The organism is Halobacterium yunchengense (assembly GCF_037031165.1).
In the GTDB taxonomy this organism is placed as follows: domain Archaea; phylum Halobacteriota; class Halobacteria; order Halobacteriales; family Halobacteriaceae; genus Halobacterium; species Halobacterium yunchengense.
On record NZ_JAYEZL010000001.1, the window covers coordinates 442,923 to 665,647 of the forward strand.

General features: G+C 71.4%; 216 protein-coding genes, 8 tRNA genes and 1 pseudogene (2 of these 225 cut by a window edge). 136 read left to right on the top strand and 89 right to left on the bottom strand.

Annotated elements, in window-relative coordinates:
• The 7 genes in view from U5911_RS02225 to U5911_RS02255 are tightly spaced (at most 31 nt apart) and all read left to right on the top strand, a layout consistent with a single transcriptional unit that may run on beyond the window.
• Nucleotides 1-287 carry the 3' end of a type II/IV secretion system ATPase subunit gene (locus U5911_RS02225; RefSeq protein WP_336034929.1) on the top strand. 1,867 nt of this gene lie to the left of the window's left edge, so the window shows 287 of its 2,154 coding nt (coding positions 1,868-2,154); the start codon falls outside the window, past its left edge; the stop codon is at nt 285-287.
• Between the two features lie 31 nt (nt 288-318).
• Nucleotides 319-2,163 carry a type II secretion system F family protein gene (locus U5911_RS02230; RefSeq protein WP_336034931.1) on the top strand — a complete coding sequence of 615 codons (1,845 nt, stop codon included), beginning with the start codon at nt 319-321 and terminating at the stop codon, nt 2,161-2,163.
• Complete coding sequence (locus tag U5911_RS02235) at nt 2,160-2,885, top strand: DUF7289 family protein (protein WP_336034933.1); 726 nt, start codon at nt 2,160-2,162, stop codon at nt 2,883-2,885. The genes U5911_RS02230 and U5911_RS02235 overlap by 4 nt, the downstream gene beginning before the upstream one ends.
• A complete protein-coding gene (locus tag U5911_RS02240) occupies nt 2,882-3,373 on the top strand; it encodes a DUF7266 family protein (RefSeq protein ID WP_336034935.1) in 492 nt (163 codons plus the stop codon). Before U5911_RS02235 ends, U5911_RS02240 begins: the two co-directional genes overlap by 4 nt.
• Complete coding sequence (locus tag U5911_RS02245; protein ID WP_336034937.1) at nt 3,370-4,062, top strand: DUF7263 family protein; 693 nt, start codon at nt 3,370-3,372, stop codon at nt 4,060-4,062. The genes U5911_RS02240 and U5911_RS02245 overlap by 4 nt, the downstream gene beginning before the upstream one ends.
• Nucleotides 4,055-4,483 (top strand): DUF7262 family protein, encoded by a 429-nt coding sequence (locus U5911_RS02250; protein WP_336034939.1) that lies wholly within the window; start codon nt 4,055-4,057, stop codon nt 4,481-4,483. Before U5911_RS02245 ends, U5911_RS02250 begins: the two co-directional genes overlap by 8 nt.
• The gene (locus U5911_RS02255; protein ID WP_336034940.1) at nt 4,480-4,989 is read left to right on the top strand and encodes a DUF7261 family protein; all 510 of its coding nucleotides are present in this window, start codon (nt 4,480-4,482) and stop codon (nt 4,987-4,989) included. Before U5911_RS02250 ends, U5911_RS02255 begins: the two co-directional genes overlap by 4 nt.
• Before the next feature lie 19 nt (nt 4,990-5,008).
• Here the strand turns inward: U5911_RS02255 and U5911_RS02260 are convergent, their stop codons facing one another.
• Genes U5911_RS02260 through U5911_RS02270 form a run of 3 tightly spaced genes read right to left on the bottom strand, consistent with a single transcriptional unit; the run spans nt 5,009 to nt 6,835 of the window.
• Nucleotides 5,009-5,548 (bottom strand): DUF8054 family protein, encoded by a 540-nt coding sequence (locus U5911_RS02260; protein ID WP_336034941.1) that lies wholly within the window; start codon nt 5,546-5,548, stop codon nt 5,009-5,011.
• Complete coding sequence (locus U5911_RS02265; RefSeq protein WP_336034943.1) at nt 5,545-6,318, bottom strand: nucleotide-binding protein; 774 nt, start codon at nt 6,316-6,318, stop codon at nt 5,545-5,547. The genes U5911_RS02260 and U5911_RS02265 overlap by 4 nt, the downstream gene beginning before the upstream one ends.
• Complete coding sequence (locus U5911_RS02270; protein WP_336034945.1) at nt 6,311-6,835, bottom strand: hypothetical protein; 525 nt, start codon at nt 6,833-6,835, stop codon at nt 6,311-6,313. Before U5911_RS02270 ends, U5911_RS02265 begins: the two co-directional genes overlap by 8 nt.
• 167 nt (nt 6,836-7,002) lie before the next feature.
• Here U5911_RS02270 and U5911_RS02275 point away from each other — a divergent pair, with 167 nt between their 5' ends.
• Entirely contained in the window at nt 7,003-9,270 is a 2,268-nt protein-coding gene (locus tag U5911_RS02275; protein WP_336034947.1) for a hybrid sensor histidine kinase/response regulator, read from the top strand.
• Between the two features lie 80 nt (nt 9,271-9,350).
• Nucleotides 9,351-10,286, top strand: a complete 936-nt coding sequence (locus tag U5911_RS02280; protein ID WP_336034949.1) for a WD40/YVTN/BNR-like repeat-containing protein — start codon at nt 9,351-9,353, stop codon at nt 10,284-10,286.
• Between the two features lie 441 nt (nt 10,287-10,727).
• On the opposite strand, the gene U5911_RS02285 is transcribed toward U5911_RS02280, so the two are convergent.
• Nucleotides 10,728-10,801 (bottom strand) — tRNA-Tyr (locus tag U5911_RS02285).
• A 119-nt stretch (nt 10,802-10,920) separates the two neighbouring features.
• On the opposite strand from U5911_RS02285, the gene U5911_RS02290 reads away from it, so the two are divergent.
• The 3 genes from U5911_RS02290 (at nt 10,921) to ftsZ (ending at nt 13,040) form a co-directional block, all read left to right on the top strand.
• Complete coding sequence (locus U5911_RS02290; protein ID WP_336034952.1) at nt 10,921-11,502, top strand: double zinc ribbon domain-containing protein; 582 nt, start codon at nt 10,921-10,923, stop codon at nt 11,500-11,502.
• 176 nt (nt 11,503-11,678) lie between these two features.
• Entirely contained in the window at nt 11,679-11,846 is a 168-nt protein-coding gene (locus tag U5911_RS02295) for a ribbon-helix-helix domain-containing protein (RefSeq protein WP_336034953.1), read from the top strand.
• Nucleotides 11,847-11,849: 3 nt separating this feature from the next.
• A complete protein-coding gene (gene ftsZ, locus U5911_RS02300; protein ID WP_336034955.1) occupies nt 11,850-13,040 on the top strand; it encodes a cell division protein FtsZ in 1,191 nt (396 codons plus the stop codon).
• Nucleotides 13,041-13,124: 84 nt separating this feature from the next.
• Here ftsZ and ncsA read toward each other — a convergent pair whose 3' ends face one another.
• On the bottom strand, nt 13,125-14,087 hold the full coding sequence (gene ncsA / locus U5911_RS02305; RefSeq protein ID WP_336034957.1) for a tRNA 2-thiolation protein NcsA: 963 nt from the start codon (nt 14,085-14,087) through the stop codon (nt 13,125-13,127).
• A 248-nt stretch (nt 14,088-14,335) separates the two neighbouring features.
• The gene (locus tag U5911_RS02310) at nt 14,336-15,724 is read right to left on the bottom strand and encodes an HD domain-containing protein (RefSeq protein ID WP_336034959.1); all 1,389 of its coding nucleotides are present in this window, start codon (nt 15,722-15,724) and stop codon (nt 14,336-14,338) included.
• Nucleotides 15,725-15,852: 128 nt separating this feature from the next.
• On the opposite strand from U5911_RS02310, the gene U5911_RS02315 reads away from it, so the two are divergent.
• Nucleotides 15,853-16,500, top strand: a complete 648-nt coding sequence (locus tag U5911_RS02315) for a DUF7095 family protein (protein WP_336034961.1) — start codon at nt 15,853-15,855, stop codon at nt 16,498-16,500.
• Between the two features lie 132 nt (nt 16,501-16,632).
• Here the strand turns inward: U5911_RS02315 and U5911_RS02320 are convergent, their stop codons facing one another.
• The 3 genes from U5911_RS02320 to U5911_RS02330 form a co-directional block, all read right to left on the bottom strand.
• Nucleotides 16,633-17,727: an aminopeptidase gene (locus U5911_RS02320; protein ID WP_336034963.1), complete on the bottom strand. Its 1,095-nt coding sequence runs from the start codon at nt 17,725-17,727 to the stop codon at nt 16,633-16,635.
• 79 nt (nt 17,728-17,806) lie between these two features.
• Entirely contained in the window at nt 17,807-18,601 is a 795-nt protein-coding gene (locus tag U5911_RS02325; protein ID WP_418771500.1) for a class I SAM-dependent methyltransferase, read from the bottom strand.
• A 297-nt stretch (nt 18,602-18,898) separates the two neighbouring features.
• On the bottom strand, nt 18,899-19,738 hold the full coding sequence (locus tag U5911_RS02330) for a deoxyribonuclease IV (RefSeq protein WP_336034965.1): 840 nt from the start codon (nt 19,736-19,738) through the stop codon (nt 18,899-18,901).
• Between the two features lie 96 nt (nt 19,739-19,834).
• Between U5911_RS02330 and U5911_RS02335 the strand changes: the two genes are divergently transcribed.
• Nucleotides 19,835-20,368 carry a redoxin domain-containing protein gene (locus U5911_RS02335; protein ID WP_336034967.1) on the top strand — a complete coding sequence of 178 codons (534 nt, stop codon included), beginning with the start codon at nt 19,835-19,837 and terminating at the stop codon, nt 20,366-20,368.
• On the opposite strand, the gene U5911_RS02340 is transcribed toward U5911_RS02335, so the two are convergent.
• Nucleotides 20,361-21,170 (bottom strand): lipoate--protein ligase family protein, encoded by an 810-nt coding sequence (locus U5911_RS02340; protein ID WP_336034969.1) that lies wholly within the window; start codon nt 21,168-21,170, stop codon nt 20,361-20,363. The two genes, U5911_RS02335 and U5911_RS02340, sit on opposite strands and share 8 nt — an antisense overlap.
• A gap of 106 nt (nt 21,171-21,276) precedes the next feature.
• Between U5911_RS02340 and U5911_RS02345 the strand changes: the two genes are divergently transcribed.
• The 12 genes from U5911_RS02345 to U5911_RS02400 all read left to right on the top strand — a co-directional run bounded on the left by U5911_RS02345 (nt 21,277) and on the right by U5911_RS02400 (nt 33,359).
• Nucleotides 21,277-22,053 (top strand): helix-turn-helix transcriptional regulator, encoded by a 777-nt coding sequence (locus tag U5911_RS02345; protein WP_336034971.1) that lies wholly within the window; start codon nt 21,277-21,279, stop codon nt 22,051-22,053.
• A gap of 304 nt (nt 22,054-22,357) precedes the next feature.
• Complete coding sequence (locus tag U5911_RS02350) at nt 22,358-23,260, top strand: serine/threonine-protein kinase RIO2 (RefSeq protein WP_336034973.1); 903 nt, start codon at nt 22,358-22,360, stop codon at nt 23,258-23,260.
• Between the two features lie 338 nt (nt 23,261-23,598).
• A complete protein-coding gene (locus tag U5911_RS02355; protein WP_336034975.1) occupies nt 23,599-25,326 on the top strand; it encodes a DUF7282 domain-containing protein in 1,728 nt (575 codons plus the stop codon).
• Nucleotides 25,327-25,406: 80 nt separating this feature from the next.
• Nucleotides 25,407-26,384: a restriction endonuclease gene (locus U5911_RS02360; RefSeq protein WP_336034977.1), complete on the top strand. Its 978-nt coding sequence runs from the start codon at nt 25,407-25,409 to the stop codon at nt 26,382-26,384.
• Between the two features lie 248 nt (nt 26,385-26,632).
• A complete protein-coding gene (locus U5911_RS02365; RefSeq protein ID WP_336034979.1) occupies nt 26,633-27,223 on the top strand; it encodes a 50S ribosomal protein L15e in 591 nt (196 codons plus the stop codon).
• Between the two features lie 175 nt (nt 27,224-27,398).
• On the top strand, nt 27,399-27,728 hold the full coding sequence (locus U5911_RS02370; RefSeq protein WP_336034981.1) for a 4Fe-4S dicluster domain-containing protein: 330 nt from the start codon (nt 27,399-27,401) through the stop codon (nt 27,726-27,728).
• Between the two features lie 4 nt (nt 27,729-27,732).
• Nucleotides 27,733-28,581, top strand: coding sequence for an electron transfer flavoprotein subunit beta/FixA family protein (locus U5911_RS02375; protein ID WP_336034982.1), 849 nt, complete (start codon nt 27,733-27,735; stop codon nt 28,579-28,581).
• Nucleotides 28,582-28,583: 2 nt separating this feature from the next.
• Nucleotides 28,584-30,245, top strand: coding sequence for an electron transfer flavoprotein subunit alpha/FixB family protein (locus tag U5911_RS02380; RefSeq protein ID WP_336034985.1), 1,662 nt, complete (start codon nt 28,584-28,586; stop codon nt 30,243-30,245).
• Nucleotides 30,238-31,905, top strand: a complete 1,668-nt coding sequence (locus U5911_RS02385; protein ID WP_336034986.1) for an FAD-dependent monooxygenase — start codon at nt 30,238-30,240, stop codon at nt 31,903-31,905. The genes U5911_RS02380 and U5911_RS02385 overlap by 8 nt, the downstream gene beginning before the upstream one ends.
• 25 nt (nt 31,906-31,930) lie before the next feature.
• Nucleotides 31,931-32,341 carry a DUF8055 family protein gene (locus U5911_RS02390; RefSeq protein WP_336034988.1) on the top strand — a complete coding sequence of 137 codons (411 nt, stop codon included), beginning with the start codon at nt 31,931-31,933 and terminating at the stop codon, nt 32,339-32,341.
• 117 nt (nt 32,342-32,458) lie between these two features.
• Nucleotides 32,459-33,190, top strand: coding sequence for a GNAT family N-acetyltransferase (locus U5911_RS02395; protein WP_336034990.1), 732 nt, complete (start codon nt 32,459-32,461; stop codon nt 33,188-33,190).
• Between the two features lies 1 nt (nt 33,191).
• Nucleotides 33,192-33,359: a DUF8014 family protein gene (locus tag U5911_RS02400; protein WP_336034992.1), complete on the top strand. Its 168-nt coding sequence runs from the start codon at nt 33,192-33,194 to the stop codon at nt 33,357-33,359.
• Nucleotides 33,360-33,387: 28 nt separating this feature from the next.
• Here U5911_RS02400 and U5911_RS02405 read toward each other — a convergent pair whose 3' ends face one another.
• Entirely contained in the window at nt 33,388-33,906 is a 519-nt protein-coding gene (locus U5911_RS02405; protein WP_336034993.1) for a DUF21 domain-containing protein, read from the bottom strand.
• A gap of 109 nt (nt 33,907-34,015) precedes the next feature.
• Here U5911_RS02405 and U5911_RS02410 point away from each other — a divergent pair, with 109 nt between their 5' ends.
• Nucleotides 34,016-34,675 carry a DUF2306 domain-containing protein gene (locus tag U5911_RS02410; RefSeq protein WP_336034995.1) on the top strand — a complete coding sequence of 220 codons (660 nt, stop codon included), beginning with the start codon at nt 34,016-34,018 and terminating at the stop codon, nt 34,673-34,675.
• On the opposite strand, the gene U5911_RS02415 is transcribed toward U5911_RS02410, so the two are convergent.
• Genes U5911_RS02415 through U5911_RS02425 form a run of 3 tightly spaced genes read right to left on the bottom strand, consistent with a single transcriptional unit; the run spans nt 34,676 to nt 37,918 of the window.
• Nucleotides 34,676-36,424 carry a MutS family DNA mismatch repair protein gene (locus U5911_RS02415; RefSeq protein ID WP_336034996.1) on the bottom strand — a complete coding sequence of 583 codons (1,749 nt, stop codon included), beginning with the start codon at nt 36,422-36,424 and terminating at the stop codon, nt 34,676-34,678.
• Nucleotides 36,425-36,466: 42 nt separating this feature from the next.
• Nucleotides 36,467-37,429: a carbohydrate kinase family protein gene (locus tag U5911_RS02420; protein ID WP_336034997.1), complete on the bottom strand. Its 963-nt coding sequence runs from the start codon at nt 37,427-37,429 to the stop codon at nt 36,467-36,469.
• A gap of 42 nt (nt 37,430-37,471) precedes the next feature.
• Nucleotides 37,472-37,918 carry a GtrA family protein gene (locus tag U5911_RS02425; protein ID WP_336034999.1) on the bottom strand — a complete coding sequence of 149 codons (447 nt, stop codon included), beginning with the start codon at nt 37,916-37,918 and terminating at the stop codon, nt 37,472-37,474.
• A 116-nt stretch (nt 37,919-38,034) separates the two neighbouring features.
• On the opposite strand from U5911_RS02425, the gene mutS (U5911_RS02430) reads away from it, so the two are divergent.
• Nucleotides 38,035-40,797 (top strand): DNA mismatch repair protein MutS, encoded by a 2,763-nt coding sequence (mutS, locus tag U5911_RS02430; RefSeq protein WP_336035001.1) that lies wholly within the window; start codon nt 38,035-38,037, stop codon nt 40,795-40,797.
• Here the strand turns inward: mutS (U5911_RS02430) and nucS are convergent.
• The 3 genes from nucS to U5911_RS02445 form a co-directional block, all read right to left on the bottom strand.
• Nucleotides 40,778-41,503: an endonuclease NucS gene (nucS, locus tag U5911_RS02435; RefSeq protein WP_336035002.1), complete on the bottom strand. Its 726-nt coding sequence runs from the start codon at nt 41,501-41,503 to the stop codon at nt 40,778-40,780. The genes mutS (U5911_RS02430) and nucS overlap by 20 nt on opposite strands.
• 41 nt (nt 41,504-41,544) lie before the next feature.
• On the bottom strand, nt 41,545-42,153 hold the full coding sequence (locus U5911_RS02440; RefSeq protein WP_336035003.1) for a class I SAM-dependent methyltransferase: 609 nt from the start codon (nt 42,151-42,153) through the stop codon (nt 41,545-41,547).
• A 306-nt stretch (nt 42,154-42,459) separates the two neighbouring features.
• Nucleotides 42,460-43,092, bottom strand: coding sequence for a DsbA family oxidoreductase (locus U5911_RS02445; protein ID WP_336035005.1), 633 nt, complete (start codon nt 43,090-43,092; stop codon nt 42,460-42,462).
• A 400-nt stretch (nt 43,093-43,492) separates the two neighbouring features.
• Here U5911_RS02445 and U5911_RS02450 point away from each other — a divergent pair, with 400 nt between their 5' ends.
• Nucleotides 43,493-44,209 carry a DNA-directed RNA polymerase subunit epsilon gene (locus tag U5911_RS02450; RefSeq protein ID WP_336035006.1) on the top strand — a complete coding sequence of 239 codons (717 nt, stop codon included), beginning with the start codon at nt 43,493-43,495 and terminating at the stop codon, nt 44,207-44,209.
• A gap of 26 nt (nt 44,210-44,235) precedes the next feature.
• Here U5911_RS02450 and U5911_RS02455 read toward each other — a convergent pair whose 3' ends face one another.
• The 4 genes from U5911_RS02455 to U5911_RS02470 form a co-directional block, all read right to left on the bottom strand.
• Entirely contained in the window at nt 44,236-44,589 is a 354-nt protein-coding gene (locus U5911_RS02455) for a thioredoxin family protein (RefSeq protein WP_336035008.1), read from the bottom strand.
• A 115-nt stretch (nt 44,590-44,704) separates the two neighbouring features.
• Nucleotides 44,705-45,130, bottom strand: coding sequence for a pyridoxamine 5'-phosphate oxidase family protein (locus U5911_RS02460; protein ID WP_336035010.1), 426 nt, complete (start codon nt 45,128-45,130; stop codon nt 44,705-44,707).
• Nucleotides 45,131-45,362: 232 nt separating this feature from the next.
• On the bottom strand, nt 45,363-46,085 hold the full coding sequence (gene psmA / locus U5911_RS02465) for an archaeal proteasome endopeptidase complex subunit alpha (RefSeq protein ID WP_336035011.1): 723 nt from the start codon (nt 46,083-46,085) through the stop codon (nt 45,363-45,365).
• A gap of 94 nt (nt 46,086-46,179) precedes the next feature.
• Nucleotides 46,180-46,623 carry a hypothetical protein gene (locus U5911_RS02470; protein ID WP_336035013.1) on the bottom strand — a complete coding sequence of 148 codons (444 nt, stop codon included), beginning with the start codon at nt 46,621-46,623 and terminating at the stop codon, nt 46,180-46,182.
• A 200-nt stretch (nt 46,624-46,823) separates the two neighbouring features.
• Here U5911_RS02470 and U5911_RS02475 point away from each other — a divergent pair, with 200 nt between their 5' ends.
• Nucleotides 46,824-47,858, top strand: coding sequence for an AIR synthase family protein (locus tag U5911_RS02475; protein ID WP_336035014.1), 1,035 nt, complete (start codon nt 46,824-46,826; stop codon nt 47,856-47,858).
• 134 nt (nt 47,859-47,992) lie between these two features.
• On the opposite strand, the gene U5911_RS02480 is transcribed toward U5911_RS02475, so the two are convergent.
• A complete protein-coding gene (locus U5911_RS02480) occupies nt 47,993-49,192 on the bottom strand; it encodes a hypothetical protein (protein WP_336035016.1) in 1,200 nt (399 codons plus the stop codon).
• A 44-nt stretch (nt 49,193-49,236) separates the two neighbouring features.
• A complete protein-coding gene (locus tag U5911_RS02485; RefSeq protein ID WP_336035018.1) occupies nt 49,237-49,641 on the bottom strand; it encodes a hypothetical protein in 405 nt (134 codons plus the stop codon).
• A gap of 85 nt (nt 49,642-49,726) precedes the next feature.
• On the opposite strand from U5911_RS02485, the gene U5911_RS02490 reads away from it, so the two are divergent.
• Nucleotides 49,727-51,118: an ATP-binding protein gene (locus U5911_RS02490; protein ID WP_336035020.1), complete on the top strand. Its 1,392-nt coding sequence runs from the start codon at nt 49,727-49,729 to the stop codon at nt 51,116-51,118.
• 50 nt (nt 51,119-51,168) lie between these two features.
• Here U5911_RS02490 and U5911_RS02495 read toward each other — a convergent pair whose 3' ends face one another.
• Nucleotides 51,169-51,822 (bottom strand): hypothetical protein, encoded by a 654-nt coding sequence (locus U5911_RS02495; RefSeq protein ID WP_336035022.1) that lies wholly within the window; start codon nt 51,820-51,822, stop codon nt 51,169-51,171.
• Between the two features lie 392 nt (nt 51,823-52,214).
• Here U5911_RS02495 and mutS (U5911_RS02500) point away from each other — a divergent pair, with 392 nt between their 5' ends.
• From mutS (U5911_RS02500) to kdgK1, 3 genes are all read left to right on the top strand, one after another.
• Complete coding sequence (gene mutS / locus U5911_RS02500) at nt 52,215-54,872, top strand: DNA mismatch repair protein MutS (RefSeq protein WP_336035024.1); 2,658 nt, start codon at nt 52,215-52,217, stop codon at nt 54,870-54,872.
• Nucleotides 54,873-55,005: 133 nt separating this feature from the next.
• A complete protein-coding gene (gene mutL, locus U5911_RS02505; RefSeq protein ID WP_336035026.1) occupies nt 55,006-57,027 on the top strand; it encodes a DNA mismatch repair endonuclease MutL in 2,022 nt (673 codons plus the stop codon).
• Nucleotides 57,028-57,076: 49 nt separating this feature from the next.
• Entirely contained in the window at nt 57,077-58,027 is a 951-nt protein-coding gene (kdgK1, locus tag U5911_RS02510) for a bifunctional 2-dehydro-3-deoxygluconokinase/2-dehydro-3-deoxygalactonokinase (RefSeq protein WP_336035028.1), read from the top strand.
• On the opposite strand, the gene ggt is transcribed toward kdgK1, so the two are convergent.
• Entirely contained in the window at nt 58,024-59,646 is a 1,623-nt protein-coding gene (gene ggt / locus U5911_RS02515) for a gamma-glutamyltransferase (RefSeq protein WP_336035029.1), read from the bottom strand. The genes kdgK1 and ggt overlap by 4 nt on opposite strands.
• Before the next feature lie 138 nt (nt 59,647-59,784).
• Nucleotides 59,785-60,192: a DUF7522 family protein gene (locus tag U5911_RS02520; RefSeq protein ID WP_336035031.1), complete on the bottom strand. Its 408-nt coding sequence runs from the start codon at nt 60,190-60,192 to the stop codon at nt 59,785-59,787.
• 101 nt (nt 60,193-60,293) lie between these two features.
• Between U5911_RS02520 and U5911_RS02525 the strand changes: the two genes are divergently transcribed.
• Entirely contained in the window at nt 60,294-61,223 is a 930-nt protein-coding gene (locus tag U5911_RS02525; protein WP_336035032.1) for an alpha/beta fold hydrolase, read from the top strand.
• On the opposite strand, the gene ubaA is transcribed toward U5911_RS02525, so the two are convergent.
• Complete coding sequence (ubaA, locus tag U5911_RS02530) at nt 61,220-62,035, bottom strand: SAMP-activating enzyme E1 (protein ID WP_336035033.1); 816 nt, start codon at nt 62,033-62,035, stop codon at nt 61,220-61,222. The genes U5911_RS02525 and ubaA overlap by 4 nt on opposite strands.
• Before the next feature lie 423 nt (nt 62,036-62,458).
• Between ubaA and U5911_RS02535 the strand changes: the two genes are divergently transcribed.
• The 3 genes from U5911_RS02535 (at nt 62,459) to U5911_RS02545 (ending at nt 63,581) form a co-directional block, all read left to right on the top strand.
• Complete coding sequence (locus U5911_RS02535; RefSeq protein WP_336035035.1) at nt 62,459-62,629, top strand: DUF1059 domain-containing protein; 171 nt, start codon at nt 62,459-62,461, stop codon at nt 62,627-62,629.
• 103 nt (nt 62,630-62,732) lie between these two features.
• Complete coding sequence (locus U5911_RS02540) at nt 62,733-63,056, top strand: DUF7853 family protein (RefSeq protein ID WP_336035037.1); 324 nt, start codon at nt 62,733-62,735, stop codon at nt 63,054-63,056.
• Between the two features lie 234 nt (nt 63,057-63,290).
• A complete protein-coding gene (locus tag U5911_RS02545; RefSeq protein ID WP_336035039.1) occupies nt 63,291-63,581 on the top strand; it encodes a HalOD1 output domain-containing protein in 291 nt (96 codons plus the stop codon).
• An 8-nt stretch (nt 63,582-63,589) separates the two neighbouring features.
• On the opposite strand, the gene glmU is transcribed toward U5911_RS02545, so the two are convergent.
• The 4 genes from glmU to U5911_RS02565 all read right to left on the bottom strand — a co-directional run bounded on the left by glmU (nt 63,590) and on the right by U5911_RS02565 (nt 67,856).
• The gene (glmU, locus tag U5911_RS02550) at nt 63,590-64,795 is read right to left on the bottom strand and encodes a bifunctional sugar-1-phosphate nucleotidylyltransferase/acetyltransferase (RefSeq protein ID WP_336035041.1); all 1,206 of its coding nucleotides are present in this window, start codon (nt 64,793-64,795) and stop codon (nt 63,590-63,592) included.
• A gap of 46 nt (nt 64,796-64,841) precedes the next feature.
• Entirely contained in the window at nt 64,842-65,048 is a 207-nt protein-coding gene (locus U5911_RS02555) for a hypothetical protein (protein ID WP_336035043.1), read from the bottom strand.
• Between the two features lie 289 nt (nt 65,049-65,337).
• The gene (locus U5911_RS02560; RefSeq protein WP_336035044.1) at nt 65,338-65,553 is read right to left on the bottom strand and encodes a hypothetical protein; all 216 of its coding nucleotides are present in this window, start codon (nt 65,551-65,553) and stop codon (nt 65,338-65,340) included.
• Between the two features lie 5 nt (nt 65,554-65,558).
• On the bottom strand, nt 65,559-67,856 hold the full coding sequence (locus U5911_RS02565; protein ID WP_336035046.1) for a right-handed parallel beta-helix repeat-containing protein: 2,298 nt from the start codon (nt 67,854-67,856) through the stop codon (nt 65,559-65,561).
• A 336-nt stretch (nt 67,857-68,192) separates the two neighbouring features.
• Between U5911_RS02565 and U5911_RS02570 the strand changes: the two genes are divergently transcribed.
• Both U5911_RS02570 and U5911_RS02575 read left to right on the top strand, forming a co-directional pair.
• Nucleotides 68,193-69,791: an alkaline phosphatase family protein gene (locus U5911_RS02570; protein WP_336035048.1), complete on the top strand. Its 1,599-nt coding sequence runs from the start codon at nt 68,193-68,195 to the stop codon at nt 69,789-69,791.
• Entirely contained in the window at nt 69,781-70,779 is a 999-nt protein-coding gene (locus U5911_RS02575) for a GNAT family N-acetyltransferase (protein ID WP_336035050.1), read from the top strand. Before U5911_RS02570 ends, U5911_RS02575 begins: the two co-directional genes overlap by 11 nt.
• Nucleotides 70,780-70,806: 27 nt before the next feature.
• Here U5911_RS02575 and U5911_RS02580 read toward each other — a convergent pair whose 3' ends face one another.
• Nucleotides 70,807-71,100, bottom strand: coding sequence for a HalOD1 output domain-containing protein (locus U5911_RS02580; RefSeq protein ID WP_336035051.1), 294 nt, complete (start codon nt 71,098-71,100; stop codon nt 70,807-70,809).
• A gap of 420 nt (nt 71,101-71,520) precedes the next feature.
• Between U5911_RS02580 and U5911_RS02585 the strand changes: the two genes are divergently transcribed.
• A complete protein-coding gene (locus U5911_RS02585) occupies nt 71,521-72,009 on the top strand; it encodes a flavin reductase family protein (protein WP_336035052.1) in 489 nt (162 codons plus the stop codon).
• A gap of 27 nt (nt 72,010-72,036) precedes the next feature.
• Here the strand turns inward: U5911_RS02585 and U5911_RS02590 are convergent, their stop codons facing one another.
• On the bottom strand, nt 72,037-72,435 hold the full coding sequence (locus U5911_RS02590) for a restriction endonuclease (RefSeq protein ID WP_336035054.1): 399 nt from the start codon (nt 72,433-72,435) through the stop codon (nt 72,037-72,039).
• Nucleotides 72,436-72,661: 226 nt separating this feature from the next.
• Nucleotides 72,662-72,841 carry a DUF7563 family protein gene (locus tag U5911_RS02595; protein WP_418771503.1) on the bottom strand — a complete coding sequence of 60 codons (180 nt, stop codon included), beginning with the start codon at nt 72,839-72,841 and terminating at the stop codon, nt 72,662-72,664.
• Between the two features lie 278 nt (nt 72,842-73,119).
• On the opposite strand from U5911_RS02595, the gene U5911_RS02600 reads away from it, so the two are divergent.
• Complete coding sequence (locus U5911_RS02600; RefSeq protein WP_336035056.1) at nt 73,120-73,356, top strand: hypothetical protein; 237 nt, start codon at nt 73,120-73,122, stop codon at nt 73,354-73,356.
• A gap of 39 nt (nt 73,357-73,395) precedes the next feature.
• Here U5911_RS02600 and U5911_RS02605 read toward each other — a convergent pair whose 3' ends face one another.
• A complete protein-coding gene (locus tag U5911_RS02605) occupies nt 73,396-74,124 on the bottom strand; it encodes a hypothetical protein (protein ID WP_336035058.1) in 729 nt (242 codons plus the stop codon).
• Nucleotides 74,125-74,512: 388 nt separating this feature from the next.
• On the opposite strand from U5911_RS02605, the gene U5911_RS02610 reads away from it, so the two are divergent.
• From U5911_RS02610 to U5911_RS02625, 4 genes are all read left to right on the top strand, one after another.
• Nucleotides 74,513-75,349 (top strand): beta-keto acid cleavage family enzyme, encoded by an 837-nt coding sequence (locus U5911_RS02610; protein WP_336035060.1) that lies wholly within the window; start codon nt 74,513-74,515, stop codon nt 75,347-75,349.
• Between the two features lie 153 nt (nt 75,350-75,502).
• Nucleotides 75,503-75,712, top strand: a complete 210-nt coding sequence (locus tag U5911_RS02615) for a hypothetical protein (RefSeq protein WP_336035062.1) — start codon at nt 75,503-75,505, stop codon at nt 75,710-75,712.
• Between the two features lie 3 nt (nt 75,713-75,715).
• The gene (locus U5911_RS02620) at nt 75,716-76,834 is read left to right on the top strand and encodes a GNAT family N-acetyltransferase (RefSeq protein WP_336035064.1); all 1,119 of its coding nucleotides are present in this window, start codon (nt 75,716-75,718) and stop codon (nt 76,832-76,834) included.
• Nucleotides 76,835-76,948: 114 nt separating this feature from the next.
• Nucleotides 76,949-78,346 carry a right-handed parallel beta-helix repeat-containing protein gene (locus U5911_RS02625; protein WP_336035065.1) on the top strand — a complete coding sequence of 466 codons (1,398 nt, stop codon included), beginning with the start codon at nt 76,949-76,951 and terminating at the stop codon, nt 78,344-78,346.
• Nucleotides 78,347-78,373: 27 nt separating this feature from the next.
• Here the strand turns inward: U5911_RS02625 and U5911_RS02630 are convergent, their stop codons facing one another.
• Nucleotides 78,374-79,306, bottom strand: a complete 933-nt coding sequence (locus U5911_RS02630; protein ID WP_336035066.1) for a polysaccharide deacetylase family protein — start codon at nt 79,304-79,306, stop codon at nt 78,374-78,376.
• A 241-nt stretch (nt 79,307-79,547) separates the two neighbouring features.
• Here U5911_RS02630 and U5911_RS02635 point away from each other — a divergent pair, with 241 nt between their 5' ends.
• The 9 genes from U5911_RS02635 (at nt 79,548) to U5911_RS02675 (ending at nt 89,516) form a co-directional block, all read left to right on the top strand.
• Nucleotides 79,548-80,117 (top strand): acyltransferase, encoded by a 570-nt coding sequence (locus tag U5911_RS02635; protein ID WP_336035067.1) that lies wholly within the window; start codon nt 79,548-79,550, stop codon nt 80,115-80,117.
• The gene (locus U5911_RS02640; protein WP_336035068.1) at nt 80,114-81,232 is read left to right on the top strand and encodes a DegT/DnrJ/EryC1/StrS family aminotransferase; all 1,119 of its coding nucleotides are present in this window, start codon (nt 80,114-80,116) and stop codon (nt 81,230-81,232) included. Before U5911_RS02635 ends, U5911_RS02640 begins: the two co-directional genes overlap by 4 nt.
• Nucleotides 81,229-82,203 (top strand): Gfo/Idh/MocA family oxidoreductase, encoded by a 975-nt coding sequence (locus U5911_RS02645; RefSeq protein WP_336035070.1) that lies wholly within the window; start codon nt 81,229-81,231, stop codon nt 82,201-82,203. Before U5911_RS02640 ends, U5911_RS02645 begins: the two co-directional genes overlap by 4 nt.
• A complete protein-coding gene (locus tag U5911_RS02650) occupies nt 82,200-83,588 on the top strand; it encodes a nucleotide sugar dehydrogenase (protein WP_336035071.1) in 1,389 nt (462 codons plus the stop codon). Before U5911_RS02645 ends, U5911_RS02650 begins: the two co-directional genes overlap by 4 nt.
• Before the next feature lie 94 nt (nt 83,589-83,682).
• Nucleotides 83,683-84,504, top strand: coding sequence for a polysaccharide deacetylase family protein (locus tag U5911_RS02655; protein WP_336035073.1), 822 nt, complete (start codon nt 83,683-83,685; stop codon nt 84,502-84,504).
• Nucleotides 84,501-86,069, top strand: a complete 1,569-nt coding sequence (locus U5911_RS02660; RefSeq protein WP_336035075.1) for an alkaline phosphatase family protein — start codon at nt 84,501-84,503, stop codon at nt 86,067-86,069. The genes U5911_RS02655 and U5911_RS02660 overlap by 4 nt, the downstream gene beginning before the upstream one ends.
• Nucleotides 86,069-87,100: a DUF354 domain-containing protein gene (locus U5911_RS02665; protein WP_336035077.1), complete on the top strand. Its 1,032-nt coding sequence runs from the start codon at nt 86,069-86,071 to the stop codon at nt 87,098-87,100. The genes U5911_RS02660 and U5911_RS02665 overlap by 1 nt, the downstream gene beginning before the upstream one ends.
• Nucleotides 87,100-88,071 (top strand): polysaccharide deacetylase family protein, encoded by a 972-nt coding sequence (locus tag U5911_RS02670; RefSeq protein ID WP_418771518.1) that lies wholly within the window; start codon nt 87,100-87,102, stop codon nt 88,069-88,071. The genes U5911_RS02665 and U5911_RS02670 overlap by 1 nt, the downstream gene beginning before the upstream one ends.
• Before the next feature lie 209 nt (nt 88,072-88,280).
• The gene (locus U5911_RS02675; protein WP_336035081.1) at nt 88,281-89,516 is read left to right on the top strand and encodes a carboxylate--amine ligase; all 1,236 of its coding nucleotides are present in this window, start codon (nt 88,281-88,283) and stop codon (nt 89,514-89,516) included.
• Nucleotides 89,517-89,526: 10 nt separating this feature from the next.
• Here the strand turns inward: U5911_RS02675 and U5911_RS02680 are convergent, their stop codons facing one another.
• Nucleotides 89,527-90,171: an acyltransferase gene (locus U5911_RS02680; RefSeq protein ID WP_336035082.1), complete on the bottom strand. Its 645-nt coding sequence runs from the start codon at nt 90,169-90,171 to the stop codon at nt 89,527-89,529.
• A 105-nt stretch (nt 90,172-90,276) separates the two neighbouring features.
• On the opposite strand from U5911_RS02680, the gene U5911_RS02685 reads away from it, so the two are divergent.
• The 5 genes from U5911_RS02685 to U5911_RS02705 all read left to right on the top strand — a co-directional run bounded on the left by U5911_RS02685 (nt 90,277) and on the right by U5911_RS02705 (nt 96,747).
• The gene (locus tag U5911_RS02685; RefSeq protein ID WP_336035877.1) at nt 90,277-91,284 is read left to right on the top strand and encodes a GNAT family N-acetyltransferase; all 1,008 of its coding nucleotides are present in this window, start codon (nt 90,277-90,279) and stop codon (nt 91,282-91,284) included.
• Between the two features lie 8 nt (nt 91,285-91,292).
• On the top strand, nt 91,293-92,225 hold the full coding sequence (locus U5911_RS02690) for a glycosyltransferase family 4 protein (RefSeq protein WP_336035084.1): 933 nt from the start codon (nt 91,293-91,295) through the stop codon (nt 92,223-92,225).
• A 180-nt stretch (nt 92,226-92,405) separates the two neighbouring features.
• Nucleotides 92,406-94,256, top strand: a complete 1,851-nt coding sequence (locus tag U5911_RS02695) for a hypothetical protein (protein WP_336035086.1) — start codon at nt 92,406-92,408, stop codon at nt 94,254-94,256.
• Nucleotides 94,257-95,726: a flippase gene (locus U5911_RS02700; protein ID WP_336035087.1), complete on the top strand. Its 1,470-nt coding sequence runs from the start codon at nt 94,257-94,259 to the stop codon at nt 95,724-95,726. It abuts the gene before it with no gap.
• A 40-nt stretch (nt 95,727-95,766) separates the two neighbouring features.
• Nucleotides 95,767-96,747 carry an NAD-dependent epimerase/dehydratase family protein gene (locus U5911_RS02705; protein WP_336035088.1) on the top strand — a complete coding sequence of 327 codons (981 nt, stop codon included), beginning with the start codon at nt 95,767-95,769 and terminating at the stop codon, nt 96,745-96,747.
• Between the two features lie 49 nt (nt 96,748-96,796).
• Here U5911_RS02705 and U5911_RS02710 read toward each other — a convergent pair whose 3' ends face one another.
• From U5911_RS02710 to U5911_RS02730, 5 genes are all read right to left on the bottom strand, one after another.
• Entirely contained in the window at nt 96,797-97,612 is an 816-nt protein-coding gene (locus tag U5911_RS02710; RefSeq protein ID WP_336035090.1) for a ParB N-terminal domain-containing protein, read from the bottom strand.
• A 4-nt stretch (nt 97,613-97,616) separates the two neighbouring features.
• On the bottom strand, nt 97,617-98,747 hold the full coding sequence (locus U5911_RS02715) for a Gfo/Idh/MocA family protein (RefSeq protein WP_336035091.1): 1,131 nt from the start codon (nt 98,745-98,747) through the stop codon (nt 97,617-97,619).
• 76 nt (nt 98,748-98,823) lie between these two features.
• Entirely contained in the window at nt 98,824-99,402 is a 579-nt protein-coding gene (locus U5911_RS02720) for a metal-dependent hydrolase (protein WP_336035093.1), read from the bottom strand.
• Nucleotides 99,403-99,404: 2 nt separating this feature from the next.
• Nucleotides 99,405-100,466, bottom strand: coding sequence for a DUF1616 domain-containing protein (locus U5911_RS02725; RefSeq protein WP_336035094.1), 1,062 nt, complete (start codon nt 100,464-100,466; stop codon nt 99,405-99,407).
• A gap of 204 nt (nt 100,467-100,670) precedes the next feature.
• Nucleotides 100,671-102,032 carry an MBL fold metallo-hydrolase gene (locus U5911_RS02730; RefSeq protein WP_336035096.1) on the bottom strand — a complete coding sequence of 454 codons (1,362 nt, stop codon included), beginning with the start codon at nt 102,030-102,032 and terminating at the stop codon, nt 100,671-100,673.
• A 221-nt stretch (nt 102,033-102,253) separates the two neighbouring features.
• Between U5911_RS02730 and U5911_RS02735 the strand changes: the two genes are divergently transcribed.
• Nucleotides 102,254-103,735 carry a right-handed parallel beta-helix repeat-containing protein gene (locus U5911_RS02735; protein ID WP_336035098.1) on the top strand — a complete coding sequence of 494 codons (1,482 nt, stop codon included), beginning with the start codon at nt 102,254-102,256 and terminating at the stop codon, nt 103,733-103,735.
• 28 nt (nt 103,736-103,763) lie between these two features.
• Here the strand turns inward: U5911_RS02735 and U5911_RS02740 are convergent, their stop codons facing one another.
• Nucleotides 103,764-107,522, bottom strand: a complete 3,759-nt coding sequence (locus U5911_RS02740) for a PKD domain-containing protein (RefSeq protein ID WP_336035099.1) — start codon at nt 107,520-107,522, stop codon at nt 103,764-103,766.
• Between the two features lie 233 nt (nt 107,523-107,755).
• Here U5911_RS02740 and U5911_RS02745 point away from each other — a divergent pair, with 233 nt between their 5' ends.
• The 3 genes from U5911_RS02745 to U5911_RS02755 all read left to right on the top strand — a co-directional run bounded on the left by U5911_RS02745 (nt 107,756) and on the right by U5911_RS02755 (nt 111,389).
• A complete protein-coding gene (locus U5911_RS02745; protein WP_336035101.1) occupies nt 107,756-108,967 on the top strand; it encodes a glycosyltransferase family 2 protein in 1,212 nt (403 codons plus the stop codon).
• 66 nt (nt 108,968-109,033) lie between these two features.
• Nucleotides 109,034-110,380, top strand: a complete 1,347-nt coding sequence (gene glmM / locus U5911_RS02750; RefSeq protein WP_336035103.1) for a phosphoglucosamine mutase — start codon at nt 109,034-109,036, stop codon at nt 110,378-110,380.
• 28 nt (nt 110,381-110,408) lie between these two features.
• On the top strand, nt 110,409-111,389 hold the full coding sequence (locus U5911_RS02755; RefSeq protein WP_336035104.1) for a sugar phosphate nucleotidyltransferase: 981 nt from the start codon (nt 110,409-110,411) through the stop codon (nt 111,387-111,389).
• A 47-nt stretch (nt 111,390-111,436) separates the two neighbouring features.
• Here U5911_RS02755 and U5911_RS02760 read toward each other — a convergent pair whose 3' ends face one another.
• Nucleotides 111,437-112,036, bottom strand: a complete 600-nt coding sequence (locus U5911_RS02760; protein WP_336035105.1) for a DUF7344 domain-containing protein — start codon at nt 112,034-112,036, stop codon at nt 111,437-111,439.
• 727 nt (nt 112,037-112,763) lie between these two features.
• Between U5911_RS02760 and glmS the strand changes: the two genes are divergently transcribed.
• The 3 genes from glmS (at nt 112,764) to U5911_RS02775 (ending at nt 115,595) form a co-directional block, all read left to right on the top strand.
• Complete coding sequence (glmS, locus tag U5911_RS02765) at nt 112,764-114,584, top strand: glutamine--fructose-6-phosphate transaminase (isomerizing) (protein ID WP_336035107.1); 1,821 nt, start codon at nt 112,764-112,766, stop codon at nt 114,582-114,584.
• A gap of 139 nt (nt 114,585-114,723) precedes the next feature.
• Nucleotides 114,724-115,239, top strand: a complete 516-nt coding sequence (locus tag U5911_RS02770) for a DUF7344 domain-containing protein (protein ID WP_336035109.1) — start codon at nt 114,724-114,726, stop codon at nt 115,237-115,239.
• Between the two features lie 77 nt (nt 115,240-115,316).
• Nucleotides 115,317-115,595, top strand: coding sequence for a winged helix-turn-helix domain-containing protein (locus U5911_RS02775; RefSeq protein ID WP_336035111.1), 279 nt, complete (start codon nt 115,317-115,319; stop codon nt 115,593-115,595).
• A gap of 313 nt (nt 115,596-115,908) precedes the next feature.
• Here the strand turns inward: U5911_RS02775 and U5911_RS02780 are convergent, their stop codons facing one another.
• Nucleotides 115,909-116,304, bottom strand: a complete 396-nt coding sequence (locus tag U5911_RS02780; RefSeq protein WP_336035113.1) for a DUF5658 family protein — start codon at nt 116,302-116,304, stop codon at nt 115,909-115,911.
• A gap of 124 nt (nt 116,305-116,428) precedes the next feature.
• Between U5911_RS02780 and U5911_RS02785 the strand changes: the two genes are divergently transcribed.
• Entirely contained in the window at nt 116,429-116,578 is a 150-nt protein-coding gene (locus U5911_RS02785; protein ID WP_336035115.1) for a DUF7837 family putative zinc-binding protein, read from the top strand.
• Nucleotides 116,579-117,152: 574 nt separating this feature from the next.
• On the opposite strand, the gene U5911_RS02790 is transcribed toward U5911_RS02785, so the two are convergent.
• From U5911_RS02790 to U5911_RS02800, 3 genes are all read right to left on the bottom strand, one after another.
• The gene (locus U5911_RS02790; protein WP_336035117.1) at nt 117,153-117,449 is read right to left on the bottom strand and encodes a HalOD1 output domain-containing protein; all 297 of its coding nucleotides are present in this window, start codon (nt 117,447-117,449) and stop codon (nt 117,153-117,155) included.
• Between the two features lie 128 nt (nt 117,450-117,577).
• Nucleotides 117,578-118,147, bottom strand: a complete 570-nt coding sequence (locus U5911_RS02795) for a DUF8173 domain-containing protein (protein WP_336035119.1) — start codon at nt 118,145-118,147, stop codon at nt 117,578-117,580.
• A 187-nt stretch (nt 118,148-118,334) separates the two neighbouring features.
• Nucleotides 118,335-118,408 (bottom strand) — tRNA-Val (locus U5911_RS02800).
• 82 nt (nt 118,409-118,490) lie between these two features.
• Here U5911_RS02800 and U5911_RS02805 point away from each other — a divergent pair.
• Nucleotides 118,491-119,030, top strand: a complete 540-nt coding sequence (locus U5911_RS02805) for a DUF192 domain-containing protein (protein WP_336035121.1) — start codon at nt 118,491-118,493, stop codon at nt 119,028-119,030.
• 72 nt (nt 119,031-119,102) lie between these two features.
• Nucleotides 119,103-121,022 (top strand): ABC transporter ATP-binding protein, encoded by a 1,920-nt coding sequence (locus U5911_RS02810; protein WP_336035123.1) that lies wholly within the window; start codon nt 119,103-119,105, stop codon nt 121,020-121,022.
• A gap of 118 nt (nt 121,023-121,140) precedes the next feature.
• Here U5911_RS02810 and U5911_RS02815 read toward each other — a convergent pair whose 3' ends face one another.
• Nucleotides 121,141-121,434, bottom strand: coding sequence for a DUF5789 family protein (locus U5911_RS02815; protein WP_336035125.1), 294 nt, complete (start codon nt 121,432-121,434; stop codon nt 121,141-121,143).
• Between the two features lie 144 nt (nt 121,435-121,578).
• On the opposite strand from U5911_RS02815, the gene U5911_RS02820 reads away from it, so the two are divergent.
• Nucleotides 121,579-122,316, top strand: coding sequence for a creatininase family protein (locus U5911_RS02820; RefSeq protein ID WP_336035126.1), 738 nt, complete (start codon nt 121,579-121,581; stop codon nt 122,314-122,316).
• A gap of 9 nt (nt 122,317-122,325) precedes the next feature.
• Here U5911_RS02820 and U5911_RS02825 read toward each other — a convergent pair whose 3' ends face one another.
• The 3 genes from U5911_RS02825 to U5911_RS02835 form a co-directional block, all read right to left on the bottom strand.
• Entirely contained in the window at nt 122,326-122,745 is a 420-nt protein-coding gene (locus U5911_RS02825) for a DUF5790 family protein (protein WP_336035128.1), read from the bottom strand.
• A gap of 174 nt (nt 122,746-122,919) precedes the next feature.
• Nucleotides 122,920-123,246 (bottom strand): dihydroneopterin aldolase family protein, encoded by a 327-nt coding sequence (locus U5911_RS02830; RefSeq protein WP_336035130.1) that lies wholly within the window; start codon nt 123,244-123,246, stop codon nt 122,920-122,922.
• A 23-nt stretch (nt 123,247-123,269) separates the two neighbouring features.
• Entirely contained in the window at nt 123,270-123,638 is a 369-nt protein-coding gene (locus U5911_RS02835) for a hypothetical protein (protein ID WP_336035132.1), read from the bottom strand.
• An 82-nt stretch (nt 123,639-123,720) separates the two neighbouring features.
• Between U5911_RS02835 and azf the strand changes: the two genes are divergently transcribed.
• From azf to U5911_RS02850, 3 genes are all read left to right on the top strand, one after another.
• Nucleotides 123,721-124,479 carry an NAD-dependent glucose-6-phosphate dehydrogenase Azf gene (azf, locus tag U5911_RS02840; RefSeq protein ID WP_336035134.1) on the top strand — a complete coding sequence of 253 codons (759 nt, stop codon included), beginning with the start codon at nt 123,721-123,723 and terminating at the stop codon, nt 124,477-124,479.
• 135 nt (nt 124,480-124,614) lie between these two features.
• Nucleotides 124,615-125,415 carry a M48 family metallopeptidase gene (locus U5911_RS02845; RefSeq protein ID WP_418771519.1) on the top strand — a complete coding sequence of 267 codons (801 nt, stop codon included), beginning with the start codon at nt 124,615-124,617 and terminating at the stop codon, nt 125,413-125,415.
• On the top strand, nt 125,416-125,661 hold the full coding sequence (locus U5911_RS02850; RefSeq protein WP_336035136.1) for a DUF6199 family natural product biosynthesis protein: 246 nt from the start codon (nt 125,416-125,418) through the stop codon (nt 125,659-125,661).
• Nucleotides 125,662-125,685: 24 nt separating this feature from the next.
• Here the strand turns inward: U5911_RS02850 and U5911_RS02855 are convergent, their stop codons facing one another.
• On the bottom strand, nt 125,686-126,300 hold the full coding sequence (locus U5911_RS02855) for a DUF309 domain-containing protein (protein ID WP_336035138.1): 615 nt from the start codon (nt 126,298-126,300) through the stop codon (nt 125,686-125,688).
• A 247-nt stretch (nt 126,301-126,547) separates the two neighbouring features.
• A tRNA-Arg gene (locus U5911_RS02860) sits at nt 126,548-126,620 on the bottom strand.
• 262 nt (nt 126,621-126,882) lie between these two features.
• On the opposite strand from U5911_RS02860, the gene U5911_RS02865 reads away from it, so the two are divergent.
• The 3 genes from U5911_RS02865 to U5911_RS02875 all read left to right on the top strand — a co-directional run bounded on the left by U5911_RS02865 (nt 126,883) and on the right by U5911_RS02875 (nt 129,767).
• Entirely contained in the window at nt 126,883-127,389 is a 507-nt protein-coding gene (locus U5911_RS02865) for a histidine kinase (RefSeq protein ID WP_336035139.1), read from the top strand.
• Between the two features lie 102 nt (nt 127,390-127,491).
• Nucleotides 127,492-128,160: a hypothetical protein gene (locus U5911_RS02870; RefSeq protein WP_336035141.1), complete on the top strand. Its 669-nt coding sequence runs from the start codon at nt 127,492-127,494 to the stop codon at nt 128,158-128,160.
• 152 nt (nt 128,161-128,312) lie between these two features.
• Complete coding sequence (locus U5911_RS02875; protein WP_336035143.1) at nt 128,313-129,767, top strand: single-stranded DNA binding protein; 1,455 nt, start codon at nt 128,313-128,315, stop codon at nt 129,765-129,767.
• 111 nt (nt 129,768-129,878) lie between these two features.
• On the opposite strand, the gene U5911_RS02880 is transcribed toward U5911_RS02875, so the two are convergent.
• Together U5911_RS02880 and U5911_RS02885 are read right to left on the bottom strand one after the other, a co-directional pair.
• Nucleotides 129,879-130,106, bottom strand: coding sequence for a hypothetical protein (locus tag U5911_RS02880; protein ID WP_336035144.1), 228 nt, complete (start codon nt 130,104-130,106; stop codon nt 129,879-129,881).
• Nucleotides 130,107-130,266: 160 nt separating this feature from the next.
• Entirely contained in the window at nt 130,267-130,932 is a 666-nt protein-coding gene (locus U5911_RS02885; protein ID WP_336035145.1) for an RraA family protein, read from the bottom strand.
• Between the two features lie 200 nt (nt 130,933-131,132).
• Between U5911_RS02885 and U5911_RS02890 the strand changes: the two genes are divergently transcribed.
• Together U5911_RS02890 and U5911_RS02895 are read left to right on the top strand one after the other, a co-directional pair.
• On the top strand, nt 131,133-131,564 hold the full coding sequence (locus tag U5911_RS02890; protein ID WP_336035146.1) for a histone: 432 nt from the start codon (nt 131,133-131,135) through the stop codon (nt 131,562-131,564).
• Entirely contained in the window at nt 131,561-132,568 is a 1,008-nt protein-coding gene (locus U5911_RS02895) for a histone deacetylase family protein (protein ID WP_336035148.1), read from the top strand. Before U5911_RS02890 ends, U5911_RS02895 begins: the two co-directional genes overlap by 4 nt.
• 6 nt (nt 132,569-132,574) lie before the next feature.
• Here U5911_RS02895 and cca read toward each other — a convergent pair whose 3' ends face one another.
• Nucleotides 132,575-133,927, bottom strand: coding sequence for a CCA tRNA nucleotidyltransferase (cca, locus tag U5911_RS02900; RefSeq protein ID WP_336035150.1), 1,353 nt, complete (start codon nt 133,925-133,927; stop codon nt 132,575-132,577).
• A gap of 100 nt (nt 133,928-134,027) precedes the next feature.
• On the opposite strand from cca, the gene U5911_RS02905 reads away from it, so the two are divergent.
• Nucleotides 134,028-134,100 (top strand) — tRNA-Asn (locus U5911_RS02905).
• 83 nt (nt 134,101-134,183) lie between these two features.
• Nucleotides 134,184-134,291 (top strand) — tRNA-Ile (locus U5911_RS02910).
• A 568-nt stretch (nt 134,292-134,859) separates the two neighbouring features.
• Here U5911_RS02910 and U5911_RS02915 read toward each other — a convergent pair.
• A complete protein-coding gene (locus U5911_RS02915; RefSeq protein ID WP_336035152.1) occupies nt 134,860-135,273 on the bottom strand; it encodes a type IV pilin domain-containing protein in 414 nt (137 codons plus the stop codon).
• A gap of 508 nt (nt 135,274-135,781) precedes the next feature.
• On the opposite strand from U5911_RS02915, the gene U5911_RS02920 reads away from it, so the two are divergent.
• A tRNA-Phe gene (locus U5911_RS02920) sits at nt 135,782-135,855 on the top strand.
• 357 nt (nt 135,856-136,212) lie between these two features.
• Here U5911_RS02920 and U5911_RS02925 read toward each other — a convergent pair.
• A complete protein-coding gene (locus tag U5911_RS02925) occupies nt 136,213-136,881 on the bottom strand; it encodes an HNH endonuclease family protein (RefSeq protein WP_336035154.1) in 669 nt (222 codons plus the stop codon).
• Between the two features lie 193 nt (nt 136,882-137,074).
• Nucleotides 137,075-138,469, bottom strand: a complete 1,395-nt coding sequence (locus U5911_RS02930; protein ID WP_336035156.1) for a bifunctional DNA primase/polymerase — start codon at nt 138,467-138,469, stop codon at nt 137,075-137,077.
• A gap of 449 nt (nt 138,470-138,918) precedes the next feature.
• On the opposite strand from U5911_RS02930, the gene U5911_RS02935 reads away from it, so the two are divergent.
• From U5911_RS02935 to U5911_RS02955, 5 genes are all read left to right on the top strand, one after another.
• Nucleotides 138,919-139,473: a hypothetical protein gene (locus tag U5911_RS02935; RefSeq protein ID WP_336035158.1), complete on the top strand. Its 555-nt coding sequence runs from the start codon at nt 138,919-138,921 to the stop codon at nt 139,471-139,473.
• Nucleotides 139,470-139,682 (top strand): hypothetical protein, encoded by a 213-nt coding sequence (locus U5911_RS02940; protein WP_336035159.1) that lies wholly within the window; start codon nt 139,470-139,472, stop codon nt 139,680-139,682. Before U5911_RS02935 ends, U5911_RS02940 begins: the two co-directional genes overlap by 4 nt.
• 91 nt (nt 139,683-139,773) lie before the next feature.
• Nucleotides 139,774-140,415, top strand: coding sequence for a hypothetical protein (locus U5911_RS02945; protein ID WP_336035160.1), 642 nt, complete (start codon nt 139,774-139,776; stop codon nt 140,413-140,415).
• Between the two features lie 162 nt (nt 140,416-140,577).
• On the top strand, nt 140,578-141,240 hold the full coding sequence (locus U5911_RS02950; protein WP_472779956.1) for a DUF7978 family protein: 663 nt from the start codon (nt 140,578-140,580) through the stop codon (nt 141,238-141,240).
• Between the two features lie 263 nt (nt 141,241-141,503).
• Nucleotides 141,504-142,559: a hypothetical protein gene (locus U5911_RS02955; RefSeq protein WP_336035163.1), complete on the top strand. Its 1,056-nt coding sequence runs from the start codon at nt 141,504-141,506 to the stop codon at nt 142,557-142,559.
• A 132-nt stretch (nt 142,560-142,691) separates the two neighbouring features.
• Here U5911_RS02955 and U5911_RS02960 read toward each other — a convergent pair whose 3' ends face one another.
• Nucleotides 142,692-143,270 carry a hypothetical protein gene (locus tag U5911_RS02960; protein ID WP_336035165.1) on the bottom strand — a complete coding sequence of 193 codons (579 nt, stop codon included), beginning with the start codon at nt 143,268-143,270 and terminating at the stop codon, nt 142,692-142,694.
• A gap of 537 nt (nt 143,271-143,807) precedes the next feature.
• On the opposite strand from U5911_RS02960, the gene U5911_RS02965 reads away from it, so the two are divergent.
• Complete coding sequence (locus tag U5911_RS02965) at nt 143,808-144,479, top strand: hypothetical protein (protein WP_336035167.1); 672 nt, start codon at nt 143,808-143,810, stop codon at nt 144,477-144,479.
• Here U5911_RS02965 and U5911_RS02970 read toward each other — a convergent pair.
• Nucleotides 144,476-145,453, bottom strand: coding sequence for a tyrosine-type recombinase/integrase (locus U5911_RS02970; RefSeq protein WP_336035168.1), 978 nt, complete (start codon nt 145,451-145,453; stop codon nt 144,476-144,478). The genes U5911_RS02965 and U5911_RS02970 overlap by 4 nt on opposite strands.
• Nucleotides 145,454-146,001: 548 nt before the next feature.
• Between U5911_RS02970 and U5911_RS02975 the strand changes: the two genes are divergently transcribed.
• The 4 genes from U5911_RS02975 (at nt 146,002) to U5911_RS02990 (ending at nt 152,313) form a co-directional block, all read left to right on the top strand.
• Nucleotides 146,002-150,150, top strand: a complete 4,149-nt coding sequence (locus U5911_RS02975; protein WP_336035169.1) for an Eco57I restriction-modification methylase domain-containing protein — start codon at nt 146,002-146,004, stop codon at nt 150,148-150,150.
• Nucleotides 150,151-150,255: 105 nt separating this feature from the next.
• Nucleotides 150,256-150,984, top strand: a complete 729-nt coding sequence (locus U5911_RS02980; RefSeq protein WP_336035171.1) for a GNAT family N-acetyltransferase — start codon at nt 150,256-150,258, stop codon at nt 150,982-150,984.
• Between the two features lie 270 nt (nt 150,985-151,254).
• A complete protein-coding gene (locus tag U5911_RS02985; RefSeq protein WP_336035173.1) occupies nt 151,255-151,914 on the top strand; it encodes an HAD family hydrolase in 660 nt (219 codons plus the stop codon).
• A gap of 204 nt (nt 151,915-152,118) precedes the next feature.
• Nucleotides 152,119-152,313 carry a cold-shock protein gene (locus tag U5911_RS02990; protein ID WP_011324233.1) on the top strand — a complete coding sequence of 65 codons (195 nt, stop codon included), beginning with the start codon at nt 152,119-152,121 and terminating at the stop codon, nt 152,311-152,313.
• Nucleotides 152,314-152,455: 142 nt separating this feature from the next.
• Here the strand turns inward: U5911_RS02990 and U5911_RS02995 are convergent, their stop codons facing one another.
• Nucleotides 152,456-154,240 carry a helicase HerA domain-containing protein gene (locus U5911_RS02995; protein ID WP_336035176.1) on the bottom strand — a complete coding sequence of 595 codons (1,785 nt, stop codon included), beginning with the start codon at nt 154,238-154,240 and terminating at the stop codon, nt 152,456-152,458.
• A gap of 328 nt (nt 154,241-154,568) precedes the next feature.
• Between U5911_RS02995 and U5911_RS03000 the strand changes: the two genes are divergently transcribed.
• Both U5911_RS03000 and U5911_RS03005 read left to right on the top strand, forming a co-directional pair.
• Nucleotides 154,569-155,099, top strand: a complete 531-nt coding sequence (locus tag U5911_RS03000) for a 50S ribosomal protein L16 (protein ID WP_336035177.1) — start codon at nt 154,569-154,571, stop codon at nt 155,097-155,099.
• A gap of 120 nt (nt 155,100-155,219) precedes the next feature.
• Nucleotides 155,220-156,068 (top strand): ATP-grasp domain-containing protein, encoded by an 849-nt coding sequence (locus tag U5911_RS03005; RefSeq protein WP_336035178.1) that lies wholly within the window; start codon nt 155,220-155,222, stop codon nt 156,066-156,068.
• A gap of 35 nt (nt 156,069-156,103) precedes the next feature.
• On the opposite strand, the gene U5911_RS03010 is transcribed toward U5911_RS03005, so the two are convergent.
• Both U5911_RS03010 and U5911_RS03015 read right to left on the bottom strand, forming a co-directional pair.
• Nucleotides 156,104-156,487 (bottom strand): Hsp20/alpha crystallin family protein, encoded by a 384-nt coding sequence (locus tag U5911_RS03010; RefSeq protein ID WP_336035180.1) that lies wholly within the window; start codon nt 156,485-156,487, stop codon nt 156,104-156,106.
• Nucleotides 156,488-156,574: 87 nt separating this feature from the next.
• The gene (locus U5911_RS03015) at nt 156,575-157,582 is read right to left on the bottom strand and encodes a type II glyceraldehyde-3-phosphate dehydrogenase (protein WP_336035182.1); all 1,008 of its coding nucleotides are present in this window, start codon (nt 157,580-157,582) and stop codon (nt 156,575-156,577) included.
• A 322-nt stretch (nt 157,583-157,904) separates the two neighbouring features.
• Between U5911_RS03015 and U5911_RS03020 the strand changes: the two genes are divergently transcribed.
• The 5 genes from U5911_RS03020 to U5911_RS03040 all read left to right on the top strand — a co-directional run bounded on the left by U5911_RS03020 (nt 157,905) and on the right by U5911_RS03040 (nt 162,059).
• The gene (locus U5911_RS03020; RefSeq protein ID WP_336035183.1) at nt 157,905-158,849 is read left to right on the top strand and encodes an aminopeptidase; all 945 of its coding nucleotides are present in this window, start codon (nt 157,905-157,907) and stop codon (nt 158,847-158,849) included.
• Between the two features lie 124 nt (nt 158,850-158,973).
• On the top strand, nt 158,974-159,633 hold the full coding sequence (locus U5911_RS03025) for an HVO_0476 family zinc finger protein (RefSeq protein WP_336035184.1): 660 nt from the start codon (nt 158,974-158,976) through the stop codon (nt 159,631-159,633).
• 22 nt (nt 159,634-159,655) lie between these two features.
• A complete protein-coding gene (locus U5911_RS03030; RefSeq protein ID WP_336035185.1) occupies nt 159,656-160,306 on the top strand; it encodes a protein-L-isoaspartate(D-aspartate) O-methyltransferase in 651 nt (216 codons plus the stop codon).
• Between the two features lie 82 nt (nt 160,307-160,388).
• Entirely contained in the window at nt 160,389-161,300 is a 912-nt protein-coding gene (locus U5911_RS03035) for a methyltransferase (protein WP_336035187.1), read from the top strand.
• Nucleotides 161,301-161,321: 21 nt separating this feature from the next.
• Nucleotides 161,322-162,059, top strand: a complete 738-nt coding sequence (locus tag U5911_RS03040) for a protein-L-isoaspartate O-methyltransferase family protein (protein ID WP_336035189.1) — start codon at nt 161,322-161,324, stop codon at nt 162,057-162,059.
• 30 nt (nt 162,060-162,089) lie between these two features.
• On the opposite strand, the gene U5911_RS03045 is transcribed toward U5911_RS03040, so the two are convergent.
• Nucleotides 162,090-162,500: a DUF7382 domain-containing protein gene (locus U5911_RS03045; protein WP_336035878.1), complete on the bottom strand. Its 411-nt coding sequence runs from the start codon at nt 162,498-162,500 to the stop codon at nt 162,090-162,092.
• A 169-nt stretch (nt 162,501-162,669) separates the two neighbouring features.
• Here U5911_RS03045 and U5911_RS03050 point away from each other — a divergent pair, with 169 nt between their 5' ends.
• The 4 genes from U5911_RS03050 to U5911_RS03065 all read left to right on the top strand — a co-directional run bounded on the left by U5911_RS03050 (nt 162,670) and on the right by U5911_RS03065 (nt 168,858).
• A complete protein-coding gene (locus U5911_RS03050) occupies nt 162,670-163,707 on the top strand; it encodes an ATP-binding protein (RefSeq protein WP_336035190.1) in 1,038 nt (345 codons plus the stop codon).
• Nucleotides 163,708-164,012: 305 nt separating this feature from the next.
• Nucleotides 164,013-166,400, top strand: a complete 2,388-nt coding sequence (locus U5911_RS03055; RefSeq protein WP_336035191.1) for a DUF7827 domain-containing protein — start codon at nt 164,013-164,015, stop codon at nt 166,398-166,400.
• A gap of 163 nt (nt 166,401-166,563) precedes the next feature.
• Complete coding sequence (artA, locus tag U5911_RS03060) at nt 166,564-167,475, top strand: archaeosortase A (protein ID WP_336035193.1); 912 nt, start codon at nt 166,564-166,566, stop codon at nt 167,473-167,475.
• Between the two features lie 807 nt (nt 167,476-168,282).
• Nucleotides 168,283-168,858 carry a phage tail protein gene (locus U5911_RS03065; RefSeq protein ID WP_336035195.1) on the top strand — a complete coding sequence of 192 codons (576 nt, stop codon included), beginning with the start codon at nt 168,283-168,285 and terminating at the stop codon, nt 168,856-168,858.
• Between the two features lie 465 nt (nt 168,859-169,323).
• On the opposite strand, the gene U5911_RS03070 is transcribed toward U5911_RS03065, so the two are convergent.
• A tRNA-Asp gene (locus U5911_RS03070) sits at nt 169,324-169,396 on the bottom strand.
• 192 nt (nt 169,397-169,588) lie between these two features.
• On the opposite strand from U5911_RS03070, the gene U5911_RS03075 reads away from it, so the two are divergent.
• The 9 genes from U5911_RS03075 to U5911_RS03115 all read left to right on the top strand — a co-directional run bounded on the left by U5911_RS03075 (nt 169,589) and on the right by U5911_RS03115 (nt 180,733).
• Nucleotides 169,589-169,816 (top strand): DNA-directed RNA polymerase subunit H, encoded by a 228-nt coding sequence (locus U5911_RS03075; RefSeq protein WP_336035196.1) that lies wholly within the window; start codon nt 169,589-169,591, stop codon nt 169,814-169,816.
• Complete coding sequence (locus U5911_RS03080; RefSeq protein WP_336035198.1) at nt 169,817-171,379, top strand: DNA-directed RNA polymerase subunit B''; 1,563 nt, start codon at nt 169,817-169,819, stop codon at nt 171,377-171,379.
• Nucleotide 171,380: 1 nt separating this feature from the next.
• Nucleotides 171,381-173,207 (top strand): DNA-directed RNA polymerase subunit B, encoded by a 1,827-nt coding sequence (rpoB, locus tag U5911_RS03085; protein ID WP_336035200.1) that lies wholly within the window; start codon nt 171,381-171,383, stop codon nt 173,205-173,207.
• A complete protein-coding gene (locus U5911_RS03090; protein WP_336035201.1) occupies nt 173,204-176,116 on the top strand; it encodes a DNA-directed RNA polymerase subunit A' in 2,913 nt (970 codons plus the stop codon). The genes rpoB and U5911_RS03090 overlap by 4 nt, the downstream gene beginning before the upstream one ends.
• Nucleotides 176,109-177,296, top strand: coding sequence for a DNA-directed RNA polymerase subunit A'' (gene rpoA2, locus U5911_RS03095; protein WP_336035202.1), 1,188 nt, complete (start codon nt 176,109-176,111; stop codon nt 177,294-177,296). Before U5911_RS03090 ends, rpoA2 begins: the two co-directional genes overlap by 8 nt.
• Before the next feature lie 4 nt (nt 177,297-177,300).
• The gene (locus U5911_RS03100; protein ID WP_336035203.1) at nt 177,301-177,726 is read left to right on the top strand and encodes a NusA-like transcription termination signal-binding factor; all 426 of its coding nucleotides are present in this window, start codon (nt 177,301-177,303) and stop codon (nt 177,724-177,726) included.
• Nucleotides 177,727-178,126: 400 nt separating this feature from the next.
• Nucleotides 178,127-178,555 carry a 30S ribosomal protein S12 gene (locus tag U5911_RS03105; protein WP_157500124.1) on the top strand — a complete coding sequence of 143 codons (429 nt, stop codon included), beginning with the start codon at nt 178,127-178,129 and terminating at the stop codon, nt 178,553-178,555.
• Between the two features lie 2 nt (nt 178,556-178,557).
• Nucleotides 178,558-179,172 (top strand): 30S ribosomal protein S7, encoded by a 615-nt coding sequence (locus U5911_RS03110; protein WP_336035204.1) that lies wholly within the window; start codon nt 178,558-178,560, stop codon nt 179,170-179,172.
• A gap of 136 nt (nt 179,173-179,308) precedes the next feature.
• Nucleotides 179,309-180,733: a PQQ-dependent sugar dehydrogenase gene (locus tag U5911_RS03115; RefSeq protein WP_336035205.1), complete on the top strand. Its 1,425-nt coding sequence runs from the start codon at nt 179,309-179,311 to the stop codon at nt 180,731-180,733.
• Nucleotides 180,734-180,766: 33 nt separating this feature from the next.
• Here the strand turns inward: U5911_RS03115 and U5911_RS03120 are convergent, their stop codons facing one another.
• Nucleotides 180,767-181,531: a DUF5781 family protein gene (locus U5911_RS03120; RefSeq protein ID WP_336035207.1), complete on the bottom strand. Its 765-nt coding sequence runs from the start codon at nt 181,529-181,531 to the stop codon at nt 180,767-180,769.
• 163 nt (nt 181,532-181,694) lie between these two features.
• On the opposite strand from U5911_RS03120, the gene U5911_RS03125 reads away from it, so the two are divergent.
• The 8 genes from U5911_RS03125 to U5911_RS03160 all read left to right on the top strand — a co-directional run bounded on the left by U5911_RS03125 (nt 181,695) and on the right by U5911_RS03160 (nt 189,978).
• A complete protein-coding gene (locus U5911_RS03125) occupies nt 181,695-183,884 on the top strand; it encodes an elongation factor EF-2 (protein ID WP_336035209.1) in 2,190 nt (729 codons plus the stop codon).
• Between the two features lie 313 nt (nt 183,885-184,197).
• The gene (locus U5911_RS03130) at nt 184,198-184,719 is read left to right on the top strand and encodes an amino acid-binding protein (RefSeq protein ID WP_336035211.1); all 522 of its coding nucleotides are present in this window, start codon (nt 184,198-184,200) and stop codon (nt 184,717-184,719) included.
• A complete protein-coding gene (locus U5911_RS03135; protein WP_336035213.1) occupies nt 184,716-185,657 on the top strand; it encodes a homoserine dehydrogenase in 942 nt (313 codons plus the stop codon). The genes U5911_RS03130 and U5911_RS03135 overlap by 4 nt, the downstream gene beginning before the upstream one ends.
• A 159-nt stretch (nt 185,658-185,816) precedes the next feature.
• Entirely contained in the window at nt 185,817-187,082 is a 1,266-nt protein-coding gene (gene tuf, locus U5911_RS03140) for a translation elongation factor EF-1 subunit alpha (RefSeq protein ID WP_336035215.1), read from the top strand.
• A 3-nt stretch (nt 187,083-187,085) separates the two neighbouring features.
• A complete protein-coding gene (rpsJ, locus tag U5911_RS03145) occupies nt 187,086-187,394 on the top strand; it encodes a 30S ribosomal protein S10 (RefSeq protein WP_336035217.1) in 309 nt (102 codons plus the stop codon).
• 132 nt (nt 187,395-187,526) lie between these two features.
• Nucleotides 187,527-187,598 (top strand) — tRNA-Ala (locus U5911_RS03150).
• Nucleotides 187,599-188,012: 414 nt separating this feature from the next.
• Entirely contained in the window at nt 188,013-188,807 is a 795-nt protein-coding gene (locus U5911_RS03155) for a polysaccharide deacetylase family protein (RefSeq protein ID WP_336035219.1), read from the top strand.
• A 130-nt stretch (nt 188,808-188,937) separates the two neighbouring features.
• Nucleotides 188,938-189,978: a hypothetical protein gene (locus U5911_RS03160; protein WP_336035220.1), complete on the top strand. Its 1,041-nt coding sequence runs from the start codon at nt 188,938-188,940 to the stop codon at nt 189,976-189,978.
• A gap of 111 nt (nt 189,979-190,089) precedes the next feature.
• Here the strand turns inward: U5911_RS03160 and U5911_RS03165 are convergent.
• A pseudogene (locus tag U5911_RS03165) lies at nt 190,090-191,373 on the bottom strand (RNB domain-containing ribonuclease); the annotation flags it as partial.
• Between the two features lie 84 nt (nt 191,374-191,457).
• Entirely contained in the window at nt 191,458-191,739 is a 282-nt protein-coding gene (locus U5911_RS03170; RefSeq protein WP_336035222.1) for a DUF7562 family protein, read from the bottom strand.
• Between the two features lie 104 nt (nt 191,740-191,843).
• On the opposite strand from U5911_RS03170, the gene U5911_RS03175 reads away from it, so the two are divergent.
• Nucleotides 191,844-192,323 carry an RNA-binding protein gene (locus U5911_RS03175; protein WP_336035223.1) on the top strand — a complete coding sequence of 160 codons (480 nt, stop codon included), beginning with the start codon at nt 191,844-191,846 and terminating at the stop codon, nt 192,321-192,323.
• A 15-nt stretch (nt 192,324-192,338) separates the two neighbouring features.
• Here U5911_RS03175 and U5911_RS03180 read toward each other — a convergent pair whose 3' ends face one another.
• Nucleotides 192,339-193,103 carry a DUF1028 domain-containing protein gene (locus U5911_RS03180; protein ID WP_336035225.1) on the bottom strand — a complete coding sequence of 255 codons (765 nt, stop codon included), beginning with the start codon at nt 193,101-193,103 and terminating at the stop codon, nt 192,339-192,341.
• 91 nt (nt 193,104-193,194) lie between these two features.
• Between U5911_RS03180 and U5911_RS03185 the strand changes: the two genes are divergently transcribed.
• On the top strand, nt 193,195-193,551 hold the full coding sequence (locus U5911_RS03185) for a cell division protein SepF (RefSeq protein ID WP_336035226.1): 357 nt from the start codon (nt 193,195-193,197) through the stop codon (nt 193,549-193,551).
• Between the two features lie 56 nt (nt 193,552-193,607).
• Here the strand turns inward: U5911_RS03185 and U5911_RS03190 are convergent, their stop codons facing one another.
• A complete protein-coding gene (locus U5911_RS03190) occupies nt 193,608-194,003 on the bottom strand; it encodes a DUF5611 family protein (RefSeq protein ID WP_336035228.1) in 396 nt (131 codons plus the stop codon).
• Between the two features lie 39 nt (nt 194,004-194,042).
• Complete coding sequence (locus U5911_RS03195; RefSeq protein WP_336035230.1) at nt 194,043-195,086, bottom strand: DUF7093 family protein; 1,044 nt, start codon at nt 195,084-195,086, stop codon at nt 194,043-194,045.
• 81 nt (nt 195,087-195,167) lie between these two features.
• Between U5911_RS03195 and U5911_RS03200 the strand changes: the two genes are divergently transcribed.
• Complete coding sequence (locus U5911_RS03200; RefSeq protein ID WP_336035231.1) at nt 195,168-195,461, top strand: DUF6432 family protein; 294 nt, start codon at nt 195,168-195,170, stop codon at nt 195,459-195,461.
• A gap of 171 nt (nt 195,462-195,632) precedes the next feature.
• Entirely contained in the window at nt 195,633-196,820 is a 1,188-nt protein-coding gene (gene ygfZ / locus U5911_RS03205; protein WP_336035233.1) for a CAF17-like 4Fe-4S cluster assembly/insertion protein YgfZ, read from the top strand.
• Between the two features lie 22 nt (nt 196,821-196,842).
• Here ygfZ and U5911_RS03210 read toward each other — a convergent pair whose 3' ends face one another.
• Together U5911_RS03210 and uvrA are read right to left on the bottom strand one after the other, a co-directional pair.
• On the bottom strand, nt 196,843-197,922 hold the full coding sequence (locus tag U5911_RS03210; RefSeq protein ID WP_336035235.1) for a geranylgeranyl reductase family protein: 1,080 nt from the start codon (nt 197,920-197,922) through the stop codon (nt 196,843-196,845).
• Between the two features lie 52 nt (nt 197,923-197,974).
• Nucleotides 197,975-200,947: an excinuclease ABC subunit UvrA gene (uvrA, locus tag U5911_RS03215; RefSeq protein WP_336035237.1), complete on the bottom strand. Its 2,973-nt coding sequence runs from the start codon at nt 200,945-200,947 to the stop codon at nt 197,975-197,977.
• Between the two features lie 104 nt (nt 200,948-201,051).
• Here uvrA and U5911_RS03220 point away from each other — a divergent pair, with 104 nt between their 5' ends.
• Entirely contained in the window at nt 201,052-201,675 is a 624-nt protein-coding gene (locus U5911_RS03220; RefSeq protein WP_336035239.1) for an LURP-one-related/scramblase family protein, read from the top strand.
• A gap of 90 nt (nt 201,676-201,765) precedes the next feature.
• Here the strand turns inward: U5911_RS03220 and U5911_RS03225 are convergent, their stop codons facing one another.
• Nucleotides 201,766-202,236 (bottom strand): YbaK/EbsC family protein, encoded by a 471-nt coding sequence (locus U5911_RS03225; RefSeq protein ID WP_336035241.1) that lies wholly within the window; start codon nt 202,234-202,236, stop codon nt 201,766-201,768.
• 230 nt (nt 202,237-202,466) lie between these two features.
• Here U5911_RS03225 and U5911_RS03230 point away from each other — a divergent pair, with 230 nt between their 5' ends.
• Nucleotides 202,467-202,661, top strand: a complete 195-nt coding sequence (locus tag U5911_RS03230) for a hypothetical protein (RefSeq protein WP_336035242.1) — start codon at nt 202,467-202,469, stop codon at nt 202,659-202,661.
• Nucleotides 202,662-202,678: 17 nt separating this feature from the next.
• Here U5911_RS03230 and U5911_RS03235 read toward each other — a convergent pair whose 3' ends face one another.
• Entirely contained in the window at nt 202,679-203,419 is a 741-nt protein-coding gene (locus U5911_RS03235) for an SDR family NAD(P)-dependent oxidoreductase (protein ID WP_336035243.1), read from the bottom strand.
• 59 nt (nt 203,420-203,478) lie between these two features.
• Between U5911_RS03235 and U5911_RS03240 the strand changes: the two genes are divergently transcribed.
• The 5 genes from U5911_RS03240 (at nt 203,479) to U5911_RS03260 (ending at nt 207,797) form a co-directional block, all read left to right on the top strand.
• Nucleotides 203,479-203,931, top strand: coding sequence for a universal stress protein (locus U5911_RS03240; RefSeq protein WP_336035245.1), 453 nt, complete (start codon nt 203,479-203,481; stop codon nt 203,929-203,931).
• A 2-nt stretch (nt 203,932-203,933) separates the two neighbouring features.
• A complete protein-coding gene (locus U5911_RS03245; protein ID WP_336035246.1) occupies nt 203,934-204,548 on the top strand; it encodes an AIM24 family protein in 615 nt (204 codons plus the stop codon).
• Between the two features lie 138 nt (nt 204,549-204,686).
• Complete coding sequence (locus U5911_RS03250; RefSeq protein WP_336035247.1) at nt 204,687-205,658, top strand: ROK family protein; 972 nt, start codon at nt 204,687-204,689, stop codon at nt 205,656-205,658.
• A 179-nt stretch (nt 205,659-205,837) separates the two neighbouring features.
• The gene (locus U5911_RS03255) at nt 205,838-207,325 is read left to right on the top strand and encodes an LVIVD repeat-containing protein (RefSeq protein WP_336035248.1); all 1,488 of its coding nucleotides are present in this window, start codon (nt 205,838-205,840) and stop codon (nt 207,323-207,325) included.
• A 100-nt stretch (nt 207,326-207,425) separates the two neighbouring features.
• Complete coding sequence (locus tag U5911_RS03260; protein WP_336035250.1) at nt 207,426-207,797, top strand: NifU family protein; 372 nt, start codon at nt 207,426-207,428, stop codon at nt 207,795-207,797.
• A 219-nt stretch (nt 207,798-208,016) separates the two neighbouring features.
• On the opposite strand, the gene U5911_RS03265 is transcribed toward U5911_RS03260, so the two are convergent.
• The 3 genes from U5911_RS03265 to U5911_RS03275 form a co-directional block, all read right to left on the bottom strand.
• Complete coding sequence (locus U5911_RS03265) at nt 208,017-209,441, bottom strand: ribonuclease FAU-1 family protein (RefSeq protein WP_336035251.1); 1,425 nt, start codon at nt 209,439-209,441, stop codon at nt 208,017-208,019.
• A complete protein-coding gene (locus tag U5911_RS03270; protein ID WP_336035252.1) occupies nt 209,438-209,830 on the bottom strand; it encodes a DUF7532 family protein in 393 nt (130 codons plus the stop codon). The genes U5911_RS03265 and U5911_RS03270 overlap by 4 nt, the downstream gene beginning before the upstream one ends.
• 113 nt (nt 209,831-209,943) lie before the next feature.
• On the bottom strand, nt 209,944-210,126 hold the full coding sequence (locus U5911_RS03275; protein WP_336035254.1) for a hypothetical protein: 183 nt from the start codon (nt 210,124-210,126) through the stop codon (nt 209,944-209,946).
• Nucleotides 210,127-210,247: 121 nt separating this feature from the next.
• Here U5911_RS03275 and U5911_RS03280 point away from each other — a divergent pair, with 121 nt between their 5' ends.
• A complete protein-coding gene (locus tag U5911_RS03280) occupies nt 210,248-211,591 on the top strand; it encodes a PrsW family intramembrane metalloprotease (protein ID WP_336035255.1) in 1,344 nt (447 codons plus the stop codon).
• On the opposite strand, the gene U5911_RS03285 is transcribed toward U5911_RS03280, so the two are convergent.
• The gene (locus U5911_RS03285) at nt 211,585-212,175 is read right to left on the bottom strand and encodes a riboflavin synthase (protein WP_336035256.1); all 591 of its coding nucleotides are present in this window, start codon (nt 212,173-212,175) and stop codon (nt 211,585-211,587) included. The two genes, U5911_RS03280 and U5911_RS03285, sit on opposite strands and share 7 nt — an antisense overlap.
• Before the next feature lie 87 nt (nt 212,176-212,262).
• On the opposite strand from U5911_RS03285, the gene U5911_RS03290 reads away from it, so the two are divergent.
• Together U5911_RS03290 and U5911_RS03295 are read left to right on the top strand one after the other, a co-directional pair.
• On the top strand, nt 212,263-212,700 hold the full coding sequence (locus tag U5911_RS03290) for a cytidine/deoxycytidylate deaminase family protein (protein WP_336035258.1): 438 nt from the start codon (nt 212,263-212,265) through the stop codon (nt 212,698-212,700).
• A gap of 31 nt (nt 212,701-212,731) precedes the next feature.
• Nucleotides 212,732-212,968, top strand: a complete 237-nt coding sequence (locus U5911_RS03295) for a DUF7533 family protein (protein ID WP_336035259.1) — start codon at nt 212,732-212,734, stop codon at nt 212,966-212,968.
• 19 nt (nt 212,969-212,987) lie between these two features.
• On the opposite strand, the gene U5911_RS03300 is transcribed toward U5911_RS03295, so the two are convergent.
• The 8 genes from U5911_RS03300 to U5911_RS03335 form a co-directional block, all read right to left on the bottom strand.
• Nucleotides 212,988-214,013: a M24 family metallopeptidase gene (locus U5911_RS03300; RefSeq protein WP_336035261.1), complete on the bottom strand. Its 1,026-nt coding sequence runs from the start codon at nt 214,011-214,013 to the stop codon at nt 212,988-212,990.
• Complete coding sequence (locus tag U5911_RS03305; protein WP_336035263.1) at nt 214,014-215,843, bottom strand: ATP-dependent helicase; 1,830 nt, start codon at nt 215,841-215,843, stop codon at nt 214,014-214,016. It lies immediately after the preceding gene.
• 133 nt (nt 215,844-215,976) lie between these two features.
• On the bottom strand, nt 215,977-216,135 hold the full coding sequence (locus U5911_RS03310) for a DUF7563 family protein (RefSeq protein WP_169793378.1): 159 nt from the start codon (nt 216,133-216,135) through the stop codon (nt 215,977-215,979).
• A gap of 270 nt (nt 216,136-216,405) precedes the next feature.
• The gene (locus tag U5911_RS03315; RefSeq protein WP_336035265.1) at nt 216,406-216,576 is read right to left on the bottom strand and encodes an HVO_0416 family zinc finger protein; all 171 of its coding nucleotides are present in this window, start codon (nt 216,574-216,576) and stop codon (nt 216,406-216,408) included.
• A gap of 94 nt (nt 216,577-216,670) precedes the next feature.
• Nucleotides 216,671-218,179, bottom strand: a complete 1,509-nt coding sequence (locus U5911_RS03320; protein WP_336035266.1) for a carboxypeptidase M32 — start codon at nt 218,177-218,179, stop codon at nt 216,671-216,673.
• A gap of 73 nt (nt 218,180-218,252) precedes the next feature.
• Nucleotides 218,253-218,831 (bottom strand): GNAT family N-acetyltransferase, encoded by a 579-nt coding sequence (locus tag U5911_RS03325; protein WP_336035268.1) that lies wholly within the window; start codon nt 218,829-218,831, stop codon nt 218,253-218,255.
• Between the two features lie 61 nt (nt 218,832-218,892).
• On the bottom strand, nt 218,893-220,404 hold the full coding sequence (locus U5911_RS03330; RefSeq protein ID WP_336035269.1) for a carboxypeptidase M32: 1,512 nt from the start codon (nt 220,402-220,404) through the stop codon (nt 218,893-218,895).
• 66 nt (nt 220,405-220,470) lie between these two features.
• A complete protein-coding gene (locus tag U5911_RS03335; protein WP_336035270.1) occupies nt 220,471-221,553 on the bottom strand; it encodes a M20 family metallopeptidase in 1,083 nt (360 codons plus the stop codon).
• A gap of 93 nt (nt 221,554-221,646) precedes the next feature.
• Between U5911_RS03335 and U5911_RS03340 the strand changes: the two genes are divergently transcribed.
• Together U5911_RS03340 and U5911_RS03345 are read left to right on the top strand one after the other, a co-directional pair.
• A complete protein-coding gene (locus U5911_RS03340; RefSeq protein ID WP_336035271.1) occupies nt 221,647-222,480 on the top strand; it encodes an aldo/keto reductase in 834 nt (277 codons plus the stop codon).
• 76 nt (nt 222,481-222,556) lie between these two features.
• A protein-coding gene (locus U5911_RS03345; protein ID WP_336035273.1) for a PINc/VapC family ATPase crosses the window boundary here: on the top strand, nt 222,557-222,725 show its 5' end (the start). It continues 1,679 nt past the right edge of the window; only the first 169 of its 1,848 coding nucleotides appear in the window; the start codon lies at nt 222,557-222,559; the stop codon falls past the right edge of the window.

Here is a 222,725-nt window from a genome sequence, read left to right on the forward strand (position 1 = left end):
AGAAGGACGGCGACGTCGTCCACTACCGTCGCGTGCTCGAGCGCACGCCGGACGGCGAGTTCGCGTTCGTCGGCTGCGGCGACGTCCGCCTGCTCGACAGCGTCGCCGCGCAGACCGACCGCCCCGTCGGTGCCGTCCGCGACGAGTTCGCGCGCAAGCGCCGGTACGTCGAGTACCTCGAGCGCGAGGGCGTCGCGGACTTCGAGGACCTGTTCGGGCTGCTGTCGGACCTCCGCACCGACGAGGCCGCGACGGTCGAACGCCTCCGCCGGAGGGCCGGCGAGTGACCGGGGCCGACCGACGGGGAGGGCGGTCGGCGTGACGGCGACGCTCGGCGTGCTCGACCGCGCGCTGTACGCGCTGTTCGCGCGGAACGCCGACGCCGGCCGCCACGACGCCGACCGGAAGCGCTACCGCGCCTGCCGGCTCGGCGTCAGCTTCGACGTGTTCCTCGCGCGCGTCTACGGCGCGTCCTGGCTGGCGTTCGCCGCCGTCGCCCCGCTGGCCGCGGCCGCCGGCGCGCTCCTCCTGCCGGCGTCCGCGCTCGGCCCGCTCGCCCGCTGGTCGCCCCTGTCGGCGCCGGTGACGGCCGCCGTCGCCGTCGGCCTGCCGGCGGGCCTGGCCGCGAAGCGGGCGACGGTGCTGGCGGGCGGCCGCTACCTCGGCCTGCTCGCGCGCAGCCGCCGCTCCGACATCGAGAGCACGCTCCCCGGCGCCGTCCGGTACCTCTCCGTGCTCGCGTCGGGGACTACCGACGAGCGCGACCTGTTCTCCCGGGTCGCCGACCGGCCGGCCGCGTACGGCGAGACGGCGGCCGCGTTCCGCGACGTCCTGAACACCGCCGACCTCACCGGGAGCGTCGACCGCGGCCTCCGCGTGGTCGCCCGCGACACGCCCAGCCGGGAGTTGCTCGCGCCGTTCCTCCTGAAGCTCCGCGAGCACGCCGCCCAGGGACCGGACGCCGTCGAGCAGTACCTCGAACTCGAGTCGCGGATGCTCGCGAACCGCCGCGAGCGCACCCGCGAACGGGCGGCTGGCTTCCTCGAGCTCGTCGCGGAGCTGTTCATCGTCCTGCTGGTGTTGCCGGCGCTGCTCGTCATCGTCGCCACCGTCCTCAGCGTGCTCGCGCCCGGCCTCGGCCGCGCGGTCGCGACGCCGCTCGGGCCGGCGACGGTCCGCGAGCTCCTCGTGTTCGGCAGCGGCGCGTTCGTCCTCGTCGTCGGCGCGCTCGCCGCGTACCTCGTCGAGGCGATGCGGCCGCGCGGGTTCGCGTGGACCGGCCACGAGCGCTCCGCGGGACTCGGCGTCCTCGCGAACGCGCCGCGGAATCCGGCCGACGCCGCGGTCGTCTGCGCGCTCCCCGCGGTCGGGGCGGCCGCGGCGCTGTGGGACGCCGGGGTCCGGCCGGCGAACGTCGTCCTCCTCGGGTACGTCGCGTTCGCCGTGCCCGTCGGCGTCGTCGCCGTCCGCCGCGCACGCATCGACGACGCGAAGGACCGCGAGATCCAGGACTTCGTGCACGCGGTCTCCGGCCACGTCAGCCTCGGGCGGCCGTTCGGGGACGCCGTCGACCGGGTGGCTCGCGACGTCGACCTCGGCCCCCTGAACCCGGACGTCGCCGACCTCGCGTTCAACCTCTCCGTGACGACGCGCGGCGACGACGTCCGCGCCGCCGCGCTCTCCCGGTTCGTCGACCGCGTCGACACCCAGCTCGCCGCCCAGACCGTCGGGCTGGTCTCCGGCGCGCTCGACGCCGGCAGCGACGCCGACGCCGCCTTCGAGGCGCTCCAGGCCGAGGTCGGCCGGCTCTACCACGAGCGCCGGTCGCTGCGCTCGCGGCTCCTCGTGTACGTCGCCGTCGGCTGGACGACCGCCGTCCTCGTCGTCGGCATCACGGTCGCGGTCAACACCGCCGTCCTCGACAGCTTCGCGCAGCTGTCGTCCGTCTCGGGCGCCGCCAGCGCCGGCGGCCTCGCCATCGACCCGGGCGCCGTCGACGTCGACCGCGACCAGTACCGGTTCTACCTCGTGACGCAGGCGACGATGCTCGCCTGCGGGTGGTTCGCGGGCGCGGCGAGCCGCGGCCGCTACGACGCGCTGTTGCACTCCGGACTGCTGGTCGCGTTCGCGTACGCCGTCTTCGCCGGGGTGGGGATGATATGACCGGTCCCTCGTGGCGCGCGAGCGCACGCGGCCAGTCGAACGTCGTGGGCGTGGCCATCCTGCTCGGCGTGACGGTGGTCGCGCTCGGCGCGCTCACCGCGAGCGTCGGCACCGTCGTCGACCAGCACGCCGCCGCGGGCGACGCGCGCCGGGTCGCCGCCGACCTCGACGACGCGCTCCGGCCCGTGGAGACGACCGGCGTCCGGCGCGGCCGCGTGTCGTTCACGGACGGCGACCTCGAGACGCTCGACCGCGAGGTGCGCGTGCTCGACAGCGGCGGCGTCGCCGCGACGGTGGACGCCGGCGCGCTCGAGTTCTCGGCGGGCGACCGCGGCGCCACCTACCTCGCGGGCTCCGTGCTCGTGCACGGCGACGGCTGGTCGCGGACGCGTTCGCCCGTGACGGTGACCGCCGACCCGGACGTGCTGGTCGTGAGCGTGCCGGCGCTCCGCGGGGACGTCTCGCTCGCCGCGTCCGGCGGGGCGACGTACGCGCTCCGGTCGAACGTCACCCACAGCAGGCGCTCGCTGGGGAGCGGCGGCTACCGCGTCGCCGTGGAGACGACCCACCCGGACGCGGTCCGCCGGCAGTTCGAGGCCATGAACGCCACCGTCACCGAGCGCGACGTCGACGGCGACGGCGTGCCGAGCGTCGTCGCCGACTTCGATGGCGTGCGCACCGCGTACCTGGTGGTCCACGAGACCGAGGTGAGCGTGTCGTGACCCCCTGGCGCGAGGGCCGGTCCCGGGCGGCCGCGCCCGCCGTCGGCAAAGCGCTGGAGGCCGGCATCGTGGTGCTGTTCGTCGCCCTGCTCGCGGCGACGCTGTACGGCGGCGTGGTGCCGGACGCGCGCACCGCCGCGGGCGAGGCGGTCGGCGACCGCGCGCTCCAGCACGCGGCCGCGCAGGTAGAGGCCGCGGTCCCGCCGGCACCGGTCGCCGCGGCGGCCGCCTCGAACGACACGGTGCTCGCAGAGCGGCGCGTCAGGCTCCCGGACACGATCCGCGGCCGGGACTACCGGGTCGAGGCGTCGGGCGCGCGACTCGCACTCGTCCACGAGCACCGGCGGGTCGGCGGCCGGACGCCGCTCGTCCTCCCGGACCGCGTGCGGACGGTGCGGGGGAACTGGACGGACGGTGGAGGCGTCGTGCGCGTGAGGGCCCACCCGGACGGCGGCCTCGTCGTCGAACTCGCGGAGGGAGCGGCGTGACGCGCGCCGAGCGCGGCGGCCGGGAGCGCGCACAGGCGAACCTGCCGGCGCTCGCGGTCGCGCTCCTGCTCGTGACGGCGAGCGTCGGTCTCGCGGTCGGCCTCGCGGGCGGCGCGTTCGCCGGCGCGGCCGGCCAGCCGACGGACGGCCGCGTCGCCGCGAGCGCCGCCGACCGCCTCGTCGCCGCGGACGGCCCGCTGTCCGTGCGCGCGAACGTCCTCTCGGCGGCCGCGGTCGCGAACGCGAGCCGCGGGCTGGTCGACCGCCTCGTCCCCGGCGACGCCGCGGTCCGCGTCGCGCTCGACGGCGAGCCGGTGGCGGCCCGCGGCGACCCGACCGGCGGCGCGACGATGCGGCGGCTGGTGCTGGTCGCGTCCGCCGAGCGCCACGAGGTCGTGCCGTCGTTCGCGGGACGGCAGGCGGTCACGCTGCCGCGCCGCACCGCGAACGCGACGGTCACCGTGGACACGCGCGCGGGCACCGACCTCGCGACGGTTCGCGCGAACGACCGCGTGGTCCTCCACGACCCCGACGGACTGGACGGCGCGTACGACGTCGAGCTGTCCCGGTACGACACGGTGACGCTGTCCTTCGACGCCACCGCCGACCTCTCGCCCGGGAGCGTGACCGTCGCGTACCGCGCGGAGACCACCACGAAGGGCGTCCTCGAGGTGACCGTCGATGCGTGAGGACGCGACCGCCGGGGACCGCGGGCAGCTGTCCCTGTCCGTCGTCGAGGCCGGCGTCGGCGTGCTGTTCGTGCTCGCGGTGGCGACGGCGTTCGCCTTCGGGACGCCCGCGGGCGGCGTCGGCGAGACCACGCAGCTGGACGCGTACGCGGCCGACGCCGCGACCGTGCTCGCGAACGAGCCGCCACAGCACGCCGAGCGCACGCGGCTCGCGGAGGTGGCCGCCTCGGAGTCCGCGTTCGACCGGGAGGCGGCCGCCCTGGAGCGCCGCGTCGAGCGCATCCTCCCCGACAACCTCATGTTCAGCGTGGCGACGCCGCACGGCTCGGTCGGTCACGAACGCCCGTCGAACGCGCCGGTCGGCGTCGCGCGCGTCGCGACCGGGAACGGCCGCGTGACGGTCAGGGTGTGGTACGCGTGACGGGAGCCGACGGCGACCGCGGCCAGCTGGTGCTCGTCGCGGCCGCCGTGGCGGCGCTCGCGCTCGTCCCGGTCGCCGCCGCGTACCTCCAGTTCGGGTACGCGCCCGCCGTCGCCGGCGTCGACGACGACCCGGGCGCGGACGTGGCGCGGGCGCTGGACCGCGTCGCGGACGCCGGCGCCGACGCCGCGACCGGGCGACCCTGGAGCGAGCGCGACGCGGCCGTCGCGGGCCTCCGCGAGTCGCTCGCGCCGCGGCTCGCGTCCCTCGAGCGGGAACGCCTCGCAGACGGCGTCGCGGTGAACGTCACGTACGACCCCGGACTCGCGGCCGACGTGTCCTGTCCGGGCGGCGACGGCCGCGCGTTCGGCGACTGCGAGAACCACGGCGGCGTCGTCGTCCAGGAGCGCGCCGGCGAGACCGTCGTGGTCGCCGTCGCGTTCCGCGTCCAGGTCGCCGCGCCGGACGGCGCGACCGAGTTCGGGCGCGTCGTCAGGCCGCACTGACCGCGGCGGCCCCGGGGCGCTACGCGGTGTCGACGTCGTCGAACCCCCACTCCTCGGCGCGCGCCTCCGCCTCCTCGCGGGCGCGCTCCTGGATGGCCTCGACGCGCTGCTCGTCGGCGAGGAACGCCTCGACGGCGTCCAGGCTGTCGGCGTCGGCGTCGGCGTCCTCGCGAGCGGCGACGCCCGCGGCGTCGGCGGCCGCCCGCGTCCGGTCGGCGAGCGCGTCGTCGCCGGCGAGCCGCTCGGCCGGCGCCGCGGCGGCGACCGCGTACTCGTCGGTCCGCGGGACGTCGCCGCCGCTGCCGGCGTAACACTCCACTCGGAGCGGGCCCGTGGTCGCCAGCGCGGCGAGGGCCGCCGCGCCGCCGTCGCCGGTGCCCGTGTGGCGGACGTGCGTCGGCACGCCGTCGGTCACCGCGAGGACGCCCGCGCCGCCGTCGTCCAGCAGGAACGCGTCCTGTGGCTCGAGGACCGCGTGCCCGGTGAGGCCGCGGTCCAGCACGACGCGGAGCGCCGCCGCGGCGTCCTCGACGACGCGCGCGAACGTCAGCTCGGTCATGGCTGGTCGGGCAACACCGCGCTCCGGAACCGGTCGGCGACCGCGTCCGCGCCGGTCTCGCGGACGTCGATGGCGTCCGCGGCGCGCCGGTAGGCGGCCGCGGCGTCGCACTCCGGCGCGTACGCGAGCAGCGGTTCGCCAGCGCGGCGGGCCGCCCGCACCACGTCCGAATCCGGGACCGTCGCGAGCGTCGGCCCCTCGAAGTACCGCTGGGCCTGCTCCGCGACGCGCTCGACGCCCTCGGGGTCCTGGACCTTGTTGAAGAGGACGCCCGCGACGCCCGTGTCGTAGGACGCGGCGTACTCCTGGACCTTCAGGCCGTCCGAGAGCGCGGGGATGGTGGGCTGGACGACGAGCGTCGCGCGGTCGGCGAGCACCACGGGCAGCACGGCGCTCCGGCTCGCGAGCGTCGCCGGCGAGTCCAGGAGGAGGACGTCCGCGTCCGACGCGAGCGCCGCGACCACGTCCCGGAGGCGGCCGGCGTCGGCGGCGCGGAAGTCCGCGAGGCTCGTCCCGCAGGGCACGACGCGCATCCCGAAGCGCTCGTAGACGGCGTCCGAGACGGCGGCGTCGGTGTCCGCGAGCAGGAGGTCGTGGAGGGTCACGTCGGCGTCCGACAGCCCCGCGTGGAAGAGGAGGTTCGCCATCCCGGTGTCCGCGTCCACGACGGTCACGTCGTAGTCCTCGGCGAGCGCCATCCCGAGCGCGAGCGTGCTCGTCGTCTTCCCCGTGCCGCCCTTCCCGCTGGCGACCGCGAACGCCTCAACCATCGACGCCACCCAGTCCGTCGTCCGCCGAAGTGTCGTCGTCGCCCGCCGCGTCGCGGTCGTCGGGCCGGAGCGCCGCGGCGAACGTCTCGCGGTCGGCCGGCAGGTCGTCGAACTTCGCGTCCGCGTCCCGGCGGACGTCCCGGAGGTCGGCGTCCGGCCGGCCGAGCGCTCGGTCCCGGGACGCCTCGTAGAGGGCGGTCACCGACTGCCGGTAGTCCGCGATGCGCTCGGCGCGCTCGACGGCCGCGTGCACGGACGCCCGGTCGGCGGTCGCGCACGTCACGTCCGCGTCCGTCCCGGTCGTGCCGACGACGACCACCGCGCTCCCGGGGTCGGTCGCGCGGACGGCGTCGACGACCGCACCGGGTTCGGCGACGGCGCCGGCGTCCACCACGACCACGTCGGGGGCGTCGCGAGCGACCGCCTCGCTGACCGCGTCGGCGTCGACGACCGCGACCTCCGACGGCAGGACGTCGCGCAGCGACCGCCGGCCGCCGTCCGCGACGAGCAGTGTCACGTCCCGTGTATTCGCGGTCACCGGGAAAATATTTTCGGAGGAAACAATCGGAATCATCAACCGTGCCGGCGCCCGCCCCGTCGCGGCCGGCGCGTCCGCGCCGCCCGGGACTGCCGTGACCACCGGAAGTCCTTTCAGCCCCAGCGGCGAGAACCGAACGAGCCAGCATGGCCTCGCGCTTCCGCGTGCTGCACGTCGAGGACGACCCGGACTTCGCCGCCCTCGCCGCCGAGTTCCTCGCCCGCGAGGACGACCGCCTCGACATCGAGACGGTCCACGACCCCGGCGCCGCGCTGGACGCGCTCGACGGCGGCGTCGACTGCGTGGTGTCGGACTACGACCTCCCCGGCCGGGACGGCCTCGAACTGCTCGACGCCGTCCGCGAGTCGTACCCCGACCTGCCGTTCGTCCTCTTCACGGGGAAGGGCAGCGAGGAGGTCGCCAGCGACGCCATCTCCGCGGGCGCCACCGACTACCTCCAGAAGGAGGGCGGCACCGACCAGTACACCATCCTCGCGAACCGCGTCGTGAACGCCGTCGAGCGCCACGAGTCCCGGACGAGCTACCGCGAGATCTTCGAGAAGGCCGCCGACGGCATCTTCCTGCACGACCCGGAGACCGGCCGCATCAACGACGTGAACCCGCGGGCGGCGGCGATGCTCGGCTACGACCGCGCGCAGCTGCTGTCGATGGACGTCGGGGAGTTCAGCGCCGACCGCGAGCCGTACTCCCAGTCGGAGGCCCGGAAGCGCGTGCGCGCCGCCGTCGAGGACGGCCCGCAGACGTTCGAGTGGCTGTTCGAGTCCGCGGCCGGCGAGGAGTTCTGGATCGAGGTCCACCTGAAGTGCGCGACCATCAACGGCCGCGAGCAGGTCATCGCGATGGTGCGGGACGTCAGCGAGCGCAAGGCCCGCGAGGCGGAGCTCCGCGAGGAGCGCGACCGCCGCACGGCGCTGTTCGAGAACCGCACGGACGGCATCGCCCAGGTCCAGTTCCGGGACGGGCGGCCGGTCGTCGAGGCGGTCAACGAGTCCTTCGCGGCGACGTTCGGACACCGCGAGGCGGACGCGGCGGGCGAGTCCCTCGACGACCTGGTCGCCCCGGGCGACGCGTCGGCGCCGGAGACAGGCGACTGGGCGGCCGCCGGCGACCGGCTCGACGTCGAGGTCGACCGGGAGACGACCGACGGCACGCGGACGTTCCGGGTGCGGACGGCGCCCATCCACCCGGCCGGCGAGTCCGCGCGCGGGTACGTCGTCTACACGGACGTCACCGAGCGCCGGGAGCGCGAGCGCCGCCTCGAGGACCAGAAGGAGAAAGTGGAGGCGCTGCACGACGTGGCCGCGGACGTCGAGGCCAGCGAGTCACCCCGAGCGGTGTACGACCACGTCCTCGACGCGGCGCGCGAGATCCTGAACTACGACCGCGGCATCGTCGACGCCGTCGAGGGCGACCACCTCGTCCCGGTCGCCGTCCCCGACGGCGTCCCGGCCGACGAGTACCACGGCCGCACGCCGGTCGACGCCGACGACAGCCTCGCGGCGCAGTCCTACCGGACCGGCGAGTCGATTCTCGTCGACGACGTCGCGGACCGCGACGTCTCGCCCGCGGAGCCCACGTACCGGTCGGCCATCACCGTCCCCGTCGACGGCTACGGGGTGTTCCAGGCGGTCGCCGAGGAGCCCGGCAGGTTCGACGAGACGGACCTCGAGCTCACGGAGCTGCTCGTGACCCACGCCCGCGAGACGCTGTCCCGGCTGGAGCGCGAGGACGAACTCCGGGCGTACGCCGCGGAACTGGAGCGCCAGAACGAGCGCCTCGACGAGTTCGCGAGCGTGGTCAGCCACGACCTCCGCGGGCCGATGAACGTCGCGGCGGGCCGCGTCGACCTCGCGCGCGAGACCGTCGACGGCGGCTGCGACGACCTCGACGTCGCCGCAGGCGCGCTCGACCGCATGGCCCACATCGTCGACCACACGCTCGCGCTCGCGCGCGAGGGCGAGGCCGTCGGAGACACGGAGCCCCTGTCGCTGGCGGCGGTGGCCGAGCAGGCCTGGCAGGTCGTCGAGACGGACGCCGCCGCGCTCGACGTCGCCGCAGACGCCACGGTCCACGCCGACCCCGAGCGCTTCCAGCGCCTCCTCGAGAACCTCTTCCGGAACGCGGTGGAGCACGGCGGCAGCGGCGTCACGGTCACCGTCGGCCCGCTCGACGACGGCCAGGGCCGGTTCTACGTGGCGGACGACGGCCCCGGCATCCCCCAGGGCGAGCGCGACTCGGTCTTCGAGGCCGGCCACACGACCACCGACGGCGGCACCGGGTTCGGGCTCGCCATCGTCGCGGAGATCGTGGACGCCCACCACGGCGACGTCGCGGTGACGGACGGCGCGGACGGCGGCGCGCGCTTCGAGTTCACGGGCTTCGACGAGGACTGACGCCCACCCGGAAGCTGTCGTTCCGGCTACTAATACGGCCTTCAGGAAATCTTCATCCGCCTGCCCGTCCACCGACGCGTATGCTCCTCGCAGGCACCGACGACGGACTCTACCGCGTGGACGGCGAGAGCGGGGACGCGCGCCGCGTCCTCGACGCCGGCGCAGTGTTCCGACTCCGCTCGTTCGACGGCGTCGACGGCGCGTTCGCCGCCACCGAGACCGGACTGTACTACGGGCGCGGCCGCGACTGGACGGACCTCGGCGTGCCCCGGGACCGCGTGTACGCGGTCGGCGCCGGTCCCGACGGCGCGCTCTACGCCGGCACCCGACCCGCACACCTCTACGCGGCCACACTCGAATCCCCCCTGAGCGGCGGCCTCGACTGGCGCGAGCTCGACGGCCTCCAGGACGTCCCCTCGCGGGCGGACTGGCGGCTCCCGCGCCACGACGACCTCGCGCAGGTCCGGGACGTCCACGCCCTCGACGGCGGCCGCGTCGTCGTCGGCGTCGAAGTCGGCGGCGTCCACGTCAGTGACGACGGCGGCCGCACGTGGACCGAGCGCCGCGGCCGCGTCCACGACGACGTCCACGAGCTCGCCGTCGCCGGCCGCGACGAGTTCGTCGCCGCGACCGGGTTCGGGCTCTTCCACACCGCCGACGCCGGCCGCACGTGGACGCGCCTCGACGGCGGCCACGACCAGCGGTACTTCCGGTCGGTCGCCGTCGCCGACGACGCCGTCTACGCCGGCGGCGCGCTCGCCCACACCGCGACCTGGACCGACGAGGACGCCGCCCCCGCCCTCCTCGCCGTCCGCGACGGCAGCGTCGACGCAGTCGACCACCCGCGAGGTGGCGAGACGGTCACCGGCATCACCACGCAGGACGGCGACGTCGTCTTCGGGACTCACACCGGCGCGCTCGTCCGACAGCGCGGGGACGACTGGGTCACTGTCGGCTCGGTGCCCGTCGCCGACCCGCCGGTCGGCTACACGCCGCTGCTGTCCGACGCTGACTGACGCCGCGACGCGGTCCCGGCTGGTCGACGCGCACGAGGGAACGGTAGACAGGCCCGACGTAGGCAGTCTCGGCTACGAGATGCGCCAGCCCCCGCGGACCACCGACCCCGGGCGAGGTCGACCCGTCTTCGGACGCGGTACTCGCGACCGCGGATTCGAACGATAGAGACAGGTATACGTGCGGTTTACGGCACTCTCTCCTGTTCGGAATCCCCGGAAAGTGAGGTCCGTCCTCCCCGATTTGAACGCGCCGAGGCGGTCTCGCTCACTCCGTTCGCGAGCGTGCGACTCGTCTGCTCGAATCGCGTCGGTCGGACGTCTTCACTGCTCTCCGTTCGCAGGAGAAGTCCGCCCTCCCCGATTTGAACACTGTGAGACGTGCTCGTTTCACTGCGCGCGACTCACAAGCTCAAATCGTCTCGGTCGGATTTGTAAAACAAATCCGCCCTCCCCGATTTGAACGGGGGACAAGTCGATCTACAGTCGACTGCTCTACCAGTCTGAGCTAAGGGCGGGCGCATTCGTTCGTAAGCCGTCGTTCGGATTTAAGGGTTGCCATTCGGTGCGGGTGACGGGCGTCTGACGCGTGGGGTGGCTTGATAACCCCCTCGCCCGTTAGTGGTACCGAAGCGGCATGTCGAAGATTACCTTCCGAGCGGACGACGACCTCGTGGACGCCGTCGAGAACCTCGAGGCGTCCAAGAGCGAGGTGATGCGGGACGCGCTCCGCGCGTACCTCGAGCGGTCCGACACGCTTGGCGGCGACGCAGCGTCGAGCGGCGACGACGCCCCGGGCGCCGCAGTGGCGGCCCTCGACGACGTGGTCAGCGAGCGCGTGGACGAACTCGTGGAGCGTCGGCTCGGCGCTCGCGACCCGCCCGAGCGGGACGTAAACGTCCGTATCACGGTCGAGCCGGGGGAGGGGTTCCGCGCCGCGGACGCCGGTCGGTCCGACCAGGGGCGCGAGCACGACCGGGGTCGCGCGGGCGGCGGCCCGGCGAACGACGGGCGCCAGCCGGTGGGTCATCCCGGCGACGGCGCGTCGTGCGCGCAGTGCGGCGAGTCGCTGTCCGACGACCACGTGTACTGTCCGAACTGCGGAGAGAAGGCGGCCCAGCGCGTGTTCTGCGAGTGCGGCGACGAGGTGCGCGCGGACTGGGCGTTCTGCCCGCACTGCGGCCGGCGGACCGCGTCGGCCGACGCGTTCGACAGGTAAGACGACTGTTTACACTCGCCGTTAATTATATAGGGTGTGCCCCTGTGGGTAGTTGTACGTAAGACGGTTGTCTTACAGAAAACCGCACGACTGCGGGGCGTTCCCGGTGCCCCCACGGTTCTGTAAGACGCGCCGCGGGGAACGTGGGCCGTCTTACCAAAACGGGGATTCCAACCATGGAGCGTGTGACACTCCGCATTCCGAAACAGCAGATCGACGAAGTCGAGCAAATGGTCGAACGGGGGAAGTTCCCGAATCGCAGCGAGGCGATTCGGTCCGCCGTTCGCGAGATGCTCGACGAACAGACAGAACAGGCCAGCGCGAACAGCTGGGCGAAGGTGTAGACGATGCAGGACATCGTCCAGGACGCCCTCGACAACGCCGAAGCCGAACAGCGCGAGATGGACGCGGACGCCGACGGGAGCGAGTTCGGCGACCCACGCATCGTCATCGTCGGCGCCGGCGGCGCGGGCAACAACACCGTCAACCGGCTGTACAACATCGGCGTCGAAGGCGCGGACACCGTCGCCATCAACACCGACAAGCAGCACCTCAAGATGATCGAGGCCGACACGAAGATCCTCGTCGGCAAGTCCCTCACCAACGGCCTCGGGGCGGGCGGCGACCCCTCGATGGGCGAGCGCGCCACCGAGATGGCCCAGGGCACCATCAAGGAGGTGCTCGGCGACGCGGACCTCGTGTTCGTGACCGCCGGCATGGGCGGCGGCACCGGTACCGGCGCCGCGCCCGTCGTCTCGAAGATCGCCAAAGAGCAGGGCGCCATCGTCGTCGGCATGGTCTCGACGCCGTTCAACGTCGAGCGCGCCCGCACCGTCAAAGCCGAGGAGGGCCTGGAGAAGCTCCGCGACGAAGCGGACTCCATCATCGTCCTCGACAACAACCGGCTGCTGGACTACGTCCCGAACCTGCCCATCGGCAAGGCGTTCTCCGTGATGGACCAGATCATCGCGGAGACCGTCAAGGGCATCTCCGAGACGATCACGCAGCCGAGTCTCATCAACCTGGACTACGCCGACATGACCGCCATCATGAATCAGGGTGGGGTCGCGGTGATGCTCGTCGGCGAGACCCAGGACAAGAACAAGACCAACGAGGTCGTGAAGGACGCGATGAACCACCCGCTGCTGGACGTCGACTACCGCGGCGCCAGCGGCGGCCTCGTCCACATCACGGGCGGCCCCGACCTCACGCTGAAGGAGGCCGAGGGCATCGCGGACAACATCACCGAACGCCTGGACGCCTCCGCGAACGTCATCTGGGGCGCGCGCATCCAGGAGAACTACAAGGGCAAGGTCCGGGTCATGGCCATCATGACGGGCGTCCAGTCCGCGCAGGTGCTCGGCCCGAGCACGCAGAAGCAGGCTGACAAGTCCCGCCGCGAGCTCAAGGAGGTCGACTCCAACGCGAAACAGCGCGCGGGCGACGAGGGCGCCGACGGCGTCGGCTTCGGCGGCGCTCACTCCGACGGCGGTCAGGAGGAAGTCGAGCAGAACAACGGCCTCGACGTCATCCGCTAGCGCTCACGGCACCGACGTCCGTCCGCTACCGTCGCCGTCTTCTTCGCCGAACCCGGACCGCCCGCGAGCGACCGCACTACCGCACTACACCGCGTTCACGGCGTCGACGAGCGCGCACTTCCGGCACTTCTCGCGCGTCGTCGGCGCGCCGCACTCCTCGCACTCGCCGACGTCGGCGTCCTCCTCGCCGTACTCGTCGGCCGCCAGCGCCGCGAGTTCCTCGTAGCCCGCCATGATGGAGTGCCGCGTGCCGGGGTGGTTCTCCTCCAGCTCGAGGAGGAGGTCCTGGATTTCGCCGCGGAACGCCTCGCTTGCGTGCGGGCACTCCGCCATGTGGACGGGGAGGTCCCGGAGCTGGGCGTACAGCGCGACTTCCTTCTCGGGGACGTCCCGCAGCGGCTTCGCGCGCGGGATCATCCCCTCCTTACCGGTTCGTTCGTCGAACGGCCCGAGGCTCGCGTCGAAGTGCCTCGCGACCTGTTCGACGTTCCCCTCGAAGACGTTCATCAGCGCCGTCTCCGCCTCGTCGTCGAGGTTGTGGCCGGTGAGGAGCTTGTCCGCACCGAACTCGTCGGCGTAGCGCGCGAGGACGTCCCGCCGGAACACGCCGCAGTACGCGCACGGCGCCATGTCCAGGGGGTCGTCGGCGGCGACGTCGTCCATCTGGACGTCGAACTCCTCGGCGTACGTGACGACCTCGTGGCGGATGTCGCGGTCCGCCGTGAGCGCCTCGCAGGCCTCGAGGCTCTCGTCGCGGTAGCCCTCGATGCCCTCGTGGATGGTGAGCGCGACCAGTTCCACGCGCGGGTCCTCGGCGAACGTGTCGTGGAGGATGTCGGTGAGGACGACGCTGTCCTTCCCGCCGGAGAGCCCGATCACCCACGTCTCGGGGTCGTCCGGCGTCGCGTCCGCGGGGAGCATCTCGTCCTCGCGGACGCGGCGGCGGACGCGGCGCTCGACGCTCTCGAAGAGGTGGCGCTCGCAGAGGTGGGCGCCGGAGTACGCCGCGTGCATCACCGCCTCGCGGTCGCACTTCGTGCAGTCCATTGCCTTCACGTTGTGTACCCCGGCGTTTCACCGTTTCGTCTCGGTGACTCGCCGCCGGGACGACCGACTGATAAACGACATCCCGCGATAGCAAATCCGTCCGCGCGCGGGACGCACTCGACACAGATTCGGTCGCGAACGAGCACGCGCCGCGTCGACACGCGACGACCGAATACGACCCCAGGCGTCGATTCCGACAGGGAGCGATGCGTTACGGTCGGTTCCGAGGCGAGGAAGAGTAGGTGGCGTCAGTCCGGCGTCGCTCCGGCGTCGGCGTGGAACCACTCGGTCAGCGTCGTGGTCGCTCGCTTCTCGACGCCGTATGGGACGTAGACGAACGGAATCGGGCTGTCGAACGCGCGGTCGCCGTACAGTCCCCAGCCGCCGACCGACCGCGTCGTGCCGCCGTACGCGATGGGGATGTCCTCGAGGGCCTGCGGTTCGTACTCGGGGACGTAGGACTGCTCGATCCAGACCTCGTGGGTCGGAACGCCGAGGTCGTCTGCGAGTGCGGCTTCGAGTCGGTCGGCGTTCGCGACCAGCCAGTCGCTGAACGCGTCGAGGTCAGCATCGACGCGGTCGGCGTACGCGATGCGGTGTTTCCAGCACGTCTCCGGGAACCGCCGGCCGCGGAAGCGGTCGTAGAGGTCGGCGAGCGTCGAGTCGAGGTTGTCGCGAGCGGCGACGCGCAGGCGCTCCATCACGGTGTTGTCGTCGATGCCCTCCGCGAGGATGCGGTCGGCCGTGACTGGGGGTTCGTCGGCGAGCGCTGCGAGTTCGTCGAGCAGGTCGCCGAGCAGGACGTTCGCGAACACCGACTTGTGGTGCTGGGTGACCCACATGTACACCGCGATGCGGCCCTCTAGGTAGTTCCCGATGGTCGACAGCGCCTTGTCCGAGAGCGCGAGGCCCTCCTCGGGGTGGGCTGTGTAGGACGCGACCATGCGCTCGGTGTCGAAGCTGAGGACGTCGGCGCCCGTCATCTGGTTGTCGCGCGTGATGTAGTCAAGGCGGTCGACGTCGATGGGGCTGTGCAGAATCTGGGCGGCGACGCCGTGCTGCCAGCGGCCGCCGCGCTCGTACTCGAGGCTGTACCCGAGAATGTGCGCACAGACGTCCAGCGGGTCGACGCCGAGTTCGTCGAGGCTCTCCGGGAACTGCTCGAGGACGATTCGGCAGCCGAGGAGCTCGTGCTCGGCTGCGTCAGCGACCGGGTCGTCGTCGACGCCGGCGTCCGCGATCGCCGCCTGGAGGCCGTGGTCGGCGAGCCGGTCGCGGAGGGCGGCGGCGTCGAGGAATCGCTCGCCGAGGTGGCTCAGCGGCGGGTGGCCGACGTCGTGCAGCAGCGCCGCGCACTCCAGCGTGCGCTGGATGTCGTCCAGTTCCGACGAGGTGGCGTCGCGGTAGAAGTACGACTGCTCGCGGAGGTTCTCGAAGACGGCCTTCGCGAGGTGGTAGACGCCCAGCGAGTGCTCGAAGCGCGTGTGGTTCGCGCCCGGGTAGACGAGGTAGGTCGCCGACAGCTGACGGACGTGGCGGAGGCGCTGGAACGCGCGCTGGTCGACGACGTGGTCGACGAGCGCGGGGTCGAGTTCGACGTAGCCGTGGACTGGATCCTTGAGTTGTGTCGCAGGCATGGCGGGAACTGCGAGTCCGGCGCGGACTCGCGGAGATTACCACGGGTAAGAGACAGGACGGGGTCCGTCTTTCGGTTTCGCCGCGAGGTGCACAACGGTTTTCGGCGTGCGCGGGCTACGGTCGCGCGATGGACCGCGAAGCAGCCGTCGACCGCGTCGAGGAGCTCGTGGACGCCGTCGACAGCGAGGAGCTGCCGGTGCCGGTTCGGGAGGTGTGGGTGTACGGGGACGTGGCGCTCGGCCTCGACCCCGTCGAGCGCCTGGACGTCTACCTCACGAAGGACATCCTCATGCGCGGCGACGACGCGGACCGCGCGAGCGAGTTCGAGCGCGAGTACGGCGTGAAGGGCGTCGGGCGGACCGTCCGCGCGTCGTGGGCGGACGCCCACCCCGAGTTCCTGCGCGCGAACGACAACGGCCACGTCGCCCCCGAGAAGTGCCTCGCCGCCCACCTCGTCGACGACGCCGAACCCATTCACCTCGAGGTCTGTAACGCCGGCTTCGAGGACAACGTCACGCAGCGCCTGGAGGGCGCGCTGGCGACGGAGACCTACGAGAACGTCCTCGACCCGCGCGGCGTCTGCCTGTGGGTGGACGGCCAGCGCAGCGAGGACGCGTTTCGGAAGCTCCGCGAGGGCGAGCTCGTGTTCCCGACGCTCGCGGGCGCCCTGGAGATGCTGGGCGCGAGCGACGAGGAAGCCGAACTCGCCGCCGACGCCGTGCGGCGCCGCCGCGAGCGCGCGGAGGGAGCGACGGTCCGCGGAGACGTAGTTTGAAGTACCAGAGCGGGACCACCCCTCGGCGTGACCTGACCGTCGACCGGCCGGGGGCGGCGGGAGCGCGGCAGTCCCGGCCGGACCGCGTCGCCGCCTGCACGCCCCTCCCGAGTCGACGGACCGTAGCGGCCGTTACTCCGCTTCGAAGCCGTCCTCGAAGACGAACGTCCCGTTCCGCTGGACGACCTCGCCGTCGACTTCGATGTAGGAGTCCTCGCTCATGTCCACGATCATGTCCACGTGCGTGGCGGACTCGTTGAACGGCTGGCCCTCCGGGACGCACTCCTCGATGGCGCCGCCGACGGCCATGTGGACGGTGTCGCCCATCTTCTCGTCGAAGAGCATGTTGTACGTGAACCGGTCGATGTCCCGGTTCATCCCGATGCCCAGCTCGCCGAGCCGCCGCGACCCCTCGTCGGTGTCGAGGACGCCCTCGAGCGTCGCCTCGTTCTGGTCGGCGCTGAAGTCGACGACCTCGCCGCCCTCGAAGCGCAGCCACGCGCCCCGGATCTCGACGCCCTGCCAGATGAGCGGCTTGTCGAACAGCACCTCCCCCTCGACGGAGTCCGGCACCGGGCACGTGAACACCTCGCCGGCGGGCATGTTCCTGTCGCCGCAGTCGTTGGCGGCGTCCATGCCGGCGACGCTCATCGTCACGTCCGTCGTGTCCCCGGAGACGACGCGCACCTCGTCGGCGGGGTCGAGGAGTTCGACCATGTTCGCCTGGAAGGCCTCCTGTTCGTCCCAGTCCTTGTCGATGGCGTCGTAGACGAACTCCTCGTAGGCGGCGGTGCTCATCTCTGCCTGCTGGGCGCCGCCGGCCGTCGGGTGCTGAGTGATGACCCAGCGCTTCCCGAGGCGCTCCTCGAGGACCGGGCCGTGCGCGCGACTCCCGGCCTGGCTCTTCGCCGGCGGGACGTCGCTCGTCTCGAACGCGTTCGACCCGCCGCCGATCAGGAAGACGGCGTCGGTCTCCTCCATCGCGGCGAGCGCGTGCTCTTTGGTGACGTAGTCGTCCTCGTCCATCTGGAGGGCGTACGCGCGGCCGGCGCGCGCGTTCGCCCACCGCGTGACGGGGCGGGCGCCGCGCGCGCCGAGTCGCTCGTAGAGCGCGACCACGAGGTCCTCGGCCTCTGTTGGCGCCCGCACCTCCACCATGTCGCCGCGCTGGATCTCCGTGCAGTCGTCGACGAGAATCTCCGCGTGTCGCCGGACTCGGTCGTCCATACCTCACTCCGTGCCCCGCACGCGAATAAATCCTCTCAGAACGAGACTTCTATTCGAGAGTTGATACGATCGCCGCGGGTCACTCCGGGACGCGGCCGACCGTGACGTGGAACGGCACGGTCTCGACGCGCTCGTAGTCCTCGGCCTGCATCTGTGCGACGACCTCGCGGCCCATCTCGCGCCACTCGGCGCGCAGCGCGTCGTACGCCTCGGGGTCGAGGCCGCCGGCCGCGAGCGTCGGTCGCTGTTCGGCGAGGCGTTCGCCGGTCGCCTTCCGCGCCGCGGCCGCCAGCGCCGCGTTCCCGTACGGCGGCCGAATCGCCTGCACGTGCTCGTAGCGCGTCGTCGAGACGTCCACGAGGCCGGCGTCCTCAAAGAGCGCCGCGGCGTCCGCGCCGAGGGAGACGTCCGTCTGCACGCCCTCGATGTAGGCGTCGCGGGCGCGCGCGGCGAGCCGGGGCTCGCTCTCGACGGTGGACTCCACGGTGACCGCGGCGTTGTCCGGTTCGACGGCCGCCACGAGGTCCGACGAGACGCGCGCGAACTCCCGCACGGCGGCCGCCGCGTCGGGGAGGTTGATGAGCAGCGCCTGGCAGGCCACCAGGTCGAAGCTGTCGTCGCGGACGGGCAGCCGTGTCGCGTCGCCGAGCACGCGGGTGTCCGCGTCGACGCGGCCGAGCAGCCCGGCGTCGGCGTCCAGCGCGACGACCTCGGCGTCCGACTCCTCCCGGAGCACGCGCGTCAGTTCGCCGGTGCCACAGCCCGCGTCGAGGACGCGCTCGCGGGAGCCGAGTTCGAGGGCCGCGAGCGCGTCGCGGTCGCTCCACATGCCGCGGCGCGTCTCCTCCAGGTAGTCGGCGCTGAACCGGCGCACACCGCCACTAGCGAGGGGGCCGGGAAAAGCGGACGGGTCGGGGCTCCGGGGAAGGGAGGGGCAGGCCCGCGCCGGCACGACGGGATGTCAGGTCCGTGCAGCTCGGGGTTGTGCCGGCGCGGGCGCACCTCGACGTTCCCGCTCCGCCGACTTAGACCCACTCAAGGCTCAAACGGCCGTTTGACCGACCCAGCGGGTCGGGCGGGCGTCGGTCGCCGCTCGCCGGACCACGACGAGGCGGTCGCCGCCCGCCGGAACGCGGCGGAACCGGTCGCCGCCCGCCGTGTCGTGCCTTCGCTACGCCTCGTCGCGCAGCTCGCGGACTTTCTCGACGTTCCACGCGAACCCGCGGCCGTCCTCGTGGGGCGTCTCGAGGACCAGCGGGACGTCCTCGCCAGCGACGAGGTCGTGGTTGACGAACGCCCGCATGCCGTCCTCGCCGATGAGACCCTCGCCGATGTGGGCGTGCTCGTCCTTGTTGGTGCCGCACTCGTGCTTGGAGTCGTTGAGGTGGACGCACGCCAGGCGGTCGGCGCCGACGACGTCGTCGAACTCCGCGAGCGCGTCGTCGACCGCGTCGGGCGTCGAGAGGTCGTAGCCCGCCGCGAACGCGTGCGCGGTGTCGAGGCAGACGTCGAGGTCGTGGCGGGACTCCTCGACGACGTACGCGAGGTGCTCGAAGTCCCCGCCGAGTTTCGTGCCTGACCCGGCGTCGCTCTCCACGAGCACGGTGACGTCGTCCGGGACGTCGAGGTCGTCCAGCGCGCTCACGGCGTTGTCGAGGCCCTGCTGGACGCCCGCGCCCGTGTGCGCGCCCAGGTGGACGTTCACGTACGGGATGTCGAGTTTCGCCGCGGCGTCGACCTCCTTCTGCATGCTGTCGACGGACTTCTCGCGGAGGTCGTCTTTCGGCGTGCAGAGGTTCACGAGGTACGACGAGTGGATCACCCAGGGGCCGTCCAGCCGCTCGCTGGTTCCCTCGCGGAACGCCGCCGCTTCGTCGTCGCCGACGTTCGGGTCCTGCCAGACCTGCGGCGAGTGCGTGAATATCTGCCCGCAGTTCCCGCCGACGTCGACCTGGTTCTCGACGGCGTTGTCGACGCCGCCCGCGATGGAGACGTGTGCGCCTACTCGCATACCACGTCGTTCGTCGCAGGCGACATAGGGGCTTCGGACCGTCGAGGCGCCCGACCCGTCGGAACAGCTAACCGGGACGACCACAGTGTTGCGGGCATGGGTTCGGAGGACGCGCTCGCGGTCGGGGACGAGGTGCCGGCGGTGTCGGCGCCGCTCGTCCACCCCGGCGGCGAGGTGACGGAGACGGCGCTGCCGGATCTCTACGGGGACCGGCCCACGCTCGTGGTGTTCTACACGAACGACTTCAGTCCCGACTGCGTGACCGAGTGGTGTTCGTTCCGGGACTACGGCTGGTTCACGTCCAGCGACGGCGTCCGCGTGGTCGGGTCGAGCAAGTCCCGGGTCGGGACACACCGCCGGTTCCTCGAGTACCTCGACCTGGAGTTCCCGCTGTACTCGGACCGCGACCTCCGCGTCTCGGACGTGTTCGGCGTCACGTACCGCACGTTCAAGGTGTTCCCGCGGTCGAAGCGCTCAGTGTTCCTCGTGGACGCGGACGGCGTCGTGCGCTACCGCTGGATCGGCGAGCACCCCCTCGACCCGACGCGGGACCAGCCGCCGCTCGGCGAGATCCGGACGGCGGTGGAGGAGCTCGTCGGCGAGGAGCCGGAGACGTTCGGGTTCAGGTAGCCGGGTCGGTCCGGTCCCGCGTCCAGCCCTCGGTCGCGTACTTCTCGTCGGCGAGCTCGCGGGCCGCCGCGAGTTCGTCGTCGGTCCACTCGCCGACCGACGCGTCACACCAGTCCGCGAGCGCGTCCGCCAGCGCCGCGACGGCCTCCGCGCGGTCGATGCCCGCCTCCTCGCGGACGCTCGTCACGCGCTCGCGGAACTCGGCCTCGGTGACGCCCGGGTCGCTGAAGACCCCGAGGTGGCGGTCGGGCGCGAGCGCGTACGACAGCGACCCGTGCTGGATGACCGCGTCCCGCGTGCGGTACTGGGCGTTGCCCGCGATCTTGCGGCCGCCGGCGACCACGTCGTGGGCGGGGTGGAGCGCGCGCAGGTAGCACGCCGGCTCGTGGAGCGCGGGGTGTTCCTCGGGGACGAACTCGGCGTCGACGCCCATCGCGTGGAAGGCGTCCAGGACCGGCTCGCAGAGGACCTCGTAGCAGTCCATGAGGTCGCCGGGGAGTTCGTCGGCGGGCGCGACGATGCTGTAGGAGACGTCCGCGTGTTCGTCGTGGTAGATGCCGCCGCCGCCCGTCTGGCGGCGCGTCACGCCGACGCCCTCGCGCTCGCAGAACGCCCAGTCGACGGACTCGGGCGCCTGCCGGTAGCCCAGCGAGAGCGTGGAGGGCGACCACCGGTACGCGCGGACGGTCCGCGGGCCGCCGGCGGCGGCCGTCTCGGCGGCGACCTCCTCCAGCGCCATCTGCATCGGGCCGTCCCTGGCTTCCTCGGTGACGAGCCGCCACTCGCGGTCGGCCAGCGTCATACCGGACCGTTCGCGGGCGGCGGCAAAAAGGCGTTCCTCCGCGGCGCCCGAGCTAGCGCTCGTCAGGGGGAGCGTTAATAATGTCCGCTCCGTAACGTGTTCCCCCATGGACCGGAACGCCCTCTTGACGGTCGTGCGGCGGGCGGACGCCCTCGCCGCGCTGGACGACGAGCCGCTCGCGCCGCGGGACCTCGTCGACGAGCTCGACGTCTCCCGGTCGACCGTCCAGCGGGCAGCCGACCAGCTCGCCGACCACGGGCTCGTCGAGCGCTCGAACGGCGAACTCGCGCTCACGCCGGTCGGCAGCCTCGTCGCCGAGGAGCTCCTGGCGTTCCGGCAGTGCCTCGACGCGGCGTGGCGGCTCGAGGGCGCCCTGGCGGCGTTCCGGGCCACGGACTTCGACTTCCCCGTGGCGGCGTTCGCGGACGCCGCGGTCACGGACGCCGCGCCCGGCGACCCCTACCGGCCGGTCGAGCGCTTCATGGAGCTGGTCGCGGACACCGGCTCGCTGCGCGGGGTCGACCCGGCGTCGATCAACCCGCTGCACCTCGACGACCTCCACGCCGCGGTCGTCGACGGGATGGAGACGACGGCGGTGTTCCGGCCGGACGTGGTTCGCGAACTCGTCCGGAACAACCCCGACCGCGCCCGCAGCGCGTTCGAGAGCGGGAACCTCGCGCTGTACACCCACCCCGACCTCCGGTTCGGGCTGACGCTGTGCGACGACCGGGTCGGCGTCGGCGTCTACGACGCGGAGACGGGGATGCTCGAGCAGTACGTCGACACCGACGACGCCGACGCGTACGCGTGGGGGGAGCGCGTCTACGAGTCCGTGCTCGCGGACGCGACCCGCTTCGACTGGCGGGACGCGCTCGCCGACTAGCCCGGCCCGGTGGGCGTCGCGGTCGCCGAAACGGCCAGCAGCGGCGCTCTCCAACCGCCGTTTCTGTGTTCCACCGTTCCGGGGGACGGGCGCCGACACCCAGATTCTATATCGCGGTATGAGGTTTACCGAGTTGGCCGCCCGTGTTCGCGGCGAATCGGCCAGAACACAGAAATCGGCGCCGAGATCGATGCTCGATGGCGCTTCCCGTCTCGCCGGACGCCGGTTCGCGCGAGCGGCCGCGAGCCGGCCGCGGCGAGGGGTCCGCGGGGCTTTTACCCGGCGGCGACCTACCGGACAGCGAATGGTCCGGAACGTCGCGAGCGAGCTGGCGGACCTCGACCCCGAGGACTTCCACCTGCTGTCGGGCGTCGAACACGGGATGCGGTTCTCCGAGTGGGTGAGCCGCGAGAAGCTCCCGGAGTTCTCTCGGCTCACCCCCGAGGAGGTCGACTACCGGCTGGACCGGATGCTCGACCGCGAGTTCCTCGAGCGGAAGACCATCCAGTACGAGGGCGTCCAGCTGACGTTCGCCGGGTACGACGCGCTCGCGCTGCACGCGTTCGCCGAGCGGGACACCGTCGAGGGGTTCGGCGCGCCGCTGGGCGTCGGGAAGGAGAGCGACGTCTACGAGGTGCAGTCGTTCCGGCCGCTGGCGCTGAAGTTCCACCGCGAGGGGTACACGCAGTTCCGGGAGGTCCACCGCGGCCGCGACTACACCAGCGACAAGGAGCACACGTCCTGGCAGTACACCGCGCGGAAGGCCGCCGAGCGCGAGTTCGACGCCCTGGAGACGCTGTACCCGGACGTGAACGTCCCCCGTCCGGTCGACCAGAACCGCCACGCCATCGTGATGGAGAAGATCGACGGCGTGGAGCTCTCGCGCGCGAAACTCGAGCCGGCGCAGGCCAGCGGCGTCCTCGACCTCGTGCTGCGGGAGCTCGCGGCGGCGTACCGCGAGGGGTACGTCCACGCGGACGTCAGCGAGTACAACGTGTTCGTCAGCGAGGACGGCGTGACGCTGTTCGACTGGCCGCAGGCGACGCCGAGCGATCACGCGAACGCGCGCGAACTCCTCGAGCGCGACGTCGGGAACATCGTGGGGTACTTCCGGCAGAAGTACCCGGGCGACGTGCCGGACGTCGACGCGAGCGCGGTGGCGGACGCGGTGGCGGCCGACGAGTTCGCGTCGGTCGCCGACCACTGAGCGCCGCCGCGTCGAGCGTTCTGTCCGTCGTTCTGTGCGCACTAGACAGTAGACCTGCAGGCCGCTAAGCCCCTATAAACTTTATTTCGCTATATCAAATTGGTCTGGGTGGGGGATTCGGGGGCCGCCCGGGGGGTGCTATCCGAGCGCCTCTTCGGCCTGCGAGTCCGGGCCAGTGGTAACGACGCCGAGCACGTCGCTCGTCCGGGCCGAGACCAGTTCTGGCGACGTCGAGCGCGTTCGTCACCCGGGAGGCCCTCCCCGACCGTTGTCTAGTTGCCCGTCCCCGCTGTATTTATATCGGCGCGCGGCAAACGCGGCGAGCGTACACCTCGCACATGAGACAGACGCTCCCCGCACTCGTCGCCGCCGTCGTCGCGGCGGCGGCCATCGCCGGCGTGGCGCCCGCCGTCGCGTCCGCCCAGCAGGAGGACGCGGCCATCGGTGGCGGCGACGACAACGTCATCGAGGTGGTGCGCGGCGAGACCGCGTCCATCGAGGTCAGCCACTCCGAGGACGCCAACCTCACCATCGGCAGCGAGGACGACGGGTTCGAGGTCGTCGTCCCGCTCGGCGGGTCGGGCACGGACACCGTGGAGTTCGACACGTACCGGTCGGCGTCGGCCGACCCCGACGACTTCCTGTCGGTGGGCGGCGGTACGCTGGAGTCGGCACCCATCGACGAGGCCATCGAGCCCGGCGAGTACCGGCTCTCGGTCACCATCGACGGCGTGACGGAGGCCGTCGGCGTCCTGGACGTCGACCCGCGCGGGGAGACCAGCGTCGAGCCAGCCGTCCTCCCCGGTGACGTCGACCCGGACGACGAGGACGCCGACGTGTGGGGGCGGCTGACGACCAGGGGGACGGTCGCCGTCGGCGACTACGCGGCGTTCGTCGTGAACGAGAGCGGCCTGGAGAACGCGTTCGGCGAGGAGCCGTCGGTGTCGCGACTCGACGACGAGGGCCTGGAGCTGTCGGTCCGCGAACTCGACCCCGAGCCGAACACGGAGGCGGCCGAGTACGGGTCGTCGTCGTTCCACCTGGTCTCGCAGGTGGCCGACGGCGACCGGTTCGTCGTGCTGTGGGACACCGGCGACGTGGACCTCGGCAGCGGGTCGAACCACACCTACGAGTACGAGCTCGCGCTGGACGAGTCGAGCCCGCTGGTCGCCGAGCGCACGACGCTGGACGCGGCTCGCGTGACGCTGGCGGAACCGGACGTCTCCCTGCGGGCCGACCCGGGGTTCACGCTCCGGCAGTGGGACGGCGACGAGATGGTGGTGAACGGGACGACGAACCTCGCGCCGACGACGGAACTGGACGTCCGCGCGCTCCAGGAAGACCCCGCGTACCTCTGGAAGCACGTCGTCGACGTGTCGGCGGACGGCGAGTTCTCCGCGACGTTCGACTTCTCGCCGGCCGAGCGCCCGCGGTCGTTCCCGCTGTACGTGCGCGGCTACGAGGACGAGAGCCGCCACCAGGTCCGCCTGCCGGCGGCGAACGCGTCCCTGTTGTTCCCCTCCCAGCGGGTCCGGGACGGGAGCGTGACCGTGGAGAACGTCTCGCTGTCCGAGGGCGGGTTCGTCGAGGTGACCGCGAACGACACGACGCTGGGGGCGACCGAGTTCCTCGACCCCGGGACCACCGAGAGCGTCGCGGTGCCGCTGAACGAGTCCCTCGACGGGCCGACGAACGTGACGGCGACGGCGTACGTGGACGCCGACGGCGACGGCGAGCTCGACGGCGACGACCCGGCGTACGGGTCCTGGGAGGCCACGGTGCGGGACACCGCGGTCGTCCGGCCCGCTGGGGCAGAGAACACGACGACGGCGCCGGAGGACCCGACGACCACGCCGACGACGAACAGGACGACGACGCCGGCGAACGAGACGACGGCCCGGCAGACGACGATCCGCGTCCAGGAGGGGGCGCCGCTCGCGCCGGCGGCGGCGAACGGCGGCGGCGGGTCCTCCGGCGGGTTCGCGCCGCTGTCGCCGGCCGTGACCATCACCGCGCTCGCGGCGGCGGCGCTGCTGGCGCTCCGCCGGGGACCCGACCGTTTATGAGGTGGCGCCGTGCTGGGTAGGACAACGCGACGGTTCCGCATGACGGCACAGCAAACGCGTCCGGTCGAGGGGTGTGCGTGATGTTCGAGGAGATGCCGGAGTCGGCGTTCCCGGAGTTCCTCGCGGCGTTCTGGGCGGAGAAGGGGTGGTCGACGTCCGTGCAGCCCAACGACGACGGGACGTACCTCGTCGGCGGCGACAAGGAGGACGGAACGCGCGGCCTCATCGGCGTGCGGCCGGGCGGCAGCACCGAGATCGGCGCCTCGGAGGTCGAGGACTTCGCGGCGTTCTGCGACCGGAAGGGCGTGGACGTGCGCGTGATGGCGACCCGCGGCCGGTTCACGACGGGCGCGCGGAGCGCGGCGGACGCGGGCGACGTCCACCTCCTCGACCCGAACGAGCTGGCGTCGTCGGTCCGCGAGGAGGGCGTCGAGGACCTCGTCGGCGAGTACGCGGACGAGGACGACGGGTCGGTGCTGGACGCCCTCCCCGGGCTCCCGATTCCCGTGCCGAGCGGCGTCCCCGTGGTCCCCGTCGCCGCCGCGGTCGTGGTGGTCGCGGCGGCGGTGTTCGCGGGGCCGGCGCTGGTGGGCGCCGTGCCGTTCGTCGGCGGCGGTGGCGGCGGCGGGGACGCGGACGTGGCGTTCACGTCGTTCTCGCTGGCGGCCGACGAGAACGCGACGGCGGTCGCCGAGTGGGACGCGCGCGTGCAGGACGAGGTCGTCACGGCGAACAACACGTTCCGGCCGAACGAGTCGGAGACGTTCGTCGTGGTGCAGCTGAACGTCACCGCCGGCGAGTCGCCGGCGACGCTGCGCAGCGGGCACTTCGCGCTCGCGGTCAACGGCACGAACCACGCGCCGCAGGCGTTCACGAACGCCAGCCGCGAGTTCCGCGGCGCGCTGCTGCCGACGCGCGTCGAGCCCGGCCAGTCGGGGCGCGCCGTCGTGGTGTTCACGGTGCCCGCGGACGTCGACGGCGCGACGCTGGTCGAGCGCGCCGAGGGCCCGGGCCTGCGCTTCGAGCGCGCCGACCTGGCCTTCGACGTCGACGAGTAGGCGGGCGCCGGGCGGCTTTCGAAGTTCTTAACCCCCGCCGCGGAGAACTACGGCGTAACTCGCTGGCGAGCGGGCTCCAGCGGGCTCCCGACACCAGTCGGGACGGGATGTGACCTGCGAGACACGACGTGTCTCGGGATAGTCGAGCGGCGTAGCCGCGAGACGGCGAGGTCAGCCGGACCTCGTTTCGGCCGGGCGGCGCGAGCCGCGAGCCGGGGTTGAACCACGCAAGCGCCCGCGGACAGACCATGGCACGAAGCTTCTACTCCCACATCAAGGAAGCCTGGCGGGACCCGGACGACGGGAAGCTCGCCGAGCTGCAGTGGCAACGCAAGCAGGACTGGCGGAAGGAGGGCGCCATCGAGCGCGTCGAGCGCCCGACGCGCCTGGACAAGGCCCGCGAGCTCGGCTACAAGGCCAAGCAGGGCGTCGTCGTGGCGCGCGTCAGCGTCCGGAAGGGCACCGCACGGAAGTCCCGGTTCAAGGCGGGCCGCCGGACGAAGCGCCAGGGCGTCAACCGCATCGGCCGCGCGAAGAACCTCCAGCGCATCGCCGAGGAGCGCGCCTCGCGGAAGTTCGTGAACCTCCGCGTGCTGAACTCCTACTGGGTCGGCGAGGACGGTTCGCAGAAGTGGTTCGAGGTGATCCTCCTGGACCCCGAGCACGGCGCCATCCGGAGCGACGACGACCTGAACTGGATCTGCGACGACAGCCAGACCGACCGCGCGTTCCGCGGGAAGACGAGCGCGGGCCAGCGCGGCCGCGGCCTGCAGAACCGCGGCACCGGCACCGAGCACGTGCGCCCGAGCACGAACGCCGGGAAGCGCCGGAAGTCCTGACGCGACCCCGAGTTCGCCGGAAGCCCTGACGCGACCCCGAATTCTCCGGTCGTCGCGTCACCCCGAATTCTCCGGTTTTCGCCGCCGCGTAGCGACAGCGCCGCCGTCCCGCGAATCGTCCACGAACGACCCTGATAGTTTTAAGTGTCCGTGGGGTGACTGCCATTGTGTATCAATGGCCATAGACCCGAACTTCGAGGAGAACCGAGAGAACGTAGACACCCACGAGGGCCACGACGTCTGGGGCCCGGTGGACGAACCCGAGAAACTGGGCATCCACGGCACGCACGTGGCGGTGGACTTCGACATCTGCATCGCCGACGGCGCCTGCGTCGAGGACTGCCCCGTCGACGTCTTCGAGTGGGTCGACACCCCCGGCCATCCGGAGAGCGAACTCAAAGCCGACCCCGCCAACGAGAGCCAGTGCATCGACTGCATGCTCTGCGTCGACGTCTGCCCCGTCGACGCCATCGACGTCGACGCCGGCCGCGCGGGGCGAACGTAGGACGATGCACTGCGTCACGCTGACCAAGGGCGTGCCGGACTTCCGCGAGGGCCAGGTGTCCTTCGACGAGGACGGCCACCTCGAGCGCGGGGACACGCCCACGGTCATGAACCCGAACGACGAACCGGCCCTGGAGGCCGCCCTCCAGACGAAGGTGCGCCACGGCGGCACCGCGAGCGTGATGTCGATGGGGCCGCCGGGCTACGGCGACGTCCTCCGGGAGGCGATGGCGTCGGTGTACGCCGACGACCTCTACCTGCTGTCGGACCGCGAGATGGCCGCGGCGGACACGTGGGCGACCGCGATGACGGTCGCGACCGGGCTCGAACGCCTCGACCCGGACCTGGTGTTCGCGGGCTTCAAGACCGCGGACGGCGAGACCGGCCACACCGGCCCGCAGACCGCGTGGTGCCTGGACTGGCCGGTGATCACGCACGCCGTCGCGCTCGACGTCGACGCCGACGAGGGCGTGGTGCGCGCGAAGCGCCTCGTCGAGGGCGACGTCGACGAGATCGAGACCGTCGCGGCGCCGCTGCCGGCGCTCGTCGTCGCGGACCCCGAGTTCGAGCCGACGTACCGGCGGGCCGAGCACCGCCTCACGCACAAGGACCTCCGCGAGGAGACGCGGGAGCGCGCCGCGGACCACGAGGACCACATGACGGTCTGGGACCACGAGGACCTGAACCTCGACCCGGACTACATCGGCCTCGACGGGTCGCCGACCATCGTCGAGGGCGTCGACCCGATTCCGCGCGCGCCCGCCGAGCGCGAGGCGACGATAGTCGACCCGGGCGACCCCGACGAGCTCGGCGAGGTCGTCGAGGAGCTCGCGCAGTACGCGGGGGGTGAGTAGCGGTGCCGGCACTCGACCCGAACGACTACGACATCTCCGAGCTCGGCCCCGAGATCCAGGCCGTCGAGGACGTCGACGAACTCGAGGCCATCCTCGAGGCCGAGAAGGCGGGGAAAGACCGCGTCGGCGCGAAGCAGCTCATCGAGTCCCGCATCGAGAAGTTCCGCGAGGACGACGACGCGGGCGGCGAGGTCGACCCGACGGAGCTGAGTCCCGCCGAGCTCGGGAACGCGCTGTCGGACGTCGACGACGTCGCGGAGCTCGAGGCCATCCTCGAGGCCGAGGAGGCGGGCGAGAACCGCGACAGCGCGAAGCGGCTCGTCCAGAACCGCATCGACTCCGTGCAGGGCAGCGAGGCGGAGGCCGGCGACGTCGAGCGCGTGCCGCCGGCGGAGAAGTACCCGGAGCTCGACCACCCGACCGCCGACAAGCAGTACGTCGAGGACCTCCGGGACGGCGTCTACGAGGACATGTGGGTGTACTGCGAGACCGACGACGGCGACCTCCTGGACGTCTCCCGGGAGATGCTCGGGAAGGCGCGCGGCCTGATGGACGGCTACAACGACGAGTACGACCGCGAGGAGCGCGTCGTCGGCGTGCTCGTCGGCGACGGCGTCGCGGACCTCGCCGACGAGGTGGTCGCGTACGGCGCCGACGTCGTGGTCTACCAGGAGGACCCCGAGCTCGAGCGGTTCCGCCACAAGCCGTACGCGGAGCTGTTCGCGGCGATGGCGCGCGCCGGCGGTGAACTGGACGCGGAACCGGAGGCGGGCGACTCGTCGTGGCGCGACTACGACGAGCCGCGGTACGTGCTGTTCCCGGCGACGAACAACGGCCGCGACCTCTCCGCGCAGGTGCAGGGCGAACTGGACTCCGGGCTCGCCTCGGACTGCTCGGGGCTGTACATCGACGACACCGTCATCTCGAACCCGGCGAAGACCGGCGGCGAGGGGAACAAACGCGAGTTCGAGGCCGTCCTCCACATGAAGCGCCCGGACTTCTCGGGGTTCGAGTACTCGACGATCCTCTGTCTGGACAACCCGACGCGGGAGTTCCACCCGCAGGGCGCGTCCGTGATCCCGGGGAGCTTCGAGGTCCCGGAGCCGGACGCCGACCGCGAGGGCGAGGTCCACGAGTACGACTTCGCGCTCCCCGAGGAGTGGTTCCGCGTCGAGATCGAGGACTACGACGACCTCGAGAGCGGCGTCGACCTCACCGGCAACGAGGTCGTCGTGGCGCTCGGCCGGGGCATCGGCGACGACCCCACGAGGGGGATGGAACTCGGCCTCGAACTGGCGAAGGCCTTCGAGGACGCCGACCTCGGCATCACGCGGGGCATCGTCACGTCGTCGTACGACTTCGACGGCCACGTCGAGCAGTACGCCCGCGAGGAGCGACAGATCGGCGAGACCGGGCAGGTCGTCGAGCCCGACCTCTACGTCGCCGCCGGCATCAGCGGCGCCGTCCAGCACAAGGTCGGGATGGACGACTCGGGCACCATCGTCTCCGTGAACACCGACCCGGACGCCGACATCCGGGAGTTCTCGGACTACTTCGTGGAGGGCGACCTCTTCGAGGTGCTGCCGGTGCTGACCGAGGCGGTGGAGAGCGGGGAACTGGACGCAGCGGCGCTCGCGGCAACTGGCGGTGCTACCGATGACTGACGACAACTACGAGCACTTCGAGGCGGTCGTGGTCGGCGCCGGCCCGGGCGGGGCGGCGGCGGCCGCGGTACTGGCGGAACACGACGTAGAGACACTGGTGGTCGAGCGCGGCGTCGACGCCGGGTCGAAGAACGTCTCCGGCGGCCTCCTGTTCGCCGAGGAGGCGGCGCCGTACACGCTCAACGGGCTCTTCGACGGCTTCCGGGACGCGGCGACCGAGCGGCCCGTCACGGAGTCGTACATGCACAACGTGGCGGGCGAGCGCGTCCACACGATCGACCTGGAGGGCGTCCACACGGAGGGCGTCGAGTGGTGTGACTCCGTGCTGCGCCGCGAGATGGACTCCTGGCTCGCCGAGCGCGTCCACGAGAAGGCCCGGGAGACCGGCGGCGGCCTCCTGACGGAGGTCCACGCGAACGGCCTGCTCCGGGAGAACGGCGAGATCGTGGGCGTGACGTTCGACGAGCTCGACCCCATTCGCGCTGACGTCGTCGTCGCGGCGGACGGCGTGAACTCCGAGCTCGCCCGCGACGCCGGCCTGACGGACTGGGCGGACGCCGAGGACTACTTCCAGGGCGTGAAGGCCGTCGTGGAGATGCCCGAGGGCGCCATCGAGGAGCGCTTCGGCGTCCCGGCCGGCGAGGGCGCCTCGCACCTGTTCGCGGGCGACCTCTTCGACGGCGTGCGGGGCGGCGGCTTCCTGTACACGAACGAGGACACGCTCTCGATCGGGACGGTGTTCCACCTGGACTCGCTGGCGGCCGAGCGCGCCGAGCCCCAGGAGCTGCTGGACGGCCTGCTCACCCACCCGCTGCTCGCGCAGTGGCTCGGCGACGACTACCGCGAACTGGAGTACTCCGCGAAGCTCGTGCCGGACTCGAAGAAGATGGCCCACCCGTCGCCACACCGGGGCCGGCTGCTGCTGGTCGGGGACGCCGCCGGCCAGATGCAGGCCCAGGGCCCCATCATCAAGGGGATGAACCACGCCGTCTCGGCGGGCGGCCTCGCGGCGGAGGCGTTCGTGGACGCGCGGGCGCGCTCGAGCGACGGCGTCGGCGACCTCTACGAGCGGAAGCTCCGCGAGGAGGGCGTGATGGACGACCTGCGGCCGACGCGGTACCGCGCCTCGCGGGCGGTCGCGGAGAACGGCGCGGTCGCGGGGCTGACCGACGCCGTCGCGGACTCGTTCCTGGGACGGGCGGGCGTCCGCGCGCTCGGCGACCGCGTGGAGTCGCTGTTCAACAGCCAGTTCCTGCTCGGGATGATCCCGGACACGCGGACGTCGTACGTGACGATCCCGCGCGTGCTCGGCGAGGAGCTCGGCGACCCGGTCGAGGGCGAGTCGTCGGTGGAGCCGCCGGACCTCGCGGACCGCATCGGCGGGCTGACCTACGACACGGACGTCGGCAACCCCCACATCGAGGTGCTGGACGACTCGTACGCGGCCAGCGGCACCGCCGTGACGGCGTGTCCGGTGAGCGCCGAGGACTTCGGCGGCGGCTGCTACCGCTCGGAGACCGTCCGGCGGAACGGCGACGAGGAGCGCGTCGTGAGCCTGGACACGCAGCCGTGCGTGGAGTGCGGGACGTGCGCCGTGGTGGCGGACACGCACTGGGAGCACCCGCGGGGCGGGAAGGGCGTGGAGTTCGAGCAGGGATGACGACCGCCGCAGGCGCGCGCCGCCGATGACCGAGCGCTCGCGGTACTGGGACCGCATCAAGCCCCTGGCGAACCGGGCGCGCCGCGACCGCGAGCGCTTCGAGCCGCCCGCGGAGCCGCCCGACGAGGAGCGCGCGCTGGCGTTCCTCCGCGAGGGCGTCGGGCCCGCCATCTCGCTGTACGTCGAGGGGCGGACGGGCGGGAACGCCGTGGCGTTCACCGACGTCGAGCTGTCCCTGCTGGAGCGGTCGCTGAACAGCTGGCTGTCGCTGTACGCGCAGTGCTACGGCGAGGAGCTGGACGCGCAGTTCTCCATCCGGGAGGCGGCGGTGGCGCTCCTGGACACGCGGAACGTCGTGGACACGGCGCGCGTGCTGACCCACGTCCCCGAGCGCGGCGCGCCCGACCCGACGCCGGGTCGTCGGGAGACGGAGTGAACGCCCCGGGCGAACGACCGCGCGAGCGGCGCCCTCGAGGGAGGACTGACGCGACGGTGAACGTGGAGTGCTAACAGTCGACAAAGAGTTATGTGCGCCGGTCTACAATCATCGTTCATGAACGAGCAACGAGAACTCGAGTTCGGCCACGACGACCGCGAGCGCGTCTACGACTTCGTCGAGCGCCACGGCGAGTGCACGTTCGCCGACCTCGAGCGGCGCCTCCGCCTGGACCCGAGGGGCATCCGCCACCACGTCGCCATCCTCCGGCGGGACGGCTACGTGGAGGTCGACGACGGCAGCATCGAGGTGGTCTTCGAGGACGGCGCCGCCGAGGAGTACCGCGACGACGGCGTGGCGTTCGTCGTGCGGCCCGCCCACCAGTCCGACCTGACGGGACTGGTCGGCGCCATCCGGCAGGTCGCCGAGGACGGCCGGTACATCGAGGCCGAGTCCGTCGCCGACGTCATCGACCACGAGGAGGTCCTGCTGCGGCACAACGACCTCGAGGAGCGGATGTTCTTCGTCGCCACCGTCGGCGAGGACGTCGTCGGCTGGGTGCACGTCGCCGGCAGCGAACTCGACAAGCTCCAGCACACCGCGGAGCTCACCGTCGGCGTCATCGACTCCTACCGCGGCCACGGCATCGGCAGCCACCTCCTCGAGCGCGGCCTCGAGTGGGCGGGCAGCCGCGGCTACGAGAAGATCTACAACAGCGTCCCGGCGAGCAACGAGGACGCCATCGCGTTCCTGGAGGCCCACGGCTGGGAGACCGAGGCGACGCGCGCGGACCACTACAAGCTCGGCGACGAGTACGTCGAGGAAGTGATGCTGGCCGTCCGCCTGTAGGATGACCGAGCGGTGCGCGGAGGCCGGCTGCGACCGCCCGGCGGCCGTCCGCGTCCACGACCCGCGCGGCCCCGACCGCGACGTCTGCGTCGCGCACGCACGCGGCCTCAGCCAGCGCGACGGCGTCGTCGCCGCCCCCATCGAGGGCGCCGGCGACCAGTGGCCGTAGTCCGGTCGGCGGGAGCGGGCGGCCGCCGCTACTCCTCCTCGAGGAGCTCGCGCTCGATGTCCGGGCTGCCGCCGGCGGCGTCGGCGAGCCGGCGCGTCAGCGCGTCGAAGACGACCACGAGCGGCCACAGCAGCAGGCCGACGTACCGCACGGGCCGGGCGACCCGGAGCGCCCACGACTCCGCGTTCGCCAGCCCCCACGACTTCGGCAGGATCTCGCCGCAGACGAGCACGAGCGTCGTCGCGACCAGCGTCGTCCCCGCCACGGCGAGCTCCGGCGGCAGGTACGCCACCAGCAGGACGGTGAGGATGCTCGTCAGCGCGATGTTCACGACGTTGTTCCCGACGAGGATGGTCACGAGCAGCCGGTGGGGGTCCTCGCGGAGGCGCTGCAGGCCGGGGCCGCGCTGGTCGTCGGCGGCGAGCGAGTCGACCCGGGACGGCGTCAGCGAGAACAGCGCGATCTCGGTGCTGGAGAAGAACGCCGACACCGCGAGCAGGACGGCCACGGCGGCGAGCGACGCGGCGACTGGGGCGTCGACTGGCATGCCTCGAGTGACGGGCGGCGGTCACAAAGTCGTTCGTGGCGCGAGGCCGGGCGCGGCGGTGGGCCAGCGTTGCACGAACGCTGAAGGGTCGGGGTGCGGACGTGGCGGTATGGCGACAGTCGAGACGGCGGCGCTGTGGACGCACGTCGCGGCCGGCACGGCCGCGCTGCTCGCGGGTGGCGTCGCGCTCGCGACCGAGAAGGGCGGCCGCGCGCACCGCCGCGCGGGCCGCGTCTACGTCGCGGCGATGGGCGTCGTCGTCGGCACCGTCCTGCCGCTGTTCGCCGTCGAGCAGTCCTTTTTCCGGACGTTCCTGTTGCTCGTCGCGGTGTTCAGCGGCTACTTCGCGTTCTCGGGGTACCGCGCGCTCTCGCGGAAACGGCCGGACGAGGACCCGGCGACTGTGGACTGGCTGGCCGCGGTCGCTGTCGCTGCGGCGTGCCTGCTGCTCGGCGGGTGGGGCGTCGCGCTCCTCGCCGGCGGCGACTCCTTCGGCGTCGTGATGGCGGTGTTCGGCGCGCTCGGACTGGCGGTCGGCGCGGCCGACCTGCGCGCGTTCCGGGGCGACGCGAGCGAGTCCTGGCTGGTCAGTCACCTCTCGCGGATGGTCGGCGCGTACATCGCCACCGTCACCGCCGTCTCGGTCGTGAACGTGACCGCCGTCCCCGAGGTGGTCGCGTGGCTGTGGCCGACCGCGGCGGGCGTGCCGCTGGTCTGGTACTGGCAGGCGGAGTACGGGAACGAGGGGCCGCTGGCGGGCCGCCGCTGACTACTCGGTCCACTTGGCGTCCGCGAGCGTGCGCTGGACGGCCTGCTGGCCGACGGCGCGCGCGAGCGTCTCGTAGCCCGCGCGCTCGGCGCGGTCGCCGGCGTCCGCGACGAGCCGCGAGACGATGAACTCCGGCGTGGACTTCCCGACCGTCTCGAAGCGCGGCTGGTAGTCGACGAGGAGGTCGAGGTCGCGGTCGAGGCCCTCCGCGAAGATGCCGTCCGTGCGCGCCGTCTCCGGCAGCGGCTCGAGGTCGTCCGCGAGGTGCGTGACGAACACGCCAAGCGCCTCCTGGTCGACGGTGAGCGTGACGAGGCCGTGCAGGAGGTCCGCGGCGCTCCCTGGTTCGGTGATGGCCTCGAACTCGTCGACGAGCATCAGGGTGCGGTCGCCGGCCGCCAGCGGCGGCACGACGGAGTTCAGCGTGGCCTCGAGCACGCCGGCGTTGAAGGAGGCGTGCCGGCGGTGGAAGACGACGGCGTCGACGGGGCCGACCTCCGCGCCGTCCGCGGGCACCGGGAGACCCATCCGCGCGAGCACGGCGACCTGGCAGAGCGTCTCCAGGAGCGTCGTCTTCCCGCCGGAGTTCGCGCCCGTGAGCACGGCGACGCGGTCGCCGGTCGGCGGGTGCGCGAGGCCGTGGTCGCCGACGGCGTACGTCACGGGCTGGACGTCGACGCCGTCCGCCGCCAGCGAGAGGTTCCGCGCGTTCTCGACGGCGAGGGCGTCCCGGTCGACGAACGCGGGGCGCGCGAGGTCGAACGCCTCCGCGAACCGCGCCAGCGAGACGTCCAGCGCGAGGTCGCCGACCGCGTCGACGGCGGCGTCGACGTCCTCGCGCGCGGCGGAGAGTTCGCCGCGGAGGTCGGCGGCGACGTCGTCCTCGTGGTCGGCGACGCGCTCGCGGACGTCGTCGGCGAGCGCGCGCAGCGTCGTGCTGACGAAGTCCGCGGCGTCGGCGGCGTCCGGCGGCGCGGCGTCCCTGACGCGCCGCGGTTCGACGCCCGTCTCGGTGGCGACGTACTGCACGAACGCCTCGCGGAACTCGTCGCTGCCCTCGACGCCCTGCGAGCGCACCGCCTCGAGGACGTCGAAGGTGTCCCGCTCGAGGCGCTCGACGTCCTCGAGGCGGCCGCGGAGGCGGTCGAGTTTCGCGTCCGCGCCCGCCGCGACGCCGTCGTCGGTGAGGTACTGGAGGGCGTCGGCGGCCTCCTCGAGCGCGTCCCGGTCCAGCGTCGCCACGGACGCGAACACGCCGACGTCGTCGGCGTCCGCGAGCGCGTCCCGGAGCGCGAGCGCGGTGTCGACGGCCGCTCGCGTGGAGTCCGTGGCGTCGTCGTGGGCGTCGAACGTTGCCAGGACCGCCGCTCGCGCGTCCTCGCCGAGCGCGCGCCACGTCTCGCGGGCGGCGTCGACGTCGTCGAGGCGGTCCTCCATCGCCGCGCGGTCGGGCAGCGGCGTGAGCACGCGGATGCGGTCGGCGGCGCCGGGCGTCACCGCGTAGTCGGCGGCCGTCGCGACGACGTCCTTGTAGACGGCGCGGGCGTCGTCGGTCGCGAGCGCGTCCATCCCCTCGCCGCCGTTCGCGCGCCGCAGGATGCGCGTCGCGCGCCCCCGGGAGATGCCCGCGTCGACGAGCGCGCGGACGTCCGCGGACTCGATGGCGTCGACGGCGGCCGCGACGCCGAGTTCCGATTCGAGGCGGTCGGCGGTCTTCGGGCCGACCCCCCAGTACTCCTCCAGTCGCATACCAGCGAGTGCGTGGCCCCGGCGGTAAAGCGTTACGCGCGGTCACTCCGCGAGTTCGCGGACGGCGGCCCGGTCGGGGAGCGCTGCCAGTCCGCCCGTGGCCGTGGTGGCGAGCGCGCCGGCCGCACACCCCCACCGGAGCGCGTCGGCGAGCGCGTCCGCGGAGGGAGCGCGCTCGTAGCGCGCGAGGACGCCGGCCGTGAACGCGTCGCCGGCGCCCGTGGCGTCCACGACGTCGACGTCGAAGGCGGACTGCGAGCGCGCGACGCGCTCGCCGCCGGCGTCCGTGACCGCGACGGCGCCGTCGCCGCCGAGCGTGAGGAACGCGGTCTCGGGGCCGTCCGCGAGGAGGGCGGCGGCGGCGGCTTCGGGGTCGCGGCTGGCGCGCTCGCGGTCGCCGCCGAGGACGGCGAGGTCGTCGGCGCTCGCGCAGGCGACGTCCGCGAGCGCGAGCAGGTCCCGGAGGGCGGCCCGCGCGTCGGCGGTGTCGTGGAGGGCGGGCCGGGCGTTCGGGTCGACGGAGACGACGCAGTCGGCGTCGCGGGCGCGGGCCGCGAGGTCCAGGGTCGCGGCCCGGCCTCGGGGGTCGGCGAGCGCGACGCCGCCGACGTGGACGCACTCGCAGTCCCGGAGGACGGCGTCCGGGACCGCGCCCGCGTCGAACGCGAACGTGGCGGTGTCGGCGGCGTAGAAGGAGAACGAGCGGTCGCCGTCCGGCGTTGGGGAGACAACGGCGAGCGCGGTGTCGGCGTCGCCGCGGACGACGTACTCGCCGTCGAGGCCGTGCGCGGCGAGGCGGCCGGCGAGGAAGTCGCCGAACGGGTCGCCGCCGAGGCGCGTCCAGAACAGGGGCGGCGCGTCGAGGCGCGAGAGCGCGGCGGCGACGTTCGCGGGCGCGCCGCCGGCCCGGTGGCGGAAGCCGTCGACGTCGTCGAGGTCGCCGGGGCCGTCCGGGAAGAGGTCGACGAGCGTCTCGCCGGCGACGAGCACGCGCGAGGCGTCCATGTCCCGGCGGTGGTCGCGCAGCGACGTAAGCGCCGCGGACGGTCAGGGCCGCAGCGCGAACAGTTCGCTGCCGGCGAAGTTCACGGTGCCGGCGACGCCGATGGCGGTGACGTTCGCGAACAGGCCCGGCCAGTGGAGGAGTTCGACGCCGCCCGCGAGCACGACCGAGTAGACGACGAACCCGACGGCGTAGACGGACGCGTACCTGGCGAGCGCGCGGGACAGCGACCGGCTCGGCCGGTCGTAGGTGACCGTCCAGTTGAGGGCGAACGTCCACGCGGTGCCGCCGGCGAACGCCAGCGCGCCGGCGAGCAGGTACGCGACCGGCGCGAGCACGAACACGACGGCGTTGACGACGGCGCCGCTGGCGCCGACGGCGCCGAACTCGACGGCGCGGAGCGCGCGCCGCCGCGCCGCGACTCGCTGGACGCCGAGCGCTCGCAGCAGGGCTTCGACGCGGCGCTCGGCTGCGTCGACGACCCCCACCATGCGGTCGTGTCGTATCGGAGCCAACGGGAAAAAGGTGGCGCCGCCCGCGCCGGCCGCGCCGCGGCGGACCCGTCCAACCGGAGGGCATAACAGCGGCGAGGGCGTGGGTGCCGCGCATGGACGCGGCGCTCGGGCCACCCGACCAGATGGCCGAAAGCGAGGACGACCTCACGCCGATGATGCGCCAGTACTTCGAGCTCACGCGGCGCTACGAGGACGCGCTCGTGCTCTTCCAGGTCGGGGACTTCTACGAGCTGTTCTGCGAGGCGGCGGAGGCCGCCGCCCGGATCTGCGAGGTGACGCTGACCGCCCGCGAGGACTCCACGGGCCGGTACCCGATGGCGGGCGTGCCCATCGACAACGCGGAGCCGTACATCGACGACCTGCTGGACGCCGGCTACCGCGTCGCGGTCGCCGACCAGGTCGAGGACCCAGACGAGGTCTCCGGCGTCGTCGAGCGCGCCGTGACGCGCGTGGTGACGCCGGGCACGCTCACGGAGGACGAACTGCTCGCGGGCGACGACAACAACTTCGTCGCGGCGCTCGCGGCGGCCGGCGGCGCGCAGGGGCGTGGGGCGGGCGACGCGAACGGGACCGCCGCCGAGCGAGGCGGCGGCTTCGGGCTCGCGCTGCTGGACGTCTCGACGGGCGACTTCTACGCGACGCGGCTCGGCGACGCCGCTCGCGTGCGGGACGAACTCGGGCGGTTCGCGCCCGCCGAACTCGTCGTCGGGCCGGGCGTGGCCGCGGACCGCTTCGACGGCGAGGCGTTCGTCGCCGAGTACGACGACGACGCGTTCGACCGCGAGCGCGCCGCCGCGACGGTCGAGTCGTACTTCGGGAGCGCGGACGCGCTCGCCGCCGACGCCGAGGTGCGGGCCTGCGGCGCGCTCCTCGACTACGCGGAGTACACGCGCGGCGGCGTCGCGGCGCGCCGCGGGGACGGCGACCGGGACGACGGCCGGCGCGGCGACGGGGACGACGGGCGACTGGACTACCTGAACCACCTGACGCGGTACGACCCCCGCGAGTACCTCCAGCTCGACGCCGTGGCGCTGCGCAGCCTCGAGGTGTTCGACCAGCGTAGCGTCCACGGCGCCGAGGGCACCGCGCTCGTGGACGTGGTGGACGAGACCGCCTGCGCGCTCGGCCGCCGGACGCTCACCGACTGGCTGCGCCGGCCGCTCACCGACCGCGACGCCATCGCGGCGCGCCACGACGCGGTCGGCGAACTCGTCGGCGACCCGGCGACGCGGGAGGACCTCCACGAGCACCTGCGGGACGTCTACGACCTCGAGCGGCTCGTCTCCCGGGTCGCTCGCGGCCGCGCGAACGCCCGCGACCTCCGCGCCCTCAAGGACACCCTCGACGTGGTGCCCGAGCTCAGGGGGCTGCTCGCGGACGCCGACAGCGGGAAGCTCCGCGAGCTGCGCGCCGGTCTCGACGACCTCCCCGAGGTCCGGGACCTCCTGGACCGCGCCATCGTCCCGGACCCGCCCCAGGAGCTCACGGAGGGCGGCGTCGTCCGGGACGGCTACCACGACCGCCTGGACGACCTCCGGGAGACCGAGCGCACCGGCAAGCGGTGGATCGACGACCTCGAGGAGCACGAGCGCGAGCGCACCGGCATCGACTCCCTGAAGGTGGGGCACAACGCCGTCCACGGCTACTACATCGAGGTGACGAACCCGAACCTGGACGCCGTCCCGGAGGACTACCAGCGCCGGCAGACGCTGAAGAACGCCGAGCGGTTCGTCACGCCCGAGCTCAGGGAGCGCGAGGACGACATCGTGCGCGCCGAGCAGCGCGCCCAGGACCTCGAGTACGAGCTGTTCTGCGAGGTCCGCGACCGCGTCGCCGACGAGGCCGAGCGCGTGCAGGCGACCGCGCAGGCGGTGGCGGCGCTGGACGCGCTGGCGTCGTTCGCCACGGTCGCCGCGACCCACGACTACGCGCGCCCCGAGATGGGCGGCGACGGCATCCACGTCGAGGGCGGCCGCCACCCCGTCGTCGAGCGCACGGAGGCGGGGTTCGTGCCGAACGACGCCCACCTCACGCCCGACGACCGCGTCGCCGTCATCACGGGCCCGAACATGAGCGGGAAGTCGACGTACATGCGCCAGGTCGCGCTGGTCGTGTTGCTCGCGCAGGCGGGGAGCTTCGTGCCGGCGGCCGGCGCCCGCCTGCGCGTCGTCGACCGGATCTTCACGCGCGTCGGCGCGAGCGACGACATCGCTGGCGGCCGGTCGACGTTCATGGTGGAGATGACGGAGCTTGCGTCCATCCTGCGGGCCGCCACCGGGGACTCGCTGGTGTTGCTGGACGAGGTCGGCCGCGGCACCTCGACGACCGACGGCCTCGCCATCGCGCGCGCGGTCACCGAACACCTCCACGACGAGGTCGGCGCGACGACGCTGTTCGCGACCCACCACCACGAGCTCACCGCGGACGCCGAGGCGCTGCCGGGCGCCGTGAACCGCCACTTCGGCGCGACCCGGACCGCGGAGGGCGTCACCTTCGAGCACGAGGTCCGAGAGGGCCCGGCGACCGCCTCCTACGGCGTCGAGGTCGCCCAGACCGCCGGCGTCCCCGACGAGGTGGTCGAGCGCGCCCGCGAGTTCCTCGAGGCCTCCGACGTCGCTGACGCGGCGGCTGCCGGGCGCGAGGCCGCCGCGGAGGAGGCCGACGAGCACAGCGGCGGGCGCAGCGGCGAGCGCGCCGGCCGGGCCAGCGCCGGCCGGGCCAGCGCCGACCCCAGCGCGTCGCGGTCCGGCAGCGAGTCGTCGGTCGCGGCGGCGCTCCGCGAGGTCGACGTCGCCGAACTGACGCCCGTGGAGGCGCTGAACGTCCTGAACGACCTCAAGCGGGACCTCGACTGACCCGGGGGTCGACCGCGGAGAACGACAGGCCGCTCTCGGCGAGCAGGCGCCGCGTCTTCTCGGTGACCGCCGGCGCGACGAGCACGCCGCGCACGTCGGCGTCGGCGTGCAGGTCGCGCTCGAGCGCGCGGACGTACCGCTCCAGTTGGGAGGCCGCGGAGGGCCGCGCGCGCCGGGCTTTCAGTTCGACGGCGACCACGGCGCCGTCGCGGCCGCGGCCGTAGACGTCGACGGGGCCGGCGGGCGTCGCGCGCTCCGTGGACCGCGGCTCGAAGCCGGGTTCGACGAGGTCCGGGTCCGCGAGCACGCGCTCCTTGAGGTCGGCTTCCGTCCCGGACACCTCGGCCTCGGCGGTCGCCGGGTCGAACGCGGCGGCGTGGTGGACGCCCTCGAAGCCGACAGTCAGGGCGTCCGCGGCGTCGCCGCCGCCGCAGCGGAGGACGAGCGCGCCGTCCGTGGCGTCCGCGGCGACGCCGCCGCCCGAGGACCACGCCTCGGGGTCGCGGCCCGACGCGCCGTGGACGACGACGGTGTCGTCGGGCTTGCAGAGGACGTGCCGGGTCCCGGCGGGCAGCGAGCGCGCGGCGCGCCCCTCGAAGGACGCGGCGCAGTCGCCGACGAGCGCCACCGCGAGTCCGTCGGCGCGGGCGTCCGCGACGAACGCCGCGGCGGCCTCCGCGTCGGGGTCGGCGAGCGTGCGAGTCACGGCCGGCGGTAGCGCGCCCACCGGCAAAAGCCCGCGGGTGCCTACACGCGCCGGAGGCAGACGAAGTACGCGGGCGTCGCGCCCCAGCGCCGCTGGAGGCCGGTCTCGGCCTCGTAGACGACGCGCCAGGCGTCGCCGAAGCGCTCTCGGAGCTCCGCGGGCGTGAGGCCGTAGACGTCCCGGGGGTCGCGGCGCGCGTCCCCGAGCACGCAGTAGAGCGCCCCTGGGTCGGTGACGGCGGTGAGGCCGGCGACGAACCGGTCGCGTTCGGCGTCGCCGAGCACGTGGAACATCGCGGAGTCGAGGACGGCGCGGAACCGGAACCCGCGCGCGGCGAGCGCCGGCAGGTCGAGCGCGTCCCAGACGAGGAACGCCGCCGGGATGCGGCGGTACCGGGCCTTCGCGCGGGCCTGTCGGACGGCGAGCGCGGAGAGGTCGATGCCGAGGACGTCGTAGCCGCGGCGCGCGAGGAACAGCGCGAGTTCGCCGGTGCCGCAGCCGACGTCCAGGACCGGGCCCTCGAGGACGCCGGCGTCGGCGAGGCGGACGAACGGCCGCTGTGGGTGGCCGACATCCCAGTTCGGGACGCCCGCGTAGGCGGCGTCGTAGACGTGCGCGAGCGGTCGCTGCGGCCGGCCGGCGGCGCTCACCGGTCCGGCCTCCGTGTGGCTGGCACGGCAGCGACTTCGACGCGCGCACCCGTAGTCGTTTACCCGGGCGCGGCGGCGCGGCCGCCGAGCGGAGAGGACAGAGGGGGTCGGTGGCTGGCGACGCCCGGGGGATGGCACGTGAACGCGTCGGCGCGGCCGCGGTACCCGGCGCGGCGCCGCCCGGGCGTCCGCCGCTGGCGCGACGCGGCGGCCGGGGGGCGCCAGCCACGGTCGGACGTTGTGGGGGACGCTCGGAAGTCGTTCGGCCGAACATCTTCCGCGGTGCTTCCGGCGCGTGGGAACGGCTCAGGCGCCGTCGACGAGGCGCTCGAACTGCGCGGGCGGGATGGCGCCGCGCGCGGCGTGGCCGTCGTAGACGAACGTGGGGATGCCGGTGACGCCGAGGTCTCTGGCCGCCTCGAAGCGCGCGCGGAGTTCGTCGTCGAGGCGGTCGTCGCCGAGCGCCGACCGCGCCTCGTCCTCGGGGACGCCCGCGTCGCTCGCGAGGTCGACGAGGACGTCCGCGTCGCCGACGTCGCGGCCGTCCTGCCAGAGCGCGTCGAAGGTCGCGTGGTGGAACTGGCGGAACGTCGCCTCGCCGTGGGCCTGCTCGAGGTACACCGCGAGCTTCTGGGCGTCCCAGGAGTCGACGTCCCGCGAGAAGTCCAGGGTCATCTCGACGCCGTACTCGTCTTCGAGGCGCGCGACGTTCTCGCGGACCTCCGAGAAGTAGTCGTCGTCCTTGCCGTCGTCGACGTCGTAGTCGATGCTGCCGTCGGCGTCGCGCTTGTGGCCGCGGAGGTCGAAGACGCGCCACTCGACGTCGGGCGGGTCGTCGGCCCGCTCGCGGTACTCGTCCATCGCGGCGCGCCCGAGGTAGCAGAACGGGCAGACGTAGTCCGAGAACACGGTCAGCGTGTCCGGCGAGACCTGGCTCATGGCGTCCGTTGGGCGGCGAGGGGGAAAACACCCCCTCCAGCGGCGGCGCGCGCTGGTTCCGGGCACCGCCGCGTCGCTTTAAGTGGTTCTGGCGACAAGGTGTAGATACGAACGGCTTCTCGGGTTCCTTCGTCCGACAGCGACAGCGCTGTTCGCCCCGGAGCACCCGCTTCGACGGCTGACCGCGACGGCAGCGCGCTCGCGAGGCCGCGGCGACGACTGCGCGCCCGTCGGCGCTCGACCCGGCGATCGTTTAAGTGGTTCTGGCGACAAGGTGTAGATACGAACGGCTTCTCCGGGACACTGCGACCGTCCAGCCGCCGGCTCTGCCAGCGGACCGCACCCTTCCGGTCGCCGCTCGGGCGAGCGTTTAAACCGCGCGAGGACGGAGGTAGGACCGATGAGTGGTGACGGCGGCGACCCGGTCCGCTGGGACGCGGACGACGGCGAGCGGCGCGTCGAACACCGACCGGGGTCGGGCGCGCTCTCCCGCGCGCAGGCCCAGCGGGACACCACGGTCCGGCGCTGGGGCGTGATGTCGCCGAGCGCGACCGTCATCGGGCGCGCCGAGTCGCCGGAGGCCGACCTCTCCGAGAGCGTGCGTCGCCTCCACGACGAGCGACACACCGCCACCGAGGGCCACAGCCGCCGCGCCCACCACCTCGACCGCCTGCGGACGACGCAGGCGCTGTGCAACGCCGTCGGCGTGACCCCGTGGCAGCGCGACGTCGCGCTCGGCGTGATGAGCGAGCTTGACCTCACGGAGTTCGGCAGCCAGCGCGCCATCGAGAAGGTCGCGCTCGTCGTCGTCCGGCACGTCGTCGACGTCGACCGGCGCCGCTACTTCGGGCTGGACGACCTCGACGCCGGCGAGGTGTCGCCCGAGCGCATGAACGACCTCTACGAGCGCTACCGGGCCCACGACGTCACCGACGAACCGGCGTTCCGCGAGCTCGCGGACCGCTACGGGCTCGACCAGACGAGTCTCAACCGCCTGCGCCGCGTGCTGAAAGCACAGCTCGACGACGGGCTGCCGGCGTTCGGCCGGAACCCCCACCGCGACCCCCACCTGCCGGACGTCACCGAGCGCGACGTCCCCGGGCAGGCGGACGCCTGAACGGCGGGTTTAGTGGCGCGCGGCCGTCAGTCCAGGTCGAGGTGCTCGTCGAGGAACGCCTCGATGTCGTCGCCGCCCTGGAACCCCTCGGCCAGCCGGGCGACCTCCTCGCCGTCGACGACCAGCACGAGCGTCGGCGCGCTCGAGACGTTCCACTCGTCGATCAGGCGGACGTCGTCGCCCGGGTTCGCCATCGCGACCGTGACGCCCGTCTCGCGCGCGACGTTGCCCAGCACGGGCTCGATGGCCTGGCAGAGCGCACAGCCCTTCGTGTAGAACTCCACGAGGACGGTGTCGTGGCTGTCGAGAACGTCGCGCAGTTCGTCGCCGTCCGCCACCCGGATCGGTTTCCGGGCGTCGGACCGTGTCTCGGTGCTCATACGCCCACTGAGGTGCCGAGGCCGGATAAGGCCTGCTGCGCGGCGGCCCGCGCCGGGGCGGCCGCGTTCGCGCCCGATCGTCGCGGGGCGGCGGTCCAGCCCGTGCCGCAGCGGCTCAGACCGTCTCGCGGCCGGTCGTCGCCGCCGGTTCGAGCGCGAGCACGCGGAAGGCGACGTCCTCGACGGCCTCGTCGAAGAGGCGGAACGGCCCGAACCACTCGTTCAGCGTGGCCTCGTCGGGCGTCTCGCGCTCCACGAGTCGGCCGCGGAGGACGACGCTCCAGGCGTCGGCGCCGTCGGCGACGTCGTAGACGACGACGGTCGCGGTCGCCGTGGTGTCGACGTACTCGAGTTTCGCGGCGTCGCCGTGCTCGCTCAGCCGCAGGAGGAGAGCGTCGCCGTCCCAGTGACAGGACACGGGGACGGCGTACGCGTCGCCGCCGTCCGCGAGCGCGAGCACGCAGTGGTCGGCGGCCGCGAGCCGCTCGGCGACCTCGTCGTCGCCCAGTCCGGCGGTGTAGACGTACTCGGCGTGCTCCATTCAGCCCACCACCACGTCGCGAGCGGTCGGGGCGCGGCGGTCGCCGCCGAGCGTCCTCGGTGCGCACATACGTCCGAAGTCGGGCCGGCGCCCCTTAGTGGTTCGCGCGGACGGGCGGCCCCGGCGGCGTCAACGCGCCGCCGCGACCGGACTGACGCCCGCGCGACGCTCGGAAACAGAGACGCCCGCGCGACGCCTGAGAACGGAGGCGGTGGTCGGGTGCGCTCGCGGCCTACTCGAGGTCCTCGACGTGGTCGGCGCGCTCGTCGGCGTCGAGTTCGCGGTAGAGACCGGTCTCGGCGTCGATGGTGGCGACGCCGACGCCCTCCGGGGAGAGGTCGTCGTCGCGGCCCTCGGCGAGCGCGCGCAGCGCGAGGTCGACGCCGTCCTCGATCGCGAGGCCCGCCTCGTACTCGTCCTCGAGGAACTCCTGGATGGCCGAGCGGTCGGAGCCGATGGCGACGGCCTTCCACTCGTTGGACGTGCCGGAGGGGTCGGTCTCGAAGAGGCGGGGCTCGCCGTCGGAGACGCCCGCGATGAGCAGGGCGACGCCGAACGGGCGCGCGCCGCCGACCTGCGTGTACTGCTGGATGTGGTCGGTGACCTCCTTCGTGAGCGTGCGCACGCCGATCGGCTCGTCGTAGCGCACGCGCTCGACCTGGGACTGCTGGCGCGCGTGGTCGACGAGCTTGCGCGCGTCGGCGACGTGGCCGGCGCTGGCGGCGCCGACGTGGTCGTCGACCTTGTGGAGCTTCTCGACGCTGGACCCCTCGAGGAGCGGCGAGCGCGTGCGCTTGTCGACGACGAGGGCGACGCCGTCGGCGGTCCGCACGCCGATGCTGGCGGTGCCGCGCTTGACGGCTTCCCGCGCGTACTCGACCTGGTAGAGCCGGCCGTCCGGCGAGAAGATGGTGATCCCGCGGTCGTAGGCCTGCTGCTGGTTCTGTCCCTGCATTGTCTTCCTTGACCAGACGTTAGTCGCGCCCACGTAAAGGGCTTTGACTTTCGGCAGCGCCCCCTCGCGGGAGGACAGCGGCCGTCGACGGCCGTCAGGCGGCGAACAGCCGGCCGAAGACGAGCGGCGCGGCGAGCAGCGCCAGCGGCACGAGAATCCACACCTGGCCGGCGAACACGTCGTACTGGCCGAGCGTGACCGACACGGGCGTCCCCTCGACGGCGCCGACGAGGAACTCGAACCCGACGGTGAGCAGCGTCCACGCGACGCCGACGGCGGCGAGTTCGACAGTGGCGTAGGCGGTGTCCGTGGTCGCGAAGAACGCCGCGGAGACGGCGAGGACGACGGCGACGAGCAGCAGCGTGCTGACGACGTGGCCGGGGTACTCGCCGACGCGCGGGACCAGGACGGTCTCGCGGAACACGCCGTTCGCGACCGCGAGCACGGCGAGCACCAGCCAGACGCCGAGCGGCGCGAGGAGGACCGCCGGCCGCACGGTACGAGCGTCCACGCTGGCGACTGCCGAGGCGAGAGTCATGCCTGCGCGTACGTCGGCGACGAGAATAGGCGTTCGCCCGGTTCTCGGCGGGCCGGGACCAGCGACAACCGGGCGGCGGCGACTCGCCTCCCAGTCTACGCCCCCGAATCACACCGGGGCGCGCGTACGCAGGTGGTGGCTGCCGTTCCGGACCGACGGGCTCTCGCGGGCTTCTTGTGTCCCCGCCGCGAAGCCGGCGCATGGACGACGGGAAGGCCAGCAGGGAGTTCTTCGACGCGCACCTCGCCGGCCGCACGGGCGCGGACCGCGGCGACGTCCGGCTCGGCCCGACGTACGGCGCTGACTTCGGCGTCGTGGACGTCGCCGACCGCGTGGTCGCCCTGGCGACCGACCCCGTGTTCGTGCTGCGCGAGCTCGGCCTCGAGCGCGCCGCGTGGTTCGCGTTCCACGTCGCGGTCAGCGACGTGGCGATGTCCGGCCTGCCGCCCGCGCACCTCGCCGTGACGCTGAATCTCCCGCCCGGCACGAGCGACGAGACCTTCGACGCCGTCTGGTCGGTGTTCGACCGGGAGGCCCGCGAGCTCGGCGCGAGCCTCACGACCGGCCACACGGGCACCTACGAGGGGTGTTCGTTCCCCACGGTCGGGGGCGCGACGGCGCTCGCGGTCGGCGACCCCGACGACCTCGTGGTGCCGACCGGCGCGCGGCCTGGCGACCGCGTCGTCGTCACGAAGGGGCCGGCCGTCGAGACGACCGGCCTGCTCGGCGTGCTGTTCGGCGACGACCTCCCGCTCGACGAAGCGGCCGCCGCGGCGGCCCGCGAGCGGTTCTGGGACGCCAGCCCCGTCCGGGACGCGCTCACCGCGGCCGCCGCCGGCGACGTCTCCGCGATGCACGACGCGACCGAGCGCGGCCTCGCGAACGCCCTCCACGAGCTCGCGGCCGCCAGCGGCGTGTCGCTGGCCGTCGACCGCGGCGCGGTGCCGGTCGCCGACGGCGTCCGCGAGCTCTGCGAGTACTTCGGGATGGACCCGTGGACGGCCTCCAGCGAGGGCACCGTCGTCGCGACCGTCGCGCCAGCGGACGCGGACGCGGTCGTGGACGCGCTCGCGGCAGAGGGAATTCCGGCCGCGGACGCCGGCCGGGTCGCCGAACGCGGCGCGCTCGGCGACGGCGTGCGCGTCACCGCCGACGGCGAGCCCCTCCCCGAACCGGACGCGGACCCGCTGTGGCCGGCGTACAAGACCGCGCGCGAGCGGTTCGGCGGCGACTAGCGGGCGTCGCGGACGCAGGCAGTCACGGTGGCGTTCCCGGGCGCTCAGGCGGCGACAGTGAGGTTCCCGGGCGATCAGGCGGCGACGGTGACGTTCCCGGGCGATCAGGCGGCGACAGTGAGGTTCCCGGGCGCTCAGGCGGCGACGGTGACGTTGCCGGAGGCGCTCGCGTCGTCGACGAACTCGCGGTCGCCGGCGAACACGACGACGGTGGCGTCGTCGACGCGCTCGACGCGGTACTCGTGGGCGACCCCGGGGCGGTCGCCGAGGGCGTCGGCGGCGGCGGCGAACTCGTCGGCGTCCCGGGTCGTGTCCCAGCGCGTCACCCAGGCGACGTGGCTGTCGGCGCCGTCGGCGAACGCCACGACGCGGTCGTTCCCCCAGCCGGCGGCCGCCTCGGTCGCGACCGACTCGTTGGTGGCGTCCCGGAGGACGATGCGCGCGAGGAGTTCGCCGGCGCGCACCGTCGGCGACTCCGTCCTGGTGTACTCTCCGGCCTCGACGTCGACGTCGAGGGGGACGACGGCGTCGCGCTCGCCGGGGTGGAGGACGTTCTCCGTGGTCTCGGGCGCGTCCTCGTAGACGGCCGGGAGGTCGCCCGGCGCGTCGACGGCGTCGCCGACGTACCGGACGCCGAAGTGGTACTGCGACCAGACGACGCGGTTCCCGGCGGAGCCGTTCTCGTAGGCGGCGGCGACGCGCTCGGACTGCAGTCGCTCGCCGGGGAGGTGGGCGCGCGTGTACGCGTCCGTGACGTAGACGGCGCCGCCCTCGACGAGCGCGCGGCGCGCGAACCGCTCGTCGAGGGAGACGCGGGACAGCGAGAGCGCGCCGAACCACGGCACTATCTCCCCGCGGAGCTGCGCGACGTGGACGAACTCGTGGGCGAGCACCTGCTCGACGCGGGCCGCGCTCGCGTTCGCGGGCGAGACGTACACCGTCGCGTCGAGCGTCGTCAGGCCCGTCGGCTGGCCCTCGTCGAGTTCGGGGTCGGGGACGCCGAGCGCGTCGAAGAACGGGACGGCGCCGTAGTCGGCGGTCTTGTACTGCGTGAGGTCGCGGACGAACACGCGCGTGCCGGCGTACTCCGCGCCGACCAGCGCCTGCACGCGCTCGAACGTCCGGTTGGCGTCGGGCTCGAGGTCGCCGCCGGTCACCTGGACGCCCTCGGGCGCGCCGCCGGCCCCCGTCGTCGGCGCCGCCGTGGTCCGCGGCGCGTCCGCCGCGCCGTCGCCGTCACCGACCGGCGCGCGCTGGTCCGCGACCGGCGCCGTACACCCCGCGACGGCGAGCAGGAGGCACGCCGCGAGGACCCGGACCGGGACGGCTGTCATACCTGACAGTTACGGGAGCACTCACTAACGGGTTGCGGTCGGCGTCACGACGTGAACTCCCGCCAGTGGTTGAGCGCCCAGTAGACGCTGCCCGTGCAGACGAGCGCGGCCGAGACGAAGTAGACGACCAGGCTCGACCCGAGGACGTCGCCGGGGTTGCGGCCGGCGTAGAGCACGCCCTCGCCGGCGAGCGCGAACAGCGCGGTCCCGACGACGGACACCGCGACCGTGCTCGTGAGGATGGGGACGCCGCCCGCCTCCGGGTCCTCGAGGGTGACGATGGTGGCGACGAACAGGACCGCGCCGGCGAACAGGTAGAAGGGGAGGCGGTCGCCGACGTCGGCCGCGGCGCCGTCGGCGAGCGCGACCACGCCGACGAACGCCGCCGTCAACAGCACCGTCGAGGCGGCGACCAGCCCGACCGCCCGCGTGACGTACGCTCGCTCCATCTCTGGTGGCGTACTTCGGCGGCCGGCAGATAAGCCTGTGGGGTGACGGGGAAGCATTTACCCCCGGGGCGTCAACGAGGGGTCGATGGCCGAACCGGGCGACCGACTCCACGTGACGGACGGGGACCTGACGATGCCCGCGGTCGACGTGCTGACCGGGCGCGGGTTCGTCACCGGGAAGAGCGGCTCCGGGAAGTCGAACACGGCGAGCGTCGTCGTCGAGGAGCTGCTGGACTGCGACGCGCGGCTGCTGGTCGTGGACACGGACGGCGAGTACTACGGCCTCAAGGAGGACTACGAGGTGCTCCACCTGGGGGCGGGCGACCGCTGCGACGCGGTCGTCGGGCCGTCGGACGCGGGCGCGATCGTGGACGTCGCACTGGAGGAGGGCGCGCCGGTCGTCCTGGACGTCTCGGGGTTCCTCGACGGCGACGCGGCCGACCGGCTGGTGTACGAGGTCGCGAAGCGGCTGTTCTCGCGGGCGCGGGACGTCCGCCAGCCGTTCCTGTTGCTGGTCGAGGAGGTCCACGAGTTCGTGCCCGAGCAGGGCGGCCTGGACGACGTCGGCGAGATGCTGGTGCGGGTGGCCAAGCGCGGCCGGAAGCGCGGCCTCGGGCTCTGCGGGCTCTCCCAGCGGCCGGCGTCCGTGGACAAGGACTTCATCACGCAGTGCGACTGGCTGGTCTGGCACCGGCTGACGTGGGCGAACGACACGCGCGTCGTCGAGCGCATCCTCGGCGGGTCGTACGCGACGGACGTGGAGTCGCTGGGCGACGGGGAGGCGTTCCTGCAGGCCGACTGGGCCGACGACGTCGAGCGCGTGCAGTTCCGCCGGAAGCGCACGTACGACGCGGGCGCGACCCCGGGGTTCGGGGACGACGCGGCGCCCGACCTGCGCGCGGTCAGCGACGAGTGGCTGGCGCCGTTCCGCGACGGCGACGACGCGCGCACAGACCCGGCGGGCGAGCCGCCGGCCGACGGCGGCGATTCCGGGAGCGACGAGAGCGAGGCGTCGACGGCTGACGCGGCGAGCGAGGACGCGGACGACGACGGCGACGGGAGCGAGGCGGACGCCGGCGACGCGGCCGACGGCAGGGAGCGACGCGGTCGGTCGGGGGGCGGGCAGGCCGGCGCGGCCACGTCGGACGCGCGGACGGCCGTCTGGGAGCTCGGCCAGCTCGTCGCCTACGTCGCCGCCGTGGGGGCGCGGCGCGCCGCCAGCGCGCTCGCCCGTGGCGCCGTCGCCGCGTCGCGCGCCGCGGACGCCGGACTGCGCGCGCTCGGCGCCCTGACGCGGGACGCCGGGTCGCGGGCCGCGGCGGCGGCCGCGGAGCGCACCGCGTCCTCGCCGACCGAGGGCGGCCGCCGGCCGCCGCGCTCGCCGCTCGGCGAGACCGCGGCGGTCGACCGCGCGGTCGGCCTGGCCGTCGTGCTGGTCGCGCTCGCCGTCGCCGTCACCCTGTACGCCGTGGTCTGAGCGCGTGGTCGGACGGCCGCCGGCCGGTCCGCGAGGAGGGGCGGGCGCCGTCAGGGCGCGCCCAGGTTGCGGCGCCTGGCGAGGAGGTAGACCGGGCCCGCGACGACCGAGGAGAGCACGCCGGCGAGCGCGAGCGCGCCGGCCAGGTACTGGACGACGCCGGTGGTGACGTCGCCGGCGAGCACCGGGACGGCGAAGCCGGCCTCGACGACGAGCGCGCCCGCCGCCACGTACAGCCACGGGTTCGGCTGCCAGTCGGCGTCCGCGTCGGCGAGGCGGTTGGCGTCGTCGACGAGCCAGAGCGTGCCCGCGAGCGCGGTGAGGAAGTACGGGACGATGACGACGTACGGGAGCAGGCGGACGTCGCCGGGCGTGCCCGTGTCGAAGACGCCGAACCCGAAGACGGCGCCGACGAGGGCGCCGGCGACCGTCGCGGCGAACGGGACGGCGAGCAGCCACGCGGTCTCGTCGGCCGCCCAGCGCAGGCCCGGTCCGCCGCCGCTCTCGTCGACGTCCGCCGCCAGCTCGGTGCCGTCGCGGGCGTCCGGCGTCGACACCGCGACGTCGCGGTCCGACGCCGGCGCGTCGGCGGCGACGCCCGTCGTCCGTGACGCCCACCGGGACAGCCCGCGTCGGTGGGCGTCCCTGCTCCTCGTGGTCGAGTGCCCGCGCTCGGCGGGCTCGTGCGTGTGGTCGCGTGTCATCTGTGGTCCTCCCAGGAGGCACCGCCCCGCGACCCACTCGACGGACGGCGTCGCCACTGGCCGGGCAACGCTTATGGGGTCGGAGTGTGAAAGAGCAGGTGTCCTACCAGCTGCCCTTTCCGGTGCTGTTCCTGTTCGTGGGCTAGTGGCATCTTGGCCGCCGCCAATGAAGGTTATCGAACGTGAGTGACCTGTGTGCTCGCGGAGACGGCCGGACCGCCGGATGCGGCGGCGGACGCGCCGGAAACACCAGTTCCTAGTGAGGTACCGTCGCGGGATGGCGTCGGGGACAGTCCGCGCTGGCGCCGTCCACCGCTGCTCAGCGTGCGGACCCGGAGGCTTCATAGGCGGCGCCGACCCACACCTGCAACCATGACCGAGCGGAGGGCCCGATGGGCGTAGTCGAGGAGTTCCTCGACCTGAAGGCGTCGACGGACGCGGACCTGCTGGCGATGCAGGTCGGGGACTTCTACGAGTTCTTCGGCGAGGACGCCCGCGAGGTCGCCGACGTCCTCGACCTCCAGGTCTCCGAGAAGTCCGCGCACGGGTCGTCGTACCCGATGGCGGGCGTCCCGGTGGACGACCTGACGCCGTACCTCGCGGCGCTCGTCGAGCGCGGCTACCGCGTCGCCGTCGCCGACCAGACCGACGGGGACGGCGACATCGAGCGCGATGTCGCGAGGGTCGCGACGCCCGGCACCTACGTCGACGTGACGGGCGCGGACGCGCGCTACCTCGCGGCGGTCGTCCGCGACGGCGACTGGGGGCTGGCGTTCGTGGACGTGACCACGGGCCAGTTCCACGTCGCGAGCGCGGACGGCGAGGCGGCCGCGTTGACCGAGCTCCACCGGTTCGGCCCCGAGGAGGTGCTGGCGGGCCCCGACCTCCGGGACGACGACGCGTTCCTGGCGTCGCTGCGCGACCGGGCGGACGCGACGCTGACGCTGCACGAGGCGACGGCGTTCGCGCCCGGCCGGGCGGCGCACGCGGTCCGCGAGCAGTTCGGGGACGGCGCGCTCCACAGCCTCGGCGTCGCCGAGGGCGGGCCGGCCGCGCGCGCCGCCGGCGCGGCCCTGGACTACGTGGCGGCGACGGACGCTGGCGTGCTCGCGTCGCTGACGCGGCTGCAGCCGTACAGCGCGGACGACCACGTGGAACTGGACGCGACGACCCAGCGCAACCTCGAGCTCACGGCGACGATGGGCGGCGACGGCGAGGGGTCGCTGTTCGCGACGGTCGACCACACGGTGACCGCGGCGGGCGGCCGCCGCCTGCAGGCGTGGCTGACGCGCCCGCTGCAGGACCGCGCGGAGCTGGAGCGCCGGCAGGCCGCCGTCGGGGCGCTGGCGGACGCGCCGCTGGCGCGGGACGCGCTCCGCGACGCGCTCGAGGACGCCTACGACGTCGAGCGCCTCGCGAGCCGGGCGGCCGGCGGGCGCGCGGACGCGACCGACCTGCTGCGGCTGCGGGAGACGCTCGCGGTGCTGCCCGAGGTCGCGGACGCACTGGAGAGCGACCCCGACCTCGCGGCCTCGCCCGCGGCCGGCGTCCTCGAGCGCGTCGACCGCGAGGCGGCCGCCGGCGTCCGCGACGAGCTGGCGGCGGCGCTCGCCGACGACCCGCCGAAGACCCTCCGCGAGGGCGGCCTGCTCCGCGAGGGGTACGACGAGGACCTGGACGCCCTCGTCGCGGAGCACCGCGAGCACGAGGCGTGGCTGGACGGCCTCGCGGACCGCGAGCGCGAGCGCCTCGGCGTCACCCACCTCCGGGTCGACCGGAACAAGACGGACGGCTACTACGTCCAGGTCGGGAACTCCGAGACGGACGCCGTGCCCGAGGAGTACCGCGAGGTGAAGTCCCTGAAGAACTCCACGCGGTACGCGACCGACGAGCTCGAGGAGCGCGAGCGCCGGATTCTCCGCGTGGAGTCCGAGCGCGGCGACCTCGAGTACCGGCTGTTCGGCGAGCTCCGCGACTGGGTGGGCGAGCGCGCCGGCGTCCTGCAGGCGGTCGGGCGCGCGCTCGCGGAGCTGGACGCGCTCGCGAGCCTCGCCGAGCACGCCGCCGCGAACCGCTGGACGCGCCCCGAGCTCGTCGACGGCGACGCCCTCGAGGTCGAGGCCGGCCGCCACCCCGTCGTCGAGCAGGCGACGGAGTTCGTGCCGAACGACGCGCGCTTCGGCGACGGCCGGCGGTTCCTCGTCGTCACGGGCCCGAACATGAGCGGGAAGTCGACGTACATGCGCCAGGTCGCGCTGGTCGTGTTGCTCGCGCAGGTCGGGAGCTTCGTGCCAGCCGACTTCGCGCGCGTCGGCCTCGTGGACGGCATCTACACCAGAGTCGGCGCGCTGGACGAGCTCGCGCAGGGCCGGTCGACGTTCATGGTGGAGATGCAGGAGCTCTCCCGCATCCTCCACGCCGCCACCGCGGACTCGCTGGTGGTCCTGGACGAGGTCGGCCGCGGCACCGCGACCTACGACGGCATCTCCATCGCGTGGGCGGCGACCGAGTACATCCACAACGAGGTGCGCGCGAAGACGCTGTTCGCGACGCACTACCACGAGCTCACGTCGCTGGCCGACCACCTCGAGGCCGTGGCGAACGTCCACGTCGCGGCCGAGGAGCGCGACGGCGTCCCCGCGAGCGACGCGAGCGGGAGCTCCTCGGAGCGTAGCGCTGGCGGCGAGGTGACATTCCTGCGGACGGTCCGCGAGGGGCCGACCGACCGCTCGTACGGCGTCCACGTCGCGGACCTCGCGGGCGTCCCGGACCCGGTGGTGGAGCGCTCCCGGGCGGTGCTGGACCGCCTCCGCGACGAGCAGGCCGTCGAGGCGAAGGGGTCGGCGGGCGGCTCCGTGCAGGCCGTCTTCGACCTCGCGTCCGGCGAGTTCGCGTCGGCCGACGCGGAGGCGGACGGCGGCGAGACGGACCCCCTCGACGCGGACGCCGAGGCCGTCCTCGAGGACCTGCGGAACGTCGACGTCGAGGAGACGCCGCCGGTCGAGCTGCTGTCGAAGGTACAGGACTGGCAGGACCGCCTCGCGGACTGACGGCGGACCTCGGACTCCCGGGGTCGCGGACCGCCGACGAAACCGCCGACTGCGGGGTCACGCCGGACTGCCGGGGGTCCGCGGACCGGAGCGTGCCGCGGGATTGATGGGGCGCGCCCGCCTCTCCCGAGCCATGACCGACGGCGACCGCATCCGCGAGCTGGACGACGCGACGGTCGCCCGGATCGCGGCGGGCGAGGTGGTCGAGCGGCCGGCCAGCGTCGTGAAGGAGCTCGTGGAGAACAGCCTGGACGCGGGCGCGTCGAGCGTGGACGTGAGCGTCGACGCCGGCGGCACCGAGGGAATCGTGGTCGCCGACGACGGCCGGGGGATGACCGCCGAGGACCTGCGCGCGGCGGTCCGCCAGCACACGACGAGCAAGCTCGGGGACGGCGACGACCTCGACGCCGTGGCGACGCTGGGGTTCCGGGGCGAAGCCCTCTACACCATCGGCTCGGTGTCGCGGATGACCGTGACGACGCGAGCGCGGGACGCCGGCGACGCGGGCGCCGAGCTCGCGGTCGACCACGGCGACGTCGGCGAGGTTCGCCCCGCCGGCCGTCCGGCGGGGACGACCGTCGACGTGGCCGAGCTGTTCGCGGAGACGCCCGCGCGCCGGAAGTACCTGAAGCGGCCGGCGACGGAGTTCGCGCACGTGAACCGCGCGGTGACGCGGTACGCGCTCGCGAACCCCGGCGTGGCGGTGTCGCTGTCCCACGACGGCCGCGAGGTGTTCGCGACGACCGGCACCGGCGGCGTGCGGGACGCCGCGCTCGCGGTGTACGGCCGCGAGGTCGCGCAGTCCCTCGTCGAGGTGGACGCCGAGCCGGACGCCGACGCCGTCGCGCGCGTGTACGGCCACGTCTCCGACCCGGAGGTCACGCGCTCGACGGGCGAGTACGTCGCGACGTTCGTGAACGGGCGCGCGGTCCGCGACGGCGTGCTCCGGGACGCGGTGCTGGACGCGTACGGCGGCCAGCTCGCGAGCGACCGCTACCCGTTCACGGTGCTGTTCGTCGAGGCCGACGGCGTCGACGCGAACGTCCACCCGCGGAAGCTCGAGGTGCGCTTCGCGGACGAGCGCGGCGTCCGACGCGCTGTCGAGAGCGCCGTCCGCGACGCGCTGCTGGACGCCGGCCTCGTGCGGTCGCGGGCGCCCCGCGGGAAGTCCAAGCCCGGCGACGTCGAGATCGCGCCCGAGTCGAGCGACCCGGCGAGCGGGGACCGCGAGGACGCCGGCGCGCGGGCGGCTGCGGACGCTGCCACCGGCGCGAGCGCGGCCGGAACGTCCTCGCAGGACCGAACGGGGGCGAACGACACCACCTCGCGAGACGCCGCGCAGTCGGACGGCACGTCCCGCCGCGAGGGCGAGGCGGCCAGTGCGAGCGGCGAGCGCGAGCGGTCCTCGTCGAGCGACGGCCGCGACGCCGGAGCCGACAGCCGCGGCGGCGACGGCGCGAGCGCGTCCTTCGAGGCGCCGACGCGGAACGCGCGCCTTCCCACCGGCGACGGGCCGGCGGGCGGCGCGGCAGACGACGCGGCGAGCGGGGAGTTCGAGTCGCTGCCGTCGCTGCGCGTGCTCGGCCAGCTCGCGGACACGTACGTCGTGGCGGCCAGCGACGACGGCCTCGTGCTCGTCGACCAGCACGCGGCCGACGAGCGCGTCCACTACGAGCGCCTGCAGCGGCAGGTCCGTGGGGACGGCTCGCAGGCGCTGGTCGCGCCGGTCGAACTCGAACTCACGGCGGGCGAGGCGGCGGCGTTCGACGCGGCGCTCCCCGAGCTGCGCGACCTGGGGTTCGACGCGGAGTTGGCGGGGCGGACGGCGCGCGTGACGGCGGTGCCGGCGGTGCTCGCGGACGCGCTCGACCCCGAACTCGCGCGGGACGTCCTCGCGGCGTTCGTCGCGGACGCCGACGGCGACCCCGTGGGGGACGCCGCGGACGCACTGCTCGCGGACCTCGCGTGCCGGCCCGCCGTCACCGGGAACACGTCGCTCGCGGAGGGGTCGGTGGTGGCGCTGCTGGACGCCCTCGACGACTGCGAGAACCCGTTCGCGTGCCCGCACGGCCGGCCGACGCTCGTGCGCGTGGACGGCGACGAGCTCGCCGAGCGCTTCGAGCGCGACTACCCCGGACACGGCGGCCGCCGGTAGTGTGGCCGGAGTCGACGGGAACTAAGCCCCCGAGCGCGCATCCCCGAGTATGGACCTCGTGACGTTCGGCGAGACGCTGCTGCGGTTCTCGCCGCCGGGACAGGAGCGCATCGAGCGGGCGACGGAACTGGAGTTCCGCGCGGCGGGCGCGGAGAGCAACGTCGCGGTGAACGCGGGCCGCCTGGGCGCGGCGACGGCGTGGCTGTCGAAGGTGCCGGACTCGCCGCTCGGCCGGAAGGTGACGGCGACGCTGCGCGCGCAGGGCACCGAGCCCGTGGTGGCGCGCAGCGACGCCGGCCGGCAGGGCACGTACTACATCGAGCAGGCGGGCGAGCCGCGGGGCGCGAACGTCGTCTACGACCGCGCGGACGCGGCGGTGACGACGGCGACGCCGGCGGACCTCGACACCGACCTTGTGGCGGACGCCGACTACTTCTACACGAGCGGCATCACGCCCGCGCTTTCGGAGACGCTCGCGGAGACGACGGCGTCGCTGCTGGAGCGCGCGCGGGCGGCGGGGACGACCACCGTCCTGGACGTGAACTACCGCGCGAAGCTCTGGGGGCCGACGGCGGCCCGCGGCGTCCTCGAGTCGCTGTTCCCGGACGTGGACGTGCTCGTGGTCGCGGAGCGGGACGCCCGACGGGTGCTCGCGCGGGACGGAGCGGTCGAGGAGATCGCCGGCGTGCTCGCCGACGAGTTCGGCTTCGAGACGGTCGTGGTGACGCGTGGCGCGGACGGCGCGCTCGCCGTCCACGACGGCGCGGTCCACGAGCAGGGCGTCTTCGACGCGGACACGCACGACCCGGTCGGTACCGGGGACGCGTTCGTCGGCGGGTTCCTCGCGCGCCGCATCGAGGGCGGGAGCGTCCCGGACGCCCTGGAGTGGGGGGCGGCGACGGCGGCGCTGAAGCGCACGATCCCCGGGGACACCGCGCTCGTCACGCGCGAGGAGGTCGAGGCCGTGCTCGCGGGCGACGGCGACGGCATCGACCGCTAGTAGCCCTGCGCGTTCCCGTCCTTCCGTGGGTCGGTAGCGGCGGACAGCGTGCCGGCGTCGTTGCGCACGACCTGCGCGCCGCCGAACAGGTCGGGCGTGAGCGTGCGGACGTCGTGGCCGCGTCGCGCGAGCTTCGCGGCGACGTGGGAGTCGAAGTGCGGTTCGACCGCGAGGCTGCCGTCCTCGCGGTACCGCCACCGCGGCCGGTCGAGGGCGGCCTGCAGCGGCAGGCCGTAGTCCACGACGTTCGAGACGACCTGCACGTGGCCCTGGGGCTGCATGTAGCCGCCCATCACGCCGAACGCCAGCCAGTCGTCCTCGGCGAGGCGCGCGACCGCCGGGATCAGCGTGTGGAACGGCCGCTTGCCGGGTTCGAGGCGGTTCGGGTGCTCGGGGTCGAGTGAGAACGACGACCCGCGGTTCTGGAGCGCGATGCCGGTGTCGCCGGCGACCAGCCCGGACCCGAAGCCGGCGAACCGCGAGTTGATGTAGGAGACCAGGTTGCCGTCGTCGTCGGCGACGCACAGCAGGACGGTGTCGGCGTCCTCGGCGTCGGCCCCGGGGACGCCGAAGGACGCGTCGTCGTTGCACGTCTCGCCGACCTCGGCGGCGCGCCGCTCCGCCCACGCCGTCGACGCGAGCGGCGGGTGGGCCTCGAAGTCGGGGTCGGTGACGTAGCGGTGGCCGTCGCGGAACGCGAGCTTCGTCGCCTCCGCGAAGTAGTGGACGCGCTCGGGGCTGTCCAGCGGGTGGTCGCCGGCGCCGACCGCCTCGGCGACGTTCAGCGCCTCGAGGGCGACGACGCCCTGGTTGTTCGGCGGGAGTTCGAACACCTCGGCGCCGCCGTACGTCGTGGAGACGGGGTCGGGCCACTCCACCTCGAAGGCCGCGAGGTCGTCGACGGTGAGGAAGCCGCCGCGGGCCTGGACCTCGTCGGCGATGGCCTGCGCGACGTCGCCCTCGTAGACGACGTCGGCGCCCTCGTCGGCGACGCGGCGCAGCGACGCGCCGAGTTCGGGGAGGCGGACGGTGTCGCCGACCGCGGGCGCGCTGCCGTCGACGAGGTAGGCGTCCCGGGCGTTGTCGTGCTCGAAGCGGTCCTCGGCGTGCTCCCACTGCGCGGCGACGACCTCGGAGACGGGGAACCCCTCGGTTGCGTACCGGATGGCGGGCTGGAGGAGGGCGGCGAGGCCCTTCTCGCCGAACCGGTCCGCGGTGGCCTCCCAGCCGCGTGCGGTGCCGGGGACAGTGACCGTGTGGGGGCCGGTCTCGGGCATCTCGGCGTCCTCGGGCGCGACGCCCCGGTCGTCGGCGACCGCGGCGCGGACGCGCTCGAGGGTGGTGTTCTCGGGCGCCGGACCGCAGGCGCGCATCGCGCCGACGTCGCCGTCGGCGGTCCGGTAGAGCGCGAACACATCGCCGCCGAGCCCGGTCGACGTGGGCTCGACGACGTTCAGCGCGGCGGCGGTGGCGACGGCGGCGTCGAAGGCGTTGCCGCCGTCCGCGAGCACGGAGACGCCGGCCTGCGCGGCGAGCGGCTGGCTGGTCGCGACGACGCCGCGCTGCCCGTAGACGGTCGAGCGCCGCGACGAGAAGCGGTCGAGGTCCGGTGGCTGCATGCCTGCGTCGACGGGGCTCGGGGAGAAAAAGCTACCACCGGCCGGAATCGCGCCGACCCGGCAGCGGACCAGCAGTCTCGCGGCGACGAACGGGCGGCGAGGCGGCAGTCTCGCGGCGGCGACCCGGCGGCGGGGCGCTCACTCGGGGCCGAGCCACGCGGTGTCGTACTCGGCGAGCACGCCGTCGACGGCGCTCGCGAGGTCCTCGAAGCGCTCGGTCTGGAGGCGGTCGGTGGTGACGAACGCGCCGTGGTAGCCGCGGACGACGCGCGTGAGGTAGCCGTGTTCGAACGCGCGGAGCGTGAACCGGTAGTCGCCGAGCTCGGAGTCCTCGTAGATGCGCTGCGAGCGGAAGCCGCTGCGCTCGTTGTTCGCGAACCCGACGATGTTCGCGCCGGGCTCGAGGTCCTCGCGGAGGTACACCTGCTGCTCGCGCGTCGTATCGAAGTACGTGACGCTGCGGAGGCTGTCGCCGACCGTGGTGCGGCAGGCGCTGACCAGTTCGTCCACGAACGCCTCGTCGAGGTAGTCGTCTCCGTCGCCCATACGAGCCCTGCGCGGACGGCCGGGAAAAAACCACGCCAGCGTTCCCGGGGCGCCGACCGCCGCGGTAACGTTTTGCCGCTCGAACGCGAGGTGGCGAGCGGATGCAGCCGCCAGCGAGCACCGAGGCGACCGACTACGGCCAGTCCGTCGAGCTGCCGGACGGCCGCAGGCTCGCGTACGCCGAGTACGGCGCCCCGGACGGGACGCCCGTGGTGTTCTGCCACGGGACGCCGGGGTCGCGCGTCTCCGGGAGCGTCGCGCGCGACACGAAGGCGAGCGTCGGCGCGCGCGTCCTGGCGCCGGACCGCCCGGGGATGGGGCGGTCGGACCCGGACCCCGGCCGGACCTTCGCGGACTGGAGCGACGACGTCGCGGCGCTCGCGGACGAGGTCGGCGTCGACGAGTACGCGGTCGTGGGGTTCTCGGGCGGCGGGCCGTACGCGCTGGCGTGCGCGGCGCACGCGCCGGAGCGCGTCTCGCGGTGCGCGGTGGTGTCGGGCGTCCCGCCGCGCGGGGTCGCCACCGCGGACCGCCAGCGGTTCGACCGCGCGCTCAACGCGGTGGCGCGGTGGTCGCGGCACCTCGCCCGGCCGTTCACGTGGGCGATGCGGCGCGTCGTCGCGGACGCCGACGCGTTCACGGACGTGGTCGGCGAGCCGAAGGACGGCGACCTCGCGGACCCCAGGCTGGGGGAGACCGGCCGCATCATGCTCACGGACTTCCGGGAGGGCGTCCGGCAGGGGTCGGCGGCCGTCGCGACCGACTACGCGGTGCTCGCCGGCGACTGGGACTTCGACCTCGGGGGCGTGTCGGTGCCGACGCGCGTGTTCCACGGCAGCGACGACGACCGCGTCCCGCTGGCGGCGGGCAAGCACGTCGCGCGCGAGGTCCCGGAGGCGCGCCTGACGGTGTACGACGGCGCCGGCCACTTCCGGCCGGTCATCGAGCAGGTCGCGGACGTCTACGGGTGGGCGGCGACCGCCGGGGACCCGGACGCGGACCGCGCCCGCGAGGCCGCCGTCGACGACTAGGAGGGGACGGCGCAGCCGTCGGCGTACTCGACGTCGGCGACGGAGTCGATGTCGGGGTCGTCGCCGCAGACCGGACAGTCGGGGTTCCGCTCGACGGGGACCGTCTCGAAGGAGACGGCGGCGGCGTCGTAGAACAGCAGGCGGCCGGTGAGGAGGTCGCCGTAGTCGAGGACGGCCTTCACGCACTCGGTGGCCTGCAGGCAGCCCATCGTGCCGGGGAGGACGCCGAGGACGCCGGCGGTCGCGCAGTCCGGGATCGTGCCCTCGGGCGGGGCCTCCGGGAACAGGCAGCGGTAGCACGCGCTGTCCGGGGTGACCGTGATGGCCTGCCCCTCGAAGCGGTAGATGGCGGCGTGGCTGAACGGGATCTCGCGGAGCACGCAGGCGTCGTTGACGAGGTACCTGGTGGCGAAGTTGTCCGAGCAGTCCACGACGAAGTCGACGCCGTCGAGGTAGCCGTCGACGTTCTCGGGGGCGAGTCGGTCGACGGCGGCGTCGACGTCGACGTCCGGATTCAGGGCTTCGACGTACTCGCGGGCGCTGTCGGCCTTCGGTCGGCCGACGTCGGCGTCGGCGTGGATGACCTGGCGCTGGAGGTTCGACCGCTCGACGTCGTCGTCGTCGACGATGCGGAGGCGGCCGACGCCGGCGGCGGCGAGGTACTGGATGACCGGCGCGCCGAGGCCGCCCGCGCCCACCACGAGGACGTCGGCGTCGAGGAGGCGGCGCTGGCCCTCGGGGCCGACGTCGTCCATGATGATGTGCCGCGAGTAGCGGTCGAGCTGCACCGGGTCGAGATTCAGCCCGGACATGCGCACAGAGAGGGCGCGGGCGCGGGTAAGGGTTTTCCCGTCGGCGGGCGGCGCGGGAATCGGCGACGCGGCCGCTGGCACGGACCGCGGCGAGCGACCGACGCGGTCGCCGTCACGGACGGCGGCGAGCGATCGACGCGGCCGCTGGCACGGACCGCGGCGAGAACGCCGCGCAAGCTGGTGGCACGGACGGCGAGAGCGCTCCGCGGCTGCCGGCGCGAGCGGCGAAAGAACTGTCGGGTACCCCTACCCGGCGCTGGGGGTTTTCCGCTCCCGCGGTAAATGTCTTGTCAGGCCGATTGGGGCGTCTCGGCGGGGAGCGCCCCCGAAACACGCGCCTACTGGCGCGTAGGGCGGCGTTTTGCGAGACCGCGAGTCCACAGGCAGTTGATAACAAGGATGGCCCGCCGCGTTGGGCCGACCATGGCACACCAGTACGAGTGTTCGGCCTGCGGGTTCATGGTTCGCTCCGAGGACGACGACGAGCTCATCGACATCGTCAGGGAACACGCCAACGACGCCCACGGCCTGAATATCACGCGTAGCGAGGTCCGGGAGGGCTGGGAGCCGGCGCCGGTCGAGGCGGACGACTGACCACACTCGCGGGCCCGCCGGGACGCGACTGGCCGCCCTGCCGGGAGACTTATGTTAACATACCCCATAGCACCGGGTAGGTGACAGCCAGGAGGCCACGGCGATGACCGCATCGACAGACACCCCGACCACGCTGGCGCTGAGCATCGACGAGCGGTGGAGCGTCCACAGCGCGCTCGTCGCAGACATCGAGTCCGCGGACCGCGACGACCCCGTCCCGGTCGTCGCGGCGCGGCTGCTCGACCGCGTCGAGGACGGCCGCTACGAGTTCACGGCCGGCGAGCTCGACTACCTCGAGGCGGAGCTGTCGGCCCGCCTCGACCGGGGCGCCGCGCCGGACCGCGACCGGGCGGCGTCGCGGTCCGTGCTCGCGAAACTCGACGACGAACGACCGGTCGTCGCCGACCCCGAGCGGGACCAGGGGTAGTCCCGACGCCTCGACCAGACCACTGGTAGTCCCGGCGACCCGAACGGGCCACTGGTTGCCGCCGCGGTCGGGCCGACCGGTCACGCCGCCGTCCGCCGCGAGACCGACAGAAGAGTTATTTCCCCGACGGTCGAAGCCGTCCACAGTCGTGAACCGAGAGACTGCGGAGGCCTCCGCGGGCGGACGCCGGACAGCCCTCCCGCTGACTCGGGGCGCCACAGGGACGAACGCTCGATGAACGGGGACGCCCCGGACCCGGACGCCGCGAATCGAATCGCCCGGAGCGACTGGTCGACAGCGGACTCGCCCAGCGAGGCGGTCGTCCACGCCGTCGCCGCGGGAACGGACGTCGACCCGGTCGAACTCGACCCGCTCCAGAAGTACGTGGACGTGGACGCGCTCGACGCGCTCGTCCGGTCCGCGAGCGACGGCCTCCACGTCTCCTTCGACTACGAGGACGTCGGCGTGTTCGTCGCGAGCGCCGGTACCGTCGAGGTGTACGACGAGCCGCTCGACGACGAGTGACGCGACGGCTATCCGTCGCTCCCGTGGTCCGGGGGGCCGAACAGCACCGTCTCGCCCGGCGCCGTCGTGGCGCCGGCCGGTAGCGTCGCGCCCGCGTTGAGGCTGGTCTGGATGCCGGTCTTCGCGCCGTCGCCGAGCACGACGCCGAACTTCCGGCGGCCCGTCGAGACGCGGTCGCCGTTCACCGCGACCGCCACCGGCTGGTCGTCGTGGCGGAGGTTCGCGACCGTCGTCCCGGCGCCGAGGTTCACGTCCCGCCCGAGCACGCTGTCCCCGACGTACGAGAGGTGGCCGACGGTCGCGCCGGGCGAGAACACGCTGTTTTTCACCTCGACGCCGTGCCCGATCTTGGCGTCCCGGCCGACGACGGTCGCGCCCCGCACGTACGCGTTCGGGCCGACGGACGCGCCCGCGCAGACGAGCGCCGGCCCCTCGAGGACGACGCCCGCGTCCACGCGCGCGCCGGCCTCGACGACGACGTCCCCGCGGAGGTCGGCGTCCGGGTGGACGTCGCCGTCGACGCGCCGGTCGAGCTCGCCGAGCTTCCACTCGTTGGCCGCCAGCAGCTCCCACGGCCGGCCGACGTCCAGCCAGCGGTCGAACGCCACCGGCGTGACGTCGACGGCGCGGCACGCGCGCTCGAGGACCGCGGTGAGTTCGCGCTCGCCGCGCTCGCTGGCCGGGACGTCCAGCCAGTCGCGGGCGGCCGCCGGGAACACGTACGCGCCGGCGTTCACGAGGTCCGAGTCCGGGTCGTCGGGCTTCTCCGTGACGCCGGTGACGCGGCCGCCGTCCGGGGTCGTCTCGAGGACGCCGTACGCGCTCGGGTCGTCGACGCGCGCCGCGCCGACGCCGGGGCCGTTCTCGTAGAGCCGCGCGAGGTCGCCGTCGTAGAGCACGTCGCCGTTCAGCACGGCGAACGGCGCGTCGGCGAGCGCCGGCGCGGCGGTCCGCACCGCGTCGGCGGTGCCGCGCTGTTCGGCCTGCTCGACGACGGTCACGGGGGCCGCGTCGAAGGACTCGAAGTACGCGCGCACGTCGTCCCCGCAGTACCCGACGACGACCACCAGTCGGGACGCGCCGGCGGCCACCGCCTCGCGGGCGGCGTGCCCGACCAGCGGCTCGCCGGCCACGGGGAGCATCGGCTTCGCGGTCGCGTCGGTGAGCGGCCCCATCCGCGTGCCGCGTCCGGCTGCCAACAGCACCGTCTGCATCGTCAGGCGGGCCGCGCGGGGCGCGGCGGGGCGACGGCAGTGCGGCTCACCGCGGCGCGCGCCACGTCTGGACGGCCAGCCACGCCGTCGCGGCGGCGACGACGAGGAACGCGCCGACCAGCGGGAGCGGGTGGGCCGCGGCGAGCAGTCGGGGCTCGGCGAGCAGCGCGACGGCCATCGACAGCGAGATGGCGGTCGCGGCGACGAGCCCGGCGGTGCGCAGCGTCCGTCGGTGTGCGTCGGAGAGTGCCACGAGTCTGGACCATGAGCGTCGACGTGCATCGTCCGCAGCACTCCCCCTTCGTTAATCGCGGCGTACCGGCCGCCGCTGGGCGACGAGACGGGGGGCGCAGTCCGGCCCGGGGCGCGGTGCGAGCGGCGGCCGTCGCCGCGCTGGGCCGGCGACACGGCAGGTAGGAAGGAGTTAGCGGGTCGCGGTGCGGTCCGTACCGGACCGTGTGGGGCCGTTCCGGGCGGCGGTGGGGTTCGTATCGGAACGCGGTCACCGCCGACCGACCACGGTCACCGGCGACGGCCCGCGGTCAGACCATCGTCTCGAGGTCGCAGACCGCGTCCTCCGCCGCGACCACGAACGCGTCCTCGCGCAGCAGGTCCTCGTCCGCCGGCAGCACGAGCACGCGCGGCCGGCCCGCCGTCTCCGTGTGGATGACGTCGAGTTCGATGAGGTCGTACCCGAGGTCCTCGACGGGGTCGGGGTCCTGGGTGACGTCCCGCCAGCCGCAGTCCGTGGACGACATCGGGCTCAGGCGTCCCGTTCGACGGTGACGGTCGCGTCGCCCTCGACGGTGAGTTCCGTGACGCCGCCGCTGAACCGGAACGCGTCGACGCCGCTGCCGACGAGGCCGATGACCTTCCCGTCGCGCGCGAAGTCCTCGACGCGGTCCCACGTGGAGCCGTCCTCCGTGGTGGAACTCAGGTCCGCGTCCCGCGCCACGTCGCCGGAGACGGTGAACGTGTACGCGGTGACGTCGTAGGCGTCGCCGCCGTCGACAGTCACGAGGTGGGGGAGCTCGTCCGTGCCGCCGTCGCCGCTCGAACCGTCGTCGGAGGAGCCGTCGTCAGCGGAACCGTCGGAGGAGCCGTCGGACGACCCGTCGTCGCTGGAGCCGTCGGACGACCCGTCGTCGCTGGAGTCGGCGTCGGAGGAACCGTCGCCGCTCGAGTCGGCGTCACTGGAGCCGTCGTCGCTCGAACCGTCGTCGCTCGAGGCGTCCTCGGTGAGCGCCGTCGGGTCGACGACCTCGCCGTTCCAGCGGACCTCGAAGTCGTAGTCCTCGGGCTGCCACGTGAACGAGACGACCTCGCCGTCGACGAGGTAGGCGTCCCCGTAGCCGTCGTTGCCCGTGAACCCGGTGACGGTGACGGTGCCGTCGCCGGACTCCTCGATGGAGTCGCCGTGGCCCGCCGTGATCTGCTCGGAGGTCTCGTGGAGCTCGACGGAGCCGTCGACGACGAACTCGTAGTCGAGGTCGCCGGCCTGGTTCGAGACGACCTCGAGGGTGTCCGTCGACCCGCTGGCGTCGCCGCCGTCGTCGGACTGCTGGTCGTCGCCGACGAGCTCGCCGAACGTCGTCGTGTTGCCGTCCACGGCGACGTCGACGGTGACGCCCTCCGGGACGCTGTAGTCGACGACGCCGCCGGCGTAGTGGTAGGAGTCCAGGGCGTCGGGTTCGAGGGCGACGCTGGTCGCGGTGACCGTGCCGTCGTCGTTCTCGACGATGGTGTCCGTGTCGGGTTCCGCCTCCGCCGCGAACTCGACGTCGCCGTCGACCGTGAAGGTCACGTCGCCGGCGGCGTCGTTGTCGGGGCTGGCGTGCAGGACGATGGTGTGGTCGAGTTCGTCGTCGCCGCTACTCGAGGGCGCGGAGGCCTCGCCGTCCCAGGGGCCGACGCCCTCGCCGACGCCCTCGATCTCGTCGGCGGCCGCGTAGCCCGTGACCTCCGAGGGCAGCGGCACGCTCACCTCGTCGACCTCCTCGACGCCGGACCCCTCGTAGTCGGGTTCGACGTTCGTGCTGCCGGAGCCGGCGACCGTGCAGTTCTCGATGGTGACGTCCATCTCGCCGCCGGACTTGTCGCGCACGAGGTCGCCGTCGGAGTCGTTGTAGAACACGCAGTCGCGGATGGTGACCGTGGAGCCGGCGGCGCCGTCGTGGAGCTCCACGAGGTCGGCGGTGCCGGGGACGTCGAGGTAGACGAACCAGCAGTTCTCGATGACGAGGTTCCCGGGCTCGCGGAGCCGGATGCCGCGCGCGTTCGCGGAGTTGGTGTCGTCGCTGGCGACCTCCTCGGTGACCGCCACGAGGGTGTTGCGGATGTACGTCGTCTCGTCCTCGCTGGTGCCGTCGCTGTGGCCGACGCGGACGTTCGCGATGTTGTTGTTGACCGCCGCGCAGTTCTCCATGGTCGTCGCCGGCTTGTCGATGTACGCGCCGTTGTTCGCCATCCACGCCCACGCGGAGTTCCGGATGGTGAGGCGCTCGTCGCCGCCGTTCGGCGAGTACATCGCGCGGTCCTCGCTCTGCTGGCCGCCCTCCGGCCAGACGAACCCGTCGACGGTCGCGCCCGGGTGGACGTCGAGTCCGGACTTCGACTCGGGGTTGGCGCCGCGGACGACGACGTTCTCGAGGCGTCCCTCGACGCCGCCGTCCATCGTGCCGCCCTCGAGGTTCAACACGACGTCGCCGGGCTCGCCGCCGCCGACGAGCGCGTCGCCGCTGCCGATGTCGAAGCCGGAGCCGTCCCAGTCGTACTCGCCGGGGTCGAGCGTGACCTCGCCGTCGGGGCTGAGCGCGGCGTCGAGGTCGCTGACCGCGCTCGCGCTGCCGACGACGCTGCTGCCGGCGCCGAAGACGGCGGCCGCGCCGAGCGCCTTCGCGAACGACCGCCGGCTCAGGCTGGTAGGCGCTGCCTGCGCGTCCTCCTCGCCGGTAGGGCCGTCCTGTGCGTGTGCGTCGTCGCCGGTAGGCGGTGCCTGTGTGTCGTCGCCGCTGGTAGGCTCGTCCTGTACGTCGTCGCGGTCGGGATGGCTGTTCGCCATGTCGCGGTAGTCCTGGATTACGTAGAAAGGCGTTCGGACCACGAAAGGGCCAGACGGCGGTAGGAAGTCCCTACTTGGAGACGGTTGCGAGCAGGGTGGCGACCAGGTGGTTACCGGGTGTGTGCGCGGCGGGTAGTGACTGCTTACCGGAATCGGCGGGTGCGCGCCGAGCGCGCGCTGGGCGCCGCCGCGAGCGTAGGACGGGCGTACCCGTTCGTTAGGAGCCCCGTACCCGCCGCCCTCGGGGCGCTGACACCCGTGCTGTGGGGAACTCCCTCTATAACAATGGCCGCGAGGACGGACCTTGGAGTCGTGACAGATAGCGACTCGACCGGAATGCGGACGCTACTCGTCGGCCTGGACGGCGCGTGCCGGGGCGTCCTCGACCCCCTGTTCGCGGACGGCGTGGCGCCGACGCTCGCGTCGGTGTTCGACGACGCCGCGTCCGCGCCCCTCCAGTCCCAGATTCCGCCCTGGACGCCGAGCGCGTGGCCCTCGCTGTACACGGGCGTCAACCCCGGCAAGCACGGCGTCTTCGACTTCCTGGCGTTCGACGGCTACGACTGGGGGCTCGTGAGCCGCGAGCACGTCCGCGAGCACGCGCTCTGGGAGCTCCTCGACCGCCACGGGCTGTCCAGCGTCGTCGTGAACGTCCCCGTGACGGCCCCGCCGCGGCCGTTCGACGGCGCGCTCGTGCCGGGCTACGTCGCGCCCGAGGACCCGGCGTGCCACCCCGAGGGGACGCTCGCGGACGTCCGCGACGCGGTCGGCGAGTACCAGGTGTACGCGCCCGCGGACGTCGACGGCGACGAGCAGGTGGAGTGGTACGAGCGCCTCGTGGCGATGCGCGGACGGGCGTTCCGCCACCTCGCCGACGAGTACGACCCCGACTTCGGGTTCCTGCAGTTCCAGCAGACGGACACCGTCTTCCACGAGCGCCCCGAGGACGAGGACGCCGTGCGCGCGGTGTTCTCGGCGGTCGACGACGAGCTCGCGGCGACCCTGGACGCCTGCGACCCGGACACCGTCGTGGTCGCCAGCGACCACGGGATCGGCCCGCTGGGCGACTGGGAGTTCCGCGTGAACGAGTACCTCCGCGAGGCGGGGTTCGTGCGGGCGACGCGCGGCGAGGGCGGGATGCCGTCGTGGACGCGCATCGACCGCGGCCGCGAGGGCGACGACGGGGGGTCGGCGCTCGCCGCGAAACTGGTCGCGGCGGCGTCGGCGGTCGGGCTCACCAGCCAGCGCGTCGGCCGCGCGCTGGACGCCGTCGGCCTGCGCGAGTTCGTGCTCGACCACGTGTCGACGGACACCGTGCGCGCGGGGACCGAGCGCGTGGACTTCGCCGCGTCCGTCGCCTACATGCGGTCGCGGACGGAACTCGGCGTCCGCATCAACCGGGCGGGCCGCGACCCCGAGGGCGTGGTGTCGCCCTCGGAGTACCCGTCCGTGCGTGCGGACGTCGTGAGCGCGCTGCGGGCGGCCCGGAACCCGGACGGCGAGCGCGTGTTCTCGGCGGTGCGGCCGGCGGGAGAGTACTTCGACGGGCCGTACGTCGACGACGCCGTCGACGTGGTCGCGGTGCCGAAGCGCTTCGACACGTACCTGTCGGCGTCGCTGCGCGGCGACGTCTTCGACGAGCCCACGGAGCCCTGGAACCACAAGCGCGACGGCGTGCTCGCGGCGGCCGGCGACGGCGTCGACGCGGACGCCGCCCTCGACGACCCCCACCTCTTCGACGTCGCGCCGACCGTGCTGGCGTCGCTCGGCGTCCCGCCGAGCGACCGCATGGACGGCGAGGCGCTCCCGCTCGTGGACGGCCCGCCCCCGGAGGCCTACCCGCGGTTCGACGCCGCTGAGCCCACGGCCGTCGACGACGCGGCGGTGGAACGCCGCCTCTCGAACCTCGGGTACCTCGACGACCATGAGCATTGAGGTCCGCCGCGCCGACGACGCGGACCGCTGGGACGACCTGGTCGCGGCGGCCGACCACCCGACGCCGTTCCACCGCTGGGACGCACTCGACGTGTTCGCCGCGCACGCGGGCGCGGACTGCCACCGCCTCGTCGGCTACAAGGGCCAGGAGCCGGTGGGGCTGTTCCCCGTGTTCACGCTGTCGAAGGGGCCGGTGACGGCGGCGTTCTCGCCGCCGCCGAACCTCAAGCTCCCGTACCTGGGGCCGACGATGGTGTGGCGGCAGTCAGCGAAGCGGCGCCGCCGCGACAAGCGCCACCGGCGGTTCGTGGACGCGTGCCTCGCGTGGCTCGAGGACGAGTACGCGCCGAGGTTCACGCTTGTGCGGACGGCGCCGGGCTACGAGGACGTCCGGCCGTTCGTCTGGCGGGACTTCGCGGCGACGCCGCGGTACACGTACGTCGTCGACCTCGACCGGCCCGCGGACGACCTGCTGGCGGCGTTCAGCAGCGACGCGCGCCGGAACGTCACGAGCGACTACGACGCCGACTACGAGCTCGCGGAGGCGGGCGTGGACGGCATCGAGGCCGTGGTCGGCCAGGTGGCCGACCGCCACGCCGAGCAGGGGGAGTCGTTCCCCATCGGCGCGTCGTTCGTCGGGGACCTCTACGAGGCGCTGCCCGACGGCGTGGTGCGGCCGTACGTCTGCCGCGTCGACGGCGAGTTCGTCGGCGGGAAGGTGAACGTGGAGGACGGGAGCGAGGCGGTCTGCTGGCTCGGCGGCGCGAAGCCAGACAGCGACATCCCGGTGAACGACCTCCTGGACTGGACGTACGCGCGGGACGCGATGGAGCGGGGCGTCGACGCCTACGACCTGGCGGGCGCCAACGACGCGCGCATCGCCCGGTACAAGGCGAAGTTCGCTCCGGAGCTGGTGCCGTACTTCCGGCTGCAGGGCGGCTCGCGTGCGTTGACGGCGGCGGCGAAGCTGTACAGCTCGCTCAGGTGACGCCGCGGCGGCCGTCACCGAGCGGCGTTACTGCCAGACCTCGACGACGCCGCGGCTCGTCGCGCGGACGGTCACCGACTCGTACTCGAAGGTGAGTTCGAGGTGGTCGCTGCCGGCGCCCGTCAGCAGCGCGTTGAGGGCGTCGGCGTCGACGGTGCGCTGCAGGGGGGACAGCTCTACCTGTTCGCGACCGGTGGCGACGGCGACGAGTTCGGCGATGGCGGTGCTCGGGTGGTCGTAGTCGGTCCAGTTGTCTCGGTGGACGGCCGGGACGTCACTGGAGATCGCCGCGGACGAGATGTCGTTCGTATCAGAATTCATGAATCGTCTCTGCTCTGTCGAGCGTTGTTCAGCACCCGGTAAATAACCACCGGAAAACGGCAGCGTACCCCAGTTAGCGTCGGGAATCGGATTTTTCAGACGGAATATGGGTGCATAATTTCCCAGAAAACTATCTTTTCACGTATGATTTTTCGTGTTCCGTGTTCACTCGCGACCAGCTTCGGGCGCTTGGTGACACGTTCGCGACGACTACCAACCAGATGACGTGACGGCGACCGGCGCCGGACCGACCGGTCGAGCCACCAGGATGACAGGAACTGCGAGCGCTCGTGTAAGCTGGATAGAACGTTCGGGGGCGGTGGCCCGGGAGTTCGGGCGCGGCTAACAAAACAGTGCTCCGCCGTCACTTCCGCCAGCCATGACGCCAGCCCAGGGGCGGCCACTCCGAGGTGGTCGCGCGTGACCGACGCCGACGCGTTCCGCGCCGCGATGGGGCAGTTCGCCACCGGCGTCACCGTCGTCACGTTCCCGCCGGCCGACGACCCGCACGGCATCACCGTCAACGCGTTCGCGAGCGCGTCGCTGGACCCGCCGCTCGTGCTCGTCTGCCTCGACCACGACACCGAGAGCCACCGCCTGCTCGCGGACGGCGACGCCGACGCGTTCTGCGTGAACGTCCTCGCGGCCGGCCAGCGGGCACTCGGCGAGCACTTCGCCGGCATGGCCGCCGTCGACGACCCGTTCGCGGACACGACCACCGCCGCGACCGGCGCGCCCGTCTTCGCGGACGCGCTCGCCGCCATCGACTGCTCGGTGCACGCGTCGTTCGCGGCCGGCGACCACACCGTCTACGTCGGCCGCGTCGAGGAGGCGCGCGTCCTCGACGACGCCGGCGACCCCCTCACGTTCTTCCGCGGCGAGTGGGGCCGCGCCCCCGCCACCGACTGAACGCGCTCGAGTGCGGCGACGCGGCGCTCAGTCCGCCAGCGCCGCGAGGTCCTCGGTCGCGTCAAGGGCCTCCGCCAGCCGCACCACGGCGTCCGGACCGACGGCGTCGACGCCGTACGCGTCCGCCACCGAGAGCGCGTCCCGCGTGAACCCCGTCGTCGACACCACCGTGACGCGGTCGGCGTCCTCGTCCGCCGCCGCGACGACCCCCCGGAGCTCCGGGGCGGCCGCGCGCCCGTCGCCGGGCGCCAGCACGCGCACCAGCCTGCGGTCGCGGTCGGACCGCGAGGACCGCGTCGCGACCACCGACGCCGGCGCCGGCGCGTCCGTCTCGACCGTCCAGCCGGCGCGCCGCCAGAGGTCGGCGACCAGGTCGACCGCGGCCGCCTCGTCGAGGTCCGCGAGCGCGTCCGCGAGCGCGGTCACTCCCAGCCACCCCACACTGGGCGGCGCAGGCGGCGGCCTCGCTTCCGCACTCGCTCGCAACCGTCTCGCATCCGCGGTCGCACGAAACCGTCTCGCTTCCGCAGTCGCACGCAACCGCAGTCCTCCGGCAGCCCGACGCAACCACTATCCTCCGGCAGCCCGACGCAACCACTCCCCCCGGACAGTCCGGGGCAGCCGTCCCACTCGGACGGTCTCGCGGTGGCCGTCACTGCTGCCACTGCGCGAGGGCGCGGTCGGCGCCGTCCGCCCCCTGCGACCCCGCGCCGTCGTAGAGGTCCGTGTTCGCGGTGCAGTCGATGCAGCTGTGGACGCGGTCCTCGTTGTCGCCGAAGACGCGGGCGAACTGTTCCGTCACGTGGCTTTCGCAGTTGCGGCATCGGGGCATCGTGTGACCACGCACAGCACACCAGTTTGGTTATTTACCCCCTTACCGCAAGCGGGCGGCCGGTAAGTCCGGCCATCGAGGCCGTCAGGACGCGCCATCGGCGACGACGTCGCCGCGGACGGCCAGTCGGCCGCCAGCGGCGGCGGATCGCCGGTACGGTCGGCGTTACGTCGGGCGATTCGAGTAAGCTCGGCCCACGGACGCGTAGCTGCGGTATTACAATGCAACGCGTCGCTGTAGCCGCCGACGTGGCCGCACCGACCGGCCACGGATTCACAATGGTCAGAGCGTTCGACTCCAGCGACGAGGGCAAACGCGTCGTCACGAAGGACGGCGACACGATCGGGAAGATAACGCAAGTACAGGGCGACGAGGCGCACGTCGAGCCCGAGCGCGGGCTCGCAGACAGCATCCGCCAGCGGCTCGGGATGGGCGACAAGGACGACGAGATGTACGTCCTCGCCCACGACGAGGTCGACTCCATCTCCGAGAACCGGGTCCGACTGAACCACTGACGGCGCGGTCGGTCGCGCCGGACGCGCCGCCGCCCGTTCCTATTCCTCGCCCGCGAGGGCGTCGGCGACCGCGTCGAGGTGGCTGTACCCCACGACGGCCACCACGGCGGACTGCCCGCCGAGCGCGGCGAGGCGCTCGGCCATGTAGCGCTCGCGGGCCGCGTCCAGCAGCCGCGCCGCGGCGGGCACCTCGAACGACCGCAGCAGCGACGTGCTCCGGCGGACGTGGGCCGCCTCGTGGGCGGCCTGGTCGGCGGGCGCGTCGCCGGCGCTGCAGTCGAACGTCTGCGCGCCGCCCGGCACGCCGTCGACCCACTCGCCGGGGACGCCGGCCGCCGCGAGCCAGCCGCGGGCGGTCTCCGCGGCGAGTCGGCCGAACTCCCTGACGGTGCGCGCGACGTCCCGCGGCGACGCGTCCGCGGCGCGCGCCTCCGCGGCGAGCGCGCGCAGCGACCCCGGGTTGGGGGCGTCGATGCCGACCACCGTCGCGTCGCCCGCGGCGTCGACGGCGGCCGCCATCTCGCCGCCGACGCCGTCGCCGCGCTCGGCGTACGTCGCGAACAGGTCGACGAGCGCGTCCGGCAGCTCCAGCGCCACCGCTCCGGGTGCGACGGCGTCGACGACGGTGCGCGCGCGATAGACGCTCGCCGGGTGGTCGTGGACGACGCCGACGAGCACGACGGGCGCGGCGGCGCCGCTGTCGACGACGCGGACGTACTTCGGTGCGAGCCGCGGGTCCTCGGGCAGGTCGAAACGCTCGCCTACCACGAGCCGACACGGCTCCGTTTGGCGGACACGACCGACCGTAGGGGCCACCGGAACTTACGTCGTTCGGCGCTGGCAGCCGACTGCTACTGCCGGCGTAAACGCCACAGGCGCCGTATAACCGTGTCGTCGGCCGCTGGACCGCAGTGGCGGCCGGGCGGACGGTAGCGACGCGCAGGCCGCGGCCCCGGGCGTCCTCGGATGCGACCGCGCGACCGTCGCCGAGCAGCGCACTCGAGCGCGCTGCGGTGGGCACAGGCGGCGGGCCAGCGGCGGCGCGCCGGGGGCTGGAAGGACCCCGCGAACGCCGCGGCGAGCGCTCGACGCCGGGCGCAGACGCGGTAAGGGGGGCACAACAAAGGCGCTCTCTCCCGGGGTTTCGTGCAGCCACATGAGCTACGAGGACTACCTGGACGACCGGAAGGTCATCCTGACGGTCGCGCCGACGGGCGGCGTCCACGGGAAGGACGCGAACCCGAACCTCCCGGAGCAGCCCGCGGAGATCGCCGAGCAGGTCGCGGCCTGCGAGGACCTCGGCGCCGCCATCGTCCACCTGCACGGCCGCGACGAGCACGGCGAGAACGACGCGGCGCGCCTCCAGGACGTCAACGACGCGGTCCGGGAGCGCTGTGACGACATCATCGTCCAGAACACGACCGGCGGCCAGAGCACGTACGACGCCCGCGTGCAGGGCATCCGCACGGACCCGCTGCCGGAGATGGCGAGCCTCGACATGGGGCCGTTCAACCGCGGCCAGCACATCATCACCGAGCACACCCGCCACAACATCGACCGGCTCGCCGCGGAGATGCGCGAGAAGGACATCAAGCCCGAGCTGGAGTGTTTCAACAACGGCCACCTGAACGAGGCCCACCGGCTCGTCGAGCGCGACGCCATCGAGGAGCCCTACTACGTCAACCTCATCTTCGGGCACGGGACGTTCACGCCGCCGACGCCGAGGAACGTCCTCAACATGGTGTCGAACCTCCCCGAGGGCGCGGAGTTCAACCTCCTCGCGGTCGGCCCCCACCAGCTCCCGCTGACGACGCTGTCGGTCATCCTCGGCGGCCACGTCCGCGTCGGCATGGAGGACAACCTCTACCTGCGGCGCGGCGAGCCCGTCCAGGAGAACGCCCAGCTGGTCGAGCGCACGGCGCGCATCGTCGACCTCCTGGGCTGCGAGCTCGCGACGCCCGACGAGGCCCGCGAACGCCTCGGGATGACGTGAGGCGGACGGGGCGAGAGCGCGCGAACGCACCGCGACGCGAGGCCGGCCGGCCGCAGCGCCGTGGCTGGGACCGCCCTGCCGTCGCCGGCAGCCGACGACTGCCGCCGGCTAATCCCCGGGTAACATAGTGGACCTGCGTCGTTTCGTTCGGCGATGCCCTGCCCATACCTCGAGTACCGCGCGAGCGACGACGACCACGACTTCGACCACGAGCGGCCGTACTGCGAGGCCGCCGGGGAGTTCGTCTCCCCGATGAAGGCCGACATCTGCAACGACCGCCACGAGTTCGACCACGCCGAGGACTGCGACGTCTACCGCGCCGCCGCCGAGGACGCCGCGGTCACCCCGGAGCCGACGGACTGACCGATGGGTGACGCCGACGACGACTACACCGTCCGGTGGTTCGAGCCCGGCGACCGCGAGGCGGTGCTCGCGCTGTACGCGGACACGTTCGGCGGCGGCGGCGACGACTGGTTCGACTGGAAGTACCTCGACAACCCGCGGGCGAGCCACGTCCCCGTCCTGGTCGCGGAGCGCGACCGCGACGGCGCGTTCGCCGGCGCGCGCCCCCAGGTGCCGTTCCGGTTCCGCGTCGGCGGCGACCCGGTGCTCGGCCTGCGGTTCGGCGACACGATGGTTCACCCCGACCACCGCCGCCGCGGCGTGTTCACGCGCCTGACGGAGCGCGCGCTCGAGCACTACGCCGGGATGCCGACCGCCCTCTGCTTCAACGTCCCGAACGACGCGGCGCGGCCGGGCTTCCTGAAGGCGGGCGGCGAGGTCGTCGCGGACCTCCCGTCGCACTACCGCGTCCAGGACCCGGGCGCGCTCGCCGCCGCGACGCGGGACTCCGCGGCCGCGGCGGGGCTGTCGAGGCTCGCCGCGCCCGCCGCCCGCGGCTACCTGGGCGCGCGCGACCGACTGGCGGCCGCCCCCGAGGACGTGACCGTCGTCCGGTACCGCGACGTGCCGGTGGAGCCGCTGGCGTCGCTGTACGAGCGCGGCGTCCCGGCGGGCGTGCACGCCGACCGCGACGCGGCGTTCCTCTCGTGGCGGTACGGGAACCCGGACTGGGCGTACGAGGCGTTCGTCGCGCGCGCCGGCGGCGACCCGGTCGCCGCGGTCGTCACCGGGACGCAGACCGACGCGGACGGCGTCACCACGACGAACGTCGTCGACGCGCTGCCGCTGCGCGGCGGCGACCGCCGGGACGCCGGCCTGCGCGCGGCGCTCGCCGCGGTCGTCCGCGAGTACGCCGACAGCGACCTGCTCGCGTACGCCGGGTCGGCGATCCCGCGGTCCGTGCTCCGCGCGCACGGCTTCCTGCCGGACGACCGGCCGCCGCTGTCGCGGGTGACGTCGCCGACGCTGCTCGTCGCCTACGACCTCACGGGCGACGACGGACGGGACTGGCGGATGAACGGCCTCGACCTCCGCGACGGTGAGACGTGGGCGCTGTCGTACGCGGAACTGGACGCGCGGTGAGCGGGCGCGTCCCCGGGGAAAGGAGAGCCTACGCGCGGCCGCGGGCCGGGTAGGCCGGGACTGTTCTCGTTCGCCGCCCATAACAAAGCGGCTGTGGGTCGACGGAACGGGCGAATGCACCGCCGCAGGTTCCTGCGCAGCGTCTGCGCCGTCGGCGCGCTCGCGACCGCCGGCTGCTCGCGCACCCGGAGCGACCCGCCCACGACCCCGTCGGGCCAGACGACGGCACCGCCGGAGCGGCCGCCCGACCCGGTCACCGAGGACGCGCCGTCGCCGCCCCGCGAGGTCGCGGACGCGTGGGGGCTCGACGACGTGGTGAACCTCGAGCGGGCGGGCGCCGACCCGACCGGCGAGGAGCCGGTCGAGGGCGTGCTCGCGGACGCCGCGGCCGACGGCAGCCTCGTCTTCCTGCCGGAGGGCCGCTACCGGATCACGGAGAGCTTCGCGCTCGGCGCGGGGCAGCGCTTCGGCCTCTACGGCCCGGCGGCGACCGTCGTCCCCCGGGAGGGGTTCTCCGATACCCTGTTCGGCCTCGGCTGGCCGGAGCCGCTGACCGAGGTGTACGTCGCCGGGCTCACCTTCGACTTCACGGCGCCCGAGACGGGCGGCCGGCCGGTGTTCGCGGCGGCCGACGACCGCGTGGAGCTCGTGGACGTCTCCGTGCGCGGCGAGATCGACGTCCCCCAGGACCAGGTGCGCCTCGACGTCACGGACAGCCAGGGGACGGGCGTCGTCGAGCGGCTGTCGCTGCCGGACGGCGGCGTCGCCGGCACGGGCGTCACCGGCTGCGAGGTCGGCGACGACAACCACGGCGACGTCCGGTTCGTGGACTGCCGCATCGAGGGGTTCCCGGACAACGGCCTGTACGCGGACCCGCCGGATGGGTCGGTGACCGTCGACGGCGGCTACTTCGCGAACAACGGCGTGGCGAGCGTCCGCATCGAGACCAGCGAGGCCAGCGTCGTGCGGGGCGCACACGTCGTCGTGGACGACGCGGACAGCGACTTCGAGAACCTGCGCGGCGTCCGGCTGCGCGCCGGCCGGTCGCTGCTCGTCGAGGACTGCCGGGTCGACATGCTCGCGGCGCCCGGCAGCGACGGCGCGGTGACGTTCGCGTCCGAACTGGAGTCCGCGACCGTCAGGGACTGCCGGCTGCACGTCGACGCGGACGGCGTGAACGCGGTGCGCGTGAAGAGCCCGGACGGCGGCGGAACCGAGGCGGGCCGCGGCCCGTTCCGCTGCGAGCGCGTCGCCGTCACGGGGTCGGCGGCGGGCGGCGCGGCCATCGAGGCGGCGAACACGGAGGGCTGCGAGCTGGTCGACGTCTGCGTCCACCAGCCGGGCGAGGACCGCGACGGCGTGCTCGCGGAGAACGTCCGCGGGAGCCTGCGTGACGTCCGCCTCGCCGTCACGGGGCGCGCGCTCGCGCTCACGGACTCGACGTTCGACCGCCGGAACGTCGTGCTGACGCGGCCGGGCGGCGGCTGCTGTGGCGCCTGCGGCGGCGAGTAGCGGTAGCGGCGCCCGGGCGGCGCGTACTCACGCGGCGTCGAGCGCCCGGTCGGCGACCGCGCCCATCGGCTCGACGCGCACGGCACCCTCGTCCCGGCGGGCGGCGACGTGTCCGAGCACGCGGCGGAGGCGGCGCGCGTGCCGGTCGTTCCGGACGTTGTTCGGGTGCAGCCACGCGTGGTAGACGCCGCCGGAGCGCGCGGCCGCGTCGACGCCGCGGCGCGCCCGCGCGACGACCGGGTCGTCCGCGAGTGTCTCGCAGACGGCGCGCGCCCCGCCCTCGAAGTCGAAGAGGAACTGGGAGGCGGGGACGTTCACGAGCCCGTGCTCGTCGACGACGGGCCGGACGACCGGCGGCGTGGTCCGCGCGGCGAGCCGCGCGAGCTTCCGGACGCGCTCGACGGGGCGCTCGGGCGCCGGCTCCGGGGACAGACCGCGGTAGCACGTGTAGCCGGCGTCCGCGAGCGCGTCCCGGTGGGCGACGCTGTTCCGCGGGAACACGAACGAGTCCAGCGGCCGGTCGGCGGCCGCGCGGGTCGCCGCCAGCTCCGCGCGCGCGACCTCCGGCGTCGTCTCGCGGCGCCCGAACAGCGCGTGCGAGAACGAGTGCGCGCCGACCTCGTGGCCGGCGCTCGCGGCGTCGACGCGCTCGAGGAGGCCGTCCGCGAACCGGAGGTCCCGGCGGCCCGCCCAGTCGCCGCGCTCGCGCTCGAACCAGCCGTCCGGCGTCGGGTGGTCGGCGTGCTCGCCGTCGCAGTCGTCGAGGAACAGGTGGCCGACCACCGCCCACGTCGCCGGGACGTCGTACTCGTCGAGGAGGCCGAGCAGCCGGATCCAGCCGGTGCGGGCGGCCTCGACGCGCTCGGCGGGCGGCTCGGGGAGGTCGTGGAACCCCCAGCCGAGTTCGGCGTCCACCGAGACGACGACGATCCCCCGCTCGTCGGGGTCGCTCGCTGTCATCCCCGGACCGGACGCGACCGTCCCGGATAAGTGTGCGCCGATTAATTCGCGGCGAACCGTATAGCTGGCCGCTAACGCCGCAAAACCCGTCCATAACAATGGGTCGCTCGGGGGGATAGGCAGGACAACCGCCACCGGCGGCTCCGACGCATGACTCACCAGGACACACTCGGTACGGCCGCTCGAACCGACGCGGCGCCCCGGCGTCCGTCGACGGCCGCCGCGACGACGGAGGGACGGGATGACTGACGCCGCGTTCGGCCCGGACGCCGACGTCCACCCGGACGCGACGCTCGGCGACGGCGAGGACGCGCCCGCCATCGGCGACGAGCCGACCATCCGCAGCGGCACGGTCGTCTACGCGGACGTCGAGATCGGCGACCGGTTCACGACCGGCCACGGCGCGCTCGTCCGCGGCCCGACGACCATCGGCGACGACGTCCTCGTCGGCACGCACGCCGTCGTGGACGGCGCCTGCGAGCTCGGGGACGGCGTCAGCCTCCAGACCGGCGTCTACCTGCCGCGGGAGACGACCGTCGGCGACCGCGCGTTCTTCGGGCCCCACGCCGTCCTCGCGAACGACCCCTACCCGCTGCGGACGGACGCGGACCTCGCCGGGCCGACCGTGGAGGCCGACGCCTCCGTCGGCGCGAACGCCACCCTCCTGCCGGGCGTGACCGTCGGCGAGCGCGCGTTCGTCGCGGCGAACGCCGTCGTCACCGAGGACGTGCCGCCGGCGACGCTCGCGGTCGGCGCGCCCGCCACCACCGAACCGCTGCCCGAGGACCTCACCGGGGGGAACCGGCGATGATCCCCGTCGCCGACCCCGACGTCGGGGACGCCGAGCGCGACCGCGTGCTGTCCGTCCTCGACAGCGGCCAGCTCGCGGACGGCCCCGTTGTGCGCGAGTTCGAGGACGAGTTCGCGTCGTACTGCGGCGTCGAGCACGCCGTCGCGACGACGAACGGCACGACCGCGCTGCACGCCGCCTTCGAGGCGCTCGGCGTCGGCGAGGGCGACGCGGTGGTGACGACGCCGTTCTCGTTCGTCGCGAGCGCGAACGCCGTCCGGCACGCGGGCGCCGAGCCCGTGTTCGCGGACGTCGACCCGGAGACGCTGACGCTGGACCCCGAGGCCGTCCGGGACGAGGTCGCGCGCCGGGACGACGTCGCCGCGATCCTCGCGGTCCACCTCTACGGGACGCCCGCCGAGGTGCGGGACCTCCGGGACGTCGCGGACGACCACGCGCTCGCGCTCGTCGAGGACGCCGCGCAGGCCCACGGCGCCGAGTACCGCGGCGACCGGGTCGGCTCGCTCGGCGACGTGGCGTGCTTCTCGTTCTACCCGACGAAGAACATGACCGCCGGCGAGGGCGGGATGGTGACGACGCCCCACGACGGCGTCGCCGAGCGCGTGCGGCGGTTCGTCGACCACGGCCGCACGAGCGGCTACGAGCACGCCAGCGTCGGTCACAACTTCCGGCTGACGAGCCTGTGTGCGGCCATCGGGCGCGCGCAACTCGAGAAGCTGCCGTCGTACAACGAGGCGCGGCGCGCGCACGCCGCCTACCTCGACGACCGGCTCGGGGACGCGAGCGTCGAGACGCCCGTCGAACCCGAGCACGCGTGGTCCGTGTACCACCAGTACACCGTGCGCTCGGACGACCGGGACGCGCTCCGCGAGCACCTCGCCGACTGCGGCGTCGACACCGGCGTCTACTACCCGACGCCCATCCACCGGCAGCCGGCGTACAGCGACGTGACGGCGTCCTGTCCGGTCGCCGAGCGCGCCAGCGACCGCGTGCTCTCGCTGCCGGTCCACCCGCAGCTCTCGCCGGGCGACCTCGACGCCGTCGCGGACGCCGTGAAGGCCTTCGACGCCGAGCGGCTCGCGGACGCCGCCGAGGGCGGGGTGATGGACCCGTGAGCGACGCGCCGCTGCGCGCGGGCGTCGTCGGCGTCGGGAGCATGGGCCGCAACCACGCCCGGGTCTACCGGGAGCTGGCGGCGACCGAGCTCGTCGGCGTCGCGGACGCCGACGCGGCGGCCGCCGACCGCGTCGCCGCGGAGTACGACACCGCCGCCTGCGAGACCGCGGAGCTCCTCGCCCGGGCGGACGTCGTCTCCGTCGCGGTGCCGACGCCCGCGCACGCCGACGTGGTCGCGGACTGCATCGACGCCGGCGTCCACGTGCTCGTCGAGAAGCCGTTCGTCGCGGACCCCGAGCGCGGCCGCGAGCTCGCGGCGGCCGCCGACCGCGCCGGCGTCGCGATCCAGGTCGGGCACGTCGAGCGGTTCAACCCGGCGGTCCGGACGCTGTCGACTATCGTCCCCGACCTGGACGTCGTGGCGGTGACCGCCGAGCGCCTCGGCCCGCCGGCCGACCGCGACATCAAGGCGAGCGTCGTCTACGACCTGATGATCCACGACCTCGACGTGGTCTGTGCGGTGCTCGAGGACACGCCGGCGTCGGTCTCGGCGACCGGCACCGCGGACGGCGAGTACGCCACCGCGACCTGCGGGTTCGACGGCGGCGTCGTGGCCTCCCTGACCGCGAGCCGCGTCACCCAGCAGAAGGTCCGGCGGCTCGCGGTCACGGCCGAGCAGTGCCGGGTCACGCTGGACTTCCTCGACCAGTCCGTCGAGATCCACCGGAGCTCCGCGCCCGAGTACGTGGCCGCGGACGGCGACCTCCGGCACCGCGTCGAGAGCGTCGTCGAGCGCCCGCTCGTCGAGCACGCCGAGCCGCTGAAGCGCGAGCTCGCGGCGTTCGCGGAGGCCGTCCGCGACGGCACCGAACCCCTGGTGACCGCCGAGGACGGCGTGCGGGCCGTCGAGCTCGCGTCGCGCGTGGCCGGCCGCATCGCTGGGCGCGCGCCCCGGGAGGTGCGGCCGTGACGCGCTCGCTGTACGGCGCGGCGGCCGCCGACGGGGTCCAGGCCGAGTGGCTGCGGACGGGCGAGGTGCCGGTCGCGGTGTACGGCCTCGGGAAGATGGGGCTGCCGCTGGCCGCGGTGTACGCCGAGACGACGGGCAACGTCACGGGCGTCGACGTCGACCAGTCGGTCGTCGACGCGGTGAACGACGGCGACTGCCACGTCCGGGGCGAACCCGGGCTGCCGTCGCTGGTCGAGTCGCTGTCGGCGCGGAGCGCGCTCGGCGCGACGACGGACGCCGCGGCGGCGGCCGAGCAGGCGTCGCTGCACGTCGTCATCGTGCCGACGCTGATCGACGACGACCACGACCCCGACCTCTCGGCGGTGACGGACGTCGCGAGCAGCGTCGCCGCCGGCCTCTCCCCGGGCGACGCGGTGTTCGTGGAGTCGACGGTGCCGCCGCGCACGACCGTGGACGTGCTCGAACCGCTGCTGGACGACCGCGGCAGCCTCGACGCCGGCGAGTACGGGCTGGCGGTCTGCCCGGAGCGCACGTCGAGCGGCCGCGCGCTCGAGGACGTCCGGGGCGCGCACCCGAAGGTCGTCGGCGGCGTCGACGACGAGTCGACGCGCGTCGCGGAGCTCGTCTACGGCGAGCTCGTGGACAACGACGTCATCCCGGTCGCGGACGCCACCACCGCGGAGGCCGTGAAGGTCTTCGAGGGGCTGTACCGGGACGCGAACATCGCGCTCGCGAACGACCTCGCGCGGCTCACGGACGAGCTCGGCGTCGAGGTCCGGGACGCAATCGACGCCGCGAACACGCAGCCGTTCTGCGACATCCACACGCCCGGGCCGGGCGTCGGCGGCCACTGCATCCCCTACTACCCGTACTTCGTGCTGAACTGGCTGCGCGGCGACGCGCCGCTGGTGCGGACGGCCCGCGAGGTCAACGACGCGATGCCGGGGTTCGTCGCGGACCGCGTCGCGGAGGGGCTGGCCGCGCGCGGCGGGACCGCGAGCGAGCCCACGGACACGTACGCGACCGACGGCGGCGCCGTGGAGGGCGCGGCGGTCGGCGTGCTCGGCCTGACGTACCGCGCCGGCGTGGCGGAGACGCGCGCCAGCCCGGGCGTCGACGTCTGCGAGCGCCTCGCCGAGCGCGGCGCGACCGTCTACGCCGCCGACCCGCTCGTGGACGCGGACGGGGTGCAGGCCGAGGACGTCGCGCTCGAGGACCTGCCGGACCGCGACCTCGACGCCGCCGTGCTCGCGACCGACCACGACGAGTTCGGCGCCGTCGACTGGGCGGCGTTCGACCCGCTCGTGGTCGTGGACGGCCGGGACGCCCTCGACCTCGCGGACAGCGACCACCGCGTGTACACCGTCGGCAGGGGGTGGGCGTAGCGATGCGCGAGGGGACGGCGGTGGTGACGAGCGACGGCGACCGACCGCCGGATGTGGCCGCCGTGAGGCCGACCGACCGCCGGAGGTGGCCGCCGTGACGGACGGCTTCACGATGGACGCGTACGGCGACCTCCTCGACGCCCTGGCGGACGCCGGCTACGCGTTCCTCACGGTCCGGGACTACCTCGCGCGGGACGGCCTCCCCGAGCGCTTCGTCGTCCTGCGCCACGACGTCGACCGGAAGCCCGGGAACGCCGACCGGATGGCCGCCCTGGAGGCCGACCGCGGCGTCCGCGCGACCTACTACTACCGCACGAGCACGTTCGACGCCGAGCGCGTGCGCCGCCTCGAGGGGCTCGGCCACGAGGTCGGCTACCACTACGAGGACTACGTGCGCGCCGGCGGCGACCTCGAGGACGCCCACCGGCTGTTCGCGAACAACCTCCGCGTGTTCCGCCGGGACTGCACCGTCGAGACCGTCTGCATGCACGGCAACCCCCTGTCGCCGCACGACAACCGCGAGATGTGGACCGCGGACGGCGCGCCCGGCTTCGCGGCGTACGGCCTGCTCGGGGAGGCGTACCTCTCGGTGGACTTCGAGGACGTGGCGTACTTCTCGGACACCGGCCGCACGTGGCGGGACGGCCCCCTGAAGATCAAAGACCACACGATGGGCGACGGCGGCCGCCGCGCCGCCGCGGACACCACCGGCGACCTCGCGGCGGTGTTCCGGGGCGGCGACGTCGACCGCGCGTGCGTGCTCGCCCACCCCGAGCGGTGGGCGGACTCCCTGCCGGAGCTGGTCGCCGCGCGGTCGAAGGACGGCGCGGTGAACCTCGTGAAACGCGGCATGCACCTCCTGGACTACGGCGCAGCGGGCGCACGACCGACCTCGACCCCCAACGACGACCAATGACGACACTCACCATCGGCCTGGACGGCGCGAACTGGGACCTGCTCGGGACGTGGCTCTCCGAGGGCCGCCTCCCGAACCTGCAGCGACTCGTCGACGACGGCGTCGGCGGCGTCTCCGAGAGCTGTCTGCCGCCGCTGACCGTCCCGAACTGGAAGTGCTACGCCACCGGGAAGAACCCCGGGAAGCTGGACGTCTTCCGGTTCGACCGCATCGACACGGACGCCCGCGACCACGTCTTCCACGACGCGACGGACTTCAAGAGCGCGGAGCTGTGGGACTACCTCAACGACGAGGGCCTGACCGCGGGCGTCCTGAACAAGCCCTCGACGTACCCGCCGAAGGACATCGACGGGTTCGTCGTCGCTGGCGGCCCGGACGCCTCCGAGACGACCTACCGGTCGCTGGACGCCGGGTTCGCGACGCCCGACGACGTCGAGGCGTTCCTCCGCGAGGAGCTGGACTACGAGGTCCACCCGAGCCCGATGATCTCGCCGACCGAGACGGGCGACGCGGAGGTTGAGGCGGTCCTGGACCTGATCGACCTCCGGTTCGAGGCCGCCGAGCGCCTCCTGGACCGCGAGGACCCGGATTTCCTCCACCTCACGGTGTTCTACAGCATGGCCCTCCAGCACTACTTCTACGACGGCGAGCCCGTGCGGCGCGCCTGGGAGCGCATCGACGACCACCTCGGCGACCTCCTCGGGGAGGGCCACGACGTGCTCGTGATGAGCGACCACGGCACCTGGGAGGTCGAGACGGTGTTCTACCTGAACGTCTGGCTGGCCGAGCACGGCTACCTCCAGACGCAGGCGGGCGTCGACTCGGCGCTGCGGCGGCTCGGCGTGACCAAAGAGCGCGCGCTCGCCGTCGCGAAGCGCCTCGGCGTCGCGGACACGCTCGGCCGCGTCGTCCCGGAGCGCGTCCAGCGCGTGGTGCCCTGGGAGGAGGGCGTCAAGCGCGACCGCGTGCTCTCCGTGCTGGACTGGGACGCGACGACCGCCGTCGCGAGCAACCAGGGGCCGCTGTACCTCGCGCTCCCGCGGGACCACCCCGACTACGAGTCCACCCGGGACGACCTGATCCGGGAGCTGGAGGCCGCGTTGCACCCGCGGACGGGCGAGCGGCTCGTGAACGCCGTCTACCGCGGCGAGGAGTACTACGACGGGCCGTACGCGGAGCACGCGCCCGACCTGCTCGTCGACCAGGGGCGGAACGTCCACGTCAGCGACGCGATCGGTCCGGACGACCCCGTCGCGGACGCCGGCGTCTGGGAGGGCGGGAACATGCCGGAGGGCGTCTTCCTGTTCTCCGGGCCGTCGTTCCGCTCGGAGGGCCTGACGCGGCGGGCGTCCATCACGGACCTCGCGCCGACGCTGCTGCACGCGATGGGCGCCGGCGTCCCGAGCGACGTCGACGGCGAGGTGCTGGACGTGTTCGCGCCCGGGTCGGCGCCCGCCGAGCGGGCGGTCCGGACGCGCGCGCCGCTGTCCGGCAGCCGCGACGGCGAGGGCGGCGACGACGCGGCGGTCGAACAGCGCCTCGCGGACCTCGGCTACCTGGAGTGATGCGCGTCCTCGTCGACGTCACCCACCCGGCGCACGCCCACCTGTTCCGGCACGCGGTCGGCGAGTTCCGCGAGCGCGGCGACGACGTCCGCGTGGTGTCCCGCGAGAAGGACGTCACGACGGCCGTCCTGGACGCCCACGGCGTCGACCACACCCCGCTCTCGCGGAAGCGCTCGGGGGCGGCGGGCGTCGCCCGCGAGTGGGCGACCCGGGAGCTCCGCCTCCTGCGGCTCGCGCGCCGCTTCGGCCCCGACGTCGTGGTGAGCCGCCTGAACCCGGCGGCGGCCCACGTCGCCGCCGCGCTCGGCGCGCCGAACGTCGTCTTCCACGACACGGAGGCCTCCGGCGCGCTCGACCGCGTGACGCTGCCGTTCGCCGACGTGGTGGCGACCCCCGAGTACTACTCGCGGGACCTGCCGGCGCGCCACGTCCGCTACCGGGGGTTCCACGAGCTCGCGTACCTCCACCCGGCGCGGTTCTCGCCGGACGCCGGCGTCCTCCGCGAGCACGGCGTCGACCCCGAGGAGCCCTACGCCGTGGTGCGGCTGGTGGCGATGGACGCCCACCACGACCACGGCAGCGAGGGGTTCTCGCCGGGCGCGGTCCGCGACCTCGTGGACGGCCTCGGCGAGCACGGCGACGTGTACGTCACCAGCGAGGGCGCGCTCCCCGCCGACCTCGCCGAGTACGCGGCGCCCGTGCCCGTGGACGCGATGCACGACCTGCTCGCGTTCGCGGACTGCTACGTCGGCGACTCGGGCACGATGCCCATCGAGGCCGCCGTGCTCGGGACGCCGGCAGTCCGGTACGACCCCCTGGACAGCGAGATGGGGAACTTCCGCGCGCTCGCGGACCGCGACCTGCTGGCGTCCACGACGGACGAGGACGCGGCCGTGGCGACGGCCGTCGACCTCGTCGCCGACCCGGACGCCGGGCGGCGGTGGCGGTCGCGGCGCCGCCGCCTGCTCGCCGACCACGTCGACGTCACCGCGTTCGTCGTCGCGCTCACCGCGGAGGTGGCCGACCGATGATGGGCAACGACCCCGACGCGGCGGCCTTCGCCGGGCTGGACGGCGACGGCGAGCGGCCGATCCCGGACGGCCACGAGTTCGCGTTGCTGCTCACGCACGACGTCGACCGGCCGTACAAGACCTACCAGTCGCTGTTCTACGCGGTCACCGAACCCGAGCGGCGCCGCCACCACCTCGCGTCGCTGCTGCCCGGCATCGAGCCGTACTGGCAGTTCGAGAACGTGATGGCCCTCGAGGACGACCTGGGCGTGCGGTCGGCGTTCTACCTCCTCGACGAGCAGCGGCTCCGCGACCGCCCGGTCCGCGAGTGGGCCAGCGAGGAGGCGTGGCGGCTGTACGCCGGTCGCTACGACCTCGACGACGACCGCATCCGCGAGGTGGTCGCCGCGCTCGCCGACGGCGGCTGGGAAGTCGGCCTGCACGGCTCCTACGAGTCCTACCGCGACCGCGAGCGGCTGCGCGCCGAGAAGGCCCGCGTCGAGGCGGTGGTCGGCGACCGCGTGGCGGGCGGCCGCCAGCACTACCTCAACCTCGCCGCGCCGGAGACGTGGCGCCACCACCGCGCGGTCGGCCTCGCGTACGACGCCAGCCTCGGGTCCAGCGACGACTACGGCTTCGCGCACGGCTACGGCGTCCAGCGGCCGTTCGACGACCACTTCGTCGTCTTCCCGCTGACGGTCATGGAGCAGGCGCTCCCGGACCCCGGCGAGGACTTCGACGCGGCGTGGGCCGCCTGCGAGCGCGTGCTCGCGGAGGCGCGCCGCAACGACGCCGTGATGTCGGTGCTGTGGCACCCACGGCACGTCAGCGAGCGGGACTTCCCCGGCCACCGCGCGCTCTACCGGAAGCTCGTCGCTCGCGCGCTCGACCTCGGCGCGTGGGTCGGCCCGCCCGCGGACTTCTACGAGGCGGCCGGCCTCCACGAGCCGCCCGGGGACGCCGTCGCGTCCGGCGAATTCCCGCGCGACTGAGTAGCCGGCCGGGTCACCCCGTACGGCGGCCGTACTCGACGTACGGCGGCCCTACTCGTTGGACGCCGCCCACAGATCCGGACACCCGCCGTACCCGCCGTACAGCCGCCGTACGGACCGTACGTCCGCATTACTCGCCGCGGGGCAGAAGTCGGTCGCGCGCTACGACGTCCATTACTTTCCCCGTGCGAGGGGAACGGACGTGAGACATGGGCAGCTTCGACCCCCGGGAGTGTCGCGTGCTGGTCCTGGACGGCGACAGCCAGGCGTCCCTGACCGTCGTCGCGTCGCTCGGCGCGCGCGGCGTCGACGTCACCGTGGGCAGCGACCTGCCGCACCCGATCGGCAAGTTCTCGCGGTACGTCGACCGGTCGTTCGTCCACCCGAACCCGGGCGAGCAGCCGGCCGCCTTCGCCGACCAGCTCGAGGCGTTCCTCGCGGACACCGACCACTTCGCGGTGCTGCCGACCAGCGACGACACCACCACGGTCGTCGCGCGCAACAAGGGCCGCCTCGCCGCGACGGACACCGTCGTCGGCGTCGAGGACTGGCCGCGGTTCCGGCGGGTCGCCGACAAGGCGCGGACGTTCTCGTTCGCCGACGGCCTCGACGTGCCGACGCCGGAGACGCGCGCGCCGGAGTCGCTGGCCGAGGTCGCGGCGTTCGCCGACGACGTCGCCTACCCGGTGGTCGTGAAGTCCCGGAGCAAGCACGTCGCCGACCGCGACGGCCGCCTGCACACCCACGAGGTCGACGACAGCGACTACGCGGCCACGCCCCTCGAGCTCGTGACGACCTACGAGCGCGTGCTGCACGCCGACGAGGGCACGCGCAACGAGCCGCCGCTCGTCCAGGAGCGCGTCCCCGGCGAGACCACGACGACCGTCGGCGTCGCACGCGACGGCGACCTGCTCGCGCACTTCCAGGAGCGGCGGCTGCGCACCACGCCCGCCTCCGGCGGGAACTCGACGCTCATCACGGGGATGCGCGACGAGACGATGCTCGCGTACGCCCGCGAGGTGGTCGCGGAGCTCGGGTGGACGGGGCCCCTCCAGGTGGAGTTCATGCGCACGCCCGACGGCGAGTTCTACCTCGTGGAAGTGAACGGCCGGTACTGGGGGTCGGTGCCGCTGGCGGTCGCGTCCGGCGTCGACGTCCCGTGGCTGCACTTCGCGGTGCTCGCCGGCGAGACGCCGCGGCTGCCGGACGCCTACCGCGAGGACGTCGTCCAGCAGCGGCTGCTGTACGGCGACCTGAAGTGGCTCGCCGAGCAGCTCGCGGACGACCGGAACCCGGCGGCCGTCGCGTCGTTCGCCCACGCGCTCGCGACCACCGACCAGGTGTTCGTGCGGCCGGACGACCCGGCGACCACGGCCGCGGCGCTCGTGGAGGCCGCCGGGCTCGGGGCGGGCGCGCTCCGCGACGCGGTCGCCGCGCGGCTCTGAGGCGGCGCGCTCAGTCGAGGTGCGCGTCGGCGACGCGCTCGGAGAGCACGTCCGCGTGGGCGGCGGCGAGGTCGGCGGCCTCGGCGTCGTCGAGGTAGGACTTGAACTCGCGGACGCGGGCGGGCGCGCCGGCGGAGACGCTGTGCGGCGGCAGGTCGCCGGTCACCACGCTGTTCGCGCCGACCACGGCGTTCTCGCCGACGCTCGAGCCCTCGGCGAGGAACGCGAACGCGCCGATCCAGCAGTGCGGGCCGACGTCCACGTCGCCCTCGCGGACGTCGAGGCTGTGGTTGCGGTTCGGCGCGCGGCTCATGTCCTGGTCGGCGACCCGGTTCTGCGTGTACGCGAACACGAAGTGGCTGACGGCCGTGTTCTCGCCGACCCGGACGCGGCAGCCGTCCTTCGCCTGGATGCGGGAGTGCCGGCCGACGTACGCGTCCGCGCCGAGTTCGACGTCGCCGTCCCCGTACAGCGTGATGCCCGGGCCGTTGAACTCGAAGTCCGGGTGGACGTCGTACCGCCGCCGGTACCGCTGGTAGCGCCCGCGGCTCCGCGCCGCCCGCACGTACTGGCCGGCGGTCCCCGTGAAGCGGTTGAACAGCAACCGGCTGGTCGCGGGGTGGGACGCCAGCTTCGCCGCCACGTCGTCGAGCATGCCACCCGCACGCGCCGCCGAGCGCTTCGTTACTCCCCGGCTACCGGCCGCCCGCCCCGGGAAGGCGGAGGATAACAAATGCCTCGCGGGCGCGCCACGCAGGCAATGGAGATTCGAGAACTCACGCTCGACGAGTGGGCGGGCGCGCTCCCGGACTCGGGGTTCGAGGTGTTCCACGCGCCGGCGGCGCTGGACGTGCTCGGCGACCACGCCGCCGGCAGCCTCCGGCTGTACGGCGGGTTCAAGGGCGAGCAGCCGGTCGGCCTGTTCCCCGTCGTCGTCCAGGACCGCGCGGTCGGCCGCGCCGTCCTCTCGCCGCCGCCCGGCTTCGGGATTCCGCGGCTCGGCCCGCTCGTGATGCCGGCCAGCCCGAAGCGCCGCAAGCGCGAGCGCGTGAACGGCCGGTTCGCCGAGCAGGTGCTCGACGAGCTCGACGTCGGCGGGGCGATGACGCTGTTCCGGGCGGTCTGCCCGACGTCGTACCCGGACCCGCGGCCGTACGTCTGGTCGGACCTCGACCTGGAGACCGCGTTCACGTACCACCTCCCCGTCGACGAGGACACCGACGCGCTGCTGTCGTCGTTCTCGAAGAGCCTGCGGCGGGAGATCCGGGACGCCCGCGACCTCGACGTCGAGGTCGACGTCTCGAGGGAGGACGGCGTGCGCTCCGTGTTCGAGCACACGCGCGACCGGTACGCCGAACAGGACCGCGGTTTCACGTTCGACTGGGAGTACGTCAGCGACCTCACGGGCGCGCTCGCCGACGAGGACCGCTGCCGGACGTACGTCGTGCGCGGACCGACCGGCGAGTACCTCTCCGGGGTGGTCGTCCTCTACAGCGACGACGCGGCGTACTACTGGCTCGGCGGCGCGCGCACCACCTACGAGGACGTGAGCGTGAACAGCCTCCTGCACTGGCGGGTCATCGAGGACGTCGCCGCCGGCGAGCCCAGGGCGTCCGTGGACACGTACGACCTGATGGGCGCGAACACGGAGCGGCTCTGCCGGTACAAGAGCAAGTTCGGCGCGGACCTCGCGTCCTACTACACCGTGGAGTCCAGCGGCGCGGGGATGACCGCCGCGAAGACCGCGTACCGGCTGGTGAGCCGGTAGGTGCTCCGATGCGCGTGCTCAACCTCGTCACGACCGAGGACGCCAGGTTCTTCGAACAGCAGGTCGCGCGGCTCGCCGACCACGGCGTCACCCAGACGACGCTGGCCGTGCCGGGCCGCCGCGAGTACGACGAGGACGACTCCGGGCGGTCGCCGCTGGACTACGCGCGGTTCTACCCGCGCGTGCTCCGCGCGTCCTTCGACGACTACGACCTCGTGCACGCGAACTTCGGGCTGACCGCGCCCCACGCCGTCCTCCAGCCGAACCTCCCCGTCGTCGTCTCCCTGTGGGGGACGGACCTCCTCGGCGAGTACGGCTGGGTGAGCCGCCGGTTCGCGCGGTTCGCGGACGCGACCGTGGTGATGTCCCCGGAGATGGCGGACGCGCTCGACGCCGACTGCCGGGTCATCCCCCACGGCGTCGACCTCGACGTGTTCCGCCCGCGGCCGCGGGACGAGGCGCGCGCCGTGGTCGGCTGGCGGCCGGACGCCCACCACGTCCTCTTCCCGTACCCCCCGGGGAGAGAGGTGAAAAACTACCCGCGCGCGGAGGGCGTCGTCGACGCCGTCCGCGACCGCGTCGACGACCCGGTCGTCCTCCACGCGGTCACCGGCGTCCCCCACCGCGACATGCCGACGTACATGAACGCCGCGGACGCGCTGCTCGTCACGTCGGACCGCGAGGGGTCGCCGAACGCCGTCAAGGAGGCGCTGGCGTGCAACCTCCCCGTGGTGGCGACGCCGGTCGGCGACGTGCCCGCGCGCCTCGAGGGCGTCTCCCTGTCGCGGGCCTGCGAGACGGACGCCGAACTCGCCGACGCGCTCGCCGACGCCCTCGAGGGCGGGCGGTCGGACGGCCGCGAGGCCGCCCGCGAGGTCAGCGTCGAGCGCACCAGCCGCCGGCTCTACGACGTCTACCGGGAGGTACTCGATGGGGCGTAGCGCCGGGACGCCGCCGGCTCGCGTGCCGCCGCGTCGGCCCGCCACGCCGACTCGTCGCCGCTCCCCGCGGCCACCCACCTCGCCGGCCCCGCGTCGCTCCGCGCCCCACTCCCCCTCGCCGCCGCGTAACCGCCGCATAACAATCGACGGACCGCGACGACACCAGGCACCGAACAACCGATGACGGCCACGTCACGCACTCGGAAGGTCGCGTTGCTCGCCGGCTGCCTCGGCCTCGCCGCCGGCGTCCTCGTCGCGCACCGCAACCCCGCCGTCGGCTACGAACTCTCCCCGTACGCCGCGACGCCGACCGCGGCGTGGGCGGGGCTCGCCGTCGCGTTCCTCGCCGGAGCCGTCGTCGTGCTCACCGCGCCGCCGCGCGGCCCGCCCCGGGTGGTCGGCGCCGGCCTCGTCGCGGCCGCGAGCGTCGCCGTCTACGCGATGCCCGTGCTGCGCGGCTACCGGTTCTACGGCGGCGGCGACTCCCTCAGCCACGCCGGCTGGTCGCGCGAACTCGCCGTCGGCGCGCTCGAACCCGCGAACCTCCTCTACCCGGGCGTCCACTCGCTGACCGTCCTCGCCTCGGAGCTCGCGGGCGTCCCCATCGCGCTCGCGAACCTCTACGTCGTCCTCGTCGCCGTCCCGCTCGTCTTCCTGCTGTTCGTGCCGCTGTCCGCCCGCCTCGTCGCCGGCGACCCGCGCGCGTACGGCGTCGGCCTCGTCGCCGCGGCCGTGTTCGCGCCCATCAACAACGTCTCCGTCCACCCGAACGCCCACCCCGCCAGCCAGGCCATCCTCCTGTTCGCCGTCCTGCTGTACCTCGCGCTCGCGTACGCCGTCGGCGTCCTCGACACGGGCGCCGGCGCCGAACCCGACGACGGCCACCGCGACCGCCCGCACTCCAGGGCGTTCCCGCGGTCGCTGTCGGTGACCGGGACGGGCGGCCTGCTCGCGCTCGCGTCCGCCGCCATCGTGCTCGTCCACCCCCAGCAGGCGCTGAACGTCGCGCTCGTGTTCGCCGCCGTCGCGGGCGTCCAGTTCCTCGTGCGGCGCTACGGCGCGGACGACAGCGTCGCCACGCACCGGCCGCTGTACGCCCACACCGCGTTGCTGATCGCGGCGTTCTTCGCGTGGGCGCCGCGGTTCGAGCGCGCGCAGGGCGCGTTCACGTCGACGGTCCGGAGCATCCTCCGGCAGGGCCCGGAGGCGGGCGGCGTCGTCACCCAGAAGTCCGCGTCCCTGACGACCGTCGGCGGCAGCGTCGTCGAGCTCTTCCTGAAGCTGTTCGGCCCGGCCGCCGCGCTCTCGGTCGCCGCCGCCGTCCTGCTCGCCGTCGCCGTCCTGCGGCGCCGCGACGACGCGGACGCGCTCGCCGGCTACCTCGCCGTCGGGTTCGTGCCGCTCGTCGCGGTGTTCCTCGTGGTGCTGGCCTCCGACGCCGGCGACATGTACTTCCGCTACCAGGGGTTCATGATGGTGCCCGTCACCGTCGCGGCGGCCGCCGGGCTGGCGCGCGCCCGCCGCTGGCTCGCCGCGCGCGGGCTGTCCCGCGTCGGCACGCTCGCGGTGGTGGTCGCGTTGCTCGTGCTCGCGCCCGCCGGCCTCGTCGCCGTCCACTCCTCGCCGTACATGTACCAGCCGTCCCAGCACGTCACGGACGCCAACGTCGACGGCTACGGCGCCGCCTTCGAGCACCGCGAGGCCGACGTCGCGTTCGCCGGCCTGCGCGGCGGCCCGCGGCGGTTCGTCGACTACCACTACGGCACCGAGCGCGCCCGGACCACGCTCGCGTTCCCCGGCTACGAGTCCGGCGTGCCGCCGTCGGTGTTCGCCGCCGGGAACTACAGCGACTACTTCGAGGACGACCGCTACCTCGCGCTCACGCCCGGCGACCGCGAGCGCGAGGTCCGCCTGTACGACGGCTTCCGGTACCCCGCACGCGGCTTCCGCGCGCTGGAGTCGACGCCCGGCGTCGACCGCGTCCGCACCAGCGACGGCTTCCGGCTGTACCGCGTGGAGGGCGACGAGTAGATGTCGCTGGTCGACCGCATCGCGCGCGGCGTCAAGGCGACGTTCGGCGCGACGATGCTCGACCTCGCCGCGAACGGCGTCCTCATCCTGCTGTTGACCCGCGTCCTGCTCGACCCCGAGCAGTACGGCCAGCTGAACTTCGTGCTGTCCGCGCTCGGCGTCGTCACCATCCTCGCGACGCTCGGCCTCCCGAAGTCCACCGCGCGGTACGTCACGGAGTTCACGGAGACCGACCCCGGACAGGTCCCCCACGTCGTCAGGCAGTCGCTGTTCTTCTTCACGGCGCTCGTCGCGCTCGTCGCCGGCGCCACCGTGCTCGTCGGCGGACCGGTCGCGCGAGCGCTCGGCACGCCGTCTGTCGTCCCGTTCCTGCTGGCGGGCGGCATCTACGTCGTCGGCCGCGCGTACCGCAGCTACTTCAGCGCGCTCTTCCAGGGGTTCAACCGCGTCACGTACAGCGCACTCGTCAGGTCGGTGTCGGCCGCGAGCCGCCTGCCGCTGGTCGTCGGCTTCGTCGTCCTGGGGTTCGGCGTCGGCGGTGCGCTCTACGGGTACGCCGCCAGCCTCCTGGTCGCCAGCGCGGTCGGCGCGTACGTCGCGTACACGAGGTTCTACACGGACTACGAGGCCGCCGACGCGCCCGCCGACTCCCTCGTCAGGCGCCTGCTGGAGTACAGCGTCCCGCTGACCGCGACCCGTGGCGCGAACGTCCTCGACAAGAAGGTGGACACGCTGCTGGTCGGCGTCCTCCTGAACATGACCGCGGTGAGCTACTACACCATCGCCAAGCAGATGTCGGATTTCGTCTCCGCGCCGGCGACCGCGTTCGGGTACACCATCTCGCCGGCGCTCGGCGAGCAGTCCTCGAAGGACGAGACCGAGCGCGCCGCGCGCCTCTACGAGCGCTCCCTCGAGTACGTCCTGATCGCGTACGTCCCGGCGGTCGTCGGCCTGGTCCTGGTCGCCGAGCCGACCGTGCGGTACGTCTTCGGCGAGGCCTACCTCGGCGCGGTGCCCGTCCTCCAGGTGTTCTCGGGGTTCATGCTCGTCAACGCCGTGAACAAGGTGACGAGCGACGGCCTCGACTACCTCGGCCGCGCGCGCTCCCGGGCGATCATCAAGTCCGCGATGGCGGTCTCGAACGCCGCGCTGAACCTCGCGCTCATCCCCGTCGTCGGCGTCGTCGGCGCCGCCATCGCCACCGTCGTCACGTACACCGTCTACACGCTCTCGAACGTGTACTTCATCCACCAGGAGCTGTCGTTCCGCGTCGGCCGCGTCGGCCGCCGGCTCGCCGTGACGTGTCTCGTCACCGTCGGGATGGCCGCGGTGGTGCTGGCGGTGCTGCCGTACGTCTCCGGGCTGGCGTCGCTGTTCGCCGCGGTCGGCCTCGGCGCCGGCGCGTGGGCGGCGCTGTCGGTCGCCGGCGGCGTCCTCGACGTCCGGCAGGTCGCCCGGATGCTGTCGTAACCGGTCCATAACAATCCTCGCGTTCGGCGACCCACGGCGTATGGTTCGACCGACAGCAGTCCCCGCGGACGCGGAGCGCGACCCCACCGAGGCCCGGCCGTCGCTGCGCGGGACGACCGTGCTCGTGACCGGCGGCGCGGGGTTCGTCGGCAGCCACCTCGCGGACGCGCTCGCCGGCGGCTGCGACGTGCGCGTCCTCGACGACCTCTCGACGGGCAGCCGCCGGAACGTCCCCGACGCGGCGACCGTCCTCGAGGGCGACGTCCGCGACCCGGCGGACGTCGCCGAGGCGATGGCGGGCGTCGACGTGGTCTTCCACGAGGCCGGCCTCGTGAGCGTGCCGGCGTCCGTCGAGGCGCCCGTCCGGAGCCACGAAGCGAACGTCGCCGGCACCCTGCACGTCCTGGAGGCGGCGCGCCGCGAGGACGCCCGCGTGGTCGCGGCGTCCAGCGTCGCCGTCTACGGCGACCCCGTCGACGTCCCCGTCCACGAGGGCGACCCGAAGCGGCCGACGTCGCCGTACGGCGTCGACAAGCTCGCGCTCGACCACTACGTGCGCCGCTACCACGACCTCTACGGGCTGGAGACGGTGGCGCTGCGGTACTTCAACGTCTACGGCCCGCGGCAGGCCGGCGGCGAGTACAGCGGCGTCGTGAGCACGTTCCTCGAGCAGGCGCAGTCCGGCCAGCCGCTGACCGTGCACGGCGACGGCGACCAGACCCGGGACTTCGTGCACGTCAGCGACGTGGTCGCCGCGAACCTCGCGGCCGCCACGACGGACCACGTCGGCCGCGCGTACAACGTCGGCACCGGCGACAGCATCTCGGTGAGCGACCTCGCGGACCTCGTCGTCGACGTCACTGACTCCGCGTCGGACGTCGTCCACACCGACCCGCGGCAGGGCGACGTCGGGCGCAGCGAGGCCGACCCGTCGCGGGCGCGCCGCCAGCTCGGCTTCGAGGCGCGCGTCGGCCTCGAGTCGGGCCTCCGCGACCTCGTCGAGCGCGCGGCGGTCGTCTAGGCCGACAGGCAGGAGTCAGGACTCCGACCCGAACGCGAGCCCGGCGAGCTCAGGACTTCGACCCGAACGCGAGCCCGGCGAGGTCCGGATGGTCGCCCCAGCCCCGGACGCGCTCGTCGCCGGCGACGTACGCGTCCCGCAGCCGCTGCCAGTCGGCGTGCCGGCGGAGCACGCGCACCGGCACGCTGTCGAGGTCGAGGAGCTTCGCGATGGAGAGGCGGTTGCGGCCGTCCTCGAAGAGGAACTCGCCGTTCCGGTCGACGTGGACCGCGATCTCGTCCTTGTAGCGCTCGGTCTTCAGCGACGCCGGCCCCTTGATGGTGGCGTCGCCGGCCTCGCGGAGCTCCGCCTGCGTCCGGAACCCCTCGGTGGCGATGTCCTCGTAGAGGTCGTCGAGCCGGCGGCATCGCCGCTCGAACGCCGCGCGGGACGCACACCCCCACTTCTCGCGGCCGCTCTCGACCTCCGCGACCACGCGGTCGAAGAACGCGGTCTCCTCCCAGGGGACGCCGTCCTCGAAGTGGCGCTCGTAGGCGCGGTAGACGTCCATCTCCTCGAAGCGCAGGTCGGTGCGGTCCCAGTCGCCGCCGGCGACGAGGCCGGCGTGGCGGAACTTCGGCCCCTCGAACTCGCGGACGTACTCGACGTCGTGGGGGTCGACGTCGAGCAGCCGGTACGGCCGGACGGGCGCGTCGAAGCGGACGCGGTTCGCGGCGACGCGCGCGGCGACGAAGCCGCGGGCGTACAGGTCCCGGGCGCGCAACAGCGCGGCCTCGAACTCGGGCCGGGCGGCGACGAGGCGGCTCCCGGCGTCGCGGACGGCCTCGTCGAGCCTGCCCGCGAGGGAGGCGTCCTGGGTCGACATCGGCTCACTCGCCGTCCCGGCCGACGGCCGGTTCGACGGGGTGAGCGTCCCGCGGTTCGACGCGCGCGGCGGCGTCCCGGACCGCCTGCATGAGGTACATCGTCCACCGGGACTCCGAGAGCGGCACCGGCATCGCCGACGGGTCGCCGGCCGCGAGCGCGCGGGACTCCGCGTCGTTCTGGTAGTAGTGGGCGTTCAGGAGGCGCTCGGTGTCCCAGTCGCCGCCGGCGCGCTTGCGCCGGAGGACCGAGCGGACGTTCGCGACGGTGCCCGTGAGGCGGTCTGTGGCCTGGTCGACGTTGTTGAGCGCGCGAGCGGCGGCCGACGACTTGTAGTTCCGGTCGTGCTCGACGAGCGTCTGGGAGATCAGGTCGGCGGTCAGCGACGTCTCCTCGCCGTGGACCAGGATCTGGCGGACCGGCCGCGTGCCGCCGAGGACCTTCGTGGTGCAGAGGACGTCGTCGGCGGTGACGTACTGGAGCTGGGCGCCGTCGAAGTCGAAGTCGCGGTCGTAGTCGCCGTACAGCGCGGTGGTCGCGGAGACGACGGCCTCGCTGCGCGGGTACCCGCCGGTCCGGAGGGTCAGGTAGAGGGGGTGGGGGAGGCCCTCCTCGAACTCGCCGCCCGCGAGCTCGAAGTTCCACGGCCCCCGGTTCGGGTCGTCCGGGCGGCTCGAGCCCGTGTAGACGACGTCGACGCCGCGGACGTCGCCGAGGTCGCCGCGGCGGATGCGGGCGGTGGCGGCCCGCACCACGGGGTCGAAGTCGTGGTTGTGCTTCTCGGAGACGACGACGCCGTGGCGGTCGGCGTGCGCGGCGAGCTCCTGGAACTCCTCGTAGGTCTCCGTGATGGGCTTCTCGACCTGGACGGGGACGCCCGCCTCGATGGCGGCCTTCGCGATGGGGAGGTGGGTCTGGACGGGCGTGCAGACGTGCAGCCAGTCGAGGTCCTCGCCGGCGAGCAGGTCGTCGACGTCGTAGTACGCGTCGATGTCGTAGTCGTCGGCGCGGGCGTCGGCGGTCTCCTCGTCGGTGTCGCAGACGGCGACGAGCGTCGTGCGCGGGTTCTGCTGGAGGCCGTCCAGGTGGACGGTGGAGACGGTGCCGCCGCCGACGACAGCGGTTCGCAGTGTCATCGACGGCTGGTCGCGGCGTCGGCGCATTGTTATGGCCCGGCTACCGCACGCCGGGAGCGCCGCGGCCGTTCCGCGGTCAGTCGCGGACTGGCCCGGGGCGGTCCGACCGCGGCAGCCCGAGGCCGGGGTGGCCGTCGCGGAGCCAGACGGCGAGCGCGGCGGCGAGCAGGACGCCGTCGACGACGAGGTACGCGGTGCCGCGGGGCGTCGCGAGGAACGCGACGAACGCGGCGACGAGCTCCTGGACGTGGGGGAGCGCGCTCGTCGTGCCGCCGTCGGGCGCGGGGACGACCGGCCAGAGGAGGAAGCCGGCGCGGAGCTCGCCGTCCACGACCAGGGGGTAGGCGACGTCGCCGGCGAGGTGGGAGAGGTGGCCGAGCGCGAACGCGACGGCGACCGGTCGCTCGCCGCGCGCGTACCCGGCGAGCAGAACGGCGGCCGCGAGGGGGACGGCGACCAGGAGGGAGTGCCCGAGCGACCGACCCGACGGCAGGACCGCGAGCCACCACGCCAGCGGCTTGTCGACGAGGTCGGGCAGGACGCTGGCGACGGCGACGACGACGGCGCCGCGCGCGTCCGGCGACCGCCCCCAGAGCGCGCGCGTCAGCGCGGAGTACGCGAGGTAGGCGACGGCGACGTGCTCCCACGGCCACATCGCTACGCAGCCCCCGGGACGGGCTGGCGAGCGGCCGTCGCGTCGGCCGGCTGGCCGCCGCCAGCGCGCTCGACGTCGAGCCAGAGGTAGAGGTGGTGGGGCGCGGTGTCGGCGGACGCGAACGCCGGCGGGTCGCCCTCGTAGACGTAGACGCTCAACCGGAGGTCCTCGCCGAGCAGCGTCGGCTCCACGGCGAGGTCCCGCTGGGCGGTCTCGCCGTCCCCCAGCGAGACGTCGACGCGCTCGAGCTCCTGGCGCTCGAGGACGACCGCGCCGCCGTCGTCGCGGGCGTCGACGCGCTCGAGGACGACCACCGCGGTGTAGTCCATCGGCTCGCCTTCGCTGTTGGTGACCGAGAGCGTGACGTTCGCGGCGTCGCCGCGCTCGACCGCCGTCGTGTAGTTCGCGGCGACCAGCCCGTCGTCGCCCTGCGTGAGCAGCGCGGCCTCGCTGTACGGTTCGCCGTAGTCCGGCGCGGCGAGGCCGACGGCGACCGCGCTCGCGGCGACGACGACCGCGGCGGCGAGCGCGACGTTCAGCGCGGCGTCCGGCGGCGCGGCGTCGACGGTGCCGCCGCGGACCGCGCCGGCGACGGCGGCGACCGGCACGACGAGGCGGTCGTCGGGCGGGAGCCGGCGGCGGCGCCACAGCCCGAGGACGGCCCCCGTAACGACGACGCCCGCGACCACGGCCGCGAGGGGCTGGGTCGCGAACGGCACGCCCGCCAGCGACGCCGCGAGCGCGGCGAGCACGAGCACCAGCAGCGAGGTCGCGACCGAGAGGCTGGCGCGCTGGGTCCACGTCGGCCCGCGCACCCACCGCGTGTCCGGGTCGTCGCGCGCGGCGACGCCGCGCGCCGGGAACAGCGCGGACACGACCGCGTACCCGGGGAGGAAGCCGACCAGGGGCGCGGCGACCAGCACGCGGAGCGCGCCGTCGACGGCGCCGGCCGCGATGGCCGCGGCGGCGAGGACGGCGTACGCGGTCGCGGCGACGAGGTCGCCGACGGCCGCGAACGCGCCGCTGTCGGTCTCGCGGTCGACGGTGTCGTGGGCGCCCGCCATCACCCACCCCCGCTCGGGCGCGACGGCGGCGTCCCGCGGCCGCCCCCGAGCTCGGTCGTCCCGCGGCGGTGCGTCGCGACTCGTCGCTGCCGTCCCGCGCGGCGCCGGCGGCCGCTGGCGGGTCGTCCGTGCACAGCCATCAGTTCGGCTGCACCGTCGGAGCCACCGCGCATTGTTAGGCGGTGGCTACGGCCGCACGCGGGCCTACGCGTGGAAGAAGCTCATCGCGTAGTACAGCGGGCGCTCGTAGACGTCCGGCTCCTTCCGGAAGCCGATGTGGGAGCCGATCTGGGCGTTGTTGAAGTGCGCGTACTGGGGGCCGCGGAGCACGCGCGCCAGCAGCCGGTCGTCCATCGAGATGCGGACGTAGCCGTCGTCGGTCGCCGCGTCCCCCAGGGGCAGGATGTCGTAGCCGTCGCCGTTCATCGACAGCTCGGCGACGTGGTCGTCCACGAGGTCGACGACCACGGTGGTGTCGCTCTCCCAGTCGATGGACGCGCGCTTCTCGTCCATGTGCTCGTAGGCGGGACCGACGAGGTCCGCGAGTTCGGACAGCGGGGGGTGGTCGTCGGCCTCGTGGGGGAACGACCGGTCCGCGAGCTCCGTGCGGACGTACTCGCGGCGCGCGTCCGGGTCGATGGGCGTGTACTCCTCGGAGGGCGCGGCCTCGTCGAGGTCGAAGTACGCCTCGCTGTTCAGCAGGACCGGCTCGCTGCCCTCGGGGACGTTGTCGCTGCCGGCGAAGTGCCAGTAGGCCTCCTTCCGCGTCGGCGACGCGACGTACTCGTTGCGGTCCGCGAGCGACCCGCCGAGCGTGTAGCTGCCCGCGAACGGCATGAAGTAGTCGGGCTCGAGGGCGTTCACGAACCCCTCGGCGTCCCGGTACATCTCCTCGATGACCTCGTCGCGGGCCCGCAGTTTCTCCTCGTGGGTGTAGTCGTCCATGCACTGCGGGTAGAAGTTCGCGGCCGCGTACTGCATCAACAGGAGGTCGACGTCCTCGTACTGGCCGGCGACCGACGCGCAGGCGCGCTCGGAGAGCGGCCACCGGCAGTCGTTGGCGTTCACCAGGACGTTCTCGCCGTCGTCGAAGACGCCCATCGAGTCGATCTGCGTGGAGCCGTCCGTGGTGCGGTCCTCGCCGCCGTCCGTCCACCAGCCGCAGCCGAAGTAGTTCCCGCAGACCTCGGGGTCGCAGTTGTCCGCGGCGAGGACGTTCACGTGGAGGTCGCCGGCGAGGTGCGTGCGCTCGTCGTGGGGCAACTCGACGACGTCGAAGCCGAGCCGCTGGACGTTCCGCTTCAGGAAGTCCGTCGCGTAGTCGTGGACGAGCACGGGGACGTCGTCGTCGAGGCGCTCCATCGTCGGCTCGTGGAAGTGGTCGGGGTGGATGTGGGAGACGTAGATGTAGTCGACGTCGGCGTAGTCCTCGGGCTCGAAGTCCAGCGGCGGGTAGTGACACCACGACCCGTAGAACGCGCCGTCGAGCAGCCACGGGTCACAGAGCACCGAGACGTCCCCGTCCTCGACGACCACGCTGGACGACTTCAGGTGTCGGAGTCGCATACCGCGTTGCTGCCCCGGAACCACCTTTGTTATCCGCGAGTTCTCGCTGCCGGCCGACACCGCCGCCGTCTATCGGGTTCCCCTACGCGCCCGTAACCGACCCCTTCCGGACGGCGCTTCGCGCTGGAGGCCGCCGGCGACGAACCGGCCTCGTCGACGCGTCGTCCCCCGTGAAGGGGCTGGCTTACAATGGGGGCGTACGGTCTCGGTAGGCGACGACCATGCACTCGAAAAGCATCAGGTGTTCGACGGGCGCGGCGGTCGCGCTCGTCGCAGTGGTCGTCGCCGCGAGCGCGCTCGCGGGCACCGCCGCGGCGGCCGGAGCGACGCCGGTCGACGCCGCTGGCGTGACGACGGTGTCGGCCTGCGGGACCATCGACGAGCCGGGCGAGTACGCGCTCACCGCGAACCTCACGAACGTCACGGGCGACGGCTGCTTCGACGTGACCGCGGACGGCGTGACGCTCGACGGCGACGGCCACGTCGTCGCCGCCGGGAACGCCAGCGGTGCCGCCGTCGCGGCGACCGACGCCGGCGACGTGACCGTCACCGGGTTCGCGTTCGAGGGGTGGGAGACCGGCGTCGCCTTCGGCGGCGTCGAGGACGGCGCCGTCACCGGGAACGCCTTCGAGGACGTCGGCGTCGTCGCCGTCTCCCTCGAGGGCGCGACGAGCGGCGTCGACGTCGCGGACAACGACGTCTCCGGCGGCACGAGCGGCGTGACCGTGGACGCGTGGCGGAACGGACACGCGGTGGCCGGGAACGACTTCGCCGACCTCACGGGCACCGCGGTCACCGTCGCCGCGGACGACACGGCGGTCCTGAACAACACGGTCGCGAACGCGAGCGGCGGCGCCGTCCGCGTCAGCGGGGCGCGGTCGGTCCTCGTCGCCGGCAACGACGTGGAGCGCTCGGTCGGCGGCGTCGCCGTCTCGAACGCCGCCGACGTCACCGTCCGCGGGAACGCCCTCCGCGCGACCGACGGGCCGGCGGTCAGCGTCGTCGGCGAGAAGCCGGACGCGCCGTCGATGCGCGAGTTCGTCGTCCAGCACTGGCAGACCACGCAGTTCGGCGTCCCCCTCTACGGCGACGCCGGCGCGCTCGCCGGCCGGGACAGCGAGGAGACGAACCGCGTGCTGAACAACACGGTCGCGGACACCAGCGGCGACGGCGTCCACGTCGGCGACACCGTCGACGTGTTCGTCGCGACCAACGACGTCACCACGAGCCGCGACGGCGTGCACGTCCACCGGTCGTCGAACGTCACGGTCGCGAACAACTCGGTCGCGGACAACCGCGACGACGGCGTCCACCTCGCGAACGCCACCGACAACACCGTCCACGGCAACGACGTCGCCGCGAGCGCCGACGACGGCGTCTACGTCGTCGGCAACGGGAACGCGGTGACGAACAACACGGTCTCCGGGAGCGGGGACGACGGCATCGACCTCCACAGCGCCGACGGCGCGGCCGTCCGCGCGAACACCGTCACGGGCAACGGCAACGACGGCGTCTACCTCCGCAACGTCCGGAACGCCACGGTCGCGAACAACACCGTCCGGGAGAACGTCGACGACGGCATCGACCTCCGCGGCTCGACGAACAACACGGTCGTGGACAACCGGGTCTGCGGGAACGAGGACCGCCAGGTCACCGAGCGGAACGGGTCGACGGACAACACCTACCGGAACAACGGCTGCTGACGGCCGGGCGGGCCGTTCAGCCGTCCGCTCAGTGCTCGCGGCGCGCGGCGACCGCCAGCGCCGCGGCGAGCACCGCGACGGCGGCCGCCGCCAGCCCGAACCCGGGGACGCCGCCGCCGGACTCGCCCGTCGTCCCGGTGGTCGACGCCCTGGCGCCGTCGCTCGTCGGCTGGACCTCGACGGACGTCGAGGCGTTCCCGACGACCGCCTCGTAGGTGCCCGCGGCCTGGATGCGGCGCTCGAACGTGACGCGCTCGCGCTCGCCGGCCGGCACGGTCACCGTCTCCGCGGCGACCACCTGGCCGAAGAGCTCGAGTTCGACGTCGGTCGACCCCTCGGCCTCGCCCGTGTTCTCGACGACCGCGGCGACCTCGAACGGCTCGCCGGCGGTCGCGGGGCCGTCGACGGACACGTCGCTGACGGCGATGTCGGGCTCGCGCGGTTCGACGTTCACGTGGTGTTTCTCGCCGCGGTCGACCTCGACGGTCTTCTCGCCGGGCGTCTCGAACTCGTAGGTGAACGTCAGCGTCCGCGTCTCGTTCGGCGCGAGTTCGACCTCGCGGTCCTCGAGCATCTCGTCGCCCACCTCGAACTCGACGGACTTCGTGCCGGTCGCGTTCCCCTCGTTGGTCACGGTCGCCTCCGCGACGATCGACTCGCCGACGAGCAGCGTGTCCGTCGACAGGGAGACGTTCGCCGGTCCGATGTCCGGCTCGCGGTCCGGTTCGGGCTCGGGCTCCGGGTCGTCGCCGCCACCGCCTCCGCCGCCTGCACCGCCGCCACCGCCATCGCCGCCGTCGCCTCCGTCACCACCACCGCCGCCATCGCCGCCATCGCCGCCATCGCCGCCATCGCCGCCATCGCCGCCGTTTCCACCGTCGCCGCCATCGCCGCCATCGCCGCCATCGCCGCCGTCGCCGGTGTCGGCCTCGTCGACCTGGACCGTCGCGTTCGCGGTGGCGGTGGCGTTCGTGGTCGTCTCCACGGTGAGACTGACGGTGTACGTGCCGGGTTCGTCGTAGGTGTGGTCGACCTGCGCGCCGGTCCCGGTGGCGCCGTCGCCGAACGCCCACTCGTAGGCCGCGATGCGCGGCGCGGGCGTCGAGTCCGACGCGTCGAAGGCGACCGCCTCACCGGCGGTCGGGTCGTCGGTGGCGACGTCGACGACGGCGGTCGGGTCGTCTGGGTCGACGACCTGGACGGCGGCGGTCGCCGTGTCGTTCAGGCCGTCGTCGTCCACGACGGTGACCGCGGCGTCGTACGTCCCGGACTCCTCGTAGGCGTGCTCGAGCACCGGCTCGTCGGTCTCCTCGTCGACCTCGCCGTCCCCGTCGACGTCCCACTGGTAGGCCTCGATCTCGCCGTCGTCGCTGGAGGCGCGCGCGTCGAGGGCGGCCGCCTCGCCGACGGCGACCGTCTCCGGCGCCTCGAGGCTGGCGTTCGGCGGGACCGTGCGCTCGCCGACCGCGACAGCCGCGGTGGCGGTCGCCGTCCGGCCGTCGTCGTCGACCGCGGTGACGGCGACCTCGTAGTCACCGGGCTCGTCGAACGCGTGCGTAATCGTCGCCGACGTCGTGTTGCCCTCGACCTCGCCGTCGCCGTCGACGTCCCAGCGGAACTCGACGACCTCGCCGTCGTCGGTCGACTCGCTGGCGTCCAGGGTCACCGTCCGGTTGACCTCGGTCGACGCGGGCGCGTCGAGGCGCGCGGTCGGCGGCCCCGTGACGCGCAGCGGCGCGGACGCGGACGCGGTCGCGCCCGCGGCGTCCACGACGGTCACCGCGACCTCGTAGTCGCCCGAGTCCCCGTACTCGTACTCGAGGACGGAGTCGTCGGTCTCCTCGTCGACCTCGCCGTCCCCGTCGACGTCCCACTGGTAGGTCTCGATGCCGCGGTCGTCGCTGGAGTTGCTCGCGTCGAGGGCGACCGCGTCGTCCACGGAGGCGTTCGCGGGCACGTCGAGGCTGGCGGTCGGCGGCTCGTTCGGCGCCAGCACCTCGACGCTCGCCGAGTCGCTGTCCGTGGCGTTCGCGGTGTCGACGACCGTCACCGTCACCTCGTACGTGCTGTTCGACTCGTAGACGTGCTCCAGCACGGGGTCGGACGTGTTCCGCTCGACGGCGCCGTCGCCGTCGACGTCCCACTCGTAGCGCTGGATGCCCTCGTCGTCGGTCGACTCGCTGGCGTCCAGGGCGAGCGTCTCGTTGACCGTCGCCGTCTCCGGCGCGTCGAGGCTGGCCTCGGGCGGCTGGTCGACCGCGCGCACCGTCACGTTCGCCGTCGCCGTCGCCGTCGCGCCCGCGACGTCCACGACGGTGACCGCCGCGGTCACGTTCCCGGACGCCTCGTAGGCGTACTCGAGGACCGGGTCGTCGGTCTCCTCGTCGACCTCGCCGTCCCCGTCGACGTCCCACTGGTAGGCCTCGATGCCGCGGTCGTCCGTCGACTCGCTGGCGTCCAGGGTCGCTGGCTCGCCCTCGTCCACCGCGTCGGGCGCGTCGAGGCTGGCGGTCGGCGGCTCGTTCGGCGCCAGCACCTCGATCGCCGCGCCGGCGGTGTCCGTGGTCCCGGCGTCGTCGACCACCTCGACGGTCGCCAGCACCTCGCCCGGGTCGGCGTACGACACGTCGACGGTCGGCGCCGTCGTGTTCCGCTCGACCTCGTCGTCGCCGTCGACGTCCCAGCGGTACTCGACGATCTCGCCCTCGTCCGTGGAGCCGCTGGCGTCCAGGGCCACCGTCTCGTTCACTTCCGCGGTCTCCGGCGCGGTCAGGTCGGCGTCCGGCGGCGTCTCCGGCTGGGTGACGTCGACGGTCGCCGTCGCGTCGTCCGCGTTCCCGTACGCGTCGAAGGCCGTCACGGCCACCTCGTAGTCGCCGGGCTCCTCGAACGTGTGCGCGAGCGCGCCGTCCTCGGTGACGCGGTCGACCTCGCCGTCGCCGTCGAGGTCCCACTCGTAGCCGACGACGTCGCCGTCCTCGTCGGCGGAGTCGCGGGCGTCGACGGTGACGCTCTCGCCGGCCTCCGTCGCGTTCGGCGCGTCGAGGCTGGCGGTCGGCGACGACTCGACGCAGCCGCCGCTGTGCACGAACGCGCGGCGGTCGCGGTCGAGCTCCCGCTCGGTGCCGTCGGCGCCGACGACGGTCCACGCCGTCACGCGGTACTCCTCGCTCCCAGAGTAGCTCCAGTCGCCCCAGTGGTCGGCGTCCTCGTTGAACCCGGGGTCGACCGTGACGGGGCCGTCGAGGTCGCCGACGCCGCGGAACGCGCCGCCGTCGGTCCGGTTCGGCCCCCACTTCCAGTCGACGGTGGTCTCCGTGTCGCCGACCGTCCAGTCGTCGTCCCGGCCCGGGTACTCGTCGTCCTGGACCGCCCACTCGCCGTCGGCCGGCAGCCCGCTGTACGTCATGGTGAGCGTGCTGCCGCCGTCCTCGTCGCCGAGCTCGTCGTGCAGCGCGACGAGACTGGCTCCCTCCGAGCCCTCGTAGAAGAACAGCACGCTCTCCTGGCTCGCCTGGTACTCCCTGGTGCCGTACGAGCTGTAGGTCAGCGCGAACGGGTTCCCCGTGATCTCGGGGTAGGGGTTGCGGTAGTCGTAGAACTCGGTGACGTCCTGGCTGGTGTTCGTGACCGGCGAGACGGCGGTACACGACGTGCCCTGCGAGACCGCGAACGTGGACGCCTCCTGGGCGGCCGTCGGCGCGGGGAGGACGCCGACGACCGGCGCGGCGACCACGGCGACGACCACGACCACGACGAGGCTGTCGACGGAGAAGCGAGTGGCCATTGCTGTGGGAGTGGCCGCGTGTCGGCCTTTGTTATGGACGAGTTTCGTCGTCCACGCGCCGACTAACCGGGCCGATTCGAGCGGTTCGAGCGCGTTCGCGGCGGTTCTCCGGGTCGTCGTCGTCGGCGCCCGATCGCCGTCGACCGCGGAAGGCCGGTCCCGGCAGGCGACGGGTAACAATACTTCACTCCCGCCTACGCCGGGACAGCACGCCGGTCGCCGGCGCCCCAACAATGTACCGAGGCCACACTACAGCCGTCGTCGTCCCCGCGTACAACGAGGAACCGTTCGTCGCGGACACCGTCGCGTCGGTCCCGGAGTTCGTCGACCGCGTCTACGTCGTCGAGGACGGCTCCACCGACGACACCTGGGCGGAGATCGTGTCCGCCGCCGCGGCCGAGAACGCCCGCCACGACGGCGACCGCTTCGAGCAGCGCGTCGTCCCCATCCAGCACGAGCGCAACCGCGGCGTCGGCGGCGCCATCAAGACCGGCTACCTGCGCGCCCGCGACGACCGCATCGACCTCACGGCGGTGATGGGCGGCGACGGCCAGATGGAGCCGGAGATGCTCGGCGAGCTCTTCGACCCCATCGTCGACGGGGACGCCGACTACACGAAGGGCAACCGCTTCCTCGGGCGGACGGGCCGCGGCGACATGCCGGCGTTCCGGTTCGTGGGGAACGCGACGCTCGCCGCGCTGACGAAGGTCGCGAGCGGCTACTGGGAGAGCGGCGACCCGCAGAGCGGCTACACCGCCATCTCGCTGCGCGCCCTCGAGACCGCGGACGTGGAGTCGATGTACGAGTTCTACGGCTACTGCAACGACATCCTCGTGAAGCTGAACGTCGCCGGGATGCGCGTCGTCGACGTCCCCCGGCCCATCACGTACGGCGACGAGGAGAGCCACATCAAGTACCGGACGTACGTGCCGCGGGTGTCGGCGATGCTCGCGCGGAACTTCGTGTGGCGGCTGAAGACGAACTACCTCGCGTTCGACTTCCACCCCCTGGTCGCGGCGTACGCGGCGGGCGGCGCGGCGTCGCTGACGGCGGTCCTCGCGGCGGTCTGGGCGCTCCCAGGCGTGGGGTCGTTCGGCACGCCGCTCGCGCGCGGCGCCGTCGCGGCGGCGTTCGCGCTGCTCGGCGTGCTCGCGCTCGTGTTCGCGATGGTGCTGGACCGCGCGGACAACGCCCACCTCAACGACACCGTCCACCCGGCCGGCGACCCGACCGGCGGCGGCCCGGAGCGCGGCGAGCGCGAGCTCGCCGCGCTGACGGACGGCCGCGGGCACGCCGGCGGGGACCGCACGGTCGCCGTCGAACTCGACCCCCAGGAGTGGGCGTACGTCCTCGACGGCGGCGGGGGCGACCCGCCGAGTCCGGTCGCGGAGCGGGTGCGCGAGCGCGTCCGGCAGGCGCGGCGGAGCGACGCCGCCGCGGACTGACGACGGCGGGTCGCGGACGGGGATACCCGGAGACTAACAAACTTGGTCGACGGCGCGTCTCCGGGCATGTTCGGGACCAGCGGAATCCGCGGCGAGTTCGGGGCCGACGTGACCGCGGCGCTGGCCCTGCGCGTCGGTCGCGCGGTCGCCTCCGAGGGGAGCGGCCGCGTGGTGGTCGGCCGCGACCCCCGGCGGACCGGTCCCCTGCTGGTGGACGCGGTGACGGCGGGGCTCCGCGAGTGCGGGGCGAACGTCGTGACGGTCGGCGAGGTGCCGACGCCGACGGTCGCGCGGGCCGTCGAGTGGTACGACGCGGACGCCGGCGTCGCGGTGACCGCCTCGCACAACCCGCCCGCGGACAACGGCCTGAAGCTCTGGAGCGCCGACGGCTCCGCGGTGGTCGGCGAGGAGCAGGCCGCGGTCGCCGACCGCCTCGAGCGGGACGCCTACGACCTCGCGGCCTGGGACGGCGTCGGGAGCGTGCAGTCGGCGTCGGCGGCGCGCCGCCGCCACGTGTCGGCGGTCGTCGACGCCGTCGCCGTCGACCCGCCGCCGAGCGTCGTCGTGGACGTCGGGAACGGCAGCGGCCGGCTGACCGCGACGGCGCTGCGGCGGCTCGGCTGCGAGGTCCAGACGCTGAACGCGGTGCCGGACGGCGAGTTCCCGTCGCGGCCGAGCGAGCCGACCGCCGAGCACTGCCGGCGGCTCTGCCGCGTGGTCGCGGAGTCCGACGCCGACCTCGGGGTCGCCCACGACGGCGACGCCGACCGCATGCGCGCGGTCACGGAGACCGGGCGGTTCGTCCCCGGGGACGTCCTGCTGGCGCTGTTCGCGCGCGACGAGGCGGCCGTCGGCGACCGCGTCGCGGTGCCCATCGACGCGAGCATGGTGGTGCGGGACGAGCTGGCGTCGGTCGGCGCGGACACGACGTTCACGCGCGTCGGCGACGGCCACGTCGCGGCGCGCACGAGGGAGCCGGACGTGGTGTTCGGCGGGGAGCCAAGCGGCGCGTGGATCTGGCCGTCGCTGGCGCGGTGCCCGGACGGCGTGCTGGCGGCGGCGAAGGTGGCGGCGCTGGTCGCCGACCACGGGTCGCTGGACGCGCTCGTCGACGACGTCGCGGCGGTGCCGATCCGCCGCGACACCGTGCGGACGGACGCCCGGCGCGCGGTCGTCGAGCGCGTGCGGTCGCTGGTCGCGGACCGCTACGAGCGCGTGACGACCGTCGACGGCGTGCGCGTCGACGCCGCGGACGGCTGGTTCCTGGTGCGCGCGAGCGGCACGGAGGAGGTGGTCCGCGTCACCGCGGAGGCCCGGGACGGCGACCGAATGCAGTCGCTGTTCGAGACCGCACGAACGCTGGTGACGACGGCGGCGGACGCGGTCGGCGCGGAGACCGACGCGGCGGGTTAGCGCGCGAGTAACGAGGCCGCAGCGTCGCGTGCCACCGACCACCATGCAGACGGTCCTCCTCGCGACCGACCGCCGCGCCGGCCCGCTGTCCGCGGTCGCGTCGCCGCCGATGCTGCCCGTCGGCGACCGCCCGCTCGCCGCGCACGCCGCCCGCGCCGCCGCGGCCGCCGGCGCCACCGAGCTCGTGTTCGCCGTCGACGACAACGCCGGTCACGTCCAGTCGCACTTCGGCAGCCGGTACGCCGGCGTCCCCGTGACGTACGCGTTCCCGGACGGCCCCGGGGTCGTCGCGGCGCTGGACGCGGTCGCCGACCGCCTCGACGGCGGCGCGGTCGTGCTGGACGCGGCGCGGCTCTACGACCCGGCGGGGGTCGCCGCACTGTTCGAGCACGACGCCGCCGTGGGCGTCCGGGGGGGCGACCGCGGGAGCGCCGACGAGGGCGCGGGGACCGTCCCGCCGCCGCTCCGAGCGGCGGTCGACGGCGTCGACCGCGGGGCGTCGCTGGCCGCGGTCGTGCGCTCGGTCGTCGACGACCCGGTGAGCGTGGACGTCGGGGACGCAGTCGCGGTGCGGCGACCGGCCTCGCTGGTCGCGGCGAACCGGCACGCGCTCGCGGGCGCGCCGGCGACGCCGCCGAGCAGCCTCCCGGGGAGCACGGCCGTGAGCGGTCGCGTCGGCGTCGCGCCGGACGCGTCCGTGGCGCCGTCGGCGACCGTCGAGGGGCCGGCCCTCGTCGCCGGCGGCGCGACCGTCGGCCCGGACGCGGTCGTGTCCGGTCCGGCGGTCGTGGGACCGGACGCGGTCGTCGAGTCCGGCGCGCGCGTCGAGTCCGCGCTGCTGCTGGAGCGCGCGACCGTCGCCGCGGGGGCGGGGGTCGTCGGCGCCGTGCTGGGGCCGGGCTGTTCGCTCGGCGCGGACGCCAGCCTCGCCGGCGTCACCGGGGACCGGGGGCGCGGCGCGGCGGCCGTGGTGCCGGACGTGCGGCCGGCGCGGCTCCGCTACTGGTAGCCGGGAGCGGCACGCGAGCGGTCCAGGGCGGGCGCGCCCGGCGGCCGTCACTCGGTCCGCGTCGAGCGGTACGCGAACGCGAGCACGGCGACGAGGAAGACGACGACGACGCCGGTGGCGACGGCGTACGCCTGGACGAACTGCGCGAGGAAGAACAGGGACGCGAACGCGATCGAGCCGCCGACGTGGACCGGGCCGACGGGGTCCTCGCCCGGTTCCTCGGCGCCGACGTCGAGGTAGTCGTACAGCGGTTCGACGTTCGGTCCGGGTTCGATGCGGCCGCGGTCCTGGTTGAACGCGACGACGCCGGCGTCGTCCATCTTCGGCAGGTGGCACTGGTAGAGGCCGATGTAGACGCGCTTGCGCTGCTGGGCGTTCAGCTGCTGGACCGTCGTGTCGTTCTCGATGGCGGCGATGTGCTCGGCGAGCTCCCCGATGGTGGTCGGCTCGTCGGTGTCCCTGACGTACTGGAGGACGAGTCGCCGGCGGCGGTTCTTCAGAATCTCGAAGGTGACGTCCAGCGGGAGTTCGTCGGCGTCGTCCCGCGACGCCGACCCGCCCTCGACGGTCGGTTGCGCCGGCGGACCGACGCCCTCCGGTTCCGCGTCTGGTCCCGATTCACCCCCGGTCTGTGTCGCTTCTAGCATTGGTGTGGTGTCGGTGTCGTTGCGTTCGGTTGCCGGTTCCGCTCCGCCGAAGGGACGGCCGCAGCCGGCGCGTCGGCGGTCGTGACGCTCGAGTCGCTGCGGGACGCGTCGTCACCGACGGTCGCGCGTTGGTCGCTCCCAACCACGATTCGTGCCCAGTCGTCGGACCCGCGTCTGACGCGGGCGCCTGGGTACCAACACGTACGTACACGAACATAAATGTTTGGTAGCTGATGACACAGGACCGTTCGTCTCCCGAGCCCGCGCTCGCCGCCGCGAAGACGAATACTACCGCTCCGACCCCCCACAGTCGGCGGTCCGACGCCGGGGCCGACGGAAACCGGCGACGCGGCCGGGTCGACCGCCCCCACCGGGAGACAGCAACTTTCGAACATGTCCGTCCTGCAAGCCTCGGGCTATCGCCTTAGTTATCCATTAGCTATGGCGGGTAGGCGCGGCCAAACCGCCCCACCGGTCCGGACCGCGTCCCGCCCCGACGCCGCGCCGCCCCCGGATTGTGCGGCATAACCTCGCGAGCGCGCCGCCAACCGCCGAATAACAATGCCCGGATGCCACGATTGGCGAACGTTACCTCGGTCGGTAAGCGCGCGTAAACACTCATGACCCGAAACGCCACCTCTCGGCCCGACACCCCGCAGGCGCACAGCGACGCGCCGTCACCGCCAGCTGACGCCGGACCCCCACAGGACGCCCACGGAGGCGACGCATGTGCGGAATAACGGCCGTCGCCGGCCCGGGCGACGAGGACGTCGTCGACGTCCTGCTCGGCGGCCTCCGCAACCTCGAGTACCGCGGCTACGACTCCGCGGGCGTCGCGACGCCCGGCGACGGCGGCGTCTCGGTCGTGAAACGCGAGGGCGGCATCGACGACCTCGCGTCCGCGCTCGACGCCGCCGCCGTCGCCGGGAGCGTCGGCGTCGGCCACACGCGCTGGAGCACGCACGGCGCCCCCACTGACGCGAACGCCCACCCCCACACCGACTGCGACGACCGCGTCGCCGTCGTCCACAACGGCATCATCGAGAACTACTCGACGCTCCGCGAGGAGCTCCTGGCGCGCGGGCACTCGTTCACCAGCGACACCGACACCGAGGTCGTCCCCCACCTGGTCGCCGAGCGCCTCGCCGCGGGCGCGTCCGCAGCGGAGGCCTTCCGGGACACCGTCGCCCGCCTCGACGGCCGGTACGCGGTCGCGATGGTGGTCGACGGCGAGGACGCCGTCTACGCCGCCCGCGACGGGTCGCCGCTCGTCGTCGGCGTCGGCGACGACCGGCGGTTCGTCGCCAGCGACGTCCCCTCGTTCCTCGAGCACACCGCCGACGTCGTGTTCCTCGAGGACGGCGACGTCGTCCGCGTCACCGCCGACGACCACGTCGTCACGGACGCCGACGGCCGCCGCGCCGACCGCGACGTGAACACCGTCGACTGGCAGCCCGAGGACGCCGAACGCGACGGCTTCGACCACTACATGCTCAAGGAGATCCACGAGCAGCCCGCCGCCGTCGAGCGCGCCGTCAACGGCCGCATCACCGCCGCGGGCGGCGTCGACCTCGACGGCTTCCCGCCGGGGTCGTTCGGCGACGTCGACGACGTCCAGATCGTCGCCTGCGGCACCTCCTACCACGCCGCGCTGTACGCGCGCCAGCTGCTCGCCGAGCGCGGCGTCCCGACGCAGGTGTTCAGCGCCGGCGAGTACGCCACGACGCCCGCGCCCGTCGGCGACGACACGCTCGTCGTCGGCGTCACGCAGAGCGGCGAGACCGCGGACACGCTCGCGTCCCTCCAGGCCGCCGCCGACAGGGGCGCGCGCACGCTCGCCGTCACGAACGTCGTCGGCTCCACGGCCGCCCGCACCTGCGACGACGCGCTGTTCATCCGCGCCGGCCCCGAGATCGGCGTCGCCGCCACGAAGACGTTCTCCTCGCAGGTCGCGACGCTGACGCTGCTCGCCGAGCGCCTCGCGGAGGACGTCACCGGCAGCGTCCCCGAGGAGCGCGCAGCCGTCCTGCGCGCGCTCGAACGCCTGCCCAGCGACCTCCAGGACGTCCTCGACCGGGCGGCCGTCGAGCCCCTCGCCGCGCAGTTCCGCGACCGCGACGGCCACTTCTTCATCGGCCGCGGCGTCGCCTACCCGGTCGCCCTCGAGGGCGCGCTGAAGTTCAAGGAGATCACTTACGAGCACGCCGAGGGGTTCGCCGCGGGCGAACTGAAACACGGCCCGCTCGCGCTCGTCACCCCGGACACGCCCGTGTTCGCGGTGTTCTCCGGCCGCCACGACGACAAGACCCTGAACAACGTCGAGGAGGTCGCCAGCCGCGGCGCGCCGGTCGTCGGCGTCGCCAGCGAGGAGTCCACGGACGTCGTCGACGCGGTCGACGAGTTCCTGCCGATCCCGGACACCCACCCCGTCGCCGCGGGCGTGCTCGCGAACGTCCAGCTCCAGCTGGTGTCCTACCACGTCGCGGACCTCCTGGGTCGCTCCATCGACAAACCGCGGAACCTCGCGAAGAGCGTGACAGTAGAGTGATCACTTCCGACTCGCGGCCGGCACCGTCGCGCCAGCCCCGGCGGGACAGCGCCGCGACTCGAGTACCGCGGCGGCGACGCCGCGACCGCCAGCCGCGGAACCGACCGCGAGGACCACCGGCCACAGACAGCGCCCACCGATGTCCAACTCAGAGCCAGACACCCTGACTCAGGACACCGTCTACGACCTCCTGAGCAACGCCCGACGCCGGTTCGTCCTCTCGTACCTCCGGCGCCGCGACGAGCCAGTCGAGCTCAGCGAGCTCTCCCAGCAGGTCGCCGCCTGGGAGAACGACACCGACGTCGAGGACCTCACCGACCAGCAGGTCAAACGCGTGTACGTCTCCCTCTACCAGACCCACGTCCCGAAGCTCAGCGACGCCGGCCTCCTCGAGTACGACAAGGACGCCGGCGAAGTGGCACTGACGTCGGCGGTCGACCAGCTGGAGACGTACCTGCCCGACGAGGGCGACGGGGGCGTGCGCTGGCAGCTCGTGTACGGCGCCGTCGCCGCCGCCGGCCTCGTCGCGTACGCCGCCGTGATGGTGTTCCCGGCGGCGTTCGCGTGGGTGTCGATGCCGACGCTCAACCTCGTCATCATCGCGGCGTTCGCGGTCGTCGCGACCGCTCACTACGCCTCGCGGAGGTGGTGGTGACGCATGCTCGGAGCAGCCGCGCCACCACGAGCCGCGGGCGGACGCGCCGGGCGAGCGCCGACGGAGGTGAGCCAGCGGTGACCCCCGACTGGGACGTGGTCGGCTACGTCATCAGCTCCGACCACCGCACGCTGGTGCTCGGGCGGCTCGCCGAGGGGCCGGCGACCCCCACGCAGATCGCCACGGACGTCGACCTCGCGGCGACGCACGTCTCCCGGGCGCTGAACTCGCTGCGCGAGCGCGACCTCGTCGAACTGCTGGTGCCCGAGGAGCGCCGGAAGGGCCGCGTCTACGGCATCACCTCGGAGGGCGCGGAGGCCTGGGAGGTCATCCAGGCGAAAGACCTCACCGAGTGACGGCGCGCGCTCGTCACCGCTGACGGGGCGCGCTCGTCACCGACCGACGGCCGTGCGCTCGTCACCGACCGAAGGAGGGTCGGTCCGCAATCGCATCGACCGACGGACGCGACTCTCGCCGGCTGACGGCTCTCGCCTGCTGACGGACGCTGCCGGCGAGCGGGGTGCTCGCCGGGTGCCGCGAAGGGGAGAAGGGGGGGATGGGGTGAGGGGGCGGGTCCGGAGCGGTGGGGGAGCGACGGTACGCGGTCGCACGCGTCCTCCCCGTTCGTCATGTCGCCGCGTTCCACCTTTGTTAATCGGTGCGTGGCCGTCACGCGGCGGCGAGTACGACGGCGTTACGCGCCGCGACGGCGGCGTTCGCGGCGACAGCGAGCCCGTACCCGGTCGCGCGCACGGCGACCGGTCCGCGCTCGACGCCGGTCCGGGCGGCGACGGCCGCGCCGGCCTCCGTGACGAGCGTGACCGCGACGACGGCGGCGGCGCCGAGGACCACGAGCGCCGCCGGGACGCCGAGCGCGGCCATCGCGGCCGCGGCGACCGGGTTCGCCTCGCGGACTGCTGGCTCGCCGGCCAGCCCGACGAACGTCGTCGCGGCGTCCGCGGCCTTCGACGCCGCGACTGCCGCGACCGCCACCCACGGGACGTCGGCGAGCCTGGGCGCGTCGGCGGGCCGCGGCGCCTCGCGGTCGCGCGCACGGGAGTGCATCGCCGCCACGTCGGCGCCACCGCCGGTTTGTTATGCGTGCGCTGCGCCGGCGGCGGTCCGTTCGCGGCCTGCGAGCGGCCGGTAGTGGGGTGGTAACGAAGCGCTCGGCGGCCGTGCTGGCGGTATGAGCCAGCGGCAGCGACGGCTCGGCGACTGTCCGGTCTGTGGCGCGTCGCTCCCGGAGGACGCGTTGCTGGCGGCCTACGAGGCCGACGGCTGGCCGGCGTTCGCCGCCGAGTGTCCGGACTGCGCGGCGGTCGTCCACCCGAGGTAGCGCCGCGTCAGGCGGAGCATAACGAAGCACGGCGGCCGCCTGCGTGCAGTCGCCATGCGAGTGAAACTCCTCGCGGCCGCGCTGTTCGTGGCCGTCCTCGCCGCACTGTTCGCCGAACGACGCACCCGCCCCGACCTCGAAGACGAGTACGCCGACTGACGCCGCGGAACCGGCTCCGGCGCCGGGCGGGGCTCCACCCCGCCGCCGTCGCGCGTTCTCCCGCCGTCCGCGCCGCCCCCGAACTCCGCGTTCCTGCAGTAGCGTCCACCTGAACGCCGGTTACGTGAACTATTACTATACCCGTCTGGCGTCAAGAACGGAGGCGATGGCACACAGGATCACCGAGGCCGACCAGCGGCGGATGGCGGAGTTCGCGAACACGCCGAAGTACCGGCGCAACCCGGACCTCCTCGAGCCGGACGACGAAGACGAGGAGTGAGGACCGCCGGTAGGCCGGCGTGAACGGGGCGGAATCGACTCTTCTCGCTGTTCTTTCGCGGCGTCGACGCGCGCGCCCCGACCCCCGGGTGCGTCCGTCCGCCGCCGCGCTCACCCCATCGGCCGAACGGCGACCTCACCCGGCCGGTCGAACGGCGACGAGTCCAGTGCCGTCGACGCGCACGGAGAACCCGGCGTAGTCGAACGTCAGCGCGCCGTTCCGGTCGGCCTCGGCGAGCGACCGGACGGCGTCGTCGAGCGCGTCCGGGTCGACAGCAGCGAACAGCGGCGGCAGGTCGCGGACCGTGCGGTCCGCCGCCGCCGCGACGGCCTCGAGGACGCCGGTCGACGGGAGCACCGACGACCAGTCGTACCGGCGGCGCGTGACGCGGGCACCGGCGTCCGCTCCGCCGCCCGTGTCGCGTTTCGCCATACCAGGCCGTCGCCGGCGACCGACAAAACCCTGTTGTGACGCGTTGGTGTCGACTACACTCACGTCGTCGACGGATTGGTGGCCGGGTAGCGAAGCGAGCGGGCCGTCGCGGTCCGCGACGGCGCCCGCTACGCCCCGAACCGCGCCCGCAGCACGGCGCCGAAGCCCGCCGCGCCGACGCACAGCGCGAGCAGCGCACCGAGACCGGACACCGCGAGCAGGCCGTTCAGCGCGGCGGCGACCACCAGCGGCTTCACCCAGCCCCCGAGGGCGCCCGGCTCCCGGTCGGCGGCCGACGCCCCGCCCGCCCCGGCGTCGGGTTCGTCGTGGCCGACGAGCCGGTCCGCCACCGCGAGGAACGCGACCGCCGACCCCACCGCCCACAGCACGTACGCCACGACGAGCAGCGGCACCGCGAACAGGACGCCGACGATAGTGACCGCGAGCACCAGCGACGCGACGACGAGCAACACCACGCTGAACAGCCCGTACACGAACGACCCGACGGGGTCGTCCAGCACGTCGGCCATCCGCCGCTGGGTGTACGCGGGGAACACCGCCAGCAGGACCGCGCCCACCACCAGCGTCGTCACGAACGCGCCGACCGCGCCGCCGGCCAGCCCCTGGCCCAGCGACACGTTCACGTCCACGCCCCGCGAGGCCGCGACGACCGCCGCGGCGGCGACGGACTCGAGCATGCTCGTCGGCTTCGCCCGCACGCCGGATAAATCCCCACTCATTAACTGGTCTGGGCGGAGTCCCACCGATGGAAGACGGTCGCTCGCTGCGCTCGCGCTGCGTCATCCAGGGTTCGAATCCGCGACCCCACTACATTCGGTCGCTCGCAGCGACACACGCGTCGCTGCTCGGCGACGTCTCAGTAAGTGGGTTCGGGCGGATTCGAACCACCGACCTCGGCCTTGTAAGGGCCGCGTCATGACCAACTAGACCACGAACCCACGTTCGATGGGAACCGTCGCGCGGCCTAAACCGTTTCCCTTCGGCGGAACGCCCAAACCCCGGGACGCCGTACGCGGACGCATGGTTCGGCGCGTGCTCGCGGTGGCGTGTCTGGTCGTCGTCGCCGGCTGCACCGGGTTCGGCGTGGACGGCGACGGGGCGACGACGGAGCCGACAGTCACGACGACGACACCGACCGCGGAACCGACGACCGAGGCGACGAGCGACGCGGCGACCACGGTCGAGCGGCCGCGCGTGGTCGTGCTGGACGAGACGGACGAACGCCTGGGGGCGGTGACGGTCGAACTGGCGGAGAACGCCAGCGAGCGGTACACGGGCCTGAGCGAGCACGACTCCCTCGGCGCGAACGAGGGGATGCTGTTCGTCTACGGCGGCGAGGACGAGCGCACGTACGTGATGCGGAACATGTCCTTCGACATCGACATGGTGTTCGTGGGGGCCGACGGCCGCATCAACGAGATCCACCACGCGACCGTCGAAGCGGACGACGACGACCTGACGGGGTACGAGGGGTCCGCGAAGTGGGTGCTGGAGGTGCCGTACGACTGGACGACCGAGCACGGCGTCGAGGTCGGCGACCGAATCCGCGTCGAGCGCTGACACCGGGCGTGCAGGGAGTGTTTCGATTCGTAGGAAAGTATTTTTAACAGGTCGTCGCTTTGCCTCAGGAGAATGAGTACAGCGTTCGAAGACGACGACCCCTTCGAGGAACAACGCGAGGAGGTCGACAACGCGATGGTCAGCCTGTTCGACGGCTACGGGCGGGCCCACTGGTTCGAGGCGACGGTCGCCATCGTCGCCAGCGTGTTCGCTCGCGTGCTCGACCTCGCGCCGCCCGTCCTCCTGGGGCTCGCCATCGACTCCGTCATCCGGCAGAACAAGCCCTTCCTGCCGGTCCTCCCGCGGTCGTGGGTGCCCGCCGGCGACGAGGCCCGGCTCGTGTTCATGGGCGGGCTCATCGCCGCGAGCTTCCTGTTCGGGGCCGCCTTCCACTGGGTGCGAAACTGGGGGTGGAACGCCTTCAGCCAGCACATCCAGCACGAGGTCCGCACCGACACGTACGACAAGATGCAGCGGCTGAACATGGACTTCTTCGCGACGAAGCAGACCGGCGAGATGATGTCCATTCTCAGCAACGACGTCAACCGCCTCGAGCGGTTCCTCAACGACGGTCTGAACTCCGCGTTCCGGCTGTCCGTGATGGTGCTCGCCATCGGCGTCTACCTGTTCGCCGTGAACTGGCAGCTCGCGGTCCTGACGATGCTGCCGGTCCCCGTCATCGCGGTGTTCACGTACAAGTTCGTGAAGGCCATCCAGCCGAAGTACGCCGAGGTCCGGTCGTCGGTCGGCCACCTGAACTCGCGGCTGGAGAACAACCTCGGCGGCATCCAGGTGATCAAGACGTCGAACACGGAGGACTACGAGTCCGACCGCGTCGAGGACGTCTCCCAGGGGTACTTCGACGCGAACTGGGGCGCGATCACCATCCGCATCAAGTTCTTCCCGGCGCTGCGCATCATCGCCGGCGTCGGCTTCGTGCTGACGTTCGTCGTCGGCGGGCTCTGGGTGGTCAGCGGGCCGCCGCTGTTCTTCTCGGGGACCCTCGACGAGGGCGAGTTCGTGACGTTCATCCTGCTCAGCCAGCAGTTCATCTGGCCGATGGCGCAGTTCGGACAGATCATCAACATGTACCAGCGGGCGCGGGCGTCCAGCGAGCGCATCTTCGGGCTGATGAACGAGCCCTCGCGCATCGAGGAGAACCCGGACGCCGCCGAGCTCGTCGTCGACGACGGCGAGGTCGTCTACGACGACGTGACCTTCGGGTACGACGACGAGGAGACCATCGTCGAGGACGTCTCCTTCGAGGTGGCGGGCGGCGAGACGCTCGCGCTCGTCGGGCCGACTGGCGCCGGGAAGTCCACGGTGCTGAAGCTCCTGTTGCGGATGTACGACGTCGACGGCGGCGAGATCAGAATCGACGGCCAGGACGTCTCCGGCGTGACGCTGCCGAGCCTCCGCCAGCACATCGGCTACGTCAGCCAGGACACGTTCCTGTTCTACGGCACCGTCGAGGAGAACATCACGTACGGGACGTTCGACGCGGACCGCGAGGACGTCGTCGCGGCGGCGAAGGCCGCCGAAGCCCACGAGTTCATCACGAACCTCCCCGAGGGCTACGACACGGAGGTCGGCGAGCGCGGCGTCAAACTCTCCGGCGGCCAGCGCCAGCGCATCGACATCGCGCGCGCCATCCTCAAGGACCCCGAGATCCTCGTGCTCGACGAGGCGACGTCGGACGTCGACACGGAGACGGAGATGCTCATCCAGCGCAGCCTCGACCGCCTCACCGAGGACCGCACGACGTTCGCCATCGCGCACCGCCTCTCGACCATCAGGGACGCCGACCAGATCGTCGTCCTCGAGGACGGCGAGGTCGTCGAGCGCGGCACGCACGACGACCTCCTCGCCGAGGAGGGGCTCTACGCGAACCTCTGGGGCGTGCAGGCCGGCGAGATCGACGAGCTCCCCGACGAGTTCGTCGAGCGCGCCGCCCGCCGCCAGGCGGACGTCGAGGACAACGTCGACGACTGAAAGCCGGAGGTCGAGGGGTCTCGGACGTCACGACCGAAAACCGGAGGTCGAGGAGCTCTCGGACGTCGACGACGGCGACTGGTCGAGAGGCGCCTGCGACGGCGTCGAGGACGGGCCCTCAGAAGCTCGTCCGGTCGCCGCCGCTCGCCGTGCCGCCGCGGTCCGTGTAGTCGCGGCGGCCGACGCCCTCGCCGCCGATGCCGGCCTCGAGGGTCGCGACGAGCGACGCGGCGTCCGGGAACGCCGACTCGCCGTCGTCGACGCGAGCGAGCGCGTCCGCGACGGCCGCCTCGCCGCCCGGCAGGTCGAGCACGCGGTCGCCGTACTCGTCGAGGACGTCGGCTCTCTCGAGCGGGTAGTTCTCCTCGCCGAGTTCGCGCTCCAGCGCGCGGAGTGTGACTGTCTCGCTCACGCCAGGTGGTTCGGCGGCCGGACGGAAGCCCGTTGTGGCGGCCCAGACGGGACGCGGCACCGCGTCGGCGGCGACCCGCGAGCGCGAGCGGACGGACGTCCGCGAGGGGCAGAGTACAAACCCGGGGCGCGCGTTGGCCCGCGTATGCGACTCGCGGACGCGACCTGGACGGACGCGGCTGCCCTGGAGACGGACCTGGCGCTGCTGCCCGTCGGGAGCACCGAACAGCACGGCCCGCACGCGCCGCTCGGCACGGACCACTTCACGGCGGAGACGGTCGCGACGGCGGCGGCGTCGAACTACGAGGGCGAGGTCGTCGTCGCGCCGGCGCTGCCCGTCGGCGTCTCCGAGGAGCACCGGCAGTTCACGGGGACGCTGTGGGTGTCCCCGGACACGTTCCGCGCGAACGTCCGCGAGGTCGTCGCGAGCCTCGCGAGCCACGGCTGGGACCGCGTGGTCGTCGTGAACGGCCACGGCGGCAACGTCCCCGCGCTCGGCGAGGTCTGCGAGCGCGTCACCCGCAGCGAGGACGCGTACGCCGTGCCGTTCACGTGGTTCGACGCGGTCGGCGACCACGCCGACGACATGGGCCACGCCGGCCCGCTCGAGACCGCGTTCCTCCGGCACAGCCACCCGAAGCTCGTCCGCGAGGACCGCGTCGCGGACGCCCGCGACGGCGCCAGCGACGGCTGGGGCGAGTGGCGCTCGCACACCAACCTCGCGGCGGACGTCGCCGAGTTCACGGAGAACGGCGTCGTCGGCGACCCGTCGGCGGGGGACGCCGAGCGCGGCGAACAGCTGCTGTCCCTGGCGACGGACGCGCTCTGCGAGTTGCTGGACGCGGTCGCGGACCGCGACGTCTCGCGGCCGCCGCACAAGTAGCGAGCGGCGTTACTCGTCGTCTCCGGCGTCGTCCTCGTCCCCGTGCGCGTCCTCGAGCGCGGACCGGAGCTCCGGGATGGTCGCGGCGAGGTCGCCGACCTGGTCGCGCGCGGTCTCCAGGTCCGCGAGCACGTCCTCGACGGCCGCGATGTCGGCCTCCAGGTCGTCGGCGTCCTCGAAGGCGTCGGCGCGCTCCCCGACGACGAACGCCTTCTTCGCGTCGCGGAGGTGGTCCTCGACGTCGTCGACGTCGAGGGCGGACCGCAGGGCGTTCAGCACGCCGAGCGTGTTGTCCGACTCGACCTCCCAGATGTCGTCGGCCTCGGGGAGTTCCTCGCGGGCGGCCGCGAGGTGCTCCTCGACGTCCGCGCGCATCTCCGCGGCGGCCTCGCCGAACAGTTCCTCGTCGTCCAGGGATGACTGACTCATGTCACGTGATTCGCCCGCGGCCGGTTTAAAAGTGCGCCCCGGAGTGGACGTGAACGCGGGTCTCCACGGGAGTCCGGACCGGCTCGCCCGTGGTCACCGCCGCCGACTCGACGGCAGTCCGGACCCACTCGTCCGCGGTCGACGTCCCCCTCCACTCGCCTCCCGCTCGGCCTCTCACTCGACGCGCACGAGTTCCATCAGGGGGTAGCCGTCCCGCATCGCCATCTCCGCGACCGCCTCGCGGCCCTCGTACGCGACGACGAGTTCGACCTCCATGTACTCGCCAGTCAGCTCCGTGTAGCCGTGGGTCGTGTCCAGTTCCCCGGTGAGGATGTCGACGGTCACGTCCTCGCAGAACGGCTGGTTCTCGATGGACTCCTCGATGGCGGTCTCCAGGCTCGCGGCGCTGGCCGGACTCACGGGCGTCCCCGCGAACTGGTGGTACAGCGCCCCGAACTTGATGCCCGCCTCGAAACACGCCTGCTGGACGTCGGTCGCCATACCGGGACTGCGTGCGGGCGGCGTTAAGCGTTGTCGCTGCCGACGCTCGCGAGCACCACGGCGAACCCGAGTACGCCCGCTGCCACGCCGACGCCGACGCCGGCCTGTACCCACGTCGGCAGTCCGTCGCCGGACATCGCCAGCGCCGCGCCGGCGAGCGCTCCCGGCCCGGCGGCGACCTGCAGCGTCGGCTGCACTGGCACGCGCTCGGTCGCCACGAGCCACGCGCCCGCGGCGACCGTCGCCCCCGCGACGGCCGCCAGCGACCGCACCGCCGCCGCGAGCGGCGACGACACCGGCACGCCGAACAGCGCGTACGCCGCCGCCACCGCGACGAGCGCGCCCAGTCCCCCGATTCCCCAGCTAACGCGTCGCTCCGTCCGCGTCGCCATACGCGAACTCGTCTGTGGGGCGACGTGTTAAACGGTGCGAACCGCACCTTTCATTGCCCCGGTCGTCGAGACTCACAACCGAATGGACGACCCGGTCCTCCTCACGGGCGCCTCCGGGCGCGTCGGCCAGGCCATCCTCGACGGCATCGGCCGCGACTACGACTGGCGGCTGCTCGACCGCGAGCCGCCGACGGGCGACACCGACCACGAGTTCGTCGTCGCGGACGTCACCGACGAGGACGCCGTCCGCGAGGCCGTCGAGGGCGTCGGCGCCGTCGTCCACCTCGCCGGCGACCCGCGCCCGGAAGCCCCCTGGGAGAGCGTCCTCCGGAACAACGTCGACGGCACGCGCACCGTCCTGGAGGCCGCCGTCGACGCGGGCGTCGAGAAGTTCGCGTTCGCGTCTTCGAACCACGCGGTCGGGCACTACGAGACCGACCGGCGGCCCGACCTCTACCGGGCGGGCGACGACTTCCGCCTCGACGGCACGGAGCTGCCGCGTCCCGGCAATCTCTACGGCGTCTCGAAGGCCTCCGGGGAGGTCCTCGGGCGGTACTACCACGACGAGTACGGCCTGTCGTTCGTCGCGGTCCGCATCGGCAACCTCACCGAGGGCCACCCGCCGATCGACTACGAGCGCGGCCAGGCGATGTGGCTGTCGGGACGGGACTGCGCGCACCTCTTCGACCGCTGTCTCGCGGCGGACTACGACTACGAGATCGTCTACGGCATCTCCGACAACGACCGCAAGTACTACAGCCTCGAGCGCGCGAAAGACGTCCTCGGGTACGAGCCGCGGGACAACTCCGCGGAGTGGGACGGCGCCGAGAAGGTCGCCTGACCGGCCCCAGCGGTCGCCCGCGAGGGCGCGTAGTCCGGCGAATTCGCGGGTCGTCACGGGTTGTCACGCAGAGGTGGATTTATAAGTGCGAGCGCGTAAGCAACTCCCATGAGACACTGGGGACTCAAGATCCGGATGGCCGTCGTCGGCGCCATCCTCGCGGCGTTCTACCTCGTCGCGGTCGCCGCGGCGATGGTCGTGTTCGGTGAGGGCGTCCTCCCGATCGCCATCGTCGGCAGCGTCGTACTCGTCGGCTTCCAGTACAAGGTCGGCAAGTGGTCGGCGCTGCGCAGCGTCGGCGCGAAGGACATGCCGGAGGGCCAGTACCAGTACATCCACCAGATGGTGGAAAAGCACTCCCGCGACATGGGCATCAAGAAGCCCGACCTGAAGATCGCGCGCATGGGCGTGCCGAACGCGTTCGCCGTCGGGCGGCGCGGCGCCGGCACGGTCGTTGTCTCCGAGGAGCTCATCCAGCTGCTCGACCGCGACGAACTCGAGGGCGTCGTCGCCCACGAGCTCGCGCACATCGACAACCGGGACGTCGTCACGATGGTGCTCGGCCAGGGCATCGCGTCCGTGGTCGCCATCGTCGCCCAGTACGTCGTGTTGTTCACGGGCGACAACGACCTCGCGGACTTCTTCCTCGCGATCGTCGTCGGCAACATCGTGCAGTTCATCGTGATGATCTTCGTGCTCGCCATCTCCCGGTACCGCGAGTACGTCGCCGACGCCGACGCGAAGCGCGCCATCAACAGCGGCGACCCCCTCGCTCGCGCCCTCGAGAAGATCCAGCAGGGCAACGAGCGCGCCCACGACACCACCATCGACGACAGCGTGAACGCGCTGTGCATCTTCGGCGACGACCACGGCCTCGCGCGCCTCGTCGCCACCCACCCGCCCGTCGAGAAGCGCATCCAGCGCCTCCGCTCGTAGATGCCCGGGGTCCGCGAACTCCTCGCGGTCGTCCTCGGCGCCGCGCTCGGTCTCGCGCTCGTCGCGAAGCCCCGGGAGATGTTGCTGTTGTCCGTCTTCGTCGGCCCGAACCGGCGGCGCCGCCACGACGGCCGCTACGGCAGCGACGACCACCCGTTCGGCGACTGGGCGCCGCGGCTGGTGCGCGCGCTCGGCGTCGCGTGCCTCGCCGTCGCGGGGTTCATCGCCTACCAGAGCTTCCTGTAGTCCGAGCGGCCGGCGGCGCTTGCGCTAGTCGAAGAGACCGGCGACGTCGCTGTCGCGCTGGCGGCGCCGCTGGACGTGCTGGCGCAGCCGCGTCGCGACGAGCGCCCGCTGGTCGGTCTCGGTGACGAAGTCACAGAGCAGCACGCCGAACTCGTCCAGTTCGCCGTCCGCGAGCGCTTCGCGGGCGTACGCCGCGGCGTCCGCGAACACGTCCTCGTCGTAGCCCGCGTGTTCGGCGAGCACGACGGCCGCCGCGACGGCCGCGGGCGCGTCCAGGTCGGCGAGCGCGAGCGCCGCGCCGTCGTACCGGAGCGGCGGCGGCGACCGGCGTTCGACGACCTCGGGGTCGCGCGCGAGCGCCGCGAGGAACGCGCGGACGTCGCCGACGTTGACGCCGCGGTAGTCCGCGGGGAGGGCGGCGAGGTAGTCGCCGCCGCTCTCCGCGAGTCCCGCGGCGCCCGTCCAGTTCCGGTCGCGAGCGTGGTGGACGGCCGCCGTGAACTGGATGAGACCGTGCAGCAGGCGCTCGTCGCGGCTGCCGTCCTCGAGCGCCAGCCACTCGTCCTCCCAGGCGTCGTGGGCGGCGTGTTGCCGGCCGGCGTTGTAGATGGCGATGCCCGCGCGAAGCGCCGCGTCCATACGCTCGCTTGGACTGCCGCACGCAAACGCGTTTCGTCGGGACGACGCGGCGGTCGCTCGCGGTCGCGGTGACGCAGTATAGTGGGCGAAAACCGCCCGGGCGGAACGACGCGTCTGCACGACGCGAGAGCCCTCCGTGGCTCTCGCGGTCGTGGCGCCGAGAGCAGTTACGTCCGGACGGAGTCCGCGTGAGCGAAGCGAACGCGGGCCCGTCCGGTCGTTTCGAACGAGCGCAGCGAGTGAGAAACGTCCGGACGGAGATTTGAACTCCGGTCCCTGGCTCCGCAAGCCAAGAGGATAGTCCACTACCCTACCCGGACTCACTCGTTGGTAGCCCGGGGCTACGTAAAGCGGTTACGATTCGGGGGTCGCGACCACTCGTGGCGGGCGCGTCGAACCGTAGCTGGCGCGTCGAACCGTAGCTGGCGCGTCGAACCGTAGCTGGCGCGTCGAGCTGTGGGTGGGGGCCTCGAACCGTGGGGGAGGCGGCGGGCGGTGCTGGCCGCTGGCGGGGCGGCGAGGGTGGACGGCGCCACGTACGCTTACGGTCCAGGAGCGCGTCGAATGTGTCGGTGGTCACAGGTGTCCTCCGACTCCGGCGGTCTCGTCGGCGCCGTGGCGTCGAACCCCTTCGCGGGGGAGTGGAACTGGCGGGCGGGCGCGCTCGCCGGCTTCCTCGCTGCGGTCGTCGCCGGCGTCGCCGTCAGCGTGGTGCGCCTCGAGACGCTCCGGCTCGCCGTCGCGGGCCTGTACGGCTTCGAGGGGAGCCTCCTGGCGGGCTGGGTCGCGCACCTGGTGCACGGCGTCGTCTTCGGGCTGGTGTTCGCGTGGGTGCTCTCGGACCCCGGGTTCTACCACCTCGCGGACTCGTGGTGGAAGACGCTGCTGGCGGCCGTCGCGTACGCCGTCGTGCTGGCCGTCGCGGGCGCGGGCATCATCATGCCGATCTGGCTCGGGCTGCTCGGCGGGCCGGCGCTGGGGCCGCTGCCGTACGTGACGTGGTCGCTGTTCGGCTGGCACGTCCTCTACGGCGTCGTCCTCGGCGTGGCGTACCCGGTCGTCGAGCACCGGGTCGCGCCCGACCGCTGAGGGGCGTCGCGCGTCGCGCTCGCGACCCGCCGCGGAATTGTAGTTACGTCCCTGACACGACGGCGTAGGATTATAAGCCGGTACGCAGTGGGTCCGACAACGATGCGCGCAGGTGTAGTCGCACTCGTCGACGGCTCGTTCCGAAAGATCGACTCGTACGCGGAGACGACCGCGGACGGGGACCGCGAACTGGCCCGGCGGCTCGAGGTCGACCGCGTGTTCTCGCTGCCGGACGGCGACGCCGCGTTCGCCGGCCGCGCCGCGGCCGAGCGGGTCGCGCCGGACCGCGAGGTCAGCGTCGACGAGGACGGCATCACGGTGACCGACCAGCGGCGCGTGACCACGGCGTACACGGAGGTCGTCGGGGTCCCGGGGGAGTTCGTCGCCGCCGCCAGCAGCGACGGCGCGTTCGCGTTCGACCTCGTCGGCGCCGAGACCGGGACCAGCCTGGAGCGCGCCACCCTCGACCTCGACGCGTTCCTCGACGACCGGCCGGACGCGACGCCGTGGCGCGTCGGCGTCGCCGGCCGGGGCGACGGCAGCGTGAACGGGACGTTCCACGCAGCGGACCTCCGCGCGAGCCGCGACCTGGACGCGCTCCGCGACGGCGCGACGGTCACCCAGCTCGGGCTGGCGTACGACTACGGCGGCGACGCGGTGAAGATGACGGCCGCGCGCAGCGGCTACGTCGAGGTGTACCAGCCCGCCGCCTACGACGCCGCCGAGTTCCTGACGTACGTCCGGGACGAGGTCCTGGACTACGTCGCGTGACCGGGCGCGCCCGGCGCGCCGGTGGCCGACCGGAGGTTCAAACCGGAGGGCGAGCCACACCCGGTGTGCCGCCGAACGCCACCGACGACACCGGACGCGCACCGACACCGAAAACTCTTACCCCGGCCGCGTCCTTGGCCTGAACTACGATTATGGGCGCCATAGAGGAGGTCTACGAGGACCTCGACACCGACGTGTCCCTCGAGGAGTTCCGGGACGCCGTCGAGTCGAAGGTCGAGCAGATGGGCGGGCTGGCCGACGAGGAGACGGCCGCCATGCTCATCGCCCACGAGCTGGAGGACGGCGAGGTGAACGGCGTCGCGGACGTCGAACCGGAGATGGACGAGGTGAAGTTCGTCGCGAAGGCGACGAGCATCGGGGACGTGCGGACGTTCGACCGCGACGACGACGAGAACCCCGAGGGCCGCGTGGTGAACGTCGACGTCGCCGACGAGACGGGCAGCGTCCGCATCTCGCTGTGGGACGAGCAGGCCGAGGCCGCCGCCGACGAGCTCGCGGTCGGGGACGTGTTGCGCGTGAAGGGCCGGCCGAAGGACGGCTACAACGGCGTGGAGGTGAGCGTCGACCAGGTGGAGGTCGACGACGAGACGGAGGTCGACGTCCAGGTGCAGGACGAGTACCGCGTCGAGGACCTCTCGCTGGGCATCTCTGACGTGAACCTCACCGGCGAGGTCCTCGGCGCCGAGTCGGTGCGGACGTTCGACCGCGACGACGGCAGCGAGGGGAAGGTCTCGAACCTCGTGCTCGGCGACGAGACGGGCCGCGTGCGCGTGACCCTCTGGGACGAGCAGGCGGAGACCGCGACCGAACTCGAACGGGGGGAGGTCGTGGAGGTCGTGGACGGCTACGTCCGCGAGCGCGACGGCAGCCTCGAGCTCCACGTCGGCGAGCGCGGCGCGGTCGAGCCCGTCGACGCCGACGTCGCGTTCGTCCCGGACACGACGCCCATCGAGGACCTCGAGATCGACGACACCGCGGACGTCGCGGGCGTGATCCGGTCGGCGGACCCGAAGCGGACGTTCGACCGCGACGACGGCAGCGAGGGCCAGGTGCGGAACGTCCGCGTGCAGGACGACACGGGCGACATCCGCGTCGCGCTCTGGGGCGAGAAGGCCGACCTCGACGTCGGGCCCGGCGACGAGGTTGCGTTCGTGGACGTGGAGATCCAGGACGGCTGGCAGGACGACATCGAGGCGTCCGCCGGCTGGCAGGCCTCCGTGATCCCGCTCGCGGACGGCGCGACCACCGCGGACGACGGCGGCGACGAGCCCTCGGGGCTCGCCGCGTTCGAGGACAGCGGTGACGACGCCGACGGGGGCAGCGGTGTCGGCGCCGGCGACGACAGTAGTGACGACGGCGGCAGCGGTGACGCCGCGAGCGGCGACGCTGGCGGTTCGGCGGCGAACGGCGACGACGAGGAAGTGGAGTTCACGGGCGTCGTCGTGCAGGCCCAGAACCCCGTCATCCTCGACGACGGCGAGGAGACGCTGAGCGTCGAGACGGACGCCGACGTCACGCTCGGCGAGGAGGTGACGGTGCGCGGCCGCCTGGACGACGGCCGACTGCGCGCAGAAGAACTGCACTGACTGGCGGCTGTACTGAGTCGGCGGCGGCGTCAGTCCCGGGGCTCGTCGTCGCCGTTCCCGTCGCGCGGCGTCAGTCCCGGGGCTCGTCGTCGCCGTTCCCGTCGCGCGGCGTCAGTCCCAGGGCTCGTCGTCGCGGGGGTTGTCGGGGTTCGCGCTCTCCCTGGCTTCCTCGTGGCGCGCCCGGTCCTCGTGGTCGAGTTCATCCTCGATGCGTTCTTCCTCGTGTTCCCGTTCGGCCTGCCGTCGGTCCTCGACGGCGTCCTCGGCTTCCGCCTCGTCGGCGTCGACCTCCTGGTCGGCGACGTCGCGGGCGTCGGCCTGGTGGGGGTCGTCGGTCATACACGTCGCCGTTCGCTCGCGCGCCGGAAAGGCGTGGTGGCGGCTCCCGGGCCGGCGGTTCGAGCGCCGCTCGAACCGGGCAGTCGAGACCGGCCGCGGCGCGTCGCCGGAAGCACGCGCGGAGCAGCGCGGACCGCCACACCCCGCGGGCGGTCTGCGCTCAGAAGGTCTGGTACTCCTCGAAGGCTTCCAGTGGGTCGGCCCCGTCGCGGAGTGCCCCGCGGAGGGCCGCCTCGTTCTCGCGGTCCGCCTCGGCAGCCACGAGCACGTCCTCGGCGATGGACTCGGGGACGACCACGACGCCGTCGACGTCGGCCACGACGACGTCACCGGGCGCGACGCGGACGCCGCCCACGACTGCTGGCGCGCCCCACTCGAGGAGTTCCCAGCGCGGGCTGCTGTCCTCCGGCGTCGCGAACTGCGTGAAGACGGGGAACTCCTGTTCGAGGATGAGTTCGGTGTCCCGGACGCCCCCCTCGACGACGGCGCCGCGACAGCCGGCGTTCGCGAGCGCGATCGTCGAGAGCTCGCCGATGTGGGACGAGTCCGTGTCGTTCGTGTTCACGGTCAGGACGGAGTGCTCGGGCGCGTCACCCAGCATCTCCAGGAACCGTCGGATCTGTTCGTCAGGGTCGACGCTCCTGTTCGTCCGCCCCTCGGCGGGGTACGCCACGCCGGCCGCGCGCATTCCGCGCTCCAGCGGACCGAGACCGGCGTCGAGCGTCTGGTCTCGATACCCCAGCTCGTCCATCGCGTCGGTGACGAGACCCGTGTACAACTGTTCGAAGCGGTCACAGAGCTCCGCCGTCGGAATCTGGGTTCCCATCTCGAACGTAGGTTCTCCAGGCCGCACATAAACCCTCGCGCGCCCCGGCGCCTCCACGCGACCGACGCGTCGTCCCTCGCGCTTCGACTGCCCCGCCGGGCGGCGTCGGCCGTCGAGTCACCGGACTGCGTTCGTCGTCGCTGACAGTCCCCTCCCGGGCAACGGAAACAGTTAAGCGTGCGACAGCCACCCATTGACGCATGAGCGTCGAACTCCCGTTCGCGCCGGTGGACGCGGTCATCCGCCGGCACGCGGGTGACTTGCGGGTGAGTGCTGACGCGGCGGCCGAGCTCGCACGACGCATCCAGGAGCACGGCGCGGCGCTGGCGGTCGACGCCGCCGAACGCGCGGCCGACGACGGCCGGAAGACGCTGATGGCGTCGGACTTCGGCGTCGGCGAGGTGCCGGACGCGGACTCGCTGACGCTGCCCGTCGCGCCGGTCGACCGCATCGCCAGACTCGACGTCGACGACCAGTTCCGCGTCTCGAAGGCCGCCCGCGTCGCGCTCGCGGACGTCCTGGAGGCGTACGCCTCGGAGGCCGCCGAGGGCGCGGCCGTGCTCGCCGAGCACGCCGGCCGCCGCACGGTACAGGCCGAGGACTTCGAGACGTACTTCGAGCTGGTGGAATGAGATTCGGCTTCAGCGACGCCTGCCTCGACCACGACCCCGGAGAGCGCCACCCGGAGAGCCCGGACCGCCTGCGCGCGATCAAGCGCGGGCTGGCGAAACGCCACGGCGTCTCCTACGAGGACGCCGCGCCCGCCACGGTCGCGGACGCCACCGCGGTCCACGACGCCGACTACGTCGAGCGCGTCCGCGAGTTCTGCGAGGACGGCGGCGGGAACTGGGACCCCGACACCGTCGCCGTCGAGGCGACGTGGGACGCCGCGCTCGCGGCCGCCGGCCTCGCGAAGGACGCGACCCGCGCCGCGCTGAACGGCGCGGACGGCCGGAACACGCCGTTCTCCCTGGGTCGGCCGCCCGGCCACCACGCGGTCGCGGACGACGCGATGGGCTTTTGCTTCCTGAACAACGCCGCGGTGGCCGCCCAGCACGCCATCGACGACCTCGGCGCCGACCGCGTCGCGGTCTTCGACTGGGACGTCCACCACGGCAACGGCACGCAGGACGTCTTCTACGACCGCGGCGACGTCTTCTACGCGTCCATCCACGAGGACGGCCTCTACCCGGGGACGGGCGCCGTCGAGGAGACCGGGACGGGCGACGGCGAGGGCGCGACGCTGAACGCGCCGTTCCCCGCGAACGCGGGGGACGCCGACTACTGCGCGGGGTTCGACGACCTCCTGGCGCCCGCGCTCGCGGACTTCGACCCGGACGTGTTCCTCGTGAGCGCCGGCTTCGACGCCCACCGCCACGACCCCATCTCGCGGATGCACGTCTCCACGGAGGGGTTCGGGCTGCTCGCGGACCGCGTGCGGTCGCTCGCCGACCGCACGGACGCGGCGCTGGCGTTCGTCCTCGAGGGCGGCTACAGCCTCGACACGCTCGCCGAGGGCGTCGGCGTCGTCCACGAGACGTTCGACGGCCGCGAGCCCGTCGGGCCCGACGACGACGTCAGCGACGACGTCCGCGACCTCCTCGAGGAGCTCCGGGCGACCCACCCCGCGCTGTAGCGGGACTCAGACGCGCGGGTCGAAGTACGCGGCGAACTCGGCGCCGAACTCGTCGGCGAGCGACGCCACGTCGCCGCCGGTGAGCACGTCGTAGTCGCCGGCCTCGACGACCGACTCGACGTGCGTGCCGAGCGCGACGTCCGCGAGCCGGCGCTCGGCGAACTCGCGGGCCGTCCTGACCTCGCGGGCGCGCTCCACGACGTACCGGTCGCCGTCGAGGAACGGCCCGTAGGCGTCCTCGCCGGCCGCGTACTTCTCGTAGAACCCCTCGGCGTGGGACTCGACGTAGACCGGCGGGCCCTCGTGGCGTTCGACGGCGGGGAGTTCGCTCACCGCGAGTTCGGCGAACAGGACGGCGCGGTCGCGCGCCCAGGTCGCCGCCCGCAGCACGGAGAAGCCGCGGTCGTCGAGGCCGCGCGCGAGGCCGTCCCGGGACCGGTAGAGCTGGGGGTAGAGCTGGTCGTCGACGAGGTCCGGCGCGTCGAAGACGACGGCAAGCGGCGTCGTCCCGCGGTCGGCGACGTGCTCGCGGACGTCGGCGGCGGTCAGCGGGTCGGGCGTCGACGGCTCGAAGACGGCCTCGCCGGGGTCGGCGAGGAACTCGCGCGCGTAGTGAATGACGCGGGCGACGTTCTCCGCGGCGACGACCGCGGCGACGTTCCGCTCGGGGTCGGTGGGGTCGACGACGACGAGCGGGTCGTCGAAGGACGCCGCGGCGTGGTCCTCGGGGTCGACGACGACGGGCGGCCGCCAGCCCCGCATCGCCTCGAGCGTCTCCCGGAAGCCGCCGTACTCGACGACGAGCAACTCGGTGAGGTAGCCGGAGAACCCGCGCGTGCGGAGGTCGCTGCCGTACGCGCCGACGCCCTTCAGGAACTGCTTGCAGAGCCGGACATCGGCCGCGAGGTCGTCGGTCAGCCGCGCTTCGAGGTACGCGTTGTGGAAGGGCGTGCGGTCGACCGCGGACTGGATGTCCGTCGCCGCGTCGAGGCGGTAGCACGGCACGAGGTCGACGTCGTACCCCTCGAACTCGCCTTTCACGTAGGGGTGTTCGGCGTACTCCTCGCGGCCGTCGGGCAGCACCGCGTTCCCGACCTGGAGGCCGTAGGCTTCGAGGGCGTCCCGGGGGAGGTCGGACGGGAACCGCACGAACAGGTCGATGTCGCGGTCGCCAGCCACCCACGTCCCGCGCGCGGTGCTGCCGACCTGCACCACGTCCGCGTCCACCGGGAGGTCCGCGATGGCCTCCCGGGCGCGGTCCGCGAGCCGTTCGGCCGCCGCGGCGAGCGCGCGCCGCTCGGCGGGCGTCGGGTCGACGCGCTCGCGGACCGCGTCGACGACCGCCTCGAAGTCGCTCATACCGACGGCTTCACGCGGCCACCCCTTTGCCGTGTCGATGCCCGGGCCTGCTGGCGAAACGAAAGCCATTTCAAAACACGCCGGCTACGGTGGCCTGCAAGCCGCCATAGCTCAGTTGGTAGAGCACCTGGTTGTTACCCAGGTTGTCCCAGGTTCGAGCCCTGGTGGCGGCGCTTCTCCGACGCTCACTCGCGCAGCGGCGCGAGCACGGAAATCCCGACAGGCTAAAGGTTCGGCCGCGGGAATCGTGAGTCGAGGGGCCTTAGCTTAGTCTGGTTCAAAGCCCCCGGCTCATATCGGCCGTCGTCCGGTTCGGTGGCCGTGGGACACCGGGTGAGCGGTGGTTCAAATCCGCCAGGCCCCACGTTTCTGGCACGTCGACCGCCGAGCGCTGTCTGCGCGAGGCGTCGACAGCAGTAACTGGGGTGAGCGGATTTGAACCCTGGAAGGCGCGCGCAGCGAGCGCGGCGAGCGAGCACGCCTTCCTCCGGTTCAAATCCGCCAGGCCCCATTCCTGCGACCGCAACCGACGAGCACCGCGGAGCGTGTGCGAGTCGTTGCGTGCAGTGAATTGGCGAGCGGATCTGCACGCCGTCGCGACCGGAGGGAGCGACGGAAGTTCAAATCCGCCAGGCCCCACGTTTCTGGCACGTCGACCGCCGAGCGCTGTCTGCGCGAGGCGTCGACAGCAGTAACTGGGGTGAGCGGATTTGAACCCTGCGAGACGAACGACGTGAGCCTCGCTCCGGTTCAAATCCGCCAGGCCTCGAAGCATTCCGTTTTACGATGACGGATGGTTTACGACGAAGGCTTGCCAGTCCGTATTCACAATCGAGTGGAAGTACCCCGTCCGATGAAGCTGTACTTCGAGTAGCGTGTCTGCGTTTCGTGCTCAGTCGAAGAAATGAATGCCGAATGGTGGTCGTACCGCGTCAGTCGTCGATTGTGACTGTCTCTTGGGTGACCACGGTCTCGGAACCGCCAGACCCGACGGCGACGACTGTTACTTGAACGTCCCCACTGCTGACGTCCAGGTCTCCGCTGGAATTATTATATAGGGTTAAGGAATCGCCGACACTGGTGAGAGTGTCGTTCTTGCCATCAGCGGAGACGACGAGTTCCTCCGCGTTCCCTTCACTGATCCATGTCACACTCGCTGTGCCGTCGTCGTTCTCACTCACGTCGGCCCCAGCGTTCACGTTCTCGTTGACGGAGTCGCCGAACCCGAGCACGAAGCTCGCGATGACGGCTGCGAGAATCACCGTGATGGCGACCATCAGGATGACACCGATGACTGGCGATACGCCCCGTTCGTCCCGGTCAGGGATTTCGAAACTGATTTTCATTGTGGTCCTGCGCGCGGTCCTGGCCCCACCCGCGCTTACACACACAAGTGACTACCTCGTAATAAACTCATCGGGAAAACACTTCAAGTGGTCGATAACTGGCTTGCTGGCGTCTGACACGGGTCGTTCGCGCGTCACAGGGTGGGCCGGGCCTCGGTGACGAACCGCGTGGTGGGGCGGGCCGCCGCGGAGCCCTCCCGCAGTGTCGTCCGCGTCGCGGGTCGGCTGGACGGACCTCCGCCCGTGCACGCGACCCCCTGGCGCCGGCGAGGAGCGTGCGGCACGCCGTCCCGGCTGGAAGTCACGCCGTGGCAGGCCCGGAGGTCTCGCGACGCCGGACGTCTCACTCCAGTCGCCAAACGAATGGTGTCGTCACCACGGCCCTGACTGTCGAATCCTCGCGGTGCAGCGCGCCGCGTCGCGCCCCGTCGCCGACGCCGATAATCGCCGCCCGGCACCGCCCGGATTCGAAACCCTTTTTCCTGCAACCGCCGTCTCACCGACTGGCGCCGCCTTAGCTCAGACTGGGAGAGCACTCGACTGAAGATCGAGCTGTCCCCGGTTCAAATCCGGGAGGCGGCATTCCTCATTCACTCTAATTTCATTCGCACGCAGACACCGCCTTACGGCGATTTTGCGGCCGAAATGCCGATTAGAGTTGACCATGGATTCACTCGCGCCCCGACGCCTTCTGGCGCTTCGCTCTCATTTGAATTGGGAGGCCCTTGTAGTTACTCGTGCCCCTGTACGACCCACACAGCCACTAAGACGCTGAATCTCTCTTCAGAGAGGGGGCGCACGCGGCAATAGCGCGGGAGGGTATTCTGAGGTCGCTAACGAGTCCATAGAGCGGGCCCAGGAGAAGAGCAGAGGAAGACGCCTGCCAGATATTATCTTCGCTCATGGCGCAGTCTACGCGCGCTCACGAGATGTAGCGGATTAGGCAGATGACTTCGTCGGCCCCGGAGCCCACAGGTCTTCCTCTTCATCCTGCTTCTCTGAATCAGAACTGGGAATTCCTGGTCCCCACGTCGAGCGACAGTCTTCTTCGGACGATGGCTGGCCCGTCACCAGAACGGGGAATCCATCTTCCTGAGTCCAGTCATCGCGATGGTGCGCGCGCTGATGGACCTCCCGACTCAGCAGTTCAATATTCTCATGTCGATTGTCCCACGGGACACTGTTTCGATGATGGCAGTGGTAGTCCCCACCCGAGAAGACTTTCTCTGGGTCGGCTCCCTCAGCGATAGCAACTAACTGGTGGAGTCGGACAGCGTCGTTCTCTCTGGTTCCAGGGATTCGAGATTGCGCGCGTTCGTATCCACTACTGTCCAGCCCAAAACTGGCTCGCTGGACGCGAGTGGCGACATGCTGTCGACGCTCGACGCCATGCTGACTCATCCAGTAGTGGATCGTTCCTCGATGTGTACCCCACTCTTCTTCCAATTCCTTCAGCGTCTTCCCCTGTTCGAAGTACTGTTCTCGGAGCGCATCCTCGAGTTTGTACTTTTCAATCGGAGCGAGCTTGTCGTCCAGCGTGAGTCCCCTATGAGTCTCATCGTCAGATTGGCCTGAGTGGTTTCGAAGTGCACCCTCTTCGAGGAACACCTTCGAACACCCGTCAATTGGACACTTGAAGATGTCCTGGCTGGGTGACTGATTAGCCCCCTCGCGGGCACTCCGAATTCGTTTGAGTTCATCACGGCTCTCGGTCCCGTTCATAGCGAACTCCCTCTCATTTCAGATATGCTAACTAATTCGGCCCTCTCACTATAGGAAACGGAAGAGATAGGGAGGGGAATCATAGTCCCACCTCAATTCCCAGTTCTTCGCGGCGCTCTTCTGGGATTTTTAGTTCGTAGCCATCGAGGTAGTAGTAGCGCTTGCGCCCATCCCTAACGGACTTCACGGTGAAGGGTGTCGAATCGTCGTCCTGCATCTTCCTGAGTGCCTCATAGACCTGTGTTTCTCCTCGGTCAACTCGGGGATGCTCAACGATCTCAACCTTCCGAGCGAGGACTAAATCGCAGAGAGCATCCTGAACTCGGTCGACGATTGGATAACCGACTTCCGGTCGATCCTGGCGAGTATATTTGGTGATTCCCAGCCCTGGGTCGTATTCGGACCTCTTCGAAACAGCGTAATCAAGAACCTGTTTTCGGTGCTGGTCGTTTTCGAGGAACTTCCGCCTACTGCTCTTGGTTGAATCACTGGTATGGGCGTCCGTATCTGAGTTTCTCTGGAAGAGGGTAGTTAGAACGTCCTCCACAACCTCCCGATCTCGCGCCATATAGAACCCGACCTGTTCTGCAAGCCACCCCTCTGACTCATGTCGATCATCAGCAAATCGTGTGTCGTTGAGATTCCCCTCAATGATAGCGTCAATCGTCTCTGAAGCAGCAGAGTCGAGCATCGTTTGATACCGGCTTTCTACGTCAAAGCTCGCTTCAATCTCCCCGAGGGAGTCAGGCACTTCATTATCGAGTTTGACCGGTGGCGAATCATGTGAAGCGTTGGGCTGATTGTTCGGAGTCAGTTCTTCTGGAAGGTCTTCCGTTTCGAGGGGCGCTACTCCGAGGTTCGAAACTACGTGGTAGATTCCTCCACTCGGATGAATCGACCCGGGAAGAACGACGTACCAATTATGAGCGCGTACCTCACCCGCCTGGTCGAGATCGCCCTTAGCCTTCGAGTTCTGGACGCTACCAGTGTTCTCGAAGGTTTGATGATATCCCGTTCCCGAACCCGACTTCACCGTTAATGTGTTCGAGTCTGCAGGAAAGAGGTCTGGCCGGTCATGGTCAGTGAATACCAATCCCTCCGTCTCATGACTGGGTTTGCCAGCGTACAAGCAGAATCCTCTCACACCATCCCTGCGAATCTGCTGTATTGCAGTCCCTCCACGAACAAGCAAAGATTCTGCTTCATCTGAGTCCAAAGAGCAGCGACCCTGGATAATTGGGGCCTTTCCCTCAGAATCAAGCGGCATCAGCCGAATGTTCCGCCAACCTGAATCGGCTAATGCACTAAGATACTCCTTGAGGAGATTAGCCCGCTCGTCGTTCGAGACGTTACAAGTACAGAGGTCGTTCTCATGGTTACAAGCTGTTGGTGCTTGTAGCGCCTGCGCTAAAACACGCTTAGAACCAACCTCAGCCCCCACAACCTCATTAGCGTCGCTTCCAAATTCACTCATGGAGTTCGAGTTCCTCCTCGGCTCCCGGAGCTCGGCGTTGGTCGAGTTCCACTCCCATGTTCGTCTCGGGGGTCCCGGTTAGGCACCCGCCCCCGAACACCAGTCCATTCATGATCTATCAGTCGTTCTTAGCGAGTTCAGCAGCCCCTCGCTCCAAAAACTGATTCCACGTCAGGCCAAGATTCTCCTTGACCTCTCTGGCCTTTGAAATCGATTTCTCATGGGCTGCAACGTCATTATAGCCATCCGGGTATGCCATGCTAATTCATGGGGATTGGGGAATATCAAGGACCGGTGTCCCCTATTGGGGTATAGAGGAAACTTGGTCATTATCATAAGATAAAATATACTTACCCCAGGACTAGAAATACCGGTAGAGAGATTACATAGGATACAATTTGCGGAATTTCCCCAACATCCCTATCCCGTATAACTCCATTATTAGACATATGGGATCGAGCATTCCAGAGGAGGGAGTCAAACAGTTCGTCGAGGAGCAGGTGGAGGAGATAATTTCTGAAGTCGAGCAGGCCGTTCAGGAGTATCAGAAGCAGCAGTTAGCAGTCAAGTTTGAGGAATTGACTCAAGATGTTCAATCCGAACTCGAAGGCCGAAACGTCGATACCAGCCGAGCGAACACGCGGGAAGTCGTTCAAGAGAACCTGCTTGAAACGATATCCGGGACCGAGCGGCTGGAAGGACGAACTATTGAGATTCCCGTCGGCGGTCGAGCCAACAAGAGGGAGTCGACAAAAATGAAGCTGACGGACCGCGACCCACCGACGAAAACCATCGAAGTGCCCATCGAAGGTGGCGACGTAGAGAATCCAGAGACCGTCGAGAAGGAAGTCATCGACCCAGACATGTCAGACGCGAGGTTATCCGAGGGAATGAGCACTGAGGAAGTAGCGCGGCTCAACGAGTACGGAGAGGGCGACGAAGATGAAGGGGAAAAGTCCCGCGCAGACGACGTTCCGGAAGGCGGCTTCCCTTGGTACCAATGACGATGAGTGAGTCAGATTCCGGATCTGTGACGCCGGCAGATGCCGATCGAGTCGTCAAGCGGGAGAAGAACCAAGCCTACAATCCGGCAGTCTCCACGGAAGAGGTTGCCGAAAAGCTCGGTATCAGTACCGAGGAAGCGTTCGACCTACTCGAAGAAGCCCCTCGGCCCGATGGGAAGCCCGTAGGAAACACCACAATCTGGTGGTAATAGACGTACAGAACCCAGTCAGAGAAGAGTCTGAATTTATCTCCATCGGTGTTGTCTCCACCTCTTCCCTGAATCACTCGAATCAACATCCATGACCGGTGACAAAGAGGACGAGTATCTCGGTCGCGAGATCGACGCCGTCCCGAAGGTCGAACCAGCCGAGGAGTGCAACGGGAGAAAGACTGAACGCCCCGAGGACGGAGATCGAGTGTTCGCCGGCTACTGTTCACTGCCCGCCGGATGGGGAGTCGTCGAAGGCGGGGAGGACGGGCGACGGTGCAAGTTGCATGGTGGAGTACCTGGTGGCGGTGCGCCAGCGAACAACCAGAACGCGACCAAGCACGGGCTGGACGCTGATCCTCATCACTACTACCAATCACTGCCTCCCAAAGAGCAGCAGTTCATCGAGGAGTTGGCGAGGACCATCGAAGATCGAGTGCGTGAGAACACGGGGAGCGTCGACCACACAGATCGGATTCTGTCGCGACAGGTCGCGATCCAAGTGCACATCTCAACGAAGGCGTCCAAGTACGTCGAAGGGAAGTCCGGGCTGGTTCAGAAGATGCAAGGTCGGCGTGAGGCAGCTCCGCTACTCGAAGAGGTACGAAAGTACGATAATTCGATCTTCCAGAGTCTCAAGGAACTCGGCGTCCTCGAAGACCCCGAGAGTGCGAAAGCCGACAGCGTCGATTCTTGGCGGGAGTTCCTCGAAGGCGGGGAGAATTCCGAATAGCTCGTGAGCGCGCGTCTCTGCGATTCCTCGCTCCATCAGACCAAATCCGCTGATTCAGAGGACGATTGGCAGGAAGCGGGCAATATGGCGGCCTCTGTGGAGATGAGGGGGTAAGTAGATAGCGGGAGCATCTTTTTTGGAAATGAGAGTCAACCACCTGACATGGTAGAAAGCCGGCAGGGAAGTCAGTCCACTAGCAGTTCATTGTCAGCGAAGTTCCGCGAACATTTATCCGGCTTCTCGATTCTGACAGGAGTGATATCATTCATAGCAGGGAATATTCTTCTTTACCTGTTCAAATCAAGTACCGTGCGTTCCCGATTCGTAGGTGGGTTTCAATTGACTTCGGGGAGTTCTCCTGCGGAACTTGGTGCTTCTGTTCCGCCAGCTTGGAAGTTGACTTCGTTGAGGTACTATTTGGCACACAATGCCGAATTGTACGTAATTGCAACCCCAGATTCCGGAATTGCTAGGTCGTTTAGATACTCTCCGGGGGCATTTTCGCTTGACGTAATTGTCTGGGCCATACCGATGGGTGTACTTCTCCTAAGTGGTTACTTGGTAGCGAATCAGCATGAGTTGAGAAGTATAAGTGAAGCAGTATTCCGCGGTAGTTCTGTCCTCTATGGATATACCATAGCAGCAATACTAGGCACACTATTCGTTGAAATAGTAGTAAGGGGGAACAATGTGACCATGGAGATGGGACCAACTACAGGATCAGTAATTCTCCTTGTCGGAATTGTCTGGCCGATTCTTTTCGGTGGAGCAGGGGGAGTAGTTTCTTTCATTTTGCGCGAATCTACTAAGGAGGTCACACCATAGAAGCGGCCTCACAAAAATCCCTGAGACACCAACTCTCGAACTCATTTGATTGACCATACGATTAAGCATCAATCACGTCAATAGGACGTGACCGGGGTCCATCTCATGCCTGAGCGGTCGGATTCTAAGACGAGATACCCTCTTACTCGTAGAGCCCAGATCCGCCAATACGGCGTTGCTTGGAATGACGCTGAAGGTCCATGGTACATAGTAGAGGTGCGTCAATCGTTATTTAATTGGAGGAGGGTCAGAATGCCACCATCATGAAAGGAAATGTTGAATATTCTGAATTAGAGGAAAAGACACCATTTACAGAGAGTCTTCGGGGGCGAGTTATTCCAACGGGATTCATCTACGCCCCAGGTGAGAATGAGGAGCTCCCCGATTTCACTGAGGATGAAGATTGGGTCAGCTTCATCCCAAGTCCAGATGGCGAACTCCATTTCCTTTCTGCAGAGCCGATTTCTGGAGTCTACTTTGGCAAAGAACCAGAGGACCCAGACAGTGATTTGAATATCCCCTTCTTGGAACTCTACTATCAAAGATTATCTTGGCCGGACATCGCCGGTTTATTCACGAATATTCTGGATGATATTAGAAACCTTGCAGCGTCACTTTCTAAATTAGCGGTTTTTCAAAGAACACTCTCGGAATCAACAGTAGGATTACAACGTCTCATTCAAAGTGAGTTAGAATACATATTCATGGTTTCACGGAGTATGTATGATCACCTGCAGTTTGTGGCTGGGAACACATGGGACAAGGTGGTCCCGACGAGAGAGGGGGATGATTTCAGTGCCAGTCTACCCACAAGCTCATTCAAAGATATTGCATTGAACGGTGGAGAACCTGTTCCCGCGGATACTCTTCAGAGCAAGTATGGATTCCCGGAAGGACTCGCTGAATTCTACTCAAATGAAGCAGAAGAGTTCAAGAAGATACGAAATTTCCGAGATGAAGTAGCACATCAAGGAAACTCTCCAGACGCGATATTCCAGACAGAAAACGGATTAGCCGTAGATGTTGAATCTAATCCGTACTCCAGGTTTGACATATGGAAAGATAACCAAGTAGATGAAAATAACCTTGCTCCACTCTGGCCGTTCGTAGCTCACATCGTAGACCACACCATCTCTGCGTTGGACCGGTTCGTATCTGGATTACTGGATAAACCGCTACATCTCCCCCACGAACTGGCTGAGGGATATAACGTGTATCTCCGAGGGCCTCACATCCCCAATATTGATCAGACAGAGAATCTCAAAATGGAAGATGAGTGGGGCGAGGAGTTTATCGAGACAGTAGAAGGTCAAATTTGAACACAGATTTGATCAGCTCAATGTGGGAACCAGCTTCGTGATGTTTCCGCTAACACACTCTCTGGTTAGATGAAGTACACAGCGCGAGGCTGCTCGGGGACGATTAAATAAAATTGACTGAGGGTGGAAGGCCTACTCGTCGGCGTCCTTCGCCGCTTCGACCTTGTCGTAGACGACCGAGTACCCCTCCTCCGTGAAGCGGTACTTGCTCGGGTCGGCGTAGGGCCGGAGAACGTACCGTCCAACGGCCGTGTTCACCTTGTCCTTGACCTCGTTGAAGTCGTACCTGTCTTCGACTTCTTTGAGGAGGTCCCGGGTGATGCCCTCACGGTCGCAGACCTGATCAACTAGTGTGTGGAGCGCACTCGCGTTACCCCAGGGGGCCGCGTTCCGAGTGTCGCGCCCGGGGTCGTACTCCACATCCAGGATAATGGGGTTCGTCCCACCCTGGAACTCCTTCACGAGGTAGCCCTCCTCGGTAAGGTCGTTTAGGAGACGAGTGTAATCGAGCGAAGTGAGTACCCGCTCCTTGTCGTCTATGACGTCCTCCACGTCGTCCTTGTCCTCCACGTCGTCTTGGAGATCAGGACGGTTGAACGTCTGAGGCCCGTGAACGTGGGCTATAGTCAGTACTACTCGGCGTCGTGCCGTGGTCAGTTCTTCCCACGGCGTGAGTTCGTCAGTTGGTGATGAGCTTGTCGTCGAACTCATTCATTCTGCGTCCGCAACACCGCAGAATAGGAAAACTATTTCATAGGGCCCTCCTAACGATGAAGCAAGCCCTCATAGCCTCCAGTGCGGCGGGGACCCCAAGTCCCTGCGGACGGGGGCGTTTAGGGGGCGAGGCAGCTGGCCCGCGTGATTCCTTGGCAGGTGGCGCGGGCCGAATCGCGTTCAATTGTTGTGTTCAATCGTAGGCTGGGATCGCCAGCGTTTGCCGTAAACAATGTCAGGTTGGGACTTAAGTTTTCCCCCATCGAAAATCCCGGGTATTGAATCAATCATTGATTTCCGGGCCTTTCCCTATATTTTAGAATTCGGCTGGGTTTAGGAGGTAAGCGAGTGAGCGTCTGGATTACTCCTTGAAATTATCCTACTGAGCGCTTCTAAGACCTAAATACGAGTTTGCCAAAGCCGATTTCAATCCTTCAGAAAGAATTCCTGGAACCACATCCAGAATTCTCCGGGAATTCAGGTTCATTTCTGCGAAGAACTTATGTTTGCACAGTATGACTGTACGAGCGAGCCATGGAAACCACAGCAAAATTAGAATACGGGCCGCTGGAGGTGGAGATACACGCTTTTGACGACGAAGAGTACCAACAAGAAGTTCTAAATCTTATTCAGTTCATTGAGGACAATCAGGAGTCTTTGGACGAACTCGGTGAGGCTTCTGAGCCCGCGGAGATAGATCATTCCAAATCTGAAGTAGTGTCCCTGGAAGAGTTTGAGGAGAGCGGTCAAGAAGAATCAGAAATCGAAGTCACCAGCCAGGACGAGGAGTCAGGGCCACTGGCAGAAATTGCTTCAGAACTGAGAGTCTCCGAGCCAAGGTTGGAAAGATTCATCTATGTAGACCCTGATAAGGATGATTTCCCCGTTTTGTATATCGATGAGATGGGAGATATTGGTGATAGGAAGACAGACCGACAACGGATCTCTTCGCTTATTCTATTATATGTCTGGCATGAGTACTATGGTGAAGAGAGAATCAAATCTTCATCTCTGAAAGATGCCCTCGAACTTTCCGACATATCCTCGTCAGGCATGGGGAACATGTACCAGGGCGAAGGTGACCGCTATTTCGACCGACGAGGTAGAGGACCCTCGGCTACAGTGAGTCTCACTCCCCCAGGTAAGAGGCAAGCCAGGAAGCTGTTGAAAAGATTCGCAGAGGCGCAAGAATCGGACCAGGATTAGATATTATCCAGATATCCTCGCCGCTGTTCAACCTTCACCGCCTCATCGCGCTTATCGTAGTGCTTGTCGAGAACGTCTTGTCCGACATTCATGCGGTCGGAGACGACTTTCTCGGGCACGTCTTCGGTCAGGAAGTAAGTGATGGAGCCGCGCCGAACGTCGTGGGGAGAGACGTTGACTGGGCACTTGCTGTAGCCGCCGTAGGATCCTCCCTCGCAGTTGTCGGGGTCGCGTCCCTTCGGGCACTCAGCATAGAAGCAAGGGCGAGTGACGCGATAGACGGCGTCCCGAATGCTTGAGCGATTCATGCGGCCATTCCGGCTCGTGAGCAGGGGTTCACGGCCCTCATCATCCTCAACCGGGTGACGATTCTGCTCGATCCAATCTTCGAGTAGACGGCAGATTTCGGCGTCCAAGGCAATCATCCGCTCTCCCTCTCTCCCATTCTTCAGCGGAGTCCCGGTGTCGGGACGGTGGTGCAGTTCGACACGCTCTCCGTCTGGGTCGTAGTCGTCTACGTCGAGGGAGTGGAGCGTCCCGAGTCGAATTCCGGTGTGCCAGAGGAGTTCCATGATGACGTGAGCGCGAGACGCCCACTCGAACTTCCGCTGGTATTCCAGCAGTTCCCCGGCCGCGTCGGATCGAAGGATGCTCTCGCTCTGTTCGTCGGTCTTCTTCAATTCCGGCATCAGGGCGTCGAACTTCTCGTGCAGGTCCTGCTCAACTGCATCGATGGACCCGCACCAGCGAATGAAGATTCGGAGAGCGTCGAGTTGGCCCTGTAGTGTGATGGGTTTCAGCCCGCCGTCGTCTCTCCGCCACGTCTTGAACCGCTGAAGATCGCGGCCGGAGAGGTCGTTCAGGTTGTCGAGCCCCTCAACGTCCTGGCACCACCGGATGAAGTGCTTGAGGCGGTAGTGATAGCCGCTGAGGGTGCTTTCTGAGACTTCGTTCTTCCGTGCTTCGAGGTACATCTCTTTCGCCGCAGCCGGCGAAATGGGTTCAATTTCTTCGCTCATGGGTTGGTTCTCTGAAGCGCAGAAACGACGAGTAGAGCGAGTGAAACGCCCAAAATCCATGAGCTGTCCCCGGTTCAAATCCGGGAGGCGGCATCATTCTGCGGCCGACAACGCGAACGAGCGCAGCGAGTGAGCCGTCGGCCGCGAATATGCGACCCGAGCGGATTCTGAACCCGACGAGTCGCAACCGTGAGCGGAGCGAACGGTCCGTCTCGACTCGGTTCAAATCCGGGAGGCGGCATTTTCCTGCGACCGAGGGGAGCAGTGGAAATGCTCCCGACCGCGATTCGAACCCTGGAAGTCGCAACCGCGAGCGCGGCGAGCGGTCCGTCTTCCATCGGTGCAAATCCGAGAGGCGGCATACTCACACTTTTCCGCCTCGGGTGTCCTCGCTCGCGTCGCTCGCCGCGGTACGCTGATTCGATCGGGGAGCGGGGAGCGCGCCACAGTGACGTGTTCCCATAGTTTGAATAGCGTCTCCGACGGCGTCTGTTGCATCCACGATGAGTCAGGCGACGCTGGGCTCGACGCCCTACCAGAACTCGAGTCTGTTCTCCGGTTACTACCTCGACGAGCGAATCTACGACCTGGACGACTGGGACTGCGACGAGGAAGCGAGCGAGGCCTTCGACGACCTCCAAGTCCTCTGGGACCTCGAACGCGACCTCGTCGACTCCTACAACGAAGACGAACTCCTCGACGCTTGGATCGACGAGGTACTGGACGTCCTCGGCTACGACACGCTCTCAGAGACGACAATCCCTGACGGCGGCGGCCACAACGACCGACTGCTCTTCGATTCGGGGGAGACGCGCCGGAATGCGGCCAAACGGAAGAAAGACGGCGACGTCGAGGCCGCGTACAGTCTCGCGTCCGTCGCCCTCGAGGCGAAACAGTGGAACGCGGACTTCACCGCGCGGTTCAGCGAACAGCGCTCCTACCGCGACGCCTCCCACCAGATCAAGTACTACCTCGAACACACGCCGGACAACCTCCAGTGGGGGATTCTGACCGACGGCCGCAAGTGGCGGCTGTACGGCACGAAAGACTACGCGACCGAAATCTACTACGAGGTCGACCTCCCGGAGCTGCTCGATTCGGGGAGCCTGGAGCAGTTCAAGTACTTCTACGCGTTCTTCCGACCGGAAGCCTTCCACGAGACCGCGGGGACGTCGTTCCTCGACACGGTCTGGAACGAATCCGAGACCGCCGCCCAGGAACTCGGCGAGGACCTCCAGGACAACGTCTTCACGGCGCTGCGCGTGCTCGGCGAAGGCTTCCTCCACACGAACGACCTGGACATCGACCCCGACGACGAGGCGGCGCGAGCGGAGCTAAAAGAACAGTCACTGGTGTTGCTCTACCGGCTGATGTTCGTCCTCTACGCCGAGTCCCGAGGCCTGATTCACCCAGAGGACCCGGACAAGCAGGACGAGTACGAGGAGCACTTCAGCCTCACGCAGTTGCGGTCGGAGATCCACGACGACATCCAGTCCGGCGACGACTTCGAGGACTACAGCGGCCACTCCACGCAGAAGTGGAGTCGCCTCGAGGACCTCTTCGACCTCGTCGACGAAGGCGAGCAATCCCTGGGAATTCCGCCGTACAACGGCGGGCTCTTCGACGACGACCAACACGAGTTCCTCGCGAACAACGAAGTCTCGGACCGCCACATCGCGGAAGTCATCTACCGCCTCGGTACGACCGAGGGTGACGACGACGAGTTCGTGCTGGCGGACTACGCGGACCTGGACACGCGCCACCTCGGCAGCATCTACGAGGGCCTGCTCGAGCACGAGTTCCGGATCGCGTCCGAGCAGTACGCCGCGGTCGCGGAGGACGGCGGGCAGGTGTGGAAGCCGGCGACGGAGGTCAGCGTGGCGGACGCGGTCGAGACCGTCGACGAGGGCGAGCTCTACGTCGTGAACGACGACGGCGAACGGAAGGCCACGGGCGCCTACTACACGCCGGACTACGTGGTCTCGTACATCGTCGAGGAGACCGTCGACCCGCTGCTCGAGGACATCAAGGCGGACCTGCGCGCGGACGGCCTCGCGGAGGGCGACCGCGAGTTCTTCCGGCGGTTCTGGCAGGCGGTGAAGGACCTGAAGATTCTGGACCCGGCGATGGGGAGCGCGCACTTCCTGACGAGCGCGACGGGCTACCTCACCGAGCAGGTGATGGAGGTCGTCCGCGAGCAGGAGATCCAGTCCTACGACGAACAACACCTCCGCCGCGAGATCGCCAAGGAGTGCATCTACGGCGTGGACGTCAACGGGATGGCCGTGGAGCTGGGGAAGCTCTCGATGTGGCTGGAGACCCTCGCCGCGGACCAGCCGCTGGCGTTCCTCGACCACCACCTCAAAACCGGGAACTCACTCGTCGGCTCCGACATCACCGAAGTGCTCTCCGACGACGTCGACGACGAGGGCGGTCAGTTGACGCTGATGCAGGCGGCGGCGCGCGCTCGGAAGAACACCCTCGAGCACGTGATGGAGTTGATGCAGGAGTTGCTGGCCATCGACAACGAGACGCTGGAGGACATCAAGTCGATGGAGGAGATCTACGACGAGATCCGCGACGACCCGCTCTACCAGCGGCTCTTCGAAATCGCGAACGTCCACACCGCCGAGGAGTTCGGCCTGGACGTCCCGGAGGGCGTCTACGAGGAGATGGCTGGCGCCATCGACGACGCCGACGACTGGGCGGAGATCCGCGGCGAGGACTGGTTCGCGTCGGCGCAAGCGATGGCCGACGAGGAGGACTTCTTCCACTGGGAACTCGAGTATCCGGAAGTATTCTTCGGGCAGGGTGGGGAGAAGCGCGAAGATGCGGGCTTCGACGCTGTCATCGGTAACCCACCTTGGGGACACCCTGGGGAAAACAAAGACTACCTCAAAGTCAAATTCAGCGAGATTGTTAAGCGGCTACCGGATACGTTCGCTTACTTCACCGAAGAAGGACTCAGATTGGGGAAGGATACAGCGAACTATGGGCTAATACTCCCAAGTGTAGTTCTATTCCAAAGCGAGTATTCCAAATTACGTCGAGAGCTCATTGGATCTGGACTTAGTCAAGTTTCTGACCTCGGGGAGGGCGTATTCGCTGATGCGGTCGCACCTTCTGCTGTAATCATTGGTTCAAGGATCGCCAACACGACCGAATTGAGTATACGAAATCTCCGAAGTGAGGACCCACAAACCCTCGGGAGCAATCTCGTTGGAGCAATTGAATTTCCGATAGAAAGCGTCCTTTCGGAGGAAGATGCAGTCATTCCAACGTATAAAATAGAACATAGGAGAATACTTTCCGAGTTACAGGAGCAGCACGGACGCTTGGGGAGTCGATTCGATGTTGAACAGGGAATCCAAACTGGAGGTGACGAAGCGTTCACAGTCTCCGAGTCGGAGATGGAAGAGTACAACTTGGAAGAAGAACTCCTGCATCCGGTTCTGTTCGGATCTGATGTAACTCCTTTCTTCGTTTCAGAGCCGAATCGGTATATTCTCTACATAGAGCGGGATATAGAGGCGAATCAAATCCCGCAAACAATCGAATATCTTGAACAATACAGAGGCAGTTTGGATTCCGTCAGCGAAGTAGAAAAAGGAATTCGACCGTGGTACACTCTTCATAGGCCACGAAATCCAGATATTTTTGAACAATCCAAAGTCCTTCTACGACAGACAGGAGACACACTGATAGCAGGACTAAGCAGTGACGATACTTACACAGTCGACAGCTTGCTGTGTATAACGCCAAAGAAGAACTTCACCGATCTCGAGACCCTGGTTTTGCTGTTAAACTCAACTCTACTTCGAGACCTCTATGATACTATTACCCAAGAGAAGGGGCGAGTGTTCTCTCAGGTCAAGCCACAGAACGTGAAGAAACTCCCACTCCCGTCATTTGACCATATTGACTCGCGACTTGCGGAAGCCTCCATTTCTGAAACGGAAGTAGCGGGGGAATCGGTAAAGAACGTCAACTCAAGCACGGGTCTAGCAAAGTTACATTCGTTCCGTTCGGACTTGGGCGATAGCCGTGCCAACCTGAATTTGGAGCTCCTAGACCATTTAGGAGCTTACTCGACTGGAGACTCTATCAGCGAGGTTGGCTTTTCACAACCACCAGAGCAGTCTGCCGACTCAATTCTCCAGAAAACCACCGAGCAAAAGCCTAACCTCCGCGTCGGCGGAGCCACGGTTAAACGCGAAGACGATGAGACTGTCGAAATCCGCCTCACCGCTCGCTACAAGCCCGACGACGAGGACGGCCACGAGACCGACCAGTGGGGGTACACGGAGACCGAACCCCTGCCAGCCCTCCGCATCACCGACCTCACGGAGACCGAAGCCGACCTCGTCGAGGCGTTCGTCCCGGTCGCCGTCGACGAGGCCGGTGGGTTCGCGAACTTCCGCGAGACCGCCACGAAGACGAACTCGCTCGTCGACCGCCTGCGTTCGCTCACGCTCCCCGCCGTCGACGACGTCGAGGACGGACTCCAGAGCTATCTGGAGACCAAAGAGCGCGCCGAGGAACTAGACGAACAGATCGAGCGGACGGACGAACTCATCGACGAGATCGTCTACGAGCTGTACGGACTGACCGACGAGGAGATCGAAATCGTCGAGGAGACCGTCTCCGCGTAGCGTCGGTCCCTCCGCGGGCCGGAGCCGCGAGACCGGACGGACGACTCCGGCTGTCGCGTGCTATCACCCATCACGCCTACGTGGCCGCTCTGCGAACGCGGCCGTATGCACTCCCTGGAGCGACCGCGGTTCGACTGCGAGACGCGCAAGCAGATCTACCAGTACGTCGAGCGCCACGGCACCGCCGCCCGGCACCGCACGCGGAGCGCGGTCGACGTCGACCCGACCGCGTTCCGGGCGGAACTGGAGTGGCTGCTCGCCGAGGGGTACCTCGAGGACGACGGCGGCACGCTCCGGGTCGGGCTCGACCCCGGGTCCGTGGAAGCCCACGTCGCCGACGGCTTCCGGTACTCGATCCGGCCGGCGCGCCAGGAGGACTTCGAGAGCCTCGTGGACACCATCCGGGACGTCACGGCCGAGGAGACGTACGTCGTCGCGGAGACGGTCGCCGAACGCCTCCTCTACGAGGACACCGTGACGCGGCACAACGCCGTCGAGTCCCGCGTGTTCTTCGTCGCGACCGTCGACGGCGACGTGGTCGGGTGGACGCACCTCGACCTCCCGCAGGTCGATACGCAGAACGCCGCGAGACTGACCGTCGGCGTGCGGGGGGAGTACCGCGAGCGCGGCGTCGGCAGCCAGTTGCTCGAGCGCGCGCTCGACTGGGCGGCCGCGAACGCCTACGGGAAGGTGTACAACAGCGTCCCCGCGACCAACGACGAGGGGCTGGCGTTCCTCGAGTCCCACGGGTGGGAGACGGAGGGCGTCCGCAGCGACCACTACACCATCGGCGACCGGCTCGTGGACGAGGTGCTGATGGCGTACACGCTCTGAGGCGACGGCTCGCGCTCGCCGACTGGCGAGAACCGGAGCCCGCCGACCGGAGGGGACCGGAACTCGACGACCGGCGACGACCGGAACTCGACGACCGGCGACGACCGGAACTCGACGACCGGCGACTCGTGAGGGCGGGCGCGCGAGCACGCGGCCGGCCGCCCACGACGGTCGAGACCCCCAGACGGGCCGGAAGCGCCGGACGGCGGCGCGACCACGCCGCAGACGGCCCGATGAAACGCTTATCCGTGTGCTGCCCGTACGGCGCGTATGACCTACGACACCGTCGTGTTCGACAACGACGGGGTCCTCGTCGGCCGCACTCGCTACGACGTGCTGGAGGCGGCGACCGAGGACTCGTTCGAGAAGTTCGACGTGACGGACCCCGACCCGGGGGACGTCGAGGAGATGACGATCGGTGCGACGCCGAAGACCGTCGGCGACGTCTGCAGCCGGTACGGCATCAGCCCGCACGACTTCTGGCCGACCCGCGACCGGACGCTCGCGGAGGCCCAGTACGAGGAGATGCGGGCGGGCCGGAAGACCCTCTACGACGACCTCCACGAGCTCCAGGACCTCGACGTCTCGATGGGGATCGTGAGTTCGAACCAGCAGGCGACCGTCGACTTCGCGCTCGAGCACTTCGGCGTCGACGACCTGTTCGGGACGGCGTACGGCCGCGAGCCGACCGTGGAGAGCCTGGACCGCCGGAAGCCGAACTCCCACTACGTCGACCGCGCGCTCGCGGACCTCGACGCCGACTCCGCGCTGTTCGTCGGCGACAACGAGTCCGACGTCCGCGCCGCGGAGAACGCCGGCATCGACTCGGCGTTCATCCGCCGGCCGCACCGCCGCGACTGGGAGCTGAACGTCTGGCCGACCTGGGAGATCGAGGAGCTCGCGGACCTCCACGACATCGTCGACGCCTGAACGGCGAGGCGTTCGCTCCCCGACGACGCGTGCGCTCCCCAGGAGCCGACTCGCCCACCAGGAGCCGACTCGCCCACCAGGAGCCGACTCGCCCACCAGGAGCCGACTCGCTCCCCGGGGGACGACGATCGGGGTGCCGGAGGCCCTCGACCGCCACCGCGGTCCACAAAGGTTATGAGTGAGAGGTGACTCTCTCCAAGAGCAATGGCAACCGGTACGGTTGATTTCTTCAACGACACTGGCGGTTACGGTTTCATCGAGACTGAGGACGCGGACGAGGACGTGTTCTTCCACATGGAGGACGTCGGCGGCCCCGACCTCGAAGAGGGACAGGAAGTGGAGTTCGACATCGAGGAGGCCGACAAGGGCCCCCGCGCGACGAACCTCACCCGGCTCTAGCGCCGGCTGTACTCCGAACAACACAGTTTCCCGTATTTTTACGACCGCGTAGCGACGGCTGTGTCGCGGCGGCCGACGCGCTCCGCTCGCAGTCACGCGGCCGCGTCCGGACGGCGGACGGGGAACGTCGACGGCCGGCGCGTCAGGGCTGCCACTGGTCGCGGAGTTCCGTCCGCGGCTTCGAGGGGTCGTCGCGCTCGACGAGCGTCCGCATGCGGACGGGGTTGAACGCGTACGCGCGGTCCGCCCGCACGACGAGGTCGCGGCCGCGGAGTTCGCTGAGCAGCGTGTGCACGGCCTCGACGTCGACGTTCGCGGCGTCCGCGAGGTCGTGGGCGGTCGCGCCGGGCGTGGTCGCGAGCTCGGAGACGGCCCGCCAGGCGGCGTCGTCGTTGCACTTCGACTCGCGGCGCGCGGCGTTCACGCGCTCGACGACGGGCGGCGCCTGCAGGAGGTCGACGACCGCCTGCGCGTCCGGCTCGCCGCCGCTGTCGGCCGCCTCCTCGGCGCCGTCCTCGAGCCGGAGGCGTTCGCCGCGCCGCCGCAGCCGGTCCTGGACCGCGTCGACGAGCGCGTCCCGGCTGGCGTCGGCGTCCGCGAGCGCGTCGTCGCCGTCGCCGAACTCGAAGGCGCCCTCCGCGTCGGCGCCGCGGTCGTCGGCCGCCGGTTCCTCCCCCGCTGCGGCAGCGTCCGCTTCGGTCGTCGCCTCGTCCGCGTCGGCGGCCGCGTCCGCCTCAGTCGCCGCCGTGTCCCCCCCTGCGGCCGCGTCACCGCTCGACTCGCCGCCGACCGCCGCCTCGAGCTCCTCGACGCGCGCCTCGAGCCGGTCGATCTGCTCGTTTTTCGTCTGGAGGGTCGCCTGGTAGCCGTCCGGCGGCGCCGCGGCGCCGTCGCCGTGCGCGAGCGCGTTCGCCATCTTCCGGGCGGCCGCCGACACGTCCCGCGCGGTCTCCAGTTCGGACTCGAGTTCCGCGATGCGCTCCTCGCGGTTCTCCAGTTTCGACTCGAGCTCCGCGATGCGGTCGCGCTCCTGCTCGCGCTGGTCGGTGATGTCGCCGAGCTCCTCCATCAGCGACCCGCTGACGGACTTCAGGTCGGGGCGCTCGAAGTCGTCGAGGCCGGGCGTCGCGCCAGCGTCGAACGTGCGCTTGCGCTTGAACTGGACGCGCCGGACCTGCTCGTCGCTCCAGTCCGTCTGGATGAACGCCTCGCCGTCGTCGAGGTCGACGACGTCGTCCGCGTAGTCGCCGCCGACGATGCGCCCCACGACCTTGGTGTCGTTCTCCCACGTGAGGCGGTGCCAGACCAGCCAGTTCGCCTGCGTGATGAAGTCCTTCTTGACGTCGGCGGGCCGCTGGCTGATGCCGACGACGCCGAGGCCGTGCTTGCGGCCGCGCTTCCCGACCTTGATGAGGAGGTTGCCCGTCTCGCCGACGCCGCCGCCCTCCGGGATGTACTCGTGGCACTCCTCGACGACGAGCAGGAACGGCTTCTTCAGCTTCTTCTCCTTCGCGAACAGGTGGCGGACCGTCTCCCGGAGGAGGTCGTCGGCCTCCTCGTCGTCGAGGTAGCCGGAGACGTCGAGGATGATCGGGACGTTCTCCTCGAGCGCGAGGTGCGCGAGCTTCTGGGCGTGCTCGACGCTCACCTGGATGTCGCACTCCTCGTCGGCGCCCGCGTGCAGGAGCTCGTACTCCTCCTTGAGGCCGTAGTACTCGCCGTCCGTGTCCACGATGAGCACCGGGTAGCCGGCCTCGAGGAGCTCCTCGACGACGACGCTCGTGGTGTTCGACTTCCCGGACCCGGACTTCCCGGTGACGAACCCGCGACCGGTCAGCATCTCCACGATGGGGAACGCGAGCCGGTCGCCGTCGGCCGTCTCGCCGACGTGAATCCGCTGGTCGGCGTCCTCGGCGGTGTCTGCCATCGGTGACTGCCACACAATCTGGGGGGAAAACGGTTACCCTCACCGGGAGCGGCGCGCACCACGGCTGTACGCCGCTCGGCGCGGCCCTCGCCGGTCGCGTCGGACCGCGCTAGCGGACGCGTCCGCTCGCCCCTTCCACCACGCCCGCTCGCCCCCTCCCGCCACTTCCGCGCGCTCCTACCACCGCGTCCGCTCGCCCCTCCCAGCGTGTCCGCCCGCCTCCTCGCCACCGCGTCCGGCCGGCTGGCGGCGCGAGCGGCCGACGACGCCGACGATTCCGGTTCGAAGCCTTTATTCGCGCGCTGACCGTGAGCCTCCAGTAGTAACCATGTCCGAGAAGCCGGCCTCCATGTACCGGGACATCGACAAGCCGTCGTACACGCGACGGGACTACGTCACGGGCATCCCGGGCTCGAAGATCGCACAGCACCAGATGGGCGACCTGCAGGCGGACGCCGACGACTACCCAGTCCAGATCAGCCTCGTGCCCGAGGAGCAATGCCAGCTCCGCCACGGCTCGATGGAGTCCGCGCGCCTGTCCGCGAACCGCCACCTCATCAAGGAGCTCGGCGAGGGCAACTACAAGATGTCCCTCCGGAAGTTCCCCCACCAGATCATCCGCGAGAACAAGCAGGCGACGGGCGCGGGCGCGGACCGCGTCTCCGACGGGATGCGGCAGGCGTTCGGCGTGCCGGTCGGCACGGCCGCCCGCATCTACCCGGGCGAACAGCTGCTGACCGCGTACTGCGAGGTCGACCAGGCGGACGCCGTCAAGGAGGCGTTCCGGCGCGCGTACAACAAGATCACGCCGCCGTGCAAGATCGACGTCGAGCGCGGCGAACAGCTGCTCGTCCGGTAACGCGGCCGCTTCTCCCGCTCTCCTCGCCGCGTAGCGACCGCTGGGCCGGCCGCCGCGCGGCGCCGGCGGGGCGGCTTCTCGGACCGGCGGCTTTTACTCGCGTCGCGACGACACTCGCGCATGCTCGGGCTGGCGGTGGCCAACGACGCGGAGACGTTCGCGCGGATGCGCGGCCCGCTGGCGGACCGCGGCGTCCGCGCCGAACACGTCTCCGTCCGGGAGGTGGTGACGGACCTCGCCGACCCGCCGTTCGACCCGGCCGACTTCGACGCCGGGTTCGTGTTCCCCGGCCGCCTGATGGAGGGCGGCGTCGTGGACGCGTTCCTCGACGTGCCGTGGGTGAACGACCGCGCGGCGGTGCTGCGGTCGCGGAACAAAGCGGGCGCGCTCGCGGCGCTCGCCGAGGCGGGCGTCCCGGTGCCGGACACCGCGTACGTCTCGAACCCGGCGGACGCCGGCGAGGTGCGCGCGGCGTTCGAGCGCTTCGAGTCGCCCGTCGTGGTGAAGCCGAACTCGACCACCAGGGGCGTCGGCGTGACGAAGGTCCACGACGCGGACTCGCTGGCGGGCGTCACCGACTACCTCGACCTCGTCCACGACTACCGCGCGACCGGCGACAAGTCCTACCTCGTCCAGGAGTACCTGCCGGACGCGACGGACTACCGCGCGATGGTCCTGGACGGCGAGGTCGTGGGGGCGGTCCGCCGCGAGGGCGACGGCTGGAAGCACAACGTCCACGGCGGCGCGACCGCGACGGGCGTCGACCTCCCCGGGGACCTGCGGGCGCTCGCCGTCGACGCCGCCGACGCCCTCGACGTCGACCTGCTGGGCGTCGACCTCCTGGTGTCGGGCGGGCGCGCGGTCGTCAACGAGACGAACGCGCGGCCGACCATCGACGACGCGGCGAAGTACGACGCGGACTTCTACGACCGCCTCGCGGCGCTGGTCGAGCGGACGGCGCGGGAGTGAACAGCGGGCGGCGAGCGGCGCGACGGCGGGGAGAACTACGCGACGTCGATGTTGGTGGCGTCGCCGGTGCGCTCGAACGTGATCTCGAGGATGCCGTTGTTGTACGAGGCCGAGCCGGAGCGCGGGTCGACGGTCCCGGGGAGGCTGACGCGCTCGTCGTACTCGCGGGCGTCGCTGTGCGCGCTGATGGTGACGGTCTCGCCGTCGCACTGCACGGAGATGTCGTCCTTCTCGACGCCCGGCAGGTCCGCGATGACGCGGAGTTCGTCGTCGGTCTCGTGGACGTCGACGTGCGTGTCGGTGCCGAAGCCGGTCTGGTCGTCCTCGAGGCCGGCGGCGCCGTCCATCATGTCGTCCATCATCCGCTCGATCTCGCGGAAGATGTCGTCGAAGGGGTCGTCCCGGTCGTCGCGTCTCATACGCCGGGGTAGGTCGGCACCGTGGAAAAGCGTTCGGACTGTCACAGGTGCCGCCTGCGGGCGGCGTGGTGTGCCGACGTGGCGGGTTCAGATGCCGAGCGCGTCGTTCGTGGTGGCGACCGACTCGGCGGCGTCCGCGCTCTCGGTGATCGCGCGGACGGCGTCGACGTTCTCGGGGACGACGTCGGACTCCTGGTGGATGGCCTGGAAGCAGTAGAAGTCCCGGCCCTCGGCGGTGACGGACTCCCCCCAGAGGCAGTTCTCCCAGAGGTCGCCGCGCGGCCGGCCGCGGTCGAGGGCCCACTCCTTGAGCTGGCCGGTGCCCTCGATGCCGAGGGACTCGTCGACGACGGTGATGCGGGACTGCTCGGCGAGGAGGTCGCGGACCTCGTCGGCGTCGGGTTCGGCTTCGAGGGTGACGTTCACGCTGTGCATGTGCATGAGGGTCGCGGGCACCTTCATGCCGAGCGTGTCGATGTCGAGGTCCGGGAAGATGGTCTGGACGTCCGGGCCGTGGTGGCTCGGAATCGTGATGGGGTTCGGGAGGATGTCGTTGATGGGGCCGCGGCCGGTCTGGCTGGGGTCGCCGCCGCGGCGCACGAGCGTCGTGCGGACTTTCTCGACGCCGTAGGTCTCGCGGAGCGGCGCGATCAGGCGGGAGAGGCCGGTCGTGTTACAGGAGACGACGCGGACGTGGTCGGCGCCCTCGGCGTCCGCGTAGTTCGAGCGCGCGTTGAAGGAGACGTCGGCGACGTCGGCGTCCTCGCCGCCCTGGTAGACGGCGGGCGTGTCGTACTCCTCGTAGAGGCTGCGGTTCTGCGCGCCGACGCCGGAGGGCGTGGCGTCGACGACGACGTCGCTGGTGGCGACGAGTTCGTCGACGAGGCCGGCGGTCTCGACGCCGGCCTCGGCGAACTGGTGGGCGCGGTCCTCGACGGCGGCGTAGAGGTCGTAGCCGCGCTCGACGGCCTGCTCGGCCTCGTAGTTCGGGCGGGTCTTGGCGACGCCGACGACGTCCATGTCGGGCTGGGCGCGGACGGCGTCAGCGACGCGTTTCCCGATGGTGCCGTAGCCGTTGATGCCGACGCGGAGCATACCGGAACGTCCACCCGGCACGCGGATAACCGTTACGAGGTCGCTCGGCGCGGATTTACCGGGAAGCGAGTGAATCGAGCGGCCGCACGCGCCCCGTCGTGTGCGAATAGCTAGCAAAGCACTCAGGGTGCTGGGGCGCGTACGTCCGCCCGGGCCATGCCCGAGCGCGAGCGAGACCGCGACGACTGGCGGCCCGCGGAGAACGCGGACGAGCAGATGGAGTTCTTCGAGTCCGTCGAGGAGCCGCCGGAGGCGTGACGAGCGACCGCCCCGTTTTTCGCACACGAAAAGCGCTATACGGGGAGCGCGCGGACGACCCCACATGAGTCTGCGCGAGGCCGCCGAGACCGCGGTCGAACAGTGCCTGGGGCTGCGGGCCGACGAGACGTGCGTCGTCGTCACCGACGACGAGCGCGCGGCGATCGGCGAGGCCCTCTACGAGGTCGCCAGCGAGGTCAGCGAGGACACCACCGTGTTGCGGTACCCGCCGCTGGACCAGCACGGCGAGGAGCCGCCGGCGCCGGTCGCCGCCGCGATGGAGGCGTCCGACGTCTTCCTCGCGCCGACGACGAAGAGCCTGAGTCACACGCGCGCCCGCGGGAACGCCAACGACGCCGGCGCCCGCGGCGCCACGCTCCCCGGCATCACCGAGGAGGTGTTCACGACGGGGCTGGACGCCGACTACGAGACCATCCGCCAGCACTGCGAGGACGTGCTCGCGCAGGTCGAGGGCGCCGACGAACTCCGCGTCACCACGCCGAAGGGGACGGACATCACGTTCGAGGTCGGCGACCGCGAGTGGCGCGACGACACGGGCATCGTCCACGAGCCCGGGGACTTCTCGAACCTCCCCGCGGGCGAGGTGTTCGTCTCGCCGGAGAGCGCCGACGGCACGTACGTCGTGGACGGGACGATGCGGCCGCACGGCCGCCTCGCGGAGGGCCAGGAGCTCCGCTTCGAGGTCGAGGACGGCTACGTCACGGACATCTCCGACGACGACATCCGCGAGCAGGTCGAGACCGCCAGCGAGGCGGTCGGCCGGGACGCGTACAACCTCGCGGAGCTCGGCATCGGCACGAACGTCGCCGTCACCGACCTCGTGGGGAGCGTCCTCCTCGACGAGAAGGCCGCCGGCACCGTCCACATCGCCATCGGGGACGACGCCGGCATCGGCGGCGACACAGACGCGCCGCTGCACCTCGACGGCATCGTCCTGGAGCCGACCGTGTACGCGGACGGGGAGACTGTCGACCTGCCGCGAGCGTAGCGAGCGGCGGGAGGCAGTCTCCGAGAAGCGAGCCGGGCGGCGGGCGCGGCGTCGCCGAGCGACCGTCCGACGCGTCAACCGGCGACTCCGCGCGTTTTTACGTCCGCGGCCGCTACGCGTGTCCATGAGCGAGAACGTCGGGGAGTCCACTCCCCTCGAGTGTCCGTCGTGTTCGCCGGACCTCGAAACCGTCCACGAGGTACTCACCACGGGGGGCGGGCAGGCGACGGTGCAGTGCACGGACTGCGGCCACGTCCACAAGGAGGCCCTGGACGACGAGGCGGGCGTCGCCGTCGACGTCGTCGTCTCACAGGACGACGAGTCGTTCACGGGGACCGTCGAGTTCGACCCCGGGGAGACCGTCTACGAGGGCGACGAGTTCGTCGTCGAGACCGAGGAGACCATCGCCGTCGCGCGCGTGACGAGCATCGAGACCGGGCCCGAGGAGCGCACGACGCGCGCCGACGCCGAGGACGTCGAGACGGTGTGGACGCGCGCCGTCGGGAACGTCTCCGTGGACGTCACCGTCCACCCCCAGGACGGGGCCCGCGAGGACAGCCGCGGCCTCACCGTCCACGTGCCCGGCGACTACGAGTTCACCGTCGGGGCCAGCGAGTCCTTCGGCGACGAGGAGTTCGAGGTGACCGGCGTCCACGTCCGCGAGAACGCCGTCGACGACTACAAGTTCCCGAAGCTCGGCGAGGACGGCGACACCGTGTTCGCGAAGGACGTCAAGCGCGTGTACGGCGAGGACGAGTCCAGCACCGCGTGGTCCGCCTGGTAGCGGCCGCGGCGACGCCAGACCCATGACCGAGGACGCGACCGACCGCTACGCCGACGAACGGAACGCCCTCGCCGACGCGCTCGCGCGCCGGCCGAACGTCAGCGAGCGCGCCGCGGACGCCGTGCGCGCGGTGCCGCGGCACCGCTTCGTGCCCGAGCGCCGCCGCGAGCACGCCTACGAGGACCGCCCGCTCCCCATCGGCGGCGGCCAGACCATCAGCGCGCCGCACATGGTCGCCATCATGGCGACCGAACTCGACCTCCGCGAGGGCGACCGCGTCCTCGAGGTCGGCACGGGCTGTGGCTACCACGCCGCCGTCACCGCGGAGCTGGTCGGCGCCGAGCACGTCTACAGCGTGGAGTACCTCGCGGACCTCGCCGAGCGGGCGCGCGGGACGCTCGCCGACGCGGGCTACGGCGCGGTGTCCGTGCGGCGGGGCGACGGCCGCGACGGCTGGCCGGAGCACGCGCCCTACGACGCCGCCTACCTGACGTGCGCGGCGCCCGAGTTCCCGGCCGCCGTCGTCGACCAGGTGGCGGCGGGCGGCGTGCTCGTCGCGCCCATCGGCGAGTCCAGACAGCGCCTCGTGCGCGCGGAGAAGCGCGCGGACGGCGGGCTCGTCGAGTCCGACGAGGGCGCGGTGCGGTTCGTGCAGATGCAGGGCGACGAGTAACACGACGACGAGTAGCGGCGACGCGTCGCGAAGGCGGTGCGGCGGCAACTGGTTTTACCCGGAGGGCGGCCGACGGGCCGGTATGGACTACCGCGAGCTGCTGTTGCTGCGAGCCGCCAGAGAGACCGGCGTCCTGGACGCGCTCGTGTCGAGTGCGGACACGCCAGCGGCGGTCGCCGAGGCGGCGGGCGTCACGGAGCGCGCCGCCCGCCTGACAGTGGACGCGCTCCGCGACCTCGGCCTGCTCGAGGACGTCGACGGCGTCGTCGAGCCGACCAACCGGATGCTCGGGTTCATCACGAAGACGGACGTGCGCTCGATCGGCCGGCTGCCCCACGACCTCGACCGGCTGGACGCGCTGGTCGCGCTCCCCGGGACGATGCGGTCCGGCGACCGCCCCGAGCGGGGCGCGGACTGGACGCGCAACCGCCTCGGCGAGCAGGCGGCGGCGTCGGACGCGAGCGTGCGCGCCGCGGTGACGGCGGCGGTCCGGGAGGCCCCGGACGCGGAGCGCGTGCTCGTCGTCGCGGACGGCGCGGCCGGGCACGCCGTGGAGTTCTCGCGCCGCGGGTTCGACGCGGCGATGCTCGACCGGCCGGCCGTGGTGGACGCCGTCGAGCCGCTGCTGGAACACGAGCGCGTCGACCTGGTGGCCGGCGACCCCTTCGAGGGCGCGGCCGGCGACTTCGACGTGGTCTTCCACGCGGGCGTCGCGCGCGAACACGGCCCCGGGGAGAACCGGCAGCTGCTCGCCGCGGCCCGCGGGGCGGCCCGCGAGGGCGGGCTCGTGGTGCACGTCGACGCGTTCGCGGACGGGACGCCGGACGCCGGGACGACCGCGGAGCTGCTCGCGACGACCGAGCGCGGGGAGTGCCACGGCGAGGCGACCGTAGGCGAGTGGTTCGCGGACGCCGGATTCGAGGACGTCCACGCCGGCGACGTCCCCGGCACGGGGTACCGATTCGTGGCGGGGCGTAGACGCGCGATTGATTAGGCTGGACGCGAACACTCGCGTATGGAGTTCGCGGCGCTGCGCGAGGAGATGGTCGACAGCCTCGAACACGACACGAAGGCTGTCGTCCAGGCGCGCCCCACGGGCACGGCGATGCGGGCGGTCCCCCGCCACGAGTTCGTGGACGCCGGCCACCGCGCGTACACCGACCAGGCCTTCGAGCACCGCGGCACGCGCGTGCTCGCGCCGTCGACGGTCGGCCGGCTCGTGGACGCGCTCGCGCCCGAGCGCGGCGACGACGTGCTCGTGGTCGGGGCGGGCGTCGGCTACACGGCCGCCGTGCTCGCGGAGATCGTCGGCGGCGAGCACGTCCACGCCGTCGACATCGACCGCCGCGTGGTCTACGACGCCCGCGACCACCTCGCGAGCGCGGGCTACGGGGACGTGCTCGTGGACTGCCGGGACGGCGCCGACGGCCTGCCCGAGTACGCGCCGTTCGACCGCGTGCTCGTCGAGGCCGCCGCGGTGGCGCCGCCGCCGGCGCTGTGCGACCAGCTCGTCGACGGCGGACGGCTGGTCTACCCGGAGGGCGCGACCAACCAGCGCCTCGTCGCCGTCGAGGGCGGCGAGGTGGCGTCCGTCCACGGGCCGGCGGCGTTCGCGCCGCTGCTCGTCGACGGCGAGCAGGCGAGCGCGGTCGAGCGCAACCGCACGGTCCGCGAGGACCGCGAGCGCGCCGCGAGGGCCGCCGAGTCGCGGGCGGGCTGGGAGCACGAGTGGATCGACTGGGACGGCCGGTAGGCGCGCGGCGGGTCCGGGCGGGCCAGGCGGTCACTCGCGGACGACGAGGATGTCGCTGTTCTCGCGGCGGTCGACGTACTCGGAGTCCGCGGGCGGCTTGACGTCGACGGCGAGCGTGCCCCGGTCCTGGTTCGGGCCGAGTTCGGGGGCGACCTCGAGGGTCGCGACGCCGTCGTCGCCGGTGGTGGCGGTGGCGACGCCGTCGAGGTCGGCGGTGCCGGACTGCACGACGACGGTGGCGCCGGCGACCGGATTGCCGTCGGCGTCGACGGCGGTGACGTCGACGGTCTGGCTGCCCGGCGCGACGACGTCGGGGTCGGGGCTGGCGTCGAGTTCGCTGACGGCGAGCGTGTCGACGCCCGAGACCATGTTGAGGAGGACGCTGAGCGTCGCGACGCCGACGACGAACGCGACGACGAGCCGCACGGGGAGGCCCTCGATGGCGCGGTCGTCGCGCGCGAACTCGCGGTAGCGGAGGCGGTCGGCGGCCGGGCGGCAGTCGAGGTCGAGCGTGACGGTGCGTGTGTCGGACACGCCACGGGATGGCCCCGGCTCCACTGATAAACCCTCGTGCGTGGGTTCAAGCCCGGTGGGGCGGCCACCCACTCGCATGGACGTCCTCGGACGGGAGTCGCTCGGAGCGGAGTCGACGGCGGCGGGCGCGCGCGGACGGCTCGGCCGCTACCTCGCGACGGACGGCAGCCTGGGCGCGCCGGTGGGCGTGGATCTCGCGCGGCCGCACGCGGGCGTCGTGGTCGGGAAGCGCGGCTCGGGGAAGTCGTACACGCTCGGCGTGCTCGCGGAGGCGCTCGCGGACGCGCCCGGGGTGGCGCCCGTGGTCGTGGACCCGATGGGGGCCTTCCGCGGCCTGGCGGCCGCGGGGCTGGCGGTCCGCGAGCCGGCGGTGCGGGCGGACGCGCTGCCGCCGCGGGCGTGGTGTCGGCTGCTGGACCTCGACCCGGCGAGCGCGGCGGGCACGCTCGTCTGGCGGGCCGCCGCGGAGTGCGACGCGCTCGCCGGGATGCGCGAGTGGGTGGCGGGCGCGCACGCCGGCGACGCGGCGCGGCGCGCGGCCGCGAACCACCTCGCGCTCGCGGCCTCCTGGGGGTGTTTCGCGCCGGACGCGCCGCGCGTCGGGGAGCTGCTGGAGGGCGGCAGCGTCCTGGACTGCACCGGGCTGGCGGGCGCGGCGCTCCGGGCGGTCGGCTGCGCGGTCGCGGACGCGCTCTACCGCGCGGCCGTCGAGGGCGCGCGGCCGCTCCCGTGGCTGCTCGTGGACGAGGCGCACGCGTGCGTGAGCGGGCCGGCGGCGGACGCGGTCGGGACGCTGTACACGCGCGGCCGGGCGCCGGGCGCGAGCGTGGTGCTCGCGACCCAGCGGCCGAGCGCGCTCCCCGAGGCGGCGGTCTCCCAGTCGGACCTCGTGGTCGCGCACCGCCTGACGAGCGGCCGGGACGTGGACGCGCTCGCGGCGACGCGGCCGACGTACCTCGACGGCGCGCTCGGGGAGCGGCTGCCGGCGCGCACGGGGGACGCGCTCGTCGTGGACGACGCCAGCGAGTCCGCGGTGACGGTGCGCGTGCGCGAGCGGCGGACCGAGCACGGGGGCGAGGAGCGCGTCGTCGACCGGGGTGAGACGGCGGGCTGAGCGAGCGGCGCGAGCCGACGGCCCCGCACCGCGAGTCGTGCGAACGACCCCCACACCCACTACTTAAAACTACGGGGCGGAGGTGCGACCGCGCCGAGTCGCGAACGACCGGCAGACGGCCGCTACTCGCGATTCGCGTGTGAATGCGTACCACGCGTTTCGCGCCGCTGGACCTGCAAATAACACAAAGTATTTACCGATTTCGTGTGTTATCCCGAACACCCCTACCCACTGGTGCCAGCGTCCAGTACCGTCCTGCCGTGGGGCGGGAGGGGTGCAGGTGCCGAAAGCAGACCAACCAAACCATGACAAGCAAGACAGACAAGCTCCGCGCGGTCTTCCTGACTGCGCTGATGATCGGCAGCGTCTTCGCAGCCGGCATCGCGTTCACAGGAGGCGCTGCGGCGCAGGTCGACCAAGAGGACCTTCGGAAGGCCACGCACTACGTGGATTCCGACGACGACAGCGTCCTCGAACTGGCATTTACTGAGAACGTATCGGACATTGATGCTGGCACAGACATCACTCTCGAGTTCGACGGCTACGATGACGTCGAACTCGACGGTGGCAATACTGCTGTGTCCACCCACGGTGACTACGATGAGCGCGTCACCATCGACGCTAGTGCGTTCGGCACTGCCAATGATGAAGTGAACACCAGTCTCACTGGTGTCTCCATCAACGGTAGTGACGCGGTTGACGTGACCGTCGCGCCCGAGACGATTGACGCGGCGGACGCAGAAGACCGGGACGCCTACGTCGGCACGAACGTGGCTATCGAGGGGAACATCTCGGACACGTTCGAGATTGAATCGCCCGACGACGACACCACAAACCGTGGCTCCGGGAACGGTAGCGAGGTCTACGTGTACGACACCGACGACCTCGAGACCGGCGAGTACAACATCACCGCGAGTAACGATAACGTCGGCACGCTCACCCTCGAAAACCTCGGCCTCAGCGCAGAGGCCTCCGCCGATTCGTACACCACGGCGGATGACGTCGAGGTGACCGTCGAGTCCAACGACATCGACCGTGATGTCGAAGCGGTCCTTCTCGACGAGGACGGTGACGAGACCGACTACACCGCGGAGGGAACGATCGACTCCGACGGTCAGGCAACCCTGAACTTCAATCAGGTCGATGCCGAGGACGTCGGTAACTACACTGCCGAAGTGACTGACATCGCGTCCGGTGTCACCGCCGAGACCGACGAATTCGAAGTCACTGAAGAAGCCGACGACGACTCCGAGTTCGTCACCGGTACGGTCGAAAACCAGCGCGGTGACATCAGCACCGTCAACGTGTCCGTGACCAGCAACGACCAGGCCACGGTCACCATCGGTGAGGAAGACGAATCCGGCTACGAGGTCAACGTCACCGTCACCGACGATGACGGCGACGGCTACGCCGAGTTCGACGTCAACACCTACGTGATGGGCGGCAACAACAACGTTAACGCCGAAACCGCCGGTGAGGCCTTCATCGCAGGTGAAGACACCGTCATCGACGACATCGAACTCGTCTCGGACCCCCTCAGTGAGCCGATTGCCGCTGACAGCTACCGGATGACCGTTCGCGCTGGCGCCGACGCCAACGCGAGCTCTCAGGACGTCGGTCGCTTCATCGTGAACGACGCCAGCGGCGTCACCAGCCAGAACATGTGGACGGCTCCTGCCGCCACCGACATGGACGAAGTCATCTCGGAGGGCCCGCTCTCCGAGGATGACTCCATCGCGGACCAGGACTACGTCGTCCACGAGCTCGAAGCGACTGGTATCGAGGGCGTTCTCCGGAACGCCTCGACCGAGAACAGCACGCAGGCCGTGCTGAATGCGATCGACAACGGCGAGCTCTCGCTGACCGTCGAGCAGACCGAGGCGAGCAAGCAGCCGAACACCGACATCAAGATTCTGGACTACGCCACTGCGCTCCAGAACGACAACGCAGAGGTCGTCGCTGACGCCGAGAACGACACCTACTACGTCGTTGCTGACCTCGCGGCCGTCGACGTGACGGACGCAGACGATGACAACCGCGAATTCGTCTGGGGCGAAGACGCCTACAACGCGACGGCGACTCTCGACGCGGACAACACCAGCCTCGTCAGCGAGGACGCCTCGGCATCCGCCGAGTTCTCCGCTGAGGAGCGCACGCTCGAGTTCAACCAGGACGAGTACGAAGTCGAAGCTGCGGAAGACCAGACCTTCAGCGGCGAAACGAGCGCCGCGACGGGTACGGAGCTGACCGTGCGCGCCGAGTCCATCGAGTCGCCCGGTGAAGGCTACATCCTCACCGACGACGACGTGACCGTCGAAGACGGTGAGTGGACGGCCACGCTGGACTTCAGCGACGCTTCGGTGAACTCCACGTTCGAACTCTCCGCGGACGACCCTGACGGCGACAGTGCCGGTGCGGAAGGCAGCGTCGTCGAAGCGGTCGAGGAGACCACGACCGAGCCGGCTGACACGACCACGGAGCCCGCGGACACCACCACGGAGCCCGCGGACACCACGACCGAGCCGGCCGACACGACCACCGAACCCGCAGATGACACCACCGAGCCCGCCGACGACACCACCACCGAAGACGATGGTGACGGCGAGTCCGGCGGTGGCATCCCCGGCTTCGGTGTCGGCATCGCCCTCGTGGCGATCCTCGGCGCGGCCTTCCTGGCACTCCGCCAGAACTGAATAACGACTGACCGCCGGTAGCGGTCTTCCACGACGCATTTTCTTTCGCGCGCCGCACTCGACCAGCGGCGGCGCCGGCCGCGGCCCACAGCCAGCGTCGCCGCGGCGGCGCTCGCGGACACCGACACGCCTATGCGTGCGTCGGTCGTCCCCTCGCGTACTGATGACTGCCGTGACTGACGCGCTGGCGTGGGTCGTCATCGCGGCGTTCGCGTCGAGCACGGCGCTGACCGCACTCGAGTACCGCGCCGCCGGCCGGTACGCCGCGGTCGGCGCGTGGACGGTGTTCGCGGCGTTCTGGGGCCTGCTCGTGCCGCACTTCTTCTTCACGCAGCTCAGCGTCATCGAGGGCGTGCTGAGCGCGGCGGCCGTGCCGGCGTGCCTGTACACCGCGTACCTCGTCGCGGCGGACCGCCGGCGCCTCGAGACGCTGACGCGCGCGGTCGCCGTCATGGGCGTGCTCTACCTGCCGTTCCAGACGATGCCCGGACTCCAGCAGTGGGCCATCGAGACGACGACGATGCACGCCGACTGGCTGATGGCGCAGTTCGGGTACAACCCCCCGATCGTGGAGGGCGACCACGGGTACACCGCGAAGTTCGTGTTCACGGGCGAGCACGCCGTCACGGGCGAGGACGGCCACAAGTTCACGACGACCGTGCTGTTGGCGTGCACGGGCGTCGGCAGCATGAGCATCGTCGGCGGGCTCGCGCTCGCGGTGCGCGCGCCGCTCCGCCGGCGGCTGCAGGCGCTCGCCGTCGCGCTCCCCGTCATCTACGGGCTGAACGTCGTCCGCGTGGTGTTCATCGCGGTCGCGCACGGCGAGCAGTGGTTCCGCGGCGCGCTCATGCGGGACGCGATGTTCGCGCTGTTCGCGACCTCGGACGCGAACATGGTGTCGTACCTGTTCGCGGACCGCGTGCTCGCGCAGTCGCTGTCCGTCGTCGCGCTCGTCGCGCTGACGCTCGCGCTGTTGCGCATCGTCCCCGAGCTCGGCGGCGTCGTCGAGGACGTCGCGTACATCGCCACGGGCAACGAGTACGACGTCACGCGGCGGTTCGCCCAGCGCGGCTAGGGAAACCGGCCCGCTGGAGGTCGACAGGATGCCGCCGTGGCCGTCCGCCCGTCGCGAGGGATGCTAGCGCTCGGACCGGTCGCCGCTGACGCCAGTGGTCGCGACCGGGACGGCGTCACGGTCGGCGTACTCGCCGTCGTCGCTCCAGAACTGGGCGTCGCACCGAGGGCGGCCCCAGCGGAGACCGCGTCCTCGGGGGCGGCGTCCCGCGTGGCCTTGCGCGGCTTCCTGGCGGGACGCGCGAACCGCCCAGCGTGCACCCCGTCGAGTCGCTCGAAGCGCACGTCGGCGAGGGCCTCGAGCACCGCTGCGAGCACGGCGTGCTCCGAGACGACTCCCGCGTCGGTCTCGGCCCCGTCGTGGACGGCCGGCGGCGTGCAGCGGCCGTCGGCGAGGCCAGCGGGACTGCTCCGCGCCGAGACGGCCGTCGACCGAACCGTCCGCCGCCGATCGGTGCCGGGAGGGAGGCCGGTTCGACTCCCGGTCCCAGCGCCCCCTCCCCGGCCAGCGAGAACGCTCGTGCTGTCGCACCGGCGGAAAGAGACGCTGCGCGCGACCGGCGAGTGTACGCCGGCCTCAGGCTCGTCGGTAACTGCAGTGAGTCAGTGCGGCGGGTCGAACGGGCCGCGTCGCCTTCACGGCGTATCGGTTCTGGGAAAACTATATGTGTGCCGTACGTAATCTTCGAGCGAGAGATGAGGGTCTACTGACCTGTTGGACCACCGGGGGTGTCCGGGTAGCGACTCGGCGTCGCTGCGACGGTGAGCGAGGGGGCGGTCGGCCGCGGTACGGCAAGACGAGGGACACATGGACGAAGCAATCAGCCGACGGGAGTTCATCGAGGCCATCGAAGTCGGGGGCGTGACGGTCGTGGTCGCGGGCTGTCAAGACGTCGGGCTCGATGACCTGAACACGGAGCCAACTGAGACGACCATGCGAGACCAACAACAGCAGACAGACACGCAGGGATCGACGAACACCGGGCGGTTCGAAGTCCGCATCGGCGGGCAAGCGGTGTCGGGCTGGCAGCGCGTGACACTCCCCAGTAGTTCCGTCGCGGTGGAGGAGTACGAGGGCGGTGACCAGACACTGTGGGGGGAGGTCGCGTTCGACCACCTCGAGATGGAACGCAACTTCGTGCCGGGCGAGTCCACGTTGCGCGACTGGTTCGCGGACGTACGGGCAGGGAAAGTCGAGGAGGGCCGGAGGGAGATCGCGATCACGGTACAGAACGAGGACGGCACGGCAGAGCTGCAGTGGGAGTTCTCCGGGGCGTGGATCGAGGAGTACGCCCCGCCGGAACTCGACGCGACTGCCGGCGACGACGCGCCCACCGAGACGGTCGCGGTCGCGTTCGACGAAATGATACGGACAGAGGGTTGAACACCGCGGGTTCGGCGTCACTCCGCCACAGAACCGGTCACCGCCACCGAACAGCCAGCCCCAGCGGATACTGGAGCACAGCCGCCGGTGATTCGAGCCGTCTGGGCCAGGAGAGATCCGGTCGCTCCCGGACAGCCGCGTCGGGTCCATGGGCGGTCCCTCACCGTCCACGGGACAGCACAGTCCGTCGGCCTGCCCCCTCGTGCGCGGTGCGACGAGCGGCACCAGTCCGGCGCGATTGTGCTGATTCGCCCGAACCCGGAACAGGAGAGGCGGCGCTGTGCAGTACAGTGAACTCCCCGAAGGCGCCGGTCCGCCGCGAGCGGGAGTCGCCCCGGAGGCAGTCGTACTCGGGCAGGTCGGTCGCTGCGCGCGCCTGACAGGGTCCAGATCCCTGCCGCGTCACCGGTCTGCACGTGGCCAGCGACGCTGCAGTCGCTGGCCGATGTGGGTTCGCCGAGAAAGCGCCCGGAGCGGGATTTGAACCCGCGTCACAACCGTGACAGGGTTGTATGATGGGCCACTACACCATCCGGGCTCGCTGCACTCAGTCGTAGCCGGGTGGCACGCTTAAGGCTTTCCAAACGCGGGCCGTGTGCGGCGTGGTGGCGAAGCGCTCCGCGGGTGCGAGACGCGCTGTCGCCGAAGTTGACAAGACTTATTTGCGCGCCGCGATAATTGGCCTGTAGTATCTCGTGAGAGGTAGTTCTCCCCCCATCCAGGCACACCCATGGTAGACGTAAGCCAACACGAACTCGTCCCGGAGCACACCGTCCTCGACGACGAGGACGTCGAGGACGTGCTCGCGGACTACGACATCGAGGTGACGGACCTGCCGAAGATCAAACTGAAGGACCCGGCGCTGCCCGACGACGCCGAGACCGGCGACGTCGTGAAGATCGTGCGGGACTCGCGGACGACGGACAAAGCAATCGTGTACCGACTGGTGATCGAATAGATGCAACTGGAAGACCGACGCGAACTCTCGCGGTCGTACTTCTCGAAGGAACGGCTCGCCGAACACCACTTCCGGTCGTTCAACTCCTTCCTGGAGCGCGGCATGCAGGAGGTCGTCACCGAGAAGGAGAGAATCGAGACCGACATCGGCGACAAGGAAGAGGAGGAGCCGGTGTGGGTCGAGCTCGGCGACGTCCGCATCGTCACGCCGCGCGTCCGCGAGGCGGACGGCAGCGAGGAGCTGCTGTACCCCCAGGAGGCGCGCCTCCGGAACATCACGTACGCGGCGCCCGTGTTCATGGAGATGAGCATCGTGCGCGGCGGCGAGGAGGAAGAGGAGCGCGTCCTCGACACCACGGAGACGAAGGTCGGCCGGATGCCGATCATGGTCGGCTCCGAGAAGTGCAACATCGCCGGGTTCAGCGACGAGGAGCTCGTCGAGATCGGCGAGGACCCCGCCGACCCGGGCGGGTACTTCATCGTGAACGGCAGCGAGCGCGTGCTGATGACCAGCGAGGACCTCGCGCCGAACAAGATCCTCGCGGAGTACGACTCGAAGTACGGCGACGAGATCCAGGTCGCGAAGACGTTCAGTCAGCGCCGCGGCTACCGCGCGCTCGTGCTCGTCGAGCGCAACCGCGAGGGCATCCTCGAGGTATCGTTCCCCTCCGTCTCGGGGAGCATCAACTTCGTGACGCTGGTGCGTGCGCTCGGCCTGGAGAGCGACGAGGAGATCGTCCACCGCGTCAGCGAGGACCCCGAGATCGTGAAGTTCATGCTGGAGAACCTCGAGGAGGCGGAGGTCCAGACCCAGGAGGAGGCCATCGAGACGCTCGGGCAGCGCGTCGCCTCCGGGCAGGGGAAGAACTACCAGCTGAAGCGCGCGAACTACGTCATCGACCGCTACCTCCTCCCGCACCTCCACGAGGAGGGCGTCGAGGACGAGGAGACCCGCATCAACAAGTCCTACTACCTCTGCCGGATGGCCGAGGCGTGCTTCGAGCTCGCGCTCGACCGCCGCGAGGCCGACGACAAGGACCACTACGCGAACAAGCGCCTGAAGGTCAGCGGCGACCTCATGAAGGACCTCTTCCGGACGGCGCTGAACAAGCTCGCGCGCGACGTGAAGTACCAGCTCGAGCGCGCGAACATGCGGAACCGGGAGCTCACCGTGAACACGGTGGTGCGCAGCGACGTCCTGACCGAGCGCCTCGAACACCCGATCGCGACCGGGAACTGGGTGGGCGGCCGGTCCGGCGTCAGCCAGCTCGTCGACCGCACCGACTTCATGGGTGTGCTCAGTCACCTGCGGCGGCTGCGCAGTCCCCTGAGCCGGTCGCAGCCCCACTTCGAGGCGCGGGACCTCCACGCGACCCAGTGGGGGCGCATCTGTCCCTCGGAGACGCCGGAGGGGCCGAACTGCGGCCTCGTGAAGAACTTCGCGCAGGCGATGGAGCTCTCACAGACCGTCGACGACGAGCGGGAACTGAAACGGGAGCTGTCGTCGATGGGCGTCGAGGGCATCCCGGGCATCAACACGGAAGCGACATCCGCGGACGACTAACATGAGCACGGAACGAGAAGCGAAAGTCTACGTGAACGGCAGTCTCGTCGGGACCCACGAGGACCCCGAGGAGCTGGCAGCACAGATCCGGGAGGCCCGCCGCCGCGGCGAGGTCTCCGAGATGGTGAACGTCTCGGTGAAAGACCGCACGGACGAGGTCATCGTGAACGCGGACGCGGGGCGGGCGCGCCGCCCGCTGCTCGTCGTCGAGGACGGCGAGCCGCTCGTCACCGACGACGAGCTCGCGGCCATCGAGAACGGCGACATCGACTTCGAGGACCTCGTTCGCGCGGGGAAAGTCGAGTTCATCGACGCCGAGGAGGAGGAGGACGTCCTCGTCGGCGTCGACGAGGACGAGCTCACCGACAACCACACGCACCTCGAGATCGACCCCCAGCTCATCTTCGGCATCGGCGCGGGGATGATCCCGTACCCCGAGCACAACGCCAGCCCCCGCATCACGATGGGCGCCGGCATGATGAAACAGAGCCTGGGGCTGCCGGCGGCGAACTACCGCATCCGGCCGGACACCCGCCAGCACCTCCTGCACTACCCCCAGCAGGCGATGGTGCGGACGCAGACGACCGAGCAGATCGGCTACGACGACCGGCCCGCCGGCCAGAACTTCGTCGTCGCCGTGATGAGCTACGAGGGGTTCAACATCGAGGACGCGCTCGTCATGAACAAGGGCAGCGTCGACCGCGCGCTCGCCCGCTCGCACTTCTTCCGCACGTACGAGGGCGAGGAGCGCCGCTACCCGGGCGGCCAGGAGGACCGCTTCGAGATCCCCGGCGACGACGTGCGGGGCGCCCGCGGCGAGGAGGCGTACACGCACCTCGACGACGACGGCCTCGTCAACCCCGAGACGCAGGTCGACGAGTCCAGCGTGCTCCTCGGGAAGACGAGCCCGCCGCGGTTCCTCGAGGAGCCCGAGGACATGGGCGGCCTCAGCCCCCAGAAGCGCCGCGAGACGTCGGTGACGATGCGCTCGGGCGAGGACGGCGTCGTCGACACGGTGACGCTGATGGAGGGCGAGGACGGCTCGAAGCTCGCGAAGGTCTCCGTCCGGGACGAACGCATCCCCGAGCTCGGCGACAAGTTCGCGAGCCGGCACGGCCAGAAGGGCGTCGTCGGCCACCTCGCGCCCCACGAGGACATGCCGTTCACGGGCGACGGCGTCGTCCCCGACCTCGTGTTGAACCCGCACGCGCTGCCGTCCCGGATGACGGTCGGCCACGTCCTGGAGATGCTCGGCGGGAAGGCCGGCTCCATGGACGGCCGGTCGGTCGACGGCACCGCGTTCACGGGCGAGGACGAGGAGGAGATCCGGTCGACGCTCCAGGAGCGCGGGTTCAAGTCCTCCGGGAAGGAGGTCCTGTACTCGGGCGTCTCCGGCGAGAAGGTCGAGGCCGAGATCTTCGTCGGCACCATCTTCTACCACAAGCTCTACCACATGGTGTCGAACAAGCTCCACGCCCGCTCGAAGGGGCCGGTGCAGGTGCTCACGCGCCAGCCGACCGAGGGCCGCGCCCGCGAAGGCGGCCTCCGGGTCGGCGAGATGGAGCGTGACACCGTCATCGGGCACGGCGCCTCGATGGTGCTCAAAGAGCGGCTGCTTGACTCCTCGGACCGCGAGGAGATCCACGTCTGCGGGAACTGCGGCATGACCGCCGTCGAGAACTACGAGCAGCGCCGCGTCTACTGTCCGAACTGCGGCGAGGAGACGGACGTCCACAGCATCGAGATGAGCTACGCGTTCAAGCTGCTGCTGGACGAGATGAAGGCGCTCGGCATCGCGCCGCGCCTCGAACTGGAGGACGCAGTATGAGCACAGGCCAATCCCCAAAGGAGATCGGCGAGATCAGCTTCGGGCTGATGGACCCAGAGGAGTACCGGGACATGTCCGCGACGAAGGTCATCACCGCGGACACGTACGACGACGACGGCTTCCCCATCGACATGGGGCTGATGGACCCCCGGCTGGGCGTCATCGACCCCGGCCTGGAGTGCAAGACCTGCGGCCAGCGCTCCGGGAGCTGTAACGGCCACTTCGGCCACATCGAGCTGGCGGCGCCGGTCATCCACGTCGGGTTCGCGAAGCTCATCCGCCGGCTGCTCCGCGGGACCTGCCGGGAGTGCGCGCGCCTCCTGCTCACCGACGAGGAGAAAGACCAGTACCGCGAGGACCTCGACCGGACGCGCAGCCTCCGCGAGGACGTCAGCGACGTCACGAAGGCCGCCATCCGGGAGGCCCGGAAGAAAGACCACTGCCCGCACTGCGGCGAGGTCCAGTACGACATCAAACACGAGAAGCCGACGACGTACTACGAGGTCCAGCAGGTGCTGGCCAGCGACTACAGCGAGCGCATCGCCGCCGCGATGCAGCCCGACCCCGACGCAGACGAGAGCGGCGTCAGCCCCCAGGAGCTCGCCGAGCAGACCGGCATCGACATCAGCCGCGTCAACGAGATCCTCTCCGGGGAGTTCCGGCCGCGCCGCGAGGACCGCGAGGCCATCGAGGCGGCCATCGGCGCCGACCTCACCACCGAGGACATGAACAAGCTGATGCCCTCGGACATCCGCGACTGGTTCGAGGACATCCCCGGCGAGGACCTCGCGGTGCTCGGCATCGACCCCGAGCGCAGCCGCCCCGAGTGGATGATCCTGACGGTGCTGCCGGTGCCGCCGGTGACCGCGCGCCCCTCCATCACGCTGGACAACGGCCAGCGCAGCGAGGACGACCTCACGCACAAGCTCGTCGACATCATCCGCATCAACCAGCGGTTCATGGAGAACCGCGAGGCGGGCGCCCCCCAGCTCATCATCGAGGACCTCTGGGAGCTGCTGCAGTACCACGTCACGACGTTCATGGACAACGAGATCAGCGGGACGCCGCCCGCCCGGCACCGCTCGGGCCGCCCGCTGAAGACGCTCAGCCAGCGCCTGAAGGGCAAGGAGGGGCGGTTCCGCGGCTCGCTGTCCGGGAAGCGCGTGAACTTCTCCGCGCGCACCGTCATCAGCCCCGACCCGACGCTGTCGCTGAACGAGGTCGGCGTGCCGGACCGGGTCGCGACCGAGATGACCCAGACGATGGTCGTCAACGAGCAGAACGTCGAGCGCGCCCGCAGGTACGTCCGGAACGGCCCCGAGGCCCACCCGGGCGCGAACTACGTCACGCGGCCCGACGGCCGGCGCGTCCGCGTCACCGAGAAGGTCTGCGAGGAGCTCGCCGAGCGCGTCGAGCCCGGCTGGGAGGTCCAGCGCCACCTCATCGACGGCGACATCATCATCTTCAACCGGCAGCCGTCCCTGCACCGGATGTCCATCATGGCCCACGAGGTCGTGGTGATGCCGTACAAGACGTTCCGCCTGAACACGGTCGTCTGCCCGCCGTACAACGCGGACTTCGACGGCGACGAGATGAACATGCACGCCCTCCAGAACGAGGAGGCGCGAGCGGAGGCGCGCGTGCTGATGCGCGTCCAGGAGCAGATCCTCTCGCCGCGGTTCGGCGAGAACATCATCGGCGCCATCCAGGACCACATCTCGGGGACGTACCTGCTCACGCACACCAACCCCCGGTTCAACGAGACGCAGGCCTCCGACCTCCTCCGGCAGACCTCCATCAACGAGCTGCCCGAGCCCGCCGGCGAGGACGACGGCGAGCCGTACTGGGTGGGCCGACAGCTCTTCAGCGAGCTGCTGCCCGACGACCTCAACCTCGAGTTCACGGGCACCGTCGGCGAGCAGGTCGTCATCGAGAACGGCCAGCTCGTCGAGGGCACCATCGCCGAGGACGAGGTCGGCGGGTTCGGCGGCGAGATCGTCGACACCATCGCGAAGGTCCACGGCCGGACTCGCGCGCGCATCTTCATCAACGAGGTCGCCGCGCTGGCGATGCGCTCGATCATGCACTTCGGGTTCTCCATCGGCATCGACGACGAGACCGTCTCCGAGGAGGCCCGCGAGCGCATCGACGAGGCCATCCAGTCCGCCTACGACCGCGTCCAGGAGCTCATCGAGACCTACGAGAACGGCGACCTCGAGTCGCTGCCGGGACGCACCGTCGACGAGACCCTCGAGATGAAGATCATGCAGACCCTCGGGAAGGCCCGCGACTCCGCCGGCGACGTCGCCGCGGAGAACTTCGACGAGGACAACCCCGCGGTCGTGATGGCCGAGTCCGGGGCGCGCGGGTCGATGCTGAACCTCACGCAGATGGCGGGCTGCGTCGGCCAGCAGGCGGTCCGCGGCGAGCGCATCAACCGCGGCTACGAGGACCGCACGCTCAGTCACTTCGAGCCGAACGACCTCTCCAGCGAGGCCCACGGCTTCGTGGAGAACTCCTACACGAGCGGCCTGACGCCCAAGGAGTTCTTCTTCCACGCGATGGGCGGCCGCGAGGGCCTCGTCGACACGGCGGTCCGCACGTCGAAGTCCGGCTACCTCCAGCGCCGGCTCATCAACGCGCTCTCCGAACTCGAGACCCAGTACGACGGCACCGTCCGGGACACCAGCGACACCATCGTGCAGTTCGAGTTCGGCGAGGACGGCACCTCGCCCGTCGAGGTGTCCTCCTCGGAGAGCAAGGACATCGACGTCGAACAGATCGCCGACCGCATCGTCGAGGCGGAGTTCGACAGCGAGACCGAGAAAGAGGAGTTCCTCGGCGTCCAGGAGCCGCCGACGAACCTCTCCGAGCACGGCGCGTCCTGGGAGGTGGAGTCCGATGACTGAGGTCACGGACGCGATGCGCGAGCGCGTCGAGGACACGGAGCTGCCGCGGCGCCTCAAGGACCGCGTGCTCGACGCCATCGCGGACCGCGACGGCGTCACCGTCCAGCAGGCCGAGGAGATCGCGACCGCCGTCGAGTCCCAGTACCTCGACACGCGCGTCGACCCCCTCGACCCCGTCGGCACCGTCTCCGCGCAGTCCATCGGGGAGCCCGGCACCCAGATGACGATGAACACCTTCCACTACGCGGGCGTCGCGGAGATGGACGTCACGCAGGGGCTGCCGCGGCTCATCGAGCTCGTGGACGCCCGGAAGACCCCGGACACGCCGATCATGACGGTGCACCTCGAGGACGAGTACGCCGAGGAGCGCGAGAAGGCCCACGAGGTCGTCTGGAAGATCGAGGCGACGAAGATCCTCGCGCTCGGGGACATCTCCACGAACGTCGCGGACATGGTCGTCCGCATCGACCTGAACGAGGACACCCTCCAGGAGCGGTGGCCGCTCGTCGACTCCACGACGGAGATCGCGGCCGAGATCGCCGAGACCATCGAGGGCAGCCTCGGCGTCCAGGTCACCCAGCAGGGCACCGTCCTCGAGTTCGGGCCGAGCGAGCCCTCCTACCGCGAGCTCCTCCAGCTCGTCGAGCAGCTCCGCGACATCGTCTTCAAGGGCATCGAGGACGTCTCCCGCGTCGTCATCCGCCGCGAGGAGACCGACCGCGGCGAGGAGTTCGTCCTCTACACGGAGGGGTCGGCGTTCAAGAAGACGCTGAAGATCGAGGGCGTCGACGCCTCCCGGACGACCTGCAACAACATCCACGAGGTCCACAAGACCCTCGGCATCGAGGCCGCCCGCGAGGCCATCATCGAGGAGACGATGACCACCCTCGAGGAGCAGGGCCTCGGCGACGTGAACATCCGCCACCTGATGCTGGTCGCGGACATCATGACCAACGACGGCACCATCCAGTCCATCGGCCGGCACGGCATCTCCGGGAACAAGGACTCCGTGCTGGCGCGCGCGGCCTTCGAGGTGACGGTCAGCCACCTGCTGGACGCCGCCATCTACGGGGAGGCCGACGACCTCGACGGCGTCATCGAGAACGTCATCGTCGGGAAGCCGGTGCGGCTCGGCACGGGCGACGTCGACCTCCGCATGGGCGCCAGCAAGTCCGACTGAACCGATGACAGTCCGGCTCTCCGACGAGGCGCGCCGACTCATCGCGGCCTTCGAGGACGCGACCGACGCGACCGCCGTCGACTGCGTCGTCGACGACGACGAGGACCGCGTCGTCTTCGTCGTCGCCGCCGGCGACATGGGCACCGCCATCGGCCCGGGCGGCAGCCGCGTGGAGGCCCTCGAGGACAAGCTCGGCCGCGACGTCGTGCTCGTCGAGGACGCGCCGACGCCGGAGGGCTTCGTCGCGAACGCGCTGTCGCCGGCCGCCGTCTACAACGTCACCATCAGCGAGAACGACACCACCGTCGCGTACGCCGAGGTCGCCCACGAGGACAAGGGCGTCGCCATCGGCGCCGGCGGGAAGAACATCCAGGCGGCGAAGACGCTCGCGAAACGGCACTTCGACGTCGACGACATCCAGCTCACATAGGCGCTTTTGCGCTGCGGGCGCGCTTCGCGCGCCCTCGGCAAAACCGACACCAAAAGCACTCCTCCCTCACTTCGCGCTGACGCGCTCCGTTCGGTCGTCGGCCCGCGCTCGTTCACTACGTTCACTCGCGCGGCGAACCGGCGACCTTCCGGGTCCTTCGGACCACTCGGTCGCCGGATGCTCGACAGCAGAGTGACCAATTAGGTTGCAAGCATCGGCGAGCGAGCGGCTCTAAGAGCCCGAGCGAAGCCGTTCACGGCGCGACCGCAGGGAGCGCGGGCCGACGACCGACCAACGGGAGCGAGGAGAGCTTTTGGCGTAGCTTTTACCAGCGAAGGAGCGCAGCGACTGAGCGCAGTAAAAGGTACGGCTTAAGTGTCTCCGCTGGGTATTCGGCTGTATGTCGAACGGCAAGTACGCCGCTCGGAAACTGAAGAAGGACCGCCAGAAGCACCGGTGGTCCGACTCGGAGTACGCGCGGCGAGAACGGGGGCTCGGGAAGGAGTCCGACCCCCTCGAGGGCGCGCCGCAGGGCCGCGGCATCGTCCTCGAGAAGGTGGGTATCGAAGCGAAGCAGCCGAACTCCGCGATCCGGAAGTGCGTCCGGGTCCAGCTCATCAAGAACGGGAAGCAGGTCACCGCGTTCTGCCCCGGCGACGGCGCCATCTCGTTCATCGACGAGCACGACGAGGTCACCATCGCCGGCATCGGCGGCGCGAAGGGCCGCGCGATGGGCGACCTCTCCGGCGTGAACTACAAGGTCGAGAAGGTCAACGGCGTGAGCCTCATCGAACTCGTCCGCGGGAACGCGGAGAAGCCGGTGCGATAACCATGAGCGAGGAAGAAGCCCCCGAACCGGAGGCGCCCGCCGGCAGCGACGACGAGGACGTGAACGCGTTGCTGTTCGGGAAGTGGGACGTCTCCGAGGTCCAGTACAGCGACCCGAGCACGCGACGCTACCTCGCGGTGACGCCGGTCGCGCACACGATGGGCCGGCACGCCTCCAAGCAGTTCAAGAAGTCCGAGATCAGCGTCGTCGAGCGGCTCGCGAACCGCCTGATGAAGACGGGCGAGAACACGGGCAAGAAACAGCAGGCGCTGCGCATCGTCCAGGACGCCTTCGACGTCGTCCACGAGCGCACGGAGGAAAACCCCGTGCAGGTGCTCGTGCGCGCGGTCGAGCACGCCGCGCCCCGCGAGGAGACCGTCCGCCTGAAGTACGGCGGCATCTCCGTGCCGAAGGCCGTCGACGTCGCGCCCCAGCGCCGCGTCGACCAGGCGCTGAAGTTCATCGCCGACGGCGCGCACTCGGCGTCGTTCAAGACGCCGACCGACGCCGCGGAGGCGCTCGCCCAGCAGCTCGTCGGCGCCGCCGACTACGACGTCCAGACGTACGCGGTCGGCCAGAAAGAGGAGAAAGAGCGCGTCGCGGCCGCGGCCCGCTGACGCGGACCGCTCGGTCTCTCCTGCAGTTCTCTCAGTTCTCCAGTCGGCCAGCGACTGCGCCGTGGTGCGGTCGACGCCCGGGCGACGTCGGGCCGATACCTGAAAGCAGTTAACTGTGGCCTCCCGAACGTGGGGTATGCGCGAGACCCGCCGTTCGTTCCTCGCTGCGATGGGGCTGGCTGGCGTCGCCGGACTCGCCGGCTGTGCGTCGCCGAGCGAACCGGCCGACTCGACGACGACCACGCCCTCCGGCACGCAGGCGACCGTGACGACCGTGGCTGACGACGAGTACGACCTCGCCGTCGAGCACGACGTCGAGAGCTGGAGCGAGTACGACCCCGACTGGTCCCACCCCGTGGAGGCGCCGAACCTGGACGTTGAGACCGAAACCGTCGTCGAGGGCCTGAAGATCCCGTGGGACCTCGCGTTCGCGCCGAACGGCGACCTGTTCATCAGCGAGCGCGTCGGCCGGATCTCGCGGTACACCTCCGACGACCTGGAGACCGTCGCGACCCCGGAGGTGATCGACCACGCCGACTGGGTCGCCCCCGGGGAGGAGAACGGCTGGTGGAAGGCGGGCAGCGAGGGCGGCCTGATGGGGTTGGCCGTCCACCCGAACTACCCGGACGTCCCGCTCGTGTACGCCATCTACACCCACGACGGCGGGCCGGCCGTCTCCGGGAACGACCCCTTCGTCAATCGGCTCTCGTACTTCGACGTCTCCGCGGACGACCCCGCGGACGCAGAGACGGTCGTCGTCGACGACATCCCCGGCAACGAGATCATCCACAACGGCGCGCGGCTCGCGTTCGGCCCACAGAACTACCTCTGGGTGACGACCGGCGACGCCGCGTTGGCCAATCCAGACATGGGGACGGTCAAGCCGCTCCCCCAGGACCCGTCCTCGCTGGCGGGGAAGGTGCTCCGCCTCGAGCCGGACGGGAGCGCGCCGGCTGACAACCCCGGCATCGACGGCGGCGACCCGCGCGTGTACACGATGGGCCACCGGAACCCCCAGGGCATCACGTTCATGCCGGACGCGACGCCGGTGGCGACCGAGCACGGACCGTCGGCCCACGACGAGGTGAACGTGCTCGAAGCCGGGGCGAACTACGGGTGGGGGCCCGAGGGCGAGCGCGCGCGCACCGCGGAGACGTACCGCGGCAGCGACTACGCGCGCCCGGTCGTCAACACCGACGAGACGTGGGCGCCGCCGGGGTCGGTGTTCTACACCGCGGACGCGGTGCCGTCGTGGCAGAACCGCCTCGTCGTCGGCGGGCTCATCTCCCAGCGGGTCAACCTCGTGACGGTCTACCCGACGGACGGCGAGCCGGCGTCCGCGGGGAACGGCGGCAAGCGGTTCGACGCCGACTGGATGCACGACGGGTACAGCGCCGTCCACCACACCACACTGGAGGACGAACTCGGCCGCATCCGGCACGTCGAACAGGGGCCGGACGGGACGCTGTACGCGGTGACGTCGAACCGCGACGGCCGCGCGCAGGGCGAGCAGTTCCCCCGCGAGGGCGACGACCGGCTCGTCCGCATCACGCCGGCCTGACGGCCGGGTCGGCGGCGGAACCCGCGTGACGGCCTAGTCCGCTGCCGGACCGGCGGTGCTCGCCTGCGCGTCGACGTACGTGCGGATGGCGTCGACGAGGCCGCGGCGGCAGTCGCTCTCGTCGGGGTCGGCGGCGAGCGCGGCGAAGCGCTCGCGGAACGCGTCGACGTCGATCTCGGGGGCGTCCTCGCCGGCGGCGTGCGCGAGGTCGTAGATGCGGTGGCCGCGGCCGACCGCGTCGTGGCGTTCGAGGAGCGCGAGCGCGAACGCCGCGTTCACCGCGGTCATCGAGGGGTCGGCGCCGGCCGTGAGGCGCTGGCCGACCGTCGGGCCGGCGGCGGGCCGGTCGGCGACGGCGGCGGCGAGCTCGGACTCGAGGAAGGCGACGAGCTTGTCCGTCGGCCCCACGGAGAGCGTGATGTCGTCGGCGTAGATGTCCTTGACGTGGTTGGCGATCTGGTAGCAGTGCGCGAGCACGCGGCGCTCGACCTCGCGGCCGGTGAGCGCGAGGAACAGCACTTCGTCCATCGGGAGGACGTGGCTGGGGTGGTCGTGCTCGTGGCGGTGCATGTGCGCGAACTCGTGGAGGGCGAGCTCGCGGGCCATCGCCGACGTGGCGGCCTGTCGCGAGATGTTGAGGACGTGGTGGTCGTCGTAGTGGCCCGCCCACGTGCGCTCGTCGGGGCTCTCGCGGACGCGGACCTCGACGGGGTGCTGGAGGTCGTGTTCGGTCTCGAAGACGTCCCGAGCGCCGAGGAACGGTGCGGCGGGGCCGGCTCCCGTCACGCGCAGGTCCATGTGTCTTCTTACCAAGGCAGTTCCGGCAAAGACTCTTTCGCCGCCGGCAGCGCGGTCCCGCTCCGAGGAACGCCGCGCGCTGGCGCCTGCACGGCGTGTTCCGTCGTGCCGTGGTCCACGGAAAACACTACCCTTTTGAACCCGCTGGCAGTATGACTTCCCAATGGGCCGACGCAAGAAGATTGTCGAACAGTGCGAACGGCTGATGGACGAACCCGAGCAGATCCGGAACATCGCCATCGCCGCGCACGTCGACCACGGCAAGACGACCCTCACGGACAACCTGCTCGCCGGGGCGGGGATGATCGCCGAGGAGTCCGCCGGCGAGCAGCTCGCGATGGACACCGAGGAGGACGAACAGGAGCGCGGCATCACCATCGACGCCGCGAACGTCTCGATGACCCACGAGTACGAGGGCGAAGCCCACCTCATCAACCTCATCGACACGCCCGGCCACGTCGACTTCGGCGGCGACGTCACGCGGGCGATGCGCGCCGTCGACGGCGCGCTCGTCGTCGTCGACGCCGTCGAGGGCGCGATGCCCCAGACCGAGACGGTGCTCCGGCAGGCGCTCCGCGAGGGCGTGAAGCCGACGCTGTTCATCAACAAGGTCGACCGCCTCATCTCCGAACTCCAGGAGGGCCCCGAGGAGATGCAGGAACGCCTCCTCGGCGTCATCCGCGAGGTCAACGAGCTCATCCGCGGGATGACCGAGGAGATGGACGACATCGACGAGGACTGGACGGTCTCCGTCGAGGACGGCACCGTCGGGTTCGGCTCCGCGCTCTACAAGTGGGGCGTCTCGATGCCGTCGATGCAGCGCACCGGCATGGACTTCGGCGACATCATGGACCTCGAGCGCGCCGACAAGCGCCAGGAGCTCCACGAGCGCACGCCCCTCTCGGACGTCGTCCTCGACATGGTGTGCGAGCACTTCCCCGACCCCATCGACGCCCAGCCGATGCGCATCCCGCGCATCTGGCGCGGCGACGCCGACAGCGACCTCGCGGAGACGATGCGGATGGTCGACCCCGAGGGCGAGGTCGTCCTGATGGTCACCGACATCGGCATCGACCCGCACGCCGGCGAGATCGCCGCCGGCCGCGTGTTCTCCGGCACACTCGAGAAGGGCCAGGAGCTGTACGTCTCCGGCACCGCCGGCAAGAACCGCATCCAGAGCGTCGGCATCTACATGGGCGGCGAGCGCGAGGAGGTCGACCGCGTCCCCGCCGGCAACATCGCCGCCGTCACCGGCCTGAAGGACGCCATCGCCGGTTCGACCGCCTCCAGCGTGGAGATGACGCCGTTCGAGTCCATCGAGCACATCTCCGAGCCCGTCATCACGAAGTCCGTCGAGGCCCAGAACATGGACGACCTGCCGAAGCTCATCGAGACGCTCCAGCAGGTCGCCAAGGAGGACCCCACCATCCAGATCGAGATCAACGAGGACACGGGCGAGCACCTCATCTCCGGGCAGGGCGAACTCCACCTCGAGGTCATCACGCAGCGCATCGAGCGCAACCAGGGCATCCCCGTGAACACGGGCGAACCCATCGTCGTCTACCGCGAGTCCCCGACCTCGGCGTCCCGCGAGGTCGAGGGCGTGTCGCCGAACCGCCACAACAAGTTCTACATCACCATCGAGCAGCTCGGCGACGACATCCTCGAGCAGCTCCGCCTCGGCGAGGTCTCCATGGACATGCCCGAACAGGAGCGCCGCGAGGTCCTCCAGGACGCCGGCATGGACAAGGACACCTCCCAGAACGTCGAGGACATCATCGGGAAGAACGTCTTCGTCGACGACACGAAGGGCATCCAGCACCTCAACGAGACGATGGAACTCGTCGTCGAGGGCCTCCAGGAAGCCCTCGAGGACGGCCCGCTGGCCGCCGAGCCCGTCGAGGGCGCGCTCATCCGCCTGCACGACGCGCGCCTCCACGAGGACGCCATCCACCGCGGCCCCGCGCAGGTCATCCCCGCCGTCCGCGACGCCGTCCACCGCGGCCTCATGGACGCCGAGATCCGCCTGCTGGAACCCATCCAGAACGTCCGCATCGACGTGCCGTCCGAGCACATGGGCGCCGCGTCCGGCGAGATCCAGGGCCGCCGCGGCCGCGTCGACGACATGTACCAGGAGGGCGGCATGATGGTCGTCGAGGGCATCGCGCCCGTCGAGGAGATGATCGGCTTCTCCAGTGACATCCGCTCCGCGACCGAGGGCCGGGCGTCCTGGAACACGGAGAACGCCGGCTTCCGCGTCATGGCCGACAACCTCCAGCCCGAGATCATCGCGGAGATCCGCGAACGCAAGGGCATGAAGACCGAGCTGCCCGAGCAGATCGACTACTTCTAACGGCCCGTTTTGCTGCGGGGGGTTTCCTCGCTCGCTCCGCTCGCGCAGTGTCCTCACGAACGGAGTGAGCGAGGGCTCGGCAAGCACTGCTCGCCGGCGAAACGCGCGTACGCTGTGACGGACAGCGACCGCTGTCCCACGTCCCGAGTACAGCGGTAGGATTTGTGCGGGCCGAAGGCTTATAGCGCGGAGCGACCCCAGGGAGAGGTATGCACGCAGGCAGACGCGCCCGGCGTGGCATCGGCACCGAGCGACGGCGACAGCGCTCGCTGCCGACAGCGACACCGGGTGCGGCTGCACCGGAGGGGGTTCGGTGAGCGACGCCGCCGACCGCGCGCACACGCTCCGCCTCGAGCTCGTCGACGAGCCCGGGGAGCTGTTGCGCGCGCTCTCGCCCATCGCGGAGAACGGCGGGAACCTCCTGTCGATCTTCCACGAGCGCGGGTCGCTGACGCCGCGCGGCCACATCCCCGTGGAGGTCGACCTGGAGTGCCCGCCGGAGCGCTTCGACCGCATCGTGGCGGCGCTCCGGGAGGCCGGCGTGACCGTCATCCAGGCGGACGCCGAGCGGTACGGCGAGGCCGTCACCGTGTTGCTGGTCGGCGACCTCGTGGACACGGACCTCTCGGATACGCTCTCCGAACTGGAGGCCTGCGGCACGGCGTCGGTCGCGGACTTCTCGCTGACGACCGAGGAGGGGACCGACGGCGTGTCGGCCGCGCGCGTCCGCCTCGCCATCGAGTCCGGGAGCGCGGAGCGCGCCGTCGAGCAGGTGCGCGGCGTCGCGGACGCGAAGGACCTCGTCGTCGTCGAACCCCTGGTGGGTGAACAATGAGACTCGCGGTGCTGGGCGCCGGCGACGTGGGCCGGTCGGTCGCGGAGCTCGCGGCGGAGTACGGCCACGTCGTGACGGCGTTCGCGGACTCGACGGGAGCGGTCGTCGACCCAGACGGCGTGGACGTCGCGGCGGCGCTCGACCACAAGGACGAGGCCGGGACGGTCGGCGACGCCGACCCGGCGGACGCGCTCGACGCCGACTACGACGTGCTCGTGGAGGCGACGCCGACGACGCTCGGCGACGCCGAGCCCGGCTTCGGGCACGCGCGCGCCGCCCTGGCGGCCGGCCGGCACGTCGTCCTCGCGAACAAGGGACCGGTCGCGGAGCGCTACGACGACCTGCGCGCGCTCGAGCGGGAGAGCGCGGGCGAGCTCCTGTTCGAGGCGACGGTCGCCGGCGCGATCCCCGCGCTGGCGACCATCGACGGCGTCGGCGCCGAGCGCGTCACCGCGGCGCGCGGCGTGCTGAACGGCACCGCGAACTTCATCCTGACGCGGATGGCCGCCGAGGGCCTCGGCTACGAGCACGTGCTCTCGGAGGCCCAGGACCTCGGCGTCGCGGAGGCCGACCCGACGTTCGACGTGGAGGGGACCGACGCGGCGCTGAAGTGCGCGATCCTCGCGAACGTCATCCACGGCGGCGGCTACTCGCTGGCAGACGTCGACGTGCAGGGCATCACCGACATCCCGCCGTCGGCGCTGGACCTCGCGGCCGAGGACGGCCGGACGGTCCGGCTGATCGGCGAGGTGACCGACGACGGCGCGCGCGTCGGGCCGCGGCTCGTCCCGGAGAACGACGCGCTCGCGGTCTCGGGCACGATGAACATCGTCCAGCTGGAGACCGAGCACGCCGGCCGGCTGAACATCTCCGGGCGGGGCGCCGGCGGCCGGGAGACCGCGACCGCGGTGCTGGCGGACGTCGACCGGCTGGCCTGACAGGTCGCCGCGGCGGCCCGCCGAGGGCCGCCGTCCGTGTGCCGTGTTCGCACAAACCCCGGGACGGCGCCGAGGTGGCGCTGAGCCCGTACCGAAATGGTTTTAATGCGAACTGCCGAATAATTCCCACAGAGCGCGCCTTTCGCGCGATATCAGACAATGAGCGACGAACGACACCAGAACCTGGCCGTCATCGGCCACGTCGACCACGGCAAGAGCACGATGGTCGGGCGCCTCCTCTACGAGACGGGGAGCGTTCCCGAGCACGTCATCGAACAGCACAAAGAGGAAGCCGAGGAGAAGGGCAAGGGCGGCTTCGAGTTCGCCTACGTCATGGACAACCTCGCCGAGGAGCGCGAGCGCGGCGTCACCATCGACATCGCCCACCAGGAGTTCTCCACGGACGAGTACGACTTCACCATCGTCGACTGTCCGGGCCACCGCGACTTCGTGAAGAACATGATCACGGGCGCGTCCCAGGCCGACAACGCCGTCCTCGTCGTCGCCGCCGACGACGGCGTCGCGCCCCAGACCCGCGAGCACGTCTTCCTCTCGCGGACGCTCGGCATCGACGAACTCATCGTCGCCGTCAACAAGATGGACATCGTCGACTACGACGAGTCCAAGTACAACGCGGTCGTCTCCGACGTCCGCGACCTGTTCGCGCAGGTCGGCTTCGACGCCGAGGGCGCGACGTTCATCGCCACGTCCGCCTTCGAGGGCGACAACGTCGCCGACCAGTCCGAGAACACGCCCTGGTACGACGGCCCGACCCTGCTCGAGGCGCTCAACGACCTGCCCCAGCCGTCCCCGCCGACGGACGCGCCGCTGCGCCTCCCCATCCAGGACGTCTACACCATCTCCGGCATCGGGACCGTCCCCGTCGGACGCATCGAGACGGGCATCATGAACACGGGCGACAACGTCAGCTTCCAGCCCTCGGACGTCGGTGGCGAGGTCAAGACCATCGAGATGCACCACGAGGAGGTGCCGAAGGCCGAGCCCGGTGACAACGTCGGGTTCAACGTCCGCGGCATCGGCAAGGACGACATCCGCCGCGGCGACGTCTGCGGTCCCGCCGACGACCCGCCGACGGTCGCCGAGACCTTCACCGCGCAGGTCGTCGTCATGCAGCACCCCTCGGTCATCACGGCGGGGTACACGCCGGTCTTCCACGCCCACACGGCGCAGGTCGCCTGCACCATCGAGTCCATCGACAAGAAGATGGACCCGTCCTCCGGCGAGACCCAGGAGGAGAACCCCGACTTCATCCAGTCCGGCGACGCCGCGGTCGTCACCGTCCGGCCGCAGAAGCCCCTGTCCATCGAGCCGTCGAGCGAGATTCCCGAGCTGGGTTCGTTCGCCGTCCGCGACATGGGCCAGACCATCGCCGCCGGCAAGGTCCTGGACGTCAACGAAGCCTAATCCATGCAGCAGGCACGCGTTCGTCTCGCCGGCGTCGATCCGGACGACCTCGACGACATCTGCGACGACGTCCGGGAGATCGCGGACAAGACCGGCGTCAAGCTGAGTGGTCCGGTTCCGCTCCCGACGAAGACCCTGGAGATTCCCGCGCGGAAGTCCCCCGACGGCGAGGGGACCGCGACCTGGGAGCACTGGGAGATGCGCGTCCACAAGCGTCTGATCGACATCGACGCGGACGAACGCGCGCTCCGCCAGCTGATGCGGATTCAGGTTCCCAACGAAGTCAGCATCGAGATCGTCCTCGAGGACTGAGCCGCGCCCGCGACGCGGGTGTCACGCGACCCCACTTCCCCTATTTCCCGCCCGACAGCGACGGCGTCGGACGCCGCCGCTGCCGCCCCGAAACAGAAGTCTGAAATACGTCGGTCGACTTCGAACGTGTGCGGGCTCGTAGATCAGTGGTAGATCGCTTCCTTCGCAAGGAAGAGGCCCTGGGTTCAAATCCCAGCGAGTCCACTTCTCTGAGCGCTTCACCGACGAGCGACGCCTGTGTCGCTCGCCCGTCGCTGCGGGCGGCGCGACGCCGTCGGGAAAGCACCTGGCGGTCTCGTCCGCGTCGCTCGGGAGTCCTCCAGCGAGCGAGCCGGACGGGCGCGCGGACGACAGCGGGCCGGAAACCTGTCCAGTGCGGGACGACTGCGAGGCGGTACGAACGGGAGCAGCACGGGGCGACCCGGTCGGTATCGGGCGGGCTGTCCGTCCGGACTTGGGTAGGACTCGGCTAACGTGCCGGCAGCGAGCCGTCGGAGCCGCTCGCTCGACTGCCGAGGTGACGCGGTGTCGCCGGCGTGGCGTCGCACGCGCCGGTTGCCGCCGCGTACCGGTGGGAATCTGCGACTAACAATTTGGCTGTGCAGACGCCGTAGGTCTATGTGGACCCCGGACGAACTGCTGCTGACCGGGTGGCGCGCGCTGGCGTTCGTCGGCGACTACACCGGCGTCGCGGCGATGGCCCCCGAGGAGACGAACAGGGTGTTGCGGTACCACTCCGTCGGTGGGGGGTTCTACGACGACATCTCCCCGGGGTACTTCCGCGAGCAGCTGGACTACCTCACGGACGCCTACGAGGTCGTCGACCTGCCGGGCGTCCTCGAACGCGGCGACGAGAAGCGCGTCGCGCTCACCTTCGACGACGGCTACCGGGACTTCTACGAGTACGTCGTCCCGATACTCCGCGAGTACGACGTGCCGGCGACGGTGTTCGTGCCGGTTCGGGCCGTCGAGGACCGCGAGTTCGCGCACAACAGCCGCTTCGACTACGAGTACGTGACCGAGGCCCAGCTGCGCGAGCTGGCCGACGAGGACCTCGTCACCGTCGGGAACCACACGGTGACCCACCCGCGACTGACGGAGGTGTCCGACGACCGCGTCGAGGCGGAGATCGTGGGCGGCAAGCAGCGACTGGAGGCCCTCCTCGGGACCGAGGTGACGCGGTTCTGTTACCCGTTCAACGACTACGACGAGCGCGCCGTGGCGGTCGTCCGGGAGACCCACGACCTCGGCGTCGCCAGCCAGGGGCGGTACCGCGGCGTGACGCCGGAGACGGACCCGGCGACCGTGCCGCGCATCAACGGCGCGAACCCGGCGTACGAGTTCCGCTGGGACCTCTCGGACGCGGCCGTCCGCGTCGGTCGCGCCAGCCGGCCGGTTCTCGACCGGCTGTGACGGGCGTCGCGGCGAACCCAGCGAAGACGCGCGCCGGGTTCTCGCCGGCTGGGAGGACCGGACGCTCGCGTGCGAGGACGTGCCAGACGAGCGGTACGTTAATACGAGTAAAGTGCGAGAGTGTGACACAATGCCGCGGGCCGCGCTGGTGGTCGGAGTGCTCGCCCTCGTCGTCGCGTCCGGGTGTCTCACGACGACGCCCGCAGACGCGACTGTCGACGAGCCGTCGGCGGAGCCGACGGACGCGCCCTACGAGCTCCGGCAGCCGGACGTCGAGGACGCGCGCAACCCGTGGGGGGTCAGCGAGATCGACGTCGTGGTCGACGACGAGGCGTCGATGGACCGGAGCGTCGTCCCCGAGGTGATGAAGGCGACGCGCTACTGGGAGGAGGCCATCGACCCGGGACAGCGGTACGCGCCCGAGTTCGACGTGGTCGCGCACAGCGACTCCCCGGAGGTGCGCGTGGAGGTCGTGCGGACCGTCGAGGACTGCGGCGTCCACGAGGACAGCGTCGGCCTGGGGTGCGCGCCGGTGATCCCGACGAACGCGACGGTGACCGAGGAGCCGGTGACCGTCCAGGTGCGGGCGGGCCACAGCCCGGAGACGACGCTCGCCATCCTGAAACACGAGTTCGGGCACGTGCTCGGGTACCGGCACGGCGAGGGGCCCGGCGACGTGATGGCGCGGAACCTCAGCGCGGCGGCGCCCGGCGAGGTCACCGACGCCTTCGAGCGCGACTACCCGTGGGCGTCGGCGTCGCTGTCGGTCGCCGTGGTCGGCGACGGGGGCGTGGACGCCGACGTGCGGGACCGCGTGGCGCAGGCGACGGCGTACTACGAGCGCGGCGCGGACGGCACCGTCAGCGCGCCGCCGGCGTTCGAACTGGTCGCCGACCGCGCGGACGCCGACGTGGTGGTCGAGGTCAGCGACAACGAGACGGTCGCCTGCAGCGGGGTGAGCCCCGCGAACTCGTGTGCGGAGTGGACGGGCCCGGACGTCGACGGCGACGGCGACGAGGAGTACTACACGGGCGGCCGCATCGTCGTCGGGAGCGGCGAGCGGAACCGTGTCGGCTGGCACGTCGGCTACTGGCTCGGGCGCACGCTGTGGACGAACGGCGTCCCCGAGCCGTTCCTGACGCCGGACCAGCGCCCCGTCGAGCACTGGTAGCCCGGCGGCGGGCCGCGGTCAGGCCGCGTCGTCCTCGGCCCCCTGACCTTCCTCGGCGGCCCCGGGGTACTCGGCCCCCTGACTTTCCTCGGCGGCCTCGGAGTCCTCGGCGGCCTCGTCTCCCTCGACGACGTTCACGCCGCGGTTGTTGACGGCGTCCGGGTCGAGGCCGACCTCCTCGAGGAAGTCGCGGTACTCGCGTTCGGCGGACTCGGCGGCCTGCTGCTGGCTGCTGGCGTGGTCGCAGAGCTCCACGAGGTTCTCGGGGACGTCGTTCTGGTAGACGATCCAGTGGTTGACGAGGTCGCTCATCCGGCGGATCGGGCTCGTGAAGTGCCCGTAGATCTCGAAGTTCAGGGCGTGGTGGCCGCCGAACGGGTCGTTCATGTACCTCGCGCGCGGCATCACCTTCATCACGGCCCACTGGATCTTCCCGAGCTGGCGCTCGGGCGCCTGCTCGAGCGTGGCGTTGACGGCCTTCCGCGGGTCGTCCCAGGCGTCCCCGGGGATGGAGACGCCGTCCAGTTCCTGGATCTCGCGGAGGGCGTCGTCCCACTCGTCGGGGCTCGGCTGCGGGTGGACGCGGTACATCGCCTCGACGCCGCGAGACCACATGAGTTCGTGCGTGACGGCCTTGTTCGCTTTCAGCATGCACTCCTCGATGATGGTGTGCGCGCGGTCCCGCCGCGGGTTCAACACGAGGCTGCCCTCCTCCTTTCGCTGTTCGTGCATCTGGTCGGCGAGCTCGAACACGAGCGAGATCTCGTCGTGGAGGGGGGCGTCCTCGTCGTCGAGGCGGGCCTCGGTCTCCTTGTACGTGAGGCGCTCGTCGCTGTGGATGACGGACTTGTAGATCTCGATGTTCCGGTAGGAGAGGTCCTCCTTGTCGAGGTGCATCTCGACGGTGTGCGCGAGCCGGTCCTCCCGGGGGACCAGCGAGCAGACCGTCTCCGCGAGCACGGGCGGCAGCATGTGGATGGTGTACCCGGGGAGGTAGATGGTGTTCCCGCGGTCCATCGCGGCGTCCCACATCTCCGAGCCGGGGTGGACGTAGTGAGTGACGTCCGCGATGTGCACCCAGAGGACGTACTCCTCGTCGCGCTCCATGACGCTGACGGCGTCGTCGAAGTCCTGGGCGTCGACGGGGTCGGTCGTCCACGTCGGCAGCGGTCGCATGTCCGCGCGGTCGTCGACCTCCTCGGCGATCTCGGCCTGCACGTCCCGGACGCGCTGTTCGGCTTCCGCGAGCACCTCGGGCGCGAACTCGTCGTGGAGTTCGAACTTCTCGAGGAGGTCCTCGCGCTTGTTCTCGATCTGGCGGGCGAGCTCCGGGGAGATCTCGACTGGGCCCTGGTCCTCGATGGAGCCCGGTGCCGCCTCCGGCTCGTTGGACATACTCCCGCGTACTCGGGTGCGGCAGTTAGGCGTATCGACGCGGCGCTCGCGGGCACGCAGCGGCCCCGCGACCGCCGGGCGCCGTCACTTCTCGCCGCCCGGCGGCTCCTCGCGGCCGGCGGCGAGGAACCGCCGGAGGAACTCCGCGTCGTCGACGCGGCCGGCGCCCGCGGCCGCCAGTGCGTCCTCGAGGCCGTCCCGGGAGTGCTTGGCGAGGCCGCGGAAGCACGGCTTGCAGAGGTACTCGAAGCGCTTGCCGTCGCGGTCCCAGCGGTCGCCGTGCTTGTCGTACTCGCGGGCGTCCTCGCGCGACAGCTCCTCGCCGCACGCGATACAGGAGACGGTGTCGTCCGCGGACCCCCACATCGGTCGCGTGTTCGGCCGCGCGCCACTTAGCGGTTTGGCCGCCCGGAGGCGGCGGCTGGCGACGGAGCAGCGGGTTTAAGCCTGGAGCGCTCGGACTCCCGGGCATGGAAGTGTCCTCTCGCCACCACCTGCGGAGCGACGAAGTCGACCGCATCGCGGACGCCCTCCGCGAGGGGCTCGGCGTGGAACTCGACGCGGACTCCTTCGAGCTCGTGGAGCTCGCCGACGAGGACTTCGACGTCGTGCTCGTCGACGGCGAGCCGCTGGTCTGGTACCCCGGGGGCGAGCCGTTCGTCACCGTGAAGGGCGCGAACGCCTTCGACGTGTCGACGGGCGTCGTCACCGTCGACGCGGGCGCCATCTCGTTCGTCAGCGACGGCGCCGACGTCATGCGTCCCGGCATCACCGCGGCCGACGACGACATCGCTGCCGGCGACCTCGTGGTAATCGAGGAGGAGAGCCACGGGAAGGCCCTCGCCGTGGGGCGCGCGCTCGTCGACGGCGACGAGATGGTCGGCGACTCGGGGAAGGTCGTCGAGAACCTCCACCACGTCGGCGACGAGCTCTTCGAGTTCGGCGTCTGAGGCCGCGACCGCCCGCTACTCGTCCTCGGTTGCGTCGTCGCCGTCCGCGTCGTCCGTGTCACCGTCCGCGTGGTCACCGTCCGCGTGGCCGGTGTCACCGTCGTCGGCCTCGCCGTAGCGTTCCAGCGCGTCCTCGTAGCCGCGCTTCGCGAGGCGGAACGTCTCGCGGAGGTCGACGATGGGGTCCTCGCTGGCGTCGACGCGCAGGTCGTCGTAGTACGGCCGGTCGTCGTCGCCGCTGTCCACGACCCGCACGGCCGCCGACTGCACGGTGAGGTCCTCGCGTCGGTCGCCGCCCGCGGCCTGCCCCGCGCCGAGCGCGTCGATCAGGCGCTTCGCCAGCGGCGCGTCGCCGAACGCGGCGTCCTCGTACCGCTCGGCGGTGCGCTCGATGACCGCCTCGCCTTCGAGGAGGTTGCCGGCGACGGTGTAGTTGTCGCCGGTCGCGTGGCCGTACCAGTCGTTGCAGTCCTCCCCGGAGAACGCGAACTCGCCGTCGCGGCCGACGCCGTGGAGCTGGCGGCTCGCGCTGCCGTCGTCGGCGTTCAGCAGCGCCTGCAGCGCGTCCGCGACCCCGAGGCCGTCCGCGAGGTACGCGACGCCCCTGCTGCCGAGTCGCTCGTTGGTCACGCTCTGCGTGGCGACCGCGCCGTACTCGTTGACGTGCGGGCACGGCACGCCCACCGCCGGCAGGCGCGTGGTGACCGCGACGCCGAAGCGGTACTGCCGGCTGCCGTCCCCGTCCTCGTAGGGCTCCCGGACGCAGATGCTGAAGGTCACGCGTCCAGGCAGCCCCTGCAGGCACATAACGGTCCGCGTTCCGGTCCGTCTGACGCAAGAACTATGCGGGCGGCGACCCCCTCTCACGTCCATGGGCTTCATGGACAAGATCCTCGGCGGGAGCGGCGGTTCCACCGAGGATTACGTGGAACTGGACGTCGAGGACTTCGACACGGCCGGCGACGAGGCGAGCGTCACCGTCCACGTCGCCGAGATCGACGGCCAGGAGGACGTCATCGCCATCAAGGACGCGGTCTACGACGGGGACATGGTCATCGCGGACATCACGCGCCTCCGCACCGAGGACCGCACCGTCGAGCACGTCGTCGACGAGCTCCGGCAGGTCGCCCAGGAGGTCGGCGGCGACATCGTCCAGAAGGGCGACGACCAGCTCATCGTCACGCCGAACGGCATCGCCATCAGCCGGTCGAAGCTCAACCGGCACTAGGTCGGTCGGCTGGACGCCGTCGACGCCTCCGATCCGGGACCGCCGGACCGACGGGCCTACGAGACGCCGTCCGGCGTCTCGGCGTCGTCCTCCACGGAGCGCTTCATCGAGTCGCGGCGCGCCTTCGCGTCCCGGCCGGTCGCCTCCAGGAGGAACTCGTTTTTCGCGTCGACGGCGTCCGCGGCGGCCTCGGCGTCGCCGTCCGCGATGACCTCCTCGGCGGGGCGCTCCTCGAAGTCGACGGCGAGCTTGTCCTTCTTCCCCGAGTACGCGACCGCGCCGACCGTGATGCGCTCGAACACCGGGTTGTCCGGGTCCTCGACGACGTAGAGCTCGCTGCCCTTGTAGTCCTCCGTGCCCGAGATGGTCCCGAAGTACTCCTCGACGGTGGCCTCCATGTCCGGGATCCGGTCCTCGAGGTACTCGCCGCGGCGCATCTTGTACTCCTTCATGGACGCGAGAAAGACAGCGAGGGGTTTAACGGCTTCGCGTCACCGGTCCTCGGCGAGGTAGCCCTTCCTGCACTCCGGACAGATGTCGCCCGCGCGCAGGCTGGACCCGCCTGCGTACCGCTCGAGGCCGCACTCGGGGCAGAACAGCGTGAAGTCGAGGTCGTCGGCCTCCGCGCGGTCGGCGGTCTCCAGCGGGCCGGCGCTCGTGAAGCCCGTGTCGGCCTCGACGACGTCCTCGTCGCCGAACTCGAAGGTCGACGCCGCGTCGTCCGTGCTCGCGGCGGCGTCGACGCCGTCGTCGTCGACGTCCTCGCGCTCCGGCCACTCGCCGCGAGCGCGGTCGCCCGCCCCACCGGACGCGCCGCCCGCTCGCGCGGCGGCCCCGGCGTCGGCCCGCCGGTCGGACTGGCTGGCCGCCCCGGTCGACCCCGACTGGCTGGCCGCCTCTGCCCCGTCGGACCGACTGGCCGCGTCGTCCGTTCCCGACTGGCCGGCCGCCTCCGTCGCGCGGTCCTCGGCGCCCGCCGCGTCCGCGGCGTCGCTCGTGGCGGACCCGACGAACTCGACGTCCTCCTCCGCGGGGGACGGCGCCGGGTCGGGCGCCGGCGCCTCCGGGTCGACGTCCTCGTGTTCGTCCCACTGGTCGCTGCCCGGGGCGTCGTCGGCGTCGTCGTCGAGGATGACGGCGTCCTCGCCGTCCGCGTCGGCGCTCACCGCGCCACCGGCCGGCGCGGCGTCCGCCTCCGCCTGCTCGATGGCGTCGCCGGGCGAGGAGAACGCGCTGCCGGACGCCCCGTCGTCGGCGTCCGCCGCGTCCGCGGTCGCGTCGCCGGTCGCGGACTCGGGGTCGGTCCGCGTCCCGCCGGGCTGGCCCGCCTGCTCCGACCGCTCGTCGGTCGCGTCGCTGCCGGCGCGCAGCGAGCGCACCTCCGTGTTCTCCGCGGTCACGTTCTCGGCGCCGCAGCGCGCACACTCCTTCAGTTCGCGCTCGGTCACGACCACCTCGTCGCCGCGCTCCTCGCGGTCCCGCTCGACGAACGAGTCCCCGTAGTCGTGTCCGAGCAGAGAGCACCTGAGACCCATTGGCAGCGTCGTACCCGTGCCAAGCGCAAAAGACTACCGCTCGGGGATACCGATAAGGCGGCGGCGCGCGTGCCCTCACGCATGCAGGCCAAGCCCGAGTATCGCGACCGGGCGGAGACGGAGGTGGCGGTGCTCGACGCCCTCGTCGACCGGCCCAGCGAGGGGATGACGCTGTTCGAGCTGCGGTCGCACGTCGACGCCGACATCGACACCCTCGAGGAGGCCCTCGGCGCGCTGAAGACCGACGACCTCATCGACGCCGAGGAGTCGGACGGCCGCACCGTCTTCGTCGTCGACGACCGCGTCATCCCGGACGGCAACGAACAGGCGACGGCGTCCTGGCTCGACGCCATCAGGGAGCGAATCGGCCTCTGAGCGCTCGGCGACCGCTCCTGGCCGCCAGACCGGGCGCCGCGCCGACGAACTCGCGCCGCGAGAGGGCGACAGCGCCGGCGGCCCTCCACCGGTCGGACGGCGGCAGCGCCGGCGGGCTCGCGGCGGCCGGATGCGGTGGGTTTACCCGGTCGTCGGACCGATGACTCCCCAATGACAGTCGTCAGGGACCGCCACGAGGACCACGGCGCGACGTTCCGCGAGGTCGCGGGGCGCGCGCTCCCCGTCGACTACGGCCGGCCGGAGCGGACCCACCGCGCGGTCCGGAACGGCGTCGGCGTCGTCGAGCACGCCTTCGACGTGGTCGTCGTCACGGGCGAGGACCGCCACGAGTTCGTCGACGACACGGTCACGAACCGCGTCCCCACCGCGGACGGCGACGGCGTCTACGCGCTCCTGCTTGACCCCCAGGGCCGGATCCGCGTGGACTGCTACGTGTTCGCGACCGGCGACAGCCTGCTCGCGTTCCTGCCGGCCGGCGAGGGCGGCGACGTCGCCGCCGAGTGGAGCGACCGGACGTTCGTCCAGGACGTCGACGTCAGCCACCGCACCGGCGACTTCGCCGTGTTCGGCGTCCACGGCCCGAACGCCACCGAGAAGGTGGCGAGCACGCTCGGCGGCGCGAGTCCGCCCGAGGACGCGTTGACGTTCGTCCGCGGCGAGATGGAGGAGGGCGTCACCGTCGCCCGCGACGACGACCTCGCCGGCGAGGAGGGGTACCTCGTCGTCTGCGGCGCCGACGACGCCGGCCAGGTCTTCGAGACGCTGCTCGTGCGGGGGCTGAACGCCGTGCCGTTCGGCCTGCGGACGTGGGAGACGCTGACGCTGGAAGCCGGCACCCCCCTCTACGAGACGGAGCTCGCCGGCCGCGTGCCGAACGTCCTCGGCCTCGGGAACGCCGTCGACTACGAGAAGGGGTGTTTCGTCGGCCAGGAGGTCGTCTCGAAGGTGGCGAACAGGGGGCGGCCGAGCGGCCGCCTCGTCGGCCTGGCGCTCGACGACGACGCGCTCGAAGGGGCCGGCGACGACGAGGGGGGCGGCGACGCGCTCGAAGGGACCGGCGACGCGGACCTGGGAGCTGGCGAGGGCGGCGCGGACCCGCCGCTCCCGGACGCTGGCGCCACGGTCCGCAGGGACGGCGACGACGTGGGCGAGGTGACGCGCGCCGCCGCGAGTCCGCTGCGCGAGCAGCGGGTCGCGTTCGCGGTCGTCGACTACGACGTCGCGGACGGCGCAGTCGCGGTCGAGGCGGCGGACGGCGACCTCGCCGGCGAGGTCGTCGGCCTGCCGTTCGTCGAGTGCGGCGAGCGGTCCGCGCGGCTCCCGCGCTACGACGACTGACCGGGCGCGCCGCGGCGGCCGGTCACCGCAGGAGCGCCCGCAGCTGCTCCGCGGAGAACAGGCTCGTCGGCTGGTCCATGTGGACGCCGATCTCGCCCTCGAACAGCCGCATGCCGGCGCGCTGGACCGGCTCGGGCGCGGAGTAGCCGCGGCGGACGAGGTGGCCGACGGCGATGTCGCGGCCGAGCGCCTCGCGCCACGCCGACTCGTACTCGGAGAGCGTCGTCGGCCGGTCGGGGTCGACCTCGCGGGCGGCGCAGTCCGCGGCGGTCATCCCGTAGATGATGCCGCCGCCGGTGAACGGCTTCGTCTGGCCGGCGGCGTCCCCGAGCAGGAACCCCCGCGTGCTGGCGACGCTGTCCGGCGGGCCGATGGGGATGACGCCCGAGCAGCGGTGCTCGACGTCGACGCCGTAGTCGTCGACGAGCGCGTCGAACATCCCGGTGACGTCCTCGCCGGGCGCGGCCGCGAGCCCGTACTCGACGCCGGCGTCCCCGCGGGGGATGCGCCACGCGAAGAACTCAGGGACCGTGAGGTGGACGTCCACGAAGTCGGCGTGGTCGGGGCCGGGGTCGAACGCGAGCGCGCCGTGCAGGAACTCGTCGGGCTCCGGGAGGCCGAGCGCGTCCCGCACCCGCGACCGCGGGCCGTCCGCGCCCGCGACCATCTTCGCCTCCACGTCGAACTGGCCGTCCGGGCCGTTGACGGTGAGTTCGACGCGGTCCGGGTGTTCGTCGACGCGCGTGACCGTGTGTCCCTCGCGGACGTCCGCGCCGGCGTCCCGGGCGGCCGCCGCGAGCACCCTGTCGAGCTGGACGCGGTCGACGGCGTTCGAGACGGGTTCGTCCTTGTAGAAGGGGTGGGCCTCGGAGTCCGCGCCGCCGAGGTGGAAGCGCGCGCCGTAGATGGCGTTCTGGAAGAGCGCCTCGCGGTGTTCCTCGGGGACGTACTCCCAGACGTCGAGGCTGACGTGCCCCGAGCACGCCAGCGGCTTCCCGAGTTCGCCCTGCTCGAAGGCCACCACGTCGTAGCCCCGCTCGGCGGCGCGGCGCGCGAACCGCGCGCCAGCGGGGCCGACGCCGACGACCGCGAAGTCGTGCATCACCGTCCGGTAGCCGACCGGCGAGCAAATGTCTTCCCCCTCGGCCGCTCGCTCAGTCGTCGTCGGCCGTCGGCGCGGCCGTCTCCTCTTTCGCGGGCTTCTCGCGGTCCGAACGCGGCCCCTCGAGGTCGACGTCGGGGAGCTTGTCCCGGAGGTACAGGCCGGTGTAGCTGTCGTCGTCGCGCGCGACGTCCTCGGGAGTGCCGGTCGCGACGACGTCGCCGCCCTGTTCGCCGCCCTCGGGGCCGAGGTCGACGACGTGGTCGGCGTTCTTCACGAGGTCGAGTTCGTGCTCGATGACCACGACGGAGTTCCCGCGGTCGGTGAGCCGCTGGAGCACCTCGACGAGCTTGCGCTCGTCGGCGCTGTGGAGGCCCGTCGTCGGCTCGTCCAGGAGGTAGAGCGTGTCCCCGGAGTCCTTCTTCCCGAGCTCCTCGGCGAGCTTCACGCGCTGGGCCTCCCCGCCGGAGAGCGTGGTGGAGGGCTGGCCGAGCTTCATGTAGTCGAGACCGACGTCCATCAGGAGCTTGAGCCGGCGGCCCAGGCGGCTGTCCGCCTCGAAGAACTCGTAGGCCTCCTCGACGCTCATCTCGAGGACGTCCGCGATGGTCGCGCCCTTGAACGTGACGTCGAGGGTCTCGTCGTTGTACCGCGCGCCGCCGCACTCCTCGCAGGGCACGTGGACGTCCGAGAGGAAGTTCATCTCGATCTTCTGGGTGCCCTGGCCGCCGCAGGCCTCGCAGCGGCCGCCCTTGACGTTGAACGAGAACCGCCCCTTCTCGTAGCCGCGCTGTTTCGCGAGCTTCGTCTCCGCGAACTTCTCGCGGACGTAGTCGAAGACCCCCGTGTACGTCGCCGGATTGCTCCGGGGCGTGCGGCCGATGGGCGACTGGTCGATGAGCCGCACCTTCTCGACGTGCTCGACGCCGTCGATGCCGTCGTGGGCGCCGGGGTCGACGCTCGTGTTGTCGTTCATCTCGCGGGCCAGCCCCTTGTAGAGGATGTCGTGGACGAGCGTCGACTTCCCGGAGCCCGAGACGCCGGTGACGGCGGTGAACGCGCCGACGGGGATCTCGACGTCGAGGTCCCGGAGGTTGTGCTGGCGGGCGCCCCGGACGGTGAGCGTCGCCTCGTAGTCGCGGCGCTCCTCGGGCACCGGAATCTCGCGGCGGCCCGCGAGGTAGTCCCCCGTGATGGACTCCTCGGTCTCCATGAGTTCCTCGACGCTCCCGTTCGCGACGACCTCGCCGCCGTGCCGGCCCGGCCCCGGCCCCATGTCGACGACGTTGTCCGCGCGCCGCATCGTCTCCTCGTCGTGCTCGACGACGACGAGCGTGTTCCCGAGGTCCCGGAGCTCCTCTAAGGTGTTCAGGAGGCGGTCGTTGTCCCGCTGGTGGAGGCCGATGGAGGGCTCGTCGAGCACGTAGAGGACGCCGACGAGCCCGCTGCCGATCTGGGTGGCGAGGCGGATGCGCTGGCTCTCGCCGCCGGACAGCGTCGAGGCCTCGCGGTCGAGCGTGAGGTACTCGAGGCCGACCTCCTGCATGAACCCGAGGCGCGCGCGGATCTCCTTGAGGATCTCCTCGGCGATGGTGCGGTCGCGGTCGTCCATCGTCTCCTCCATGCCCTCGAAGTGCTCGAGGGCGTCACCGATGCTCATCCGGTTCACCTCGGTGACCGGCGTGCCGTCGACGAGCACCGCGCGCGAGGACGCCTTCAGGCGCGTGCCCTCGCACTCGGGGCACGTCGTCACGGACATGTACTCCTCGATGTGGTCGCGCGTCGACTCGGAATCCGTCTCGACGTACCGGCGCTCGAGGTTCGGAATCACGCCCTCGAAGGGCTTCTCCTTGCGGCGCACGCCGTTTTTCGTGTTCCGCTTGAACACGACGTCCTCGCTGGTGCCGTAGAGGAACGCGTCCCGGACGTCCTCGTCGAGGTCCTCGAAGGGCGTCTCGAGGTCCACGCCGAAGTGCGCGGCGACCGCGTCCAGGCGCGTCTGGTAGTACGAGCGGTTGTAGCTCCACGCCTCGAAGACGTGCTTGACGGGCTTGCTCGCGTCCTGGACGACGAGGGCCTCGCTGACCTCCTTCGTGTTCCCGATTCCCTCGCACTCCGGGCAGGCGCCGTGCGGGCTGTTGAACGAGAAGCTCCGCGTCTCGATCTCGCTGATGTCGATGCCGCAGTGCGTGCAGGCGAGGGCCTCGCTGAACTCCACGACGAGCCGGTCGTCGCCGTCGTCCTCGGCGAGGTCGCCCGTCGAGCGCGCCGTGGCGCCGCCGAGTTCGAGGTCGTCGTCGGCGTCGGGCACGACGACCTTCAGCACGCCGTCGGCCTCATCGAGGGCGGTCTCGACGCTGTCGGTGATCCGCGAGCGGTTTTCGTCGCTGACGACCACGCGGTCGACGACCACGTCGACGGTGTGGTCGTAGTTCTCGTCGAGGTCGGGGTCGTCGTACGCGAGGTCGTAGGGCTCGCCGTCGACCTCCACGCGCGAGTACCCCTCGCTGACGAGGTCCTCGAAGAGGTCCTCGAAGGCGCCCTTCTGGTCGCGCACCACGGGCGCCGCGAGCTTCGCCTTCGTCCCCTCGGGGAGTTCGAGGATGCGGCGCACCATCTGCTGGGCGGACTGCTCGCCGACCTCGCGGCCGCAGTCCGGACAGTGCGGCACGCCGACGCGCGCGTACAGCAGGCGGAGGTAGTCGTGCAGTTCCGTGACGGTCCCCACCGTCGACCGCGGGTTGTTCGCGGCGTTCTTCTGGTCGATGCTGATCGCGGGGCTGAGCCCCTCGACGGCCTCGACCTGGGGTTTGTCCATCTGCCCGAGGAAGTTCCGCGCGTACGCCGACAGGCTCTCGATGTACCGGCGCTGGCCCTCCGCGTAGATGGTGTGGAAGGCCAGCGACGACTTCCCGGACCCCGAGAGGCCCGTCACCACGTTCAGCGACTCCCGTGGAATCCGCACGTCGAGGTCCGCGAGGTTGTTCTCCTCCGCCCCCCGGACCTCGATGTAGTCCTCGCTCATCGGCCGTTCTCTACCCGGCGAGGGAGGGAAGGTCTGTCGGTCCCGGCACGCCCGCTCGCCGCGCCGTGCGAAGGCTTATCCGGGTGTGCGCCCCACAGACGCCCATGTCACAGCCCTCCAGCGGCGACCCCGCAAGCGGCGACGCGCCCGCCGACGCCGGCGCGTACGACATCTCGACGGTCGACCTCGACGGCGACCGCTACGAGGTCAAGCAGGCGGCCATCCGGAACAAGTACGCGGTCCGCGACGCCGACGGCGAGGTCGTGTTGCGCGCGAAGCAGAAGCTCCTGAAGCTCAAAGAGGAGTTCCCGTTCGTCACGGGAGACGGCGAGCCCGCGTTCACGGTGAAAGCGGGCGGCATCCTCGACGTCGCCGGCACGTACACCGTCACCGACGACGGCACCGGCGAGGCGGTCGTCGTCCTCGACGAGGACTTCTCGGTGTTCGTCGAGCACTGGACGATCAGGGACCCGGAGACGGGCGAGGCGCTGGCGTCGATCCACTCGAAGAACAAGTTGCTCTCGGCGCTCCGGCACCTCGTCGGCCTCGCGAACCTGGTTCCGAACAAGTACGAGATCCGTGACGCGGACGGCGGCCACGTCGGCGACGTCAGCGGCCAGTTCTCCCTGAAGGACACGTACACGGTCACCATCGACGACGCCGGCGACGTGCCGAAGGAGGCCGTCGTCGCGACGGCGTGCGTGCTCGACGCCCTGGAGAACGAGTGACGGCCGCGCCGGGCCGGTCGACAGGCGCGCCGACACGGAGGACCGGCGCGCCGACGCGTCCGACAGCCGCGCCGGGCCGGTCGACCGTCGCTACTCCGCGACGTCGACGGCCTCCGCGTCCGCGAGGTCGCGGAGGCGGTCGGGCGCGACCGGCCAGACGGCGTCCGGCGTCCCCGCGGCAGCCCAGACCTCGTCGTGGTCGAGCAGCGTCTCGTCCACGAGGACGGGGACGTCCCTCGCGTGGCAGATTGGCGGCACGCCGCCGATGCTCCACCCGGTCGCCTCCTTGACCTCGTCGGCCTCCGCCATGCGCGCGTCGCTGGCGTCGACGTACACCGCGACCTTCTGGAGGTCCACGCGGTTCGCGCCGCTGGTCACGACCACCACGGGGTCGTCGTCGGCCACCACGACGATGCTCGAGGCGATCTGCGCGACGTCGCAGCCGATGGCGTCGGCGGCGTCCCGTGCGGTCTTCGTGCCGTCGTCGAACTCGTGGACGTCGACGTCGACGCCGTACTGCTCGCGGGCCTGCTCGACGAACTCGGCGGCTCGCTCGTGCATGCCTCGCGGTGACACGGCGCCCCGAGAAAGGCCTGTCGCTCGCTGCAATCCGGACCCGGAGCCGTGTCCGGGCCCGCGGCGGACGGCGCTCGCGGTCCGCAGGACCCGAGCAAGGCTGCCCGTCGGGCCGCGGAACGGCGTTCGACACGGCCGACGCACGTACAGCGGTGCGATGCCGCCGACGCACGTACAGCGGTGGATGCTTCCGTGCGCACGCGGTACAGCCACCGATGACGTCCGAGTCGGACTCCGTGCTCGCGCGCCTGCTCCCGGTCGCCGGGACGGCGTACCTCCTGTTCCTCGCCGCCCAGCCGCCGCCGGCGAGGTGGGTCGGCCTCGGCTGTCTGGCGGTCCTCGCGCCGTTCGCCGCCGGCTGGGCGCTCGGGCGGTTCGCGGACGTCGGCCCGTGGGCGGACGGCCAGTAGTCGGCGGTCGGCGACCGCTACACGTCCTCCGGCAGCCACCCGCCGTCGACCTCCACGTTCTCCCCGGAGACGTACTCGGAGCCCTCGTCGCAGAAGAACCGCACGGCCTGTGCGACGTCCTCGAAGGCGGCGGGGCGGTCGCGCGGGAGGTCCTCGGGGAACTCCTCGGAGTTCTCGACGACGTACGGCGACACCGCGTTCACCGTGACGCCGTCGTCCTGGGTGTCCGCGGCGAGCATCCGCGTGAACATCAGCACGCCCTGCTTGGCGACGAAGTACGGGAAGTTCTTCGGGCTGACCATGCCCCTCTCCGCGGACGCGTAGCCGACGTTGACGATGCGGCCCCACTCCTGGGCGCGCATGCCGTCGAGCGCGCGCTTCGACGCGAGGTAGGTCGCGGTGAGGTTCGTGTCGAGGACGCGGTTCCAGTCCGCGAGCGAGAGCGCCTCCCAGTGCCGGGGGTCGAAGTCGCCGACGTTGTTCACGAGCACGTCCACGGTGCCGAGCGCGTCCTCGGCGGCGGCGAAGACGCCGTCGACGCCCTCGGGGTCGGTGACGTCCCCCTGGACGGTCGTGACGTCGGGCGCACCGGCGTCGATGGCGTCCCGGGCGGCCTCCGCCGCCGCGTCCTCGCTCGCGTGGTAGTGGACGGCGACGCTGGCGCCGCAGTCCGCGAGGGACAGGCAGAGTTCGCGACCGACGCCGCGCGCGCTGCCGGTGACGAGGGCGGTCCGGCCGTCGAGGTCGGGGGCGAGCATACCGGAGAGACCGGCCGCGGCGGGATATTCTTATGGGGTTGCCGGGACACGGCGCTGGCATGGCCATCGAGAACGTCCTGCTGGCAGTGGGGCCGACCGACGACGAGCGAATCGAACCGCTGGCGGGAACGACCGTCGACATCGCCGGGCCGACCGGCGCGACCGTGACGCTGGCGCACGTGTTCACGCAGGAGGAGTACGACGACGTCCGCGACGGCATCGGCGTCGAGGACGCCGCGGACGTGACCTCCGACGAGGTGGCGCGCCGGCACGCGACCATCCGGGACCTCCGGGACCGCATGCGGGACGCCGGCGTCGAGCACGAGGTCGCCGGCCGCGTCGGCGAGCACGGCGAGAGCATCGTCGCGCTCGCCGACGAGGTGGACGCCGACCTCGCCATCGTCGGCGGCCGGAAGCGCTCGCCCACGGGGAAGGCGGTGTTCGGGAGCACCGCGCAGACGGTGCTGCTGTCGGCGCCGTGCCCGGTGACGTTCGTGCGCAGCGACCACTAGGGATGGACGCGTCCGTGGAGGACGGCGCGGGCGGCGTGCTCGTCGTCGAGCTGGCCGCCGGGGAGTCCGTGCTCGCGGCGTCGGACGCGCTCGTCGACCACACGGGCGGCGTGCGCGTCGAGCGCGCCCGCGAGGGCGTGCTGCGGTCGGTGGCGAACGCCGCCCGGCAGCGCCAGCGCACGCCCGTCCGCGTCACCGCCAGCGACGCCGCGACCGTGCGGCTCGCGCCGCGGTACCACGGCCGGCTGGTCGCCGCCGACCTCGGGCGCGGCGACGTGGCCGCTGTCGCGGACGCGTTCGTCGCGGCGAGCGCGGCCGTCCGGGTCGGCGCGGACCGCGTCGGCGAGGCGCCGGCGCGCGGCAGCGGTCTCTTCCTCGCGACCGTCTCGGGCGGCGGGACGGCGTACCTCGCCGGCCGCGGCCGCGTCGACGTCGTCGACGTCCCGGACGGCGGCGAGCGGGTGGTGTCGGCGGCGAGCGTCGTGGGGTTCGACGCGGACGCCGAGGTGTCCGTCGAGCGCGCGGGCGCCACCGAGGACGCGCCGCCGACGTGCCGCGTCCGCGGCCCGGCGAGGGTGTGGGTCGCGACCCGGCCGTCGCCGCGGTTCGCCGACTGACGCGGTCGTCCGACTGCCCCGTCTGCCAGACCGACCCGTTCGGCGGACTGGCACGTCCGCCGGCCCGACGCGCCCGACTAACACGCCTGCGAGTGAAAACTGTGCAGTTAAGTGTCCGGGCGGCCGCAGTCAACGTAGATGCCGTACTTCGTCGGCGTTGACCTCGGCGCCACGAACGTCCGCGCCGCCGTCGCGGACGGCGACGCCACGCTCGTCGGCAGCGACAGGCGGCCGACGCCGCGCGGCCCCACGGGCATCCACGTCACCGAGGCTGTCCTCGACGCCGTGCGCGCCGCCTGCGAGGACGCCGGCGTCGACCCCCGGGAGGTCCGCGCCGCGGGCGTCGGCAGCATCGGGCCGCTCGACCTCGCGGACGGCAGCGTCGACGGCCCGGCGAACCTCCCCGACTCCGTCGGGACCGTCCCCCTGGTCGGGCCGCTGTCGAAGCTCATCGACTCCGAGGACGTCCACCTCCACAACGACACCGTCGCGGGCGTCATCGGCGAGCGCTTCCACGCCGACCGCAACCCCGACGACATGGCGTACGTCACCATCTCCTCGGGCATCGGCGCGGGCGTCGCCGTCGACGGCAACGTCCTCGCCGGCTGGGACGGCAACGCCGGCGAACTCGGTCACATGGTCGTCGACCCCCAGGGCCGGCGGACCTGCGGCTGCGGCCGCGACGGCCACTGGGAGGCGTACTGCTCGGGGAACAACATCCCCGAGTACGCGCGCATGCTCGCCGAGGAGGACGGCGGCGTCGACACCGCCCTCCCCCTCGACGACGCCGACTTCTCCGCGAAGGACGTCTTCGAGCACGCCGACGGCGACGAGTTCGCCCGCCACGTCGTCGACCAGGTCGGGTTCTGGAACGCCGTCGGCGTCACCAACCTCGTGCAGGCGTACGCGCCCCTCGTGGTGTACGTCGGCGGCGCCGTCGCGCTGAACAACCCCGACGAGGTGCTCGACCCCATCCGCGAGCACCTCGAGACGGACGTGTTCAACAACGTCCCCGAGCTGCGGTTGACGTCGCTCGGCGACGACGTCGTGCTCCGCGGCGCCGTCGCGTCCGCGCTCACCGGCGGCACCGGCGACCGCAGCAGACGGTGACCCAATCGGGCGACCACAGGAAGAGTGGCCGACCGCGCGACCACCACTAGCAGCGGCCGACCGCGCGACCACCACTAGCAGCGGCCGACCGCACGCCCCCACCCGCCAGGGCCGGCCGAGCGACTGCAGCGGCCGCGAGCCGTCGGAGGATTTTTCCACGCGGTCGCGGAAGAGGTGGTATGCGACGACGAGACGTGCTGCGGTCGGCCGCCGCCGCAGCAGCCCTCCCCCTCGCCAGTACCGCCGTCACAGCGACCAGCCAGGCGTCCTACGAGCCGCTCGGCCACGTCGGCCTCGAGACCACGAAGGAGGTCGTCGTCGACGACGCGGGCGAGACGGCGTACGCCGCCACGACGGACGGCTACGCGACCCTGGACGTCGGCGACCCCGCGAACCCCGAGGTGCTCCACGAGGAGCGCGGCCTCCTCGCGGACCGCGAGGACGGCCCGATGCAGATGGTCTACGACGTGAAAGTCGACGGCGACACCCTCATCGTCGTCGGTCCCGCGAACGCCACCCGCGAGGAGAGCGTGCAGGGCGTGCTGGTCTACGACGTCAGCGACCCCGCCAGCCCCGAACGCCGCGCGTTCCACGAGACCGAGTTCCCCATCCACAACTCCTTCCTCCGCGACGGCGTCGCGTACCTCACCGCGAACGACCAGGCGACCAACCCCGTCGTCGCCGTCGACGTCTCCACGGACGACCCCGAGGAGCTCTCGCGGTGGTCCTGCGTCGACGTCGACGACGCCTGGGAGGACGTCCACTGGTACCTGCGGACGTGCCACGACGTCTACGTCCAGGACGACACCCTCTACGTCGCGTACTGGGACGCCGGCACGTGGCTGGCGGACGTCAGCGACCCCGCGAACCCGGAGTACGTCAACCACGTCGGCCACTACAGCGTCGAGGACCTCCGGGGCGTCGAGGAGATCGGCCGCGAGGGACTGAGCGTCCCCGGGAACAGCCACTACGTCGCCGTCAACGACGACGCGACCGTGCTGGCGTCCGGCGCGGAGTCCTGGGACGACGACCCCGAGGACGACGACGACAAGCAGGGCGGCATCGACCTCTGGGACGTCTCCGACCCCCAGAATCCGGAGGAACTGGCGTTCGTCGCGCCGCCGCCGACGCCGAACGGCACCCGGCAGGGAACGTGGACGACCAGCCACAACTTCGAGTTCCACGGCGACCGCCTGTACTCGTCCTGGTACCAGGGCGGCGTGAAGATCCACGACGTCAGCGACCCCGCCGACCCCGAGGAGCTGGCGTGGTGGCGCCAGCCCGAGCAGACGAGCTTCTGGACGGCCCAGTACGCCACCGAGGACGCCTTCCTCGCCAGCAGCATGACCGGCGGCGAGGACTACCCGTCTGGCGTGTACGCGTTCCCGAACGAGGCCGGCGAACAGCCGGACCCGCCGGCGCTCGTCGAGGAGGAGTCGGGCGACGCGACGACCAGCGGTCCCACGACCACCGGGGCGACGACCAGCCAGCCCACGACGGAGGCCTCGCCGACCACCGAGGCGACGACCGCGGCGCCGACCACCGAGGCGACGACGGAGTCCAACGGCGACGGCGAGTCCGGCGGCGGCGCCCCCGGGTTCGGCGTGCTCGCCGCGCTCTCCGGCGTCGGCGCCGCCGCGCTCGCCGCGAAGCGGCGCCTCGAGTGAGAGGCGGCTGGGTCGACTGCGGCGATTGCACTGGACCGCAGCGGCCGCCGGGACCGCACCGAGCGGAACCCTCTTGCCGCGCCACCCCCAACCGTCGGCCATGAGCGAGACAGCGGGCGCCGGCAGCCTCCACGAGCGCGTCGAGACGTGGCTCGTGGCCCAGATGCCCATCATCCGGAGCCACGGCGGCACCAGCGCCGTGCGGAAGGCCGACCCCGAGGCGGGCGAGGTCGTCGTGGAGCTCGGCGGCGCGTGCTCGGGCTGTGGCATCAGTCCGCGGACCGCCCAGCGCATCAAGACCGACCTCGCAGCGGAGTTCGACGAGGTCAGCGACGTCGTCGTGCGGTTCACCGACGGCGACGGCGGCGGCTGGGGGACCGACCAGCCGGAGAGCTACATGGGCGTCGACCGCAACGAGGGCGGTCGCGGCGGCCGCGGCGAGGGCAGCCCGAACTCCGACGCGCACTTCTGACCGACGCGCGCGCTTCTCGCCGACGCGCGCACTCCTCGCCGACGACACCGGCCGGGGCCGCGCTCGCTGGCCCGGCCGAGACCGGTCGCTCTCCTCCGTCGTGTCGCTGCTCGTCCTCGTCAGTCGTGTCGCTGCTCGTCCTCGTCAGTCGTGTCGCTGCTCGTCCTCGTCAGTCGTGTCGCTGCTCGTCCTCGTCAGTCGTGTCGCTGCTCGTCCTCGTCAGTCGTCGCTGACGGCGTCCTGCACGCGCTCGGCGACCGAGAGCGCTCGCTCCGCGAGTGCCTCGTCGACGAGGCCGTCGTCCACGCACTCCCGGAGTTCGTCCTCGTCGACGACCTCGACGGCGCCGTCGGCGTGCTTCACGACGTCGACGTGGAGGTCGACGTACCGCACGGCGTCCGCGAACACCTCCACGGGCGTGCAGACGTTGAGGTACGTGCCCTTCACGCGGCCGTCCGCGCTCTCGTAGACGGTCGGGTACCACCAGTTCCCCTCGGTGAAGCGCGTGACGGCGACGTCGCCGCGCTCGCGCTCGACGCCGAGCGCGTCGTAGGTGCCGCCGGGACTCATCTCGCGGCGGACCGTCACGCGCCCGCGCTCGCGGTCGCGGTCCGTGACGTCGCCGCGGCCGAGCGTGATGCGGCGGCCGTCCGGCTTCCCGTGCTCGATGGCGACGCGGTCGCCCTCCACGGGCCCGAACTGGTCGGTGACCGCGCCGAACGGGAACCCGTCGGGGCTGGCGCCGAGCGCCTCCGCGAAGTCGACGGCGCCGCTGGCGGCCTCGCTGCCGGCCTTGACGCGGTGGTGGCCGGGCATCGTCGCGGTGACCTCGCGGCGCGCGTCGTCGAGCGCGAACCGCGAGTCGCGGCCGAACCACGTCCAGACGGTCCGCTCGGGCGCTGCGACGCGGTGGGGCGCGCGCTCGCCGGGGCTCGGGGCGTCCGCAACGGCGGCCTCGAGGCGGTCCGCGAGCGCCACCGCCGCCTCGAGGGCGTCCCCGAGCGCGTCCATGCCGGCGTCCTCGGCGGCGCGGTGCCAGCGGACGCCCCAGTCCTCGGGGACGTCGGGCGCCAGCAGTTCGGTGGTGCGCGCGAGTTCGTGGTCGCCGCCGCCGCTGGGCGTGTCGGCGACGAGCGCGTCCACGCCGCGGTCGAGGCTGGCGACGCCGCCGAGGGCGCGCAGCGTCGTCCCGACCTCGGGGCGGCCGCCGCCCCACGGCGGGTTCGGGTCGTGGACCTGCACGCGCAGGCGGTCGCCGTCCTCGACGTACTCGTCGGCGGCGTCGAAGGGAAGGTAGCCCTCGCGGTCGTCGCCGAGTGCAACCACGGCGCCGCCCCCGGTCGTGCGCTCGACGACGGCGTTGAAGACGGCGCCCCGGGCGGCGCGGTCCGGCCACGCGAACGCGTCGAGGCCGGCGTCCGCGGCGACGTCGAGGACGTCGTCGGCGTCGCCGGGCGGGCCGGAGACGGCGACGCCCTGGCGGTCCGGCGTCATCCGGACGTCGACGTCGGCGGGCCCGCCGGGGAACGCCGCGTCGAAGCGCTCGCGGATGGGCGGCGACGCGTCCACCACGTCGAGGCCGGCGTCCAGCAGCAGGCGCGTGAGCGCCGTGCTGTAGATGCCGCGGACGCGGACCCGGGTCATTCCAGCGGGCGCCGGTCGGCGGCGAACCGCACGCGGTCGTGGACGGTCGGGCCGAGCGTCAGTTCGACCACAGAGGGGTGGCCGTCATCCGTTTCGAGGACGCGCGCGCCCTCCACCCAGGCGCCCCACGTCTCGAAGCGCACGAAGCCGCGGACGTCCTCGCTGTGCGTGAACAGGTCGACGTACTCGAGGTCGTGTCTGGGGTAGTCGGCCGCGGAGTGGGTCCGGTCCATGTCCGAGTAGACGACGTCGAGCCGGTCGAAGAACGACTCGACGCGGCGGGCCTCCGCCCGCGCCTCGTCGGCGACGGTCTGCTGGACCTCGCGGAGGTCCGCCTGGGAGAGTCCGGCGTCCCGGAGCGCGGCCCGCGTCCGCTGGTCGAAGAGCATACCGGGTGGTTGGCGGCGCGGGGTTTTCAGCGTTGCCGCCCGCGGCGAGTTCCGCGGTCGCGTCGCTGGGCGAGTTCGCCGACCGGACCGCCCGGGAACCGGAGTCGGCCGCGCTAGTCGTCCGCCGGCGTCGGCGACGGCGCGTCGGCCGCGTCCGCCGTCGCGTCCGCGTTGTCGGCCGCGTCCGCGTTGTCGGCCGCGTTCGCGCTGTCGGTCGGTGCGTCGGCGTCTCGTCGGTTCGACTCCTCGCTCGGGGGTGCCGTGTACAGCAGGCCGCGACTCGGACTGTATGCCATGCCCGTCGGTCAGCCCGACCGCGGTGTTAAGCGTGCCCCTTTAGGGAACGAGTGGCATATAAGGTCCGGCGGGGGGCCGCTGCGGACACACTGAAGGGAGCGGCCGCTGAAACGGACGCGCATGGCTCCGGACCAGGACCCGGTACAGCGGGCGAGCGACGGGGACCGCGACCTCTACGACGTGGCGACCTGGGAGGTGCGGACGACCGTCGACCGGCTGTCGGCGTGGCTGTACGGCGCCGTCGTGACGACCGCGCGGGCGTCGGTGGTCGCGCTCGCGGCGCTCATCGTGCTCGCGCAGTTCGCGGCGGGGTTCGCGCTCGTGTTCGTCGACCGGCCCGTCATCGGCGCGTACGTGCTGCTGTCGGTGGTGCCGGCGCTCGGGATGACGGCGTTCCTCTGGCGGGCGGACGCGACGGAGCGAGAGCCCCTGGAGCTGCTCGTGGTGACGTTCGCGTTCGGGTTCCTGTTCGCGGCGTTCGCCGCCACGCTGAACAGCCTCTTCTCGGGGTTCTTCCTCGGGACGCTCGCGGAGTCGGCGCCGCTGTGGCTGGCGGTGCTGGCGCCCGCGCTCTACTACTTCCTGATCGTCGGTCCCGTCGAGGAGACGGTGAAACTGCTCGCGGTCCGCATGTACGCCTACCGGAGCGACCGCTTCGACGCCGTCGTCGACGGCGCGGTGTACGGCGCGGTCGCCGGCCTCGGGTTCGCGACCATCGAGAACGCCATCTACGTCGCCCGCGAGGTCATCGTCGCCAGCCAGGCGGCCGGCGGCCCCACGCTCGCGGAGGTCGGCCTCCAGACGGCCGCGGTGCGCACGCTCGCCGGCCCGGGGCACGTCATCTACTCGGCGTTCGCGGGCTACTACCTCGGGCTCGCGAAGTTCAACGCCGAGGACGCCGGCCCCATCGTCGTCAAGGGACTGCTCGTCGCGACGGTCATCCACGCCACGTACAACACGGTCGTGACGAACCTCGGCGTCGCCACCGACTCCGTCGGCGTGCCGCCCGGACTCGCGTTCATCGGGTTCGTCGTCGTCTACGACGGCGCCCTGTTCTACGTGCTCTACCGGAAGCTCGCGCGCTACCGGCGGGCGTTCGAGGCGACAGGCGCCGAGGCGGCCGTGGGCGATGCCGGCGAGGACGCGGACGAGGCCGGCGAGGGTGTGGACGCTGCCAGCGAGTCCGGCGACGGCCAGACGGCGACCGTGGACGTCGCCGACGACGTCCAGCTAGCCGACGAGGAGGACGTCGACGTGACCGACGGGCACGTCGACGTTCAGCCGACGGATGACAGCGAGGAAGTCCAGTGGACGGCGGACAGCGAGGACGACCAGGTGAGCGGCGGCGAAGACACGGAGGCCCACCAGAACGGCGATTACGGGGACGACGGCCAGGAGGGCAACGGCCGCCGCGAGGACGAGGACCGGAGCCACGGCGGCGAGGGGCGCTCGGGCGGTCAGTAGGCGTCGAGGCGTTCGACGTACTTCGCGACGACGTCGACCTCGACGTTCACCTCGTCGCCGGGGCCGCGCTCGGAGAGCGTCGTGAGGTCGTACGTGGTGGGGACGACGGCGACCGAGAAGGTGTCGGCCTCGTCGTCGACGTCGGCGACGGTGAGGCTGACGCCGTCAAGCGTGATGGAGCCCTTCCGCGCGACGTACCGCTCGTGGCCGTCGGGGAGCGCGAACGCGTACGTCCAGTCCTCGCCGACCTGCTCGACGGCGACGACTTCCGTGGTGGTGTCGACGTGGCCCTGCACGATGTGACCGTCGAGGCGGCCGTCCGCGGGGAGCGCGCGCTCGAGGTTGACCCGGTCGCCCTCCGCGACCTCGCTGAGCGTGGTCTTCTCGAGGGTCTCGGTGGCGGTGAACGCCGTGAACCACCGGTCGCCGTGCTCCTCGACGGTGAGGCAGACGCCGCCGACGCTGACGCTGTCGCCGTGCGAGAAGCCGGTGACGTCGTCGGTGGCGACGCGGATGCGCCGCCCGTCCGGTTCGTCGACGACGCGCTCGACGGTCCCCGTCTCCTCGACAATTCCGGTGAACACGAGTTCAGATTCGTGACTCGTAACGAAAACGTTGCGGTTTCCGGCGCGGGGCCGAAGACACTTCCCGACCGACGCCGACCGCCGCGTATGGACCCCACGCCGCTCACCGCCGCCGACGAAGCCCTCCTCGACAGCGCCGCCGACGCCGCCGACGCCGCGTACTCGCCGGCCGAGGCGGGCCGCTTCGAACACGACGCCCACGTCGTCACGGCAGCCGTCGAAGCCGCCGACGGCGACGTGTACACGGCTGCGAGCCTCCCCGCGAGCGTCGGCCGCGCCTCCACGTGCGCCGAACCGGGTGCCATCGGCGCCGCCGTCGCCGCAGGCGCCCGCGACTTCCGGCGCGTCGCCGCCGTCGAACACCCACGCGGCGAGCGCGAGACAGCCCGCGTGCTCTCGCCGTGCGGCGTCTGCCGCGAACTGATCGCGGACTACGGCGACGACGTCCGCGTGCTCGTGCGGACCGACGACGGCGACGTCGGCGGCGTCCCCGCGGCCGACCTCCTGCCCGGCCGCACCTGGTAGGCTTATCCGCGTCGGCCGTCTACGTCGCGGCGTGAAACTGCTGGACGCCGTGTCGCTGGCCGTCGCCGTCGCGTTCGCCGCGCCAGCCGCGCTGTTCGGCGTCGAGAGCCTGCTGCGCGGCGACCCCACCGGCTGGGTGTTCCTCGGGTTCGCCGCCGGCATCCTCGCGTTCGAGCGCTACCTCACGACGCCGACGGACGTCCCGATTCTCGCCGCGCAGAAGACCGCGGAAGTCGTCGCCGAGGACCCCGACGACGACAGTCAGTAGCCCACCTCGGCGACGACGGTCAGTAGTCAGCCTTCGGCACCACCGAGTGCGGGAACGACCCCACGCGTTCGACGCCCTCCCCGGTGGCGACCGCGAGGTCGGCCGCCCACACGCGCTGCTCGGCGTCCAGGTCCGCGCGCACCGCCAGCACCGCTCCCGCCTCGATGGCGTCGTCGCCCCCCGGGCGCTCGCGGCGCTCGAGGCCGACGCCGTGCACGCCACCGCAGCCCTCGGTCGGCGGGAAGCCGTACGACCCGAGTTCCGCGGTCGCCTCCTCGGCCGCTGCGGCGGCCGTCGTCTCCCCGACGTCCACGACGTCGACGGCCGCGTCGACGGCGTACTCCGCGGCGAGCGTCGCGCGGCGCTCCCAGCCGCCGTCGCTGTCCGCGACGAACGTCCGCGCGAGCCACCCCGAGTAGCCGTCCGCGCGCGGCGTCACGCGCACCGGAACGGCGTCGCTGGCGGCGATGGCACCTTCGGCCGCGACGACCGTCTCCGGGTCGGCGCCGGCCGCTGCCACCGCCGCGTTCGCCGCGCGGCGCACGCGCTCGGCAGTTATTTCGCCGTGCTCGTCCGCGAGCGGGTCCCCTCTCGCGTTCGCGAGCAGCGCAGCGGCGGCGGCCATCCCGTCCTCGGCGGCCGCCTGCGCGGCGCGCACGGCGTCCAGTTCCGCGTCGGTCTTCCGCTCGCGGGCGCGCTCGTGGGCGCCGGTCGAGGCCACCTCGACGCCCGCGTGCTCCAGGTACAGCGCGGCGTCGTGCGGCAGCGTGCGCGGCGCGAGCACCGAGTCGCCGACGAGGTCGGGCAGGCGCTCGGCGGGCGTCGGCTCGGAGTCCAGAACTGTCACGTCCCCGCGGACCACGACGCGGTCGGGGAGCGGGCGTTCGGGGACGACGGCCACGCGGCCGCCGTAGACGACCGCCGCGCGGCAGGGCAGTCGCTCGCCGGCGAGATGCGAGACGGTCGGTTCGCCGGCCGGGCCGGCGTGGACGAACGCGTCGGCGCCCGCGTCAGCGAGCGCGCCGTCGAAGGCCCCGCGCCGCATTCACGGCAGCTGCACCGGCGTGTCGCCCTCGAGGGCGTCCTCGAGGGTCTGGCCGGTCTGCTCGCCGTACAGCAACACGTCGATGGGCAGCGTCGGCGCGCCGCCCACGAGGTTCTGGAGGAGCACGAGGCGCTCGCGAGCCCGGGACATGCCGACGTAGAAGACGCGGCGCTCGTTGTCCGTGAGAATCGGGACGGGGCTCGTCTTGCTCGTGAACTCCACGTCGTCGGGCACGTCCTCGGGGTCGGCGGTCGCCGCCATCTGCTCGACGACCTTCTCCGTGAGGTCCGTCGCCACGAACACGTGGTCGGCCTCGCGGCCCTTCGCGGAGTGGATGGTGCCGACGCGCACGCGCTCGGGGTCCATGCCGCGGTAGTCGCCCTGGAAGTACGCGTCGATGCTGCGGCGCTGGTAGCGAGTGACCTTCCGGAGCATGTCCGCGGCCGCCGACGGCCCCGGCACGAACGGCACGTAGTCCCGGATGAAGTCCGCGGTGAACGTGAGGTCGGTGAGGTCGGTGCTCTCGCCCTGCGCCTCGTCGATGGCCTCACGGAGGTCGTTGCGCTCGCGGGTGCCGAACGCCGAGTCCTGGAGCATGTCCATCAGGCGCCGCGCCTCGAGGCCGTCGACGGCCTCGTCGCGGTCGAGTTTCTCCACCGCGGAGATGTACTGCTGGAGCCGGTCGGTCCACATCCGCTGGTCGGTCAGCGCCCTGAAGGGGATGCCCTCGCCGATGAACTCGTCGACGAAGTCGAACAGCTGGTAGCGGGCGCGGAAGAGGATCATCACCGTGTCGTCGTCGGTGGACTCGACGGTGCGGCGGACGTTCCGCACGAGGTCCAGCATCGACGGGCTGTCGATGGCCTCCACGCTGCCGCCCTCCTTGCGCGGCTTGAGGTCCTTCTCCTGGCGGGTGTCGATGTGGCTGATCTCCTGTTGGACCACCTCGAGCACCTGGGAGGGCAGCCGGTAGGAGTTCGGGAGCACGACGTCCTCGGTGACCTTCGTGTTCAGGAGGAGTTCGGGGTCCGCGCCCTGCCAGGCGTAGACGACCTGGTCGTCGTCGCCCGCGATGAGCACGCGCTCCATGTGCGGCCGCCACTCCTCGTAGACGTCGTACTGGAGGCTCGTGATGTCCTGGAACTCGTCGATGACGAGGTAGTCGACGTTCGGGAGCAGCGAGCGCTGTTTCACGCGCTCGAGCATGTCCGCGAACCCGACGAGGTCGTGTTCGCCCTTGTACGCGCGCCACGCCCGGATGGCCTCCGGGATGTCGTAGCGCTCGTCCGAGGACGGCCACGTCGGCGTGTACTTGTTCCCGGTCTGGGCGTTGTCGTCGATGTCCGGCGGCAGTCGCACCTCCTCGTCGTTCCACCGGAACGGGACGTCGTACCAGTCGGCGACGTCGCGTCGCGTCCGCTGGAGCCACTGGCTGGTGGCGATGACCTTGTTCCCGAGCGTCGTCGACCGCGCGGTGCGCCGGGAGCCGGACGCGTACTCGTCCTCGTAGGGGATGCCGTACTCCTCGCAGAAGGCCTCCTTGTCGTCCTCGCCGACAACGTCGCCCCGGGAGAGGTTCAGGAGTTCGTAGGCCTTCGCGTGCATCGTCGCGACGTTCCCCCGCAGCGACCGGGGGTTCACGTCCAGCCGCTCGGCGAGGCGCTCGCGGACCTCGGCCGCTGCGGCCCGCGTGTACGAGACCACGAGGATGTCCCGCACGTCGACGTCCTCGTCTTCGAGAATTTCCTCGACGTGGTCGAGGAGCGCGGTCGTCTTCCCGCTCCCCGGACCACCGAACAGCCGCGTGACTTCCGGCTCCGAGTCCGTCATTAGACAACTAGAGGGACCGAAACGGTATAAACGGCGTGAAATTCTACGGCCGCCTAACACGTCCGGGGCTGCGGCCGCGCGAGCGGGGCAGCGGCCGCGTCTGCGGCGTCGCGTGCGGCGACGCGGCCCGCCGTCACGTCCGTCGCGTCGACCGCGCTTCCCTGACCTCCGCGCCGTCGCGGATCTTGTCCTCGCAGTTCGGGCACACGCGCGGCGCGCCCTGCTCGTTCGGTGTGAACACCCTCGCGTACGCGTCGGTCACGAACGACCCACAGTTCTGGCACTCCGGCATGGCTACACTGGACGTTTCTCGGGGTTCGTCTTATGCGTGCTGGCCGCTTCAGAAACGAGCAGCGCGCCGTGCAGTCGCGACGAGTGCCGGAGGACCCGTTCCGGCCGCCGGCCGTCACGACACGGCGATGGGGCGGCCGATTCGGATGTCGCGGCTGGCGACGAGAGCGAGCCCTGCAGCTGGCCGAGCGAACGAGTGCCGTGGCTGGCGACCAGAACGAGCGTGCGCGGTGCGGTCCGACCGGAACCGGACCGCGCGAGGAGGGCCGGCCTACGGCGACCAGCCACAGACTGTGCAGGTTCGCGCCTCTACGTCGTGAAGTCCACCGCACTCCGGACACTGCTTCTTGTTGTAGCTCTCCTCCCAGGTCGCAGTCTCGTGGCCGCGCTGTTCGAGGAAGTCGTCCAGAAGGCCGTCGTCCGGAGTCGATGCCTTCGACATACGTGGTGTGCTACACCATACCACTACTTCAACGTACCGGAGTGACAGCCCGGCGAGCTGTCGGCGAACCGCCAGACGGCGACCGCGGGACGGCTCAGAGGTCGTAGAGGTCGCCGAACTTCTCGCGAGCGTACGCGACGAAGTAGTCCGCTGTCAGCGGTTCGCCGGTCGCCACCTCGATTAGTTCGTCGGTGGTGTACCGCTGGCCGTGCCGGTGGACGTGCTCAGTCAGCCACTCGCGGATCGGGTCGAACTCGCCCTCGCGCACGAGGCCGTCGACGTCGAGGTCCTCGCGCATCGCCGCGTCCAGCTGCGCGGCGAGCACGCTCCCCACCGTGTAGTTCTGGAAGGACGCGAACCCGCCCGTCCAGTGGATGTCCTGCAGGCAGCCCTCAGCGTCGTCGTCGGGCCGCACGCCGAGGTACTCGTCCATCAGGTCGTTCCACCGGCCAGGAATCTCGTCGACGTCCAGCTCGCCGCCCACGAACGCCTTCTCGACGTCCGACCGGAGGATGATGTGCATGTGGTAGGTGAGTTCGTCGGCCTCTACGCGAATCTTGTTCTCGGGGTAGATGCGGTTGACCGCCTCGTACACCGCCCGGGGGTCGGCGTCGCCGTCGAGGTGCTCGTTGACGACGGGCGTGGCGTACTCCCAGAACGCCTCGGTGCGGCCGACGTGGTTCTCCCAGAACCGCGACTGGGACTCGTGGACGCCCGAGGACCGCGACTGGCCGAGCGGCAGGCCGTACTGGTCGTCCGGCAGGCCGTGCTGGTAGGACGCGTGCCCGAACTCGTGGACGGTGCTCATCACCGCGCCGAGGGGGTCGTCGGCCGCGAACCGCGTGGTGATGCGCGCGTCGAACTGCGGTCCCACCATGAACGGATGGGGCGCGGTGTCCAGCCGCCCCCGGTCCCAGTCGTAGCCGAGGCGGTCGACGAGCTCCCGGCAGAGCGCCATCTGCGTGTCGTCGTCGTACTCGCCCTCGTAGGGGGAGGAGAACTCGGCGTCGCTGGCTTTCAGGTCCTCGACGAGCGGGACGAGTTCCGCGCGGAGCGTGTCGAAGATCTCCTCGACGCGCTCGAGGGGGAGGTAGGGCTCGCCGTCCTCGAACATCACCCTGTAGGGGTCCGCGTCGGCGTCGATGTGTTCGGCGCGCTCGACGTGGAGGTCCCGGAGGTCCTCGAGGGTCGGCGCGAACTGCGAGAAGTCCGCGTCGGCCTTCGCGTCCTCCCAGACCTGCTGGGCGTCGCTTTGGGTCTCCGTGAGCTCCGCGACGAGGTCGCTCGGCACGCTGTCCGAGCGCTCGTACTGGCGGCGGAGCTCGCGGACGACCGCCCGCTGGTCGTCGCCGAGGTCGGCGTCCGCGAGTTCGTCGAGCCACTCGCCGACCTCGTCGTCAGTGAGGCGGTCGTGGTGGACCGTCGACAGCGCCGACAGCTGCTTGCCGCGTGCGGGCGCGCCGCCCGCCGGCATCATCACGCGCTGGTCCCACGCCAGCACGCCGCGCGCGTCGCCGAGGTAGGACAGCTGCTTCGTTCGCTCTTCGAGGGCGTCGTAGGCGTCCGGAGCGGAGGCCGCCTCGTCGGGCGTGTTCGTCGCCATACACGTTCCCTCTGGCCCGTCAGTACATCAACCCTCGGCCGGCGGAAAACCGGGGGTGCGAAGCGAGGGGGCGCTACGCGCCGTTCCACTCCTCGCGCAGCAAGCCGTACGTCAACAGGTCGTAGTAGTCGCCGCGGTAGTACGCGGCGTCGCGGCGCGCGCCCTCGCGCTGGAAACCGAGTGACTCCAGTAGCGCGACCGACGCGTCGTTGAACGCGCCCGGGTACGCTGTGAGTCGCCTGAGGTTCAGGTCCTCGAACGCGAACTGGACGACGCGGCCGACGCTCTCGGTGCCGTAGCCCTGCCCGTGGACGTCCGGGTCGAGGTAGTACATGAGTTCCATGTCCCGGGAGCGCGCCGTCTCGTCGGGCCCGTACTGGGTTGCGGCGAGTCCGACGACGCCGATTGGTTCGGCGCCGCCCGCGTCCGTGTCGCCGTCCTGTTCGGCGCACGCCAGTAGTTTCACGTCGTCCTCGGTGGCGAGCGCGTCCTCGAAGAACTGCTCGCCGAGCGCGTCGTTCATCGGGTTCGGGCTGGCGCCGGGCCGCCAGACGCACGGGTCGTTCAGCCACTCGCGGATCGCGTCGAGGTCCTCGCGCTCGGGCGGCCGGAGGGTGACGCGGTCGCTCGCAAGGAAGACGGGACCGGGCATACCGGACCTGCCGCCAGCACCGGAATAAGTCTTCGGTGGCAGCGGCCGTCGTCGGCGCCCGCTACAGGTCGTAGAGCTCGGTGTACTTCCCGGTGACGTAGTCGACGAAGTGGTCGGCGTTGTACGCCTCACCCGTGGCTTCCTCGACGAGTTCGGGCGTCGTGTAGCGCGCGCCGTGGCTGTGGACGTTCGCTTCGAGCCAGTCGGCGATGACGTCGAAGTCCCCGTTCCGGACCTTCTCGTCGACGTCGCCGACGTCGGCTTCCAGCGCGTCGTAGATCTGGGCGGCGAGCACGCTGCCCAGCGAGTACGTCGGGAAGTAGCCGAACGAGCCGTGGCTCCAGTGGATGTCCTGCAGGCAGCCCTCCGCGTCGTCCTCGGGGCGGACGCCGAGGTACTGCTCGTACTTGTCGTTCCAGCGCTCGGGGACGTCAGCGACGTCGAGGTCGCCGTCGATGAGTTCGCGCTCGATCTCGAAGCGCACGACGATGTGCATGTGGTAGGTGAGTTCGTCCGCCTCGACGCGGATCAGGTTGTCCTCGTGGACCTCGTTGGCGGCCTCGTAGGCGTCCTCGGGGGTGGCGTCCGCGACCTGCGGGAACCGCTCTTGCATCGCCGGGAGGAACTTCTCCCAGAAGACGCGGGAGCGCCCGACGTGGTTCTCCCAGAGGCGGCTCTGGGACTCGTGGACGGTGAGGTCACGGGACTCGCCGAGCGGGTTCCCGTACTGCTCCCGGGGCAGGCCGAGCGTGTACCGGGCGTGCCCGAACTCGTGGATGGTGCTCATCAGGGCGTCGACCGGCTTCTCGGGGTCGAAGCGCGTGGTGACGCGTGCGTCGAACTGGTTGCCCGTGGAGAACGGGTGCGGCGCGGTGTCGACGCGGCCGTGGTCGAAGTCGTAGCCGAGCGTGTCGAGGACGTCCCGCGCGAGCTCCTCCTGGGTGTCGACGTCGAACTCGCCGGTGAAGGGGTCGGCGAGCTCGACGTCGCTGGCGCGGACGTCCTCGATGAGCGGGACGAGTTCCTCGCGGAGGCGCTCGAGCACGCGCTCGGCGGTGTCGAGGTCGAGGTAGGGCTCGTAGTCCGCGAACAGCACCTCGTAGGCGTCCTTCTCGGGGTCGATGTGTTCGGCGTACTCCGTTTTGAGTTCGACGAGGTCCTCGAGGATCGGCGCGAACACGGAGAAGTCGTCTTCCGCCTTGGCCTCCTTCCACTTCGGGAGCGCCTCGGAGGTCGTCTCGGAGATCTCGGCGACGAGGTCGTTGGGGACGCGGTCGGCGCGCTCGTACTGGCGTCGGATCTCGCGGACGACCGCCCGCTGGTCGTCGGTGAGGTCGGCGCCCGCGAGCTCGTCGAGCCAGTCGCCGACCCGGTCCTCCGTGAGGAGGTCGTGGGACAGCGACGACAGCGCGGACTTCTGCCGGGAGCGCGCCGGCGTGCCGCCCGCCGGCATCATGACCTCCTGGTCCCACTGGAGGAGGCTGTTCGCGGCGTTCACGTTCGAGATCTGCTCGTAGTGCTCGAGGAGCTGCTCGTAGGCGTCGGGGACCGCCTCGGACGCTTGCGCGGACATACGCTAGCGGTACAGGTCACTCCCTATGAGGATTGCCTTCTCGGAGGGACGTTCGTGAGAGACCGCCTACGCCGGCGTGCCGGTGGCGACGCGCTCGTAGACCGCTCGACAGCGCTCGAGGGCGTCGAGGGAGACGCTCTCGTCGTCGGTGTGGGCCTCGCCGGGTTCGGCCGGCCCGCAGACGAGACACGTCACGCCGGCGGCCGCGAGCCAGCCCGCGTCCGTCGCGTGCGGTTTCGGGACGTGCTCGCCGCGACCGTCCTGGACGCTGCGTGCGGCGTCGAGCACGCTGTCGGCGAACGCGTCGTCGTCGCAGGCCATCGGGGGGAGGTCCTGGTCGACCGTCCACGAGACGCCGTCAGCTGCCTCGACGCTCGCGAGGTCCGCCCTGGCGCCCGGGACGGTGCGCTCGTCGACGGTGACCTCGCAGGACTCCGGGATCACGTTCCACGCGGACCCGCCGTCGATGCCGGTGACGGCGACGCTCCCCCGGAGGCGCTGGCCGAGCACGTCCGCCTCGGGGGCGTCGAGGTCGCGAATCACGTCGACGGCGTCGCAGGCGCGGTAGACGGCGTTCACGCCCTCGTCGACCTCGCTGGCGTGCGCCGCAGTGCCCTCGGCGGTGACGGTGCTGGCGCGCCGGCCCTTGTGCGCGACCGCGACGTCCAGGACTCCGCGCTCGGAGTAGCCCGTCGACCCCTCGCCGACGACCGCGTAGTCCGGACTGAAGCCGTCGTCGGCGGCGTGCCGCGCGCCCTCGCCGCCGGTCTCCTCGCCGACGAACGACGCGAACGCCAGCGGTCCGTCGGGGTCGGCGTCCCGGAACGCCAGCAGCATCGCCGCCAGCGCCCCCTTCATGTCGGCGGTGCCGCGGCCGTACAGGCGGCCGTCGCGCTCCGCGACGGCGTACCCGTCGGCGGCGGTCTGGGCGTCCGCCGGCGGCACGACGTCGTGGTGGCCGACGAGCGCGAGGCCGTCGCCGGCGGCGGCAGCGTGCTTCCACGCCCGGACGTTCCCGGCGGCGTCCCGGACCACGTCGGCGTCGGTCTCGCGGCGCAGCCACTCCTCGACGGCGTCGCCGGCGGCCGTCTCGTCGTCGTGGCTCGGAATCGAGACGAGGTGTTCGGTCAGGTCGCGCAGTTCGGACACACACGGAACTCGGACCGCTGCCCCTTAGCCGTGGTGCGCGGCGGCGCCCGTCGGCAGGGAAGGGTTCTTGTCGCCGTACCGGGAGGACCGACCATGGAGTACGTGGAACGCGGCGGGGCACGCATCCCGGCGCTCGGCCTCGGCACGTGGCAGAATACCGGCGATGCCTGCGTCGAGGCGGTGGAGACGGCCCTGAACCTCGGCTACCGCCACGTCGACACCGCGCGGGCGTACGACAACGAGCGTGAAGTCGGTCGCGGCGTCGCCCGCGCCGACGTCCACCGCGACGACGTCTTCCTCACGACGAAGGTCTGGCGGTCCGACCTCGCCGCGGACGACGTCCGACCGGCCGTCGAGGACAGCCTGGACGCCCTCGGAACGGACTACGTCGACCTCCTCCTCGCTCACTGGCCGCACCCACGGGTTCCCGCCGAGGAGACGCTGACAGCGATGGCGGAGCTTCGCGACGACGGCCTCGTGGAGCACGTCGGCGTGAGCAACTACACCGCGACGCAGCTGCGCGACGCCCAGCGAGCAGTCGACGTGCCGCTCGTCTGCGACCAGGTGCTGTACCACCCCTACAAGGACCAGACGGCGGTGCGGGCCGCCTGCGACGACCTCGACGCCGCGCTCACCGCGTACAGTCCGCTGGCACGAGGCTCCGTGCTCGACGACGACCTGCTCGCGGACGTCGGACGGCGGTACGACAAGTCGGCCGCGCAGGTCGCGCTCCGCTGGCTGACGCGGCAGGACGGCGTCGTCGCGGTTCCGAAGGCGACCAGCCGCGAGCACGTCGAAGCGAACCTCGAAGCGCTGGACTTCGAGCTGACCGACGAGGAGGCCGCACGCATCGACGACCACACCGGCGGCCTCGGCGTCCGCCTGCGGAACAGACTCCCCGCGCTGATGCGGCGGTTCCCCCTCTGACCGAGCGCGCGGACCGCCGGCCGGCGTCCACCGGTCACACTCCTTATCAACCCGGCGACGCGTACTCCGAGCCAACATGAACCTCGTTCCCGACACGAGCGTCGTCGTCGACGGCCGCATCTCGCGGCGCGTCGACGACGGCGAGTACGACGGCGCCACCGTCTACATTCCGGAGGCCGTCGTCGGCGAGATCGAAGCGCAGGCGAACAGCGGTCGACAGACGGGGTGGGACGCCCTCGAGGAGC

Bases quoted from the DNA above. Each gene is read 5' to 3' on its own strand.
- U5911_RS02735 (WP_336035098.1), top strand. From the start codon at position 102,254: ATGCACTCGAAAAGCATCAGGTGTTCGACGGGCGCGGCGGTCGCGCTC.
- U5911_RS03320 (WP_336035266.1), bottom strand. From the start codon at position 218,179: ATGGCGACGAACACGCCCGACGAGGCGGCCTCCGCTCCGGACGCCTAC.
- U5911_RS02280 (WP_336034949.1), top strand. From the start codon at position 9,351: ATGCTCCTCGCAGGCACCGACGACGGACTCTACCGCGTGGACGGCGAG.
- U5911_RS02875 (WP_336035143.1), top strand. From the start codon at position 128,313: ATGGGCGCCATAGAGGAGGTCTACGAGGACCTCGACACCGACGTGTCC.
- U5911_RS02820 (WP_336035126.1), top strand. From the start codon at position 121,579: ATGCGACTCGCGGACGCGACCTGGACGGACGCGGCTGCCCTGGAGACG.
- U5911_RS02335 (WP_336034967.1), top strand. From the start codon at position 19,835: ATGGGTTCGGAGGACGCGCTCGCGGTCGGGGACGAGGTGCCGGCGGTG.
- mutL (WP_336035026.1), top strand. From the start codon at position 55,006: ATGACCGACGGCGACCGCATCCGCGAGCTGGACGACGCGACGGTCGCC.
- U5911_RS03260 (WP_336035250.1), top strand. From the start codon at position 207,426: ATGAGCGAGACAGCGGGCGCCGGCAGCCTCCACGAGCGCGTCGAGACG.
- U5911_RS02955 (WP_336035163.1), top strand. From the start codon at position 141,504: ATGAAAGGAAATGTTGAATATTCTGAATTAGAGGAAAAGACACCATTT.
- U5911_RS02940 (WP_336035159.1), top strand. From the start codon at position 139,470: ATGACGATGAGTGAGTCAGATTCCGGATCTGTGACGCCGGCAGATGCC.
- U5911_RS03055 (WP_336035191.1), top strand. From the start codon at position 164,013: ATGACAAGCAAGACAGACAAGCTCCGCGCGGTCTTCCTGACTGCGCTG.
- U5911_RS02400 (WP_336034992.1), top strand. From the start codon at position 33,192: ATGACCGAGCGGTGCGCGGAGGCCGGCTGCGACCGCCCGGCGGCCGTC.
- U5911_RS03225 (WP_336035241.1), bottom strand. From the start codon at position 202,236: ATGCACGAGCGAGCCGCCGAGTTCGTCGAGCAGGCCCGCGAGCAGTAC.
- U5911_RS02625 (WP_336035065.1), top strand. From the start codon at position 76,949: ATGCACCGCCGCAGGTTCCTGCGCAGCGTCTGCGCCGTCGGCGCGCTC.
- U5911_RS02360 (WP_336034977.1), top strand. From the start codon at position 25,407: ATGTTCGAGGAGATGCCGGAGTCGGCGTTCCCGGAGTTCCTCGCGGCG.
- U5911_RS02525 (WP_336035032.1), top strand. From the start codon at position 60,294: ATGCAGCCGCCAGCGAGCACCGAGGCGACCGACTACGGCCAGTCCGTC.
- U5911_RS03105 (WP_157500124.1), top strand. From the start codon at position 178,127: ATGTCGAACGGCAAGTACGCCGCTCGGAAACTGAAGAAGGACCGCCAG.
- U5911_RS02235 (WP_336034933.1), top strand. From the start codon at position 2,160: ATGACCGGTCCCTCGTGGCGCGCGAGCGCACGCGGCCAGTCGAACGTC.
- U5911_RS02355 (WP_336034975.1), top strand. From the start codon at position 23,599: ATGAGACAGACGCTCCCCGCACTCGTCGCCGCCGTCGTCGCGGCGGCG.
- mutS (WP_336035001.1), top strand. From the start codon at position 38,035: ATGGACGCGGCGCTCGGGCCACCCGACCAGATGGCCGAAAGCGAGGAC.
- U5911_RS03245 (WP_336035246.1), top strand. From the start codon at position 203,934: ATGGACGCGTCCGTGGAGGACGGCGCGGGCGGCGTGCTCGTCGTCGAG.
- U5911_RS02320 (WP_336034963.1), bottom strand. From the start codon at position 17,727: ATGGACGACCGAGTCCGGCGACACGCGGAGATTCTCGTCGACGACTGC.
- U5911_RS02595 (WP_418771503.1), bottom strand. From the start codon at position 72,841: ATGCCCCGATGCCGCAACTGCGAAAGCCACGTGACGGAACAGTTCGCC.
- U5911_RS02410 (WP_336034995.1), top strand. From the start codon at position 34,016: ATGGCGACAGTCGAGACGGCGGCGCTGTGGACGCACGTCGCGGCCGGC.
- U5911_RS02620 (WP_336035064.1), top strand. From the start codon at position 75,716: ATGGGTGACGCCGACGACGACTACACCGTCCGGTGGTTCGAGCCCGGC.
- U5911_RS02710 (WP_336035090.1), bottom strand. From the start codon at position 97,612: ATGTCGACCCAGGACGCCTCCCTCGCGGGCAGGCTCGACGAGGCCGTC.
- rpoB (WP_336035200.1), top strand. From the start codon at position 171,381: ATGAGCACGGAACGAGAAGCGAAAGTCTACGTGAACGGCAGTCTCGTC.
- ubaA (WP_336035033.1), bottom strand. From the start codon at position 62,035: ATGTCCGGGCTGAATCTCGACCCGGTGCAGCTCGACCGCTACTCGCGG.
- azf (WP_336035134.1), top strand. From the start codon at position 123,721: ATGGACGACCCGGTCCTCCTCACGGGCGCCTCCGGGCGCGTCGGCCAG.
- ygfZ (WP_336035233.1), top strand. From the start codon at position 195,633: ATGACAGTCGTCAGGGACCGCCACGAGGACCACGGCGCGACGTTCCGC.
- U5911_RS03265 (WP_336035251.1), bottom strand. From the start codon at position 209,441: ATGACCCGGGTCCGCGTCCGCGGCATCTACAGCACGGCGCTCACGCGC.
- U5911_RS02975 (WP_336035169.1), top strand. From the start codon at position 146,002: ATGAGTCAGGCGACGCTGGGCTCGACGCCCTACCAGAACTCGAGTCTG.
- U5911_RS02675 (WP_336035081.1), top strand. From the start codon at position 88,281: ATGGGCAGCTTCGACCCCCGGGAGTGTCGCGTGCTGGTCCTGGACGGC.
- U5911_RS02725 (WP_336035094.1), bottom strand. From the start codon at position 100,466: ATGGCGGGCGCCCACGACACCGTCGACCGCGAGACCGACAGCGGCGCG.
- U5911_RS02995 (WP_336035176.1), bottom strand. From the start codon at position 154,240: ATGGCAGACACCGCCGAGGACGCCGACCAGCGGATTCACGTCGGCGAG.
- U5911_RS03325 (WP_336035268.1), bottom strand. From the start codon at position 218,831: ATGCCCGGTCCCGTCTTCCTTGCGAGCGACCGCGTCACCCTCCGGCCG.
- U5911_RS03305 (WP_336035263.1), bottom strand. From the start codon at position 215,843: ATGACGGACTCGGAGCCGGAAGTCACGCGGCTGTTCGGTGGTCCGGGG.
- U5911_RS02855 (WP_336035138.1), bottom strand. From the start codon at position 126,300: ATGGACGCGGCGCTTCGCGCGGGCATCGCCATCTACAACGCCGGCCGG.
- U5911_RS02950 (WP_472779956.1), top strand. From the start codon at position 140,578: ATGGTAGAAAGCCGGCAGGGAAGTCAGTCCACTAGCAGTTCATTGTCA.
- U5911_RS03255 (WP_336035248.1), top strand. From the start codon at position 205,838: ATGCGACGACGAGACGTGCTGCGGTCGGCCGCCGCCGCAGCAGCCCTC.
- U5911_RS03170 (WP_336035222.1), bottom strand. From the start codon at position 191,739: ATGTGGGGGTCCGCGGACGACACCGTCTCCTGTATCGCGTGCGGCGAG.
- U5911_RS03280 (WP_336035255.1), top strand. From the start codon at position 210,248: ATGGCTCCGGACCAGGACCCGGTACAGCGGGCGAGCGACGGGGACCGC.
- U5911_RS02980 (WP_336035171.1), top strand. From the start codon at position 150,256: ATGCACTCCCTGGAGCGACCGCGGTTCGACTGCGAGACGCGCAAGCAG.
- U5911_RS03080 (WP_336035198.1), top strand. From the start codon at position 169,817: ATGCAACTGGAAGACCGACGCGAACTCTCGCGGTCGTACTTCTCGAAG.
- ggt (WP_336035029.1), bottom strand. From the start codon at position 59,646: ATGCAGCCACCGGACCTCGACCGCTTCTCGTCGCGGCGCTCGACCGTC.
- U5911_RS02425 (WP_336034999.1), bottom strand. From the start codon at position 37,918: ATGGTGGGGGTCGTCGACGCAGCCGAGCGCCGCGTCGAAGCCCTGCTG.
- U5911_RS03340 (WP_336035271.1), top strand. From the start codon at position 221,647: ATGGAGTACGTGGAACGCGGCGGGGCACGCATCCCGGCGCTCGGCCTC.
- U5911_RS02695 (WP_336035086.1), top strand. From the start codon at position 92,406: ATGACGGCCACGTCACGCACTCGGAAGGTCGCGTTGCTCGCCGGCTGC.
- U5911_RS03110 (WP_336035204.1), top strand. From the start codon at position 178,558: ATGAGCGAGGAAGAAGCCCCCGAACCGGAGGCGCCCGCCGGCAGCGAC.
- U5911_RS03075 (WP_336035196.1), top strand. From the start codon at position 169,589: ATGGTAGACGTAAGCCAACACGAACTCGTCCCGGAGCACACCGTCCTC.
- kdgK1 (WP_336035028.1), top strand. From the start codon at position 57,077: ATGGACCTCGTGACGTTCGGCGAGACGCTGCTGCGGTTCTCGCCGCCG.
- U5911_RS02275 (WP_336034947.1), top strand. From the start codon at position 7,003: ATGGCCTCGCGCTTCCGCGTGCTGCACGTCGAGGACGACCCGGACTTC.
- U5911_RS03190 (WP_336035228.1), bottom strand. From the start codon at position 194,003: ATGAAGGAGTACAAGATGCGCCGCGGCGAGTACCTCGAGGACCGGATC.
- U5911_RS02895 (WP_336035148.1), top strand. From the start codon at position 131,561: ATGAGATTCGGCTTCAGCGACGCCTGCCTCGACCACGACCCCGGAGAG.
- rpoA2 (WP_336035202.1), top strand. From the start codon at position 176,109: ATGACTGAGGTCACGGACGCGATGCGCGAGCGCGTCGAGGACACGGAG.
- U5911_RS02810 (WP_336035123.1), top strand. From the start codon at position 119,103: ATGAGTACAGCGTTCGAAGACGACGACCCCTTCGAGGAACAACGCGAG.
- U5911_RS03160 (WP_336035220.1), top strand. From the start codon at position 188,938: ATGCCGCGGGCCGCGCTGGTGGTCGGAGTGCTCGCCCTCGTCGTCGCG.
- U5911_RS02460 (WP_336035010.1), bottom strand. From the start codon at position 45,130: ATGGAGCACGCCGAGTACGTCTACACCGCCGGACTGGGCGACGACGAG.
- U5911_RS02685 (WP_336035877.1), top strand. From the start codon at position 90,277: ATGGAGATTCGAGAACTCACGCTCGACGAGTGGGCGGGCGCGCTCCCG.
- U5911_RS02805 (WP_336035121.1), top strand. From the start codon at position 118,491: ATGGTTCGGCGCGTGCTCGCGGTGGCGTGTCTGGTCGTCGTCGCCGGC.
- artA (WP_336035193.1), top strand. From the start codon at position 166,564: ATGACTGCCGTGACTGACGCGCTGGCGTGGGTCGTCATCGCGGCGTTC.
- U5911_RS02415 (WP_336034996.1), bottom strand. From the start codon at position 36,424: ATGCGACTGGAGGAGTACTGGGGGGTCGGCCCGAAGACCGCCGACCGC.
- U5911_RS02850 (WP_336035136.1), top strand. From the start codon at position 125,416: ATGCCCGGGGTCCGCGAACTCCTCGCGGTCGTCCTCGGCGCCGCGCTC.
- U5911_RS03015 (WP_336035182.1), bottom strand. From the start codon at position 157,582: ATGCTCCGCGTCGGCATCAACGGCTACGGCACCATCGGGAAACGCGTC.
- U5911_RS03200 (WP_336035231.1), top strand. From the start codon at position 195,168: ATGCAGGCCAAGCCCGAGTATCGCGACCGGGCGGAGACGGAGGTGGCG.
- cca (WP_336035150.1), bottom strand. From the start codon at position 133,927: ATGAGCGACTTCGAGGCGGTCGTCGACGCGGTCCGCGAGCGCGTCGAC.
- U5911_RS02475 (WP_336035014.1), top strand. From the start codon at position 46,824: ATGGACGACGGGAAGGCCAGCAGGGAGTTCTTCGACGCGCACCTCGCC.
- U5911_RS02265 (WP_336034943.1), bottom strand. From the start codon at position 6,318: ATGGTTGAGGCGTTCGCGGTCGCCAGCGGGAAGGGCGGCACGGGGAAG.
- U5911_RS02670 (WP_418771518.1), top strand. From the start codon at position 87,100: ATGGGCAACGACCCCGACGCGGCGGCCTTCGCCGGGCTGGACGGCGAC.
- U5911_RS02535 (WP_336035035.1), top strand. From the start codon at position 62,459: ATGGCACACCAGTACGAGTGTTCGGCCTGCGGGTTCATGGTTCGCTCC.
- U5911_RS03020 (WP_336035183.1), top strand. From the start codon at position 157,905: ATGAGTCTGCGCGAGGCCGCCGAGACCGCGGTCGAACAGTGCCTGGGG.
- U5911_RS02740 (WP_336035099.1), bottom strand. From the start codon at position 107,522: ATGGCCACTCGCTTCTCCGTCGACAGCCTCGTCGTGGTCGTGGTCGTC.
- U5911_RS02250 (WP_336034939.1), top strand. From the start codon at position 4,055: ATGCGTGAGGACGCGACCGCCGGGGACCGCGGGCAGCTGTCCCTGTCC.
- U5911_RS02870 (WP_336035141.1), top strand. From the start codon at position 127,492: ATGCGCGCAGGTGTAGTCGCACTCGTCGACGGCTCGTTCCGAAAGATC.
- U5911_RS02540 (WP_336035037.1), top strand. From the start codon at position 62,733: ATGACCGCATCGACAGACACCCCGACCACGCTGGCGCTGAGCATCGAC.
- U5911_RS03300 (WP_336035261.1), bottom strand. From the start codon at position 214,013: ATGCGGCGCGGGGCCTTCGACGGCGCGCTCGCTGACGCGGGCGCCGAC.
- U5911_RS02395 (WP_336034990.1), top strand. From the start codon at position 32,459: ATGAACGAGCAACGAGAACTCGAGTTCGGCCACGACGACCGCGAGCGC.
- U5911_RS03275 (WP_336035254.1), bottom strand. From the start codon at position 210,126: ATGGCATACAGTCCGAGTCGCGGCCTGCTGTACACGGCACCCCCGAGC.
- U5911_RS02825 (WP_336035128.1), bottom strand. From the start codon at position 122,745: ATGAGTCAGTCATCCCTGGACGACGAGGAACTGTTCGGCGAGGCCGCC.
- U5911_RS02835 (WP_336035132.1), bottom strand. From the start codon at position 123,638: ATGGCGACGCGGACGGAGCGACGCGTTAGCTGGGGAATCGGGGGACTG.
- U5911_RS03315 (WP_336035265.1), bottom strand. From the start codon at position 216,576: ATGTCGAAGGCATCGACTCCGGACGACGGCCTTCTGGACGACTTCCTC.
- U5911_RS02615 (WP_336035062.1), top strand. From the start codon at position 75,503: ATGCCCTGCCCATACCTCGAGTACCGCGCGAGCGACGACGACCACGAC.
- U5911_RS02965 (WP_336035167.1), top strand. From the start codon at position 143,808: ATGGAAACCACAGCAAAATTAGAATACGGGCCGCTGGAGGTGGAGATA.
- glmU (WP_336035041.1), bottom strand. From the start codon at position 64,795: ATGCAGACGGTGCTGTTGGCAGCCGGACGCGGCACGCGGATGGGGCCG.
- U5911_RS02780 (WP_336035113.1), bottom strand. From the start codon at position 116,304: ATGCACTCCCGTGCGCGCGACCGCGAGGCGCCGCGGCCCGCCGACGCG.
- U5911_RS02660 (WP_336035075.1), top strand. From the start codon at position 84,501: ATGACGACACTCACCATCGGCCTGGACGGCGCGAACTGGGACCTGCTC.
- U5911_RS02680 (WP_336035082.1), bottom strand. From the start codon at position 90,171: ATGCTCGACGACGTGGCGGCGAAGCTGGCGTCCCACCCCGCGACCAGC.
- U5911_RS03195 (WP_336035230.1), bottom strand. From the start codon at position 195,086: ATGGGTCTCAGGTGCTCTCTGCTCGGACACGACTACGGGGACTCGTTC.
- U5911_RS02570 (WP_336035048.1), top strand. From the start codon at position 68,193: ATGCGGACGCTACTCGTCGGCCTGGACGGCGCGTGCCGGGGCGTCCTC.
- U5911_RS02985 (WP_336035173.1), top strand. From the start codon at position 151,255: ATGACCTACGACACCGTCGTGTTCGACAACGACGGGGTCCTCGTCGGC.
- U5911_RS02930 (WP_336035156.1), bottom strand. From the start codon at position 138,469: ATGAGTGAATTTGGAAGCGACGCTAATGAGGTTGTGGGGGCTGAGGTT.
- U5911_RS02770 (WP_336035109.1), top strand. From the start codon at position 114,724: ATGTCCAACTCAGAGCCAGACACCCTGACTCAGGACACCGTCTACGAC.
- U5911_RS02610 (WP_336035060.1), top strand. From the start codon at position 74,513: ATGAGCTACGAGGACTACCTGGACGACCGGAAGGTCATCCTGACGGTC.
- U5911_RS02945 (WP_336035160.1), top strand. From the start codon at position 139,774: ATGACCGGTGACAAAGAGGACGAGTATCTCGGTCGCGAGATCGACGCC.
- U5911_RS02885 (WP_336035145.1), bottom strand. From the start codon at position 130,932: ATGGGAACCCAGATTCCGACGGCGGAGCTCTGTGACCGCTTCGAACAG.
- U5911_RS02560 (WP_336035044.1), bottom strand. From the start codon at position 65,553: ATGTCGTCCACGGACTGCGGCTGGCGGGACGTCACCCAGGACCCCGAC.
- U5911_RS03035 (WP_336035187.1), top strand. From the start codon at position 160,389: ATGGACTACCGCGAGCTGCTGTTGCTGCGAGCCGCCAGAGAGACCGGC.
- U5911_RS02495 (WP_336035022.1), bottom strand. From the start codon at position 51,822: ATGACACGCGACCACACGCACGAGCCCGCCGAGCGCGGGCACTCGACC.
- U5911_RS02730 (WP_336035096.1), bottom strand. From the start codon at position 102,032: ATGCGACTCCGACACCTGAAGTCGTCCAGCGTGGTCGTCGAGGACGGG.
- U5911_RS03005 (WP_336035178.1), top strand. From the start codon at position 155,220: ATGCTCGGGCTGGCGGTGGCCAACGACGCGGAGACGTTCGCGCGGATG.
- U5911_RS02365 (WP_336034979.1), top strand. From the start codon at position 26,633: ATGGCACGAAGCTTCTACTCCCACATCAAGGAAGCCTGGCGGGACCCG.
- ncsA (WP_336034957.1), bottom strand. From the start codon at position 14,087: ATGGACTGCACGAAGTGCGACCGCGAGGCGGTGATGCACGCGGCGTAC.
- U5911_RS02490 (WP_336035020.1), top strand. From the start codon at position 49,727: ATGGCCGAACCGGGCGACCGACTCCACGTGACGGACGGGGACCTGACG.
- U5911_RS02745 (WP_336035101.1), top strand. From the start codon at position 107,756: ATGTACCGAGGCCACACTACAGCCGTCGTCGTCCCCGCGTACAACGAG.
- U5911_RS03030 (WP_336035185.1), top strand. From the start codon at position 159,656: ATGACCGAGGACGCGACCGACCGCTACGCCGACGAACGGAACGCCCTC.
- U5911_RS02935 (WP_336035158.1), top strand. From the start codon at position 138,919: ATGGGATCGAGCATTCCAGAGGAGGGAGTCAAACAGTTCGTCGAGGAG.
- U5911_RS03050 (WP_336035190.1), top strand. From the start codon at position 162,670: ATGGACGTCCTCGGACGGGAGTCGCTCGGAGCGGAGTCGACGGCGGCG.
- U5911_RS03310 (WP_169793378.1), bottom strand. From the start codon at position 216,135: ATGCCGGAGTGCCAGAACTGTGGGTCGTTCGTGACCGACGCGTACGCG.
- U5911_RS02480 (WP_336035016.1), bottom strand. From the start codon at position 49,192: ATGACAGCCGTCCCGGTCCGGGTCCTCGCGGCGTGCCTCCTGCTCGCC.
- U5911_RS03155 (WP_336035219.1), top strand. From the start codon at position 188,013: ATGTGGACCCCGGACGAACTGCTGCTGACCGGGTGGCGCGCGCTGGCG.
- U5911_RS02795 (WP_336035119.1), bottom strand. From the start codon at position 118,147: ATGCTCGAGTCCGTCGCCGCCGCGGCGGTCGTCGCGGCCTCGCGGGGC.
- U5911_RS02295 (WP_336034953.1), top strand. From the start codon at position 11,679: ATGGAGCGTGTGACACTCCGCATTCCGAAACAGCAGATCGACGAAGTC.
- U5911_RS02545 (WP_336035039.1), top strand. From the start codon at position 63,291: ATGAACGGGGACGCCCCGGACCCGGACGCCGCGAATCGAATCGCCCGG.
- U5911_RS03210 (WP_336035235.1), bottom strand. From the start codon at position 197,922: ATGCACGACTTCGCGGTCGTCGGCGTCGGCCCCGCTGGCGCGCGGTTC.
- U5911_RS02420 (WP_336034997.1), bottom strand. From the start codon at position 37,429: ATGGACGCCTCGCGCGTGCTCGTCGCCGGCGAGACGCTCGTCGACCTC.
- U5911_RS03065 (WP_336035195.1), top strand. From the start codon at position 168,283: ATGGACGAAGCAATCAGCCGACGGGAGTTCATCGAGGCCATCGAAGTC.
- U5911_RS02520 (WP_336035031.1), bottom strand. From the start codon at position 60,192: ATGGGCGACGGAGACGACTACCTCGACGAGGCGTTCGTGGACGAACTG.
- U5911_RS03185 (WP_336035226.1), top strand. From the start codon at position 193,195: ATGGGCTTCATGGACAAGATCCTCGGCGGGAGCGGCGGTTCCACCGAG.
- U5911_RS03220 (WP_336035239.1), top strand. From the start codon at position 201,052: ATGTCACAGCCCTCCAGCGGCGACCCCGCAAGCGGCGACGCGCCCGCC.
- U5911_RS02960 (WP_336035165.1), bottom strand. From the start codon at position 143,270: ATGAGTTCGACGACAAGCTCATCACCAACTGACGAACTCACGCCGTGG.
- U5911_RS03230 (WP_336035242.1), top strand. From the start codon at position 202,467: ATGACGTCCGAGTCGGACTCCGTGCTCGCGCGCCTGCTCCCGGTCGCC.
- U5911_RS02760 (WP_336035105.1), bottom strand. From the start codon at position 112,036: ATGCTAGAAGCGACACAGACCGGGGGTGAATCGGGACCAGACGCGGAA.
- U5911_RS02445 (WP_336035005.1), bottom strand. From the start codon at position 43,092: ATGAGCCAGGTCTCGCCGGACACGCTGACCGTGTTCTCGGACTACGTC.
- U5911_RS02330 (WP_336034965.1), bottom strand. From the start codon at position 19,738: ATGCGAGTAGGCGCACACGTCTCCATCGCGGGCGGCGTCGACAACGCC.
- U5911_RS02575 (WP_336035050.1), top strand. From the start codon at position 69,781: ATGAGCATTGAGGTCCGCCGCGCCGACGACGCGGACCGCTGGGACGAC.
- U5911_RS02705 (WP_336035088.1), top strand. From the start codon at position 95,767: ATGGTTCGACCGACAGCAGTCCCCGCGGACGCGGAGCGCGACCCCACC.
- U5911_RS03290 (WP_336035258.1), top strand. From the start codon at position 212,263: ATGGACCCCACGCCGCTCACCGCCGCCGACGAAGCCCTCCTCGACAGC.
- psmA (WP_336035011.1), bottom strand. From the start codon at position 46,085: ATGCAGGGACAGAACCAGCAGCAGGCCTACGACCGCGGGATCACCATC.
- U5911_RS02290 (WP_336034952.1), top strand. From the start codon at position 10,921: ATGTCGAAGATTACCTTCCGAGCGGACGACGACCTCGTGGACGCCGTC.
- U5911_RS02715 (WP_336035091.1), bottom strand. From the start codon at position 98,747: ATGACACTGCGAACCGCTGTCGTCGGCGGCGGCACCGTCTCCACCGTC.
- U5911_RS02785 (WP_336035115.1), top strand. From the start codon at position 116,429: ATGAGCCAGCGGCAGCGACGGCTCGGCGACTGTCCGGTCTGTGGCGCG.
- U5911_RS03135 (WP_336035213.1), top strand. From the start codon at position 184,716: ATGAGACTCGCGGTGCTGGGCGCCGGCGACGTGGGCCGGTCGGTCGCG.
- U5911_RS02700 (WP_336035087.1), top strand. From the start codon at position 94,257: ATGTCGCTGGTCGACCGCATCGCGCGCGGCGTCAAGGCGACGTTCGGC.
- tuf (WP_336035215.1), top strand. From the start codon at position 185,817: ATGAGCGACGAACGACACCAGAACCTGGCCGTCATCGGCCACGTCGAC.
- U5911_RS02370 (WP_336034981.1), top strand. From the start codon at position 27,399: ATGGCCATAGACCCGAACTTCGAGGAGAACCGAGAGAACGTAGACACC.
- U5911_RS03270 (WP_336035252.1), bottom strand. From the start codon at position 209,830: ATGCTCTTCGACCAGCGGACGCGGGCCGCGCTCCGGGACGCCGGACTC.
- U5911_RS02665 (WP_336035077.1), top strand. From the start codon at position 86,069: ATGCGCGTCCTCGTCGACGTCACCCACCCGGCGCACGCCCACCTGTTC.
- glmM (WP_336035103.1), top strand. From the start codon at position 109,034: ATGTTCGGGACCAGCGGAATCCGCGGCGAGTTCGGGGCCGACGTGACC.
- U5911_RS02880 (WP_336035144.1), bottom strand. From the start codon at position 130,106: ATGACCGACGACCCCCACCAGGCCGACGCCCGCGACGTCGCCGACCAG.
- U5911_RS02385 (WP_336034986.1), top strand. From the start codon at position 30,238: ATGACTGACGACAACTACGAGCACTTCGAGGCGGTCGTGGTCGGCGCC.
- U5911_RS03100 (WP_336035203.1), top strand. From the start codon at position 177,301: ATGACAGTCCGGCTCTCCGACGAGGCGCGCCGACTCATCGCGGCCTTC.
- uvrA (WP_336035237.1), bottom strand. From the start codon at position 200,947: ATGAGCGAGGACTACATCGAGGTCCGGGGGGCGGAGGAGAACAACCTC.
- glmS (WP_336035107.1), top strand. From the start codon at position 112,764: ATGTGCGGAATAACGGCCGTCGCCGGCCCGGGCGACGAGGACGTCGTC.
- U5911_RS02580 (WP_336035051.1), bottom strand. From the start codon at position 71,100: ATGAATTCTGATACGAACGACATCTCGTCCGCGGCGATCTCCAGTGAC.
- U5911_RS02600 (WP_336035056.1), top strand. From the start codon at position 73,120: ATGGTCAGAGCGTTCGACTCCAGCGACGAGGGCAAACGCGTCGTCACG.
- rpsJ (WP_336035217.1), top strand. From the start codon at position 187,086: ATGCAGCAGGCACGCGTTCGTCTCGCCGGCGTCGATCCGGACGACCTC.
- U5911_RS02450 (WP_336035006.1), top strand. From the start codon at position 43,493: ATGAGTGGTGACGGCGGCGACCCGGTCCGCTGGGACGCGGACGACGGC.
- U5911_RS02405 (WP_336034993.1), bottom strand. From the start codon at position 33,906: ATGCCAGTCGACGCCCCAGTCGCCGCGTCGCTCGCCGCCGTGGCCGTC.
- U5911_RS02340 (WP_336034969.1), bottom strand. From the start codon at position 21,170: ATGACGCTGGCCGACCGCGAGTGGCGGCTCGTCACCGAGGAAGCCAGG.
- U5911_RS03235 (WP_336035243.1), bottom strand. From the start codon at position 203,419: ATGCTCGCCCCCGACCTCGACGGCCGGACCGCCCTCGTCACCGGCAGC.
- U5911_RS02890 (WP_336035146.1), top strand. From the start codon at position 131,133: ATGAGCGTCGAACTCCCGTTCGCGCCGGTGGACGCGGTCATCCGCCGG.
- U5911_RS03240 (WP_336035245.1), top strand. From the start codon at position 203,479: ATGGCCATCGAGAACGTCCTGCTGGCAGTGGGGCCGACCGACGACGAG.
- U5911_RS03120 (WP_336035207.1), bottom strand. From the start codon at position 181,531: ATGGACCTGCGCGTGACGGGAGCCGGCCCCGCCGCACCGTTCCTCGGC.
- U5911_RS02990 (WP_011324233.1), top strand. From the start codon at position 152,119: ATGGCAACCGGTACGGTTGATTTCTTCAACGACACTGGCGGTTACGGT.
- U5911_RS02720 (WP_336035093.1), bottom strand. From the start codon at position 99,402: ATGTGGCCGTGGGAGCACGTCGCCGTCGCCTACCTCGCGTACTCCGCG.
- U5911_RS02635 (WP_336035067.1), top strand. From the start codon at position 79,548: ATGACTGACGCCGCGTTCGGCCCGGACGCCGACGTCCACCCGGACGCG.
- U5911_RS03330 (WP_336035269.1), bottom strand. From the start codon at position 220,404: ATGTCCGCGCAAGCGTCCGAGGCGGTCCCCGACGCCTACGAGCAGCTC.
- U5911_RS02455 (WP_336035008.1), bottom strand. From the start codon at position 44,589: ATGAGCACCGAGACACGGTCCGACGCCCGGAAACCGATCCGGGTGGCG.
- U5911_RS03025 (WP_336035184.1), top strand. From the start codon at position 158,974: ATGAGCGAGAACGTCGGGGAGTCCACTCCCCTCGAGTGTCCGTCGTGT.
- U5911_RS02790 (WP_336035117.1), bottom strand. From the start codon at position 117,449: ATGGCGAAACGCGACACGGGCGGCGGAGCGGACGCCGGTGCCCGCGTC.
- U5911_RS02690 (WP_336035084.1), top strand. From the start codon at position 91,293: ATGCGCGTGCTCAACCTCGTCACGACCGAGGACGCCAGGTTCTTCGAA.
- U5911_RS03010 (WP_336035180.1), bottom strand. From the start codon at position 156,487: ATGAGACGCGACGACCGGGACGACCCCTTCGACGACATCTTCCGCGAG.
- U5911_RS03090 (WP_336035201.1), top strand. From the start codon at position 173,204: ATGAGCACAGGCCAATCCCCAAAGGAGATCGGCGAGATCAGCTTCGGG.
- U5911_RS03250 (WP_336035247.1), top strand. From the start codon at position 204,687: ATGCCGTACTTCGTCGGCGTTGACCTCGGCGCCACGAACGTCCGCGCC.
- U5911_RS03000 (WP_336035177.1), top strand. From the start codon at position 154,569: ATGTCCGAGAAGCCGGCCTCCATGTACCGGGACATCGACAAGCCGTCG.
- U5911_RS02470 (WP_336035013.1), bottom strand. From the start codon at position 46,623: ATGACTCTCGCCTCGGCAGTCGCCAGCGTGGACGCTCGTACCGTGCGG.
- U5911_RS03040 (WP_336035189.1), top strand. From the start codon at position 161,322: ATGGAGTTCGCGGCGCTGCGCGAGGAGATGGTCGACAGCCTCGAACAC.
- U5911_RS02565 (WP_336035046.1), bottom strand. From the start codon at position 67,856: ATGGCGAACAGCCATCCCGACCGCGACGACGTACAGGACGAGCCTACC.
- U5911_RS02845 (WP_418771519.1), top strand. From the start codon at position 124,615: ATGGCCGTCGTCGGCGCCATCCTCGCGGCGTTCTACCTCGTCGCGGTC.
- mutS (WP_336035024.1), top strand. From the start codon at position 52,215: ATGGGCGTAGTCGAGGAGTTCCTCGACCTGAAGGCGTCGACGGACGCG.
- U5911_RS03175 (WP_336035223.1), top strand. From the start codon at position 191,844: ATGGAAGTGTCCTCTCGCCACCACCTGCGGAGCGACGAAGTCGACCGC.
- U5911_RS02830 (WP_336035130.1), bottom strand. From the start codon at position 123,246: ATGGCGACCGACGTCCAGCAGGCGTGTTTCGAGGCGGGCATCAAGTTC.
- U5911_RS02390 (WP_336034988.1), top strand. From the start codon at position 31,931: ATGACCGAGCGCTCGCGGTACTGGGACCGCATCAAGCCCCTGGCGAAC.
- U5911_RS03125 (WP_336035209.1), top strand. From the start codon at position 181,695: ATGGGCCGACGCAAGAAGATTGTCGAACAGTGCGAACGGCTGATGGAC.
- U5911_RS02915 (WP_336035152.1), bottom strand. From the start codon at position 135,273: ATGAAAATCAGTTTCGAAATCCCTGACCGGGACGAACGGGGCGTATCG.
- U5911_RS02375 (WP_336034982.1), top strand. From the start codon at position 27,733: ATGCACTGCGTCACGCTGACCAAGGGCGTGCCGGACTTCCGCGAGGGC.
- U5911_RS02260 (WP_336034941.1), bottom strand. From the start codon at position 5,548: ATGACCGAGCTGACGTTCGCGCGCGTCGTCGAGGACGCCGCGGCGGCG.
- U5911_RS02640 (WP_336035068.1), top strand. From the start codon at position 80,114: ATGATCCCCGTCGCCGACCCCGACGTCGGGGACGCCGAGCGCGACCGC.
- U5911_RS03115 (WP_336035205.1), top strand. From the start codon at position 179,309: ATGCGCGAGACCCGCCGTTCGTTCCTCGCTGCGATGGGGCTGGCTGGC.
- U5911_RS02630 (WP_336035066.1), bottom strand. From the start codon at position 79,306: ATGACAGCGAGCGACCCCGACGAGCGGGGGATCGTCGTCGTCTCGGTG.
- U5911_RS02310 (WP_336034959.1), bottom strand. From the start codon at position 15,724: ATGCCTGCGACACAACTCAAGGATCCAGTCCACGGCTACGTCGAACTC.
- U5911_RS02315 (WP_336034961.1), top strand. From the start codon at position 15,853: ATGGACCGCGAAGCAGCCGTCGACCGCGTCGAGGAGCTCGTGGACGCC.
- U5911_RS02970 (WP_336035168.1), bottom strand. From the start codon at position 145,453: ATGTACCTCGAAGCACGGAAGAACGAAGTCTCAGAAAGCACCCTCAGC.
- U5911_RS02345 (WP_336034971.1), top strand. From the start codon at position 21,277: ATGGACCGGAACGCCCTCTTGACGGTCGTGCGGCGGGCGGACGCCCTC.
- U5911_RS02485 (WP_336035018.1), bottom strand. From the start codon at position 49,641: ATGGAGCGAGCGTACGTCACGCGGGCGGTCGGGCTGGTCGCCGCCTCG.
- ftsZ (WP_336034955.1), top strand. From the start codon at position 11,850: ATGCAGGACATCGTCCAGGACGCCCTCGACAACGCCGAAGCCGAACAG.
- U5911_RS02350 (WP_336034973.1), top strand. From the start codon at position 22,358: ATGGTCCGGAACGTCGCGAGCGAGCTGGCGGACCTCGACCCCGAGGAC.